Genomic DNA, 230,686 nt, shown 5'->3' with positions numbered 1-230,686 from the left:
AGTCGAACAGCTTCACGTAGTCCTGGGCGCGGTTCAGGAAGTACCGAGACTCCTCCTGGTAGCGCTTCTCGCCCGTCCTGCGGTAGAGCGCCTCACCCATCTTCGCGATGCCGTAGTCGTTGACGTAGCCCTCCATCGCCCATGACAGGCCCTCACCCGTGTCGGTGCCGGTGTAGCCGAGGAACGGCGAGGTGGTCATGCCCTTGCGGCCGACGCCCGGGGACGGCGGGACGACGGTCGCGTTCTTCACGGCCGCGTCGTAGGCCGCCTTCGCGTCGAACCGCACACCCTTGACATAGGCGTCGGCGAACGCCACGTCCGAGGAGGTGCCGGTCATCAGGTCGGCGTAACCGGGCGAGGACCAGCGGGAGGTCCAGCCGCCGTCCTTGTACTGCTGCACGAACCCGTCCACCATCTCGCCCGCCTGGGACGGGGTCAGGAACGAGTACGCCGGCCAGGTGGTCCGGTAGGTGTCCCAGAAGCCGTTGTTGACGTACACCTTGCCGTCCACGATCTTCGCGCCGGTGTGCGTCGGGGTGTCCGGGCCGGGCATCGGCGAGAAGGGCGAGGCGTACCGGTCCTTGCCGCCGACCTTCTCGAAGCCGGAGTTGGGGTACAGGTACAGCCGGTACAGGCCGGAGTACAGCGTGGTCAGCTGGTCCGCCGTCGCGCCCTCCACCTCGACCTTGCCGAGCAGCTTGTCCCAGGTCCGCTGGGCGCGTGCCCGGACCGTGTCGAAGGACGCCCCGTCCGGCACCTCCCGGCGCAGGTTCTCCTTCGCCTGGTCGACGCCGACGAGCGAGGTCGCCAGACGCAGGGTGACGGTGCGGTCGGCGCCCGCGTCGAAGCGCAGGAAGCCCTTCACCCCGCCGGACGTGCCGTCCGTCACCGGCTTGTCGAACTCGCCGTACACGAACAGCCGGGTGGCGCCGGCGGACAGGCCCGACTTCACGTCCGAGTAGCCGGTGACGATCCCGTGCTCCTTGTCGAGCGTCAGCCCCGCCTGCTCGGTGACGTTGTCGAACAGGACGCTCGCGTCGTCGCCGGGGTAGGTGAAGCGCAGCACCGCCGCGTGGTCGGTCGGTGTCATCTCCGCCTTGAGGCCGTTCTCGAACCGGACGCCGTAGTAGTACGGCCGCGCGGTCTCGTTCTCGTGCCGGAAGGCCAGCTCCCGCGCCTCACGCCCGGTGTCCGGGGTGCCGGACGCGGCCGACGGCATCAGCTGGAAGGTCTGCCGGTCACCCATCCAGGGGCTCGGCTCGTGGCTCGCGCTGAACGCCTGGATCGTCGGCAGGTTGTCGTCGTTGTTCGCACGCGCGTACTCGTACAGCCAGCTCAGCGAGGACGCGTTGGTCACCGGCGTCCAGAAGTTGAAGCCGTGCGGGAGCGCCGTCGCCGGGAAGTCGTTGCCGCGCGAGAAGCTGCCGCTGGAGTTGGTGCCCCGGGTGGTCAGCGCGTAGTCCGACACGTGTGCCTTCGGCCGCTCGGGCGCCACCGTCCGCAGCGCCACGTCGTCTATCCAGCCGCGGAACTTGGCCGGCCCGTCGGGGGAGTCGTACGCCACCAGGATCCGGTCGACCGTCCTGCCGGCCGCCACCGAGCCGATCCGGGAGGCCACGTCGTTCCACTGGTTGACGTACAGCGCCTTCGACGCTCCCTGGCCGCGCGGCGAGAGCGGGAAGCCGTGCTCGTCCAGGGCGCCCAGGCCGCTGAGATAGGTGCCGTCGGTGAAGGCCAGGTCGACGGAGACGTTCGTGGCGTCGTAGTCGCGGTCCCCGTCGGCCATCGACGGGAAGACGCGGTACGACAGCCGGGTGTCGCGGCCGACCTTCACGTTCACGTCGAAGACCTTGTTGTACGAGTACGCCCGGTCGTCCGCCGTGTGCCGGCCCGCGTAGCGCAGCGCGCGCAGACCGGTGAAACCGGCCCGCGCCTTCGCGGTCGGCGAGCCGCTCGGACCCTTGTCGACGAGCGTCAGCATGTCCTGCGGCACCGGGCCGCCCCCGCCGCCCGTGGAGAACTGCACGTCGGCGATCTGCAGGATGTCCGGGGCGCCGTTGTTCCCCGTCACCTCCAGCCGGAAGTGCCGGTACTCGGCCGGCTCGGCCAGGTCGTAGGACTTCGTCTGGAACCGCTCGGAGAAGTTCTCGCCCGTGCGGGTGTCGAGGGCCTTCCAGTCCTTGCCGTCGGCGGAGCCCAGCAGGGTCCAGTCCTTCGGGTCGCGCGCGTCGTAGTCGTTGGCCGAGGTCAGCGCGTACGTCGTCAGTTTGACGGGCTTGTCCAGGTCGAACTCCGCCCAGCCGGTGGGGGCGAAGGTCAGCCATTTGGTACCGGGCTCGCCGTCGGCGAGGTTCTCCTTCACCTCGCCGGCGACCGCGTTCTCCCCGCTCGCCCGTACGTCGGTGACATGGTCGGTCACATTGCCCGGAATGCCGGTGCTGTAGCCGCCGTCGACGCCCGAGGCGCGCTTGCCGCCGTCCGGCGTGGTGTCGACGGTGTTCAGCCAGTCCGGCGCCGGATCGTCCGTCTCGAACGAGGATGCGAACTCGTGTGGGGCGGACGGCGCCTCGGCGGGCAGGGCGACCGCCGCGCCCTGAGCGCCGGCGGCCATGACAAAGGCGGTCGTGAGGACGACCGCCGGACTCCATCTGTGCCGCGTTCTCCGCTGCATCTACGGATTCCCCTCCTGCGACCGGGTGGACAACGTTGTCAGAATCGGTGCGCAGGAACCAGTAGGGCGTCAAGTGGTCCGTGATGTCAAGGGTGTTGGGTGCGGCATTCAGGGGCTTGTGTCGCGAATTTCTCCGGTGGGGCCCACCCGGGCGCCTCATATTTCCGACAGGTCTCAACTCGGAAAAGACCCATGGTGAACCTTGCATTCGATCTTGCTCAGTCGGCGGGAAGTGGACTATACCTGTCGGCGTTTCCCGCATAACCCTGCACTACCCGACAGCGGTGCCGGGGAGGATCCGGTTCACCGCCTGAGTCCTGGAGAAGGCGAGGACTTGAGCATGGGATCCACAGCGCACCACGGTGGGGACGGCGTCGGCCGCCGCGATCTGATCAAGCGTTCGGCCGCGCTCGGCCTGGTGGCCGCACCCGGCATGGGCCTGCTGTCCGCCTGCGCGAGCAGCGGCGGCGACGGGCAGGACAAGGCCAAGGCCGGCAAGAAGACCGGCAAGAACCCGCTCGGCGTCAACGGCACCGCCGGCATGGAGTTCGTGCTCTTCGACGGCGGCTTCGGCAAGGAGTACGCCGAGGACGCGGTGAAGATCTACGAGAAGGACTTCCCGAAGTCCAAGGTGAAGTTCGCCGCCACCCAGAAGATCCAGTCGACGCTGCAGCCCCGCTTCAACCAGGGCAACCCGCCGGACCTCATCGACAACTCCGGCGCCGAGCAGATGGACATGGGCGTGCTGGTCGGCAAGAACCAGCTGGCCGACCTCACCCCGCTGCTGGACGCGCCGTCGTACGACGACCCGGCCAAGAAGGTCCGCGACACGCTGCGGCCCGGCATCGTGGAGATGGGCCAGTTCGACGGCAAGCCGGTCTGGATCCTGTACTACGCCTACACGGTCTACGGCGTCTGGTACTCGCAGAAGGCCCTGGACTCGCTGGACGCCACGTATCCCGAGACGTGGGACGACATGCTCGCGGTGTGCGCGAAGGCCAAGAAGAAGGGCATGGCCGGCTGGACGTACGCCGGCAAGTACCCGTACTACCTCCCCTTCTCGCTGTACCCGATGATCGGCAAGGTCGGCGGCCGCGAGGTGCTCGACGCCATCGACAACCTGGAGCCGAACGCCTGGAAGCACCCCGCCGTCAAGGCGTGTTTCGAGGCCTACTACGAGCTGTACAAGAAGGGCTACGTCCTCAAGGGCACCCCGGGCCTGGACCACATCCAGTCCCAGACCGCCTGGGCCAAGGGCAAGGCGCTGTTCATCCCGAACGGATCGTGGGTGGAGAACGAGTCGGCCAACGTCATCCCGTCCGACTTCAACCTCGCGGTCTCCGCGCCCACCGGCCTGGACGGCTCCGACAAGCTGCCCTTCGGCACCATCTGGGCCTCCGGCGGTGAGCCCTTCATCGTCCCGGCCAAGGCGGCCAACGCCGAGGGCGGTATGGAGCAGTTGCGCATCATGCTCTCCGAGGCGTCCTCGAAGAACTTCACCGCGAAGGTGAAGTCGCTGACCGCGTACAACGGCGGCACCTCCGGCATCTCCCTCACGCCGGGCCTGAAGTCGGGCGTGGCGGCGCTGGACAAGGCCGGCAGCAACGTGGTGAACCCGCGGCTGCAGGACTGGTATGTGCAGCTGCAGAAGGAGAAGATCGGGGTGGCCGGACTCGGCGAGATGATGGCGGGCCGCCTCACCCCGGCCGAGGCCGTCAAGAAGATCCAGGGCTTCGCGGACGAAGCGGCCAAGGACACCTCGATCAAGCACTACAAGCACCAGTAATCCAGCACCCTGACAGCACCGGAGTGGCGATGCAGCACGGCAAGTACCGGTTCATTGTGGGGTTTCTGGCATTGCCCCTGGGACTGTACGCGCTCTTCGTGGTATGGCCGTTCATCCAGTCCATCTACTACTCGTTCACGGACTGGACGGGCCTCAGCCCCGAATTCAAGATGGTCGGCTTCGACAACTACGAGAGGATGTTCCACGACGACATCTTCTGGAAGTCGTTGCAACACAGTCTGCTGTTCGCTCTGGTGCTGCCGGTGGTGACCATCGGGCTGGCACTGTTCTTCGCCTTCATGATCAATGTGGGCGGACGGCACAAGAGGGGCGGCCCCGCGATCTCGGGTGTCCGGGGCTCGTCCTTCTACAAGATCGTCTACTTCTTTCCGCAGGTGCTCTCCATCGCGATCGTCGCGCTGCTGTTCGCCTTCGCGTACAACCCGGAGAGCGGCGCGATCAACTCGGTCCTGCGCGGCATCGGCCTCGACAGCGTCCAGCCGCTGTGGCTGGGCGATCCGGGCCTCGCGCTGTGGTGCGTCATGGCGGTGCTCGTCTGGTCCACGGTCGGCTTCTTCGTGGTGCTGTTCTCGGCCGGCATGGCGTCGATCCCGGCCGAGCTGTACGAGGCGGCCCTGCTGGACGGTGCCGGCCGCGCCACCACCTTCTTCCGCGTCACCCTGCCGCTGCTGTGGGACACCGTGCAGTCCGGCTGGGTCTACATGGGCATCCTCGCGCTCGGCGCCGAGTCGTTCGCGGTCGTACAGATCATGACGACCGGACCGGGCGGGCCCGACTACTCGACCACCGTGATGGTCCTGTACGTGTACCAGAAGGCGTTCCGGGACGGTCAGGCCGCCTACGCCACCACCATCGGCGTCGCCCTGCTCGTCGTCACGCTCGCGTTCGCGGCGATCGTGATGCGGCTGGGCCGTCGCGAGCGGCTGGAGTACTGAACCGATGAAGACGACCGAGACCCCCGCCCCGCTGCCGGCCGAGTCCGGCGCGAGCGTCTCCAAGGTGGACCCGGCCCCGCCCGCGCGGCCCTCCCGGAAGAAGAGGGAGGGCGGCGTCCTCAACGTCTTCTCCCACGGCGTCCTGATCATCTGGGCGATCATGGTGGTCATGCCGCTGCTGTGGGCGGTGATGACGTCCTTCAAGGACGACGGCTCCATCTTCGGCTCGCCCTGGTCCCTGCCGGACAAGCTGCACTTCGACAACTGGGCCCGGGCGTGGACCGACGCCCACATGAGCGACTACTTCCTGAACACCGTCCTGGTGGTGGGCGGCTCGCTCATCGGCACCCTGGTGCTCGGCTCCATGGCCGCGTACGTGCTGGCCCGCTTCGACTTCCCGGGCAACCGCTTCATCTACTACCTGTTCGTCGGCGGCATGAGCTTCCCGATCATGCTCGCGCTGGTCCCGCTGTTCTACGTCGTGAACAACATGGGCCTGCTGAACACGATCCACGGCCTGATCCTGGTCTACATCGCCTACTCGCTGCCGTTCACGGTCTTCTTCCTCACGGCGTTCTTCCGGACCCTGCCCAGCTCGGTGGCGGAGGCGGCCTTCGTCGACGGCGCTTCGCACACGCGTACGTTCTTCCAGATCATGCTGCCCATGGCCAAGCCCGGTCTGATCAGCGTGGGCATCTTCAACTTCCTGGGCCAGTGGAACCAGTACATGCTGCCCACGGTCCTGAACACCGACCCGGACAAGCGCGTCCTGACCCAGGGACTGGTCCAGCTGGCGGTCAGCCAGGGCTACAAGGGTGACTGGTCCGGACTGTTCGCGGGCCTGGTCATGGCGATGCTGCCGGTGCTCGCGGCATACATCGTCTTCCAGCGGCAGGTGGTGCAGGGGCTGACCGCGGGGGCGCTGAAGTAGCGGGCCCGACCTCGTGGGGTGACCCTCCGCGACCGACTGGACGCACACCGTCCCGGCCACCGGGAGGGTGTGCGTTCCGTTGTCCGTGTACCCGGAAACGGTTCAACCTCTTGACGGGAGTCACCCCGAACGGCTCAGCTTAGAGTTCACTAGTTGGACATACACGGGGCCTCGCCGAAGCGGCCCCGCGCTCAGGAGGTCGTCGTGGAGACTCCAGGGTCGCAGTCATCACTGCACCGAGCCAACCTGGAGCGGGTCGTCCGGGCCGTTCGCCTGGCCGGTTCCCTCACGCAAGCGGAGATCGCGCGGACGACCGGCCTGTCCGCGGCGACCGTCTCCAACATCGTGCGGGAGTTGAAGGACGGCGGGACCGTCGAGGTCACGCCCACGTCGGCGGGCGGGCGGCGGGCCCGCAGCGTCAGTCTGAGCGGCGACGCCGGCATCGTGATCGGCGTCGACTTCGGGCACACCCATCTACGGGTCGCCATCGGGAACCTCGCCCACCAGGTGCTGGCCGAGGAGGCCGAGCCGCTGGACGTCGACGCCTCCTCCGCCCAGGGCTTCGACCGGGCCGAGGAGCTGGTCAGCCGCCTGATCGCGGCGACGGGGGTGGACCGGTCGAAGGTGGCCGGTGTGGGGCTCGGCGTGCCCGGGCCGATCGACGTGGAGTCCGGGACGCTGGGGTCCACCGCGATCCTGCCCGGCTGGGGCGGCACCAAGCCCGCCGAGGAGCTGCGCGACCGGCTCGGCGTGCCGGTGCACGTCGACAACGACGCCAATCTCGGCGCCCTCGGCGAGCTGGTCTGGGGCAGCGGCAAGGGCGTGCGTGACCTCGCCTACATCAAGGTCGCGAGCGGTGTCGGCGCCGGCCTGGTGATCGACGGGAAGATCTACCGCGGGCCCGGCGGCACGGCGGGGGAGATCGGGCACATCACCCTCGACGAATCCGGTCCCGTCTGCCGCTGCGGCAACCGCGGCTGCCTGGAGACGTTCACCGCGGCGCGCTACGTGCTGCCGCTGCTCCAGCCCGGCCACGGCCCCGATCTGACCATGGAGGGCGTCGTACGGCTGGCCAGGGACGGTGACCCCGGCTGCCGGCGGGTGATCGCCGACGTCGGCCGCCACATCGGCAGCGGAGTGGCCAATCTCTGCAACCTGCTGAATCCGAGCCGGGTGGTCCTCGGCGGTGATCTCGCCGAGGCCGGTGAGCTGGTTCTGGGGCCGATCAGGGAGTCCGTCGGCCGCTACGCCATCCCCAGCGCCGCCCGCCAGCTCTCCGTGCTCCCAGGGGCACTTGGCGGCCGCGCCGAGGTGCTCGGAGCACTTGCCCTCGCACTCAGCGAGATGGGCGATTCGACCCTTTTGGACGGGTCGCTGCGCTCGAGTGCCCCTGCCTTCACTTAGAGAACGGATGGCACCGTTGCCATCTCGTTAAGGATTTACTTCTTGACGTCGCACGTGTGGCCGAGTTGACTTCCAGCCACCTCGGCCGCAACGACGCGGCCTCGTCAGGGAGGTTTCTGAAGTGAACACGCGTATGCGTCGTGCCGCCGTCGCCGTTGCCGCTGGTGCGATGGCCGTCTCACTGGCCGCCTGTGGCAGTGCCAAGGAATCCAAGGGCGGGAGCGACTCCGGCTCCGGCTCCGGTTCGAAGAAGGGCGACGACATCACGGTCGGTCTGCTCCTTCCGGAGAACCAGACCGCTCGTTACGAGAAGTTCGACAAGCCCATCATCGAGAAGCAGGTCTCGGACCTGACGAACGGCAAGGGCAAGGTCGTCTACGCGAACGCCAAGCAGGACGCCACCACGCAGAACCAGCAGGTCGACACGATGGTGACCAACAAGGTCGACGTGCTGATCGTGGACGCGGTGGACTCCAAGGCCATCGCCAGCTCGGTCAAGAAGGCCAAGGACGCCGGCATCCCGGTCGTCGCCTACGACCGCCTGGCCGAGGGCCCGATCGACGCCTACACCTCCTTCGACAACGAAGCGGTCGGCCACACCCAGGGCAAGGCCCTCCTGAAGGCGCTGGGCGACAAGGCCAAGCCCTCCGCCAAGATCGTCATGATGAACGGCGCGATCACCGACCCGAACGCCGCCTTCTTCAAGAAGGGCGCGCTGGCGGAGCTCAAGGGCAAGGTCGACATCGCCAAGTCGTACGACACCAAGGAGTGGAAGCCGGAGAACGCCAACGCCAACATGGAGGGCGCCATCTCCGCCCTCGGCAAGAAGAACATCGTGGGCGTCTACTCCGCCAACGACGGCATGGCCGGCGGTATCATCACCGCACTCAAGGCCGCGGGCATCAACGTCCCGGTGACCGGTCAGGACGCCGAGCTGGCCGGTGTGCAGCGCATCGTGACGGGCGACCAGTACATGAGCGTGTACAAGTCCTACCCGCAGGAGGCCGCCGTGGCCGCCAAGATGGCCGTCGCGCTCGGCAAGGGCGAGAAGCTCGACTCCATCGCCACGAGCAAGGTCGACAGCCCCACCACCAAGCAGGTCGCGTCGGTCATCGTCCCGGTCGTCTCGCTGACCAAGGACAACATCAAGGAGACCGTCATCAAGGACGGCTTCTACACGGTCAGCGACATCTGCACCGACAAGTACAAGTCGGCCTGCGACAAGATCGGTCTCAAGTAAGCAGCCGCACCTCCCTCACCGTACGCGCGAGTTCGCCGGAGGACCCCTCCGGGACGTGCGCGGTACGAACTCCTCCGGCGCCCCGCATCCAACAGCCCCGCAAAGCTAGGGCGGGGCGCCGGACGGACCCCCCTTCCAAACTTCTGCACAACCTCCCGCCGGGTCAGGCGGCGAAGGAGATGGTTCACGTGTCCGCTACGCCCGTGCTGGCGTTGCGCGGGGTCTCCAAGCGGTTCGGTGCCGTCCAGGCGCTCACCGACGTAGAGCTTGAGGTCCACGCCGGTGAAGTGGTCGCCCTGGTGGGCGACAACGGCGCCGGAAAGTCCACGCTGGTCAAGACGATCGCCGGCGTGCACCCCATCGACGAAGGCGTCATCGAGTGGGACGGCAAGGCCGTCACGATCGGCAAGCCGCACGACGCCCAGAACCTGGGCATCGCGACCGTCTACCAGGACCTCGCGCTGTGCGACAACATCGACGTCGTCGGCAACCTCTACCTGGGCCGGGAACTGCGCAAGCGCGGCATCCTGGACGAGGTGGAGATGGAGCGCCGCTCCCGCGAGCTGCTCACCACGCTGTCGATCCGCATCCCCAGCGTGCGCATCCCGATCGCCTCGCTCTCCGGCGGTCAGCGCCAGACCGTGGCCATCGCCCGCTCCATGCTCGGCGAGCCCAAGTTGGTCATTCTCGACGAGCCCACCGCGGCACTCGGTGTCGAGCAGACCGCACAGGTCCTCGACCTGGTGGAGCGGCTGCGCGAGCGCGGCCACGCCGTCATCCTCATCAGCCACAACATGGCCGATGTGAAGGCCGTGGCGGACAAGGTCGCCGTGCTGCGCCTGGGGCGCAACAACGGCGTGTTCGAGGTCAAGTCCACCTCGCAGGAAGAGATCATCTCCGCCATCACCGGTGCCACGGACAACGCCGTGACCCGTCGTGCGGCGCGCAACGGGGAGGCTCAGAAGTGAGCATCGACAAGACCTCCGCCCCTGCCGGCCGGCAGACCGCGGAAAATCCTGAGGCCGCGGCCGGCTCCGACGTGGCCGTCGACCCCCGCCTGCTCGTGCGCGAGCAGGGCTTCGCCGGCTACCTCGGCGAGTTCAAGCGCAAGATCCGCGCCGGTGACCTTGGCTCGATCCCGGTCGTCGTCGGCCTGATCGTCATCTGGGCGATCTTCGCGAGCCTGAACTCCAACTTCCTCACCGCGGGCAACCTGTCCGACATCTCCGTGGCCATGGTGGGCACGGGCATGATCGCCGTCGGCATCGTCTTCGTCCTGCTGCTCGGCGAGATCGACCTGTCGGTCGGTTCGGTCAGCGGTGTCGCGGGCGCCACCTTCGCCGTGCTCAACATCACGCACGGCATGGCCGAGTGGCTGGCGCTCATCCTCGCCATCCTCACCGGCGCGGCCGCCGGCGCGATCCACGGCTTCTTCTTCGCCCGGGTCGGTGTCCCGGCCTTCGCCGTCACCCTGGCCGGTCTGCTGTTCTGGAACGGCTTCATGCTCCAGATCCTCGGCAGCAACGGCACGATCAACCTGGACGACAGCGGCCTGGTCGCCAAGCTGAGCGGTTACTACTTCAGCGACGTGGCGGCCGCCTACGGCCTCGCCGTCGTCGCCGTCGTCGTCTTCTTCCTCACCGCGTTCTTCGACAACCGCCGCCGTGAGGCCGCGGGTGTGCCGTCCCGTCCGCTGAGCGAGATCATCGTCCGCACGGTGCTCCTCGCCGTCGTGGCCTTCGCCGTCGCCGCCGTCTTCAACCAGTACAAGGGCCTGCCGCTGGCCGTGGTGCTGTTCCTGGCGGTCCTGGTGATCACGGACTTCGTGCTGCGCCGCACGGCGTACGGCCGCAAGATCTTCGCGCTCGGCGGCAGCATCGAGGCGTCCCGCCGGGCCGGCATCAACGTCGCGGCGGTCCGGATCTCGGTCTACGCGATCTCCGGCACCTTCGCCGCCATCGGCGGTCTGTTCATCGCCTCCAAGATCACCTCGGCCAACCAGGGCGCCGGCGGCGGCGACCTGCTGATGAACGCGATCGCGGCGGCCGTGATCGGCGGCACGTCCCTCTTCGGCGGACGCGGCCGGACCTGGAACGCGCTCCTGGGCGTGCTGGTGATCGTCTCGATCCAGTACGGCCTCGCCCTGCAGGGCATCGCCTCCCCGGTCCAGTACATGATCACCGGCGGCGTCCTGCTGGCCACCGTCGTCATCGACGCCGTGACCCGCAAGACCCAGAAGTCGGCCGGGCGGGCGTAACACCCGGTCAACCCCCGTGCCCGGCGCCCTCGCGGCGCCGGGCACTGCCGTGTCTTACACCCGGACACCGGCGGCGAAGCCGGAACATTAGACTCGTCAAGCCCGGCAACAGCTCGATCAGCTCTACTGCAAGGAGGCACGGGTGCCGCTGCTGACCCGCATCAGGGGACCGCGCGATCTGGACCGGCTCAGCCTGGAGGAGCTCGACCAGCTGGCGGGGGAGATCCGCACCTTCCTCGTCGACGCCGTCTCCAAGACCGGCGGCCACCTGGGCCCGAACCTGGGCGTGGTCGAGCTCACCATCGCCCTGCACCGCGTCTTCGAGTCCCCCAAGGACAAGATCCTCTGGGACACCGGCCACCAGTCCTACGTGCACAAGCTGCTCACCGGCCGACAGGACTTCTCCAGGCTCAAGATGAAGGGCGGCCTGTCCGGTTACCCCTCGCAGGCCGAGTCCGAGCACGACGTCATCGAGAACAGCCACGCCTCGACCGTCCTCGGCTGGGCCGACGGCATCGCCAAGGCCAACCAGCTCAAGAAGCGCGACAGTCACGTCGCCGCCGTGATCGGTGACGGCGCGCTGACCGGTGGCATGGCCTGGGAGGCGCTGAACAACATCGCCGAGGCCAAGGACCGCCCGCTCGTCATCGTCGTCAACGACAACGAGCGCTCCTACGCCCCGACCATCGGCGGCCTCGCCAACCACCTGGCCACCCTGCGCACCACCGACGGCTACGAGCGCTTCCTGGCCCGGACCAAGGACATCCTCGACCGCACCCCGGTCGTCGGCAAGCCGCTGTACGAGACCCTGCACGGGGCCAAGAAGGGGCTGAAGGACTTCATCGCCCCGCAGGGCATGTTCGAGGACCTCGGCCTCAAGTACGTCGGCCCGATCGACGGGCACGACATCGAGGCGCTGGAGTCGGCGCTGGCCCGCGCCAAGCGGTTCGGCGGACCGGTCATCGTGCACTGCCTGACCGAGAAGGGCCGCGGCTACCAGCCCGCCCTGCAGGACGAGGCCGACCGCTTCCACGCCGTCGGCAAGATCCACCCCGACACGGGCCTGCCGATCGCCTCCTCCGGCGCCGACTGGACGTCCGTGTTCGGCGAGGAGATGGTCCGGCTCGGCGAGGAGCGCGAGGACGTCGTCGCCATCACCGCGGCCATGCTCCAGCCGGTCGGCCTGGACAAGTTCGCCAAGCGCTTCCCCGACCGCGTGTACGACGTCGGGATCGCCGAGCAGCACGGTGCCGTCTCCGCGGCCGGTCTCGCGCACGCGGGCGTGCACCCCGTCTTCGCGGTGTACGCCACCTTCCTCAACCGCGCCTTCGACCAGGTCCTCATGGACGTGGCCCTGCACAAGTGCGGGGTGACGTTCGTGCTGGACCGGGCCGGTGTCACCGGTACCGACGGCGCCTCGCACAACGGCATGTGGGACATGTCCATCCTGCAGGTCGTGCCGGGACTGCGGCTCGCCGCCCCGCGCGACGCCGACCAGGTCCGGGCCCAGCTGCGGGAAGCCGTCGCCGTCGAGGACGCGCCCACGGTGGTGCGCTTCTCCAAGGGCGCCGTCGGCCCCGCCGTCCCCGCCGTGGGCCGCGTCGGCGGCATGGACGTGCTGCGCGAGCCGGGCACCGGGAAGCCGGACGTGCTGCTGGTCTCCGTGGGCGCCCTCGCCCCGATGTGCCTGGAGATCGCCGGCCTGCTCGACCAGCAGGGCATCTCCACCACCGTGGTCGACCCGCGCTGGGTCAAGCCCGTCGACGAGGCCATGGCCCCGCTGGCCGAGCGCCACCGGGTCGTCGTCACCGTCGAGGACAACAGCCGCGCCGGCGGTGTCGGCTCGGCGATCGCCCAGGCGCTGCGCGACGCGGGCGTGGACGTGCCGCTGCGCGACTTCGGCATCCCGCCGCGCTTCCTCGACCACGCCTCCCGCGCCGAGGTCATGGCCGAGATCGGGCTGACCGCGCCCGACATCGCCCGCCAGGTCACCGGGCTGGTCTCCAAGCTCGACGGCAGGTTCGACCGTACGGCCCAGGCCGTCGACTCCGTGGAGCCCGCGCGCGACTAGGAGAGCCGTTCGTCCGGGCCGGTTCCGCCACTTCCCCCGGTGGCGGAACCGGCCCTTCTGCGTGAACCTGCCTGTGCCGGGGCATACGCATCCCGACCCTCTCGATCATGTTGAGCCATATCGAGGCCTCACAAGCGTGGGAGGCAGGAACGTGAGCAGCGCGCTCTTCCGGACGAAGAACGTCGAGCAGTCCATCCAGGACACCGAGGAACCCGAGCATGCGCTCAGGAAGTCGCTGACGGCCCTGGATCTCACCGTCTTCGGCGTCGGCGTCATCATCGGCACCGGCATCTTCGTCCTCACCGGCACCGCGGCCAAGAGCAACGCCGGCCCCGCCGTGTCCCTGTCCTTCGTCGTGGCCGGTGTCGTATGCGCGCTCGCCGCCCTGTGCTACGCCGAGTTCGCCTCCACACTCCCGGTGGCCGGCTCCGCCTACACGTTCTCGTACGCCTCGCTCGGCGAGCTGCCCGCCTGGATCATCGGCTGGGACCTGGTCCTGGAGCTGGCGCTCGGCACGGCGGTGGTCGCGGTCGGCTGGTCCGGCTACATCCACTCGCTGCTCGACAACGCGGGCTGGGACCTGCCCGGATATCTCAGCGGCCGGGACGGTGCCACCGGCTTCGGCTTCGACATCCTCGCCGCCGCCCTCGTCCTGGCGCTCACCGCGATCCTCGTCGTCGGCATGAAACTGTCCGCGCGGGTCACCTCCGTCGTCGTCGCCATCAAGGTGGCCGTGGTCCTCGTCGTGATCATCGCGGGGGCCTTCTTCGTCCGGAGCGGCAACTACAAGCCGTTCGTCCCGAAGGCGCAGTCCGCGGAGGCGGCGGGGAACCTCAAGGCGCCCCTCATCCAGCTGATGGTCGGCTGGGCGCCCTCCAACTTCGGCGTCATGGGCATCTTCACCGCGGCGTCCGTGGTGTTCTTCGCCTTCATCGGCTTCGACGTCGTCGCCACCGCCGCCGAGGAGACCCGTAACCCGCAGCGCGACGTGCCGCGCGGCATCCTGGGCTCGCTGATCATCTGCACCACCCTGTACGTCGCGGTGTCGATCGTGGTGACCGGCATGCAGAAGTACAGCGCGCTGTCCATCAAGGCGCCGCTCGCCGACGCCTTCAAGGCCACCGGGCACCCGTGGTTCGCGGGCCTGATCAGCTTCGGCGCCGCCGTCGGACTGACCACGGTGTGCATGATCCTGCTGCTGGGCCAGTCCCGGGTGTTCTTCGCCATGAGCCGCGACGGGCTGCTGCCCCGGTTCTTCTCGCACACCCATCCGCGGTTCCGCACCCCGTACCGGCCGACCATCCTGCTCGGCGTCGTCATCGCGATCATCGCGGGCTTCACCAGCCTGAGCGAACTCGCCGAGCTGGTGAACATCGGCACGCTCTTCGCCTTCATCGTCGTCGCGATCAGCGTGATCATCCTGCGCCGCACCCGTCCCGACCTGGAGCGGTCCTTCCGTACCCCGCTCGTCCCGCTGGTGCCGATCCTGTCGGTGTGCGCCTCGCTGTGGCTGATGCTGAACCTGCCCGCCGAGACCTGGCTGCGGTTCGCGATCTGGATGGTGATCGGCTTCGTCGTCTACTTCCTGTACGGCCGCTCGCACAGCCGTCTGGGACGGCGCGAGGCGGCCGCGGCGGAGGGCGGGACCCCGCAACCACCGGCCGGCAAGGCCCTGTAACCGCCGCCGGGAAGGCCCGGCGACCACCGGCCGGATGGCCGCGGAACCGTCTGCCGGAAGGCCGCGGAGCCGTCTGCCGGGAAGGCGCGGAACCCTCGGCCGGGTGACTCCGGTGACGCCCCGTCAACGCCACCGGCCCCGTATGTCCCGATTCGGTGGGACCCGCGGGGCGGATAGCGTGCTCCCCATGCTCGCCGCCCCGCTCGTCCAACCACGTTCCGTGACCGCCCGAACGGCCTTCTGGGGACGGCTGCTGCCCGTGCTCGCCGCTCTGGCCTGCCTCACCCGGATCCCCTCCTTCGTCAGCCCGCTGTGGAACCCCGACGAGGGCTATCTCGCCGTGCAGGCCCGCCTCCTCGCCGAGGGCGGTCGGCTGTACGAGAACGTCGTGGACCGCAAACCACCGCTGCTGCCCTGGCTGTACGAGGCCGTCTTCGCGGTGTGCGGGCAGGGCTCCCTCGCACCGCTGAGGGTGCTGGCCGTCCTCGCCCAGCTGCTCACCGCGGTCCTGCTCGCCTCCCTGGCCCGGCGCCGCTGGGACGACCGTGCGGGGCGGACCGCCGGGGTGCTGTACCTGCTGGTCTCGGTCGGACTCAATCCCGAGGACGCCCAGGCGGCCACCTTCGAGGTGTTCATACTGCCGTGCACGGCGGCCGCCGTCTGGTGCGCCGACCGCGGACGCTGGGGCGCGGCCGGGGCCGCCGTCGCCGCCGCCTTCCTGACCAAGCAGACCGGCGGAGCGGTGCTGCTGCCGGTGGCCTGGCTGCTGCACCGCAAGGGCGCCCCCCTGGCCGGCGCGGGACGGCTCGCGGCCGGGTTCGCCGTACCGGTGCTGGGCGTGGCGCTGGCGACCGACCCGGCCGGGTTCCTGTTCTGGACGGTGACCGGCTCGACGGCCTACGCCTCCTTCAGCGGGTCCGAACTCCAGGCCCTGGTCCGCGCGACGGCCAACACCGCGATCCTGGCCGCGGCCTCTGCGGGCCTGCTCGTCCCCATCGCGCGGGCCCTGCGCACCACCCGGGGCGGGGCGGCGGATCTGTGGCTCTGGCTCGCCTCCTCGGCCGTCGCCGTGACCCTCGGATTCCACTTCTTCGGGCACTACTACCTGCAACTCACCGCGCCCCTCGCCCTGCTGGCCACGGAGGCGCTGCAGATCCTGCCGGCGCAGCGGTGCGTGGCCGCCGTACTCACCTCGGCCTGCTGCTGCACCCTCTTCCTCACCTGGGGCCTGCTCGCCCCGCGCCCCGAACTCGTCCACGTCCAGCGGCTTGCGGCCGCCCTGGAGCAGCGCACCGCGCCGACCGACCGGGTCCTCGTCTGGGGCATACACCCCGAGACGTACTGGCTGGCGGACCGCATGCCCGCCACCCGCTACCTCACCGCGGGACTGCTCACCAACTACAGCGGCGGCCGTGACGGCACGCAGGTCGGCGAGAAGTACGCCGTCGCCGGTGCCTGGCCGGTCTTCCGGCGGGAGATGGGCGCGCACCGCCCCGCGCTGGTCGTCGACGACTCCCAGGGCAAGCCGTACGCCCCCGGCCGAGTCCCCGGCCTGCGACGCCTGCTCGCGGCGGGCTACGAGGAGGTGGGCACGGTGGACGGTGCGGTGCTGTACGCCCGGGTACCGGCGGAGTAGCGGGAGCGGCTCGGCCCGGCCTGTGCCGCACGCCCGGGTACCGGGATCGGGGGCGTGGCCGGAGCGGCTCGGCCCGGACGGTGCCGTACGCCCGGGTACCGGGAGCGGGGGTGGGGCCGGAGCGGCTCAGCCCAGGACTGTGCGCGGGCCGGCCACCTCCGCGCCCAGCTCCGTCACCCTGCGACGCAGTTCGCGGTCGGCGGTGACCACCAGCCGGTTCCGGCCGGCGTGCTCGGCGGCCAGTTCCACGATCCGGTCGTCTCCGCTGCCCGGCGCCGATTCCACCCGTACCCCCGGCACGGACGCCACGCCCCGGGCCGCGCCCTCCACCACGAGCACGATCTCCACCGGGCCCGCACGGCCGGGCAGCCCCGTCCCGGCCAGCCGGTCCCGCAGCCGCCGCGCGGCCCCCTTGCGGTCCCGCCACCAGCCGTCGGGCCGCGATCCGACGACGTTCGCGCCGTCCACGATCACCAGCGGCGGATCGTCCGGGGGCACGGCATCGAGGGCGTCGTCCATGCCGTCAAGGGTCCCACGCGGCCGGCCGGGGGCGGTCCGCCCGGCCGGTGCGCACCGGACTAAAGTGAACCGGTGAACGGCGACTGGCTCCTCCGCGGCCGCGACGGCCGGCTCAGCGCCTACCGGCTGTCGGCCGATGCCGTCCTGTGCCGTGCAGAGAGCGGCCCGGACGGCCCCTGGACCGACCCGCACCGGGTGGGCGGCGACCAAAGGCTCCATCCCGTCCTCGCCGTAGGCCAGGGCGCCGACGGCTACGCCCACCTGGTCTCCTGGCGCCCCACGGCCGAGGGCGAGTCCGGACTGGTGCACAGCACGCACTTCCGGCCGCGTCTCGCGGCCCTGGACTGGAATCCGGTCGGCCACCCGGACAAGAGGGGCGACCGCACCGGCACGCCCGCCGTCGCGGTCGACGCCCAGGGCCGCGCCCATGTCTTCGTGCGCAACGGCGGCGGCGGCGTGAGCCTGCTCGCGCAGAAGGAGAAGGGCGGCTGGGAGCCCTGGCGGGACCTGAAGGGCGAGGGGGTCCAGGACGGTCTCGCGGCGGTGACGGGGGAGTCCGGCCGGGTCGAGCTGTACGCGGCCGTCCCCACGGGCCTGGTGCACTGGCGTCAGGAGGAGCCCGGCGCCCGGCCCGTGCTCCAGGAGACCCTGCGGGCCCCGGTCCGGCCGGGCACCCTGTACGCCCTCGCCACGTCCGCCGGCAGCACGACGGTCTTCTACACCGACACCACCGGCGACCTGTGCGCCTGGCGTCCCGGCGGCAAGCCGGCCCCCCTGCTGCCCGCGGCCGGCTCCGGCCCGGTCGCCGCGGTCCGCTGCGAGCTCGACGGGCACGACTGCACCTTGCTCGCCCAGCGTTCCGCGAGCGGCCGGGTCGGCTTCGCCGCGTACCCGACGGAGCTGGAGGCGGCGGGCGCCTGGTGGACCGAGTCCGGCCCGCGACTGCCGGTGGACGCGCTGGTGTCCCTCGCGACGGACGAGACCGGCCGGGTGGTGGCGGCCACGTCGTCCGCGTCGACCGGCCAACTCCTGCTGACCCGGCGCAAGGTCGAGCCGGGGCTGGCACTGGAGGCGTGGCGCCGGGTCTGAGTGCGCGATGATGGCTGCCGTGGACACCGAGACACTCATAGGCGCATGGCGGCGTCTCCTCAGCGGCTCCGGGAAATCGTGGGTGCTCTTCGAGCACGGCACCTGTGTGGTGCTGGAGGAGCCCGTGGGACCACTCGCCGACCGGGGCACCGAGATCCTGCGCGAGTTCGGCCCCGCGAGCGTGGGCGGCCCGGCGGGCGACTTCCGCGTGCTCGAACTGAAGAACGGTGAGGGCTGGCTGGTGACGGGCCACCACCCGGACGTCGTCACCTTCGTCGCCCTCGACGAGTGCGAGGACCCCTCGCACCTGGCCGTCGGCATCCACGGACGGTCCAAGCGCGACCGGGACGGCAGGGAACCGCACGTCGTCCACGTCGAGGACGCCCGTCCGCCCGCCCCCTAGGACGAGACGCCGAAGCCCGGCACACCACGAGGTGCGCCGGGCTCCGCGGAACCGTACGGAACGGGTCAGGCCGGAACGCTCGCCACGCCCGGAGCCAGGAACTTCTTGCCGTTCACGCGCTCGGAGACACCCTCGCGGTCCAGGTACGGCGTGATGCCGCCCAGGTGGAAGGGCCAGCCGGCGCCCGTGATCAGGCACAGGTCGATGTCCTGCGCCTCGGCGACGACGCCCTCGTCGAGCATGAGCCCGATCTCCTGCGCCACCGCGTCCAGCACCCGCGCCCGCACCTGCTCCTCGGTCAGGACGGCATCGCCCTGCTTCAGCAGCGCGGCGACCTCCGGGTCCAGCTCCGGCTTGCCGCTGTCGTAGACGTAGAAGCCGCGCTTGCCCGCCTCGACGACCGCCTTGAGGTTCGGGGAGACCGTGAAGCGGTCCGGGAAGGCCCGGTTGAGGGTCTCCGAGACGTGCAGGCCGATCGCCGGGCCGACCAGCTCCAGCAGCACCAGCGGGGACATCGGCAGACCGAGCGGCTCGATCGCCTTCTCGGCGACCTCGACCGGGGTGCCCTCGTCGATGACGTTCTGGATCTCGCCCATGAAGCGGGTCAGGATGCGGTTCACGACGAACGCCGGGGCGTCCTTGGTGAGGACCGCGGTCTTCTTCAGCTTCTTGGCGACGGCGAACGCGGTCGCGAGCGAGGCGTCGTCCGTCTTCTCGCCGCGGACGATCTCCAGCAGCGGGAGGACGGCGACCGGGTTGAAGAAGTGGAAGCCGACGACCCGCTCGGGGTGCTTGAGCTTCGACGCCATCTCCGACACCGACAGCGACGAGGTGTTGGTGGCGAAGATCGCGTGCGCCGGGGCGACCGCCTCGACCTCCGCGAACACCTGCTGCTTGACGCCGATCTCCTCGAACACGGCCTCGATGACGAAGTCCGCGTCCGCGAAGCCCTCGGCCTTGTCCAGGACACCGGACACCAGCGCCTTGAGGCGGTTGGCCTTGTCCTGGTTGATCCGGCCCTTGCCGAGCAGCTTGTCGATCTCGGCGTGGACGTAGCCCACACCCTTGTCGACGCGCGCCTGGTCGATGTCGGTCAGCACGACCGGCACCTCGAGGCGGCGCAGGAACAGCAGGGCGAGCTGCGAGGCCATCAGGCCGGCGCCGACGACACCGACCTTGGTGACCGGGCGGGCCAGGTTCTTGTCCGGGGCGCCGGCGGGACGCTTGCCGCGCTTCTGGACGAGGTTGAAGGCGTAGATGCCGGAGCGCAGTTCGCCGCCCATGATCAGGTCGGCGAGGGCCTGGTCCTCGGCGTCGTAGCCCTGCTGGAGGTCGCCGTTCTTGGCGGCCGCGATGATGTCCAGGGCGCGGTAGGCGGCCGGAGCGGCCCCGTGCACCTTGGAGTCGGCGATGGACCGGCCCTTGGCGACGGCCTGGTCCCAGCCCTCGCCGCGGTCGATCGCCGGACGCTCGACGGCGATCTCGCCCTTGAGCACCTGGGCGGTCCAGATCAGCGACTGCTCCAGGAAGTCGGCACCCTCGAAGATCGCGTCGGCGATGCCGAGTTCGAAGACCTGCCGGCCCTTGAGCTGCTTGTTCTGGTTCAGCGAGTTCTCGATGACGACCGAGACGGCCTTCTCGGCGCCGATCAGGTTCGGCAGCAGCGTGCAGCCGCCCCAGCCGGGGACGAGACCGAGGAAGACCTCGGGCAGCGAGAACGCCGGGATCGCCTTGGAGACGGTCCGGTAGGAGCAGTGCAGGCCGACCTCGACGCCGCCGCCCATCGCGGCACCGTTGTAGTAGGCGAACGTCGGGACCGCGAGGCCCGCGAGACGCTTGAAGACCTCGTGGCCGCCCTTGCCGATGGCGAGCGCGTCCTCGTGCTTCTTCAGCAGCTCGACGCCCTTGAGGTCGGCGCCGACGGCGAAGATGAACGGCTTGCCGGTGACACCGGCGCCGACGATCGTGCCCTCGGCCGCTTCCTTCTCGACCTGGTCGATCGCGGTGTCGAGGTTCGCGAGCGACTGCGGCCCGAAAGTGGTCGGCTTGGTGTGGTCCAGACCGTTGTCCAGGGTGATGAGCGCGAAGCGCCCGGCACCGGAGGGCAGGTCGAGGTGGCGTACGTGCGCCTGCGTGACGACCTCGTCCGGGAACAGCTCGGCCGCGCCCTTCAGGAGTTCAGCGGTGGTGCTCACTTGTCGCCTCCGTCGAAGTGCGGGTTCTCCCAGATGACCGTCGCGCCCATGCCGAAGCCGACGCACATGGTGGTCAGGCCGTAACGGACCTGCGGCTGCTCCTCGAACTGGCGGGCCAGCTGCGTCATCAGACGGACGCCGGAGGAGGCGAGCGGGTGGCCGTAGGCGATCGCGCCGCCGTACTGGTTGACGCGCTCGTCGTCGTCCGCGATGCCGTAGTGGTCGAGGAAGGCGAGCACCTGGATGGCGAAGGCCTCGTTGATCTCGAACAGGCCGATGTCGGAGATGGACAGACCCGCCTGTGCGAGGGCCTTCTCCGTCGCCGGGATCGGGCCGTAGCCCATGACCTCGGGCTCGACGCCCGCGAAGGCGTAGGAGACCAGGCGCATCTTGACCGGCAGGCCGTTCTCGCGGGCGAAGTCCTCGCTCGCGATGATCGACGCGGTGGCGCCGTCGTTCAGTCCGGCCGCGTTGCCCGCGGTGACCCGGCCGTGCACGCGGAACGGCGTCTTCAGACCGGAGAGGTTCTCCAGCGTGGTGCCCGGGCGCATCGGCTCGTCGGCGGTGACCAGGCCCCAGCCGGTCTCGCCGGCCTCGGCGTTGGTGCGGCGCACCGAGATCGGCACCAGGTCCTGCTGAATCTTGCCGTTGGCGTACGCCTTGGCGGCCTTCTCCTGCGAGCGCACCGCGTACTCGTCGGCGCGCAGCTTGGTGATCTGCGGGTAGCGGTCGTGCAGGTTCTCCGCGGTCATGCCCATGAACAGGGCGGACTCGTCGACCAGCTTCTCGCTGACGAAGCGCGGGTTCGGGTCCACGCCCTCGCCCATCGGGTGGCGGCCCATGTGCTCCACGCCACCGGCGATGACGGCGTCGTAGGCGCCGAAGGCGATCGAGCCGGCGGTGGTCGTCACGGCGGTCAGGGCGCCGGCGCACATGCGGTCGATCGAGTAGCCGGGCACCGACTGCGGCAGGCCCGCGAGGATGCCGGCCGTGCGGCCCAGGGTGAGGCCCTGGTCACCGATCTGCGTGGTCGCGGCGATGGCGACCTCGTCGATCTTCTTCGGGTCCAGCCCGGGGTTGCGGCGCAGCAGCTCCCGGATCGCCTTCACGACGAGGTCGTCGGCGCGGGTCTCGTGGTAGATACCCTTCGGGCCCGCTTTGCCGAAGGGGGTGCGGACGCCGTCGACGAAGACGACGTCCCTGACGGTACGAGGCACGATGGCTCTCCTCCAGGATGCGGGACGCTGAGCGCTTGCTTACGACCATGCTACTTGCGAGTAATGTAGCTGCCCAGTCCCACCCGGAGGAGCGGCGAACGTCACACCGGCGAGCGGGCTGCCGTCACGGCCGCCGGATCGGCGGGCGGCGCCCCGTCAGGGGCTCGGGCCGGACGCACCGCGCGCCGCGACGTGCCCGGCCGGGTCGAGGTCCAGCACCGGCGACGTGGCCGTGCCGGGTCGGGCGCCGCACACCCGCAACCCGCCCGGTCGGGCCCGGCACCCCGCACCGGCGACCCGCCGCGGGCTACGCCCCCTGCGCCGAGAGCGCGCTCAGCAGGACCGGGGTCACCTGTTCCACCTGCCACGGGCGCGCGCCGTGTCCGGCGAGCGCGGCCTCCACGGACGCGGCGTCGGGCACGGCGGGCGGTTCCCAGCACAGGCGCCGCACGGTGTCCGGGGAGATCAGGTTCTCCTGGGGCATGTTGAGCCGCTCGGCGAGAGCCGTCACCCCCGCCCGGGCCGCGGACAGCCGAGCCGCGGCGACGGGATCCTTGTCGGCCCAGGCCCGCGGCGGCGGCGGTCCGGTCACCGGCTGGCCGGGCTGCGGCAGCGCGCTCTCGGTCAGCGCCTTCGCGCGGTCCACCGCGGCCTGCCACTGCTCCAGCTGCCGCCGCCCCGTACGGTGCCCGAAGCCGTTCAGCGCGGAGAGCGCGTGCACGGTGCCCGGCAGCGCGAGCGCGGCCTCCACGATGGCCGCGTCGGACAGCACCTTGCCCGGCGACACGTCGCGCCGCTGGGCGATCCGGTCCCGGGTCTGCCACAGCTCCCGTACCACCGCCAGCTGCCTGCGCCGGCGCACCTTGTGCATCCCGGAGGTACGGCGCCAGGGGTCCTTGCGCGGCTCGGCGGGCGGCGCGGACGCGATCGCGTCGAACTCCTGCAGGGCCCACTCCAGCTTGCCCTGCCGGTCCAGCTCCTTCTCCAGGGCGTCGCGCAGGTCGACGAGGAGTTCCACGTCCAGGGCGGCGTAGCGCAGCCACGGCTCGGGCAGCGGCCGGGTGGACCAGTCGACGGCCGAGTGGCCCTTCTCCAGGACGTAGCCGAGGACGCTCTCGACCATGGCGCCGAGGCCGACGCGGGGGAACCCGGCGAGCCGGCCGGCCAGCTCGGTGTCGAAGAGCCGGGCCGGGACCATGCCTATCTCGCGCAGGCAGGGCAGGTCCTGGGTGGCCGCGTGCAGGACCCACTCGACGCCGGACAGCGCCTCGCCGAGACCGGACAGGTCGGGGCAGGCGACGGGGTCGATCAGTGCGCTGCCGGCGCCCTCGCGGCGCAGCTGCACCAGATAGGCGCGCTGGCCGTACCGGTAGCCGGAGGCACGCTCGGCGTCCACGGCGACGGGGCCGGAGCCCGCGGCGAACGCGGCGATCACCTCGGCGAGGGCGGCCTCGTCGGTGACCACCGGCGGAATGCCCTCGCGGGGTTCGAGCAGCGGGGTCGGCGCCTCCGTCACAGAAGATCCGGCGTCGTCCGGAGGGGTGCCTCCGGTGGTGCGCAGGGAACTGTCTGCTGCGGTGTCTTGGGCGTCGGTCACCTGTCAAGGGTATCGGTGCGCGGGCGGCGCCCGTCGCCGGAACGTTCCGTCGGCGGGCGCCGGAGGGTCGTAAACCAGTCAGCGCGGTGAATCTTGCGGTTCACGCGGGTGAACCGGCGGTTCCCCCGAAGGGGGCACGCGCAGGCTCAGTGGATGATCCCGGTGCGCAGGGCCACCGCCACCATGCCGGCGCGGTCGCCGGTGCCCAGCTTGCGGGCGATGCGGGCCAGGTGGCTCTTCACGGTCAGTGCGGACAGGCCCATGGAGACGCCGATGGCCTTGTTCGACTGGCCCTCCGCGACCAGCCGCAGCACCTCGACCTCGCGCCCGGACAGCTCCCGGTAGCCACCCGGGTGGCTCGGGGCACCCGGGGGACGGCGGTGCATCCGGGCGGCACCACCGAGCGGAGTGGCGCCGGGCCGGCTGGGCAGACCGATGTTGGTGCGGGTGCCGGTGACGACGTAGCCCTTGACCCCTCCGGCCAGGGCGTTGCGGACCGCGCCGATGTCGTCGGCGGCGGAAAGGGCCAGCCCGTTGGGCCAGCCCGCGGCGCGGGTCTCGGAGAGCAGGGTCAGGCCGGAGCCGTCGGGCAGGTGGACGTCGGCGACGCAGATGTCGCGCGGGTTGCTGATGCGGGGACGGGCCTCCGCGATGGACGAGGCTTCGATGACATCGCGCACGCCGAGCGCCCACAGGTGGCGGGTGACGGTGGAACGGACACGCGGGTCGGCCACGACCACCATGGCGGTCGGCTTGTTCGGGCGGTAGGCGACCAGGCTTGCGGGCTGCTCGAGGAGAACGGACACCAGGCCTCCTGGGTGGGGGGACGGGGCCGGCTTGTGGGGAGTTAGCCGGGACGAACCGTGCTTTCAAGGTCACAGTCGTCTTCGGCAGCAAACTCGTCCGCCTTTAGAGAATGATCACGATCTAGTGAGTAACAATCCGTGCAATTCGGACACGCGATCGATCATCCGAAGATCGAGTCGGTTCGTTCGAGTGCGAATCGAGTACGGAATGTGGCCGTATCGACAAAGAGATGGTCAACAGTGCGTCCGTGAGGATTACGGCGTCGAAAACCGGGAGTCAGCTCACCGCGACTGCGGGCCCCTGCGCTGCGGCAGGGTGACCACCGAGGTGTCGCCGGGGCCGGCCGGCGGCAGCCCCCCGACCTGCGCGAGCAGATCGCACCAGGCGGCCAGGTGACCGCCCGTGTCCGGCACCCCGCCCCGGCCCTCACGGGGCGTCCAGGAAGCCCTGATCTCGATCTGCGAGGCGGCCGGCCGCTCGGCGAGGCCGCCGAAGTAGTGCGAGGCGGCGCGCGTGATCGTGCCACTGGGCTCGCCGTAGCCGAGCCCGCGCGCCTGCAGCGCCCCGGTCAGCCACGACCAGCACACCTCCGGCAGCAGCGGATCGGCCGCCATCTCCGGCTCCAGCTCCGCGCGCACCAGGGTCACCAGCCGGAACGTCCCCTGCCAGGCCTCGTGCCCGGCCGGGTCGTGCAGCAGCACGAGACGCCCGTCCGCCAGCTCCTGCTCGCCGTCGACCACCACGGCCTCCAGCGCGTGCGCGTACGGGGCGAGCCGCTGCGGCGCGGGCGTCGGCTCCACCTCGACCTGCGAGCGCACCCGCGCGGTCCGCAGCGCGTCGACCGCGGCCCGGAACACAGGCGGCAGCCCACCGCCCGCCCGCCCCTGCGCGGTGTCCTTCGCGTCGTCCATTCCGTCAGCGCCGTCCGACAGTCGTCCCTGAGCCGCAGCCATGCGGGGAAGAGTAAGGGGAACGGGGCCCGCACGCAGGGAGGGACACCCCAGAAGGGCAGCCGCACTTCTCGGTCCGCGGCCGTGCGAGACTTGCCGTCGTGAGTGCCAACGGAAGCCCCTCGGGCCAGCAGCCGACCGCTACGTACGACAGCGCCTTCCTCAAGGCGTGCCGGCGTGAGGCCGTGCCGCACACCCCCGTGTGGTTCATGCGCCAGGCCGGCCGCTCCCTGCCCGAGTACCGCAAGGTACGCGAGGGCGTCCCGATGCTCGAGTCCTGCATGCGCCCCGAGCTGGTCACCGAGATCACCCTGCAGCCGGTGCGCCGGCACCACGTGGACGCGGCGATCTACTTCAGCGACATCGTCGTCCCGCTGAAGGCCATCGGCATCGACCTCGACATCAAGCCCGGCGTCGGCCCGGTCGTCGAGCAGCCCGTCCGCACCCGGGCCGACCTGGCCCGGCTGCGCGATCTGACGCCCGAGGACGTCTCCTACGTCACCGCGGCGATCGGCATGCTCACCCGTGAGCTGGGCGCCACCCCGCTGATCGGATTCGCCGGCGCGCCGTTCACCCTCGCGAGCTACCTCGTCGAGGGCGGCCCCTCGCGCACGTACGAGAACGCCAAGGCGATGATGTACGGCGACCCCGAGCTGTGGGCCGACCTGCTCGACCGCCTCGCCGACATCACGGCCGGCTTCCTGAAGGTGCAGATCGAGGCCGGCGCGAGCGCGGTCCAGCTGTTCGACTCGTGGGCGGGCGCCCTGGCGCCGGCCGACTACCGCAAGTCGGTCATGCCCGCCTCCGTGAAGGTCTTCGAGGCCGTGGCCGGCTACGGCGTCCCGCGCATCCACTTCGGGGTCGGCACCGGTGAGCTGCTCGGGCTCATGGGCGAGGCCGGCGCGGACGTCGTCGGCGCCGACTGGCGCGTCCCGCTGGACGAGGCCGCGCGCCGGGTCGGTCCCGGCAAGGCGATCCAGGGCAACCTCGACCCGACGGTCCTGTTCACCGACAAGGACACCGTCGAGGCCCAGGCCGGCGAGGTGCTGAAGGCGGCCGCCGGTCTGGAGGGCCACGTCTTCAACCTCGGCCACGGCGTCATGCCGAACACCGACCCGGACGCGCTGACCCGGCTCGTGGACTACGTCCACACCGCCACCGCGCGCTGACTCACCAGGAGTAGTGGGGCCGCGCCCGCCTGCCGAACAGCAGGCCGGGCGGCTCCGGCGGGGGAGGCGTGCCGGGCTTGAGCGGCCAGGCCAGCAGCATGCCCGCCACGAAGCCCACCACATGGGCCGCGTACGCCACCGTTCCGCCGGAGACGCCGTGCCCGGAGGAGTACACCGCCTGCAGAGCGAACCAGAAGCCCAGCACCAGCCACGCGGGCAGTCTGAGCGGCAGGAAGACCAGGAACGGGACGAGGACCCAGACCCGCGCCTTCGGGTACAGCACCAGATAGGCGCCGAGGACCCCGGCGATGGCGCCGGACGCGCCGATCAGCGGTTCGCCCGAGGAGTCGTTGAGCAGCGCGAAGCCGTAACCGGCCGCGTAGCCGCAGACGACGTAGAAGAGGAAATAGCGGACGTGGCCCATCCGGTCCTCGACGTTGTTGCCGAAGATCAGCAGGAAGAGCATGTTCCCCAGCAGGTGCAGCCAGCTGCCGTGCAGGAACATCGCCGTGAAGACCGACAGCGCCGGTGACTTGTCGTAGCCGGGCCGGCCCACGACACAGCCGGGACCGTGCGGGCCCACGCCCACCTCGCCGGTGGGGACCACCCGGGGCAGCTGATGGTGGATCAGCTCCCTCGGCACCGCCGCGTAGTGGTCCATGAAGGCCTGCAGGTGACACAGGCGCAACAGATCGCCGTCGCCGGTCACCGAACCGGCTATCCCGGGCATGGTGATGAAGACGAGGACGTTGACGCCGATGAGCACGTACGTCACCCACGGGGTGCGGCGCACGGGATTCACGTCATGGACGGGGATGACCACACAGAAGTAGTGCCCGCGCTGAGACCCGTGAATCGGTGAACGCCGCCCCGCGGCCGTGCGTATCTCTCCTCAACCGACGTGAGGATCAGGCGATGACGAATGCTGCGCAGATACCGGTGATGCACGCCCTGCCCGACGGCGAGGCCGAGGTGTCCTTGGTGGTACGGCTTCCCTGGGAGGACGTCGCGCGGCTCGGCCAGGAGGCCGGGCGGCTCGCTGCCCAGATGCAGCGGCCCGTGACGCTGGACGAGGCGGTGAGCTACCGCCTGCGCTCGACCCGCCCCTCCGCCTCCCACGCCAAGCCCGCCGGCGAGCAGCCCGCCGCCGTGACGTCCGGCGTGGCGTCCAGCACGGGCGTCACCTCGCTGCCGCGGATCAGCGGGACCGCCTAGCCGCCTTCGGGCCGGTCGCCCTGCCGTACCTTCGCCGCGGCCTTTCTCGCCGCCACCAGGACCGGGTCCCACACCGGTGAGAAGGGCGGGGCGTAGCCGAGGTCCAGGGCCGTCATCGCCTCCACCGTCATCCCCGCGGTCAGCGCCACGGCGGCGATGTCCACCCGCTTGCCCGCGCCCTCCCTGCCGACGATCTGGACGCCGAGCAGCCGGCCCGTGCGGCGTTCGGCGAGCATCTTGACCGTCATGCCGGAGGCGCCGGGGTAGTAGCCGGCGCGGCTGGTCGACTCGATGGTGACCGACTCGAACCGCAGACCCGCCCGGAGGGCGTCCTTCTCGCGCAGGCCGGTGCGGGCGATCTCCAGGTCGCAGACCTTGCTGACGGCCGTGCCCACGACGCCGGGGAAGGTGGCGTAGCCACCGCCCGCGTTGGTGCCGATGACCTGGCCGTGCTTGTTGGCGTGGGTGCCGAGCGGGACGTACTGCTCCTGGCCGGAGACGAGGTTCAGCACCTCCACGCAGTCGCCGCCCGCCCAGACGTTCTCCTGTCCGCGCACCCGCATCGCCAGGTCGGTGAGCAGGCCGCCGTGGGCACCGACGGGCAGGCCGGCCGTCCGGGCCAGGGCCGTCTCCGGACGGACACCGATGCCGAGGACCACGACGTCCGCGGGGTACTCGGCGTCCTGCGTGGCGACCGCGCGAACCCGGCCGTCCTCTCCGGTGAGCAGTTCGGTGACCTCGGCGTCGTTCACCATGGTGATGCCCAGGCCCTCCATGGCCCGGTGCACCAGGCGGCCCATGTCCGCGTCGAGCGTCGACATGGGCTCCCTGCCGCGGTTGACCACCGTCACCTCGTAGCCGCGCTTGATCAGTGCCTCGGCCATCTCCACGCCGATGTAGCCGGCGCCCACGACCACCGCCCTGCGGCCGTCGGTGCGGCCCAGCGAGTCGAGCAGGGCCTGGCCGTCGTCCAGGGTCTGCACGCCGTGCACCCCTGGGGCGTCCGCGCCCGGCAGGTCCGGGCGGACCGGGCGGGCCCCGGTGGCGATGACGAGCTTGTCGTACGCCGTCCAGTACTCGGCACCGGAATCGACGTCACGCGCGCGCACCCGCTGCCCGGCCACGTCGATCCCGGTGACCTCGGTGCGCAGCCGCAGGTCGATCCCGCGTTCCCGGTGCGCCTCGGGCGTACGGGCGATCAGCCGGTCCCGCTCGGGGACGTCGCCGCCCACCCAGTACGGGATGCCGCACGCCGAGAAGGAGGTGAAGTGGCCACGCTCGAAGGCCACGATCTCCAGCTCACCGGGGCCCCTGAGCCGGCGTGCCTGCGACGCCGCGGACATCCCCGCGGCGTCGCCGCCGATCACGACCAGTCGTTCCGTCCCGTCCCGCCCAGCACTCATGCTCATGGGAACACGCTACGGCGCGCGGGCACTTCAGTTCCGGTCCGCCCCGGTGGCGGGGTCGGACACCGGGCGGGCCGCCGGCAGCGGACCGGGCGTGGTCATCGCCGGCTCGGGCCCGGGCTCGGGCTCGGCACGGCGCGGCAGCCGGGGGTGCACCACCCGCCGCCACAGCAGCGCCAGCAGGGCCGCGAAGGCCGCGAACGGCAGGGCGGCACCCAGGGCGAGGGCGATCCAGCGGAGCATCGTGACGAACACCCGCCAGCCGCCCGAGAGCGCGTCCACGAGGCCCGGTGTGTCGTCACCGGCCGTCTTCCGCACGGGCGTCTCGGACAGCGAAAGGGTGATGGTCGCCAGGCCGGTGCGGTCCTTCAGCGAGGCCTGCCGGGCCAGCAGCGCCTCCAGGTCCGCCTGGCGGCCGCTCAACTCCCCCTCCAGCGCGACGACGTCGCTCAGTTTCGTCGCCCGGTCCATCAGGCCGCGGATGCGGTTCACGCTGGCCCGCTGCGACGCGACCCGGCTGCCGACGTCCACGACCTGGTCGGTGACGTCCTCCGCCTTGGCCGTACGGTCGATCAGCCGGCCCGTGCCCTGCAGGCCGCTGAGGACCTCGTCGTAACGGGCCGAGGGCACGCGCAGCACGACCCGGGTGGTCTCGTGGCCGTCGGCGTCCCGGCTCGTGCTCTCGTCGCCGACGTAACCGCCCGCGCCCTCGGCGGCCGTCCGGGCCTCGGCCAGGGCCTTGGCGGCGTCCTTGACCTCGACGGTGAGGGACGCGGTGCGGATGATCGCGCTCGGCGCGAGGTCGGGTGTCCCGGGGGCCCTCTTCCCGTTCTCCGCCGTGGCGCCGGGTGCGGCGGCCGCGTCGGCGCGCCGGGCGGACCGTGCGCCGGCGTCGGACTTCGCGGAGTCCCCGCCGGAGTCACCACCTGCGCCGCTGCACCCGGCCAGCGCCAGGGACGCGGCGAGCAGGACCCCGGCCAGGGCCCGGACGGACCGAGCGGGACGAGCGGGACGTGCGTGTCGTGCGGGACGTGCTTCTCGTGCGGGACGTGCTTCTCGTGCGGGACGTGCAAAACGCGGTGTGCGCATGGGCGGTACCCCCCGATGGCTGAGACCGATGACGTCCCTACGACGGCGAAGTCCGCCGGGACGTTTGCGGCGGCCGGTTCCGAAGCGGTCACGGTCCGGACTCGGTGCGGACACCGGCCCGGTGGAGCGGCGGCGCCGGCCCGGCGAGGCGGGGGGCCTCGGGCCCCGACGGGAGTGCCGGTGGGGTCTGAGAGAGTGGAGGGCATGAGCACAACGGGTAGGAGTACGGGGCACGTCGTCGTGGTCGGAGCCGGTATCGCCGGTCTGGCCGCCGCCCACCGGCTGCTGGACCGCGGCGCGCGCGTGACCGTCCTGGAGGCCTCCGAGCGGGTCGGCGGCAAGCTGCTGCCCGGTGACATCGCGGGTGTGCGGGTCGACCTGGGCGCCGAGTCGATGCTCGCCCGCCGCCCCGAGGCCGTGACCCTCGCGCGCGAGGTGGGTCTCGCCGGCCGGCTGCAGCCGCCGGCCACCGCGACCGCCTCGATCTGGACCCGTGGCGCGCTGCGGCCCATGCCCAAGGGCCATGTGATGGGCGTACCCGGCACCGCCGCCGCGCTCTCCGGCGTCCTGTCCGACGCGGGCCTGGCCCGCATCGAGCGCGACGCGTCGCTGCCCCGCACCGAGGTCGGCGACGACGTGGCCGTGGGGGAGTACGTGGCGGCCCGGCTCGGCCGCGAGGTCGTCGACCGGCTCGTCGAGCCCCTGCTCGGAGGGGTCTACGCGGGCGACGCGTACCGCATCTCGATGCGCTCGGCCGTCCCGCAGCTCTTCCGCGCGGCGCGCACGCACGACTCCCTGACGGCGGCGGTCCGCGAGATCCAGGCCGACGCGGCGGCGGCCCGGCAGACCGGCCCGGTCTTCCTGGGCATCGAGGGCGGTGTGGGCAGCCTCCCGCTCGCGGTCGCCGAGTCGGTGCGGGCGCGCGGCGGCGAGATCCTCACCGGGACGCCGGTGCGGGAGCTGCGCCGGTCCGGCACGCCGGGCCCGGACGGCGCGCACGGGACGCACGGCTCCGGGGTGCCGCGGGACCTGGCCGGGCAGCCGGCCGCCGGGAACGCGGGCGCGCCGCAGGGCACCGGTAGCGGGCAGCGGGCATCAGGGGCCGGGCAGCCGGCCGCCACGTGGCGCGTCGTGGCCGGAGACCGTGTCCTGCACGCCGACGCCGTCGTCCTCGCCGTCCCCGCCCGCGCCGCGGCCGGCCTGCTGCGCGCCGAGTCCCCGGCGGCAGCGGCAGGTCTGGCCGCCGTGGAGTACGCCTCCATGGCCCTGGTCACCCTCGCCTACCACCGAGCCGACCTGCGGCTGCCGGCAGGCAGCGGCTTCCTGGTGCCGCCCGTGGACGGCCGCAGCATCAAGGCGTCCACCTTCGCCTCGCAGAAGTGGGGCTGGATCGCCGGGCAGGACCCGGACGTGGCCGTGCTGCGCACCTCCGTGGGCCGCCACGGCGAGACCGCCCTGCTCCAGCGCGACGACGCCGACCTCGTCGAGATCTCCCGGCACGACCTGCGCGAGGCCACCGGCCTGGACGCGGTTCCGCTGCAGACCCGCGTCACCCGCTGGACCGACGGCCTGCCGCAGTACCCGGTGGGCCACCACGCGCGCGTGGCCAGCATCCGCGAGCACGTGGCCAGGCTGCCGGGGCTCGCGGTGTGCGGCGCGCAGTACGACGGCGTCGGCATCCCGGCGTGCGTCGCGAGCGCCTACGCGGCGGTGGACCAGCTGGCCGGCGACAGCACGGCGGCCGACGAGCCGGCCGACGAGCCGGCCGCCGACCCGGTGCAGAGCCTGCACGGCGGAGCGGGAGAATAGGGACCATGAGTGACGACGCCCCCATCACCGAGTCCGGCAGGATCCCGAACAAGGGCAAGCTGGCCAAGGACCTCAACGAGGTCATCCGCTACACCCTCTGGTCGGTCTTCAAGCTGAAGGACGTCCTGCCCGAGGACCGCACGGGATACGCCGACGAGGTCCAGGAGCTGTTCGACCAGCTCGCCGCCAAGGACGTGACGATCCGCGGCACCTACGACCTCTCCGGCCTGCGCGCCGACGCCGACCTCATGATCTGGTGGCACGCCGAGACCAGCGACCAGCTCCAGGAGGCGTACAACCTCTTCCGCCGCACCAGGCTGGGCCGCGCGCTGGAGCCCGTGTGGTCGAACATGGCGCTGCACCGCCCCGCCGAGTTCAACCGCTCGCACATTCCGGCGTTCCTGGCCGACGAGACGCCCCGCAACTACGTGAGCGTCTACCCGTTCGTGCGCTCCTACGACTGGTACCTGCTGCCGGACGAGGATCGCCGCCGCATGCTCGCCGACCACGGCAAGATGGCCCGCGGTTACCCGGACGTGCGTGCCAACACGGTCGCGTCGTTCTCCCTCGGCGACTACGAGTGGCTTCTCGCCTTCGAGGCCGACGAGCTGTACCGCATCGTCGACCTCATGCGTCATCTGCGCGCCTCCGAGGCCCGCATGCACGTCCGCGAAGAGGTCCCGTTCTTCACCGGCCGCCGCAAGTCCGTGGCGGACCTGGTGGCCGGCCTGGCCTGACAGCCCCCGTGCGGGGCGTGGGGACGCGGCGACGCGGGGTTCCCCCACGTGGCAGCGTCCCCGCCCGTCCCCGCCACGGGGATGCGTCCCCGCCACGGGGATGCGGCTCCGCCGCGTAGGCGCGGCCGGTCACGACGGGCCCGCGGCCGGGCGGTGATCTGCCGCGGCCACCCGGTGGTCGCCTACCGCCGGTCGGCCTTGCCCTTGAGGGCGTCCCGCCGGGCCGCCGTGTCGCTCCGGCCGCCGGAGGCGTCCGGCTTAGGCTCCGGGTGCGGCGCGCAGGACGCGTGCCGTGCCGGGAGGCGGCCCCGCAGCAGATAGGCGTCGAGGTGCGCGTTGATGCAGCTGTTGGGGCCGCCGCCCACCCCGTGGGTGCCCGCGTCCCGCTCGGTCAGCAGCACCGAGCCGGCCAGCCGCCGGTTCATCTCCACCGAGCCCTCGTACGGCGCGGCCGCGTCCCGCTCGGCCGCCAGGATCAGCACCGGCGGCAGCTCACCCGGCCCGGTCCGCACGTCCAGCGGCCGCTGCCGGGGCGCCGGCCAGTAGGCGCACGGCAAATTCATCCAGGCGTTGTCCCAGGTCTCGAAGGGCGCCACCCGGGCGAGCCGGGTGTTGTCGCGGTCCCACACCTTCCAGTCCGTCGGCCAGGACGCGTCGTTGCACTCGACGGCCGTGTACACCGCCCTGCCGTTCTCCGCCTCGGCGGCCGTCTCGGGGTGCGGGGCCGCCAGCCGGACCAGTGGTTTCGGGTCGCCGTGCAGATAGGCCGACAGGGCCTGGGCCCGGCTCGGCCAGAAGTCGTCGTAGTACCCGGCCGTCAGGAACGCGCTCTGCAGCTGGCCCGGACCGACCTTGCCGCCCGCCGCCTTCCCGGCCAGCCGGTCCCGCGCGATGTCGTAACTGCGCTGCACCTTCCGGGGCGTGGCGCCGAGCCGGTAGACGTCGTCGTGACGCGCGATCCAGTCACGGAAGTCCGCCCAGCGCTCCTCGAACGCGGCCGACTGGTCGAGGTTGCCGCGGTACCAGATCTTCTGCGGGTCCGGGTTCACCGCCGAGTCCAGCACCATGCGCCGCAGGTGCGAGGGGAACATCGCCGCGTACAGCGCGCCGTAGTAGGTGCCGTACGACGCTCCCATGAACGTCAGCCGGTTCTCGCCCAGCGCGGCCCGCAGGACGTCCAGGTCCCGGGCGTTGTTCAGCGACGTGTAGTGGCGCAGTCCGCTGCCCGAACGCTGGGCGCAGCCCTTCGCGTACGCCTTCGCCTGGGTGACGCGCTGCCGCTTGTACGCCTCGGACGGATGCGTCGGTGACGCGGTGGGCGCCTTGAAGAACCGCTTGGGGTCCTCGCAGGACAGCGGCGCCGAGCGCCCCACCCCGCGGGGGGCGTAGCCGACCAGGTCGTAGGCGGCGGCGATCCGCTGCCACCCCGGAACCCGGCCGATCAGCGGGAAGTACATGCCGGAGCCGCCGGGGCCCCCCGGGTTGTAGACGAGCGCGCCCTGCCGGGGGATCTTCCGTTTGCTGTTGGCCGGGTCCTTCTGCGTGGCCCGGACGCGGCTCACGGTCAGCTCGATGCGCCGGCCGTCGGGGCGGGCGTAGTCCAGCGGGACGGTCACCGTGCCGCACTGCAGACCGCTCGGCGCCTCGGGGACATCGGCGGCGGAGCACGCGCCGAAGTCGATACCGGCCGCCCGGGCACGGGCCACGGCCACCGCCGTGCCGCGCAGTTCGCCCGCGGCGGGCGCCGCGGGCGCACCGGGACCGGTGGGCGTGCCGCCTGCCGGGGCTGCGGCCAGCGTGGTCAGGAGCAAGGACCCGGCGGCCGAGTACAGCGCGGCAGCTCTCATCGCGTATCCCTTCGGTGCGCGGCGGCGATGGCACGGCTGCCACGGCCCGGCGACAACAGAAGGGATGTTTCGTACGACAGTCGGGGAAGGCAAGCACCACCCGGCCGGTGTCGGCGCCAATGCCCCCTATGCGCCCCCCGAAGGTGCCCTCACTCCCGTCCCGGCCGATCGCGGTGGGTGAGGGCCGCACGCAGCTCCGGCTCGCCGATCGCGCGGACACCGCGTACGGCGACGGCGGTGAGCGACGAGCACTCGTCGCCGGCCGGCCCTGGGGCGAGCGTGCCCAGCAGCCGCTGCCCGGCCGGGGAGGCCCAGCGCGAGTACGGGTGCACCTCGATCCGGGCGAGGGCGAGACAGCTCAGCGACAGCGTCAGCGGCAGCCCGAACCACAGGCCGATCAGCAGCCGTGGCGTCCCGCTCTGGACCGGCAGCAGCAGCGCGGTCGCGCCCAGCGCCACGACGGCCAGCGCGGCGCCACGCACCCGGCGTACGGCCGCTCCGACGCTCGTACCGGCGCCGTCGGGCACCGCGAGGCCCGCGCGCACCAGCCCGTCGGCCAGCCGGTGCACCGCCTCGGCCCCGGCCGCCCGCGCCCGCACCGGAGCGATCCGGCACTGGCCCTCCGGCCCTACGGCCCCTATGACGGACCGTTCCATCTCGTCCCGTCCGCGCGGGTCGACCACCGTGGCCCAGCCGGTGTGTGCGAGCAGCAGGCGCCGCTGACGGGCCATGGACACCAGCGTCACGTCGGCGACCCGGGCCGGGCCGCCGGACAGGAAGGCGGCCTCGTACAGCGTGAGGTCGCGCGTCCGGCCGGTCGCCGTGACGTCCGCGTCCACGGATGCCGCGCGGACGGCGGCGAGGCACAGCAGGGTGCACGCGGTGCCGGCGAAACCCCAGGCCAGTAACAGGAGGAGAACCCAGAACATGGCCTGTTTCTATGCCAGTGGCGAGTGAAAAAGCCATGCCCTGTTCACGATCCGGACGCAGCGTTGCCGGTACGTGACGTTCCGTTTTTTCGTGCAGGTCAGGGGCTGCCCGGCCCCGCGGCCGCGCCGGCCGTCACGGGCGGCGGTGGGGATGTCTCGCCGGGTGCGGGCACCACCGGGACAGCCGCGCTCGGGTCGGCCGCCGGCGGGGGCGGCACGGGAGTCGCCGAGGCGGCCAGGTCGCGGGAGAGCGCGGCGAAGTCGACGTAGCCCGTCGCCTCCAGGATCTTGATGTGGTCCAGGACGGTCGTGTTGGCGTCGTCGGCGAGGTCGCGGACCAGGGAGTTCTGGGTGCCGGCCCGGACCTGGGCCACCTGGGAGAACACCCGGCCGTGCGCCAGTCGCAGGATGCCGGCGAAGCGGCGGTCGAAGTCCTGCCCCCGCGCGGACTCCAGGGTGGCCAGCCACTGCTTCTGCTGCTGGTTGGGTTCGTTGGGCAGGGGGACGCCGAGCTGGGTGGCGACCGTCCGCACGTGCGCGTCGAGGGAGGCGTGCCCGTCGATGAGGTGCTGTCCCGCCGTCCGCAGGGCGGGCGTGGTCCCCTTGCGCTCCGCCAGCTGACCGGCTGGCAGCTCCCACAGCCCGGCCAGCCGCACCTTGGTGATGAAGTCCCGGTCCTGCGCGGACAGCGGGCCGTACGGCGTCGTGACGGTCTGCGCGCTCAGCACGTTCGCGGCGGCCGGGTTCTGCCGGCCGGCGTACGACCAGAGCGGGAAGAGCAGCGCCGCGGCCGTCGCCGCCAGGCCGGTGATGATGAGCCCGGTGCCGGTGAAGATACCTCGGCCCCTGATCGGCGGTCGCGGTCGCATGGCGCCTCCTGTACGGCACCGCACACCAAGGGTGCAAGAGAGTGGGGTGGGTGCGGCTTGGCATATTACTGCGCCCCCCGGTCACGCCGCTCCGGGCACGATGGCGACGTGCCCGAAGGGGGCGCGGGGTACGGCGCGCCGAGCCGCGACGCTCCCGGCACGGTGGCGACGTGCCCGGAGGGGGCGCGGGGAACGGCGCGGCCGGCCACGACGCACCGGCGGCTCAGCCCCTTCGCAACACCCTCCGCACCGCCCGCACCGCCCGTACCGCCGGCCCCTGGGACCTCGGCGTCGGACCGGCCCGGTCCAGCCACCACTCCCGCAGGGCGCGCCGCGCCTCCGCGTCCCCGGGCCGTCCCGCCCGCAGCAGATGGCCGGCGAAGTCCAGCGCGTCGAGGCGGTACCCCCCGCTCATCGGCCGCTGCCGCGCGTACTCCAGGAACGCCGGCCGGTACCGCGCCCCCAGAAGCACCGGCAACTCGGGCGCCACCTTCGCCACGACGTCCGCCCGCTTCGCCGCGAGCGCCCGCGCCTGCACCCCCAGCCGCACCCGGTCGAACCCCTCCGGCACCGGCGTCCCCGCCACCAGCGCGGACAGCACCGCGGCCTGGGCGACGCCGACCCGCTCCCGAGCGGTTTCCCGGACACCGACGTCGGGCACCGGCCGCGCAAGGACCGCGACACCCCCACCCGCCGCAGCACCGCCGGCAGCCGGACCGCGACCCGCCGCACCACCGTCCGCGGCCGAACTCCCGCCCCCCGCCTCGTCAAGCGCGGGTGCCGTACGCCCGGTCCCGGTCCCGGTGCCGATCGCGGCGACGGCCGTTCGTCCGGGCGCCCGTTCGCGGCCGGCCCGCACCGCGGCGCGGATCGCGCGGACCTCCCGCTCCAGTTCGCCCGGCTCGGGGAAGTTCTCGTCGCGTTCCAGCAGGACCCCGGGCGGGGCCGTCCGGGAGGCGAGGTCGGTCAGGAGGGCGAGGACCGCAGGCGGCACGGGGTGCGCGTGACTGTCGTGCCAGACGCCGTCCCGTTCGAAGCCGCCCGCGACATGGACGTAGGCGATCGCCTCCAGCGGGAGCGCGTCGAGGGCCTCGGCCGGGTCCTCGCCGCGGTTGACGTGGTTGGTGTGCAGGTTGGCGACGTCGATGAGGAGCCGCACGCCGGTCCGCTCGGCCAGTTCGGAGAGGAACTGCCCCTCGGTCAGCTCCTCGCCCGGCCACGAGAACAGCGCGGCGATGTTCTCCAGGGCCAGCGGCACCGGCAGCGCGTCCTGGGCGATGCGGACGTTCTCGCACAGCACGTCCAGCGCGTCCCGGGTGCGCGGCACGGGCAGCAGGTGCCCGGCCTCGAGCGGTGGGGAGGCGGTGAGCGCGCCGCCCGCCCGGACGAACGCGATGTGCTCGGTGACCAAGGGTGCGCCGAGCGCCTCCACCCGCTCGGCGAGCGCCGTCAGCCGGCCGGCCTCGGGACGCTCGGCCCCGCCGAGGCCGAGCGAGACGCCGTGCGGGATCACCGTCACACCGCGCTCGCGCAGCCGCAGCAGCGACTCGGGAACATGACCCGGGCAGACGTTCTCCGCCACGACCTCCACCCAGTCGATACCCGGCATGCCCTCCACGGCGTCGGCGATCTCCGGCCGCCACCCGATTCCCGTCCCCAGTCGCCGCATGGCGCTTCCCCCTCCTCGGCCCGGTGCTCGTGCGTCGAGTGAGGGGGGTATGGCCCCACCGGCCGCCGCCGAACCCCGGCGGCGTCGCGTTCAGAGCAACATTTGAGGTTCCGGCCCGCGTGCTTCCCGGTCGGCCGGTTCCCCTACCGCAGCGCGGGGTGGTCGGCGACGACCGTGCAGGAGCCCGGTGCGATCTCCGTGAAACCGGCGTCCCGGACCAGCGGCATGCCGCTGCCGGTCAGGCGGCCCCAGTCGGCAGGGTCGGCGGGGCGGACCGCGAGGGGGAAGCCGGCGTCGCGCCAGGCGGCGCGCTCGGTGTCGTCCAATGCCCACCAGGCCAGCTGGGCGCCGTGCCCGGCCTGGGCCATCGTCTTGCCGGCCGACATCTCCAGCTCCGGGTTCAGCCACAGCACGGGCCGGCCCGGGTCTGCCGCGGCGGGCGGCTCCGGGTCGTCCAGCTCGGTGCCCGACACCTGGAGCTTGGCCAGTTCCCGCGGCCAGCCGTCCACTGGGACCGGTGGGAAGACGCGGACCTCCGCGGACTTGCCGGTCACCGTGATGCCGGGCAGCGCCTCGGCACGCCGCCACTCGGCACCCCGAGCGCGGCGGACGACCTTCCGGATCCGTGCGTCCTCCCAGTTCCGCACGGCCTCGGCCCACTCGCCCTCGCCGCGCGCCCGTTCGTCGCCGAGGAAGAGCAGCACGGCCCGGGCCGCCGTCTCCAGCGCGTCGGTTCGGGCGGGCGGCGCGCTCCGCTCGATCCGTACGACGAGGGGCAGCACGAACTGCGGGGCCTCGTCGCGCGGATGGGGCTCGGTCTGGAAGGGGCTGTCACCGGAGGCGGATGCATGGCTCACGACAGGCCACCCTACGAAGCCGCGGACGCACCGGGCAACGCGCCTGGGGCCTCACCGCCGCCCCCGGACAGGAAGAGCGCGAACGACACCGGCGGATCCGCCCCACCGCGGCGCCCGCAGCGCCGGCCCGCCCCGCAGCGCGCCGCCCCGCCCCGCCGCAGCGCCGGTCCGCCCCGCCCGCCGGTCAGCCCGCCCCCGCCGCAGCGCCGGTCCGCCCCGCCCGCCGATCAGCCCGAACAGGCGGTGCGTTGTGCCTCCTGCCATGCGCACACCGGGCAGAGGGTGATGCCCTTGTACGACTCCGGGTGCTCCGTCGGCTCCCGGCACAGCACGCACTCCGCGTACGGCGGGCCGTCGGCCTCGGGCGGCCCGGTGGCGTCGACGTTCGTGCGGCGATCCTCGTCGCTCATGTGTCCAGCCTAGGCCGCTCCTGCGCGGGCCGGTCAGCGGTGCCGAGCGCGGGCCGGTCAGCGGTGCCCGCTGGTCCGGCCGATCAGGTCGGAGACCTTCACGAACCGGTACCCGAGCTTGCGCAGCTTCGGTACGACCGTGCGGACGACCCGCTCGGTCGTGGGGGCGGCACTGCGGGTGCAGTGCATGACCACCACCGACCCGGGCTTCACCCCGTCCAGTACCTGCCGGACCACCGCGTCGGCGTCCGTGGCGAACGCGTCGCCGCTGATCACGTCCCACTGCACCGCCGTCACCCCGAGCCCGTTGATCGCCCGCAGCGCCTGCTGGTCGTAACAGCCGCCGGGGAAACGGAAGTACGGCATGGGCTTGGGCACGCCCGCCCTGCGCAGGGAGGTGTACGCACGCTCGACGTCCGCGCGCATCCGGTCCGCCCCGACGGTCGGCAGGCCGTAGCAGTCGTCGGTGAACGCGTAGTGGCTGTAGGAGTGGTTGGCCACCTCGAACTGCGGGTCGTGGCCGAGGGCGCGGGCCTCGGCCGGGTACTGGTCGGCCCAGCGGCCGGTCATGAAGACGGTCGCCGGGACCTTCAGTGTGCGCAGGGCGGTGATGAGTTCCGGGTTGTCGAAGTGCTCGCCGGAGGCTGCGCGAGCCCCCTCGTCGGCGGTCATGTCGGCGTCGAAGGTCAGTGCGACGGTCTTGCCCGTGCGCGGGCCGTGCTCGAAGACCGGGGTGAGACCGCCCGGTCCCGGGGCGAGCACGGGCGGCCGCGTGGCGGACGGGGAGGCGGAGACGGGGGACTTGGCCGGGTGGGAGGCGCCCGTGGGGCCCGCGGTGCCGCAGGCGGCGAGTGCTGCGCCCAGGGCGCAGACGGCGGTGATACGGCGTGCTTGTGGGATCACCGTACGAGCGTAGGACCTTATGTCCATTTGTATGGTGATATGACAGCCGGTGTAGCTATAGGGTCACCCGCGCGGCGGGCGGTGGCCCGGCGCTCAGCCGAGATCGCGCTGTTCCAGCGGCCGTACCGCCGGCCCCTGGATCACCTCGCCGTCGACGCCGAAGCGGGAGCCGTGGCAGGGGCACTCCCAGGCGCGCTCGGCCCGGTTGAACGCGACCAGGCAGCCGAGGTGGGTGCAGCGGGCCGACACGGCGTGCAGGGCGCCCGTGTCGTCGCGGTGCACGGCGAGCCGGTCACCGCCGGCCCGGACCACCGCGCCGTCGCCGGGCGCCAGGTCGTCCACCGAGGCGGGCGGCTTCAGCCGGTCTCCGACGAAGTGCCGGGCGACCTCCGCCTGCGTCTTCAGCAGCGACGGCGCCTCACGGACCACCGACTTCAGCCGGCGCGGATCGTACAGCTCGCGCCAGGGGCGGTCGCCGCCGGTGATCAGACCGGTCAGCAGCAGGCCGGCCATGATGCCGCCGCTGAGTCCCCAGCCGCCGAAGCCCGTGGCCACGTACGTGTGCTTCGCGCCCGGGTGGAAGAGGCCCACCAGCGGGACGGTGTCGGTCGACTCGTTGTCCTGCGTGGCCCAGGCGTGCTTCAGGCGCACACCGGGGAAGTGCCGCTCGGCCCAGGCGGCGAGCCGGTCGAACCCGGCCTGCGGATCACCGGTGCCGGGAGTGAAGTGCTCCCCGGTGACGACGAGCAGCCGCTGCCCGTCCTCGCCGTACGGTGCGGTGCGTACCGAACGGGTGTTCTCCTCGGGCGTGATGTACATGCCCTCCGGGTCCGGGCCGTCGCCCAGCGGCCCCGCGACGACCAGCTCACGGCGCGGCGACAGCCGGGCGAAGAGCAGAGCCCGGTCGAAGACCGGGTAGTGGGTGGCGACCACGACGTCCCGGGCGGTCACGGTGTGACCCGACTCGGTCGTCAGCCGGCAGGGCTCGCCGCCCTCGTGCAGTCCGACGACCCTCGTCTCCTCGTACACCTGGCCGCCGCGCGCGATCAGGTCGTCGGTGAGCGCCCGCAGGTACTTGACCGGGTGGAACTGCGCCTGCCCGGTCACCCGGACGGCGCCCGCCACCGGGAACGGCAGCCCGGTCCCGGTCGTGAACGTGGCCGGCAGCCCCGCCTCCCGTGCGGCCTCCGCCTCCGCCCGTACCTCCTCGACCCGCGACTCCTCCCGCACGTAGGTGCAGGCGTCCCGCACCTCCCACTCGCAGTCGATCCCCAGCTCGGCCACCAGCGCCGCCGCGTGCTCGATCGCCTCCGACTGCGAGCGGGCGTACAGTCGCGCCGCCTCGGTGCCCCGGGTGCGCCGGAGCCGGTCGTAGACGAGGGTGTGCTGCGCGGTCAGCTTGGCGGTGGTGTGGCCGGTCACGCCCGCCGCCACCCGCCCGGCCTCCAGCACCGCCACCCGCAGGCCGGCCCGGGCCAGCTCATGGGCGGTACTGAGACCGGCGATACCCGCCCCCACGACCGCCACGTCGACATCGATGTCCCCGGTCAGAGCCGGATGGGACGGCCCAGGTGCGGTCCGCAGCCAGTACGAATCGGTGACCTTCCGCTCATCGCGCATGCCGGCCGGGTACCCCGTCCGGCACGGCTCACGTCCGGCACCGTCCACATGCGAAAGGGGTGCGAGAGCCGAGCGGGAAGTCGGGGGAGTCGGGCGGAAGGCCATGGAGGCCGAAGGGGGGTCGTGGAAACCGGAGGGGGAAGTCGCGGAAGCCGAGCTGGAGGCAAGGAGGCCGAGGGAGGTCACGGGAGCACGAGCGGGAGGGCAAGGAGGCCGAGCGGGAGGTCAAGGAGGCCGAGCGGGAGGTCAAGGAAGCCGAGCGGATTCCGCCCTGCTCAGGTCGGGGTCCCGCAGCAGCCGTTCGCGGTACGCCCGCACGTCGAAGTCGGTCTTCGGGTACTGCGGGTCCAGGGCCGTCAGATGTTCCAGCAGGAGCCGGCTGATCGCCCAGTTCCGGTACCACTTGCGGTCCGCCGGGACCAGGTACCACGGCGCGTGCGGGGTGGCGCAGCGTTCCAGCGCCAGTTCGTAGGCCTCCTGGTAGGCGGGCCACAGGGCGCGCTCCTCGATGTCGCCCGGATCGAACTTCCAGCGCTTGTCCGGGCGGTCGAGGCGGCGCAGCAGACGCCGCCTCTGCTCCTTGTAGGAGATGTGGAGAAAGCACTTGACGAGGGTCACCCCGTCCTCGGTCAGCTCCCGCTCGAAGTCGTTGATCAGGCCGTAGCGACTGCCGATCTCCGCGGGCCGGGCCAGCTGCCGGACCCGGGCGATGAGAACGTCCTCGTAGTGCGAGCGGTCGAAGATGCCGATCTCGCCGGCCTCGGGCAGCGCGCGCCGAACCCGCCAGAGGAAGTCGTGCGCGCGTTCCTCCTCGGTGGGGGCCTTGAAGGCCTTGATACGGCAGCCGGACGGGTTGAACTGGCCGATGACGTGCTTGACCGTGCCGCCCTTGCCGCTCGTGTCCATGCCCTGCAGGACGATCAGCACCCGTCGCCGGTCGCCCGCGGTGCCCGCCGCCCACAGACGTTCCTGCAGTCCGGCCAGGCGGGCGCCCATCCGGACGGTGTCCGCACGGCCGGCCTCCTTGGTGTCCGGGGCGCCGGGTGTGGCCCGGGCGTCGTACGCGGCCAGCTCGATCCGCTCGCCGGGCGGGAGCCGCAGCAGTTGCCTGAGGTCCTTGTCGCGTCGCTTCGCCACGGGCGCCCTTTCTCGTCCGGCCGTCCACCGAGGGTGCGCCCCGGCACGCTCAGCCGGAGGCCGCTCCCGCCTCGCCGTTCGGCGCTGCCGACTCCGCACGCGGATCCGTGACCGCGGCCATGCCCAGCACATCCGCGACCGCCGCCTGCTCCGGACCAGGATCCGTGACCGGGGCCTGGTCGGGACCAGGATCCGTGACCGCGGCCCGTTCCGCACGCGGATCCGTGACCGCCGCCGTTCCCAGCGCATCCGCGACCGTGGTGATCTCCCGCTGCCCCGCGTCACCGTTCGGCGTGGGCGCCACGGCGTCCGTCTCCACGGACGCGGCGGGTGCGGCGGGCGCGCGCTGGTCCCCGGCGACGTTCGGCGCAGCGGGCTGATTGCCCCTCTCCAGGAAGTGCAGCAGTTCCACCGGGATGGGCAGGACCAGCGTGGAGTTCTTCTCGGCCGCCACCGCCATCACCGTCTGCAGCAGCCGCAGTTGGAGGGCGGCCGGGGTGTCGGACATCTGCTCGGCCGCCTCCGCGAGCTTCTTGGACGCCTGCAGCTCGGCGTCGGCGTTGATGATCCGGGCCCGGCGCTCCCGGTCCGCCTCGGCCTGGCGGGCCATGGACCGCTTCATCGTGTCCGGGAGGGACACGTCCTTGATCTCCACCCGGTCGACCTGGACGCCCCAGCCGACGGCCGGGCTGTCGATCATCAGTTCCAGGCCCTGGTTGAGCTTCTCCCGGTTGGAGAGCAGGTCGTCCAGGTCGCTCTTGCCGATGATCGAGCGCAGCGAGGTCTGTGCCATCTGTGACACGGCGAACTTGTAGTCCTCGACCTTGACCAGGGCGCTCGACGGGTCGGCCACGCGGAAGTAGACGACCGCGTCCACGCGCACGGTCACGTTGTCCCGGGTGATGCCTTCCTGGGCGGGGATCGGCATCGTCACGATCTGCATGTTGATCTTGTGCAGCCGGTCCACGAACGGGATCACCAGCGTCAGGCCCGGGCCGCGCACGTCACCCGCGAGCCGCCCGAGCCGGAACAGCACACCGCGTTCGTACTGTTTGACCACCCGCGCCCCCAGCGCCACGTACACGACGCCCGCGGAGGCTGCCGCGGCGAGTGCTCCCAGCAGGTCCTGGAGCATGATGACCTCCTCGTGCAGAGGCCGGTTCTGTCCGGTGCTGCAACGATATGCCCGAGTACGGACGGAAGCCACGGGCGGGCCGGGGCGCCGAGCGGCGTCGGCACCCCGTCCCGGGCTCTCGGTGGGCCCTCACGCCGCCGGCGCCCGGGGCCGCTGCCGTGGTGCGGCCGGTGCGGTGACCTGCACCGGCTCGGTGCCCGCCGCGCTGTGCCTGAGGGCCCAGTGCTCCAGGGCCGTACGGCAGGCGTGGTCGAGGTGGTGCACGTCGGAGAGGTCGAGGCGGACCGGGCGGTCCTGAGGGAGGGACTCCAGGCTGTCCAGGATCCTGGGCAGCCGCAGGAAGGTCGCGTTGCCGCTGAGGTGCACCTCGACCGGGCCCGCCCCCTTGTCGACGACCTCCAGCCGGACGTGCGAGGCCTCCCAGGCCGTCTTGACGACGGCCAGCGCCAGCCCGACCAGCACGCCCTCGAACATGCTCACCGTCACGATGGAGACGGCGGTGACGGACAGGATCAGCGCCTCGCCCCGGTTGTCGCGCCACAGCACGGCCAGCGCCCGGACCGGCACCAGCTTGGCGCCCGCGTGGATCAGGATGCCGGCGAGGGCCGGGATCGGGATGTGGGCGAGCGCGCCCGGCAGCAGCGCGGCGAACAGCAGCAGCCATCCGCCGTGCATGACGCGGGAGGCCTTTGTCCGGGCGCCCGCCTGGACGTTGGCCGCGCTGCGCACGATCACCGCGGTCATCGGCAGCGCGCCCAGCAGCCCGCAGACCGTGTTGCCGGCGCCCTGGGCGACCAGTTCCCGGTCGTACTCGGTGCGTGGCCCCGAGTGCAGCCGGTCCACGGCCGCCGCGCTGAACAGCGACTCGGCGGACGCGATGAGGGTGAAGGCGACGACCGTCCCGAGGGCGCCGACGCCGGCCAGCTCGCCGAAGGCACTCAACGGCGGGGGCTGGACCGAGCCCGGCAGACCTCGGACCTCGACGGTGGCCACGGGCAGTCCCAGTGCGAACGCGGCCAGCGTGGCGAGACCGACCGCGGCGAGCGGACCGGGCAGCGCGCGCAGCTTCGCCGGGGTGTGCCGCCACAGCAGCAGCACCGCGATCGTGCCCGCGCACACCGCGAGCGAGGTCAGCGCCTTTCCGTCGCCGAGGATGTCCAGGAAGGCGCCGGGCAGCCCGGCGATCTTGCCCGGTCCGGAGTCGGGCGCCTTGGCCGTCAGCGCCGGGTACAGCTGGCCGGCGATGAGGACCAGACCGATTCCGGCCAGCATGCCCTCGACGACGGAGACCGAGATGGCGCGGAAGTAGCGGCCCAGCTTCAGGAGGCCCATGGCCACCTGGAGCAGGCCGGCGACGAGCACGATCACACCGAGCACCGGAAGGCCGAACTCCTCGACCGCCTCGAAGACGAGCACGGTCATGCCGGCGGCCGGCCCGGACACCTGCAGGCTGCTGCCGCGCATCAGCCCGGTGACGATGCCGCCCACGATGCCGGTGACCAGGCCCAGCTCGGCCGGCACCCCCGAGGCGACGGCCACCCCCACGCACAGTGGGAGGGCGACCAGGAACACCACGAGGGACGCGGCGAAGTCCTGCCTGACGTACGGGAATCGGGATATGAGGGTGTTCTTCGCGGTCATCGGCGCGCTCACAGGGACTCGAAGGTGTCGGTCCGCGGTCGGTGCGTCCGGACGGCGCCGGTGTGCACCTCGTAGTACCAGGCGTGCAGGCCGAGCCGGCCCTCCGCCAGCTTGCGCTCGACGCACGGGTAGGAGCGCAGCCGCAGCAGCTGGGTCAGGACATGGCACTGGACGGCCTCGGCGACCTCCGGGTCCTCGGCCGCGCCCGCCGGACGCGGGGTGGCCTGCGCCAGCCAGTCGCGCACGGCGGGCACCGCGGTCAGGTCGTCGCCGCGGACCAGCGCGCCGACTGCGCCGCAGTGCGAGTGCCCGCAGACGACGATGTCGCGGACGCCGAGCACCTCCACGGCGTACTCGATGGTGGCGGCCTCGCCGGTCGGGTGCTGCGAGGCGTACGGCGGGACGATGTTGCCCGCGGTGCGCAGCTCGAACAGCTCGCCGGGACGGGCGCCCGTGATCAGGGCCGGGACGACCCGGGAGTCGGAGCAGGTGATGAAGAGGACCTGGGGAGACTGGCCTTCGGCGAGCTTGGCGAACTCCTCAGGGCGTTGTCCGAAGGTACGGGCGTTGTCGATGAGGGGCTGCATGTGCGTGAGTTCCTCCTGGCGCGCCGCACCGGCGCGTCGGGCTTGACCGGCGGTTGTGGGGGGAGGGGAGCGGCCCGGCTCCCGGCCGGAAGCCGCACCCGCTGTCAGCAGCGGAAGACCTGGAGCGCTGCCGGGGTGTGGGCTCTGGCGGTTCCCGGCGCGTGGCGCGGCGGGGTGCCAGAGGCGTCCGAAGGGCCGGCGGCGGCCGCCCGGCCGGTTATGAGCGGGTGCTCCTGTGCCCAGCCGGAGGCCGAGCCGCGCTGCCGGTCGCGTACGTGCGGGATGCCCGCGGGCCCACCCGGGCGGCCCGGATCGCGGGCGGTGTCCGCTCCGTCACGCACCGGCTCGGCGGAAGGGGCGATTCCAGGCTCGGCTTTGGCCAGCACCTCACCGGGGGTGTGCGCAGGTGCGAAGGTTCCCGTGGGAGCGAAGAGCTGGAGTGCGAGCAGGGCGACGGCGAGGAGGCCGAGCAGAGTCCGGGCTGTCGCATCTCGGAACATGCGCCCCCCTTCGCCTCGTTCACATCTCTTGTGCTCACCAAGCATTGGTCAATGGATGGTCAAGAAACACGTTAACCCCGCAAAGCCCTTTGCGGGGTTAACTGCGCGTAACGCGCACAAGAGAGCGTGGAAAGTGCGGGTGGCGTGGCGTGAACTCGCCCTTGACTCGCGGGGGCCGGCGCCGGTGGAGGGCGGCGGCTAGGAGCCGACGAGCCCCTTCGCGTCGCGCGCCAGCGCCGTGAGCCGGGATATCGCGCGGAAGTACTTCTTGCGGTAGCCGCCGTTCAGCATGTCCTCGCTGAACAGCTTGTCGAACGGCAGCCCCGAGGCCAGCACCGGGACCTCACGGTCGTAGAGCCGGTCCGCGAGCACCACCAGCCGGAGCGCGGTCGACTGGTCCGGCACCGGCCGCACACCGGTGAGGCACACCGCCGTCAGCCCGTCGGTCAGCGCGCCGTACCGGCTCGGGTGCACCTTGGCGAGGTGGTCCAGCAGGTGCGGGAAGTCGTCCAGCGAGGCGCCCGCGGTGGCGTACGCCGCCTTGGCCACCTCCTCGTCGGTGAACGGCGCCGGCGCCTCCGGCAGACCGCGGTGACGGTAGTCCTCGCCGTCGATGCGCAGGGCGTGGAAGTGCGCCGACAGGCCCTGGATCTCGCGCAGGAAGTCGGCGGCGGCGAACCGGCCCTCGCCCAGCTTGCCGGGCAGGGTGTTGGAGGTGGCGGCGAGCGCCACGCCCGCCTCGACCAGCTTGCCGAGCAGCGTGGACACGAGGACCGTGTCGCCAGGGTCGTCCAGCTCGAACTCGTCGATGCACAGCAGACGGTGGCCGCTGAGCGTCCGCACCGTCTGCTGGAAGCCGAGCGCGCCGACGAGATTGGTCAGCTCCACGAAGGTGCCGAACGCCTTGAGCGCGGGCTCGGCCGGGGTGGCGTGCCACAGGGAGGCGAGCAGATGGGTCTTGCCGACGCCGTAGCCGCCGTCGAGGTAGACCCCGCGCGGGCCGGCCGGGGCCTTGGCGGCCTTGCCCCTGCCGAAGCCGAGGAAGCCGCGCCTGCCGGAGCCGGAGGCGTGCGCCCCGCCGAGCCCGGCCGCGAAGCCCTCCAGCACCCGTACGGCCTCGGTCTGGCTGGGCTGGTTCGGGTCCGGGAGGTAGGTGGCGAAGCGGACCGAGTCGAAGCGCGGCGGCGGCACCATCTCGGCGACCAGCCGGTCGGCGGGCACGTGCGGCTCGCGGGCGCACAGGGAGAGGGGGCCCGCGTCGGTCAGGGATCCGGGGGCGGAGGTGGAGGACGACACGGTCACCCATGCTAAGCGCCGTGTCACACTGCACGACATGCGACGCCTGTTCCCTGTGACCGACGAGACAGCAGCCAGGACCTTCGGCGGTGGCGAGGAGGGACGGGAGGCCGGCGGGGCGGCCGGCGCCCGGGGGACCCGCGCAAGCGATGCGCCCGCGGGGATCGACGGGGCCACGGGGGCCGACGTCCCCGCGCGGGCCGACGGGGCCGCTGCCCACGAGGACCGCGAGTGGAGCCTGGCCGAGCTGGCCGCCGCCTACGCCTACCCCGAGCCCGAGCCGGGTGCCCCCCGGCCGTGGCTGCGCGCCAACATGGTCTCCACCCTCGACGGCGCCGCCCAGCACGAAGGGCGTTCCCAGCCCATCTCCAGCGCCGCCGACATGCGGATCTTCGGCACACTGCGGGCGCTCGCGGACGTCGTCGTGGTGGGCGCGGAAACAGTACGGCAGGAGGGGTACCGCCCCGCGAAGGAGCGTGGTGAGTTCGCCGCCGCCCGCCGGGCCGCGGGGCAGGGTCCGGCCCCCGCGCTCGCCGTCGTCACCGCGAGCCTGGAGCTGGACTTCTCTCTCCCGCTGTTCACCTCGCCACTGGTCCCCACCCTGGTCCTCACCGGTGCCGCCGCCGCCCCCGACCGTGTCGCCGCCGCCGAGAAGGCCGGTGCCCGGGTGGTGGTGGCCGGCGAGGGGATGGGGATCGAGCCGGCGCGCGCCGTCCGTGCCCTCGCCGGCCTCGGGCACACCCGGCTGCTCACCGAGGGCGGCCCCCGGCTGCTCGGCCAGCTGATCGCCGCCGAGGTGCTGGACGAGCTGTGCCTGACGGTCTCGCCGATGCTCACCGCGGGGGACGCGCAGCGCATCGCCGGGGGGCCGTCGGTCGTCGTCCCGCGCCGGTTCGACCTCGTGTCCCTCCTGGCGGAGGACGGTTTCCTGTTCAGTCGTTACCGTCGGACCTGAGCCAAATGGAATCAGCCGTTCCGTTTGGCTCGCGGCGGGCAAACTTAGTCCGGCAGTACCCGTGCGATCACGGGGAAGGATGGTTTCCGCAGGGGCCCTGTCCGGGCCCACGGAGGAGAAGAGGCGTTTGGTGTTCACAAGCGTTCTGATGATCGAGAAGGCCATGACGTCCGCCGACGTGGAGTTCGTCACCACCTTGCACGGAGACGAGCCGGTCCGGTTCCACGTGCTGCTGCAGCCGCGCGGCGACCAGGCGGACCGCCTGCTGCGGGCCATCGACGACATCGCGCTTGGCGAACTCGACGAGGCCGTGCGGGAAGGGGAGACGCCGGAGGGCGAGGAGGCCCGGAGCGTGGGGCAGCGGGCCCTCGACGTCTCGGTGCAGGCGTTGCGCTCCGCGGGGAGCCGGGCGGAGGGGCGGCTGGTCGAGGACCACCCGCTGGACGCCCTCAAGGCGCTGGTGGCCGAGGTCGGGGCCGACGAGGTCATCGTGCTGACCGATCCGCACTACGTGGAGGAGTTCTTCCACCGGGACTGGGCCTCCCGGGCTCGGCACCGGGTGGGGGTGCCGGTGCTGAAGCTGTTCTCGCACAGCAAGGCGTAGGCGCTCCGCCGGAGCGTTCTTAAGGGTGGGCGTGGCGCTGTTCGCGGGTGCGGGTGAGTGGGCCTCGCGGGCGCGGGTGCGGGTGCCGGTGCGTTCGCGGGTACGGGTGCGTCGTGGCTGGTCGCGCGGTTCCCCGCGCCCCTGAGTGGGTTCGCGCCGCGTTCCCGGGTGGGCTCGGGCCGTGGGCTCGTGCCCCTTGCGGAGTGGGGCGGGGTGTGAGCGCTTAGGCTAGGCCTGCTCCAGCTCGTACCGTCTCCAGGGAGAAACGCATGGCACCCGGCCTTCCCGCCGCCATGGACCGACCGCACTTCATCGGCATCGGCGGCGCCGGGATGTCGGGCATCGCCAAGATCCTCGCGCAGCGTGGGGCCGAGGTCGCCGGCAGCGACGCCAAGGACTCGGCGACGGCCGAGGCGCTGCGGGCGCTCGGCGCGACCGTGCACATCGGGCATGCGGCCGAGCACCTCGCCGACGACGCGAGCTGTGTCGTCGTGTCGTCCGCGATCCGCGAGGACAACCCCGAGCTGGCCCGCGCCGCCGCGCTGGGCATCCCGGTGGTGCACCGCTCGGACGCGCTGGCCGCGCTGATGGAGGGGCTGCGCCCGATCGCCGTGGCCGGTACCCACGGCAAGACCACCACCACCTCGATGCTCGCGGTCTCCCTGACCGCGCTGGGCCTGGAGCCGTCGTACGCGATCGGCGGCGACCTGGACGCGCCCGGCTCCAACGCGCTGCACGGCGAGGGCGACATCTTCGTCGCCGAGGCCGACGAATCGGACCGCAGCTTCCACAAGTACGCGCCCGACGTGGCCATCGTCCTCAACGTCGAGCTGGACCACCACGCCAACTACGCCTCGATGGACGAGATCTACGAGTCCTTCGAGACGTTCGTCGACCGCATCACCGAGGGCGGCACACTCGTCGTCTCCGCGGACCAGGAGGGCGCCCGCGAGCTGACCCGCCGGGTGGCGGCCCGCGAGGTGCGGGTGGTGACGTACGGCGAGGCGCAGGACGCCGACGTGCGTGTGCTGTCCGTGCTGCCGCAGGGCCTGAAGAGCGAGGTGACGGTCCTGCTGGAGGGACGGGAAATCACCTTCGCGGTCTCCGTCCCCGGCCGCCACTACGCCCTGAACGCGGTCGCCGCGCTCGCCGCCGGTGCCGCCCTCGGTGTCCCGGCCGACTCACTGGCCCCGGCGCTGGCCGCCTACACCGGTGTGAAGCGCCGGCTGCAGCTGAAGGGCGAGGCGGCGGGCGTTCAGGTGATCGACTCCTATGCCCACCACCCGACCGAGATGACCGCCGACCTGGAGGCCATGCGCGCCGCCGCCGGCGACTCCCGCATCCTCGTGGTCTTCCAGCCGCACCTGTTCTCGCGCACCCAGGAACTGGGCAAGGAGATGGGGCGGGCGCTGGCGCTCACGGACGCCTCGGTCGTGCTCGACATCTACCCCGCCCGGGAGGACCCGATCCCCGGGGTGACCAGCGAGCTGATCATCGAGGCCGCGCGCGCCGCGGGCGCCGACGTCACCGCCGTGCACGACAAGGCGGAGATCCCCGCGGTGATCGCGGGAATGGCGAAGCCCGGTGATCTCGTTCTCACCATGGGCGCGGGTGACGTGACGGACCTGGGCCCGCAGATCCTGGACCGTCTGTCGCAGCAGTAGAGGGGCTGAGGCTCATGTCGTACGACGTCGAGAAGCCGGACGAGCAGTGGCGTGCGGAGCTGAACCCGGCGGAGTTCGCCGTGCTGCGCCAGGCCGGCACCGAGCCGGCCTTCACCGGTGAGTACACGGACACCAAGACCGAGGGCGTCTACTCCTGCCGCGCCTGCGGCGCCGAGCTGTTCACCTCCGGCACCAAGTTCGAGTCGCACTGCGGCTGGCCGTCCTTCTACGACCCGAAGGACACCGACGCGGTGGAGCTGATCCAGGACCGGTCCCACGGGATGGTCCGGACCGAGGTGCGGTGTGCCCGCTGCGGCTCGCATCTCGGGCACGTGTTCGAGGGTGAGGGGTATCCGACCCCGACCGACCAGCGGTACTGCATCAACTCGATCTCCCTGCGGCTGGCACCCACCGAGGGCTGACCGGCTGGTGCCGCCGGGACCGGTGGGACCGCCGGCACCCGGTGCGTTCGATGTGCCTGGTGCCCCGCTCGCTCCGGTTTGAGATTCTGTGAGGGTGTGGGGTGTGGCGCGCTGGATCCAGTCCCGTCGCAGGCCGCTTCCCTTCGGCGGTGAGCACCGCGACGGCGGTGGCACCGGAGGAGCGGAAGAGCCCGCAGCGCGGCTCGGCGTGCTGCGGCAGGCCCTGGCCGGCATCGGAACGACCCTCGACGAGCCCACCACCTGCGCCGAGCTGACCCGCGCCGCCGTCCTGCTGGTCGGCGGCGCCGCCGCCGTGATGCGCCGCGCCGGGCCCGTCGTCTCCGGGTACGAGTCGATCAGCGGCGACGCCGACGCGCTGCCCGACGCCCGCTGGGCCGCCGCCGTGGCCCGCGAGGCAGGTGTGCCGGCCGTCGGCGCGGTCCTGGACCCGTGGCTGGAACAGCCGGCCGAAGGCCGTGCCGGCGGCGCCGTGTGCCTGTCGCTGACCAGAGGGGAGGAGGTGTTCGGCCTCCTGGTCTGGGGGCGCCGCGAGGAGCCCTTGCGCCGGTCCGAGGCCGAGCTGCTCGCCGTGCTCGCCGAGCGCGGTGCCGCCCACATCCAGTACGCCCGCGCCTACGATCTGGTCAGCCGTACCGCCGGCGACCTGCAGCGGGCCCTGCTCGCCGCGCCGGGCCGGCCGCACCCCAACCTGGACGTCGCCATCCGCTATCTCCCCGTCGGCGGCAGCGCGCTGGTCGGCGGTGACTGGTGCGAGACCGTACGGCTGCACTTCGGCCGCACCCTGCTGGTGGTCGGCGACGTGATGGGGCACGGCCTGGAGGCCGCCGTCGACATGAGCGCCTACCGCTCCTCCCTGCGCTACATCGCCTCCTCCGACCTGCCCCCGCACCGCGTCCTGCGCCAGATGGACGACATCGCCTCCGGCGAGGACGAGCGCAGACCCGCCACCTGTCTGCTGGCCCGCGTCGACCCGGGGCGCGGCCAGATCACGCTGGCCAGTGCCGGCCATCTGCCGCCCGTGCTGATCACCGGGGAGGGCGAGGCCGCGCTGCTGCCCGTCCCCGTCGGACCGCCGCTGGGCACCGGGCTGGGCGGGTACGAGTCGGCCACCCACGCCCTGGCGCCCGGCCAGACGCTCGTGCTGTTCACCGACGGCCTCGTGGAACACCGCGGCGAGGACATCGACCGCTCCCTCGCCCGCCTGGCCGCCCTCCGCTTCACCGGCTGCGACGGTGTCGACGACGTCCTGGAGACGATCGTCACGCGGCTGGAAGCCCACCATGCGGAGGACGACGTGGCGGTCCTCGCGGCACGGCCGCATCCGCGCAAGGACGACTGAGCCCGCCGCCGAAGCGTGTGCGAGTCCTCCGCCAGGGAGGCGGCAGCGTCGGCACGGTCTTCCTTTCCGCGTGGTCACCGGCCAAAGCGCTGAAACACTCGCGGTCTAGACTCTCCCCGCACGGGCTGCGCATGGACGACCGTGGCCGACAGTGGGCGGAAAGCTGCCAAACCCGAAGGGTATCCGGCGTTTTGATACGGATAGATTCAGTCACGAAGCGGTATCCGGACGGCACGGTCGCGGTCGACCGGCTGTCGCTGGAGATACCGGACCGCGCGATCACCGTGCTCGTCGGACCCTCGGGGTGCGGCAAGACGACGACCCTGCGGATGATCAACCGGATGGTGGAGCCCAGCGAGGGCCGCATCTCCCTCGACGGCGCGGACATCCGGCAGCAACCGGTCAACACCCTGCGCCGCTCGATGGGATACGTGATCCAGAACGCAGGCCTCTTCCAGCACCGCACCATTCTGGACAACATCGCCACCGTGCCCCGGCTGCTCGGCTGGACCAAGCAGAAGGCGCGCGCCCGGGCCGCCGAGCTGATGGAGCGGGTCGGGCTCGACACCTCGCTGGCCAAGAGGTACCCCTACCAGCTCTCCGGCGGCCAGCAGCAGCGGGTGGGCGTGGCCCGCGCGCTCGCCGCGGACCCGCCGGTGCTGCTGATGGACGAGCCGTTCTCCGCCGTAGACCCCATCGTGCGCAAGGGACTCCAGGACGAACTGCTGCGCATCCAGGACGAGTTGGGCAAGACCATCGTCTTCGTCACGCACGACATCGACGAGGCGATCAAGCTCGGCACGATGGTCGCCGTCCTGCGCACCGGCGGCCGGCTCGCCCAGTTCGCCCCGCCCGCCGAACTGCTGAGCGCCCCCGCCGACGCCTTCGTGGAGGACTTCCTGGGCGCCGACCGCGGCATCCGGCGGCTGTCCTTCTTCCCGTCCGAGGGGCTGCGGCTGCAGACCGGGCCGGTCGTCGGCATCGACGCGGACGCCCGGCAACTCGCCTCCCGCACCGAAGACCCCTACCTCCTCGTCACCGACCCCGACGGCAGGCCCCTCGGCTGGGCAGAGCCGGGCCGCCTCACCGCCGGTGACATCGACCGGGACCAACTCCTGCCCTGCGGACGGCCGTTCGTCCCCGGCGCCGACTCGCTGCGCACCGCGCTCGACGGCGCCGTGCTCTCGCCGACCGGCTGGGCCGTCGCCGTGGACGCCGAGGGCCGCGCCGTCGGCGTCGTCTCCCAGCAGGTCATCGGAGAGGCGATCCGGGACGCCCACAGCCGCGTCGCGGAGCAGGCCGGCGCGAAGGCCGGGCGATGACCGGCTTCTTCGACCTCCCGAGCGACCTCCAGCACAGCTACCTCGGCCTCGTCGGCCTGCACCTGCGCGAGGCCCTGCTGCCGGTCCTGGCCGGGCTGCTCGTCTCCCTGCCCGTCGCCCAGCTCTGCGTGCGCTACCGGTGGATCTACCCACCCGTCCTCGGCATCACCACCGTGCTGTACGCCATCCCCTCGCTGGCCTTCTTCGTGGTGCTCATCGACTACTTCGGGCAGAGCGAGACCACGGTGATGATCCCGCTCGCGGTCTACAGCCTGGTGGTGCTGGTGCCGGCCATCGTGGACGGCGTCCGTTCGGTCCCGCCGGAGACCCTGGCCGCCGCACAGGCCATGGGCCTCGGACCGGTACGCCGCTACCTCCAGGTCCAACTGCCCATCGCCGTACCCGCGATCATCGGCGGCCTCAGGGTGGCGACCGTGTCCAGCATCTCCCTGGTCAGCGTCGGCATGCTCATCGGCAACCAGGGCGCCCTGGGCAACATGCTCTACGACGCCAACGTCTACCACCGGCCCGCCCTGGCCGTGAACTCGGTCCTGACCATCGCGGTCCTCGGCATCCTCGCCGACGCCGTACTGGTCCTGGTCCGCCTGCTCCTCACCCCGTGGATGCCGAGGAAGGGGGCCACCCGGTGAACGTATTCGACTTCGCGCACGCCTTCTTCAGCGACAGCGCCCACTGGCACGGCTACGACGGCATCCCCACCCGCCTCGTCGAGCACATGCAGTACTCGGTCGAAGCCCTGCTCCTGGCCGCCGCCATCGGACTGCCCGTCGGTCTGGTCACCGGCCACTACGGGCGCGGCGGCAACGCCCTGGCGATGATCGCCACCGCCGGCCGGGCGCTGCCGAGCTTCGGTCTGCTGGTGCTGATGTTCATCTGGATCGGGTTCGGCCTGGGCCCGGTGATGATCCCGCTGGTCGTGCTCGCCGTACCGCCGATCCTGGTCACCACCTACGAGGCGATCGGCGCCGTCGACCCGTCCCCGGTGGACGCGGGGCGCGGCATGGGGATGTCCGAGGCGCGGGTGCTGTTCCAGGTGGAGTTGCCCGTCGCGCTCCCGCTGGTCCTCGGCGGCCTGCGCACGGCGGCCATCCAGATCGTCTCCACGGCCACCATCGCCGCCTACGTCAGCCTCGGCGGTCTCGGCCGCTACATCATCGACGGCCTGTACCAGAAGAACTACGAGAAGGTCGTCGGCGGCGCCACCCTGGTCGCCGCCCTCGCGCTCGCGACCCTCGCCCTCTTCTGGGCGGTGTCCCGGCTCACGGTCTCCCCGGGAGTGCGCCGGAGCCACTGACGGCCACCGCTCGGTGCGGGACGGCGCCGGCTCCGGAACGGCGAGCAGCCTCAGGTCCGGGCCGTCACCGCCCCGAGGCCCGGCCGCTCTGAGGTCACAGGTGCTCACCGGCCCGATCGGTGTGCCTTCCGTCGGGCATCCGTGACCAGGAGAACGCTCTGCGTACGCCACCGACCGCAGATCGAGGCCAATCGGTGATCTGATGCCCTTGACTGACCGAGAACCGGCTGGATTGGATCAGTAGGTGACTTCCACAACCCACATCAGCAGGTCCATCCGGAGGAACCGAGGCGCGGCGGTGGTCGCCCTCGCGGCGGCTACGGCTCTGCTGACGGGCTGTTCCTCCGGCGACGGCAAGTCCGGCAATCCCCTGACGGACGGCAAGGCGAGCGGCGACAGCGTCGTCGTCGGCTCCAACAACTTCCCCGAGAGCACCCTGCTCGCCGACATCTACGGCGAGGCGCTCAAGGCCAAGGGGATCAAGGTCACCTACAAGCCGAACATCGGCAGCCGCGAGACGACGTACGGTCTGCTCAAGAACGGCTCCATCTCGGTACTGCCCGAGTACAACGGCGCGCTCCTCGCCTACCTCGACCCGAAGGCGGCGCCGAAGACGACCGAGGCGACCACCACGGCCATCGAGGCCAAGCTGGACTCCAAGCTGACGCTCCTCGACCCCTCGTCCGCACAGGACAAGGACTCGGTGACCGTCAACGCGACGACCGCGAAGAAGTACCACCTCACCGGGAAGTCCTCCGTCGCCGACCTGAAGGGCATCGCGAAGGACCTGGTCATCGGCGGCTCGCCGGAGTTCCAGACCCGGCAGCAGGGTCTGGCGGGCCTGAAGTCGGTCTACGGCCTGGAGTTCAAGTCGTTCAAGGCGCTGGACGCGGGCGGCCCGCTCACCCAGGCGGCGCTGAAGAAGAACGCGGTGCAGGTCGCGGACCTCTTCACCACGGACCCGACCATCTCCAAGGAGAAGTTCGTCGTCCTGCAGGATCCGAAGGGCCTCTTCGGCCTCGAGAACGTCCAGCCGCTCGCCTACAAGAGCGCGCTGAACCAGAAGGGTGTCGACGCCCTCAACGCCGTCTCGGCCAAGCTGGACACCGCGACCCTGCTGGACCTGGACACCCAGGTGCAGACGGAGAACAAGGACCCGCTGGACGTCGCCCAGGCCTGGCTGAAGTCGGCGGGACTCGCCTGACCCCGGCGGGACTCGCCTGACCCGGCGGCGCCGCCCGGGCGTGGCCGAAGCCGGTCGTTCCCGCCCGGCCCCGGCGCTGCCTCGGCCGTGAACACGACGACGTGGGTGCCCCCGATCACGGGGGCACCCACGTCGTTCCGTCTGCCGGAGTCCGCGCCGCGGTCCGAGCCGCGGGTCAGAGGTCGAACTCGTGCGGCGGGAGATCCAGCGTGAAGCACGCCTCGCGCACCACGGCCTGCTCGGTCTTGTCGAAGTCACCGTCCGCACCGCCGATCACGATGCCGATCTGGACGACGGCCCGCGCCTCGGCCGGCTTCTTCTTCGCCTTGGCGATCTCCTGCAGCACGCTCACCTTGCCGAAGGCGAAGTCCGTCGTCAGCTTGTTCAGGTTCTCCTCGAAGCGGCGCCGCAGGTCGTCCGCCGGAAAGTTCTGCAACACCTCGTTGGTGGCGATGAGCTGGGCCACCCGCTGCCGCTCCGACGGGTCGACGGTTCCGTCGGCGGCGGCCACGAGCGCGCACATCGCCATGCTCGCGTCGCGGAAGGCGCCGCTCTTCAGGTCGTTCTTCTTCGCCACCAGCTGGGTCTGCATCTGCGACGCCGACTCCTTGAAGCGGTCCCACAGGGCCATGTCCACTCCTCGTCTCCCCGGCCGGGTGCTGTGACCGCACGCCGACCGCAATTTCTACAGCATCGTAGAAACTTATGGGACGACCGGGAAGTTCCGCGGACCCGGAGGGAAAGCCCCGTGATCGTGGGGCCTCCTGGACCGTGCCCGTGCCCTTCGTCCGGGCTCAGGCCGCTCGTTCCACTCCCTCGGGCAGGGAGGCCCGCGCCGCCGCCCGGTCGGCCCGTGCCTGCTTACGGCGTTTGCGCCGGCTGACGCGGGGTTCCTGGTCCGGCAGCCAGCCGAAGGCGAGGCAGCTTCCGACGGCGCCGAGGAGGAGGCCGAGGAAGAAACCCCCCAGGTTGGAGGTGAGCCAGGTACCCAGCGACAGCAGGATGCCGGTGACGGAGTAGAAGAGCCGCTGCGAGGGGTTGAAGATGATCAGCAGGCCCAGCAGCAGCATCAGCGTCGGCAGCAGATAGCCGGCCAGGCCCTGCATGCCGATGTGCATCACGACCTTCAGCGAGGCCTTCTCGGTGAGCAGGATCTCGCCGCCGCCGAGGGCGAGCAGCAGCCCGCCCCAGAACGGCCGGCGGGCCCGCCAGCCGCGGAAGGCGGCCCTCGGTCCCCGACGTGGACGGTCCGGCACGCCGATCAGCAACCCGAGCTGCTGAAGCCGAGCTTGAGACCCGGCAGCTTGAACACCCCGGCCGTGGTCGCATAGTTGGTCTGCCGCAGGTTGGCGATGCGCACGGTGTCGGCCTGCTGACTGAAGACCCCGATCGGGCCCTTCACGCCCGCCTTCGTGAGCGTGCTCGCGTCGTTGCCGATCTCGATGTTGCCGAACGCAGCGTCACCCGACAGCTCGGTGGAGTCGGTGGTCAGGTCGGTCGCCGACACCTTGTCCTTACCGCCGCCCGCCCTGATCAGCAGGTTGGTGCCGCCGAGGTCGACGCTCTGGCACAGCTTGGTGAGCGTCGCGTTCTTGATCGCGGAGGTGACGACGAGCACCTGGCCGCCGGTGTCACCGGCGTTCGGGCTGCCCTCCGCCATGTTGTCGAGCGCGCCGAACTGCTCGAAACCGGTGCCGTTGAGTTCGGTCGCGGTGACGGTGAACGGCATTCCGGAGATCGCGAACTGCACACCCAGCGCACCTTGCGCGGTGAGGACCGCGAGGCCGGCGGCGACGAGCGTGGCGGGCACGGCCATGACGGCGGCCCGGCGTGCCCGGACCCGCCCTCGTCGCTCGCCGCCCGTGCCGGTCACGGCGGTGCTCGGTGCTTCGGACGGTGAACCGCTTCCCGGGTTCTCGGGGTTGTTGCCGTCGGACGGGACGTCCGGGGACAAGGCCATGTCTGCTCCCATGGGCATGGATATGCGGGTTGGGCTTCAGTGGCGCGGTGTCCTGGCGCGGACAGCGGCTGCCGCGTACGTCTCCTCGCACTCCCGGCGGATGCAAGGGCTTTCTCGTTACGCGGCAGTAGCCTGACCGAAAGTTACCGCCGGTTACATTGGGGGGTCAAGGGAGTTGTGGAAATAGGGTGTCGGATGTGCGAGACCGGCGTCCCTAGGGAACAACTCCCTTGCGACGCCTTGACGTTGAAGGTTGAGCGGGTCTACAAATTCCCCTGTTTCCCCGGATCCGTGGCGCCGGATCCGCCGAGCGGCGACGGCCGCGTTCCCGGCACTGCACGGCAGCCGCTCACTTCGGCTCGGCGCAATCGCTCACTTCGGCTCGCGGCCATCACGCCCGTCGGCTCACGACGGTCGGACCCGCCGGTTCACGAAACCGCTCACGCCGGCACACCGGGTTGCACGCGCCGGTTCACGGCAACCGCTCACCGCAGCACGGCTCCGGCACGTTCCCGTTCCATGGGGCCGTGGCCGGCCGCCGTCCCCTGTCCGGCCCGGCCGCAGGCCTTCCCCAAGGCCGTCGGCCGGTACCGGCCCGCCGCCGTCGCGGGTCCGTCGCGTACGGAGAAGGCGCGACGTTCCCGCGTCGGCGGCACCGCTCGCACCACCCGCCACCCCCCGACAGCACCTCGTCCGAACCCCACTCAGGAAAGAGGCACACCCGCATGCGTACGCGAACCCTCCTCGCCCTGGCCGGCACCGCCGCCGCGCTCGCCCTCACGGCGGCCGGACCCGCCTCCGCCGGTGCCGACGCCGGCGCCGTCCTCACCACCGGCAGCGTGGGCGGCACCGCCGCCGCGGTCGGCGACACCCTGACCGCCCCCCTGGCCTCCGGCACGTCCGCCACCTTCTACTCCAGCGCGACCGGCACCAGCGGCGTCAAGTGCACGACCTCCCAGTTCACCGCCAAGCTCACCGGCAACCCGGCCGCTCCCGGTACGGCCACCGAGTCCGTCACCGCGCACACCTTCGGCAGCAGCAGCTGCACCAGCAACGTCACCGGTGTGCTCGGCGTCAACGGCATCACCATCAACAACCTGCCCTACTCGGCGACGATCACCTCGGCCGGCACCCTCACCGTCTCGCCCCCGAGCGGCTCCGTCATCCAGGCCACCGTCCAGCTGCGCACCCTGCTGGGCAGCGTGACCTGCGTGTACCAGGCGCCCGGTCTGACCGGCAAGGCCGACAACGCCGACAGCAGCATCACCTTCACCAACCAGCAGTTCACCAAGAGCTCCGGTTCGTCGCTCTGCTTCGCCAACGGCTTCTTCACGGCCAAGTACGCCCCGGTCACCGACGCCGGTGCCCGGGTCTACGTCAACTGATCCGCCGAAGACGGTTTCAGCGTCGGCGTAGACGCAGCACGAAGGCGGCGCCCCCGGTGAGCACCAGCACCGTGGCGGCGCCGCCCGCGAGCAGCGGAGCCGAGGGTCCCGAGCCGCCGCGCGTCACCTCCGCCAGCGGAGTGCCGTCGCCGGCGGCTTCCCGCTGCCGCGCACTCCCACCGTCCCGGACGCCACCGTCCCGGACGCCACCGTCCGGAGTGCCACTCGCGCGCGCCCCGGTGGTGCCTCCCTCGGTAGCGCCTCCCGCGGACGGGCTCGCCGGCCGGCCGCCCGGCGGCGCAGCGCCCCGCGTCGCCGGCTTCGGGGCCTTCGCCGCCCCGGCCGCCGTCCCGCCGCCCGGGAAGACCACGTCGGAACACGAGTAGTAGGTGTCCGGCGTGCTGCTGTTCTGCCAGACGGTGTAGAGCATCTGACGCCCCGTCCGGTCTTTCGGCAGGGTGGCGCCGAGGTGGTACGCCCCGTTCCGCAGCGGCGGGTCCGTGACCTCGGCGAAGGGCCGCTCCGGCAGATCCGCCCACTTCATCGGCTTGGCCGGATCGTAGCCGGGCTTCGTCAGATACAGCTTGAACGTGCCCGTGTGCGCGATCGTCGAGGCGTACGTCATCGTCAGCCGGCCGCCGGGTGCCAGCTCGGTCGCCGGCCAGTCCCGCCGGGGCAGGTCGAGGCCCCGGTAGGCGGGCAGGCCGCCGCTGCACAGCCTGCCGTCCGGAACCACCTGCCGGTCCCGGCCCGCCACCCCGGCCACGCGCAGGTTGTCCCACGCGGTGAACGGAGCGCCGTTCGCGGCGATCGCCGCCCTGCAGGCCGCAGAGCCCGCGTCGCCGCCTTCGGGGGAGCACGCGTAGACCCGGCTGACCGGGCCTGTGGGGGCTCCGTGTGCCTGGGCCGGCGCAGCCGCCCACGACACGAGCAGGATCGGGGCCGCCGCGGCGGCCGCCATGACGCCCGGGCGGGCGGTCGTCCGAGTCATCGGGGTGTCTCCTCGGCGGGCGCGGGAACAGGTCTGCCGACGTCCAGTACGGCACCCGCGCGCGCCGCGTTCAACCGGTCAGGTACCGCCGGCGGGAAGCCCGCGAACACCGACCGGTCCGGCTGTTTCCGGAACCCGATGAGGCCCCGTTGAGGAAGCGGCCGTCCGCCTCGTATCGTGACGATCACGGGACGACGACCTCCGGCCCGCGGCCGCCGGGCGCGGCCGGGCGGCGAGGCGCGAGGCGAACCGGCCTCGTCCGTCGGCCGGCCCGGCCCGATCCCGGGGCGAGGCGTGCGGCTGACAGCTGCCGGGCGAAGGTCCCGTCCGCCGGACTCCCGCTGTCACTCGGTGAGTTATCGTGTGCAACGGGCCATAAAACAAACCGCATGTCCCGTTCGTTCAAGGCGCAAGGAAGGGTCACACGATGGCGAGGCAGTTACGCGCTGAACAGACCCGGGCAACGATCATCACGGCCGCCGCCGATCTGTTCGACCGGCACGGCTACGAATCCACCAGCCTGAGCGACATCGTCTCCCACGCGAAGGTCACCAAGGGCGCGCTGTACTTCCACTTCGCCGCCAAGGAGGACCTGGCCCACGCCATCCTCGAACTCCAGGCCAGGGCCGCCCAGAAGCTCGTCTCCGACGTCGAGAGCCGCGGGTACTCCTCCCTGGAGACCTTGATACGCGCCACCTTCGGGATCGCCCGGCTCGCCGTCGACGACCCGGTGCCACGCGCCGGGCTCCGCCTGGTCAGCGCGGACATCGCCGTACGGCCGCCGCTGAGGCATCCGTTCACCGAGTGGCTCGAGTTCGCCACCCGCAAGTTCGCCGGGGCGGTCAGGGAGGCCGATGTGCACGGGGACCTCGACGTGGGCGCCGTCGCCCATTCCCTCGTCTGCTTCTTCGTCGGCACCCGGGTCGCCGGCCGCTCGATCGAACCGGTCGGACGGCTTCCACGGCGGGTCGCCGAGATGTGGCACCTGATGATCCGGGGCCTGGTCCCGGTGCACCGCCGCCCCCGCTACGTCACCCTCGCCACGCATCTGGAGCGGGAACTCAGGACCGCCTGACGGGCGCGGTACGGTGACGGGCATGCCCGACACCGCCCGCGCGCCCGTGATCCTCGGCAACGAACCCGGCTCGTTCCCGCACGGGGTGCTGGCCGAGCGGCACCCCGCGATCATCCAGCGGGTGCGGGACGCCTTCCCGTACGGGCCCGGGCAGCACCGGGCGCTGGACGAGCTGCTGGCGAGCTGCGCCGACGGGGTGATCGAGCCGCTCCCCGCCGACGCACCGGACCGGGACCACTGGCACGCCTGGGGCCTGCCCGACCACGTCGGACGGTCCTGGTACGACGTGCCCTGGCTGTGGTCGGAGAGCTACTTCTACCGTCGGCTGCTCGACGCCGTCGGTTACTTCGGCCCCGGTGCCTGGCAGGGTATCGACCCCTTCCGTCCGTTCAAGCAGGCCGAACTCGACGCGCCGGAGACCGACGAGGAACTGGCCGCCCTGGACGCCCTGGGTGAGCTCTCCGAGCGGGAGCGGGGCGGCGCACTGCTGCACGGCTCGCTGTGGGGCAACCGCGCCGACCTCGGGTTCCGGCTCTCGGCCGCGGCCGCCGAGGCGCGCGAACCGGTTCCCGCACTGGTCGCCGACGACAGCGAGGCCCTGTGGTCGCTGCTGCCGCCCGGCGGGGCCGCCACGCTCGTGCTGGTCGCGGACAACGCCGGCCGCGAACTCGTCCCCGACCTGCTGCTGATCGCCCATCTCCTCACCGAGGGGCGGGCCGAGCGGGCGGTCCTGCACGTCAAGCCCCATCCCTACTACGTCTCCGACGCCACCACCGCCGACGTGGTCGACGCCCTGCAGCGACTGCGGGCGGCCCCCGGCGCGGCGGGCGAGTACGGGCGCGTCCTGCGGTCGGCCATGGCCGGCGGCCGGCTCGACGTGCGCGCGCATCCGTTCTCCTGCGCACCGCTGCCGTACGCGCAGATGCCGGACGACCTGCGTGCCGAGTTCGCCGCGGCCACGCTGACGATCTTCAAGGGCGACCTCAACTACCGCCGTCTGGTGGGCGACCGGCGATGGCCGCCGACCACGCCGTTCCAGCGGGCGACCGCCTGGTTCCCCGGTCCGGTCGCCGCCCTGCGCACGCTCAAGTCCGACGTGATCACCGGCCTGTCCGCGGCGACCGAGACCGCCCTGGTGGCAGCGGAGGGCCAGCGGTGGCGCACCAGCGGCACCCACGCGCTGATCCAGGTCGGCCCGTCAAAGTACGTGCAGCGGCAGTGACTTGACCCCGTTGATGAAGTTCGACACGAGTCGCTCGGCGGGCCCGGCGAGCCGGACCGCCGGCAGCGCGCGCAGCACCTCCTCGTACAGCAGGCGCAGTTGCAGGCGCGCGAAGTGCGCGCCCAGGCACACGTGCGGGCCGTCTCCGAAGGAGACGTGCGGGTTCGGGACGCGACCGGGATCGAGCCGGTCCGGGTGCGCGAAGACCCGCTCGTCCCGGTTGGCCGAGGCGTGGAACACCACGACCTTGTCGCCCGCCCGGATCCGCCGCCCCGCCAGCTCGACGTCCCGCACCGCCGTGCGGCGGAAGGTCAGCACCGGCGGATGCCAGCGCAGCAGCTCCTCGACGGCCGGGCGGACCTCCGCCCTCCCGGACCGCAAGCGCTCGTACGCTCCCGGATGCTCCGCGAGGGCCAGCAGCCCGCCGGGGGCGGCACTGCGCACCGTGTCGTTGCCCGCCACCGTGAGCAGGAAGAAGAACATCTCCAGCTCGGCGCCCTCCGGTTCGGCGTCGTGGGCGAGCGTCGTCAGGATGTCGTCGGCGGGATGCCGTCGTTTGTGGGCGGCCAGCTGCCCGGCGTAGGCGAACATGTCCCGCAGCATCGCCGGGGAGCGCGGATTCACCGGCCTGCCCGTCCCGTCCAGCACCGGCCGGCCCGCCTCGTCCGGGTCCTGGTAGCCGATGACCCGCTGCGTCCAGTGCAGCAGCAGCCGCCGGTCGCTCTCCGGAACGCCCAGCAGATCCGCCAGGTTGAGCAGCGCGTACTCGTCGGTGACGGCGGCCACCAGATCGGCCGTGCCGTCCGACGCCCTGGCCGCCTCCGACGCCGCGGCGAGCAGGGTGCGGGCCCGCTCCCGGGCCAGCGCGGCGAACCGGTCGACACGCCCCGGGGTGAACGCACGGCTCACCAGCCGCCGCAACCTGCCGTGTCCGGGGGGATCCTGATTGAGCATCATCCTGCGGATGAAGGGCAGGTCCTCCGGGTCGGGGTCCCGGATCTGCGTCGCGCCGAGGTGCGAGGAGAACCCCGCCGCGTCCTTGAGCACCCGTACGACGTCCGCGTGCCGGGTCACGGCCCAGAAACCTGGTCCGGCCGGCCAGCCCAGCACCTCGGACTCCTCCTGCCAGGCCACCGGATGACGGTCGCGCAGGAGGCGGTAGTCGTCGTAGGGCACCCCGGCGGCGTACCGGCGCGGGTCGAACACGTCGGGCACCGGCGGCGGCCCGCACCCGCTCACGCCGGGCCGGCCGGGCCCCGGGCGTCCGTGTGGACCGCAGCGTCCGTGGTGTCCGCGCGCAGGAAGTCCTCCACCGCCCTGACGAGTTCCAGCGGCGTCTCGTCCATCGGGTAGTGACCGGCGGACGGCAGCGCGACCAGCTCGGCGCGCGGATACCAGGCCAGCCAGGTCTCCCGCAGGACCGCCGGCGACAGGGCCGGGTCCAGCTCGCCGGCCACCGCCAGGGCGGGCACCTCACTGCCCTCGACGTCCGCGTGGAAGTCCTCGCCCGCCCAGGATTCGAGCCACGCCCGGAACGCCTTGGGGTCACTGCGCTCCAGCGAGCGGGCCACCATCCGGTCCAGCCAGGCGGCGGGGCGGCGGCCCCCGGTGGTGAAGTCGATGATCGCGCGCCGGTTCTCCGCCCGGTGCGCCGCCTCCTCGAACAGAGCGTCCTGCCCGGCCGGCAACGGCATGCCCGAGGCGGGCACCGGAGCGACGCCGACGATCCGGCGCAGCCGGTGCGGGGCGACGGCCAGCAACCGTTGCGCCACGGCACCGCCCATGGAGTGCCCGATCACCGAGAACCGCTCCCAGCCCAGCCGGTCGGCCAGCTCCACCAGGTCCCGGGCCGCCTCGGTCGTCGTCCAGGAGCCCACGGCGTCCCGGGCCCCGCCGTAGCCGCGCAGATCGACCAGCGCGTAGGTGAAGGCGGTGCGGTCGAGATCGGGCAGGACGGGCGCGTAGGCGGACCGGTCGGCGAACCAGCCGTGCACGGCGAACACCTTGTGGGCGCCGTCGCCGTGCACCTCATGAGGCAACACGAAGGAGGTCATGGTGCCTACCGTGGCGCCCGCGAGGGGCCACGGCAAGACCCCGCGCGGGGCATGCCGGCGGCCTCACGGACATACCGGCGGCCGCCGGCCCCGAGCGCGGCGGCCGGACGCCGCCCGGCACTGCGCAGGTGTGCCGCGGTATCCGGGACGGCCGGTCCGGTCGACCCGCCGGTACGGACGCGACGGGGGCGAACACCACGGAAACGCGCGGAAGTTCGGGGTTTCCCGGGCAGTTCACGCGATGGTGTGATCATGTCCGGGGCGGCGGATGGGGGTTGGGGCGCCCGGGTAGGGCCCCAGCCATGACGCAGCCGTTCGAACTCCCGCACTTCTACATGCCGTACCCCGCGCGGCTCAACCCGCACCTCGACGAGGCCCGCGCGCACTCGACGCAGTGGGCACGTGAGATGGGCATGCTGGAAGGCTCCGGGATCTGGGAGCAGGCCGACCTGGAGGCGCACGACTACGGACTCCTGTGCGCCTACACCCACCCCGACTGCGACGGGGCCGCCCTCTCGCTCGTCACCGACTGGTACGTGTGGGTGTTCTTCTTCGACGACCACTTCCTCGACATGTTCAAGCGCACGCCGGACCGTGCCGCCGGAAAGGCGCACCTGGACCGCCTGCCGCTGTTCATGCCGCTAGACCCCTCGGCCGCGGTACCCGAGCCGGAGAATCCGGTGGAGGCGGGCCTGAAGGACCTCTGGGCGCGCACGGTGCCGTCGATGTCCACGGACTGGCGCCGCCGCTTCTCCGTGGCCACCGAGCACCTGCTCAACGAGTCGATGTGGGAGCTGTCCAACATCAACGAGGGGCGGATCGCCAACCCCGTCGAATACATCGAGATGCGCCGCAAGGTCGGCGGCGCCCCCTGGTCGGCCGGTCTGGTGGAGTACGCGACCGCCGAGGTGCCCGCGCGCGTCGCGGGCACCCGGCCGCTGCGCGTGCTGATGGAGACGTTCTCCGACGCCGTCCACCTGCGCAACGACCTGTTCTCCTACCAGCGCGAGGTCGAGGACGAGGGCGAGAACAGCAACGGCGTGCTCGTCCTGGAGAAGTTCTTCGGCTGCACCACGCAGGAGGCCGCCGACACCGTCAACGACATCCTCACCTCACGCCTGCACCAGTTCGAGCACACCGCCCTCACCGAAGTCCCGGCCGCCGCCCTGGAACAGGGCCTCGCCCCGCACGAGACCGCCGCGGTCGCCGCCTACACCAAGGGACTCCAGGACTGGCAGTCCGGCGGCCACGAGTGGCACATGCGCTCCAGCCGCTACATGAACAAGGGCGCCCGCGCCGCTTCGCCGTGGCAGATCCCGAGCGGCCCCGGCGGCTCGGCCGCCGGCGTCTGCGCGCTCCTCGCCTCCGCGGCACGGGAACGGCTGCGCGCCTACTCCCACGTGCCCTACCAGAAGGTCGGCCCCTCGCTGCTGCCCGCGTTCCGCATGCCGTTCCGGCTGGAGCTGAGTCCCCACCTCGACAGCGCCCGCCGCAACCTCCTCGCCTGGACGCACGAGGTCGGCATTCTCGAGGAGGGCGTCTGGGACGAGGACAAGCTCGCCGCATACGACCTCGCGCTGTGCTCCGCCGGCCTGGACCCGGACGCCACCCCCGAGGCGCTCGACCTCAGCGCCCAGTGGCTCGCCTTCGGCACCTACGGCGACGACTACTACCCGCTCGTCTACGGCCACCGCCGGGACCTGGCCGCCGCGCGCCTGACCACCGCCCGGCTGTCGGCCTGCATGCCCATCGAGGGCGAGGCGGCCCTCGTGCCGGCCAATGCCATGGAACGGTCGCTGATCGATCTCTGGGTGCGCACCACGGCCGGGATGACGGCCGATCAGCGGCGCACCTTCAAAGAGGCCGTGGACAAGATGACCGAGAGCTGGGTGTGGGAGCTGTCCAACCAGCTGCAGAACCGCATCCCCGACCCCGTCGACTACCTGGAGATGCGGCGTTCCACCTTCGGCTCCGACCTCACGCTGAGCCTGTGCCGGATGGGCCGCGGCCCCGCGGTGCCGCCGGAGGTGTACCGCAGCGGCCCGGTGCGCTCCCTGGAGAACGCCGCCATCGACTACGCCTGTCTCCTCAACGACATCTTCTCGTACCAGAAGGAGATCGAGTACGAGGGCGAGATCCACAACGCCGTCCTGGTCGTGCAGAACTTCTTCGGCGCGGACTATCCGGCCGCGCTCGGTGTGGTCACCGACCTGATGAACCAGCGCATGCAGCAGTTCGAGCACGTGATCGCACACGAACTGCCGGTGCTGTACGAGGACTTCGCGCTGTCCGGGGAGGGGCGCGCGGCGATGGACGGCTATGTCCTCGACCTGCAGAACTGGCTGGCCGGCATTCTCAACTGGCACCGCGAGGTCGACCGCTACAAGGCCGAGTGGCTGGGCCGCCGGGCCCACCGCTTCCTGCCCGACCGCGCGCCGGCACCGCCCGTACAGCTCGTCGGCTGACCGGCGTCAGGCCGGCCTGCGCACCGGTGCCGCGTGGCCGACGGCCGCGCCCTCGGCGTGGCCGGCGGCTGTGCCCGCCGCATGGTCGACGGCCGCCCGCGCCAGCGCCCGGACCACCGGGTGCGGAACCGATCCGTCGCCGAACAGCTCCGGCTGGAACAGCGTGGCCAGGAAGAACGGGTGGCCGGGCAGTTCGGCGACCCGGACCTCGCCGTGCTCGTCGTGACCCGAGAACCGCAGGCCGTGCGCGCGCAGGGTGCCGAGGTGGCGCGAGGGGCCGTACGCGCAGAAGTACCGTTCGACCGTGCGCGCCGAGCCGATGACGGACTCGGCGAGCGAACCCGGCTCGATGGTCACCGCACCCTCGTGGCCCACCAGGGAGCAGGCGAGCGGTTCGATCAGCAGGTCCTCGGCGCCGGGGTCGTTCTCGGCGTGGGCGGCCCCGGCCAGTCCGCACACGTTCCGGGCGTACTCCAGCAGCGCGTGCTGGAAACCGCCGCACGTGCCGAGGAAGGGAACCCGCTCCTCGCGGGCGGTGCGTACGGCGGCGAGGACACCCGCCTCGCTGCGGTACGGGCTGCCCGGCAGCACCCACACGGCGTCGAACCCCCGCACGGCGCCGTCGGCTTCGGCGTCCCGGGAGGGGATCCAGTACGCGTCCAGGACCAGCCGGTCGCGTTCGGCCAGGGCGTCCAGGAGGAGTGGCACGCGGGTGTGCGAGACGACGTTGGGGGAGCGGTCGCCCACGAGGGCGATGGTGGCGGTGTTCTTCACGACCGCCATCCTCCGGCGGCCGCCTCGATCACGTCCAACGATGATTTCTGCACATCCGATAAGCATCCCCGATGGGGCTGCGATGCTGGGCCCATGGATCCGCATCTGCTGCGCACCTACGTCACCGTGGCGCGCCTCGCCTCGTTCTCGGCGGCCGCTCGCGAGCTGGGCTACACCCAGTCCGCCGTCTCCCAGCACATCGCCGGGCTGGAACAGGACCTGGGCGCACCCCTGCTGACCCGGCGGCCCGTCGTGCCCACGCCCGCGGGCGAGCGGCTCCTGGAGCACGCGGGCCCGCTGCTGCTGCGCCTGGACGCGGCCCGCGCCGACATCGTCCGGATGGCCGCCGCACCCACCCACGGCCTCACCCTCGCCACGACGCCGACCGCGCTCGGCCCGGCCGCCCTCGCCGCCCTCCCGCCGTTCGGTCTCACCCTGCGCGTCCTGCCCCGCGAGGAGATCCCGGCCGCCGTCGCCGCCGGAACCACCGACCTCGCTCTCGTCGACGGGCTCGCCGCGCCCAGCGATCCGCTGCGGCTGCCCGACGTGGCGCCGCTGACCACGCACGGCGTCGCGGAGGAACCCGTGAGCGTCCTGCTGCCCGCAGGGCACCCCCTCGCCGGGCGCACCGGCCTGCGCCTCGGCGACCTCGCGGACGCCCGCTGGCTCGACGCGCCCGACGCGGCCCTCCCGCTCGCGCAGTTGCGTGCCGCGGCGGGTGGCGGCGCCTTCCGTCCCGGCCTGCGTTACGAAGGCACCGACCTGCACGCCCTCACCATTCTCGCGGCCGCCGGTCACGGCCTCGTGCTGCTGCCCCGCTCGACCGCCACGGGGCTGCCCGGCACGGTCGCCGTCCCGCTCACCGCACCACGCGTCGTCCACCGCACGGAACTCCTCCACGGCGGGAACCCCCAGGGAGCGGCGGCACACACGATCGGCCGACTGCTGACCCCCCGGTGAGTCTCACGCCCAAGCCCGCCCGGCCCCGGCCCCCGCCCGGCCCCGGCCCCCCGCCCGGTTCCCCACCCCCGGCCGTCCCTCGACGGCTATGAGTACCCTCGGTGGCCCTTCGGTCAGTCTCACTCGTTCGTGTCTCGTCGCGGCCCCGCGCCCCGGGTAGAGCATCAGCCGGAGGCGAGCGAACCATGGAACAGACTGCGTTGCGTCCCAAGCCCATGCCCGGCCAGGACCGCCGGGACGGCGGCACCCCCGGAGCTGCCCACCGTCCACACGCCGCCCCCCGGCGCGCCCGGCGGCTGCGGACCCTGCTGCTGGGCCTGCTCGCCGGCACCGTGCTGATGCTCGCCGGCGTCGGAGTCGGCACCGTGGGTGCCACCGTGATCGGCATGAGCAGGCTCGCCGAGCTGCAACGTCACGCTCCGCCGCACGCCCCCTCGGCCAAGGCCGCGCGCACCGCCGGCCCGGGCCCGGCCCTCGACCGGTCCGTGGCGACGCTGGGCGTGGAGGCCACCGACGCCGACAAGGCGGGCGCGCTGGTGATCGGCGTGCACGTGCCCGGACCGGGCTACACCGCAGGCCTGGTCCGCGGGGACGTCCTGCTGCAGTTCGGCACGACACGCGTCGACGACGCCGCCGGCCTCGTCCGAGCGGTCGCCCGCGCCCGCCCCGGCAAGGGCGTGCTCCTCACCGTGCGTCACAGCAGCGGGGGCTACCAGCAGTTGGCGGTGATCCCGGGGGTGCTGATCTGAGGGCGGTCCGGCCGCCCTCGAATCCGCTGGTGACCGGGCGCCCCGCGCGCCATGATGACCCCATGGCGAGTCCCTTTCCCCACGGCCTCCGGAGCGCCGGCACTCCGGCCCTCCGGCCGGCGATCCCGGGCCGGCCGCCGCCGGCCGCCGGCCCCGGACCCGCGGCCCTGGGACCCCTCGCCCGCCGCGACCGTTTCGCGTCGTTCCGTCCGGGCGGGCAGGATGCCGCCGGGACGTCGCCCCCCTCTCCTCGTTTCCCCAGCCGCGCCCGGAGGCCCGGATGACCGGTAGTACGCCCGCGCCCTTCACCGCCGCCGACTACAGGGCCCGTATGGACCGTGCCGCGCGTTCGGCCGCCGGCGCCGGGCTCGCGGGGCTGCTCGTGGCGCCGGGACCTGACATGGTCTGGCTGACCGGCTACACGCCCACCGCCGTCACCGAACGGCTCACCGTCCTCGTTCTCACCCCCGGCCACGACCCCGTGCTCGTCGTGCCCACCCTGGAGGCACCGGACGCCGAGAAGGCGACCGGCGCCGGCGCGCTGACCCTGCGCGACTGGACCGACGGCAAGGACCCCTACGCCGTCACCGCCGCCCTCCTCGACGGCCGCGGCCGGTTCGGCATCAGCGACAACACCTGGGCGATGCATCTGCTCGGCCTCCAGCGGGCCCTGCCGGACACCGCGTACGCCGCCCTCACCGACGCCCTGCCCATGCTGCGCGCGGTGAAGGACACGGCCGAGCTGGAGCTGCTGGCAGCCGCGGGGGCGGCCGCGGACGCGACGTTCGAGGAGATCCGGAAGGTTCCCTTCGCCGGCCGCCGCGAATCCGACGTCGGCCGCGACCTCGCCGGCCTGCTGCGCAGGTTCGGCCACTCCCAGGTCGACTTCACCATCGTCGGCTCCGGGCCCAACGGCGCCAATCCGCACCACGAGGTCGGCGACCGGGTCATCCGGCAGGGCGACATGGTCGTCCTCGACTTCGGCGGTCTGAAGGACGGCTACGGCTCCGACACCACCCGCACCGTCCACGTCGGCGAGCCCACCGAGGAGGAGCGCCGGGTCCACGACATCGTGCGCGCCGCCCAGGAGGCCGGCTTCCGGGCCGTCCGGCCGGGCGTGGCCTGTCAGGAGGTCGACCGCGCCGCGCGCGCGGTGATCACCGACGCGGGTTACGGCGAGTACTTCATCCACCGCACCGGGCACGGCATCGGCGTCACCACGCACGAGCCGCCGTACATGATCGAGGGCGAGGAACAGCCGCTCGTGCCCGGGATGTGCTTCTCCGTGGAGCCCGGCATCTACCTGCCCGGCCGGTTCGGGGTGCGCATCGAGGACATCGTCACGGTCACCGGGGACGGCGGGCGCCGTCTCAACGACACCACCCGCGAAATGGTCATAGTGGACTGACAGGTCGGCCGACGGGCCTGCCGACGGAACCGACCGACGGGCCGACCGACAGGCCCGGGAGACCCATCCTCGACGACACCCGGAACGGCACACGCGCGACCATGACCCAGGCACCGACACCCACTGCGGACACCGTGCGCAGACTGGTCCGCTCGCTGCTCGAGACGGGCCCCGACGGCACCGGCGGGCCCGACGTGCGGCCCGTCCGGGAGGGCCACGGGCACACCTGGTGGGTCGGTACCCGCCATGTGCTGCGCCTCGCGCCCGACCGCGAGGCCTCCGTCCGCCGCCGCCGGGAACTGCGGCTGCGCGCCCTGGTCCGCCCGCACCTGCCCGTCGCCGTCCCCACCAGCGTCGCGCACGGCGACTGGGCCCCCGGCCTCGCCTACACCCTCGACGCCCTGGTGCCCGGGGGCACGGCCGAGCGGCACGACGTCTCCGCCGTCGGCGAGGCCGACCTCGCCGGACTGCTCACCGGACTGCGCGCCGTACCCGTACGCCAGGCGGAGTCGATCGGTGTGCCCGGGGGCGCCCCGCGTTCTCTGGAGGCACTGCGCCGGATGGCCGTGCACGCTGCCGAACGGCTCGCGGCAGCCGACGAGTTCGACGCCGCCCGGCTCCACCAGCTCACCCCGCCCGGTGCGGCCCAGCTCGCCGCGCAGCCCGGCGCCGCCGTCCTCACCCACCACGGGCTGACCGGCGAGCACGTGGTGGTCAGCGCGGACGGGCGGGTCCGCGGCATCCTGGACTGGACCGAGGCGGTCCTCGGCGACCCCGCCGAGGACATCGCCGGACTCGCCCTGTCCGTCGGCTCCCCGGCGGCCGTCCGCGCCGCCACCCTGGCCGGCTACGGAGCCCGGCCCTGCCTGCGCGGCCTGTGGCTCGCCCGCTGCGACACCGTCCTGCGCCTCGGCGAGCACCTCGCAGGCCGCGCGTCCGGCGACGCGGCCCTCCTGCGCGTCCGGCTGGGGCGGGCCTGGGAGCCGATCCTGCTGGAGCGGGTGACCGACTTCAAGGACGAAGAGCCGGAGCCGTGACAGCCTGCCCTGACTCGGGTCCTGGCCCTGACTCGGGTCCTGGCCCTGACTCGGGTCCTGGCCCTGACTCGGGCCCTGGCCCGGGCCCGGCTCCGGCCCCGCGGCCGCACGGAGCCTGCTGTGGCCCTGGCCCTGGCCCTGGCCCTGGCCCTCGCCCGGGCTCGGCCCCGGCCCGCGCGGGCGCACGCCCGGCGGAGGACCGATATGGCCCCGCCGGGCAGCGCGCGCACCAGGGTCCGGGACCCGCCACGGCCTGACTCGCGCGCACCAGGGGCCGGGCCCTCGTCAGGGTCCGACCAGTACCACGCACGACTCCCCGGGGACCTGCAGCAGCCCGTCCGGGCCCGGTGCCTCGACCGGCTCCCACGCGGCGACGACACGCGTCCGGCCGGTGCCCAGCGGGATCGCCGCCGGCTCCTTGCCCAGATTCACCGCCACCCGTACGTCCCCGCGCCGGAAGGCCAGCCAGCGGGCCTGCTCGTCGTACGCCACCTTCGTGTCGGCGAGATCGGGATCGGTCAGGTCGGGCTGCTCGTGGCGCAGCGCGATCAGCCGCCGGTACCAGTCCAGTACGCGCGCGTGCGGCTCGCGTTCCGGCTCAGCCCAGTCCAGGCAGGACCGCTCCCGGGTCGCCGGGTCCTGCGGATCCGGTACCTCCTCCTCCGCCCAGCCGTGTTCCGCGAACTCCCGCCGCCGGCCCCGCCGAACCGCCTCGGCCAGCTCGGGGTCGGTGTGGTCGGTGAAGAACTGCCACGGGGTGCCCGCGGCCCACTCCTCACCCATGAACAGCATCGGCGTGAACGGCGCCGTCAGCGTCAGCGTCGCCACGCAGGCCAGCAGACCGGGGGAGAGGTGGGCGGAGAGCCGGTCGCCCTGGGCGCGGTTGCCCACCTGGTCGTGGGTCTGGCTGTAGCCGAGCAGCCGGTGCCCGGCCACCCGGGCGCGGTCCAGCGGACGGCCGTGGTGCCGGCCGCGGAAGCTCGAGTACGTGCCGTCGTGGAAGTAGCCCCCGGTCAGCGTCTTGGCGAGCGCGGCGAACGGCGCACGCGCGAAGTCGGCGTAGTAGCCCTGGGACTCCCCGGTCAGCGCGGTGTGCAGGGCATGATGGAAGTCGTCGTTCCACTGGGCGTGTAACCCGATGCCGTTCTGCGCGCGCGGGGTGATGAACCGCGGGTTGTTCAGGTCGGACTCGGCGATCAGGAACAGTGGCCGCGCCACCTCATCGGCGAAGCCGTCCACGGCCGCCGAAAGCTTCTCCAGGAAGTGGCACGCGCGCGTGTCGTACAGGGCGTGCACCGCGTCCAGGCGCAGCCCGTCGATCCGGTAGTCCCGGAGCCACGCGAGCGCGTTGCCGGTGAGGAACGCGCGGACCTCGTCCGAGCCCGCCGCGTCCAGGTTCACGGCCGAGCCCCACGGCGTGTGGTGGGTGTCCGTGAAGTACGGCCCGAACATCGGCAGATAGTTACCGGAGGGGCCCAGGTGGTTGTGCACGACGTCCAGCACGACCCCCAGACCCAGTTCGTGCGCCCGGTCGACGAACCGCTTCAGTGCCTCGGGGCCGCCGTACGGCTCGTGCACCGCCCACAACGACACCCCCTCGTACCCCCAGCCGTGCCGCCCCGGGAACGGGCAGAGCGGCATCAACTCCACGTGTGTGACGCCCAGTTCCACCAGATGCTCAAGCCGCCCGGCCGCCGCGTCCAGGGTGCCCTCACGCGTGTACGTGCCCACGTGCAGCTCGTAGAGGACCGCACCCGGCAGCCCGCGCCCGGCCCACTCCGTCCGCCACCTGTACCGGTCGTGGTCCACGACCGCGCTCAGGCCGTCGGGGCCGTCCGGCTGGCGGCGCGAACGCGGGTCGGGCAGCACCGGACCGTCGTCCAGCGCGAACCCGTAACGGGCCCCGTCCGCCGCCTCCGCCGCCCCCGTCCACCAGCCGTCGCGCCCGGGATCGCGCGCCAGCGCGCGCGTGGTCCCCTCGCAATGGAGCGTCACTCGATCCGCCTGCGGTGCCCACACCTCGAACTGCACGGACGGTTCCCCTTCGTCTGTTCACCGTGATGTCCCGCGTCCCCATCGTGCCGCCCATGCGATCGATCCGCTTCCGAATGCGGTCTTTCCCCCCGGGTGTCGCGGAAGTACGCGCACACCGGCGCCGATTCCGCGTTTTCTGGACACTCGGGCCTGACTGCCCGACAATCACGTGCGTGACGTCGTCCTTCGAGTTCTCCACTTACCCCGCGCGGCTGTCCGACGCGGAGCGGGACAAGGCGCTGCAGGTACTGCGTGACGGCGTCGCCCTGGGCCGGCTCTCGCACGACACCTTCGTGCGCCGGATGGAGCTGGCACTCGCCGCGCGCCGCTCCGACGAGCTCGCCGCGCTCGTCGCCGACCTGCCCCGGGAGAACCGTCTCTCCCGTGCCGTCCTCGGCACCGTCGAGGCCGTCTCCGGTTTCACCGTACGGCTGCGCCGGGCCTGGCAGGCCGAGCGCTTGCCCAAACTGCTGCTGCCGCACCCCGAGCGCACGCAGCGGCTGCGCATCGGCCGCGACCCCGCCAGCGGGCTGCGGCTGAACCACGAGACGGTCTCCCGTGCACACGCCGAACTCAGCCGCCGCGGCGGCCTGTGGGTGCTCACGGACCTCGGCTCCACCAACGGCACCACCGTCAACGGCCGCCGGGTCATCGGCGCCGTCGCCGTCCGCGAGGGCGACCAGGTCACCTTCGGCAGGATGGCCTTCCGGCTGGCCACGAGCTGACCGGCCGGCGGGGCGTGCAGTTCCTCGGACAGCCCGGCGCAGGTCGGCACGGCCGGGTGTGAGCCGGCAGCCATGGGTGCGTCCTGCCGCCGTTCGCGCTCGAACTGGTGCCCCATCAAGCCCGCGTACCCTTCCGATCGGGTGAGCCGGGCTGCGGAACCGGGCCCGCCGTGCCGATGCAACCGCCATGACCTACATCACCAGAGCGACAGCGGCGGCCGGCGTCCTGCTGGCGGCCGCCGGCCTCCTCGCCGCGGGCCCGGCCCGGGCGGAAGCACGCGACACCTTCCCCGGCAACTGGCTCTACCTGACGGTCACCAAGGGCGACGCCCGGTCCGGTGACACACGCGGCACCCTGCTGCTGTGCAACCCCCCTCAGGGGCACACGCGGGCGGCCGAGGCGTGCACCGAACTGGCCGGCACCGACGGTGACGTCAGCCGCATCCAGGCCAAGGGCGTCTTCTGCCCGATGATCTGGGCGCCGGTCACCGCCCGCGCGCGCGGTCAGTGGAACGGGCGGCCGGTCCGTTTCCAGGAGACCTACGCCAGCCAGTGCGTCATGAACGCGCGGACCGGGTCGGTGTTCGCCCTCGACGGCTGAGCACCGCGGCACCGGCACCGGCATCAACGCTGGTGGCACTGCACTGCACTGCACTGGCACTGGCACTGGCGCCGGGGAAGTGCGCGGTGGACGCCGGGCGGTGGCGGTGGGGGTGGCGACTGGCGGTGGGTGGTGGGCGACTGGCGGTGGGTGGTGGGTGGTGCGCGGGCGGCGACGCCCGGCCTCACGGCATCCGCTCCCGGGCCTGGTGCGCCGCCACCAGCACCGTCCGGGACTGGTGCTCCACCTGGTGCTCGACGGGCACCCAGCGGGCCCTGAAACGCGCGGCGAAGGCATCGCACCAGGTGGCGACCAGCTGCTCCAGCCGCGGCGCGGCGCCGTCGTCCACCTCCCGCAGCACCCTGAGGAGCATCGCCGCCGCCCGCAGCGGCAGCCGTCGCCCGAAGGCGTCCACACTGCCGACGTACGCCATCGTCGTGCCGGCCGGAGGCATGCGGACCCAGTCCTCGGCGAGGCCCGGTATCAGTTCCAGTGCCCAGCGCGCGGCCCGCAGCAGCGGCCCGTCGGCGCCGTCCAGCCGGGGCAGCGCCTCGGCGAGGATCCCCTCCACCTCCAGCGAGTCCCGCAGCAGCCGCTGGGCCAGGCGCCGCATCGCCGCCTCCGGTGCCGGATGCGGCGCCGGATCGTCCACCAGGTCGCTCGCCCACATCGGCACCTCCACCACCGCCGTCAGGCCCCCGTACCGGTGCGCGTGGTACCAGGTGCTGTGCCGCGCGTCGTCCGGCATGCTCGGGTAGGCGACACCGGACTCCGGGCCCGGCATCACGTGCACTCCGGGACCGGAGGCCGGCCAGCCGGCGGCGTCCGAGGCGCCCGCCTCGACCGGAATGTGCAGCTGTGCGGCCGACTTGGCGAACGGCTCGGCCAGGCCCGGCACGTCCCGCGTCAACTGCACCCAGCTGCCGCCCAGATCAGTGCCGTGCAGCGTCACCTGCAGATAGGGGCGCAACTCGTCGATCACCCCGGTCAGGGCCCGGGTCTCGGGCGGCAGCCGGTCCGGCGGCAGCACCGACGGCGACCACTCCGGCTGCTCCGCGCCCGTCGGCCGGTAGAAATTCAGGTGGTAGTCGAACAGACTGCGCGGCGCCGGAGTCACGTGCAGGCTCGCCCCGTCCGGGTCGGCGCACAGCAGGAAGTGCCACGAGACGCCGGTCCGCAACTCACGTTCCGCGAGCACTCGTTCCGCCAGCACCCGCAGGGTGGAGCCGCCCGCCGGTTCGTTCGCGTGTGCGCCCGCGACCACCAGCACCGCCCGTGCGGCGTGCCCCACCGACAGCAGGTGCAGGGGTCTTCCCGCGCGGGAGCTGCCCACCTGCCGCAGCGTACACAGACCGGCCTCCTGAACCGCCAACGCGCTTGCGAAGGCGACCAGTTCGGAAACGCTGGGGTAGCGCAGCTCCGGCAGGAGACTCACCCCCGACTCGTTTCCGCCCGGCTTCGCTCTCCAAGTCCCGCACGGGAGGGGTCAACTGTCAAGCAGGCGGAGCACCGTTACCCGGGGCGCCTGGACGCAGTGGACCGACGGCCCGCCGGCCCCTGCGATCCACGGGTTCACCGCTGGTGCAGGCCGCGTCCCGCGAGCGTCAGGAACACCTCGCCCACCGCCTCCGAGAGCGTTGGGTGCGCGTGCACGTGCCGGGCCACGTCCGCCGGTTCGGCGTCCCAGCCGACGATCAACTGGCTCTCGGCGATCATCTCCGACACGTTCGGCCCCACCAGGTGCACGCCCAGCACCTGCCCGCCACCGGCCTCGGTGACGACCTTCACCAGTCCGCCCAGGCCGTGCACCATCCCCTTGGCGACCGCCGTCAGCGGCATCGCGTTGACGTCGACCTCGTGCCCACGCGCGCGTGCCTCCGCCTCGCTCAACCCCACGGCGGCGGTCTGCGGCGAGGAGTACGTGACCCGCGGCACCGCCCGGTGGTCGACCGGCGCCGACACCCGGCCGGCCAGCGTCTCCGCCACGAGCAGGCCCTCGGCGAACGACGCGTGCGCCAGGCCCGGCGAGGGCGGTGGCAGCAGGTCGCCGACGACATGGATCCCCGGCACGGCCGTCTCCAGCCGCGCCCAGTCCGCCGGTACGACGAATCCCCGCTCGTCCGCCGCCAGCCCGGCCGCCGCCAGGTCCAGGCCGTCGGTGACCGGGGTCCTGCCGACGGCCACCAGCAGCCGCTCCGCCTCCACCGTCCGGGTCTCATCCCGCGCGGTGCGCACGCGGGCTCGTACGCCGTTCTCCAGCACCGTCGCGTCCAGCAGCCGCGCGCCCGCCAGGACGTCGATCCCGCGCTTCCTCAGGCCTCGCGTCAGATAGCGGCTCACATCGGCGTCCTCCGACGGCACGATCCGGTCCGCGGCCTCTACCAGGGTGACCTCCGCGCCCATGGACCGGTGGAAGGAGGCGTACTCCACGCCGATCGCGCCGCCGCCCAGAACCAGGACGGACGCCGGCAGCCCCGGTGCGAACAGGGCGTCGTCACTCGTCACCACGCGCCGTCCGTCCGGCGCGAGCCCGGGGAGCGTGCGGGGGCGCGAACCGGTCGCGAGGACGATCCCACGGCGCGCGGTGAGATCATGCACGCCGGGCACGAAATCCGCACGCGTGCCCTCCACCCGTCCCATACCCTCCACGCGCCCCGTGGCCTCGATGCGGCCCGTGGCCTCCACGCGGACCGTGCGTGGCCCCGTCAGCCGTGCGCTGCCCCGCACGACCCGTACGCCCGCGTGCGCCAGATGCGCCTCCACGCCCTGGTGGTTGCGCGCCACGATGTCGTCACGTGTGGCCACCAGCGCCGACCAGTCGACGGAGTCCAGCGTGGCCTTCACACCCCAGCGTTCCCGGGCCTCGGTGATCCCGTCGACCAGTTCGGCGGCGTGCAGCAGCGCCTTGCTCGGGATGCAGCCGCGGTGCAGACAGGTCCCGCCGACCTTGTCGCGCTCGACGAGGACGACGTCCAGGCCGAGGGCGGCGGCGCGCAGGGCGGTGCTGTACCCACCCGTGCCACCCCCGATCACGACGACGTCCGGCGCGCCGGCGGAGGACGTGTCGACGGAGGACGCGTTGACGGGTGACGTGTTGACGGAGGAGGCATTGACTGTGGACGTGTTGACGGACGATGGGTTGACCGTCGATGTCCTGACGGCCGATGTGTCGATGGTCATGGCATCCACCCTCCGTCCACTCCTTGTCATGAGTCCAAGGCAATGTTGTTGTGGAAGTCATGCACGATCTTCATGGGAGGGGAAGCGGAGTTGAGCCTGCGGCAGATGGAGTACTTCGTGACGGTCGTCGACGAGTCGTCCTTCACGCGTGCGGCGGACGCCCTGCACGTCACCCAGCCCGCGCTCTCCCACCAGATCAAGGCGCTGGAGAAGTCGGTCGGCGGCGCCCTGCTGGAGCGCCTGCCGCGTGGTGTGCGCCTCACAGCCATGGGCCGTGCCTTCCTGCCGCACGCGGAACTCGCCGTCCGCAGCGCCGCGCAGGCCCGCCGCGCGGCCCGGGCCACGGCCGGCGCGGAGGGCGGTGAACTGCATGTCGCGGCCCTGCACTCGATCGCGGTCGGCGTCCTGCCCGACGTCTTCGCCCGCTGGCGCGCCGCCCACCCCCGCGTCCTGCTGCGCCTGCGCGAGTACGCCACCGCCGAGGCGCTGGAGGGAGCCGTGCAGCGCGGCACCGCAGACCTCGCCGTCGGCCCCGAGCCCGCCGGCCGGCCCGGCGCCGTCATGCCCGTGGGGGAGGAGGAGATCGTCCTCGTCGTGCCGTTCGACGACCGTCTCGCGGGGCGTACGACGGTGACGCTGTCCGAACTCGCCGACCGCGCCTGGATCCGCTGCGCCATGGAACCCGTCGTCCACGGCGAGCGCTTCCTCGACCACGCGTGCGGGCAGGCGGGTTTCACCCCGCGGACCGCCATGTGGACCGAACATACCTCGACGGCCGTGCGAATGGCGGCCGCCGGCGTCGGCGTGTGCGTCGCGTCGGCCCACGTCGTGCGGGGGGCCGTGGGCGAGGACTGCGTGATCCTCACCCCGGAGACCGCCTGGAAGCGCCCTCTGACCGTCTACGCGCGTGCCGCGCCCACCGGTGCCGCTCAGGCCTTCGTGGACCTCCTGCGCGCCACCTGGCCCTCTCCCGGCCCCTCCGGGGGGTACGAGGACCACGGGCCGACCAGGGCCCCGGCCCCTGCGCCGTGCGGCCCCCTGAGCCGTGCGGCCCCCTAGCCGTGGCGGTCCTGGGAGCCGGGCCGCCGCGGTTCCGGCCCCGCCACGGTTCCGCCGGACCGCTGCGGTCCGTCAGGCCTCCGTGATTCGCTCCAGCAACACCACCGGCAGCCGGTCGAAGAGGTCCGCCATCAGCGCGTGGCCGGTGAACTCCCGGCCCGGAGTGAGGACGTCCGCCCACCGCCCGGGGGGCAGCGGCAACCGTGTCTCCCGCCAGCCGCCTCCCTCCGCGAGCCGCAGCGAGAGCCGGGTGACCGCGGTGACCACCTCGCCCGAGCGCGCGAACGCCAGGCAGTGCTCCGCCGCCGGGCCCTCCGCGGACACCGGCGCGTACGTGGCGGCCGTGCCGAAGGCGTCGGGGCGCCGGGCGCGCAGCCGCAGCGCCGCCGCCGTCAGGGCGTCCTTCTCGCCGGGCACTTCGGGCGGGAACGACACCGGCCGCCGGTTGTCCGGGTCCACCAGCGCCCGGTACTCACCCTCCGTGCCCTGGTACACGTCCGGCACTCCCGGCATCGTCAGATGGACCAGGGCGGTGCCGAGGACGTTGGCCCGGATGTGCGGCTCCAGCGCCTTGCGGAACGCGGCCACGCGCTGGCCGGGCGGGCCGCAGGGCCCCGCGCCGACGAACGCCGTCACCGCCTCCTCGTACGGCGGCTCCTGCTCCGTCCAGCTGGTGTACATGCCCGCCTCGCGCACGTGCTTCAGGAGCGCCTCACGGACCCGCTCCTCCTCCGCCGGGCCGAGCCCGAACACCGTCTGCCAGGCCGCCCAGGCCAGCTGCCCGTCGGGCACCCCCTCCTCGGGCCGGCTCACCTCGGCGAGCAACTCCGCCCAGTGTCCGGCGCACTCGGTGAGGACGGCCAGCGCCGCGCGGACGTCGGCGCTGCGCTTGGTGTCGTGCGTGGTCACGACCGTGCCGGTGGCCGGCCAGTCGCGCTGCACGCGCGCGCAGTACGCGTGGAAGTCCTCGGGCGACACGCCGGGACCTCCCGGATCGCCGCCCACCTCGGTCGTGGACAGCAGCGGCACGTACCGGTAGAACGCCGTGTCCTCGACCGACTTGGCGCGCAACGCCGACGCGGTCTGCGCGAACCGGGCGCGGAACTCCACCCGGTCGGCGTGGTCCGGTGCCGACGGGTCGCCCGGCGGCTCGACCAGCAGCCGGCGCACGATGTCGACGGCTTCGGCCTCCGCGGCCACCACGAAGGCCAGCCGGGCCTCCTGGGCGGCCTCCTCGGTGACGACGGCGGAGGCGTCGCCGGAGGTGTAGGGCCGGTAGACCGGCATCCGGACCAGCAGTTCCTCCAGGGCCGTGCGCAGCGCCCACGGCGCCCGGTCGTGCAGCGAGAGGTCCGGCGAGGCGGCGCACAGCCGCACGGCCACCCGGGTGAGCCGCTCGGTCTCGGTGGCCAGCTCGTGCGTGAGCACCTTGTACGCCGCCCGGCGCGCCGTGGCCTCCCAGTTGCCGCCGCGGTCCGTCTGCGGTGCCGCGAACGCCCGGTAGCGGCCCAGCAGCTCGTAGGCCCCGGTGCGGTCCGTGAACAGGCCGTCGACGTGCCGCAGGGCGTCGTAGCCGGTGGTGCCGGCGACCGGCCAGGAGGCCGGCAGGTGCTCGCCGTCGGCGAGGATCTTCTCCACCACCGTCCAGCGGCCGCCGGTGGCCCGGTCCAGGCGCGCAAGGTAGCCGTCGGGGTCGGCGAGCCCGTCGGGATGGTCGATCCGCAGTCCGTCGACCACGCCCTCCGCGAGCAGCTGGAGAATCTTGGCGTGGGTGGCGTCGAAGACCTCCGGGTCCTCCACGCGCACCCCGATCAGCTCGGAGATGCTGAAGAAGCGGCGGTAGTTCAGCTCGGTGCGGGCCAGCCGCCACCACACGGGGCGGTACCACTGCGCGTCCAGCAGCTCGGGGAGCGGCAGGTGCTCGGTGCCGGCCCGCAGCGGGAAGGCGTGCTCGTGATGGCGCAGCACGTCGCCGTCGACCACGAGATGCTCCAGCTGCGACCCGACCGGGCCGCCGAGCACGGGCAGCAGCACCCGCCCGCCCTGCGCCTTCCAGTCGATGTCGAACCAGCGTGCGTACGGCGACTCGGGCCCCTCGCGCAGCACCTCCCACAGGGCGTGGTTGTGCCGGGGGGCCATGGCCATGTGGTTCGGCACGATGTCCACCACCAGGCCGAGGCCGTGCTCCCGCGCGGTCCGCGCCAGAGCGCGCAGTCCCTCCTCGCCGCCGAGTTCCTCGCGCACGCGCGCGTGGTCCACCACGTCGTAGCCGTGCGTGGAGCCCGGGACGGCCTCCAGGACGGGGGAGAGGTGTACGTGCGAGATGCCGAGCGACGCCAGATACGGCACGGCCGCCGCGGCGGCGGCGAACGGGAACGCGGGCTGGAGCTGTAGCCGATAGGTGGCCGTGGGCACCATCGGTCCGGATCGCGCAGGAGTCATGAAGACCTACGTACCCCGGCTGCCGTCATTCGTGTCACCCACACCCGCACGGACCCACGCATGCGCGCCGCGTCCCGGCGGAATCCCGGCCAGGGCCACGCATACGCGTCCCCTCCCGGCGCAATCACGCCCGGGCGACGCATGCGCCCCTCCCGGCGCAATCACGCCCGGGCCACGCATGCGCCCCCCTGCGCAATCACGGGCCGGGCACGGACACGACAAGCCCGCTCCGGGGGCGGGGCGGCGCCGCGGCCCCGCCCCGCTTCCCCCCTACGCCGGCCGCTGCAGCACCGTCAGGCTGCGGGCCGGCAGCGGCAGCCGGTCGCCCGCGTCGACCTTCGGCCCGGTGCCGGGCGGTACGCCGTCCGGGCGGGCGGTGTCGACCACGACCTGCCACTGCCGGCCGTGGTCGACGGGTACGGAGAAGTCCAGCGGCTCGGGGGAGGCGTTGAACATCAGCAGGAAGGAGTCGTCGGTGATCCGCTCCCCGCGCGGGCCCGGCTCGGAGATGGCGTTGCCGTTCAGGAACACCGTCAGCGCGGACGCCGGCGCGGAATCCCAGTCCTGCTGCGTCATCTCGGCGCCCTCCGGAGTGAACCAGGCGATGTCGGACAGCTCGTCGTGGGTGCCCTCCACCGGACGGCCGTGGAAGAAGCGGCGCCGCCGGAGGACCGGATGGTCCCTGCGCAGCCACACCATCGCGCGCGTGAACTCCAGCAGGTCCCCGTCCCCGTCCCCGTCCCCGTCCTCGTCGGGCCACCGCACCCAGGACAGCTCGTTGTCCTGGCAGTAGGCGTTGTTGTTGCCGTCCTGGGTGCGGGCGAACTCGTCGCCGTGGCTGACCATCGGCACGCCCTGGGAGAGCATCAGCGTGGCGATGAAGTTCCGCATCTGGCGGGCGCGCAGCCCCAGTACCTCCGGGTCGTCGGTCGCGCCCTCCACCCCGCAGTTCCAGGACCGGTTGTGGCCCTCGCCGTCCCGGTTGTCCTCGCCGTTGGCCTCGTTGTGCTTGTCGTTGTACGAGACGAGGTCGTGCAGGGTGAACCCGTCGTGGCAGGTGACGAAGTTGATCGAGGCCAGCGGGCGGCGCCCGTCGTCCTGGTAGAGGTCCGAGGAGCCGGTGAGCCGCCCCGCGAACTCCGCGAGCGCGCGCGGCTCGCCCCGCCACAGATCGCGGACCGTGTCGCGGTACTTGCCGTTCCACTCGGTCCACAACGGCGGGAAGTTGCCCACCTGGTAGCCGCCCTCGCCGACGTCCCACGGCTCGGCGATCAGCTTCACCTGGGAGACCACCGGATCCTGCTGCACCAGGTCGAAGAACGACGACAACCGGTCCACCTCGTGGAACTGCCGGGCGAGTGTCGCCGCGAGGTCGAAGCGGAAGCCGTCGACATGCATCTCGGTGACCCAGTACCGCAGCGAGTCCATGATCAGTTGGAGCACGTGCGGGGACCGCATGAGCAGCGAGTTCCCGGTGCCCGTGGTGTCCATGTAGTAGCGCGGGTCTTCCGTCAGCCGGTAGTACGACGGATTGTCGATGCCCTTGAAGGACAGCGTCGGGCCCAGATGGTTGCCCTCGGCCGTGTGGTTGTAGACGACGTCCAGGATGACCTCGATCCCGGCCTCGTGCAGCGCCCGGACCGCCGACTTGAACTCCAGCACCTGCTGGCCGCGGTCGCCCCAGGAGGCGTACGCGTTGTGCGGGGCGAAGAAGCCGATCGTGTTGTAGCCCCAGTAGTTGTTCAGGCCCATGTCGACGAGCCGGTGGTCGTTCACGAACTGGTGGACCGGCATCAGTTCGAGCGCCGTCACCCCGAGCCCGGTCAGGTGTTCGATGATCGCCGGGTGGGCGAGCGCCGCGTAGGTGCCGCGCAGCTCCTCCGGCAGTCCCGGGTGGCGCATGGTCAGGCCCTTGACGTGGGCCTCGTAGATCACCGTGTGGTGGTACTCGGTGCGCGGGGGCCGGTCGTCGCCCCAGTCGAAGTACGGATTGATCACCACGGAGGTCATGGTGTGCGGCGCCGAGTCCAGGTCGTTGCGCCGGTCCGGGGCGCCGAAGTGGTAGCCGTACACCTCCTCGCCCCACCGCACAGCCCCGCTGACCGCCTTCGCGTAGGGGTCGAGAAGCAGCTTCGCCGAATTGCAGCGCAGCCCGCGTCCGGGGTCGTACGGACCGTGCATCCGGAATCCGTACCGCTGTCCCGGCATCACGCCGGGCACGTACGCGTGCCGGACGAACGCGTCGCTCTCGCGCAGTTCCACCGCCGTTTCCGAGCCGTCGTCGTGCAGCAGACACAGCTCTACTCGGTCCGCGGCCTCGGTGTAGACCGCGAAGTTGGTCCCGGCGCCGTCATAGGTGGCGCCGAGCGGATACGCCTCTCCAGGCCAGACCTGCATGGATACGACTCTCCCAGGTGTGCCGCCCCCCTGGGGCCGCGTTGACTACCGAGTCTCCCGAAAGTGACGGAACCTTCCGTGACTTACGTGCCTCTTACCCATCGACCAGTGCACTCGGTGGGTCTTGTACCCGCCGGGAGCCGAACCAGTGGGGCACACATACTCCCGGGGACCAGGGGGAGTAGGGGGAAAGACGTGCGCGAGACAGTGCACCGCCATCTGGGAAAAGTGATGGCCGGAGCGGCCCTCGCGGCGGTGGGGACCGCCGCGATGGTCGCGATCACCCTGCCGGGGACGGCGGGTGCTGGTGAAACGGGAGGAACGGGAGGCGGCGGTACGGGAGCCGTACAGCAGGCCGGTGAGGGGCCGGACGGCGTACGCCCCGGTGTCGTCGAGCGGGCGCCCGCCGAGGGGAAGAAGGGAGCCGGCCGCGACCCGCTGACCGGCGACGAGATCCGGCGGGTGGAGAAGATCGCCCTGAGCCGGCGGCTGCTGGTCTCGGGCGAGGACGTCGACGGTGACCGCGGACCGCAGCGCCTGAGCGTCGACCTCGCCGAGCCCGAAGCCGACGAGGCCGACGATCCGGGCGCGCCCCGGCGGGCCGAGGTGACCTTCTACGACTACAGCAACGACACCCTCGTCATCAGCACCGTCAACCTGGACACAGGGAAGGTCGAGACGACGGGCTCCCGGCGGGGCGTCCAGCCACCGCCGAGCCATGCCGAGAACGCCGAGGCGGCCTCCCTTCTGATGGCCGACCCGCTGGGTGCGGGCCTGAAGGCCGACTACAAGGACGCCACCGGCAGGGAACTCTCCTCACCGGACCAGCTGCTGCTGAGCGGCGGCGTCTACCGGGCCGCTCCGGGCGCCCAGCCCGCAGCCCTCGACCAGTGCGGCGTGCACCGGTGCGTCCGGCTGTTCACCAAGGTCAAGAACGGGCCCTGGATCGACACCATGTCGCTGGTGGTCGACCTGAGCGCGCACCGCGTCGCCACGCTCGACCGCCGCTGACCGGAGTCCTCTCACACCTGCACCCCTGCAAGGGAGTCACCTCGTCATGCCCGAACACTCCATCAGCCGTGCCCGCCGGGGAGCGGCCGTCGGACTGGCCCTGGCCGCGCTGACCGCCGGCACCACGACCGCCGGCGCGGCGGCCACCGCGGCACCGGCCGGTCCGAAGAGCACCGCGGCGGCCGCGGCCGACTGCAGCGCCGCCTACCGGATCGAGCAGAAGCTCTCCACCGGCACCACCTGGCGCATGTGCTGGCGCTACGACGGCAGGGCCGGGCTGGTCCTGGAGAAGATCTCCTACCAGCCCAAGGGCGAGACCAAGCCGATCAAGGTCCTCAACAGCGCCCGGCTCGGCCAGATCCACGTCCCCTACGACGACGGCAAACACGAGTACGACGACCTGACGGGGCAGAACTTCGCGCAGGGGCTGATGAACCTGGCGCCCGGCGAGTGTCCCGGCGGCACCATCAAGACCGTCAAGGTCCCCGACGCCTTCGACCCCGCGCACCCCGACGTCAAGGGCCTGTGCACGACGACGCGCTCCCGCGGCCACGCCTACCGTATGCAGGACTACGGCTCGAACAGGCTCTACCAGGCCCAGGGCAAGGACTTCCTCGTCTACACGGTCAACCAGGTGGGCTGGTACGAGTACATCACCGAGTGGCGCTTCCAGGACGACGGCACCGTCGACATGAACGTCGGTGCGACCGGCAGCCTCTCCTGGGGCGACTACAACGCGGGCGACGGGCGGGGCTGGCCGATCGGCAAGGGGGCCAAGGACTACTCCACCAGTCACAGCCACAACGTCTTCTGGCGGCTCGACTTCGGCCTCGACGGCTCCTCCGGGTCCAAGGTCGAGCAGTACGACTCGGCGGTCAGCGCGCCCGCCCGCCGGCAGGAGGGCCCGACGACGAAGACCACGCGCACCAGGATCACCAAGGAACTCGCCGGCGACCTCAAGACCTACCGCTGGTGGCGGGTGGTCAGCGCGACGGGCAAGAACAAGGACGGGCACGCCCGTTCGTACGAGATCGTCCCCGGCCCCACCACCAAATACCTCGGCCGCGCCTTCACCAAGCACGACCTGTACGTCACCCAGTACGACAAGTGCGAGCTGTTCGCCAGCAACAACCCGTCGTGCGGGCGCGGCCGTCCCACTTCCGTCGACAAGTGGGTCGGCGGCCAGACCCTCACCCACCCCGTGGTCTGGATGAACGTCGGCTTCCACCACATCGCCCGGGACGAGGACCAGCAGCCCATGCCCGTGCACTGGCAGGGCTTCGCCATCGCACCGCGGGACGTCACGGCTATGAATCCGCTCACTCCGAGTGACCTGGCATGGCAGAACGGCCATTGGGAGCCGCGTAGTTGAGCAAAGCACGGGAGAAACCGACCTGTCCATCCGGCTGTATCGCCGCCCGCTCGCGGAGTACCCTTCCTTGATCGTTGAGACGGGGAAGGCCCGGGGGAGCGGAAGGCGGTGCACGGGTGGGCTCGGGAGGGCTGGAGCTGCCCCCTGGTGACGAGGGTCACGAGGGGGGCTCCGCAGACGTCCCGCCCGGCGCGGTGTCCCTGGCGCGTCCGATGGACGCGGGGTCCATCGGGCCGGATCTGGACTGGGACGCCGGCGACTGGCGTGAGGTGCGCACCCGCGCCCAGCGGGCGGGCCGGGCCTACATCTGGCTGAACCTCGTCGAGCAGCGGTTGCGCGCCGTCGTGGCCGCCGTGCTGCGGCCGATCTACGAGCCCGTCCACGGCGACGAATGGGTGGTGGCCGCTGCCGGGCCCGCCGGGCAGGAGTGGGTGCAGCGCGCGGTCGCCGTCCGTGAGGTCAGCCGCCGCAAGGGCTACTTGCTCGACCCGGCGGACGACAACGTGGTCAGCTTCCTCACCCTGCCCCAGCTGCGTGAGCTGGTGGTGCAGCACTGGCCGTGCTTCGAGCCCTACTTCGACGAGCGTCGCGACCTCGAACTCGCCCTGGACGAGCTGGAGGTGACCCGCAACGTCGTCTCCCGCAACCGCGCCCTGTCGGAGGCGGTGCTGAGCCAGGCCGAGCGCGCCTCGGCGCGGCTGCTGGAGATGCTCGGCGCGGGTGGTGACGTGCCCTCCGCGCGACGACTGCCCGTGGACGCGGTCGAGAACCTGGTCGGCGACCGGTACGCCGACGTCGTGGCCGTCCACCCCGACCGGGTGCGGCTGCTGCGCCAGTTCCCCGCCGAGGACATCTTCGACGGCGCCCGTCGCCTCGACGCCATCGGGATCGGGCTCAACCTGCTGGTGCAGAACTTCTCCGGGCGCCGGCTGGTCCGGCTCGCCGAGTCCGGCTGCCGGGTGCGGCTGCTCTTCCTGAACCCGGCCTCCAGCTCGGTCAAGCGCCGCGAGCGCGAACTGGGTATGAAGCGGGGCGAACTGAGCCGGTCCGTGGAGATGAGCATCCTGCACATGCGCCGGGTGCGGTCCCGGCTGCGCGACCCGGGCGCCTTCGAGATCCAGGTGTACGACGAGACGCCGCGCTTCACCGCCTACCTGGTGGACGGTGACGGTGCCGACGGCATCGCGGTGGTGCAGTCCTATCTGCGCGGGGCGCGGGGGATGGAGTCGCCGGTGCTGGTGCTGCGCAACGGAAGCCGGCTGGTCAAGTCGCACGATGTGGTCGGCAATGGGCTGTTTCCGACATATCGCGAGGAGTTCGAGCTGGCCTGGGCGGATTCGCGTCCGGTGTCCTGAGCCGTCCGCACCGGCAAGCGGAAGGTGCTCCCCGGATTGTCAGTGCCGCGTGCGATGGTGGAGCCACTGGGGGAAAGCACCACAAGAAGGGGGGCCGCCCATGGGCTGGCACCGGGAGCTGCTGATCGGCTTCGACCTGGAGACGACCGGGACCGATCCGCGAGAGTCGCGCATCGTGACGGGTGCGGTGATCGAGGTCAGGGCCGGTGAGCCGTTGGGACGCCGGGAGTGGCTGGCCGATCCGGGCGTGGAGATCCCCGCCGACGCGGTCGCGGTGCACGGCATCAGCAACGAACGCGCGACGGCCGAGGGCCGCCCCGCCGACCAGGTGGCCGACGCCATCGCCGGCGTGCTCGTCTCCTACTGGCAGGCGGGCGTCCCCGTCGTCGCCTACAACGCGGCCTTCGACCTCACCCTGCTCTCCGCGGAACTGCGCAGATACGGCCTGCCGTCCCTCTCCGACCGGCTCGGCGGCCGCGACCCCGCCCCGGTGATCGACCCCTACACCGTCGACCGCTGGGTCGACCGCTACCGCCGCGGCAAGCGGAATCTGGAGGCGGTCTGCACGGAGTACGGAATAGCCCTCGACGCGGCCCACGACGCCACGGCGGACGCCCTCGCCGCGGCCCGACTGGCCGCCGCGATAGCCGGCCGCCACCCGAAGATCGCGTCCCTGGGCGCCGCCGAACTCCACCGCTGCCAGATCGAGTGGTACGCCGCCTGGGCGGCGGACTTCCAGGCCTTCCTGCGCCGCAAGGGGGAGACGGACGCGGTGGTGGACGGGGCGTGGCCGCTGCGGGAGCCGGCGGGCGAGCGGGTCTGACCGGGCCGGCACCGGCTCAGCACCTCGGCACCTCACGGCCTCGGCACCTCACGGCCTCGGCACCTCACGACCTCGGCACCTCACGACCTCGGCACTTCAGCACTTCAGAACGGATACCAGCGCACCGTCGCGTCCTCGTCGCGCAGGGACGCCACCCGCCGGCGGAACTCGGCAAGTGCCTTGGGGTTGGCCGGCGCGTGCTGAGCCACCCACGCACAGCTGGCCGTCTCCCGGGCGCCCCGCAGCACCGCACAGCCCTCCCACTCCCGCACGTCCCACCCGTACGCCTCGGTGAACGCGTCGTACGCCTCGGCCGGCAGCCCGTACCGGTCCCGGGACAGGGCCATGACCACCAGGTCGTGCTCGCGCAGGTCGGCGGAGAAGGTCTCCAGATCGACCAGGACCGGGCCGTCCGGGCCGATGTGCACGTTGCGGGGCAGCGCGTCGCCGTGGATCGGCCCGGGCGTCAGACGCGGGGCCAGTGCCGCCGCGGCCGCCGCGAATCCGTCCCGGCGCGCGCGCAGATATGCCGCGTCCGCCGGGTCGATCGCGTCGCCCGCGAGCCGCAGCCAGCGCTCCACGCCGCTCAGCAGCTCGCGAGGCGGCAACGCGAAGCCGGGGGAGGGGAGTTCGTGCACGATCCGCAGCAGCAGCGCCAGATCCCGTGGCTCGGCCGGCCGTACCGGATCGGGCAGCCGGTGCCACACGGTCACCGGGTGTCCCAGGACCAGCCGTGGCCTCGGCTCCGCCGCCCGCACCGCGGGCACGTCCGCCGCGGCCAGCCAGCCGGCGATGTCCAGCTCGCGCCCGGCCCGCTCCAGCAGTTCGGCGCCGCGGCCCACCTTCACCACCAGGTCACCGGCGGCGAACACCGCGTTCTCACCGAGGGCGAGGAGCCGCGCGGCCCCGGCCGGGCCCGGCAGCACTCCCGCGGCGGCCAGTACGTCCCGCGCCCGTGCCTCGTCCATCCTCGTGCCTCCGTGCCGTCTTCGCGTGCCGACCGAGGGCCCACCGGCGTGAGCCGGATGCGGGCCGTTCCCGGTCAGTCTCGCATTCGCACAGGTCGCTCGGTGTGCGCGGTCCCTTGACGAGGTAGCGGGCCTTTACGACCATGAACACGCCAACCGAGGGGGCTGATTCCGTGACAGCAGTGGCCGACGCGCGGCGACCCGTCCGCCGGCGAAGGGCCGACCGCGGAACCTGGTTCCTGGTCCTGCCCGCCCTCCTCCCGATCCTGGTGCTCAGTGTCGGCCCGCTGCTCTACGGCGTCCTGCTCGCGTTCACCGACGCCCAGTCCGGCCGGACGGCACCCACCCGGTGGATCGGGGCCCTCAACTTCCGCGACCTGCTGCACGACACCCTCTTCTGGGAGTCGTTCCGAATCGGACTCGTCTGGGCGGTCGGCGTCACCGTGCCCCAGTTCCTGCTGGCGCTCGGCCTCGCCCTGCTGCTCGCCCAGGATCTGCGCCTGCGGGGACTCGCCCGCGCCCTCGCGATCGTCCCCTGGGCGATGCCCGAGGTCGTCGTCGGCATCATGTGGCGGCTCGTCTACAACCCGGACGCGGGCGTGCTCGACGAGACCCTGCGCGACCTCGGCCTGGGAGACGGCAGGGACTGGCTGAGCGGGCTGGCCACGGCGCTGCCCGCAGTGATCGTCGTAGGCGTCTGGGCGGGGCTGCCGCAGACCACGGTCGCCCTGCTCGCCGGTCTGCAGAACGTCCCGCGCGAACTCCAGGAGGCGGCCGCGGTGGACGGCGCGGGCGCCTGGCGCCGCTTCCGCGCGGTCACCTGGCCCGCGCTCAGACCGGTGGCCCTCGCCATCACCGCGCTCAATCTGATCTGGAACCTCAACGCCTTCGCCCTGGTCTACGTCCTCACCAACGGCGGACCCGGCGGCAGAACCCGGCTGCCCATGCTCTTCGCCTACGAGGAGGCCTTCCGATACGGCCAGTTCGGCTACGCGGCGGCCATGGGCTGCGTGCTGGTCGCGGTGGTCTCCGTCCTGCTCGCGGTCTTCCTGGCCGGCCGGCTGCGCGGCGGCGGGCAGGCATGAGGATCAGCCGCCGGACCCGCGCCGGCCAGTACGCCGCACTCCTCGCCTACCTCCTCTTCCTCGCCTTCCCGTTCCTCTGGCTGCTGTCCACCGCACTGAAATCCCCGCGCGAGCTGGGCGCTCTGCACCCGTCCTGGATCCCGCGCCACCCCACCCTGGACAACGTCCGGCAGGCCTTCGCCGAGCAGCCGCTGGCGCACGCCGCCCTCAACTCCCTGCTCGTGGCGCTCGCCACCGCCCTCGTCGCCGTACTCGTCGCGACGCCGATGGCGTACGTCATGGCCCGGCGGCGCACCCGGCTGGCCCGCGCCGCCACGGGATGGGTGGTGGTCAGCCAGGCGTTCCCGTTCGTGCTGGTGATCATCCCGCTCTTCCTGGTGCTGAAGCACCTGCGGCTGGTCGACTCCCTGACCGGACTGGTGCTCGTGTACGTGGTGTGGGCGCTGCCCTTCGCGCTGTGGATGCTCGTCGGCCACGTCCGGGCGGTGCCCGCCGAACTGGAGGAGGCGGCGGCCGTCGACGGCGCGGGCCGGCTCAGGACCCTCGTGTCGGTGACCGCGCCGCTGCTCGCGCCGGGCATCGCGGCGACGGCGCTGTTCGCGTTCGTCACCGCGTGGAACGAGTTCTTCTTCGCGCTGGTGCTGCTCAAGAGTCCCGGGAAGCAGACCGTCCCGGTCGTCCTCACGCACTTCATCGGCGCGGAGGGAGTGGCCGACCTCGGCCCGCTGGCCGCGGCCGCGTTCCTGGCCACGCTGCCCTCCGTGGCCCTGTTCGCTCTCCTGCAACGGCGGATCACGAGCGGCCTGCTCGCCGGGGCGGTGAAGAGCTGATGCGGATGCCGGGCAAGGCGCTCGTGGTGCTCCTGCTGCTCCTCGCTGGCTGCTCCTCCCCGGGCCACCGCGACGGCCCGATCACCCTGCGCTTCCAGTCCCTGGCCTGGCAGCAGGAGTCCGTCGCCGCCAACAAGGATCTGGTCGAGGAGTGGAACGCGACCCACCCGCGCGTCAAGGTCGAGTACGTCCAGGGTGGTTGGGACAGCGTGCACGACCAGCTGCTCACCTCCTTCGAGGGCGGCGAGGCACCGGACGTCATCCACGACGCCTCCGACGACCTCGCCGACTTCGCCCACGGCGGCTACCTCGCCGACCTGACCGGCCTGCTGTCCGCCCGGCTCAGGGCCGACATCCCGCGCGGCAGCTGGGACTCCGTCACCTTCGGGCGCGGCGTCTACGGCGTGCCGTTCCTCCAGGAGCCCCGGGTGCTGATCGCCGACTCCACCCGGCTGCGGGCCGCGGGGGTGCGCATACCGACGCCGGAACACCCGTGGAGCTGGGCGGAGTTCCGGCAGGCCACCAAGAGGCTCAGCGGGCCCGGCAGGTACGGCGTGGCCTGGCCGCTCAAGGAACCGGTCTCCGTCACGCTCAACCTCTCGCTGTCGGCGGGCGGCCGGCTCTTCCACCGGGGCGCGGACGGCAAGGTCCGGGTGCGCTTCTCGGCCGGTGACGCGGTCGTGCCGCGCACCGTCCACGACCAGGTGGCCGTCGATCACAGCGCCCCCGCCTCGACGCTCGGCAGCGGCGGCTCCGACACCCTGCCCGGCTTCTTCGCCGGCCGGTACGCGATGGTCCCGCTGGGCTTCTCCTACCGCCAGCAGATCGTGCAGCAGGCCCCCGAGGGGTTCCGCTGGCAGGTGCTGCCCGCCCCGGCGGGTGCCGGCGGACTCGCCCAGGGTGTCAGCCCGCAGACCCTGTCCGTGGCCGCCGACTGCCCGCACAAGAAGGAGGCGGCCGCGTTCATCGACTTCCTGCTGCGGCCGCCGAACATGGTCCGCCTCGCGCTCGGCGACTGGATGCTGCCCACCGGCACGGAGGCGCTGCGGGATCCCGCCCTGCACACCACGGAGAACGGCTGGGCGACCGGCACCGCCCTCGCGGCCCGGCTCCGCCCGGCGCCCGCCCAGTCCGTCCGCGGCTACGCGGAATGGAAGGACAAGGTGGCCACCCCGGCCTACCAGGAGTACTACAGCGGCGCGATCGGCCTCGGCGAGCTGCGCAGCCGTCTGGAGAAGGACGGCAACCTCGTGCTGGCCCGGTACCAGCGCTGACGCGGACCGTGGCGAGGGTGCGCGCCCGGACGGGAAAATGATTAGACGAGACGGTTCGTCTTGTCTAACGTCGTGGTCATGACCGCCATCACGACCGCACCTGCCCACATCGCCATGTTCTCCGTCGCCGCCCACGGCCATGTGAACCCGAGCCTGGAGGTGATCCGGGAGCTCGTCGCCCGCGGGCACCGGGTCACCTACGCCATCCCGCCCGCGTTGGCCGACAAGGTGGCCGCCACCGGGGCCCGGCCGGTGCGTTACACCTCCACGCTGCCCGGTCCCGACGCCGACCCCGAGGCCTGGGGCAGCACCCTGCTCGACAACGTGGAGCCGTTCCTGGCCGACGCGATCCAGGCGCTCCCGCAGCTGATCGAGGCCTACGCCGGCGACGAACCCGACCTCGTCCTGCACGACATCACCTCCTACCCGGCCCGTGTCCTCGCCCACCGCTGGGGCGTCCCGGCCATCTCCCTGTCACCCAACCTCGTCGCCTGGGAGGGCTACGAGAAGGAGGTCGCCGAGCCGATGTGGGCCGAGCCCAGGAAGACCGAACGCGGACGGGCCTACTACGCCCGGTTCGAGGCGTGGCTGGCGGAGAACGGGATCACCGAGCACCCGGACTCCTTCGTCGGCCGACCGTCCCGCTCGCTGGTACTCATCCCCAGGGCCCTCCAGCCGCAGGCCGACCGGGTCGACGAACGCGTCCACTCCTTCGTCGGCGCCTGTCAGGGCGACCGGGCCGAGCAGGGCGACTGGCAGCGCCCCGCCGGCGCCGCGAAGGTCGTCCTGGTGTCCCTCGGCTCCACCTTCACCAAACAGCCCGGCTTCTACCGTGAGTGCCTGCGCGCCTTCGGGGACCTGCCCGGCTGGCACCTGGTCCTCCAGATCGGCGGCCAGGTCGACCCCGCCGAGCTGGGGGAGCTGCCGGCGAACGCCGAAGTGCACCACTGGGTACCGCAGCTGGCGATCCTCCGGCAGGCCGACCTGTTCGTCACCCACGCCGGCGCCGGCGGCAGCCAGGAGGGACTGGCCACGGCCACGCCGATGATCGCCGTACCGCAGGCCGTCGACCAGTTCGGCAACGCCGACATGCTCCAGGCACTCGGCGTCGCCCGGCAGCTGGCCACCGAGGAGGCCACCGCCGACCGTCTCCGAGAGGCCGCGCTCGCCCTGGTGGACGACCCGGAGACCGCCCGCCGGCTGAAGGAGATCCAGGCGGAGATGGCCCAGGAGGGCGGCACCCGGCGGGCGGCGGACCTCATCGAGGCCGAACTGCCCGCACACCGCGGGAAGTAGGGGGCACCGGGTGGTTCGCCACCGGTGCCGGGCCACCGGCGGGCCCCGCGCGAGCACCTCGTACGGGGCCCGCACCGCGCCACTCGCGGACCGCTGCGCGAGCACCGTCGTGCCGGGTCCGCGCGGACGGGGGACGGAGCGGGCCCGCCGGTTCCCGGAGGAACGGGCGGGCCCGGTGGCGGCGGGCGGGCTCAGACCGTCAGCCGCTCGCCCTCCTCGCGCACCGGCCGTGCGATCGCCTCGGGCACCTCGTCATGGGTGAGGTCCGGCAGCCGGTGCAGCCACCGGGGGAGGTACCAGTTGCGCTCGCCGAGCAGCGCCATCACCGCCGGCAACAGCACCCCGCGGATGACCGTCGCGTCGATGAGGACGGCGGCCGCCAGGCCCACGCCCATCTGCTTCATGGACTGCATGGACAGCGTGCCGAAGATCGCGAAGACGGCGACCATGATGACCGCCGCGCTGGTGACGACACCGGCCGTGGTGACCACGCCGTGCCGGATCGCGTCCTTCGTGTCGCGGCCGCGCAGCCGGGCCTCGCGGATCCGGGAGACCACGAACACGTGGTAGTCCATGGACAGTCCGAACAGGATGACGAAGAGGAACAGCGGCAGCCAGGTCACGATCGCGCCGACCCCCTCCGCGCCCACCAGCGAGGCACCCCAGCCGTGCTGGAAGACCGCGACCAGAATGCCGTAGGCGGCGGCCACCGAGAGCAGGTTGAGCACGATCGACGTGATCGCGATGGTCAGCGAGCGGAACGACAGCAGCATCAGCAGGAAGGCGAAGACGACCACGAAGGCGAAGACCGGCACGACCGAGCCCATCAGCTGGTCGTTGAAGTCGTGGTTGCCCGCGACCTGCCCGGTCACGGGCGCCTGCACCCCGTCGACCTTGCCGAGCGTGGCGGGCCGCACCTCGTCGCGCAGCTTCTCCAGGTTCCGCGTCGCCCGGTCCATGTCGGAGCCGCCGACCAGCGGCACGGAGACCAGGGCCACGTTCTGCGCGTCGTGCAGCTTGATGTCGACGGGGCCGCGCGAGGCGCCCGACGCGATCGCCTGCTTCTTGAAGTCGGCGAGTGCGCGGCGCACTTCGGGCGCGTTGATGTCCTTGGCCTTGACCACGACCTGCGCCGGCTCGCTGCCGCCCGGGAAGGCGTCGTTGATGCGGTTGTAGGTCTGCACGATCGGCAGCGAGTCGCCGAACTCCTGGTCGAGGGTGAGCTGCTGGGTCTTCATGCCGAGCGCCGGCGCGGCGATCGCGAGCAGCGTGCCGCCCGCGACGGCGACCGAGACCAGCGGCTTGGCGAGCACCCCCCGCAGCACGGCGGTCCAGAACCGGCTCCCGTCGTCCGTGCGGTGCTGCCGGCGCCGGCGCCCGAGGAACGGCAGGCGTCCCTTCTCGACCCGCTCGCCGAGCAGCGACAGGAGCGCGGGCAGGACCGTCACGGACCCGACCATGGCGACCGCGACCACCATCAGCGAGGCCAGACCCATCGCCTCGAACTCGGCGAGCCCGGTGAACAGCATGCCCGCCATCGCCACGCACACGGTGACGCCGGAGACTACGATCGCCCGGCCACTGGTGGCGGCGGCGATCCTGAGCGCGGTTGCCGCGTCCCGCCCGGCCTCCCGCTCCTCACGCTCACGGCGCAGGTAGAACAGGCAGTAGTCGACACCGACGGCCATACCGACCAGCAGCATCACGGAGTTGGCGGTGTCGCTCATCGGCTGCAGATGACTGACCAGGCCCATCAGGCCCATCGTCGCCATGATCGCGGTGATCGCGAGGGCCACCGGAAGCAGCGCGGCCACCAGCGCCCCGAAGGCGATCAGCAGGATGCCCAGGGCCACCGGCACGGCCGAGTACTCGGCCTGCTGGAAGTCGTTCCCGAAGGCGTCCTTGTACTGCTTCTGCATGCTGGCGCCGCCGATCTCCTCGATCCGCAGGCCGCCGTGCTGCTTCTGCACCCCCGCGACGGCCTTCAGTACCGGCTCGATCCGGTCGGCGGCCGTCTCCGCGTCACCGCGCAGATCGAACCGCACCAACGCGCTGCGGCCGTCCCGGGAGACGGTGTGGCTGTCGTACGGCGAGGTCACGCCGGTGACCTCGCCGGTACCGTCGACAGCCGCGACGACGTCCGCGACGGCGGCGCGGAACTCGGCGCTCGTGGCCTTGACGGCGCCGCCGTTCCCCGCCTGGATCAGGACGGTCTCCGCGGCCGGCTCCTCGATCCCCGCGTCGTCGATGATCCGTGCCGCGGTGCGGGTCTCGCCCTTGAGCTGGTCGCTCTCGTCCACGTCGACCCGGCCCGCCGCCGAGCCGAGGCCCATCGCCAGGACCACGAACAGCACCCATATGCCGACGGCCGCCCAGCGGTGCCGGGCGCTCCAGCCGCCGGCGCGGGCGGCCAGCCCCCGCACCTGTGTCTTCCCCATGACGGGCGCTCCCCCTCGTGTGCGGTGACGGCCCCCTGCCGCCACGTCTGTGCTTGCTCCCTCGACGCTATGGGCCGGACCGGCACGCCTCGTCGTGCTGCCCGGTGAGGTGCGGCGGGCGCCGCTCCCCACTGCGGAGGACGGTGGGCCCTTACATCTATCGGCGGTTCTCCGGGACGGGACTCAGGGACGCGCGCCGCATCCGATGCGCCGCGACCGACCGTCGACGCCGGCACTCCGGTATCCGATGGGCCGTGTCGGCGCCGCCGCTTCCGCGCCGGCCGTGTCCGATCCGCCGACAGAGATCACCTTTGTGATTACAGAGCCTTGTTGAACAAGTCACAGCTGCGTGTAGGAGTTGATCCACGGGCCGGTCATCGGCCAGAGTTTCGCGCAGCCGGCGCTGCCGGCCCCGGCCGTCGTGCCCGCCCCCACGGGGCACGACGGCCGTTCTATCGTGGCCGGATGACGACCTATGCGGCGCTGCTGCGCGGAATCAACGTCGGCGGGGGCAAGAGGCTCCCCATGGCCGAACTGCGCACGCTCATGACCGGCCTCGGCCACACCGGTGTCCGCACCCATCTGCAGAGCGGCCAGGCCGTGTTCACCACCGACGACGGCGATGCGGAATCACTGGCGGCGGAGCTGGCGCGGGCGATCGAGGAGCGCTTCGGCTTCCCGGTCGAGGTGCTGGTGCGCGACCACGCCTACCTGAAGTCGGTCGTCGACGCATGCCCCTTCCCGGCCGCCGGCCTGGAGGGCAGGCAGCTGCACGTCACCTACTTCTCCGCCGCCGTCACCCCGGACCGGTTCGCGGAACTCGACCAGGCCGCCCACCTCCCCGAGGAGTTCCGGCTCGGCGACCGCTGCCTGTACCTGTACGCCCCCGACGGCGTGGGCCGCTCCAGGCTCGCCGACGCGCTGGCCCGGCCGCGGATCACCAAGGGCCTGACCGCCACGAGCCGGAACTGGAACACCGTGGTCAAGCTGGCCGAGCTGACGTCCACGGCGGAGTGACCCCCGGGGGGCGGACCGCCCGAGGCGGATCAGCCGGACGGTTCGACCTCCTGCCCGCGTCAACTCCCGGCGAAGGGACACGCGTCGGGAAACCGGAGGCCGGATTGGCCGATAACCGCCCCTCCGGCACGAGAGTGCCAACACAGGTGTGACACGCGGGCGGTGACCGGCGCAGAACGAAGAGCCACCGCGGTCCGACGCCACAGGGGAGCGCCGGACCGCGGTGTCCGTTATCACGTGCCCGCCCCCGCATGGCCCGGCTCACCGAACTCCGCGAGGAATCCAGCACGCTGTTCCTAGGCTGGGAGCGCGCGCAACGGCCGAAGCGGAACGGACGGACGAAGGAGACGGGCACGCCATGGCCCACGCACGGGCGCATCGATCACCCCCCCGGCGGCGGCCGGCGCCCGGTCAACGCACACCGATCACCCGGAAGAGTGGCTGTTTTCGGCCCAGTCGGCGCCGACGCCACCGGCGCAGGCGGGCGGCCACGCAGGAGAGCCGACCGCACCCCGACCCGCCGTCACCCGTACGGCCAAGCCGTTCCGATCCTCCGTACACGCACCGCCGGCATCGGTAACGTCAGCGGTCCCGGACCGCCCGCATCGAACCCGCGGAGTCCCGGCCCCCCGACGGCCGCCCGGAACGGCCGGTCGCCGAGGACCGGAAGCCCCGCGAGGACCACTAGCCCCCTGAGGGCCAGAAGCGAGGACAGCACATGAGCACGTACAACTTCGGACCCGCCCACGGACCGGTCGGCTACGGCGACAACAACGCACTGGACCTGGAGACCCTCATGGAGGTCGCCGACCGGCTCACCGCGACCCTGCACGCCGAGTACCCGGCGCTGGTCGGCCAGGGCGAGGTGATCCAGCGCGAGTTGGCGCTCTCCGCCGAGGACGGTCTGCCGCCGAACCGGGGCCGGATCCGTTCCGCGCTGGAGAACGTCGCGATCACGGCGGCGGCCGGAACCGGCAGCCTCACCTTCACCCAGTACCTCACGAACGCCCTCGGCCTGTGACCCGCCCGGGCCGGCCGGGCAGTGGTCAGGCGCCGAGTGCGGCGAGGGCCGGCCGGCGGGCCCGGTCGTAGCGTTCCAGCAGCACCCGCGCCACCTCCGGCGCCGGGCCCAGCACGTCCGCCAGCACGTCCGCCGCGGCGGCGCCGCGCGCGATGCGGTCCGGGAGGAAGCCGGGGGCCAGGACGTACGGCGCGACGGCGACCCGCTCACAGCCGAGGGCGCGCAGCTCACGCACGGCGTCCTCGGTGCGCGGAAGGGACGCGGAGGCGAACGCGGGCCGCACGGCGCACCAACCGGTGTGCCACCACTCCCGCGCGATGTCGGCGATCACCGCGCTCGCCTCCGGGTCGGTGGACCCCGCCGAGGCCAGCACGACCCCGGTCGAGGACTTGTCGCGGGGCGCCAGCCCCGCCTCGTACAGGCGCCGTTCGAGCGCCGAGAGCAGCAGCGGGGACGGGCCGAGCACGTCCGCCTGCCGGATCCGCAGCCGCGCCGGGGCCTGCCGCAGCACGGCCGGGATGTCGGCCTTGGCGTGGAACGCCCGGGTCAGCAGCAGCGGCAGGGCGACGACATCGCGCACGCCCTCCGCGGCCAGCGACTCCAGCACCCCCTGCGCCGAGGGGACGTTGAAGTCCAGGAAACCCGTCTCCACGCGCAGCCCCGGCCGCAGCGACCGTACCCGCTCCACCAGGGCGTGCACGGTCGCGGCGTGCCGCGGGTCACGGCTGCCGTGTGCGATGACGAGGAGGACGGGTCCGGTACGCATGGCGGATCAGCTCTTCACCAGCAGGCCGCGGGTGCGCAGCACCCACCGCTCCAGCGGACTGAAGATCAGCAGGTCGATGGCGATGCCGACGAACAGGATGAGCAGGATGGCCTCGAACACCATGGCCATGTCGCTGGCGGTGCGGGCGTTCTCCAGCAACTGGCCGAGGCCCACGCCCAGGTCGGGGAAGCTCGCGATGATCTCCGCGGCCATCAGCGACCGCCAGGAGAACGCCCAGCCCTGCTTCAGTCCCGCCACATAGCCGGGCAGGGCCGCGGGCAGGGTGACGTGCCAGATGCCCCGCAACCCCGTCGCGCCCATCGTCCGGCCCGCCCGCAGGAACAGCGGCGGCACCTGGTCGACCCCGGAGACCAGGCCGTTGGCGATGGACGGCACGGCGCCGAGCAGGATCACCGCGTACATCATCTTGTTGTTCAGGCCCAGCCAGATCAGCGCCGGCGGCACCCACGCCACCGACGGCAGCGACTGCAGACCGGACAGGATCGGGCCGATGGCCGCCCGCACGAACTTCACCCGCGCCACCACGAGGCCCAGCGGGGTTCCGATCAGCAGCGCGAAGAAGAAGCCCAGCAGACCGCGCGAGACGCTGGTCCAGATGTAGTCGAGCAGCTTGCCCTGGAGCCAGTCGTTCCGGATCGCCTGCCACACCGCCGACGGCGACGGCAGCTTGGTCGGATCGTCGGCGATCTTCAGAGTGATCAGGCCCTGCCAGACCGCCAGGACCACGGCGATCGCGAGGATCGGCGGCAGGATCTTGTCGAGGAAGGTCCGGCGCAGGGAGGGGCGGCTCGTGGCCGAGGTCTCCAGCGCGTCGAGGCCCGCCTCGACGCTCCCGGCGTCCTTGACCGGTGTCGTCTCAGTGCTGGCCATGACGGCGGATCTCCCCACGCAGAACTTCGGTGATCTCGACGGACAGTTCCGCCACGGGCGCGTCCTCGATACGGCGCGGCTGCGGAATGTCGACCTCCCACGTCCGGGCCACCCGGCCCGGACGGGAGGAGAGCAGGACGACCCGCTGGGCGAGCCGCACCGCCTCGCGCACGTTGTGCGTCACGAACAGCACGGACACGCCGGTCTCCGCCCAGATGCGGGTCAGCTCGTCGTGCAGCACGTCCCGGGTGATGGCGTCGAGCGCGGCGAACGGCTCGTCCATCAGCAGCAGGCTGCTCTCCTGCGCCAGCGCGCGGGCCAGTGCCACCCGCTGGCGCATACCACCGGACAGCTCGTGCACCCGCTTGCCGTACGCGCCCTTCAGCCGGACGAGTTCGAGCAGTTCCTCGGCCTTGGAGCGCCGCTCGGGCTTGGGAACCCCTCGCAGCTTCAGCGCGAGTTCTATGTTCTTGCCCGCGGTCAGCCACGGGAACAGGGCGTGTTCCTGGAACATCAGGGCCGGGCGGCCGTCCGTGTGGATGGCACCGGCGGTGGGCCGGTCAAGACCCGCCACCAGGTTCAGCAGTGTGGACTTGCCGCAGCCCGAGGCCCCCAGGAGGGTGACGAACTCGCCGGGCGCGACATCGAGGCTGATGTCGTCCAGTACGAGCTGCTGCCCGCGCGGTGTCGCGAAGGACTTCGAGACGTGCTCGAGGCGTGCGGCGTACTCGACCGACTGGTCGGCCTTGACGAGGGCCGTGGCCATGGTCGTCACCTCCTGGGTACTCGTCGGGAACAGGGTCAGCTCGTGCCGAGACCGGCGGCGTCGACCGGGCTCTCACCCGCGGCCTTGAGAACCTTGTTGAGGATCGTCAGGTCGTAGATCCCCTTCAGGTTCGGCCTGTCCAGCAGGCCGGCCTTGACCGCGTGCGCCGCCTCGGTGCCGAGAGTGGAGGCCAGCGGGTCGTCGGTGATCTGGATCGACTTCCACGCCGGGTCCAGGACGTCCGCCGGGAGCGCCTTGCCCGAGTCCGTCGCCAGCTGCTCGTTGGCCGCAGCCTTCGCCTCGGCGGGGTTGGCGTTGATCCACTTGTTGGTCGTGACCGAGGCCCTGAGCACCGCCTCGACGGCCTTCGGGTGGGCCTTCAGGAACTTCTGGGACACGATGATGTTCGTGATCACGAACTTCTTGCCGGGCCACAGCGCCGACTCGTCCAGCAGCACCTTGCCGCCCTGGGCGACCAGCTTGGACGCCGTCGGCTCCGGCACCCAGGCGCCGTCGACGGACCCGGACCTGTAGGCGTCCGGAGTCACCTTGTTGTCGCTGCGGACGACCGTGAGATCACCCTTGCCGCTCTGCGCGTCGACCTTCCAGCCCTGCTCGGCGGCCCAGTTGAGGAACGCCACGTCCTGCGTGTTGCCCAGCTGGGGCGTCGCGATCCGCTTGCCCTTGACGTCCTTCAGGGACTTGATCTTCTTCGGGTTCACGACCAGCTTCACACCACCGGACGCCGAACCTCCGACGATCTTCAGGCTCTTGCCGTTCGACTTGGTGTAGCCGTTGATGGCCGGGGACGGGCCGATCCAGCCGATGTCGATGGAACCGGAGTTGAGCGCCTCGATCTCGGAGGGGCCGGCGTTGAAGATCGCGGGCTTGACCTCGGTGGCGCCCAGTTCCTTCTGGAAGAAGCCCTTGCGGACGCCGACGAGCGCGGTCGCATGGGTCAGGTTCCCGAAGTAGCCGATCCTGACGTTGTCGAGCCCATCGGTCTTCTCGGCGCCCGCGGCGACCTTGGCGGTGTCGTCGTCCTTGGACTCGGACCCGTAGCCGCAGGCGGCGAGGGTCAGGAGAGGGAGCGCGGCCATCACCGCGAAGGTGCGGCGGAAAGCGTTCGTAGCAGGCACGGGAGGTGTTCCTCTCGGAGGCCCGGCGGTCACGGTCTCTCAGGTCGTGGCCGGGAGTTCGGCAAAGGGTCTTCGTCGCTTCCGGGACGTCGGGTGGGGGGACGGGGCGCGCAAGCGGTGCGCGTACGTCAGCGCACACATCGCGCCACTCCGCCCTGCCCGCTGCCGAGGGCGCCGCTGCCGACGCGGCCGCCCTCCTTCGCGAACGTCGAGTAGATATCGGTCGTCTGCATGCTCAGAAGTCCCAGCCGTCCTCGTCGGCCGCGGCCTTGACCGGCTCGGGGGCCGCGAACGACTCGCCGACCATGCCGGCGGTGAGTGTGGTGCCGTCGGACGGGTCGATCAGGATGAAGGAGCCGGTGCGGCGCGAGTCGGCGTAGGAGTCGACCGGCAGCGGCTCGGCGGTACGGATCTTCACGCGGCCGATGTCGTTGGCGACGAGCTGTCCGGGGTGCGGGTGCAGGGACAGGTCGGCGAGCGTGAGCCGGGACGGGATGTCCTTGACGATCGCCTTGACCGTGCGGGTGCCGTGCTTGAGCAGCACCCGGTGGCCGACGGTCAGCGGGGCGTCGGCGACGTGGCAGACGGTCGCCTCGACGTCCTGTGTGACGGCCGGCGCGTCCTCGGTCGGCACGATCAGGTCGCCGCGCGAGACGTCGATGTCGTCCTCCAGCAGCACCGTGACCGACTGCGTCGTCCACGCGGCGTCGACCGGCTCGCCGAGCACGTCGATGCCGGAGATCCGCGAGGTCCGCCCGGACGGCAGGACGGTGACCGGCTCGCCGATCCGGAAGGTGCCGGCCGCGATCTGGCCCGCGTAGCCCCGGTAGTCCGGGTGGTCGGCGGTCTGCGGCCGGATCACGTACTGCACGGGCAGCCGGGCGTGGCAGTGCGCGAGGTCGTGGCTGACCGGGACCGTCTCCAGGTGCTCCAGGACGGTCGGACCGCCGTACCAGTCCATGTTCGCGGACGGCTCCACCACGTTGTCACCGGTGAGCGCCGAGATCGGGATCGCGGTCACCTCCGGGACACCCAGCTCGATCGCGTACGCCGTGAACTCCTCGGCGATCGCGGCGAACACCTTCTCCTCGTACCCGACCAGGTCCATCTTGTTGACGGCGAGGACGGCGTGCGGGACGCGGAGCAGGGCGGCGATGGCCGCGTGCCGGCGGGTCTGCTCGACCACGCCGTTGCGGGCGTCGACCAGGATCACCGTCAGCTCGGCCGTCGAGGCGCCGGTGACCATGTTGCGGGTGTACTGCACGTGTCCGGGCGTGTCGGCCAGGATGAACCGGCGCCGCGGCGTGGCGAAGTAGCGGTACGCCACGTCGATCGTGATGCCCTGCTCCCGCTCGGCGCGCAGGCCGTCGGTGAGCAGCGCGAGGTCGGGGCCCTCCTGCCCGCGGCTCGCCGAGACACGCTCCACGGCCTCCAGCTGGTCGGTGAGGACCGACTTGGAGTCGTGCAGCAGCCGCCCGACGAGGGTGGACTTGCCGTCGTCGACGGAGCCGGCGGTGGCGAACCGCAGCAGCGTGGTGGCCGAGAGCGCCTCGGTCGTGGTCGTGGTCATGCTTAGAAGTACCCCTCGCGCTTGCGGTCTTCCATCGCGGCCTCGGAGAGCTTGTCGTCGGCGCGGGTGGCGCCGCGCTCGGTGAGCCGGGAGGCGGCGATCTCGGCGATCACTGCGTCCAGCGTGGTCGCGTCGGAGTCGACGGCGCCCGTGCAGGACATGTCGCCGACGGTGCGGTAGCGGACCAGACGCCTGACGACGGTCTCGCCGTCCTTCGCGCCACCCCACTCACCGGCCGTCAGCCACATGCCGGCCCGCTGGAACACCTCGCGCTCGTGCGCGAAGTAGATCTGCGGCAGCTCGATGCCCTCGCGGGCGATGTACTGCCAGACGTCCAGCTCGGTCCAGTTGGACAGCGGGAAGACACGGACGTGCTCACCCGGCGCGTGGCGTCCGTTGTAGAGGTTCCACAGCTCGGGGCGCTGGCGGCGCGGATCCCACTGGGAGAACTCGTCGCGCAGGGAGAAGACCCGCTCCTTGGCGCGGGCCTTCTCCTCGTCCCGGCGTCCGCCGCCGAAGACGGCGTCGAACCTCTCGCTCTGGATCTTCTCCGTCAGGGGGAGCGTCTGGAGCGGGTTGCGGGTGCCGTCGGGACGCTCCTTGAGCACACCGCGATCGATGTAGTCCTGGACGGAGGCCACATGGAGGCGCAGCCCATGTGCGGCGACCACACGGTCCCGGTACTCCAGGACCTCCGGGAAGTTGTGTCCCGTGTCCACATGGAGCAGGGAGAAAGGGATCGTCGCCGGGGCGAAGGCCTTCAGCGCGAGGTGCAGCATGACGATGGAGTCCTTGCCACCGGAGAACAGGATCACCGGGTTCTCGAACTCTCCCGCCACCTCACGGAAGATGTGCACCGCCTCGGACTCCAGCGCGTCCAGGTGCGAGAGCGTGTACGGGCTGTCCGTGCCGTTATCGACCTTGGCGATCGTGGTCATGCCAGTCCCCTCTCGGTCAGCAGCGCGTGCAGGGACGCGGCGGACTCCTGAACCGTCTGGTGCTGCGACTCGATCCGCAGATCGGGCGCCTCCGGCTCCTGGTACGGGTCGTCGACCCCGGTGAGCCCGGACAGTTCGCCCGCGGCCTGCTTGGCGTACAGCCCCTTCACATCACGTTCGCTGCACACCGCGACCGGGGTCGCCACATGGATCTCCAGGTACGGCGTGCCGTTCTCCTCGTGCCGTTTGCGCACCGCGTCCCGGCTGTCCGTGTAGGGCGCGATCACCGGCACCAGTGCTTTGACACCGTTGCGCGCGAGCAGTTCGGCGACGAAGCCGATGCGCTGCACGTTGGTGTGCCGGTCCTCGCGGGAGAAGCCGAGGCCCGCGGAGATGAACTCCCGGATCTCGTCGCCGTCGAGGACCTCGACCCGGTGGCCCTCGGCCCGCAGCAGGCCCGCCAGCTCGTACGCGATGGTGGTCTTGCCGGCGCTCGGCAGACCTGTGAGCCAGACGGTGGCTCCGGTCGTCACGTGGTTCTCCTGAATCGATTCGTTCGTCATCCGTGCAGCCCGCACTCGGTCTTGCCGCGGCCCGCCCAGCGGCCGGCGCGCGCGTCCTCGCCCTCCAGGACCCTTCGGGTGCACGGGGCGCAGCCGATGGAGGGGTAGCCGTCCATCAGCAGGGGATTGGTGAGCACGCCGTGTTCGGCGATGTACGCGTCCACGTCGTCCTGCGTCCAGCGGGCGATGGGGGAGACCTTGACCTTCCGCCGCTTCTCGTCCCAGCCGACGACCGGGGTGTTCGCCCGGGTGGGGGACTCGTCGCGGCGCAGGCCGGTCGCCCACGCCAGGTAGCCCTTGAGGCCCTCTTCCAGGGGCCGCACCTTGCGCAGTGCGCAGCACAGGTCGGGGTCGCGGTCGTGCAGCCTCGGCCCGTACTCGGCGTCCTGCTCGGCGACCGTCTGCTTCGGCGTGAGGGTGATGAGGTTGACGTCCATCACGGCCTCTACCGCGTCCCGGGTGCCGATGGTCTCCGGGAAGTGGTAGCCGGTGTCGAGGAAGACCACGTCGACGCCCTCGACCACGCGCGAGGCGAGATGGGCGACGACAGCGTCCTCCATGGAGGAGGTGACGCAGAACCCCTCGCCGAAGGTGTCCACCGCCCACCTGAGGATCTCCAGGGCGGAGGCGTCCTCCAGGTCGCGGCCCGCCTGCTCGGCGAGCGCCTTCCACTCCTCGGTCGTACGCTGCTGTTCCTGAGCCGTGGTCATATCCGGTCGTCCCCTCCGTCGTCGGCCCGCTGCAGCCCCCGGGCCAGCAGCCCGAGGAACTTCAGCTGGAATGCGCGGTTGCACGCCCCGCATTCCCAGGCGCCATGACCCTGTTCGTTCGGACGCAGATCCTCGTCACCGCAGTAGGGGCAGTAGAAAGGTGCGGCTCGCTCGCTCACGACAGCGCCTCCTCGGAAGCCCGGGCGGCCCAGGTGGCGAACCGCTCGCCGTCCTCGCGCTCGTCCTGGAACCGCTTCAGGACCCGCTCGACGTACTCGGGCAGTTCCTGCGAGGTGACCTTCAGACCGCGCACCTTCCGGCCGAAGCCGGGCTCCAGGCCGAGAGCGCCGCCCAGATGCACCTGGAAGCCCTCGACCTGGTTGCCGTCCTCGTCCAGGACCAGCTGGCCCTTGAGGCCGATGTCCGCGACCTGGATCCGGGCGCAGGCGTTCGGGCAGCCGTTGATGTTGATGGTGATCGGCTCGTCGAAGTCCGGCATACGGCGCTCCAGTTCGTCGATCAGCGCGATGCCGCGCGCCTTGGTCTCGACGATGGCGAGCTTGCAGAACTCGATGCCGGTGCAGGCCATCGTGCCCCGCCGGAACGGGGACGGGCTGACCGTGAGGTCCAGCGACTCCAGACCCGCGACGAGCGAGTCGACCTGCGACTCCTCGACGTCGAGCACGATCATCTTCTGCTCGACGGTGGTCCGGACGCGGCCCGATCCGTGTGCCTCGGCGACCTCGGCGATCTTGGCCAGCAGCGTGCCGTCGACCCGGCCGACGCGCGGCGCGAAACCGACGTAGAACCGGCCGTCCTGCTGCCGGTGCACACCGACGTGGTCGCGCCAGCGCTCCACCGGCTGCGCGGGTGCCGGCCCGTCGACCAGCTTCCGCTTCAGGTACTCGTCCTCCAGTACCTGCCGGAACCTCTCCGCACCCCAGTCGGCGACCAGGAACTTCAGCCGGGCGCGGGTGCGCAGCCGCCGGTAGCCGTAGTCGCGGAAGATCGAGATGACGCCCTCGAGGACGTCCGCGACCTCCTCCAGCGGGACCCAGGCGCCGAGCCGCACACCGATCTTGGGGTTCGTGGACAGACCGCCGCCGACCCACAGGTCGAAGCCGGGGCCGTGTTCGGGGTGCAGGACGCCGACGAAGGCGACGTCGTTGATCTCGTGGGCCACGTCCAGCAGGGGCGAGCCGGAGAGCGCGGTCTTGAACTTGCGGGGCAGGTTCGAGAACGCCGGGTTGCCGATGATCCGGCGGTGGGCCTCCTCGATGGCCGGGGTGCCGTCGATGATCTCGTCGGCGGCGATGCCGGCGACCGGCGAGCCGAGGATCACGCGGGGGGTGTCACCGCAGGCCTCGGTGGTGGACAGGCCGACGGCCTCCAGGCGCTCCCAGATCTCGGGCACGTCCTCGATCCGGATCCAGTGCAGCTGGATGTTCTGCCGGTCGGTGATGTCGGCGGTGCCGCGCGCGAACTCCTGCGAGATCTCGCCGATGACCCGCAACTGCCGGGTGGTCAGCCGCCCGCCGTCGATGCGGACGCGCAGCATGAAGTACTCGTCGTCCAGCTCCTCCGGCTCCAGGATCGCCGTCTTGCCGCCGTCGATCCCGGGCTTGCGCTGGGTGTACAGCCCCCACCAGCGCATCCGGCCGCGCAGGTCGTTCGGGTCGATCGAGTCGAAACCGCGCTTGGAGTAGATCGTCTCAATGCGTGTCCGCACATTGAGACCGTCGTCGTCCTTCTTGAACTGCTCGTTGCCGTTGAGCGGGGTGAAGTGACCCGCGGCCCACTGACCCTCGCCGCGGTGACGGCTCACCCTGCGGCGGGGCGCGGAGTCGGCGGGGTTCGGCGGGTTGGCGGCCATGGTTCTACGTCCTTCGGGACAGGCGAAAAGCGGCTCTGACCTGCGCACACATGCGCATACGGGCGCGGTCGCGCGTCATCGCGCAGGCGGGAAATCAGGTACGGGGGATCTCGGCTGTGCTGAAGCGTCAGCTCGCCGGACAGATGGCGCTGGACATGCGGCCGAGGTCGACGTGCCGCCGACTCACCAAGGCAATTCCAGTTCCAGACATGACGGAAGCGTGTCACGGCGATCTGGACACAGTCCAGCTTTATCCAACATGCGGACACCCTTGTCCCGGAATTCGAGACAAGGGTGTCGTCGCTCACATGCGCTGCGGGGAGGCTTGTCCCGGCAGGTCAGGCGGGGTATGCGCCGGGCCACGGCCCCGGTGTCGCCGTCTCGGGCTCCAGCTCCACCTTGGTGTCGAACAACTGGAACCCGCGCCGCCGGTAGTTGTCCATCGCGTGCTCGCCGTCCTTGCTGCACGTGTGCAGCCAGACCCGCTTGGTGGGCGTCCGCTCGGGCCACCGCTCGGCCAGGTCCCAGGCGCGGGCCGCTCCGTACGCCAGCAGGTGACCGCCGATGCGCCGGCCGCGGAAGGCGGGGATCAGGCCGAAGTAGACGATCTCGACGGCACCGTCGCCCTGCGGCTCCAGCTCGACGTAGCCCGCGGGAGTGCCCCGGTCGTAGGCGACCCAGGTCTCCACGCCGGGACGGTCGAGGTACTCCTGCCACCGGGCGTAGGTCCAGCCCAGCCGGTCGGTCCAGCGGATGTCGCCGCCGACCGAGGCGTACAGGAACCGGCTGAACTCGGGGGAGGGGACCTCGGCCCGCACGATCCGGACGTCACCCTCGGGGGCGGCGGCGGGCAGAAGGTCGGCCGCTGACGTCTGCTCCAGGGACCAGGTGGTGACGGGAACGCTGCTCATGCGGGCCAGGGAATCATCTCGTCGGCTGATCTGTCGATCGGCCGGGTCACGCCGGACGGAACAGGGCCGTACCGCCCGACTGCCCGCTGCGGCGCACCTCGCCGGCCGGCTCGGGCACCGCCGTCCGGCGCACCCTCCGCGGCGGCCGGCGCCGCCCCGTCACTTCAGCGAGCGGTCGAGCGCGGCGAGGGGCAGGGAGAAGAGCATCCGGTCCGAGAGCGACCACACCTCTCCCGTCTCCTGCCCATAGGAGAGAGAGCCCGTTTTCCGCGCCCAGCAGTGGTGCGAGGCGTCCGCGCCGCAGCGGGCGCCCTGCGCCCCCTCGCCGTCCAGCCGCCACAGGCCCCCGTGTCCGTCCCGGGAATCGGGCAGTCGTCCCACATACCAGGACGACGCGTCCGCTCCGGGGTGCCGGTACGACAGCACTCCCCGGATCCCGGCCGCCCGGATCCGGTAGGCCTCCACCGCGTCCACCCGCCCCGCGGCGTCCGTGGCGAGCGGGCCGCCGCGTGCGGGTTCCACGCTGCCCGTACCGTCCGCGCCGGCCGGGGTGACACTGCCCGAGCCGGCCGTCTTGTCCGCGTTGCTCGCGTTGTCCGTGTTGAACGCGTACCGCCACAGCCTGGCCTTCCGGTCGCTGCCGGGTGCGGTCCACTCCGCGGCGACCAGGCTGTCCGGTGCTGTGCCCCGGTCGACGGCGAGGGCGCCGGGGCAGGGCGGCCCGGAGGCGGTGCAACGGCCGGAGGTGAAGCGGTACGAGCCGACCGCGGGCAGTACATAGCGGTAGCCGTCCGCGGACCAGCCGCCCGGCACCCGGCCGACCGCGGGCCCGTCGACCGTGGTGCGCTGGATGCGGTCGAGGTCGTAGACGTAGAGCGCGTCGGCGCCGCCGGCCGACGTGCTGACCAGCAGCTTGTTCCGGTACCAGGCCATGCCGGAGATGCCGGAGGTCAGGGCCCGGTAGTCCCGGCCGTCCTGGACCGGGACGACCGGCAGCACCCAGCGGTAGGCGAGGTGGTCGGGGTCGTCGGCGTCGGCGAAGGCGATGCGGGCGAGGCCGCGTTCGGTCGGGCGCCCGGTGGTGGTGCTGTGGGTCCAGCCGGTCAGGACTGCTCGGTGCCTGCCCCAGACGCCGTCGTCGGCGGCGTCGCCGGAGGTGGTCACGGCGGTCGGGCGCCAGGCCGTGGACGCGGCGTCGGCCGGGTCCCAGCAGTAGGCGTGGGCGGCGGCCGGTGTGAGGGGCAGGGACGCGCGGTCGTCGCCGGAGCAGGCGGAGCCCTGCCGCATGGAGCGGTCGGTGTTCTCCAGTACGGCGTCGACGCCGACCGGACCGCCCATCGCGGCGGAGAGCCGGTTCAGCGCGTGGGCCGGCACCCGTTGCTCCCGGAGCCGGAGCGGGCCGGTGTCCGCGCGGGAGGTCAGTGGTCTGAGCGCGCCGGGACTCTCGGTCACGTCTGCCTGGGAGACGCTGATCAGGGTGGCCGCCGCGGTGAGTGCCAGCGCGGTGCCGGTCAGGACCGCGCGCAGTGCGGCGCCCCGTCTGCGTCGGCGGTGTCTGCCGCGATGCTTCATGTCTCCTCCCGAGTGGGCCAACTGCGCCTGGTGATCCGTACGTTGACCGAGGAGCAGGTGGGGAGGCCCGTAGGGGATGCTACGGCAGCAATGGGCCGCGCGGGGCGAAGACCCCGCAAATATGCGGAAGGCACGCTCGGTGAACCTCCGGACCGGCCCCGCACGGGCGCGTCGGCGTCCGGTTCCGCACGGAGGCATCGACCGCAACCGGGGGTTCGCCGGCCGCCGCCGGGGGCGCACAGGACCTCCCCTCGCATACGCGTCGGCCGCCCCGCACGCGTGCACCGGCCCCACCCGCATACGCATCGGCCGCCCCCCACACGTGCATCGCCCCCTCGCACGCGGATCGGCCGTTCCTCACGGACGCAGCGGCGGGCCGCCCCCGGCCGCTGCCCGTCTTCGTGTCACCGCCGGTCCCGTGGATCGGGGGAGCAGGTCTCGGGGGTCGTCGGGCAGGAGCACCTCGACCTCCGCGTCCTCGTGGAAGCGGTAGGGCCGGTGGTGCAGCAGCTCCCCGAGATAGCGCCTGATCCGCGACATCTCCGCGCGGACGGTCACCGTCCTGGACGCATCGCCGAACAGGTCGTCCGCGAGCCCCGCCGCGCCTCGCCCGGACCGGTGTTCGGTGAGCAGGAACAGCAACTCGGCGTGCCGCGGACTGAGTTCCCGGGACCAGGAGCCCGCCGGGGCCTCGACCGTGAGCGCACAGCGGTCCGGCCGGAGGAGATCGAGCACGATCCGGGGGGTCCCGGTGGCGAGCGGCTCGTCCTCGACCCGCAGCAACCAGCCCCCCGCCAGCGGCTCCACCGTGCACGAGCCGAGCGCCGGCAGCCACCGGCTGCCGGGTGACAGCGAGGCGGGCAGTCCGATCCGCCGCACGTACGGCATCCCGGTCACCGCCGCGGCCCAGCCGTCCCGGTCCACCGCCAACGCCCGCCCGCCCAACCGGGCCAGTGCGGGAGCCGCCACCGCGCGCAGCCGTTCCAGCGAGGCCAGATGCGCCTCTCTCAGGTGCGCCTCGGCCAGCTTCGCCACCGAGTCCACCCAGGCCAGGGTCGCCGGATGCATGGTCTCCAGCGGACCGCTGACGTCCACGACACCGATCAGCCTGCCGTCCCTGGGGTCGATGATCGGCGCGCCGGTGCAGGTCCAGGACGTGTGCGAGCGCACGAAGTGCTCGCCGGCGAAGACCTGCACGGGCCGTCGTACGACCACCGGGGTGCCCACTCCGTTGGTCCCGACGACGTCTTCCCGCCAGTCCGCACCGGGCTGAAGACCGAGACCGTCGGCCTTGCGCAGCACCCGTCTCGATCCCTCCCGCCACAGCACACGCCCCTCGGCGTCCGCGATGACCATGATGTGCTGGGCGGCGTCCGCGACCGAAAGCAGACCCACGCGCAGCACCGGCAGCACCTGCCGCAGCGGTGACTCCTCGCGCCTGCGCCGGACTTCGTCGCCGGACAGCAGACCCGATCTGAAGTCGTGGTCGGGGTCGACCCCGCCGCGCAGCATCCGTCCCCAGGACTGCTCGATCACCGGCCGGGGGGCGATCCGCGCACGTTGTCCGGCGAGTGTGGCCTCGCGTACCTCGTTCAGCATCCGCGCCGCCAGCGTCGCGTCCATGGCCGCCAAGCGCGCCATGTTCATCGGCGGGTTCACCACTGAGGCCTCCCGGAAAGGGCGTAGAACAGACTTGTCAAGTCGTCCGGGCGGCGGTTTCCGGTCCGACGGTGCCTTCCATACTGCCGCTCCGGGCGGGCCGGAGGCGCACACTCCGCACACGTGGGCCGACAAGTTGCAACCCCTTGCAACCCTGGTGGACCGCCGGAGAGTGGCCGAGACTTGACCGTGACGCCGCCCGCGGGCGGCGTCACGGCCTTCAACGGGCCCAGGAGGCGAGGGTGGTGCCGTGTCGGCGCAGCACCACCCCCGCCGGGCTTCGGCCACCGGTCACGAGGCGGCTTCCGGCGCGGGTTGGCCCCGCCGGCCGTTTCGCGCCGGTCCAATGCCCGTCCGTACCGGCCCGCCGGGAACGGCGGTTCGCGCCTCGCGGCCGATTCGTGGGCCGGCGCACGCCCGCGGCCCCTCGTCCCTGCCCGGCAGCCGGCCCGTGATCAGGGGACCGGTCGCGCCCGTTCCACCACCGAGGCCAGGTCCAGACCGGTCGGCAAGGTGCCGAAGGACGCGCCGTGGTCGCCGCCCAGCCGTGCGGCGCAGAACGCGTCGGCGACCTCCGGCGGCGCGTGCCGCACCAGCAGCGAGCCCTGCAGCACCAGCGCCAGCCGCTCGGCCACCCGCCGCGCCCGCCCCTCGATGCCCTCCAGGTCCGCGAGTTCGGTGAACAGGTCCTTCACCGCCCGGTCCAGACGGTGGTCGGCGCCGTGCGCCCGACCGATCTCGGTGAGGCAGGCGTCCAGCGCCGCCGGCTCCCGCTGCAACGCCCTGAGCACGTCCAGCGCCTGGACGTTCCCGGCGCCCTCCCAGACGGAGTTCAGCGGCGACTCGCGCACCAGCCGGGGCAGCCCCGACTCCTCGACGTACCCGTTGCCGCCCAGGCACTCCGCGGCCTCCACGGCCACCGGCGCGCACCGCTTGGTGATCCAGAACTTCGCGGCCGGTACCGCGAGCCGCAGGAAGGCGCGCTCCCGTTCGCCGCCGTCGTCGTAGGCGGCGGCGAGCCGCAGTGCGAGCGCCGTCGCGGCCTCGGACTCCAGCGCGAGATCGGCCAGGACGTTGCGCATCAGCGGCTTGTCGATCAGCTTGCCGCCGAACGCCTCCCGGTGAGCGCTGTGGTGGATCGCCTGGGCCACCGCCTGCCGCATCAGGCCCGCCGAGCCGAGGGCGCAGTCCAGCCGGGTCGCGGCGACCATCCCGATGATGGTCCGCACCCCGCGCCCCTCCTCGCCGACCCGGCGCGCCCAGGTGCCGTCGAACTCGACCTCGGCGGAGGCGTTGGACCGGTTGCCCAGTTTGTCCTTCAGCCGCTGGATGCGGAAGACGTTGCGGGTGCCGTCGGCGAGGACGCGCGGGACCATGAAGCAGGTCAGCCCGCCGGGTGCCCGGGCCAGCACCAGGAAGGCGTCCGACATGGGTGCCGAGCAGAACCACTTGTGCCCGGTCAGCACGTACGTGCCCGCCTCGGTCAGGGGGTGCGCCGCCGTGGTGTTCGCGCGTACGTCGCTGCCGCCCTGTTTCTCGGTCATGCCCATACCGAAGACCGCCCCGGGCTTCCGTCCGGCGGGGCGCAGCTCGCGGTCGTAGACCGTGGAGGCCAGCCGCGGCTCCCACTCGGCGGCCAGCTCCGGGTCGCCGCGCAGGGCGGGCACGGCCGCGTGGGTCATCGACAGTGGGCAGCAGTTGCCCGCCTCGACCTGGGTCCAGACCAGGAAGCCGGCCGCCCGGCGCACATGCCCGGCCGGCCGGCTCCAGGCCCCCGTCAGGCCCGCCGAGACGCCCTTGCCGAGCAGCCGGTGCCAGGCCGGGTGGAAGTCGACCTCGTCGATCCGGTGGCCGTAGCGGTCGTGGGTGCGCAGCCGGGGCGGGTGCTCGTTCGCCTGGACCGCCCACTCCTGCAGCTGGGCGGAGCCGGCGGCCCGGCCGAGCGCGGACAGCTCGTCGCGCACCTCGTCCAGCAGGTCCGGGCCGGTGTACCGCTCGACCGCCTCGACGAGGGCCCGGTCGGCCGTGAAGACGTCGTATCCGACCAGCGGGGGCGGCTGGTTCGCCACGGTGTGGGTGGAGGTGCCTGCCATACTCGCGAACCTACCCGGGACGGCGCCGATGATGGCCTCCAGAGTGGCACAGGGGCCCCGGCAGCCGCCCCTGAGGCGTTCCGCCGCCCCGCGGACTCCGGCGGCCGGCACCCGGAACGGCGGCCTCGACGCCCGCGAGGATCCGGTCCCCCGGCCCGCAAGGTGAGTGCGGTCCGTCGCTGCGGATACCTTTGGGTCGTGCAGCCAGCAAGTGAACCCCCCGAGCGGCCCGCCGGTCGCCTCCACCGGGCCAGAGCCCTCTATCGGAACGTCTCCAAGCGCAGGACCGCCTGGCTGCTGCTCAAGGACACCGTCAACTCCTGCATGGAGTACCGCATCCTGGGCCTGGCGGCCGAGGCGGCGTTCTTCACGCTGCTTTCCGTGCCGCCCCTGCTGCTCAGCCTCATCGGACTGCTCGGCTACGTCGACGACTGGACCGGCGCCGACACCATCCACAGCCTGGAGAGCAACCTCCTCGAGGCGTCCCGCACGGTGCTGTCCGACAAGGGCGTGAAGGAGATCGCCCAGCCGATCCTGCACGACGTGATGCAGGGCGGCCGGCCCGACGTCATCTCCATCGGCTTCCTTTTCGCGCTGTGGTCGGGCTCGCGCGCGGTGAACGTCTTCATCGACACCATCACGGTCATGTACGGCCTCGACGGCGTACGGGGCATCGTCAAGACCCGGATCATGGCCTTCCTGCTGTTCATCGTGGCGCTGCTGATCGGCTCGGTCGCGCTGCCGCTGATGGTGGCCGGCCCGGACGCGGTGGTCGGGGTGGTGCCCTGGTCGGAGACGGTCGTCCAGGTCCTGTACTGGCCGGTCGTGATCGTCCTGTCCATCGCCTTCCTGACGACGCTGTACCACGTCTCGGTGCCGGTCCGCTCCCCGTGGATCGAGGACGTCCCCGGCGCCCTGGTGGCCCTCGCCATGTGGGTCCTGGGCAGCTTCCTGCTGCGCATCTACCTCACCCACACCATCGAGGGCGCCACCATCTACGGCTCACTGGCCGCCGCCGTGGCCGTCCTGCTGTGGATCGGGGTGTCCGCCTTCGCCGTGCTCGTCGGCGCGGCGGTGAACGCGGCCATCGACCGCGTCTGGCCCGCCGCGGCCACGGCGGCCGCCCGTGAGGCGAACGAGCGGATGCGCCAGGCGCAGGTAGCCGAGTACGTCGCCCGGGCCGCGGCCGTCCGTGAGGCCGACCCCGACCCCGACGATCCCGACATGCCCTCCGAGTTCCCCGAGCGCTGGTCCCGCTTCCTGCCCCCCGAGGACGTCACGGCCCGCCTGCGCACCCACGCGAAGAACCCGCACCACCCCCACCGGGCCGGCCGCACGGACGGCGACGACACACCGCACCGGGAGCCGTGACCTCGAGCGTCGGTGCGGTGGCCCGGGGCCGGTGGCCCGGGACGTCCATGGGGGCCCGGGTGTCCGGCGCACCGTCCACCGGAGCGGCCACGGCAGCGCGATCACCCTCGCCCCATCCTGCGAACAGGTGTACGACGAGAGTCCGCGGGAGCACCGGGCGGAAGCGGCTGCCCCGGCGGCGTGCCGGTGCCCGTCGCGACGTACGCTGGCACTCGTGTACGCGGAGCGGAAGTCGCGGCTGGCCGGCGCGGTGGTGTGGACGAACACCCCGGCCGGAGCCGGGACCGCGCCGGTGCTGCCCGACGGGTGCATGGATCTGATGTGGAGCGACGGCCGGCTGCTGGTCGCCGGCCCGGACACCGGGCCGCATGTCATCGAGGGCCCGGCCCGCCCCTGGGCGGGTGTCCGTTTCTTCCCCGGCACCGCCCCCGCCCTGCTCGGCCTACCGGCGTGCGAACTGCTCGACCACCGGGCGGACCTGGCGGACCTGTGGCCCGGCGCCCTGGTCCGGCGACTGCGCGACCGGGTGGCGGCTGCGCCCGACGCGGCCACGGCCCTGGAGGAGATCGCGCTGGACCGGGCGGCGTGGTCGGCGGCCCCCGACCCACGGTTGCGCCGGCTGGTGGAACGACTGGCGCAGGGGTGCCCGGTGTCCGTGGCGGCCGCCGAACTGGGGATCGGCGCGCGCCAGTTGCACCGCCGTTGTCAGGCCTCCTTCGGCTACGGGCCCAAGACGCTGGCCCGCATCCTGCGTCTGCGACGGGCGCTGGCGCTGGCTCGCTCCGGGGTGCCGTACGCGGAGACGGCGACGCGTGCCGGGTACGCGGACCAGCCGCACCTCGCGCGCGAGGTGCGGCGGCTGGCCGGCAGGCCGCTCGGAGAGCTACTCCGCGGCGGCGGGTAGCGGGGCGAACAGATCGACGCCGTTGCCGTCGGGATCGTGCACGGTGGCGTACCGCTGGCCCCAGAAGGCGTCCCACGGTTTCAGCTCGCCGTGGTGTCCCGCGCCGACCAGCTCCTCGTACAGGGCGTCGACGTGGGCCGGTGAGTCGCAGCGGAAGGCGAGCCCGACCCGGCCCGTGCCGGCGGGGGGCCGCCAGCCGGGGTGGAAGGAGCGGACGGTCTCCTCGGTGTCGAGCGCGAGGATCAGCCCGCCGGGCAGCTCGGCCTCGACGTGGGGCTGTTCCTCGGCCCCGGCGGGGAACGCCAGGCCTAGGCGGCGGTAGAAGGCGAGTGAGGCGGCGAGATCCGAGGCCACCACGCCGATCACGGCGAATCGTGCGGTCATGCGGCCACCGTAGGCGGGTGCCGGTCAGCCGGTCTTGAAGGAATCGGACACCCGTGGCGCGCGCCGGTCCGGTTCCGGGCGGGCGGTGCCCCGGTCCGGTTCGGCCGACGAGAGGTGTTCGACGAGCACGAACGTCACGCTGATCAGCAGGGACCAGGCGCCGAACTTGGCCGGCGGGACCGGCTGCCAGCCGGCGAGCTGCTGCGGGTAGCTCCAGGCGCCGGCGTAGGTGGCGGCGTTCTCGGCGACCCACAGGAAGAACCCGATCAGCACGAAGGCGATGGCCAGCGGCATCCGGTAGCGGTGGGTGCCGACGCTGAAACCGACCCAGGTGCCGGCGGTCGCGGCGGCCAGCGCGAGCGGCCAGCGCAGGTCGGGCATCCAGTGGTGGGTGAAGAAGTTGATGTACACGGCGGCGGCCACCGCGGTCGTGGCCGCGGCGCGGTAGCGGGTGAAGCGCAGCCGCATCAGCCGCCGGGCCCGGCACACGTAACTGGCGACCGCCGCGTACATGAAGCCGCCGTACAGCGGTACGCCGGCGATCTTGGTGACCGCCTCCTCCGGGTAACTCCACGACCCCATGCGCACCTTGACCAGTTCGAACAGCAGCCCCAGCACGTGACAGACCGCGATCACGGCGGTGTCGCGCCGGGACTCCCAGCCCACTCTCCGGGCGACGAGGGTGAGCAGCACCCCGTAGGCCAGTACCAGGTCGTACCGGGCCACCGGCAGATGGGGCGGCAGCCGGGAGGCGGCCATGCCCGCCAGCAGCGCCACGGCGAAGGCGCAGCACCGGGCCTGTGTCACCCCGAACCGCACCAGCTGCTCCGTGCCATGGCGGAGCCCTCTCATCGTGTGACGCATGCCCCTCCTTCGCGCACCGGCGAGGGACCCGATCCTAGAGGTGCAATTGAACGTGTTCAAATGCGTCGCCGGAATGTTCCGCCGGCGAGGTGCGCCGAGGGAGAGGTGCCGACGGCGGGCGGCCCGGTGTGGGCGGCAAGGGGCATCGCGTGACGTTTCTGCGGTGAACCGGTTCGACCGTTGGGGTGAGTAAAGGTCGCGTACATGGAAGGTCACATGAATATCTAGAGATGCTCTTGACTTGGCAAAGGGCGTAGAGACGCGGAGATCACCCCGCTCCGCGTCACCCACCCACAGGAGGAGCCGGACCTTGACTTACGGTAAGAAGCTGCGCGAGCGCATCGCCGGGCCCGGGACGACACCGCTGATCGGCGTGTACGACATGTACTCGGCGTCGATCGCGGCCAAGCACTACGACGGAATGTTCGTCTCGGGCTTCGGCTTCGCGGCCTCGTACTACGGGCTGCCGGACATCGGATTCATCGCCTGGCCGGACATGGTGGCCTTCGTTCAGCGACTGCGGGGCGCGTTCCCGCACCACCACCTGCTCGTCGACATCGACGACGGCTACGTCGATCCCGAGGTCGCCTGTCACGTCGTCGAGGGCCTGGAGCGGATCGGTGCCTCCGGGGTGATCCTGGAGGACCAGAAGCGGCCCCGCCGCTGCGGGCACGCCGAGGGCAAGCAGGTACTGCCGCTGGAGGAGTACCTGGAGAAGCTGCACAAGGTCCTCGAGACCCGTAGGGACCTGGTGGTCGTGGCCCGCACCGACGCCACCGACGAGCACGAAATCCTGCACCGGGCCGAGCGGCTGGCCGCGACCGAGGCGGACGTCGTCCTGGTCGACGGCGTGCGCAGCGTCGAGTGGATCAAGCGCATCCGCGACGTCGTCGGGGACAAGCCGCTGCTGTTCAACCAGATCGCGGGCGGCAAGTCGCCGCGGCTGTCGCTCGGTGAACTGTCCGACCTCGGCGTCGACGTGGCGATCTACAGCACCCCCTGCCTGTTCGCCGCGCACCAGGCGATGGACTCCGCGCTCTCCGGACTGAAGGCTGCCGACGGACGGCTGCCGGAGGTGGATCCCGCCGACGGGATCGGCGTGAAGGCGTCCACCACCCTGCTGGAGCGCAACATCGCCCGCGAGCGGCTCACCCCCGAGGGCGTGGGCGTGTGACCCGTGCCGTGCCCCGCCTCCGGGCGGCCGCGGTGCTCACGACGGCGTTCCTCGCCGTCGGTGCCGTACCCGCCGCCGCGTCCGGGAGCGTGATCACCGTCATCGACAACTCGCGGACCGGCACCGACAATTCGGAGAAGGACTCGATCCTCGAGGTCGACCGGGCGGGCAACGTCCAGTCCGGCAGCGGCACCGCCGGCAGCGACCACGACGGCAGCGCCGTGGACGTGGTCGAGGCCCTCGTCCGGGCGGGCGGTCAGGACGAGGAGGACTGACGGCGCGGGCCGCGCCGAACAGCGCGCGCCGGCCACCGTCCGATGACGACCGCTCACGACGACGGCCGGGCACCCCGTGCGGGAGGTGCCCGGCCGCTCGCACGTCCGTTCAGTCCTCGCCGAGGTCGGGTCGGCCGTTCTCGTCGACCTCGTGCCCCTGCGCGCGGCCCCCGTCCACGCCGCGGCCCACGCCGCGGGCGGGGTGGGGCGGTCCCGGGCCGCCCGGAGCGGCCGGGGTAGTCCGAACGGCCCAATGCGGGGGCTGTGCACCGGAATACCCGTACGCACTGTGATGCTCTGTTGTGAACGGTGCACCGGAGCGGCCGTGCGGGGTGCGCACGAGGGCGGTGGTGGATGATGGCGGCAGACCGGACAGGCCCCGTGATCAGGACTCCCCACGGGGCCGTACGCGGCCGGTACGAGCGGGGCGTCGCGGTGTTCCGCGGCATCCCCTACGCCGCCCCGCCCTTCGGCCCCCGCCGGTTCCGCCCGCCCGAGCCGCCCGCGCCCTGGGACGGAGTGCGCGACACGACCGCCTTCGGGCCCACCGCACCGAAAACGCCGTACTCGGAGGCGTTCGCCCAGTACCTGTCCGACCCGGAGATAGCCGGCGACGACTGCCTCAACCTCAACGTCTGGACCCCCGAGCCGGCCCGCGGCGCCCGGCTCCCCGTCCTGGTGTGGCTGCACGGCGGCGCGCTGACCAGGGGATCCTCGGCCGTGCCCGTGTACGACGGCAGCCCCTTCGCGCGGGACGGCGTCGTCTTCGTCTCGGTCAACTACCGACTCGGAGTGGAGGGCTACGGACTGTTCCCGGACGCGCCGCCCAACCCCGGACTGCACGACCAGCTCACCGCCCTGCGCTGGGTCCACGAGACGATCGCCGGTTTCGGCGGCGACCCCGACCGGATCACCCTGTGCGGACAGTCGGCCGGCGCGATCAGCACCGGCGCCCTGCTCGCAGCGCCGCAGACCCGGGGCCTGATCCGGCGGGCCGTCCTGCAGAGCGGCCCACCCGAGTCCTCGGACCGCGACAGGGTACGGCGCATGGTCCGCCGCATGGCCACGCGGCTGAAGATCCCCGCCACCGCGGAGGCCTTCGCCACCGTCGACCGCGGGCTGCTGCTGCGCACCCAGGCCGAGGCCGGCCGGCTCAGCAGCCCGGTGCTGGGCGGACCCGCGTTCGGCATCGTCGTCGACGGCGACCTCGTACCCCGCGACCCCCTCAAGGCGCTCGTCGAGGACGGTGCCGCCCCCGGCGTCGACCTGCTGATGGGCTGGACCCGCGACGAGTACCGGCTGTGGCTGGTGCCCGGGGCCTTGATCGAACGCGTCGACCGGCTCGGCCCCGTCGCCCTGGCCGGAGCCATGGCCCGCTGCCACGCCGGCCACGACGTCCCCCGCGGCTACCGCGCCCTCCACCCGGACGCCGGCGCCGCCGAGATCGTCGGCCAGATGGTCACCGACCACCTGTTGCGCCTGCCCCTGCACCGTCTCGCCGACGCCCGCCCCGGCACCTCCTACCTGTACGAGTTCGCCTGGCCCTCCGCCCTCCCCGACCTCGGTGCCTGCCACGCCCTGGAGCTGGGATTCGTCTTCGACACCGGGCACGTGCCCGAGTCCAGGAAACTGGCCGGTGAGGGCGCCCCGCAGGAACTGGGCGACGCGATGCACGCGGCCTGGGTGCGCTTCGCGGCGACCGGCGACCCCGGCTGGCAGGCCTGGGACTCCTCCCACCCCGTGCGGATCCTCGGCGAGGGCAGGCCGTACACCGCACACGGTCCACGCGACGCGGAGCTGGCCCTGTGGTCCGCCGTGCCGGAGCCGGCGGGGGCCGCCGAGTTCCGCGCCCCCGGAGCCGAGCTGGCGGCCGCGGTACGGCGCCTGCGCCGATCGGTCGGGGCCCGCCGCCACTGACGGCTCGCCCACCGCTCGCCACCGGGTTCCGGAGGCCCGGGGGCGGCGGGCGTGGCGGAGGTCAGCCCAGGTCGGTGGCGATCGCGGCGATCGTCTCGGGACCCACCCGGCAGCACCCCCCGATCAGCCGCGCCCCTGCCTCCCGCCACGCCTCGACGCGCTCGGTGCCGAACGTCGCAGGCCCCGTCCAGGCCCGTGCCCCGGCGTCCCACGCCTCCCCGCTGTTGGGATAGGCCACGACCGGCTTGCCGGTCACCCGGGCCGCGATCTCCACCGCCGGCTCCACGTCCGCGGGCGCGCAGCAGTTGACGCCCACCGCGATCACCTCGTCGACATCGGCGGCCGCCGCGAACGCCTCCTCCAGGGGCTGTCCGGCACGCGTGCGCCGGCCCTCTACGGTGTACGACAGCCAGGCCGGCACCCTCAGCCCGCGCACCGCCCTGAGCAGCGCGGCGCCCTCGTCGGCGTCGGGCACGGTCTCCAGCGCGAGGACGTCGGGCGCGGCGGCGGCCAGCACCTCGAGCCGCGGCCGGTGGAACCGTTCCAGTTCCGCGACGCCGAGCCCGTACCGGCCCCGGTATTCGGAGCCGTCGGCCAGCATCGCGCCGTACGGCCCGACGGAGGCCGCCACCCACAGGGGCCGTTCCACCCCCGCGTCGCCGGCCTGCCGGGCCGCCTCCCGCGCGAGGTCCACGCTCAGCGCGAGCAGCCGCGCGGCCTCCGCGTGGCCGATGCCGCGTTTCGCGAAACCCTCGAACGTGGCCTGATAGCCGGCGGTGATGGCCACGCTCGCGCCCGCGAGGAAGTAGGCGAGGTGCGCCTCGGTGACCGCTTCGGGCCGTTCGGCGAGCAGCCGCGCCGACCACAGCTCGCCCGCCAGGTCGTACCCGGCCGACTTCAGCTGGTTGGACATGCCGCCGTCGAGCACGACCGTGCCGGTGGCGAGGGCGTCGGCGAGACGGGGGGAGGCGTTGCCGGTCATGTCACGACGCTAGTCGAACCGGGACGGCTTCGAGCCATGGCGTCCAGCAGATGGGCACCTCCCGCACTCCGCGGCCATGAGCACCGCCTCGCGGGAGCCCGGCGGCCCCGGTCCAGCCCGCCCCCCCGGTACCGCCCCCGGGGCCGAGACCGCACCCGTTCCGGAGGACTCCACATCCGCCGTCCGGTGAACCTAGCGCCCCGCATCTGGTGCCCCCGGGCACGGTGCGGGTGGGATGAGCACGGGGCGCCGCGACCGGAACCGGCGCGCCCGGGTCCCGTCAGGAAGGAACGCCGCCACCGTGATCGAACTGCCCGCCGAGGAACGCGAGTCGAGCGCGTACACCGGCTACACCCGCGCCCACTGGGAGGCCGCGGCCGACGCGCTGCTCGCCGCCGTGGCGCCGTACGCCACCCCCGACCACGCTCTCTACCATCTCCCCGGCGACCACGTCAGCCACTCCGGCCACCTCTCCGACGGCCTGGAGGGATACGCCCGCACACTGCTGCTGGCCGCCTTCCGCGGGGACGAGACGGTGCTCGGCCGGTACGCCGAGGGTCTCGCGGCCGGTCCCCTCGGGGTCTGGCCGGCCGTCGTGGACCGCAGCCAGCCGCTCGTCGAGGCCGCCTCGATCGCCCTCGCCCTGCGGCTGACCCGGCCGCTGCTGTGGGACCGCCTCGACGACTCCGTGCGCCACCGCGCGGCCGACTGGCTCGCGGACGCGCTCACCGCCGAACCCTGGCCGAACAACTGGGAGTTGTTCCCGGTCACCGTCGGCGGCTTCCTCCAGGAGATCGGCCACCGGCCGGAGGCTGCCCGCAAGGCGATCGACCGCGGCCTGGAACGCATCGAGAACTGGTACGTCGGGGACGGCTGGTACACCGACGGCGACGGCCGCAGGTTCGACCACTACAACGGCTGGGCCATGCACCTGTACACCGTCCTGCACGCATGGCTCGCCGACGACGCCGAACTCCTCTCCCGCTACGGCGCACGGCTGTCGCGGTACCTCGAGGACTACGCCCGCCTGTTCGGCGGTGACGGAGCCCCCCTGTACCAGGGGCGCTCCCTGACCTACCGCTTCGCGACCACGGCCCCGCTCTGGCTCGGCACGCTGACCGGGCACACGCCCCTGTCCCCGGGCGCGACCCGGCGGCTGGGCTCCGGCGCGCTGCGGTACTTCCTGGACGGCGGCGCGGTCGACCGGCGGGGTCTGCTCACGCTCGGCTGGCTGGGCCCCGACACCTCGCTCGTGCAGACGTACTCGGGGCCGGCCTCGCCGTACTGGGCGAGCAAGGGCTTCCTCGGCCTGCTGCTCCCGCCCGAGCACGAACTGTGGACGGCACCCGAGCAGCCCTCGCCGGTGGAGCGCGCCGACCAGGTGCGATCGCTGACCGCCCCCAACTGGCTGCTGCAGTCGACCCGTTCGGACGGCCTGGTCCGGCTGCACAACCATGGCAGCGAGGACACCCGCTACGACCCCCACTACACCCGGCTCGCCTACTCGACCGCCACCGTGCCGGCACCGTCGTACGACAACAGCGTGATCGTCGGCGGGGACGCGAGCCGCACGGAGATCGAGCCGCTCGGCACGGGCGCGGGGTGGATCGCCTCCCGGCACACCGTGCGCGACGGGATCACGGTGACCAGCGTGGTGCTCGCCGAGGGCGCGGCGGAGGTACGGGCCCATCTGGTCGCCGGCGCTCCGCCCGGGACGCCGGTGCGGATCACGGGATGGGCGCCGCGGGACGGTGTCCGAACCGAACTCCGGCCTGCCGAAGGCCTGTCCGACACCCCGACGGGTGCTGTGGGGGAGCCGGCCACCCTGACAGGGGCTGTGGGGGAGGGGGACACCCTGTTCGTCGCGGTGGCCCGGCTGACCGCCGAGCCGCATCCGGTGCCGCTGGCCGGGCTGGTGTCCGTGCGGGCGCACGGCGCAGGGGAGTTGGAGGTCCGCTGGACCGGGGGAGCCGGGGCGCGGGTACGGCTGGAAGCATCGGGCGTGGACGTCACCGTACGGGGATGAGACCAGGTCCGGGCACGTCGGCTGCCGTCCATCGGCCGGCAGGCGTTGCCTTTTCGCGTGGCGGCGCACGACAATCCCCCGCATGACTTCCAAGATCCGCCACATGACCGTCGACTGTGCCGACGCGTACGCCCTGGGCACCTTCTGGTCGAAGGTGCTGGACCAGCCCCTGCACCAGGACGACCAGCCCGGGGACGACGAGGCCCTGATCGAGAACGCGGGCCTGCTCTTCGTCACGGTGCCGGACGCCAAGACCGTCAAGAACCGGGTCCACCTGGACCTCCAGCCCCAGGACCGCACCCGCGACGAGGAGGTCGAGCGGCTGCTCGCCCTCGGCGCCACCCTGATGGACGACCGGCGCAACGCGGACGGCACCGGCTGGGCGGTCCTCGCCGACCCCGAGGGCAACGAGTTCTGCGTGGAGCGCAGCGCGGCCGAGCGCGGTAGGTAGGCAGGGCCGGAGCGCGGCGTGGCCGGGCGGGGGCGGTAGGAGGGGCCCCGTGGTCGACGAACGGCAGGACCAGGGGGCGCGCACGGTTCGGCGGGGGCCGAAACGACCGGCGCGCACCATGGACGTATGACCGCAGAGCCTGCCCCGACGCCGTTCGCCTCACTCCACCACCGCCCGGGTGAGCCGCTGCTCCTGCCGAACGCCTGGGACCACGCCTCGGCCGCCGCCCTCGCGGCGCGCGGATTTCCGGCGATCGCCACGTCGAGTCTCGCCGTGGCGGCGGGCGCCGGACTGCCCGACGGCCGGGGCGCGACCCGGGAACACACCCTGCGCCTCGCCCGCACTCTCGGCTCGGAGCCCTATCTCCTCTCCATCGACGCCGAGGACGGCTTCGCCGACGACCCCGGCGAAGTCGCCGCACTGGCCCACCGGTTGTGGGACGCGGGGGTCGTCGGCATCAATCTGGAGGACGGACTCGGACCGGCCGCACGGCACGCCGCGAAGATCGCCGCGGTGAAGACGGCCGTACCCGGCCTGTTCGTCAACGCCCGTACGGACACGCACTGGCTGGGCGACGGCGACGAGCGGGACACCCTGCGCCGGCTCGACGCCTACCGGCAGGCGGGCGCCGACGGGGTGTTCGTGCCCGGCCTGGTCGATCCCGGCCGGATCGAGACCCTCGTCCGGCACCTCGACGTCCCGCTCAACGTCCTGTATTCACCCGCCGGTCCCACCGTGCCCCGGCTCGCCGCCCTCGGCGTCCGGAGGGTCAGCCTCGGCTCGCTGCTCTACCGGCGGGCGCTGGGCGCGGCCCTGGACGCGATGGCCGACATCCGCGCCGGGCGCGCCCCGGCGGGCACGACACCGTCGTACGACGAAGTGTGCGCGCCGGGGAAGGACACCCCGGCGAGCGGGCCGGCGGACTCCGCACGCTGACCCTGGGCCCTGAACCGGCCGCCCGGGGTGAGCGGACTCCGCGCGCTGACCGTGGTCGCCGAGGCGGCCGTCCGGCGCGGGTGGCGTGCGGCGCCCCCCCCGGCAGCCGGGTCGTGGGGGAGCGGCTCAGTCGCCGTTCGTCGTCTCCCGGGGCCAGTGGGTGAGGGCGAGGTGCAAGGCCTCGATCGCCCTGTCCCAGGACACCTGGACGTCCCGTTCCGCGCCGAAGCCGCCGGCGGACTCCAGTGCGCAGTAGCCGTGGAAGGTGCTGCGCAGCAGGCGTACGGCGTCCGTCAGGTCGGGTTCGGCCAGGCCGTAGCCGCGCAGCATGCCGTAGGTGATACGGGCGGTGCGGAGCATCGCCGGGGAGCCGGCGATCAGGGACTGGTCGATGCGGATCTGGGTGGCCGCGTAGCGACCCGGATGCTCCAGGGCGTAGCCGCGGTAGGCGCCGGCGAAGGCCGCCAGGGCGTCCTTGCCCGCGCGGCCGGCCACGGCGGCGGCGATCCGGTCGATCAGCTCGCCGCCCGCGTACAGCGCGAGCCGGGTGCGCAGGTCCTCCAGATTCCGGACGTGCGAGTAGAGACTCGCGTCCTTCACACCGAAGCGGCGGGCCAGCGCGGACAGGGTGACCTGCTCGAAGCCCGCCTCGTCGGCGAGTTCGGCGGCCGCCGCGACGACACGCTCCGCGCTCAGGCCTGCTCGGGCCATGAGGGCCTCCTTTCCCGGGATGCCTGATCGGCCTGGGCCGGCGCCCAGCTATACCAGGAAGATCGCCGGGGAGAAAAAGAGCGGCCGGCGGGGCGAACGCCGGCCGGCCGCGGGTGCCGGAACCGTGCGGCTGCCGGACCGCGTGGGCTTCGGGACCGCGCGGCCGTCGGACCGTACCGGGTCAGACCGGGCTGGCCGTCGGGACCGCGTGGGCTTCGGGACCGCGCGGCCGTCGGACCGTACCGGGGCGGACCGCGCGGGTGTCGGGCCGTACGCGTGCCGGGACCGCGCGGGTGTGGGGCGTGCGCCGGTCAAGCGGTCGTCGTGGACCGGGTCGTGGTGAGGACGAAGGAGAACTCGGCCGGCTCGGCGCGCAGGTGGTAACGCGGTAGCGGGCCCGGGCCGCAGGACTGGGAGCCGATGCCGTGCTGGCCGTGGTCGAGGTTGACCCAGACCGTTGCGCCCGGCACCAGATCGGTGCGGTGGGCGGCGGCGTCCAGCTGCTCGGTGCTCCAGCGGCGTGCGGTGAGGAAGAACGCCGGTTCCCCCTCGATGCGCAGACCACCCAGCTCCGCCCAGCGCACGTCGATGCGGGCGCCGTTCTCCTGGGGGCGGACATAGGGCGTCTGCATCCGGTCCACGGTCGACTGCCAGCGGCCGGTCGAGGCCGCCGCCCTGGTGTCCGGATAAGCCTCGCCGGGGCCGCCGCCGTACCACCGCACACGGTCGGCCGCGGACAGTCCGAATCGGATGCCCAGCCGGGGCAACGGCACCTGCCAGTCGCCCTCCGGGACGACGGACACGGTCAGCCGCAGACGATCCCCGTCCGACGTCCAGCGGTACACCGTCGACAGGCCCAGCGTCCGGGCGGCGGGCGCCACCCGGGTCCGGACCGTCAGCGCGTCCCCGTCCGTCTCCACCGCGTCCAGGCGGTGCCGCATGCGGTGCAGGCCGAGCTTGCGCCACCTCGGGCCGTAGCGCAGGTCGCTCTGCCAGGCGGCGCCGTCGTCGTTGTCGGTGGTGGCCCGCCAGACGTCCAGACGCAGACCGGTCACGGGCACCTCGCCGACCGCCCGCAGTGCGCCGGTGCGGGCGTCGAAGACGCCGGGTCCGAGCGTGAGGACCCCGGCACCGGGTACGGGCCGGGCGCCGGCAGCGACGGCCGGCACCCGGTGTGCCGACACCGGGATCTGGCCCCAGGCGACCACGTGTCCGGCGCACGCCCACGGGGCGTCGGCCGCGAGCACCGCCCGGATCGTCCAGAGGGCCTCGCCGTCCGGTGCCCCAGGCGGGGGCCCGGGCAGCTCGACGTCGGCCGACTCGCCGGGCCCCAGACGGGGCACCGGCAGGGTGCCGGAGACCACCGTCTCCCCGTCGACCTGGTACGCCCAGGTCAGGGCGAGTGCCGACAGATCGGCGAAGTCGTACCCGTTGGTGACGCGTACGGTGCCGGCCGCGCCGTCACCGGTGATCGTGACCGGCTCGAGCACCTTCTTGTACTCGACGAGGCCGGGCGAGGGCCGGCGGTCGGGGAAGAGCAGGCCGTCGCAGACGAAGTTGCCGTCGTGCAGCTCCTCGCCGAAGTCGCCGCCGTAGGCGTAGCCGTACCGTGGGTCCTCGATGCCGTGGTCGATCCACTCCCAGACGAAGCCCCCCTGGAGCCTGCGGTACTTCTCGAAGATCCGCTGATAGTCCGCGAGGCCGCCCGGGCCGTTACCCATGGCGTGGGCGTACTCGCAGAGGATGAAGGGGAGTTCGCGGCGCCGCCGGGGGCCGCCGTCCAGACCGCGGCCGATCCGCTCGACCTCTGCGTGGTCGGCGTACATCCGCGAGTAGACGTCGGTGTCGCGGCAGTTGCGGTCGCCCTCGTAGTGCACGAGCCGTCCGGAATCCCTGCCGTGGATCCACTCGGCCATCGCGGTCAGGCCCCGGCCGGTGCCCGCCTCGTTGCCGAGGGACCAGATGACGACGGAGGGGTGGTTCTTGTCCCGCTCCACCATGCGGGCCGCGCGGTCGAGCAGCGCCGGCGTCCAGCGGTCGTCGTCCACGGGGTTGTCCCGCCAGCCCTGTTCGGTGAAGCCGTGCGTCTCCAGGTCGCACTCGTCGACGACCCACAGGCCGTACTCGTCGCACAGGTCGAGGAAGGCCGGATGCGGCGGATAGTGGGAGGTGCGCACGGCGTTGATGTTGTGCCGCTTCATCAGCAGCACGTCTTCGCGCATGGTCCCCAGGTCCAGGGCGCGGCCCCGCTCCGGGTGCCACTCGTGCCGGTTGACGCCCTTGAAGAGCACGGCCCTGCCGTTGACCTCGATCAGGCCGCCCGACAGCCGCACGGTACGGAAACCGATGCGCAGCGGCACCCGCTCCCCGTCGGTGGCCAGCACGCCGTCGTACAGCTTCGGCGTCTCCGCCGACCACGGCTGGACCGGTACCGTCACCGGTGCGCCGGTCGCCACGTCGATGCCGAGGTCCGGGACGGTGACCCGGCCGGCCACGTCGGAGTCGACGCGCAGGGTGCCGCTGCCGTCGTGGTGGTCGTAGGAGGCGTGCACGAAGAAGTCCAGGACGCTGCCGGCCGGCCGGTGCAGCAGGGTGACGTCACGGAAGATGCCCGGCAGCCACCACTGGTCCTGGTCCTCCAGGTAGGAGCCGGCGGACCACTGGTGCACCCGGACCGCCAGCACGTTGCCCGTGGGCTCCAGCAGCCGGCCGACCTCGAACTCGTGGGCCAGCCGCGAGCCCTTGAAATCACCGAGGACCGTGCCGTTCAGCCACACCCGGGCGCAGGACTCCACGCCGTCGAAGTGCAGGACGGCACCGCCGGCCGAGGGTGCGGGCCAGTCCTCGGGCAGGTCGAAGACGCGCAGGTGGTCGCCGGTCGGGTTCTCGGTCGGGACCCGGGGCGGGTCGACCGGGAACGGATAGAGGTGGTTGGTGTAGACGGGGGAGCCGTGCCCCTGGAGGACCCAGTGGCCGGGGACCGCCACCTCGGCCCAGTCACCGGCGTCGTACCCCCGCGCCGCGAACGAGTCGTCCTCGGCGTCGGCGGTGTCCGACAGCCTGAACCGCCAGTTGCCGTCGAGGGAGAAGGACTTGGCGTCCGAGGACGCGTACCGCGCGCGGGGCGGCAGCGCTCCGCGGCCCGGCGAGACGTCCTCGACGTAGTCGGTGGTGGTGCGGAAGGACATGGGTCTCCTAGCTCGGCCCCCGGTGCCGGTCCGTGCGATCCCCGTACCGGCCGGCGCCGGAGGAGGACCACGAACGGTGGAGGCGGGACGGAAGCGGCGACGGGGTCCCGCGCCGTCCCACCGGCCGCAGGGCCCCCTCCAGCGCGAACGTGGCCGCGCCGAGGGACACCGGGTCGGTGGGGATCGGGGACAGGACGATCTCGGTGGCGGCCAGCGGCCGCCGCAGGGCGTGCCGGGCGACGGCCCGGCGCACCTCCTCCAGCAGCGGCTCGCCCAGCCGGGCGGCGACCCAGCTGCTGAGCACGACCACCTCGGGATTGAGCAGGTTGACCAGGCCGGATATGGCGGCGCCGAGATAACGGGCGGTGTCCCCAAGCACCTTGAGCGCGATCGGATCGCCGGCGGCGGCTCCGTGGGCCAGCGCGTCGATGGTGGCCGTCTGGTCCCCGGGATGCAACAGCGGTGACTCCGGGCTGAGTTCACGCAGGGTCTGCATGATCCCGGGGGCGCCGACATAGGTCTCCACGCAGCCGTGGTCGCCGCAGTGGCACAGGCGGCCGTCGAGCACCAGCGTGGTGTGTCCCCACTCGCCGGCGCTGTTGGTCACGCCCCGGTGCAGTCCGCCGCCGAGGGCCAGCCCGGCACCGACCCCGGTGCCGAGGTTGACGACCACGGCGTCCCCGCGGCCCCGCGCGGCCCCGAACCACAGCTCGGCCACCGTGCAGGCCCGCAGCGGATTGTCCAGGTACAGCGGGTACGCGAGATGTTCGGCGAGCAGGTCGAGCAGCGGGACGTCGTGCCAGTTCCAGTTGGCCGCGTACGCGGCGACGCCGGTGTCCCGGTCCACCTGGCCCGGCACGCTCACACCGACGCCCAGCACCCGGGCCGCCTCACCACCGGCCTGAGCCACCACCGAGCCGACGGCCGCGGCCACCCGGCCGGCCACCTCCTCCGGGCGGCTCGCGCCGGGCCGCACGTCCTCGTCGGCGTGGGCCAGTACGTTCAGCGCCAGATCGAACAACTCGGCATGGACGTACGTCTCCGCGATGTCGACCCCGATCAACGCGCCCCCGGACGGGTCGACCGCGACCAGCCCACGGGGCCTGCCTCCGGCGGAGTCCTCGAAGCCGACCTCGGTGATCACGCCCAGCTCCAGCAGCTCGCCGACCAGCGTGGCGACCGTGGCCAGGCTCAGCCCGGTGGCGGCCGCCAGCTCCTGCCGGGAGGCGGGGGATCCGGCGATGATCCGGCTCAGTACCTCGTAGCGGTTCGCGGTGCGGATGTCACGTGACGTGCGCTTCACGCGGCTGTCCCTCCCGTCCGGGCCGGGACGGCGTCGGCACCGGCGCGGGCGAAAGGCTATGGGCCGGGAGGGGTTTCGACAAGGGGTTGGGAAAGGGGCTGGAGAAAGCCCGCGGGCAGGCGGCCGTTCGGCCCTCGCTCAGAAGGCGCGCGTCCCGCCCGGAGCGAGTGTTCTCGTTGACCCTCCCGTTCGCCGCGGCCTACCGTGGAGAGCGGTTGCCGCCCGTGCGTCACCCAGCCGGAAGGTCACGTCGTTGCCCGAACGCCCGCAGGCCGTCCTCGCCATGACGGACCGGAACGTGCCACAGGTCTTCCCGCCGCGGCTCCTGGCCCGCCTGCGCGCGTGCGTGGACCTCGACCCCACCCTGGTGGCGCACGACTTCGCCGAGCCCCGGGTGCGTCAGGCCCTGGCCCGCACCGAGGTGCTCATCACCGGCTGGGGCTGCCCGCGGCTGGACGCGGCCGCCTTGGACGCGGCACCCCGGCTGCGCGCCGTGCTCCACGCCGCCGGCTCGGTCAAGGGGTTCACCACCCCCGAGGTGTGGCGGCGCGGCATCCTGGTCTCGTCGGCCGCCGCCGCCAACGCCCTGCCCGTGGCCGAGTACACCCTCGCCGTGATCCTGCTCACCGGCAAGGACGTCCTCGCCTTCGGCCGGCCGCAGCGCACCCGAAGCGACTTCCCCCGCGTCTTCCCCCGCGGCGACATCGTCCCCGGCATCGGCAACCACGGCCGTCGCGTCGGCGTCGTCGGCGCCTCCCGCGTGGGCCGCAGGCTGCTCGAACTGCTCCGCCCCCACGACCTCGCCGTCACACTCGCCGACCCGTACGTCGACGCGGCGGAGGCCGCCCGGCTCGGCGTGCCGCTGCTGCCGCTGGACGAACTGCTGCGCACCTCCGACGTCGTCACGCTGCACGCGCCGCAGACCCCCGAGACCCGGCACCTCATCGGCGCCCGCGAACTCGCGTCGATGCCCGACGGATCGGTGCTCGTCAACACCGCGCGCGGTGCCCTCGTCGACCACGACGCGCTGATCGGGGAGCTGCGCACAGGGCGCCTCCGGGCCGTCCTGGACGTCACCGACCCCGAACCGCTGCCCGCCGGCTCCCCGCTCCTCGGTCTCCCCAACGCGTTCGTCACCCCCCATCTGGCCGGCTCCCAGGGCAACGAGGTGGCCCGGCTGGGCCGCACGGTGGTCGAGGAGGCCGAACGGCTGACGTCCGGACGAGACCTGCTGCACGGCGTCGACCAGGACGAGCTTGAGCGGTCGGCGTGAGGTGACGCGCCCCGGCGCCGGGTCCCTCGCGTCCCCCGCTCCGCCTGTCCACGGCACCCCATCCGGTCGCACCGCGCGTCGTGCGGGGACCCGGCACGGCCGGGCCGGAGGCGGGGGCATACGGTGAGAGGCGAACGCCTGAGCCGGGAGGAGACATACGGATGGGCAGTCGCACCGCGCTGGTCGAGGATCTGATGGAGCGGTTCCCGCATGTGCCACGGGAAGCCGTCTTCAAGGAGGACCTGCTCCGTGGCGGCGTCGCCTTCGACCCGTCCGCCCTCAGCGACAACGAGAGCGGCGAGGTCAAGCCGAAGTCGTACTTCATCTTCTCCTTCGACCACGGCACCCTGCCCGAGCTGGGCGAGGCCGCGCTGCGCCGGCCCCCGGAGGAGATCATCCTCACGGGTGGCCCGTACGACCTGCGCCGTACGGTCGTCTCCGTACGGGTGAACCCCGCCTCGCCCTACCGGGTCGCCGCCGGCGCGGACGGGCTGCTCGGGCTGTACCTCGACGGGAAGCGCATCGCCGACGTCGGGGTGCCGCCCATGCCCGAGTACTACCGGCACACCCTGTCCAACGGGAAGTCGGTGATGGAGGTCGCCCCCACCATCCAGTGGGGTTATCTGATCTATCTGACCGTCTTCCGGGTCTGCCAGTACTTCGGCGCCAAGGAGGAGTGCCAGTACTGCGACATCAACCACAACTGGCGCCAGCACAAGGCGGCCGGCCGGCCCTACACCGGGGTGAAGGACGTCGAGGAGGTCCTCGAAGCCCTGGAGATCATCGACCGGTACGACACCCAGAAGGCCTCCACCGCCTACACGCTCACCGGCGGCGCGATCACCAAGACCGTCGCCGGCCGGGACGAGGCCGACTTCTACGGCCACTACGCCAAGGCCATCGAGGAGCGCTTCCCGGGCCGCTGGATCGGCAAGGTGGTCGCGCAGGCGCTGCCGAAGGCGGACGTGCAGCGGTTCAAGGACTACGGCGTGCAGATCTACCACCCCAACTTCGAGGTGTGGGACCGGCGGCTGTTCGAGCTGTACTGCCCGGGCAAGGAGCGGTACGTCGGCCGGGACGAGTGGCACAAGCGCATCCTCGACTCCACCGAGGTGTTCGGCGCCCGCAACGTGATCCCGAACTTCGTCGCGGGTGTCGAGATGGCGGAGCCGTTCGGCTTCACCACCGTCGACGAGGCCATCGCCTCCACCACCGAGGGCCTGCGGTTCTTCATGTCGCACGGCATCACGCCCCGCTTCACCACCTGGTGCCCGGAGCCCACCACACCGCTCGGCAAGGCCAACCCGCAGGGCGCGCCGCTGGAGTACCACATCCGGCTGCTGGAGGCCTACCGGGCCACCATGGACGACTTCGGGCTCTCCTCGCCCCCCGGCTACGGTCCGCCCGGGCCCGGTCGCGCGGTCTTCTCCGTCAGCTCCTTCATGGACAGCCTGCCCGCGAACGAACCGGAGGCCGGAGCGGTCGACGCGCCGGTGGACGGACCGGTGGGCGAATCGGCGGGGGCACGCACCGAGGCCTGATCCCGCTCGCCGGGCCGGCGGGGCGGTGAACGGGGCGGCTCCGGCGCGCGTACCACGAGCCGGAGCCGCTGCCCCTCGTGAGGGGCGTGGGGCCCGCCTCCGGACACGCTCCGTGAGCGGAAGCGAACAGCCCGCTTGTCAGGTGCGTCACGGACGTGAAAGGCTCTGTGCCCTGCCGCGAGGTTTCGCACAACTGCCTTTGCCCTGCGGTGAGTTGACCTCGCACGTGGATGCAGGAGTTCCATGTCCGACCTGCCGACCCCCCAGGACGCCACCGAGGCCGCGCTGTTCTCGGAGGGCTGGGACGCGGTGCTCTCGTACGCCGACCTGTGCACCTCGGGATCCTTGACGGCCCACCAGCTGGCGACCGAGGCGTTCACCCACGGCATGCGTGAACTCCGCGCCGCCGCGAGCACCCATGTGCGCGGCGCCGGCCGCCGCACGGCACGGCTGCCGACGACACCGGCGCTGCTCACGGCCGTGCGCGACACCGCGGCCGCCTGGGAGGCGGACGGCCGGGGGCACCGGCTCGACCCCGACCTGAGGCTGTGGCTGCACTCGGACCGGGCCGGCCGCTTCTCGGGGCCGCCGCTGCGGCGGCCGGTAGCGCTGCGCGGACTGCGGGACATGCAGGAGGCCGACGCCTCGCTGCTGTGGCTGGCCGAGGTGGAGGCCCTGCCCCTGCCCACCGTCGCCCACCGGCTCGGCCTGGACCCGGCCGGCGTCGCAGCCGAGCTCGAACAGGTCCGCACCCTGTTCCGGGACCGCTGCCACCGCGCCCACCTGGACACCCCGATGGACGCCGAGTGCCGCAGCTACGCCCGGCTGCTGGACGCGGTCACCCGGTCGCCCGCCGCCGAGACCCCCGGCGACCTCTCCCGGCACCTGGCGACCTGCGTGGGATGCGCCGAGGCCGCGGCCTGTCTGCGCCTGCACGGCGGCGGCCTGCCCGCCGCGCTGGCCGGCGGAGTCATCGGCTGGGGCGGCCTCGCCTACCTGGAGCGCCGCCGCCGCGCCGCCGAGATCCGTCTCGGCGCGCTCCCCGGCGCCACCGATCCCGGCGGCGGCGACCCGAAGGAGGACGCGGGCCGCGGCCGGACCGTGCGGCGTGGCCTGCTCGCCGCGGCCGTCCTGCTGTCCGCGCTGGCGCTCGGCGTGTCGCTGATGCCGTTCGACGGGGCCGGCGACGGCGCGGCCGCCGCCGCCCGCGTCGACCGCCGGCCCGCAGCCGAGGCTCCCAGGGCCTCTCGTACGCCGCGCGGCCCGTCCCCGACCGGCGCGCCCGCCGCCACCCCCACCACCGCGTCCACGCAGGCGAAGCCCGCGCGCGGGAAACCCGGCCCCGAACCCCGGGGCACCACCGCCATCAGCCGCGAACCGTCCCGCACCGGCGCTCCCGCCACCACCCGGGCGGCCCGCTGCCGCGTCGACTACGAACTAATCAGCCAGTGGCCCGACGGCTTCCAGGCCACCGTCACCGTCACCACCGACCTGGCCCTCACCGGCTGGCAGGTCGCCTGGAACTTCCCCGACGGGCAGCGGATCGGCCAGATGTGGGACGCGGGCGCCGACCAGAACGGCGCCCGCGTCACCGCCACCGCCACCGACTACGACCGCTCCGTCGCCGCGCACGGCACCCTGTCCTTCGGTTTCATCGGCGCCTGGCAGGACCGGAACCGGGCGCCCTACGGCTTCACGCTCAACGGGGCTCCGTGCGGTACCGGCTGATCCGGCCGCGCTCACCGAGCCCGCCCGGGACCACCCTCGTGAAGGGTGTCCCCCGGCTGCCGCCTCCGCAGGGGCTCAGAGCTTCCCGCCGATCTCGCAGGCCCGGCACGGCGGCCGTCCGCAGGTGCACTGCATGAGGGCGTCGAGGACCTCGCGGTCGTGGTAGAGACACTCGTCCTTGCAGGTGTGACGCGGGATGAAGCCGGCCGGGATCTCGCCGGGCCACGGCTCGTGGCCGTCCCGGCAGCGGACGAACCGCTCGGGGTCGGTGGAGTGGAGTTCGTGCATGTCCGACCGCGCCTGGTCCTCCAGCTCGCGCACTCGCTCCACCAGAGCCTTGAGCTCGGCGGCGATGCCGGAGTACCGGTCGGCGCCGGTCCTCACGTGCGCGGCCCGCAGTGCCATCGCTGCGTTGCCCAGAAACCTGCCGGCATCCTGGAGGTCGGTCACGTGGTGCATCTGAATGCCGGTCACGCCCCGGACCCACACTGCGTCCATGCTCACTGATCCACCCTCTTCCGGCCTTCGCCTGAATGATTAGGAGAGATACGCGCGGCGCCGGTATCTCCGCATATTGCAGAACAATCTATTTATGGACGCTAAAGCCCTGACCTGTGCCCGTCCAGCAATTTGATCGTGAATCGGCTCACAGCGTGTGAATCGGCTCACGGTATCCTCGGTGGTCCGATACGGTCCGATACTCCCTGCGCCGAGAGAGTGCGCGGTGAGGGCGGGGGCGCCGGTCGGCCGTCTCGGCACCGATGATCTCGAATTTCGAGCCGAGTGGGCGTCGCTCCGCAATCCCCGGGGATGAAAAGGTGGTGTTCCGCCGAACGGGATGCGGCTATTTCGATGAGGCGTGACGGCGTTCGCCTCGACGTGTCCGGCTCGTCGGCGCCGGCCCTCCTGCTCGTCCACGTGCTGGAGATATCCGGCCGTCGACCCGGTACGCCGCTTCACGGCGATCTCCACATTCCGTTACGAGCCGTTCCACCTGTGTGAGAAGGGGCAGGTCGAGGATCCCTGCTGTACGCCGTCCCGAGTCTCCCCGCGGTTCTTGCGGCGGCAGCGGCGGCGCTCGCCGTCGGCCCGTTCCGGGAAGGCCCGGGCCCGGCCGTCCGGCACTTGACACGTGGATTTGTGGGACGTCTCCTTGAAGTAGGAAATGCGCTGCCGCGTGCGCCACTTGGGGGCGCACGGCACGCACGCGGGTTGGCCAGCGTCCACCGGCATACGGAGGCTGCGGATGGCGACCTATGAATACCTATGCAGCCGCTGCGGCCCGTTCGAGGTGAAACTGGCGATCGGAACGGCGCCCGCGGTCCACGGCTGCCCTGTCTGTACAGGCGCTGCGAAACGCGTCTACTCCTCGCCCGGCTTCCCGCGTACCTCGCCTGCGGTCGCCGCCCTCCATGCCCGGGAGGATCGGTCCCGCGAGGTACCGGAGGTCGTCTCCGAAGTACCGCCACGCAGGAGAGTACGACAGCAGGCGCACCCTCCGGACTCACGACTGCCGCGTCCCTGAGGGCGGCGGCCGGCACGAGCCGAGCCGCCGTCGGCGGCCCGGGTGCGACGCGATATCGCTTTCTACGCGGACTTAGGAGGTGCGTCCCGTGGGAAACGTGGGGCTGCTCTTCGTCGGTGCCGTGCTCTTCGTGAACGGGCTGATGCTGCTGCAGAGGGTCGATGCCAAGTCCGCAGCAGTGTTCAACCTCTTCGTGGGTGGACTGCAGGTACTGACGCCCACCTACCTCATCTTCACGGCCGGCAACGATCCCCTGAAGGTTCTGGCGGCGTCGGGGATCTACCTGTTCGGATTCACCTACCTCTATGTGGGAATCGTGCTGCTCGCCGGGATAGACAACATCGGCGTCGGCTACTACTCCCTGTTCGTGGCGATCGTGGCCCTGGGGTATTCGTTCGCCAACTTCCACCTCCTCAAGGACTACCCGTTCGGAGTCATCTGGCTCTACTGGTCCTTCCTGTGGTTCCTGTTCTTCCTGCTGCTCGGTCTCAAGAAGGCGGAGTTGTCCGACTATGTGGGCTGGGTGACGGCCATCGAGGGCTGGGTCACGGGTGTCATTCCCGCGGCGTTGCTGCTCTCCGGCTACTGGAAGCACCCCACGGAGATCGCCATCGCCCTCGGTGCCTTCGGTGTCGTCGTGTTCGCGGCACTGTGGCCGCTCACCGGGAAATCACGGCATCCGGCCCCGGCCGGATCGGCCGGAAGCACGGGCACAACGTCCTGACCGGATCAAAAGTGAGAGGCTGTCATGCCCGAAGTCGTATTCACAGTGGACCAGCACAAGTCGATGCGAGAGCAGGACGTCCCCGGACACAACAGGTGGCACCCGGACGTCCCCAACGCCGCCATGGTGAAGCCGGGATCGGAGTTCCGGATGGAATGCCGTGACTGGACCGACTGCCAGGTCGGAAACAACGACTCCGCCGACGACGTACGTGACATCGACCTGACCATCCCCCACATGCTCAGCGGACCGATAGGCGTGGAGGGCGCCGAACCGGGTGACCTGCTCGTCGTCGACATCCTCGACCTGGGCCCCGTGCCGCAGCAGACCGGTGGCGCGGCGGGCCAGGGCTGGGGCTACACCGGCATCTTCGCCAAGGCCAACGGCGGCGGCTTCCTGACGGACTACTTCCCGGACGCCTACAAGGCGATATGGGACTTCCACGGACAGCAGGCCGTCTCCCGCCACCTCCCCGGGATCCGCTTCACCGGCATCACCCACCCCGGACTGTTCGGAACCGCCCCGTCCGCCGAGATGCTCGCCCGCTGGAACGCCCGCGAGCAGGCGCTGATCGACACCGACCCGAACAGGGTCCCCCCGCTCGCCGTACCGCCCGACGCCGCCAACGCGCTCGCCGGCACGGCAACCGGGGACGCCGCGCAGCGCATCGCCGCGGAGGGCGCGCGCACGGTGCCGGCCCGCGAGAACGGAGGCAACCACGACATCAAGAACTTCACACGCGGTTCGCGGGTCTTCTACCCCGTACACGTCAAGGATGCCAAGCTCTCCGGAGGCGACCTGCACTTCAGCCAGGGCGACGGAGAGATCACCTTCTGCGGCGCCATCGAGATGGGCGGCTTCATCGACTTCCACGTCGACCTGATCAAGGGCGGCATGGAGACGTACGGCATCTCCACGAACCCGGTGTTCCTGCCGGGCAACGTCGAGCCGAGGTACACGGAGTTCCTCACCTTCATCGGGATCTCCGTCGATCACGACACGGACACGAACTACTACCTGGACGCGACGCTGGCCTACCGCCGGGCCTGCCTCAACGCCGTCGAGTACTTCAAGAAGTTCGGTTACAGCGGAGAGCAGGCCTACCTGCTGCTCGGCTCGTCACCCATCGAGGGACGTATCAGCGGCATCGTCGACATCCCCAACGCGTGCTGCTCGCTGTACGTACCCACCGCCATGTTCGATTTCGAGGTGCGGCCGAGCGCGGCCGGCCCCATGAAGGCCGACCGCGGTCAGTGCGCGCTGTCGACCGCCTGACCGGACCCCGGCACGGCCGGCATCCGCCCGTACGACGATGCGCAGCGTGAGGCTCCGCTGCGCATCGGGGCGCTTCGGTAAATGCGTTGGTCTTCCGCCGAGACGTGCGGCTACGCTTGCCTTGTCCCGAGGCGGCCGGTGGCCGCCGCTGCCGGCTGAGTGCGATCACAGGAGGTGTTGACCGATGGCTGTCGTTGAGATGGGCGCTGCCCGCATCCGGAAGTTCATTCAGTCCACCTCCGTGGCCTCCGGCTGACCTCACTCCTCTCCCGCGCCAGTGAGCGCGGTGCCGGGGCCACCCCTTGTGAAGGGTCCCCCCTTGTCTTTCTCTTCCCTCGTGGGTTCGTCCTCGTCCTCCTCGCATCCGCTCGCCCCGTACGGCTGGGATGCGGCCTGGGAGGCCGAGTTCGCCCCGCACGCCGAGCAGGGTCTCCTGCCCGGCCGTGTCGTACGCGTCGACCGCGGTCAGTGCGACGTCGTCACTCCGGCAGGCGTCGTCCGTGCGGACACCGAGTTCGTCGTTCCCCGTGACCCGATGAGGGTCGTCTGCACGGGGGACTGGGCCGTCGTCGACCCCGAAGGCGGCGACCCGCGATACGTGCGGGCGCTGCTGCCCCGCCGTACCGCCTTCGTGCGCTCCACCTCCTCCAAGCGGTCCGAGGGGCAGGTCCTCGCCGCCAACGTCGACCACGTCGTCGTCGCCGTGTCCCTCGCCGTGGACCTCGACCTCGGCCGCGTCGAACGCTTCCTCGCCCTTGCCTGGGAGTCCGGTGCCCAGCCCGTCGTCGTCCTCACCAAGGCCGACCTCGTGCCGGACCCGGCGACCCTCGCCCACCTCGTGCAGGACGTGGAGACGAGCGCGCCCGGCGTGTCCGTGCTCACCGTCAGCGCCCTGTACGGCGACGGGCTCGACACCCTCGTCGCGCTCGTCGGCTCCGGCACCACCGTGCTGCTCGGCCAGTCCGGTGCGGGCAAGTCCACCCTGGCCAACGCTCTCGTCGGCGAGGACGTCATGGACGTACAGGCCGCGCGGGACGTCGACGGCAAGGGCCGGCACACCACGACCACCCGCAATCTGCTCGCCCTGCCCTCCGGCGGTGTGCTCATCGACACCCCCGGGCTGCGCGGCGTCGGCCTCTTCGACGCCGGCACCGGCGTCGGGGCGGTCTTCGCCGAGATCGAGGAACTGGCCGAGCGGTGCCGCTTCCAGGACTGCGCCCACGAGAGCGAGCCGGGCTGCGCGGTGCGCTCCGCCGTCGAGAACGGGGAGCTTCCGGTACGGCGACTGGAGAGCTACCGCAAGCTGATGCGGGAGAACCAGTGGATCGTGGCCAAGACGGACGCGCGGCTGCGCAGCGAGATCAAGAAGGACTGGAAGCGTAAGGGGGCTGAGGGAAGGGCGGCGATGCGGGCGAAGCGGGGCCACTGGCAGTAGCCCCCGCCCGCGGTCCCCGACACGGCCCCGGGCCGGCGGCCACCCCGGGGCCGCACCCGCCGGCCTCGCCCCGCCCCCGGCCCATCCGCCCCCGGGGCCGCACCCGCCGGCCTCGCCCCGCCCCCGGCCCATCCGCCCCCGGGGCCGCACCCGCCGGCCTCGCCCCCGCCCCGGCCCATCAGCCCCCGGGCCGCGCCCGCCGGCCTCGCTCCCGCCCCCGCGTCCCCCTGCCCCGCCCCGGTCATCCCCGGGTGTCGATCGGTTCGGGGGACGGGGCACGGGGGACGGGGGCCGGGGGCCGGGTCCCGGGTCCGGGCAAGCTCCACGTCCGATTTCCGCTAGCCCCGCCCCGTGTCCGCGGACCACACTGGAAAGCGTGATGGACGAAGACAGCAGGTACGAGGCGGTCCGCAGCCGGGACGGGCGGTTCGACGGGGCGTTCTTCTTCGCCGTGCAGACCACCGGGATCTACTGCCGGCCCAGCTGCCCGGCGGTGACGCCCAAACGGCACAACGTGCGGTTCTTCCCCACCGCCGCCGCCGCGCAGGGCTCCGGCTTCCGCGCCTGCCGCAGATGCCGGCCGGACGCCGTGCCGGGCTCGGCGGACTGGAACGTCCGCGCGGACGTCGTCGGCCGCGCCATGCGCCTGATCGCCGACGGAATCGTGGACCGTGACGGCGTCGCCGGACTCGCCGCACGGCTCGGCTACAGCGCCCGGCAGGTACAGCGCCAGCTCACCGCGGAACTCGGCGCCGGTCCCGTGGCACTCGCCCGGGCCCAGCGCGCGCACACCGCGCGGGTGCTGCTGCAGACCACCGGCATGCCGGTCACCGAGATCGCGTTCGCGTCCGGGTTCGCCAGCGTGCGGCAGTTCAACGACACCGTCCGGGAGGTGTACGACACGACACCGACCGACCTGCGTGCCGCCGCGCCCCGGGGCCGCGAGGCGCGCCGTGCCACCCCGGGCGCCGGCATCCCGCTGCGGCTCGCGTACCGGGGCCCGTACCAGGCGAGGGCCGTCTTCGACCAGCTGGCGCGGGAGGCGGTGCCCGGTGTCGAGGAGGTGACCGGCGCCCCGGGCGGCCGTACCCACCGGCGCACCCTGCGGCTGCCGTACGGCACCGGGCTCGTCGCCGTCGCGGAGCGCACCCGGGAGCCGCGTGCGGGCGGCGGCACCCGGCCGGGCGGCTGGCTGGACGCGCGGCTGCACCTCACTGACCCGAGGGACCTCACCACCGCCGTGCAGCGGCTGCGGCGCCTGTTCGACCTGGACGCCGACCCGTACGCCGTCGACGAGCGGCTCGGCACCGACCCGCGGCTCGCTCCGCTGGTCGCCGCACGGCCGGGGCTGCGCTCGCCCGGCGCCGTCGACCCGCTGGAGCCCGCCGTACGCGCCCTGGTCGGCACCGCGGGCGCCGAGGAGCTGGTGCGCCGGTACGGCAAGGTGCTCGACGCGCCCTGCGGCGGCCTCACCCATCTCTTCCCGGAGCCGGCCGTCCTCGCCGAGGCCGAGCCCGACGGCCCACTGGGCGCGCTCGCCGCCGCCCTCGCCGACGGCACCGTACGGCTGGACCCGGGCGCCGACCGGGACGAAACCGAGCGGGCGCTGCTCGCCCTGCCCGGCATGGACCCCACCACCGTCGCGACCCTCCGGGTCCGCGCCCTGGGCGATCCGGACGTGGCCCCGCCCGGGACGGAGGTGCCCGACGCGTGGCGGCCGTGGCGGTCCTACGCCGTCCGGCATCTGTGCGCGGCGGCGGAGGTGGCGCGATGACGACCGCGACGACCGTGTACGTCACCCGGCTGGCCGCCCCCGTCGGACCGCTGCTGCTCACCGCCGACGCGGACGGGGCGCTCACCTCCGTGTCCGTGCCCGGGCAGAAGGGCGGGCGGGTCGTCCAGGACGGCTGGCGGCACGACCCGGGGCCGTTCCGCGCGGCCGGCGAGCAGCTCGCCGCCTACTTCGCCGGTGAACTCGAGGAATTCCAGTTGCCGTTGCGCGCCGACGGCACCGAGTTCCGGCAGCGGGTGTGGGCCGCGCTGGACGAGCTGCCGTACGGCGCCACGGCGACCTATGGCGAGATCGCCGCCCGTATCGGCGCGTCCCGCCCGGCCGTTCGCGCGGTCGGCGGTGCCATCGGCGCCAACCCGCTGCTGATCGTGCGCCCTTGCCATCGGGTCATCGGCGCGAACGGGACGCTGACCGGGTACGCGGGCGGACTGGAGCGCAAGGTGTGGCTGCTCACCCTGGAGGGCGCGCTCACCGGCCGCCAGGAACACGGCCGGGGCCTGCCTGACGGTTCCGGGCCGCCCTTCGGGCGACGAAGCGAACCGTCGGACCGGCCCTAGGACTCCGCCAGCCCCCAGCTGTACACCCGGCGCGGACGGACCCGGATCACCTCCTCGCTCATGTGCGCCCCCAAGTCGTGCGGCCCGACCAGGAGTTCGGCCTCGCCCCGGATGTCGACACCGCGCACCCGCCAGGGCCGTACGCTCACGATGTCGTCCACGACCAGAGCGACCTTCGGATTCCGCCGGAGGTTGCGCCACTTCTTCGTGGTGCCCATCGAGTAGCCGCCGATCAGGATCGTGCCGTCGTCCTGGAGGAAGAAGCCGACGGGGTTCGCCTGCGGCTGCCCGTGTCCGTCCACGGTGGCCATGCGCCCGAGTCGCTGCGAGTTCAGGTACGCGCGCTCGGCCTCGCTGAATTCGGTCATGACGGCAGCCAAGCACGCCCGCCCGCCCTGCGCATCGGCCCTTCGGCCCAGGTCCGCGGTCCCGTCCCGAATTGCGCCGAGCGGGTGGACCGGCGCCGGTGGTCCGACGTCGCGGCCCGCGCGTGTGACACGGTCGCCTCCGACGGACCACGGGGAAGGCGGACGCAGACATGGCCAAGGTCGGACGGGTCCTCGTGGTCCTGCTGCTGACGGTGCCGGCGAGCACGGCGGCGACGGCCGTCGCCGGACCGGCGCGCCAGCCCTGGGCGGGCAGTTGGGAGACCGCTCCGTCGGGGACCGCGCCCGCACTGCCCGGCGCCGCCGTCCGCAACGTCGTCCACCTCAGCGTCGGCGGCACCGCGGTACGCCTCCGGCTCGGCAACCGGCTGGGCAGCGCGCCCCTGTACCTCGGCGCGGTCACCGTCGCCCTGCGCAGCGGGTCCGGCCCGGCCGCCGTGCCCGGCACCCTGCGCGTCGCCACCTTCCACGGCGCCCCCACCGTCACCGTACCCCCGGGCGAGGACGCGGTCTCCGACCCGGTACGGCTGTCCGTCCCGGCCGCCGCCGACCTCCTCGTCACGGTGTACACACCCCGGGACAGCGGGCCCGCCACCTACCACCGCACCGCCCTGCAGACCAGCTACCTGGCCCTGACCGGCGCCGGCCGGGCCGCGGACGAGGACGGAACGGCGTACACGAGGAAGACCAGCCGCTGGTACTACCTGACCGGCGTCGATGTCCGGGGGCCCGCCCGCGGCAGCGTCGTCGCGTTCGGCGACTCCCTCACCGACGGCACGGGTTCCACCCCCGACGCCAACCACCGCTGGCCCGACCGGCTGGCCGAGCGTCTGCGCGTCCAGGGGATCGGGGTCCTCAACGCCGGGATCGCCGGCAACCGCCTGCTGCACGAGGGCACCGGGCCCAGCGCCCTCACCCGGGCGGACGCCGACGCCCTGGACCGGGCAGGGGTGCGCGCCCTCGTCGTGTTCGAGGGCATCAACGACATCAAGGCCACCCCGGAGGGCGGGGACGCCGCCGCATACGCCGACGCGTACCGCACGCTCGTCGCGCGCGCCCACGCCCGCGGCATCCGCGTCGTCGGCGTCACCCTCACCCCCTACCGCGGCTATCCCGCATACACGGCCACCAACGAGGCGGTACGCAAGCGGGTGAACGCCTTCATCCGCACCGGCGGCGCGTTCGACGCGGTCGCGGACGCCGACAGCGCCGTACGCGACCCGGCGGACCCGACCCGCATCCTGCCGGGCTACGACCCCGGCGACCACCTGCACTTCAACGACGCGGGCATGCGGGTCGTCGCCGACACCGTGCGCCTGGCCCTGGCACAGCGACCGTGGTCCTCCTTCGACCGCCCCGCCGGCTGACCACCCCAGGCACCCGAGGCACCCCAGCCACACCGGGCGACACCAGGACGGCACGGGGCCGGCGCCACGAGAACACGACTGCACGGCTCAACGGCGCAACGGCTCAGACTGCACGGCTCAATGGCGCAACGGCTCAGACTGCACGGCTCAACGGCCCAACGGCCCATCGACTGCACGGCTCAACGGCTCAACGGCTCAACGGCTCAACGGCTCAACGGCACAACGACTGCACGGCTCAACGACTCCACACCTCACGACGGCACTGTGACAGGGGGGCTCGGCGGCGCTGCTCGGCAGGCCTCTGACCGCGGCGCGTCGGCACCCGGCGCATCCGCCGCTCAGCGGGACTCCTCCCGGGCCACCCAGCCCCGCTCGTAGGCGTGCCAGCCCAGCTGCAGCCGGGTCGTCACCCCGGCCAGCTCCATCAGCCGCTTCACCCGGCGCTGCACGGTCCGCAGGCCCAGGTCGAGCTGTTTGGCCACGCTGGCGTCGGTCAGCCCCGCGAGCAGCAGCGACAGCACCTCCAGATCGGTGACGTCCGGGCCGTCCTGCTGCTCCTCGGCCACCCCGGAGGCACCCAGCCGCAGCGGCAGCGCGTCCCGCCACACCGACTCGAACAGCCCCGCCAGCAGCTCCAGCAGCCCGCTGGCGTGCACCACCAGCGCGGCCGGCTCGGCCGTTCGAGAGGTCAGCGGCACCATCGCGAGCGAGCGGTCGGCCACCACCAGCTTCGTCGGCACCCGGTCCACCACCCGTACCCGCTCGTCCCGGCCGAGCGCCGCCGTCAGTTCGGTCAGCCCGTGCGGCAGGTCCAGCACCGTCCGCTCGACCACCACCCGGTAGCGCACCCCGCGCCCGGCGGCCTGCTCCTCCGCCTCGTTGTCCGTGCCGGAGACGACCACCGGGTTGCCGGTCACCAGCGCGCACACCTCCTCGGTGGCCCCCAGCTGAAGTTGCAGGAAGCGCTGGGCGACCGCCGGGGCGCCGGTCACCACCTCCACCAGGTCGTGCACCGCCGGCTCGGCCGCCGCCGCCCGGTACTCCTCCGCGAGCAGCGCCGTCGCCAGCTCCGCCTTCTCCAGCTCGTGCCGCTGCTGAGTGAGCAGCGCGCCCAGCGCCACCCCGGGCGGGGCGGCCACCCAGCGGCCCGGCCGTGCCGAGGACTGGGCCGCGAGGCCCTGCCGTTCCAGCCGGCGCAGCGCCCGCTCGGTGTCCTGTTCGGCCAGTGCCAGGCGCCGGGCCAGATCGGCCACCTCGGCCGCGCCCACGGACACCAGCGCCCGGTACGCCGCCTCGTGCGTCTCGTCCAGCCCTATCGCTGCCAGCATCGACCTGCGTCCCTCCCTGAGCATCGGTCCACGAAAGCGGTGCGGCGTGGCGGAAACCGGCCACGGCGCGAACCCGCCGCAGCACATCATCGCCGTACCGGCGACGCCTCTGCCAAGGTGGCAGCACCGAGGACGCGCGGCCGTGCTCACGGCTCGCAGCGGCGTCCGGGAATCCAGGGCACGGTCCGGCCGTTCGACCGGCACCGCCGTGTCCCGGTCACCCCGGAGCGTGGTCCTGGCCCGGACGTGTGCGCGCACACGAAGGGGATCCGGGCCGGGCCACTTCACACGCCGCCGGGCGGTCCTCCCGTGGGGGGTGGGGCCGCCCGGCGGCCGTCGGCCGCCGGTCGTACGGCTGTTCACCTCCTCACTCGACACGCCGTTCGAGGTGGCCGAGTGCGCGGGATTTTCCTGATGCCCCGTTTTCCCACGGCCCGTGCGGTGGACAATCAGGAACATGGACCAGCAGGGGGGAAGGGCCGCCCGTCATGAGGACGACTGGTGGCGGCAGCTGTACGACGACTCCACCGCGGACACGGGTCCCACGGCCGCGCCGGATTCCCTGGACGACCGCTTCGCCTCGGCGAAGAAAGCGGTGACGGGGCGGCCGGGCGCGGCACCGGGACGCGGTACGCGACCGGACGGGCAGGGCGGCGGCGACGTCGACGGCCGCAACGGCGCCGACGAGAGACCGGCGCCCCGCGAGCCGTCGGTCCCCCCGCAACGCACCGCGGACTCACGCCCGCCCACCGGGCTGACGCCCGACCCTTCGCCCACCGGGCTGACGCCCGACCCTTCGCCCACCGGGCCGACGCCCGACCCTTCGCCCACCCTGCCGACGTCCTCGCCCCCGCCACCGCGGACCACCGCCCCCGCCGAGCCGCCGCGGACCGCCGCCCCCGCCGAGCCTCCGGCGCCGGCCCCGCGACCGGCCTCCGCCCCGCCGGAGACGCCCGCCGCGCCACCGGCCCCGCCGCCGTCTCCCTCGCCCGCCGCCCCTCCGCCGGCACCCGCCGCAGGGTCCGCGCCCGGCACAGAGGCCGGGGGGCCCGTGGACGCCGCGCCGGCCGCGGCGGCCCTGGCGCCCACGGCGTTCGGACCGGCCGGTGGACGTTCGCCGGGGGCAGCCCCCGTCTCCGTCGACTACGTGGGTTCCGGGCCTCCCACCTACGACCCCGAACCCACCGCGCTGCCGGGCGCGGATCCGGACGGGCTCGGCGAGCTGGTCGCGGACACCGTGCTGGACGGCGCCCGGTACGGGTCCTGCACGCTGCGGGCGGTGTCGATGCGCGGGGACTCCGCGCGGTACCGGGGGGAGCCGCGCCGGGACGCGCTGCTCACCGTCCGCTTCGGCAGCGGGGAGCAGGCGCTCCTGCTGGTGGCGATGGCGACCGGCGCGCGGGGGGCACCCGGCGCGCACCTGGCGGCCGCCGAGGCGTGCCGGTGGATCGGCCGGGCCGTGGGCCGGAGCCATCAGCGGCTGGTGGAGGACCTCCGGTCGGCACGGCGCGGCGAACTGAAGTCCGGCCTGCACCGGCTGACCGACCGCAGCCTCGGCAGGCTCCGGGCCAGCGCCGCCGGGCAGGGCATCGCCCCGGAGGAGTACGCGGCGAGCCTGCGCTGTCTGCTGCTGCCCGCCGACCCGGACTGCCGTACCCGCGTGTTCTTCGGCGTCGGCGGTGGCGGGCTCTTCCGGCTGCGGGACGGCGCATGGCAGGACATCGAGCCGCACGTGTCACCCGCCGGGACCACCGGCGCACCGGTCGTCGGATTCGGCTCACCGCCGGCCCGGGCCCCGGAGGGCGACCGGCTCACCCTCGACTTCGGCATCCCGACTCCGCCGAGCCCGTACGAGCCGTCCCCCGAGGTGTCCGCCGCGCTCGACCGGACGCCGGCCGGGCCGCCCCGCGAACCGTTCCTCTTCCGCGCCTCGGTAGCCCGGCCGGGTGACGCGCTCGTGATGTGCAGCGCGGGCCTGGCCGACCCGCTGCGCGGCGAGCCCGCCCTCTGCGCCTACCTCGCCCGCCGCTGGTCCGGCCGGGCGGCGCCCGGCCTCGCCGCGTTCCTCGCCGACGTCCAGGTACGGGTGAAGGGCTACGCCGACGACCGTACGGCGGCGGCCGTGTGGGAGGCGTAACCGCCGGCCCTGTGGATTCATGGAACGGGAGGACCGTATCCGGGGACAGCGAAGGGGCAGCCGACAGCCATGGCCAGACAGAACGTTGCCGAGCAGTTCGTCGACATCCTGGTCCGCGCCGGGGTGCGCCGCATGTACGGCGTCGTCGGCGACAGCCTCAACCCGGTGGTGGACGCCGTCCGCCGCAACTCCGCCATCGACTGGGTCCACGTACGGCACGAGGAGACGGCCGCCTTCGCAGCAGGCGCCGAGGCCCAGATCACCGGCAAGCTGGCGGCCTGTGCCGGCTCCTGCGGCCCGGGCAACCTGCACCTGATCAACGGTCTGTACGACGCCCACCGCTCCATGGCTCCGGTGCTCGCCCTCGCCTCGCAGATCCCGTCCGGCGAGATCGGCCTCGGCTTCTTCCAGGAGACGCATCCGGACCGGCTCTTCCAGGAGTGCAGCCATTACAGCGAGTTGATCTCCAGCCCCAGGCAGATGCCCCGGCTGCTGCAGACCGCGATCCAGCACGCCGTGGGGCAGAGCGGGGTGAGCGTGGTCTCCCTGCCGGGGGACATCGCCGCCGAACCCGCGCCGGAGAAGGCCGCGCAGAGCGCACTGGTCACCTCCCGGCCCACCGTCCGCCCCGGCAACGCCGAGATCGACCGGCTCGTGGAGATGATCGACGGGGCCGGCAAGGTCACCCTGTTCTGCGGCAGCGGCACGGCCGGCGCGCACGCCGAGGTCATGCGGTTCGCGGAACTGATCAAGTCCCCCGTGGGGCACGCCCTGCGCGGCAAGGAATGGATCCAGTACGACAATCCCTACGACGTCGGCATGAGCGGCCTGCTCGGCTACGGCGCCGCCTACGAGGCCACCCACGAGTGCGATCTGCTGATCCTGCTCGGCACCGACTTCCCGTACAACGCCTTCCTCCCGGACGACGTGGAGATCGCCCAGGTCGACGTACGGCCCGAGGTGCTGGGCCGGCGCTCCCGGCTCGACCTCGCCGTGTGGGGGGATGTCCGGGAGACCCTGCGCTGTCTGATCCCGCGGGTGAAGGAGAAGACGGACCGCCGGTTCCTCGACAAGATGCTGAAGAAGCACGCCGACGCGCTGGAGGGCGTGGTCAAGGCGTACACGCGTAAGGTCGACAAGCACGTCCCGATCCACCCCGAGTACGTGGCGGCGGTCCTCGACGAGGCCGCCGACGACGACGCGGTGTTCACCGTGGACACCGGCATGTGCAACGTGTGGGCCGCCCGGTACATCTCGCCCAACGGCCGCCGCCGGGTCATCGGTTCGTTCTCCCACGGCTCGATGGCGAACGCGCTGCCCATGGCGATCGGCGCGCAGTTCACCGACCGACGCCGGCAGGTGGTCTCCATGTCCGGCGACGGCGGATTCACCATGCTGATGGGCGACTTCCTGACGCTCGTGCAGTACGACCTGCCGGTCAAGGTCGTGCTGTTCAACAACTCCTCGCTCGGCATGGTCGAGTTGGAGATGCTGGTCGCGGGCCTGCCGTCGTACGGCACGGCGAACACCAACCCCGACTTCGCCGCCGTCGCCCGGGCCTGCGGTGCCTACGGGGTGCGGGTGGAGAAGCCCAAGCAGCTCGCCGGCGCCCTCAAGGACGCCTTCAGGCACAAGGGGCCGGCCCTGGTGGACATCGTCACCGACCCCAATGCCCTGTCCATCCCGCCGAAGATCAGCGCCGAGATGGTCACCGGGTTCGCGCTGTCCGCCTCCAAAATCGTGCTGGACGGCGGGGTCGGCCGCATGCTCCAGATGGCCCGCTCCAACCTCCGTAACGTGCCGCGGCCCTAGGATGCCCTGGACGGGGGCCCTGCGGCCGACGACGCGCACCCGCAGCGCCTCCAGCACGACGGCGGTACCCGGCCGGGCCTGCACCGAGATCCGCACCTGGGTGTCGTGCATCACGCTGACCTGGGGCGGCGGCGAGAAGACGAAGCTCGTCGTCGACATGACCCGCGGAAGCCAGAAGATCTTCCACATCGGGACGAAGGGAATCGACGGCAAGCAGTCCCTCGTGGGCGCCGTCAGGGGGCGGATTTCGGCCAGTTTCACGAACCGTGACGGCGTGCCGACCGCCCGTGCCGGACGCAGCCGCGCCGCCTCCACGGGGCGTCAGTGGCCCCCCGTAGTGGTCGGGAGCCCGCGGAACGGGGGTCCGCGGGCCCCCGGACCCGGCGCGGCGGCCGGCCACAGTGGCCGAACCGCCGGTCCTGGGGCATACGCCATGACTGCCTGTGAGCCCGCTGGGCAAGCATCCTCCGTGAACGTGTTCGACCAGGAGGGGCAGGGACCGGCGGCGTGCGGGCGGGGGTCATGAAGAGGCAGGCGCGAGGGGGCGGTCCCGTGGTCGTCGGGGCCTCCTCGGCGAAGGCGGGGGAAGAGACCGACACCATCACGGAAGACGCGTACCGGCTCCGGCGCAAGCTGGGCCGGGCGGATCTCAGGGCGGTTCCCGAGGCCCGCCGGGAGCTGCGCGAACTGCTGCGGCACTGGGGGAAGCCGGGCCGCTCGGAGATAGCCGAACTGCTCACCAGCGAGCTGGTCACCAACGCGCTCGTCCACACCGACGACGACGCCGTCCTGACGGCCGTCGTGGATCCCGGCGGACTCCGGGTGGAGGTACGGGACTTCGTGGCCCGCAGGCCCGAGCTGGACGGCCCGGAGACGGATGACGACACCCACGGCCGCGGCATGGTGCTGGTGCAGTCCCTCGCGGACGCCTGGGGGGTACGGCCGCACGGGGTGGGCAAGTCGGTGTGGTTCGAACTCGGCGCCGAGGCGGCCTGAGCAACGGAGCGACGAGAACGCGCGGGTCGAGCGGGACCGACCCGAAGGTGCGGGACGAGGGGGCAGCGGGGCGCGGGGTTGCCGACGGGGACGGGACGGGGGCGTGACCCGTGGTCACGCCCCCGTCCCGAGGTGTCCGCCGGCCGACCCGTGTGCCGGCGGACACCGGACGGTCAGCCGAACTGCTGCTCCAGGTCCTTCAGCTTGCGCTCCAGGGAGTCCAGGCGTGGCAGGGCCATGGTGTCGTCCTCCGCGGTGAGGTCGACGGCCACCGGTTCGGACCCGGTGCGAACCGGCTGCAGGGAGGGCCGGGAGCGTACGGGCAGTTGTTCCGCGGTCGATATGGCAGGCTCCGCGGTCGCGGGAGCGGGCCCGCGCTCGACCGCCTGCACCTCGACCTCTCGGGAGGCCCGGCCGACGAAGCCGCGGTGGCCCCGGCTGAGGGCTTTCAACTGGGCCCGCTCCACGCGCTGCTGGTCGCGCCGCCGCTGGCGCTTCTCCTCCTTCTGCCGCCTGTCGTCGCGAACCTCCTCGACCGCCTCGTCGAGGCTGCGCACACCCTCCAGGAGCATCAGCGACCAGGCCCCGTAGGTCTCGCGCGGTGCGCGCAGCCAGCGCACGATGCGGATCTGCGGCAGCGGACGCGGGACCAGGCCCTGCTCGCGCAGCGCGGCCCGGCGGGTCTGCTTCAGCGCCCGGTCGAACAGCACGGCCGCCGACAGGGACATGCCGGAGAAGAACTGCGGTGCGCCGTCGTGCCCCGCGCCCCGGGGGGCGTGCACCCAGTTGAACCAGGCCGCCGCCGCGGCGAACATCCACACGAGTATCCGGGAACCGAGGGCCGCGTCGCCGTGGCTGGCCTCACGCACCGCGAGCACGGAGCAGAACATCGCCGCACCGTCCAGGCCGAACGGCACCAGGTACTGCCAGCCGTCGGTCAGCCCGAGGTTCTGCTCGCCGAAGCCGACCAGGCCGTGGAAGGACAGGGCTGCCGCCACCGCCGCACAGCAGAACAGGAGCACGTAGGAGGCCGTGCCGTAGACGGCCTCCTTGCGCCTGCGGCGCTCCTCGCTGCGCTCCCACGAGTCGTCCGCGCTCGCGTGCTCCCCGGAGGGGCGCTTGCCGCGCGCGAGTACCGCCACCGCCGCCAGCACGCCCAGGAGCAGCACGGCGCCCGGAAGCAGCCAGTTCAGCGATATGTCGGTCAGTCTCATCACGGGTCCCTTGCATTGGGATAGGGCGTAACGCCCGCCATAGTGGCCCACTCCCGACGGCCCTCAGGGGGTTTCGGGGCAAGAGGCCGCCAATGAGGTGCAAGGGGGATGCCCAGGGCGGCGTTCTGCTCGAACTGCCGCGTGAGGGGCGGGAGTTGAGTTCGAATAAGACTACCCGTACGGGTGGTTCCTCGGAAAGTTCCTGCGACGCGTGAGGAAGGTGTGAATCCGTTGCCCGAGGTCCGTCCGTGGGCGGGCGGTCCGATTGCGATGATCTTAGTGGACGCGGAGCCCTGCTCCGACCCTGACGCTCCCTCAGGCGGCCGCGGCCGTCCGGAGTTTGCCGATCCGGTCGCCGTCACAGGTGCGGGGACAGGTGGCGCAGGTGCCCTCGGGGTCCACGGTGTAGAACATGCAGCAGCTGGCCCGGTCCCGGGTGGGCAGCGGCCGGCCGTCCGGACCGGTCGGCTCCCGGAACGCGGCGGAGCCCACGTACGGCTCGGTCGCGCCCGGCAGCAGCAGCTCCAGTTCCCGCACCGCCCGCGCCTCCTCGGCGCGGCCCAGCACGCCGGCGACGTACCAGAGCCCCTCCACGACCTCGTCGGTCGCCATGCCCCACAGGGCCCGGCCGCGCCGCCGCATGCGCGGTCCGAAGGCGGCGAGCACGGGCTCCAGATGTTCGGCGACGGCCGCGCGCACCTCGCCGCGCAGGGCCTCCTCGCCGGGTACGACGACGGCGCCGGGCAGTGCGGCCGCCGGATCGTCCGGCAGACAGGCGAAGGAACGGGGGCGCACCGCCATGCGGCCGGCGACCCGGTCGTACGAGACATCGGTCACGGGCAGCCGGGGGACCCGGCGGTGCAGGAACCACGGCACGGTGATCATCAGGCAGGCAGGCCAGGCGTAGCGGTGCAGGCCGAAGCTCGCGACGACGTCCGGGCGGGCGGGCCTACCGTGGTCCCGCAGTACCTGTGCGGCGTCCCACGCCAGGAAGGCGTCGAGGTCGGTGCCGCCCTCCGCGAGCCCGGCGGCGCCGGCCCAGCCGCCGCCGCCCGGCAGCGGCTGCGCCGGGTCCAGGAGGGACACGGCGAGGAACCCGGAGCAGGCCTCGGTGAGGCGGGCGTACGCGGCGGTGAGCGGCGAGGCCGCAGCGGGCATGGCGGAACCACCGTTCCTTCGGGTCGCGGGCCGGGACTGAACAGGTAAGCCTTACCTTACTCATCCTTCCGGGAATTTGAACTACCGCCCGGTACGCCTAAGGTGCTTGACGGACAAGTGACAACACGTCGTTAATGACCCCAAGTGCCGACAAGCCGCCAGGAGGACCCGTGAAGCAGGGCGTGCAGGACTCCGTCGGCGCGGGCGTGCCGCCGGCCGGCGCGGCGGGCGTGGCCCGGGTGCCGGCCCAGCAGCGGGCCGCGGACGCCCTGGACGGGGTGCGCGAGCGCGACACCGCGACGCACGGCGTGCGGGGCGAGCACACGCACGCCGAGCGGCCCCTTCCCGGACCGCGGCCCGCGGTGCAGCGCAACTCGGTGCGCGGGCAGATCCTCGACGCGCTGCGCACGGCGCTGGTGGCCGGCGAGCTGAAGCCGGGCGAGGTGTATTCGGCACCGGTTCTCGGCGATCGCTTCGGTGTCTCCGCCACGCCGGTACGGGAGGCCATGCAGCAGCTCGCGCTGGAGGGCGCCGTCGAGGTCGTGCCCAACCGCGGCTTCCGGGTGATCGAGCGGGGGGCGCGGGAGCTGGCCGAGCTGGCGGAGGTGCGGGCGCTGATCGAGGTGCCGGTGATGCTGCGGCTCGCGCGGAGCGTGCCCGCCGAGCGGTGGGCGGAACTGCGTCCGCTGGCGGAGGAGACGGTGCGCGCGGCCGCCTCCGGCTGCGCGGCCTCCTACGCGGAGTCCGACCGCGCCTTCCACGCGGCGCTGCTCGCCCTGTCGGGCAACGTGCAGCTGGTCCGGATCACCGAGGATCTCCACCGGCGTTCGCAGTGGCCGCTGGTCGGGGGGCCGGTGCGGCACGGGCGGGCCGACCTCGTCGCGGACGCGGCGGAGCACATGGCTCTACTGGAGGCGTTGATCGCGGGGGAGCTGGACGTGGTGCGGGGCCTGGTGGGGGAGCACTTCGCAGGCGCGAGCTGACCGCCCCGCCGGCCCATCGCCGTCGCCCTTCACGCCGTTCCCCGTCCGCGGGCCCGTCGTGCCAGCTCGCGCAGTTCCCCGCGCCCCTGTCGTGTGCCGTCCGCCGCGGACCCATCGCCGTCGCCTTCACGCCGTCTCCCGTCCGCGGGCCCGTCGTGCCCGCTCGCGCAGTTCCCCGCGCCCCTCTGGTGGGTGCCGCTCGCTGTGAAGGTGCCGGTTGGGCGAGTCCCGTGTGGCGTGGGGCGCTGTGAGGGTGGCGCTTGCCGTGACTCCCCAGGGGCGCGGGGAACTGCGCGATCAGCCCCCGCGGGCCCGCAGCCGGCGAACAACCGTACGCACCCGCACGCTGGGCCGCAGCCGCACGCTGGGCCGCAGCCGCAGCCGCAGCCGCAGCCGCAGCCGCAGCCGCAGCCGCAGCCGCAGCCGCAGCCGCAGCCGCAGCCGCAGCCGCAGCCGTCGCTGCCGCCGCCGCCGTCGCTATGCCGTGGCCGCGTCCGGTGCCGGTGCAGGTGGGGTCAGTTGGCGGGCCAGCCAGGTGGGTACGCCGCCGAGCAGGCGGAACAGCCGGCCGGCCTCCTCGCGCAGCCGGGACGCCTCCGGTTCGGACTCCGCGTCGGCCAGCGAGGCCAGCGCGGGTGCCGTACCCACCAGGTAGCCCAACTCCTCCCGGATCCGCAGCGATTCGGCGAAGCCGTGCCGCGCCTCGGCCAACTCCCCGTCACGCAGGGCGAGTCCGGCGAGATGGCGCCACGTGAAGGACAGCAGCAGCTGGTCGGCGCGGGAGGCGGCGCCCGCGTGCGCCCGGCGGTAGGCCGCGCGAGCCGCCTGCGGGGAGCGGGTGAGGTTCTCGGCCAGCAGCCCCCGGCGGAAGTCCAGCAGAGCCCGCCCGGCCGCCCCCGGAGGGATCAGCGCCGCCGCCCGGCCCAGCGCGGCCCGCGCCTCGTCGGCCCGGTCACGCACCCCGTGCAGCGTGGACGCGTAGGCGAGTTGGCCGCGCTCGCAGGCCGCGGCCCCCCGCTCCTCGTCGCCGTGCGCGAGCGCCTCCGCCGTCCGCAGGGCGTCCTCCGCCTCCGCCCAGCCCCGCTCGGTGTACAGGCACCGCTCGACCAGCAGGGTGGCTCGCTGCAACGCCGTCGCCGGGGTGTCGGGCGGCAGCAGCGCCGCCGCGTCGGCCCAGCAGGCCCGCGAGCGCAGCCGCCATACCGCGGTCTGGAGAGGATCGTCACCGGCGGTCGTTCCGTTACCAGACATGGCGGTATGCGCCACGTTGCCCTCCCCGAGCACGCCATCGAGCTGTTGAGTGGTGGCGGCATTCCAGCACCTATCGCGGGGCCGGGCCAAGAGGGTGGGTGAAAGATTTCACAAAGTGGCGGGCGCGGGTGCGACCGGGTTTGGCCGCCCCGCGCCCCCGCTGACCTCAGCTCATGCGCAGAGCCAGGAAGAAGTCGAGCTTGTCCTCCAGGCGGGAAAGATCCCGTCCCGTCAACTGCTCGATCCGCCCGACCCGGTAACGCAGCGTGTTGACGTGCAGATGGAGGCGGGTGGCGCAGCGGGTCCAGGAGCCGTCGCAGTCGAGGAACGCCTCCAGGGTCGGGATCAGCTCCGCCCGGTGGCGGCGGTCGTAGTCCTTCAGGGGGTCCAGCAGGCGCGCCGTGAACGCGCGGCGCACGTCGTCGGGGACGAACGGGAGCAGCAGGACGTGCGAGGCCAGCTCCTGGTGGCCGGCCGCGCAGACCCGGCCGGGGCGGGCGGCGGCGACCCGGCGGGCGTGCCGGGCCTCCTCCAGCGCCCCGCGCAGTCCCTCCGCCGAGTGGACGGCGGCGCTGACGCCGAGGGTGAGCCGCCCGTCGTCGTTCAGGCCCGCCGACAGCGGCCGGCGCACCGACTGGAGCAGGGAGTCGGCCAGCAGCCCGGTCTCCGAGCCGTCGTGCTCGGCGGAGACGGCGGGCAGCGGGACCAGGGCGATCGCCTCGTCGCCGGTGTGCGCGACCGCGATGCGGTCGGACGGCTCGGGGCCGGTCGCCAGCGGGTCGACCAGCATTTCCTCCAAGAGGGACTGGGCGACCGGACCGCCCTCGATCTGCTCGCCCTCCCACTCCACGCGGGCGACGACCACCTGCCAGTGCGGGGCCGCCCCCAGACCCGGCAGAAGCACCGGCGCGGCGACCCGCAGCCGGGCCGCGATCTCGGCGGGCGCGGCGCCCGTCTGGACCAGCTCCAGCACCTCCTGGGCGAGCCGGCGCCGCACCGTGCGGGCCGCGTCCCGGCGGTCGCGCTCGACCGCGATCAGCTGTGTGACGCCCTGGAGGAGGTCCATGCGCTCCTCGGGCCAGTCACCGGCGTCCGCCTCGACGGCCAGCAGCCAGTCCGAGAGGACCGTCTCGCGCACATCGCGGGCGCCCTGCGGGGAGCGGCCGGAGGAGCGGATCGGGAAGAGCGAGTACGTCGCACCGTCCAGCAGGAACCGGTGCGGGCCGCGCCGGCCGGTGCGGACGGCGGCCAGGTGCTCGGCGGCGAGCTTCGCGCAGGTCTCGGCGGGCAGCGCCGGTCCGGCCTCCTTCGAGCCCGCGATCAGCCGGCCGGTCGGCGAGAGCACCCAGGCCTGCAGGTCCAGGTCGGAGCCGAGCAGGTCCAGGACCACGTCGGGGCCGCCGCCCGCCGGACCCGAGGTCATCATCCGGCGGTGCCGGTCCACCACGGCCGCCAGGTCACCGGCCCGCTCGCTGGAGACCTGGCGTACGACGTGCTCGGTGATCGTCGCGAACGCCACCGACTCGTGCACCGCGAACAGCGGCAGCCGGTGCCGCGTGCAGGCCAGCACCAGGTCGTCCGGCACATCGCCCAGCTCGGCCTCGCCCGCCGCGAGAGCCGCCACGCCCGCCTGCACGAGGGTGCGGACGAAAGGCTCGGAGTCGCGGGCGTCCCGGCGCCAGGCCAGGCCCGTGAGCACCAGCTCACCGCCGGAGAGGTAGCGGGTCGGGTCGCGCAGGTCGGTGGTCATGACGCCGCGTACCGAGCGGTCCAGCTCGTCCTCGCCGCCGAGCAGCCGCAGGCCCAGCGCGTCGGTGTCCAGCAGTGCGCGCAGCCGCATCTCGTCGCCGCCGTTCTTTGTCTCGAAACCTACGATGGATCTTGGAGGATGACGGGGGAGCCACCCGGAACCGGTCGCGCGGGTGCGCACTCCGGGGTGCGAGTGCCGTTTCCCCCGTTTCCCCGGGGAAACGGGGAGGTTGCCGATGACCTCCGTTCATACGAATCTACAAGATGCTCACCTTGGCCAGCGAACTCCTTCATGGTTTCGGTGACTGACCCCGCCGGAGTACCGGGCGGTGTACTGAGTCCACTCCGCGTTAACAGGACATGAACGAGCCGGGCCCGCCGCACACGGATTGGCTCAATCTGCACGACTCACGAGACGAAGAAGAAGAGAGCCGGTCATGGACTTCCTTCGCCCAGCCAGCTGGCAGGAGGCGCTCGCCGCGAAGGCCGAGCACCCCACCGCTGTGCCGATTGCGGGTGGCACCGATGTGATGGTCGAGATCAACTTCGACCACCGCCGGCCCGAGTACCTGCTCGACCTCAACCGCATCGGCGAGCTGAGCGAGTGGGAGGTCGGCGAGGACACCGTCCGGCTGGGTGCCTCCGTCCCGTACACCAAGATCATGGAAAGTCTCCGTGCCGAGCTGCCGGGCCTCGCGCTCGCCTCGCACACGGTCGCCTCCCCGCAGATCCGCAACCGCGGCGGCGTCGGCGGCAACCTCGGCACGGCCTCGCCCGCCGGTGACGCCCACCCCGCCCTCCTCGCGGCCGGCGCCCAGGTCGAGGTGGAGTCGGCCGCCCGGGGCACCCGGCTGATCCCGATCGACGAGTTCTACACCGGCGTCAAGCGCAACGCGCTGCAGCCCGACGAGCTGATCCGCGCCGCCCACGTGCAGAAGGCGGACGGCCCGCAGCAGTACTCGAAGGTCGGCACCCGCAACGCGATGGTCATCGCCGTGTGCGCCTTCGGTCTCGCCCTGCACCCCGAGACCCGCACCGTCCGGACCGGCATCGGCTCCGCCGCCCCGACCCCGGTGCGCGCCAAGGCCGCCGAGGAGTTCCTGAACGCGGCACTGGAGGAGGGCGGCTTCTGGGACAACGGGAAGATCATCACCCCGTCGGTCGCCAAGCAGTTCGCGGACCTGTGCTCCGGCGCCTGCAACCCGATCGACGACGTCCGCGGCACCGCCAGCTACCGCCGCCACGCGGTCGGCGTCATGGCCCGCCGGACGCTCACCTGGACCTGGGAGTCGTACCGCGGTACCCGCCGCGCATCTGAGGGAGCTGCGTAATGCGCGTCAATTTCACCGTGAACGGACGTCCGCAGGAGGCCGACGACGTCTGGGAGGGCGAGTCCCTGCTGTACGTCCTGCGCGAGCGCCTCGGCCTGCCGGGCTCGAAGAACGCCTGTGAGCAGGGTGAGTGCGGCTCCTGCACGGTCCGCCTGGACGGCGTGCCCGTGTGTTCCTGCCTGGTCGCGGCCGGTCAGGTCGAGGGCCGCGAGGTCGTGACCGTCGAGGGCCTGGCGGACTACGCCAAGCAGCGCGCCGAGGGCGCCTGCGCGACCGGCGCCTGCGGTACGACACTGCAGGACGCCCAGCAGTGGCAGGCCAAGGGCGGCACCGACTCGCAGACCGGCGAGGGCAGCGAACTCTCCACCGTCCAGCAGGCGTTCATCGACGCCGGCGCAGTCCAGTGCGGCTTCTGCACCCCGGGTCTGCTGGTCGCCGCCGACGAGATGCTGGAGCACAACCCCAACCCGACCGACGCGGACATCCGCGAGGCGCTGTCGGGCAACCTGTGCCGCTGCACGGGTTACGAGAAGATCATGGACGCGGTCCGTCTTGCGGCCGCACGTCAGTCCGAGGGGGTCTGACATGCCCACGAACGGCGCTCCTACGAAGATCACGCAGGGTTCGAAGACCAAGGGCGGCATCGGTGAGTCCACGCTCCGCCCCGACGGGACCCTGAAGGTCACCGGCGAGTTCGCGTACTCGTCCGACATGTGGCACGAGGACATGCTGTGGGGCCAGATCCTGCGCTCCACCGTCGCCCACGCCGAGATCGTGTCGATCGACACCGGCGAGGCCCTGGCCATGCCCGGTGTCTACGCGGTCCTCACCTACGACGACCTGCCCACCGAGGTGAAGAACTACGGCCTGGAGATCCAGGACACCCCGGTCCTCGCGCACGGCAAGGTACGCCACCACGGCGAGCCGGTCGCGCTCGTCGCCGCCGACCACCCGGAGACGGCCCGCCGCGCCGCCGCCAAGATCAAGGTCGAGTACAGGGAACTGCCCGTCATCACCGACGAGGCCTCCGCGACCGCGCCGGACGCGATCCTCATCCACGAGGGCCGCGACGACCACCACGCCGGCCACGTCCCGCACCCGAACATCGTCCACCGCCAGCCGATCATCCGCGGCGACGCGGCCGAGGCCGCCAAGCGGGCGGACGTGATCGTCAAGGGCGAGTACACCTTCGGCATGCAGGACCAGGCCTTCCTCGGCCCCGAGTCCGGCCTCGCCGTGCCCGAGGAGGACGGCGGCGTCCAGCTCTACATCGCCACCCAGTGGCTGCACTCGGACCTCAAGCAGATCGCACCCGTCCTCGGCCTGCCCGAGGACAAGGTCCGCATGACGCTCTCCGGCGTCGGCGGCGCGTTCGGCGGTCGCGAGGACCTGTCGATGCAGATCCACGCCTGCCTGCTGGCGCTGCGCACCGGCAAGCCGGTCAAGATCGTCTACAACCGGTTCGAGTCCTTCTTCGGGCACGTCCACCGTCACCCGGCCAAGCTCTACTACGAGCACGGGGCGACCAAGGACGGCAAGCTCACGCACATGAAGTGCCGCATCGTCCTGGACGGCGGCGCCTACGCCTCCGCCTCCCCGGCCGTCGTCGGCAACGCCTCCTCGCTGAGCGCCGGCCCGTACGTGATCGACGACGTCGACATCGAGGCCATCGCCCTCTACACCAACAACCCGCCCTGCGGCGCGATGCGCGGCTTCGGCGCGGTCCAGGCGTGCTTCGCCTACGAGGCGCAGATGGACAAGCTGGCGAAGAAGCTCGGCATGGACCCGGTGGAGTTCCGGCAGCTGAACGCGATGGAGCAGGGCACCCTGATGCCGACGGGCCAGCCCGTCGACTCGCCCGCCCCGGTCGCCGAACTGCTGCGCCGCGTCAAGGCGATGCCGATGCCGCCCGAGCGCCAGTGGGAGTCCAGCGAGGGCGCCGACGTACGGCAGCTGCCCGGCGGCCTGTCCAACACCACGCACGGCGAGGGCGTCGTCCGCGGTGTCGGTATCGCGGTGGGCATCAAGAACGTCGGCTTCTCCGAGGGCTTCGACGACTACTCCACCGCCAAGGTGCGTATGGAGGTCGTGGGCGGCGAGCCGGTCGCGACCGTGCACACCGCGATGGCGGAGGTCGGCCAGGGCGGTGTCACCGTCCACGCGCAGATCGCCCGCACCGAACTCGGCGTCACCCAGGTCACCATCCACCCGGCAGACACCCAGGTGGGCTCGGCCGGCTCGACCTCGGCCTCCCGGCAGACGTACGTCACCGGCGGCGCCGTCAAGAACGCCTGCGAGATCGTCCGCGAGAAGGTCCTGGAGATCGGGCGCCGCAAGTTCGGCTCCTACCACCCGGCCTGGGCGACCGCCGAACTCCTGCTGGAGGGCGGCAAGGTCGTCACCGACGGCGGCGAGGTCCTCGGCGACCTGGTCGAGGTCCTCGAGGGCGAGAGCGTCGAGATCGAGGCGGAGTGGCGGCACCGGCCGACCGAGGCCTTCGACCTGCGCACCGGACAGGGCAACGGACACGTCCAGTACTCCTTCGCCGCGCACCGGGCCGTCGTCGAGGTCGACACCGAACTCGGTCTGGTCAAGGTCATCGAACTGGCCTGCGCCCAGGACGTCGGCAAGGCGCTCAACCCGCTCTCCGTCATCGGCCAGATCCAGGGCGGCACGACCCAGGGCCTGGGCGTGGCCGTGATGGAGGAGATCATCGTCGACCCCAAGACGGCGAAGGTCAGGAACCCCTCCTTCACGGACTACCTGATCCCGACGATCCTCGACACGCCGACCATCCCGGTCGACGTCCTCGAACTCGCCGACGACCACGCCCCCTACGGGCTGCGCGGCATCGGCGAGGCCCCCACCCTGTCGTCCACCCCGGCCGTCCTCGCGGCGATCCGGAACGCGACCGGGCTGGAGCTCAACCGCACACCGGTACGGCCCGAGCACCTCACGGGGACCGCGTAACACCTCACAGCTCTCCGGGCGGCGCAGGGAACGTCACACACTCGCCGCGCCGCCCGGAGGAACCCTCTTTGAGTTCCGCACCGCTCGCGGTCCTTGAAGTACCCGGAAAACTCGTACGTCTCGGGCCGTCCCCCGGGTCGTCCATTCCCAAATCCCGTGGCCGCAGGAGCGGCTGGACGGGTGCCCCTGTGAACCTTGGGAGATGGCCCATGACCCAGCAGTCAGTGGAGCCCAGGACCGCGGCAGACGACGCGGGAGACGGCAGTCGCGTCCCCGCCGGGCGATCCTGGCTCGACCGGTACTTCCACATATCCAGAAGAGGATCCACGGTCGCGCGTGAGGTGCGCGGCGGCATCACCACCTTCATGGCGATGGCCTACATCCTCCTGCTCAACCCCCTCATCCTGTCCGGCAAGGACGCGGCGGGGGACACGCTCGGCCAGAAGGCGCTGATCACCGCGACCGCGTTCGCGGCGGCCTTCACCACGCTGCTGATGGGCTTCGTCGGCAAGGTCCCCCTGGCCCTCGCCGCCGGCCTCTCCGTCTCCGGTGTGCTGTCCTCCCAGGTCGCCCCCGAGATGACCTGGCCGCAGGCCATGGGCATGTGTGTGATGTACGGCGCGGTCATCATGCTGCTGGTCGTCACCGGCCTGCGCGAGATGATCATGAACGCGATCCCGCTCGCGCTCAAGCACGGCATCACGATGGGCATCGGCCTGTTCATCGCGCTCATCGGCTTCTACAAGTCCGGCTTCGTGCACCAGGGCAAGGCGACCCCGCTCGCCCTCGGCCCCACCGGTGAACTCGCCGGCTGGCCGGTACTGCTCTTCGCCGGCACCCTGCTGCTGATCTTCATGCTGCAGGCCAGGAACATCCCCGGCGCCATCCTCATCGGCATCGTCTCCGGCACCGTCGTGGCCGCCGTCCTGAACGGGCTCGGCGTCATCGACCCCGAGCAGTGGGCCAACGGAGCCCCCCAACTGCACGGCACCGCGGTCTCGATGCCCGACTTCTCGCTCTTCGGGCACGTGGAGTTCGGCGGCTGGGGCAAGGTCGGCGCGATGACGGTCGGCATGATCGTCTTCACGCTCGTCCTCGCCGGCTTCTTCGACGCGATGGCCACCATCATCGGCGTCGGCACCGAGGCCAACCTGGCCGACGCCAAGGGCCGTATGCCGGGCCTGTCCAAGGCGCTGTTCATCGACGGCGCCGGCGGCGCGATCGGCGGTGTGGCGGGCGGTTCCGGGCAGACGGTGTTCATCGAGTCGGCCACCGGCGTCGGCGAGGGTGCCCGCACCGGTCTCGCCTCCGTGGTGACCGGCCTGTTCTTCGCCGCCTGCCTGTTCTTCACCCCGGTCACCGCGATCGTCCCGCAGGAGGTCGCCTCCGCCGCCCTGGTCGTCATCGGCGCCATGATGCTGATGAACGCCCGGCACGTGGACTGGGCCGACCGCGCGACCGCCGTCCCGGTCTTCCTCACCGTCGTCCTGATGCCGTTCACGTACACCATCACCAGCGGTGTCGCCGCGGGCGTCATCTCCTACGTGGCCATCAAGACCGGTCAGGGCAAGGCTCGTGAGATCGGCGCCTTCATGTGGGGTCTCGCGGTCGTCTTCCTGGTCTACTTCGCCCTTCATCCCATCGAGGGCTGGCTGGGCGTGCACTAGCAGCCCCGCCGAGCGCCCTTCCACGCAACCCCTTAGGAGACCGACAGATGCTGGACATCGCCGAGGAGCTGAACCGGTGGGTCGAGCAGGGCCGTGACTTCGCCGTCGCCACCGTGGTGGCCGTCGGCGGCAGCGCCCCGCGCCAGCCCGGCGCCGCTCTCGCGGTGGACGCCGAGGGCACGGCCGTCGGATCGGTCTCCGGCGGGTGTGTGGAGGGCGCCGTGTACGAGCTGTGCCGGCAGGCGCTCGAGGACGGGGAAACCGTCCTCGAACGCTTCGGCTACAGCGACGAGGATGCCTTCGCCGTCGGCCTGACCTGCGGCGGCGTCATCGACATCCTCGTCACACCGGTCCGGGCGGACGGTCCCGCCCGGCCAGTGTTCGCGGCCGCGCTGGCCGCCGCCGCGCGTGGGGAGGCGGCGGCGGTCGCGCGGATCGTCGAGGGCCCGGCCGAACTGCGCGGCCGGGGCCTCCTGGTCCGCTCCGACGGCTCCTGGGACGGTGGCTTCGGCGCCCACCCCGAACTGGACCGTACGGTCGCCGCCGAGACGGGCGCCTTCTTGGACGCCGGCCGTACCGGCACCCTGGAGATCGGTGAGCAGGGCTCGCGCTGCGGCGCCCCGCTCACCGTCCTGGTCGAGTCCTCCGTCCCCGCGCCCCGGATGATCGTCTTCGGCGCGATCGACTTCGCCTCGGCCCTGGTCCGGGTCGGCAAGTTCCTCGGCTACCACGTCACCGTCTGCGACGCCCGCCCGGTGTTCGCCACCCGCACCCGCTTCCCGGAGGCCGACGAGATCGTCGTCGAGTGGCCCCACAAGTACCTGGAGCGCACCGAGGTCGACGGGCGGACCGTCCTGTGCGTCCTCACCCACGACGCCAAGTTCGACGTACCGCTGCTGAAACTGGCCCTGCGGCTGCCGGTCGCCTACGTCGGCGCGATGGGCTCACGCCGCACCCACCTCGCCCGCAACGAGCGGCTGCGCGAGGTGGGCGTCACCGAGCTGGAACTGGCCCGTCTGCGCTCCCCGATCGGCCTGGACCTCGGCGCCCGTACGCCCGAGGAGACGGCCCTGTCCATCGGCGCGGAGATCGTCGCGGGCCGGCGGGGCGGCAGCGGGGCCTCCCTGACCGGGGCGCACACGCCCATCCACCACGACGCGGCCTCCCGCCCGCCGGTCCGCATCGGCTCCGTGGCCTGACCGGCGGCGTGACGCCGGTCGGGGCAGTCTCACCAGCGGCGGGCCGCCCCTGCCGGTCACGGCCGTCTGAGCAACCGGTTCGCCGTGCGGCCGAACATGGTGCGGGCCGTCCGTTCCAGGGCGCCGTCGAAGGCGCGCGGCAGGAAGCGGACGCGCAGGTCCTCCCGCCAGACCACCCGGCTGCGGCCCCCCGGCCCCGGCCGTACCTCGATCTCCGCCCAGCCGAGGACCACCCTGCCGCGCTTCTCCAGACGGCACAGGCCCGGCTCGCCGCCGGCGGGCGGCCGCCAGACGGTCACCTCCATCACGTCGTCGAAGGACAGCGGGCCGATGCCCGAACGGGCCACGAAGCGGCTGCCTTCCCGGGTCGGCGCGGGTGTGAGCACTCTGATCCGGGTCAGCGGGACCGCGTCGGCGTGACGCGGCCAGTCCGTGAGCCGGCGCCACGCCTCGTCGAGGTCGAGCGGGGCCGTACGTTCCAAGCAGAAGGTGGGCACGGCACGACTGTAGGCAATGACCGCCGGTAGCCTGCGCGTTCACCCCGTGTCCCACGCCCGCTCCGCTCGAAAGAGGACCTCGGCAGGGTGGAGATCAGGGGCGGTACACCTTGCCGGGTTCGGCCTTGCCGGGCGCCAGCAGCTGAGGAACCGTCACGAAGACGTAGCCGCGCTTCTTCAGGGCGTCGATGATGCCGGGGACGGCCGGTACGGTGCCGTCGTAGAGGTCGTGCAGCAGGATGATCCCGTCCCGGGAAGCCTGTTCGAGGACCCGCTCGGTGATGAGCGCGGAGTCGGTGGTCGCGTAGTCCTTGGCGGTCACGCTCCACAGCACCTCCGCCAGGCCCTGCTCCTTGGCGATCTCGTGCACGTTGGTGTCCGTACGGCCCTGCGGCGGGCGCATCAGGGTGGGCCTGCGCCCGGTGAGCCGCTCGATCTCGTCGTCGGGGCGCTTCAGTTCCTCACGTATCTGCCGGTCCGGTATCTCGGTGAGGATCTTGTGGTCCCAGGTGTGGCTCGCGACCTCGTGGCCCTCGGCCGCCATCCGCTTGACCAGCTCCGGGTACTTCTCGATGTGCCGCTTGCCGAGCAGGAAGAAGGTGGCCGGGACCTTCTTCTCCTTCAGGACGTCGAGAAGCCGTGCCGAGTGCTCGCTGGGGCCCGCGTCGAAGGTGAGCGCGATGCACTTGGCCTTACGGCAGTCGACGGTCCCGAACCCCGCCGGCGCGCCGTGCGCCACCCCGGCACGCGCGCTGCTCGGCGAGGTCGTGTCGACCTGGGCACAGCCGGACAGCGCCAGCGCCAGACCGATCGCGGCCGAGGCGAACGCGACGGGACGCAACCTTCGGCGCCGTTCGCGCATCTTCCCGGTCGCGTGGGTCCGGATGGTGTCGATCGTAAGAGGCATGCCCGGACTATACACTCAGTGTATAGCTCATGCGTTCGAGCCCCCGGTGCGCGTCTCACCGGCTCGGATGCCTCGCCGTTCGCGTCCCCTCCCGGTGCCCACCGCTGTAGCACCATGGAAGGAGACGCTCCGCGGAGGAGGACGACCATGCGCTTCCGGGACCGCGCAGAAGCCGGGCGGGAACTCGCCGGACTGCTGAGCACCGCGCACGCCCGCGGCGACCTCCCCGATCCCGTCGTCCTGGCCCTGCCCCGCGGCGGCGTCGCCGTCGCCGAGCCGATCGCCCGCGCCCTCGGCGCACCGCTCGACGTGCTCGTCGTCCGCAAGATCGGCGCCCCGCACCACCAGGAGTTCGCCGTCGGCGCGCTGGCCGGCGACGACCCGCCCCTCTTCGACCCGGCCACCCTCGACGGGCTGGGTCTCACCGAGGAGTCCCTGGCCCCGGCGGTGGAGCGCGAGCGGCGTGAACTGCGCCGCCGCGAGGAGCGCTACCGCGGCGACCGGCCGCCCCCGGACCTGACCGGCCGCACGGTGATCGTGGTCGACGACGGCCTGGCCACCGGCGCCACAGCCCGCGCGGCCCTGCGCCACGCCCGGCGCCGGCGGCCCGCACGCCTCCTCCTGGCGGTACCCGTCGGTGCCCCCCGGTCCCTGGACCTGCTCGCCGCCGAGGCGGACACCGTCCTGTGCCCGCACCGCCCGGCCGGATTCTCCGCCGTCGGGCAGTGGTACGAGGACTTCGAGCAACTCACCGACGCGCAGGTCCTCGCGGCACTGCGGGGGCACTGAGGCGCGCGGCGGACGGAGAAGCCCCGGCCCGCCGGGACTTCGCCCCGGCGGCCGCTCAGAGCCAGCCCCGCCGCTTGAAGACGACGTACAGGCCGGTGCACACGACCGCCATCAGCGCGATGGCGAACGGGTACCCGGCCGGCCAGTGCAGCTCCGGCATGTGGTCGAAGTTCATCCCGTAGATCGTTCCCACCAGCGTCGGGGCGAACAGGATCGCCGCCCACGACGAGATCTTCTTGACCTCCTCGTTCTGCTCGAAGCCCGCCTGGGCCAGCGCCCGCATCTCCGCGTTCTGCTGCTGGGTGACGAGGGTGGCGTTGACCGTGAGGATCTCGGTGAGGGCCTGGCGGAAACCGTCCACGCGTTCGCTGATGTGCGTGACGTGGTCGGCCACGTCACGCAGGTAGCGCTGCAGCTCCTCGTCGGTCTCGTACTTGGCGAAGCCGGCCATCAGGCCGTGCAGCATGCCGACGAGCGGGCGTGTCGCACGCTGGAACTCGACCATCTCCCGGGAGAGTTCGTAGATGCGGCGGGAGACCTCGGGGTCGCCGCGGAACACCTCGGTCTCGATCTCGTCGACGTCGGTCTGGACACCCAGGACCACCGGGGTGTAGCCGTCCACCACCGCGTCGAGGATCGCGTACAGGACCGCCTCCGGGCCGAGCCTCAGCAGCTCGGGGGAGTCCTCCATGCGGCGTCGGACCGCCGACAGGTCGGGCGCCGCGCCGTGCCGGACCGTGAGGACGAAGTCGGGGCCGACGAAGACGTGCAGCTCCGCGAAGTCCACCTCCTCCGGCGCGTCCAGGTAGCGGGCGGCACGCAGGACGACGAACAGCGTGTCGCCGTACCGTTCCAGCTTCGGCCGCTGGTGCGCCTCCATCGCGTCCTCGACGGCGAGCGGATGCAGGTCGAACTCGGTCGCCAGCGACTGCAGTTCCGCCACGGTGGGGCGGGCGAGGCCGATCCAGGCCATGCCGGCGGGCTGCTCGCGCAGCTCGCGGTAGGTCTCGGCGAGCGTGCCGGGGGAGGAGACGCGGACGCCGTCGCGGTACAGCGCCGCCCGGACGACGCCCGCCGGCTCGACGGCCTCCGCCCGCCCCGGGTCGGGCACGGGCGCCTCGCCTGCCGGCGGCTGGGGCGGAGGGGTGGCGCGGCGCCAGACCGGCCTGCGGCCGCCGTTCCTGCCGTCAGATCGCTCGGCCATCGTCCGCCTCTCCGTCGCGCCCGCGTACGGGCGTGCACACGCGGCGGGCGTACGGGCAGGATATCGGCGGCACCCGGCCACGCGCCGGAACCGGATGCCGTACCCGCGGCGGCGGAGGACGGAGAGGGTGTCGGTGAGGACCGTACCGGGCGGCGGTCGAGGACGGTGCGAGGACCGTACCGGGCGGCGGTCGAGGACGGTGCGAGGACCGTACCGGGCGGCGGTCGAGGACGGAGCGGGGACCGTACCGGGCGGCCGTCGAGGACGGAGGGTGTCCGCGAGACCGTTAGCGTGCGGGCATGACGACCGCGAGACCGTTAGCGTGCGGGCATGACGAACGGCAGCGCGACCCGGAGCGGCGCGGCGAGCGCGCCCATGCTGAACACCCGCGCCCTGAACCGTGCCACCCTGGAGCGGCAGCTGCTGCTGCGCCGCTCGTCCCGGTCGGCCCCGGACGCCGTACGTCACCTGCTCGGCCTCCAGGCACAGAACGTCGAACCGCCGTACTACGCCCTCGCCGCCCGCCTGGCGGACTTCGCGCCGCGGTCGCTGTCCGTGCCCATGGCCGGCCGGCAGGCCGCCCGGCTCGTCACCCTGCGCTCGACCATCCACCTGCACACCGCCGACGACTGCCGCACCCTGCGGCCGTTCGTGCAGCCCGCCCGCGAACGCGAGCTGAGCGGCTTCCGCAAGGGCCTCGCCGGTGTCGACCTCGGCCGGCTGGCCGCATTCGCGCGCGAGCTGGTCGAGACCGAGCCGCGGACCATGGCCCAGCTGCGGCAGGCACTCGGCGCCGAATGGCCGGACGCCGATCCGGGAGCCCTGGCGATCGCCGCCCGCTGCACCCTGCCACTGGTCCAGGTCACCCCGCGCGGGATCTGGGGTGAGAGCGGCCAGGTCGCCCTGACCACCGCCGAGCACTGGCTGGGCGGCCCGGCGGGGCAGGCCCCGGCGCCCGAGTCCGTCGTCCGGCGCTACCTCGCCGCCTTCGGGCCGGCCTCCGTCATGGACATGCAGGCCTGGTCCGGGCTCACCCGGCTGCGCGGTGCCTTCGAAAGGCTGCGCCCGGAACTGCTCACCTTCCGGGACGGCGGCGGCACCGAACTCTTCGACCTGCCCGACGCCCCGCGTCCCGACCCGGACACCCCGGCCCCGCCCCGCTTCCTGCCCGAGTACGACAACCTCCTGCTCTCCCACGCCGACCGCACCCGGGTCGTACCACCCGCCCACCGGGGCCGCAACCGGCAGGGCAACCAGGCCCACCGCACGCTCCTCGTCGACGGCTTCCTGGCCGGTGTGTGGAGGCTCGACGGCGGCACCCTCGTCATCGAGACCTTCGGCCGGCTGACCGGGGCCCGGCGGGACGAGGTGGCCGAGGAGGGGCGGCGGACGCTGCGCGTCATGCGCCCGGACGCCGTCCACGACATCCGGTTCGGCGACGTCCTGCGGCGGTGAGCCCCGGCCGCCCCAACCCCCGGCAGGCCCCCTCGACCCCGGCCCATACGCCCCCGGACGGCCTCGGCGGGACCCGGCGGCCGCCGTCTACAGTCGGCCCATGGAACTGCGCCAGCTGAGCTATTTCGTCGCCGTCGCCGAGGAGTTGCACTTCGGCCGGGCGGCCGACCGGCTGCACATCGTGCAGTCGGCGGTCAGCCAGCAGATTCAGCGGCTGGAGCGGGAGCTGGGTGCCGAGCTGTTCGACCGGTCACCGCGGCGGGTGCGGCTGACCGGGGCGGGGGAACGCCTGCTGCCCGAGGCGCGGGCGGTGCTGGCGGCCGCGGAGCGGGCCAGGGCGGCCGTGGCCGCGCCGGCCGGGTTGCGCCTGGGGACCAGCACGGGCCTCGGCAGCCATCTGGACCGGGTGCTCGCCGCGTTCGCCGAGCGGGCACCCGGCGTACCGGTCGAGCTGTTCTCGCTCCCGGTCGCCGAACGGCTGGACCGCGTCGCGGCGGGCAGGCTGGACGCCGCGTTCGTCAGATCGGCCGAACCCCCGCCCGGTGTACGGGTGCTGCCCCTGTGGCCCGACCCGCTGATGGCCGCCGTCCCGGCCGGGCACCCTCTCGCGGCCCGGGACGAGATCGACCTGGCCGAGCTGGCCGGGCTGCCGCTCGCCCTGACCCCGCGCCGCACCAACCCCGCCCTGGTCGACCTGGTCGTCGGCGCCTGCCGCACGGCGGGGTTCGAACCGCTGCCGGGACCGGTCGGCGGCTCCCTGCACGACACCCTCGCCACCATCGGCACCCGGCCCCTGTGGACGGTCGTCTACGCCGCCCACGCGAGCGTCCTGCACACCCCGCGGGTGGCGTACGTCCCCTTCCGCGCGCCGGGCCTCGCTCTGCGCACGGGCCTCGCCGTGCCCACCGCCGGCCCCACCGTGCATTGCGGGAATCTGCTGCTGGCCTGCGGCGATCACGAAAGCTGATCGCTGCGGTCGCGAACTGCCCCTTGGTCGCCGGGGCGGTGGGCGATGGACTGGACCCACCGAAACAGCAGGCGGCAACCGCCGCTCCGCACAGGGGAGTCAGACATGCCGATCGTCACCGTCCAGCAGGGCCCGCGCGACGCCGAACTCAAGCGGGACCTCGTCAGGCGGGTCACCGACGCCTTCGTCGACGCGTACCGCATCCCGGCCGAGAGCGTCCAGGTCTGGATCCACGAGGTGCCCGCCGACAGCTGGGGCGCGGCCGGGAAGCTCACCGCCGACAAGTAGCCGCCGGGCTCACCGCCGGCAAGTAGCCGCCGGGCTCACCGCCGGCAAGTGGCCGCCGGGCTCACCGCCGGCAAGTGGCCGCCGGGCTCACCGCGGACGAGTGCCCGGCGGGCCCGGTGCCGACACGAAGCCGCCACGTCCCACGGGGGTGCACGTGGATAGGGAGGCGTTGCGGCACGTGGATAGGGAGGCGTTGCGGGCCGCTCGTGGTGGCTCGCAACGCCCCCCTGGCATCTGCCCGAGCGAGGCTCGGGAGGTCTTCCGGGTTAGGAGTTGACCTGCGCGGTCACCAGGTTCGAGAAGGTGGTCAGCCGGGTGTACACACCCGGGTAGCCCGCCTCCGCGCACCCCTCGCCCCAAGAAGTGATCCCTGCCAGGACGCCCCCGATGAGCAGGGGACCGCCGCTGTCGCCCTGGCAGGTGTCTACGCCGCCGGAGGTGTATCCGGCGCATACCATGTCGGACTGGACGAAGTCCGAACCGTAGGAGGAACGGCAGCTGGAGTCGGACACGGTCGGTACGGTCGCGGTCCGCAGCTGGTTGGAGGAGCTGCCGTTCTCCGAGGTGGTGCCCCAGCCGAGGATGCGAGCCGTGGTGCCGGCCGCGTACACGCCCGTCTGGGAGGAGGAGACGTACGACACCGGGGTGTACGGCATCGACGTCGACAAGGTCAGCACGGCGACGTCGTCGCCGTTGGTGGCGTCCGTGTAGTTCGGGTTGATCCAGATCTTGCTGACCCGGCTCACCGTGCCGTTGGTGCCGTTCAGGTAGGTCCGGCCACCGACCACGCGGACGCTGCCCGTGGTCTCGCCGACCATGCAGTGCGCGGCCGTGACGACCTTCTTGGGGGCCACCAGGGTGCCACCGCAGAACTGGTTCTGGGACGCGTCCGTGATCTGCATCACGAACGGGTACGCGGTCGTCGTGGTGGTCGTCCCGCCGACGATGGGCTGGGGGGCGGCGCTCGCCGTGGGGGAGGCGAGGAGCGCGGTCGCCGCGGCGGCGGTGGCCACCAGGGTCGCGGCGGTCTTTCTGGCACGTCTGGTCCCGAACATGAGTCTCCTCAGTGGGGGTTGCACCGGTGGGGGGTCGCGCGGGTGTGGGGGTAGAGCATGGGGGTCGCGGGACCGACCCCCATGTGCCCGGGCGAGCGGCACGCCCATTACGCTAGGACCCGGAACCCTTGGCTCCCAATGAGGGAACCCCCTAGGGGGTTGGGTGAGGGAAAACCCTCGGTCCGGTTCAGTTAACAAGGGCGGTGCTCAGTTCGCGCGCCGACCTGCCGCCAATCGGACGATGTCGACGCGTGATCGGATCCCCAGCTTGCGGTAGACCCGGGTCAGGGTCGCCTCCACCGTCTTCACGCTGATGAACAACCGGGCCGCGATCTCCCGGTTGGTGGCGCCCTCCATCACGAGCGCGGCGACCTGACGCTCCATCGAGGCCAGGACGTCCAGCGCGTCCAGGGCGTCCGGAAGGGCGAGGGCCGGCTCCGGCTCGAGGGTGGCACGGGCTTCGTCCACCTGGCGCAGCCACGGCAGCGCCCGGCAGCGCCGGAACATCCGGCCGGCCTCGTCGGCTGCGGCCGTCAGCCGCCGGGTCGACTCCGTGCCACCCGGGCCCGGGGCCCGCCCCGGGTGCAGGCCCGGCAGCCGGGACAGCGCGAACGCGGCCCGCGCCTCCTCCAGACCGTAGCCGAGCTTGCCGAGCCGGTCCTGAGCGGACGTCAGCTGGGCGATCGCGGCCTCCACGTCGCCCCGGGCGGCACGCACCAGGGCCTCGGCGCGGTCGAGGACGGCGAGGACGCTCTCCCGGCCGAGCCGCAGCGCGTGCTCGCGGCTCACGTCGATGACGTCCTGCGCCTCGGCCGGTTCACCGATCCGGACCAGCGCCTCGGCGAGATCCCCCTGCCAGCGGCCACGCGCCGGGTCGGTGATGCCGAGGTCCAGCTCCAGGCCGCGCACCCGGCGCAGCGAGCGGACGGTGCCCGCCGGGTCCCCGGCCACCAACTGGGCGTAGCCGAGCGCGCCCAGGGCCCGGGAGAGGTACATCTGGTCGCCGTCCTGCTCGGCGTGCTCCACGGCCTCCCGGGCCAGGGCCAGCGCCCGGTCCACGTCGCCGCCGGACGCCTCCGCGAGCGAGGTGAGCATCGCCGAGGCGGTCTCGCCGATCCCCGAGTCCCGGGCGAGCCGCAGGCTCTCGCGGGCCAGTTCCAGGGCCCGGCCGCAGTGCCCGGCGCGCAGTTCGGTCTCGGCGAGCCCGCGCAGGAAGTGCACCTCGCTCTCCACCGAGCCGCGCCGGCGCACCTCGCGCAGCAGGGCGGTGACCGTGGCCCGCGCCTCGGCCAGCTGGTCACCCATGACCAGCCAGCGGAACCGGGCGCTGCCCGCCCCGTTGTGGTGCCAGGCCACCCTCGGGTCCTGGGGCTCCCGGAGCGCGCGCTTGATCGTGCGGGGCGCCTCCGGATGGCCCATCAGGGTCTCCGTCTGCGCCTGGAAGGCGAGGGAGAGCAGTTCGGTGCGCCGGTCCCCGCCGCGGGCGGCCAGCTCGGCCGCGTGCGCGGCGGCCTGACGGGCCTCGGTGAAGTCGCCCGCCACGATCAGCGCCCGCCAGGCCAGCTGGTAGTGGACGAGGGCCAGCAGCCGCGGGTCGTCGCCGGCGTCGGCGAGGGCCTGCGGGAAGACGGCGTCGACCTCCGCCATGGTGTGGCCCGCGGTGTCGATGACGATGATCCAGGCCCGCACCCGGTCCGCGGGCACGCTCGCCCGGGTGAGCACCTCCCGGGCGATGTCGCGGGCCAGGTCGACCTCGCCGGCCGTGATCGCGTCCTCGGCGGCCTGCAGCCGGCGCTCCTCCTGGCCCGGCACGCCGCAGCCGGGGGTGTGCCGGGCGGCGAGCAGCCCCAGATGGGCGGCGACCGAGGGCGCCCCGCGGTCGCGGGCCAGGGACGCGGCCTCGGCGAGCCGGGCGGCGACCTCCGGATCGGCGCCGGTGGTGGCCAGCGCCAGATGCCGGGCCCGTTCGATCGGGTCGGAGGCGGCGGTGGACAGCGCCGCGTGCGCGGCCCGCCGCTCGTGGGCGGGGGCCTCCGCGTAGAGCGCGGCGGAGATCAGCGGGTGCGCGAACCGCACGGCCGGCGCGTCGGGCTCGGTGGCCAGCAGCCCGAGTTCGGCCGCCTGGGCGCATTCGGCCTCGGCGTGCTCCCGGCCGGCCGCGTGCAGCAGCGCCGGGGTGGGGCGGGCGCCGGCGCTGGCCACCAGGAGGGTGCGCCGGGCCTCGACGGACAGCATGTCCAGCCGGCTGAGGACCAGGGCGCGCAGCGAGGTGGGCACGGGCAGCGGCTCGCCCGGCCGGGGCGGGGTGGGGTTCTCGGCGAGGGCGCGGCCGAGTTCCAGCGCGAAGAGCGGGTTGCCGCCGCTGGTGCGGTGGATCTCGCGGACCGTGGAGCGGGGCAGGTTGCCGTGGCCGCGGTGGTCGAGGAGCTGGGCGACCTGGGTGCGGGTCAGCGGGCCGAGCCGGACGGCGTGCGTGTCCGGCGGGCAGGCGCGCAGATGACGGTCGTACTCCTGGCTCTCCTGGCCCTCCGTGCGCACCGCGCACAGCAGTTGCACGGGGGTGCCCTCCAGGCGCCGGGCGGCGAAGCCGAGCAGTTCGGCGCTGGCCGGATCCAGCCACTGCAGATCGTCGGCGACGAGCAGGACGGGTCCCCGGGCGGCGAGGGCGCGCAGCGCGGAGAGCACCGCGAGGCGCAGGGCGAGACCGTCGCGCTGGAGGCTGGACTCGCCGCGGCCGGTGAGCGCCGACTCCAGGGCGGTGCGCTGGGCGGCGGGCAGCCGGGGGGAGACGTCGTCGAGGACGAGACCGAGCAGGTCGGCGAGAGCGAGGAACGGAAGGTGGGATTCGGACTCCGTCGCCGAGCAGCGCAGGACGGTGCGCGCGGTGGCCGCGTATTCCTCGGCCAATGCCCGCAGGACAGTGGATTTCCCTATTCCGGCGGGGCCGTGCAACAGCACGCTGCCCCCCGAGGCGAGTTGGTCGCGGGCGCCCGTGAACAACTCCTCGCGGCCGATGACCAGGTCGGGGCGGCACCTGGCAGGCTCCTGGAAGTCCCGTCGCACGGTCACCGCTCCCCTCGTGTGTCGTGTCCGGGCCAAATTCTAGGCAACGATCCTTGAAATTCGGACGGAAGCCGTGGTGAGGGAAATAACAAACGGTCAAGCATAGGGAAATTCAAAGCGTCGGCGCATGAATGGGCAGGTTTCCTCACCGGAGCCTGCCCGGCCGTCCTACGGCAGCAGCCCCGCTCTGCGGGCCGCAGTCACCGCCTCCCCTCGGGTGTGCGCGCCCAGTTTCCGCATCGCCGAGCGCAGATAACCCTTGACCGTCTCCGGGCGCAGCCCCAGCCGCTCGGCCACGGCCGCGTTGGTGGCACCCTCCGCCACCCAGGAGAGCACGTCCAGTTCGCGCGGCGCCAGGCTCGCGCCGCCGCCCGGCCCGGGCGCGGTCAGCAGCCCGCATGCGGCCAGCAGTTCCGCCCGCAGCCCGGGGTCGGCGATCCGCGGCGCCAGTGCCCGCAGCGCCGCGTGCGCCTCGCGCACCTGCTCCCAGGCCGAACCGGCCTGCGCGTCCACCGGCTCGGACCGGGCCGCCGTCAGCAACTCCCGCGCCTCGTCCCGCACCACCAGAGCCTGCTCCACATCGCGTGCCGCCGCCATCGCCGAGCCCAGCGCGCGGTCGCCGAGCGGCTGGGCCGAGCGCAGCGCGCCGTACAGCACCCCGCGCACCCGCCGCCGTACGACGACCGGCACCGCGAGCACCGAGCGGATGCCCTCGGCGGCCACCGGGACGTCGTACTCGTGGCTGATCTGCCGGGAACTGGAGTAGTCCGTCACCGCGCACGGCCGGGCCAGCGCCACCGCCTTGCCGCCGAGTCCGTTGCCGGAGGTCACCGCGAGCGAGCGCAGGGCGGCAGTGGTCGTGCCGCTCAGCTCGCTGATCCGGATCCGCGGCCGGCCGGACTCGACCAGCCCGCCGAAGGCCACCGGAAGTCCCGTGGCGCGCCGCAGCCGGGCCAGCCCACCGCGAATCTCCGCCGCCGCGACGGCCTCTGCTGCCACCTCATCGCTCCTTCGGCACGGCTCACCTGTGCACTGCACCCCCGTTCGGGGGTAGTGAGACCTGCATCACGGATTAGACGATGCCAGAGAGCCGCCCGGCAATGGTCCGGAAACACGGGAGTGAACCGGAGGGAGCACTCGACACCGGCGGAGAGTGCCCGGAGGTGAACGACCACGAAAGCATGGAGGACGCAGATGACGACGGCGACCGAGGTCTTCCGGAGCGCCCGGGACTTCCTGCTGGAGCACCGGCAGGACTACCCCACCGCCTACGCGGGCTTCCGCTGGCCGCGGCCGGAGCAGTTCAACTGGGCCCTGGACTGGTTCGACGTGATCGCCGCCGGCAACGACCGCACCGCCCTGCACATCGTCGAGGAGGACGGCACCGAGACCCGGCTGTCCTTCGCCGAGCTGGCCGAACGCTCCAACCGGATCGCCCACTGGCTGCGCGAGCGGGGCATCGCCGCCGAGGACCGCATCCTCGTCATGCTCGGCAACCAGGCGGAGCTGTGGGAGATCGCGCTGGCCGCGATGAAACTGCGCGCGGTCGTCATCCCGGCCACTCCGCTGCTGGGCCCGGCCGACCTGTGCGACCGCGTCGAGCGGGGCCGGGTGAAGCACGTCGTCGTGCGGGCCGACGACACCGCCAAGTTCGCCGACGTGCCCGGTACCTACACCAGGATCTCCGTCGGCGGCCTGCCCGAGGAGGGCTGGGAGCCGTACGAGGACGCTTACGCGGCCCCCGCCGAGTTCCTCCCCGACGGCCCCACGCTGGCCGACGACCCGCTGATGCTCTACTTCACCTCGGGCACGACCGCCCACCCCAAGCTGGTCGAGCACACCCACACCTCGTACCCCGTCGGGCACCTGGCCACCATGTACTGGATCGGTCTCCGGCCCGGCGACGTGCACCTGAACATCTCCTCGCCCGGCTGGGCCAAGCACGCCTGGTCCAACCTGTTCGCGCCGTGGAACGCCGAGGCGACCGTCTTCGTCTTCAACTACACCCGCTTCGACCCGGAGCGGCTGATGGCGGAGATGGACCGGGCCGCGGTCACCACCTTCTGCGCCCCGCCCACCGTGTGGCGCATGCTCATCCAGGCCGACCTCGGACGGCTCGCCACCCCGCCCCGCGAGGTGGTGGCCGCGGGCGAGCCGCTCAACCCCGAGGTCATCGAACAGGTACGGCGGGCCTGGGGCGTGACCGTCCGGGACGGCTTCGGGCAGACCGAGACGGCGGTCCAGGTCTCCAACAGCCCCGGCCAGGTGCTGAAGACCGGCTCCATGGGCCGCCCCAGCCCCGGCTACCGCGTCGAACTCCTCGATCCGGTCTCCGGCGCGCCCGGCGCCGCGGAGGGGGAGGTCTCCCTCGACCTCTCCGAACACCCCGTCGGCCTGATGACCGGCTACCACGGCGACCCCGACCGCACGGCCGAGGCCATGGCCGGCGGCTACTACCGCACCGGTGACATCGCCTCCCGCGACGAGGACGGCTACCTGACCTACATCGGCCGTGCCGACGACGTCTTCAAGGCCTCCGACTACAAGATCAGCCCGTTCGAGCTGGAGAGCGCGCTGCTGGAGCATCCGGCGGTCGCCGAGGCCGCCGTCGTGCCCGCCCCGGACGAGCTGCGGCTCGCCGTGCCCAAGGCGTACGTCGTCCTCGCCGAGGGATTCGAGCCAGGACCGGACACCGCGAAGGCCGTCTTCGAGCACTCCCGCGAGGTGCTCGCCCCCTACAAGCGCATCCGCCGCCTGGAGTTCGGCGCGCTGCCCAAGACCGTTTCCGGCAAGATCCGCCGGATCGAGCTGCGCGAGGCCACGGCCGAGGGCTCCGACGCCGAGTACCGCGAGGAGGACTTCCGGTGACCACGCAGCCGTCGTACACGCACGGGACGGGCACCACCGCGCTGCTCGGCGACACCATCGGCGCCAGCCTCGACCGGGCCGTGGCCACCTGGCCGGACCGCGAGGCCCTGGTCGACGTGCCCTCCGGGCGGCGCTGGACCTACGCCGAATTCGCCGCCGACGTCGACCGGTTGGCGTACGCGCTGCTCGCGAGCGGTGTCGCCAAGGGCGACCGGGTGGGCATCTGGGCGGTCAACTGCGCCGAGTGGGTGCTCGTGCAGTACGCCACCGCACGGATCGGTGCCGTCATGGTCAACATCAATCCGGCCTACCGCACCCACGAGGTCGAGTACGTCCTGAACCAGGCCGGAATCTCCCTGCTGTTCGCCTCTCTGAGCCACCGGAACAGTGACTACCGGGCGATGGTCGAGGAAGTGCGGGACAGCTGCCCGCAGTTGCGGCAGGTGGTGTACATCGGGGACCCGGGCTGGCAGGAGCTGCTGCGGCGCGGCACGCCCGACCTGGCCGAGGAGTTCGCGACCCGCGCGAGCGAGCTGTCCTGCGACGACCCCATCAACATCCAGTACACCTCCGGCACCACCGGCTTTCCCAAGGGCGCCACCCTCTCCCACCACAACATCCTGAACAACGGCTACTTCGTGGGGGAGTCGGTCGCCTACACCGAGCAGGACCGGATCTGCATCCCGGTGCCCTTCTACCACTGCTTCGGCATGGTGATGGGCAATCTCGCCGCCACCTCGCACGGCGCCTGCATGGTCGTCCCGGCACCCGCCTTCGACCCGAAGGCCACCCTGGAGGCCGTGCAGCGGGAGCGCTGCACGTCCCTGTACGGCGTCCCGACGATGTTCATCGCCGAGCTGAACCTCCCCGACTTCGCCTCCTACGACCTCTCCACCCTGCGCACCGGCATCATGGCGGGCTCGCCCTGCCCGGTGGAGGTGATGAAGCGGGTCGTCGCCGAGATGCACATGGCGGAGGTGTCCATCTGCTACGGCATGACGGAGACGTCACCGGTGTCCCTGCAGACCCGTATCGACGACGACCTGGAGCACCGCACCGCCACCGTCGGCCGCGTCCTGCCGCACCTGGAGGTCAAGGTCGTCGACCCGGTGGACGGTGTGACGCAACCCCGTGGCACGACGGGTGAGTTGTGCACCCGCGGCTACAGCGTGATGCTCGGCTACTGGAACGAGCCGGAGAAGACCGCCGAGGCCGTCGACGCGGGCCGCTGGATGCACACCGGGGACCTCGCCGTGATGCGCGAGGACGGGTACGTCGAGATCGTCGGCCGCATCAAGGACATGATCATCCGCGGCGGCGAGAACATCTACCCGCGCGAGATCGAGGAGTTCCTCTACGCCCACCCCAAGATCCGCGACGTCCAGGTCGTCGGGGTGCCGCACGAGAAGTACGGCGAGGAGGTCCTCGCCTGCGTCATCCCGAACGAGGCGGCCGACCCGCTCACCCTGGAGGACCTCCGCGCCTTCTGCGAGGGCCGGCTCGCGCACTTCAAGATCCCCAGCAGGCTCCGGATCCTCGACTCCTTCCCGATGACGGTGTCCGGAAAGGTGCGCAAGGTGGAGCTTCGCGAGAATCACCAGACGTGAGACGGCCGGAATCGAGCATCCACTCCCTGCTGGACGGCGGGTCCCGGGCTGCCGGGTGCGCCGTCGGCGGCGCACCCGGCCCAGGGCCCGTCGGTGAAGCCGCCGTGCCGGACGCTCAGATCCGCCCGTCCCGGGTCCGGCTCCGCGGTGGCGGTGCCCCTTCGGCGTCCAGTGTGCCGGCCGGATCGTTCACCGGCTGCGGGACGCCCGTGAGGTCGAGGACGAACAGCGGCACCCCCAGCGCGGCCGCGCTGCCACGCGCCTCGTCCGTGTAGCCGGCGAGCGAGAAGTACACGCAGTCCGCCGACTCCGTCATCGCCGTCAGCCACAGGCACTCCACGTCGCGCGGCGCGGCCGGCCGGACGGCCGGGTCCACGTGGGCGAGCAGCCCCCCGGCCGCGAGCCCGATGCCGCTCGGCGGCCGCTGGTCGGCCCGGCGGACGTCCTGATAGCCGAGCCGGCGCAGATAGAGCGCGGCGGCGGTCACCGCGTCGCGGGCGGTACGGATGGTGTGCGGCGCAAAGGGGGCGGCCCGCCGGTCGGGGGCGCCCCGCACGGCCGCGTCGGCCTCGGCATCGGCATCGGCCTCCGCCTCGGCATCGGCCTCGGCCTCGGCCGGTGCCGGCGCGGTCCGGCTCGTCGCCGGGATCACCCGGATGCGCAGCACCGTGCCGCACGGGCAGCCCAGTTCCGGGTGCGGCCACTGGCCGTGGCGGCCGCAGGCGGCGCACGGCACGGTGAGCCACTCGTCGTCCCAGGCGCGGTGTGCCGCCACGACCGGCTCCGCGGCCGGATCCGGCCGAGGGGCGACGGGTGCCCCGCACGCGCACGGATAGACCGGAGCGGTGTAGACGTGCTCGCGCCGGCAGGCCGGACAGCGCACCGGCACGCTCTCGGGCATGGCTCACTCCAAGGCGTCGCGTCGGGACACGCCCTCTCGGGGCGGTCGTCTCGGGACAGCGTCCCCATCGTCCTCCCGCCGTCCCCCGCTTGTCCGGCGCTTGGCGTGGCTCGCCTCTCTTGACGACGTTCACCCACCCCCCTACATTGTTTCCAGATAGTAGAAGTTGAGTTCCGCAATGCGGAATTTGGATAGCCTGGAGACTGTGCTCACCGCGGGGCGCGACGGGAGTACGCATCCGACAGCCGAAGCAGGAGTACTCGATGGCCCGTATGACCGCTGCCCGCGCGGCAGTTGAGATCCTCAAGCTCGAGGGCGTCACCGACGCCTTCGGTGTGCCGGGCGCGGCGATCAACCCGTTCTACAAAGCCCTCAAGGAGGGCGGCGGCATCAGCCACACCCTCGCCCGCCACGTCGAGGGCGCCTCGCACATGGCCGAGGGCTACACCCGCACCAAGCCGGGCAACATCGGCGTGTGCATCGGCACCTCGGGCCCGGCCGGCACCGACATGATCACCGGCCTGTACTCGGCCATCGGCGACTCCATCCCGATCCTGTGCATCACGGGCCAGGCGCCCACGAACGTGATCCACAAGGAGGACTTCCAGGCCGTCGACATCGCCTCGATCGCCAAGCCGGTCACCAAGATGGCGGTCACCGTCCTGGAGGCCGCGCAGGTCCCCGGTGTCTTCCAGCAGGCCTTCCACCTGATGCGCTCCGGCCGTCCCGGCCCGGTCCTGATCGACCTGCCGATCGACGTCCAGCTCACCGAGATCGAGTTCGACCCGGAGACGTACCAGCCGCTGCCGGTCTACAGGCCGGCCGCGACCCGCGCCCAGATCGAGAAGGCGATCTCCTTCCTGCTCGCCGCCGAGCGCCCCGTCATCGTCGCGGGCGGCGGTGTCATCGGCGCCGACGCCTCCGACCTGCTGACCGAGTTCGCCGAGCTGACCCAGACCCCGGTCATCCCGACCCTGATGGGCTGGGGAGCGCTGCCCGACGACCACGAGCTGAACGCGGGCATGGTGGGTGTGCAGACCTCGCACCGCTACGGCAACGCCAACTTCCTGGAGTCGGACTGCGTCCTCGGCATCGGCAACCGCTGGGCCAACCGCCACACCGGCTACAAGCTCGACGTGTACCGCGGGGACCGCAAGTTCGTCCACGTCGACATCGAGCCCATGCAGATCGGCAAGATCTTCCCGCCGGACTACGGTGTCGTCTCCGACGCCAAGATCGCGCTGGAGCTGTTCGTCGAGGTCGCCAAGGAGCTGAAGGCCGAGGGCAGACTGCCCGACCGCACCGGCTGGGTCGCCGACACTCAGGAGCGCAGGGCCGGCCTGCTGCGCCGCACGCACTTCGACAACGTGCCGATGAAGCCGCAGCGCGTGTACGAGGAGATGAACAAGGCCTTCGGCCCCGACACCCGCTACGTCACCACCATCGGCCTCTCCCAGATCGCCGGCGCGCAGATGCTGCACGTCTACAAGCCGCGTCACTGGATCAACTGCGGCCAGGCCGGTCCGCTCGGCTGGACCATCCCGGCCGCGATCGGCGTCGCCAAGGCCGACCCGGACTCCCCGGTCGTCGCGCTCTCCGGCGACTACGACTTCCAGTTCCTGATCGAGGAGCTGGCGGTCGCCGCCCAGCACCGTATCCCCTACGTCCACGTCCTGGTGAACAACGCCTACCTGGGCCTGATCCGCCAGGCGCAGATCGGCCTGGACATCAACTTCCAGGTCAACCTGGAGTTCGAGAACGTCAACGCTCCGGAGCTGGGCGTCTACGGCGTGGACCACGTCAAGGTCGCCGAGGGACTGGGCTGCAAGGCGATCCGGGTCACCGAGCCGGACCAGCTGGGGGCGGCCTTCGAGCAGGCCAAGAAGCTGGCCGCCGAGTACCGGGTGCCGGTCGTCGTCGAGGCGATCCTGGAGCGGATCACCAACATCTCGATGAGCCGCACCATGGACATCAGCGACATCTCCGAGTTCGAGGACCTGGCCACCGAGCCCGGCCACGCGCCGACGTCGATCAAGCCGCTGAAGGTCTGACACCTTCCCCGCGACCCTGGGGCGGCCCGTTCCTCCGGACGGGCCGCCCCTTCGTGCTGCCCGCTCACGCCACCCGCTCACGCCACCCGCTCACACTGCCCCGCGCCACCCGTTCACGCCGTCCCGCGCTGCGTGCTCACACTGCCCCGCGCCACCCGTTCACGCCGTCCCGCGCTGCGTGCTCACACTGCCCCGCGCCGCCCGTTCACGCCGTCCCGCGCTGCGTGCTCACACTGCCCCGCGCCACCCGTTCACGCCGCCCCGCAGCTGAAGCCGCCCCCGCCTCCGCCGCCCCAGGACCCGGGCAGGTCGCGGTCCGCGGTGCCGCCTGGGCCGGTGAGGCCCGCCTCGCGGGTGAAGCGGGGGGCCAGGGCGGTCAGTGCCCGGTCGCCGTGCAGGGCCACGAGGAGCAGCTTGTCGTCCACGGACAGGCCCGAGCGGTGGCCGGGCAGCGGATGGCCGCCGCGCAGGTCTCGCAGGGCCCGGCGGGCCCGCCGTGTCGGCCCCGGCAGGACCGTCCGCAGCAGTCCCGCCGTGGCCAGCTCGGCGCGCAGCTCGCCGAGCGCCTCGCGCACCCGCCGCCGCTCCGGCAACTGCCGTACCCCGGCGGGCCGGTAGAGCGTGGCGTGCACGGCCGCGGCCAGGGGAGACACGGGTGCCCGGGCCGGGCCGCAGGTCCTCACGGTCCCGGGCCGGCCCGCCTCTACCGCGCCCCGCAGATGCAGTCCCAGCACCGCCACTGTCACCGCGGCCCTGGCGCCGCCGCGCAGCAGCGCGATCGCGTACGGGTCGGCCGGGATCGTCGTCGTACCCCGCATCGGTCACCCCCCGTACGGGGCCCGCCGCCCCCGTGCCGGCGGGCCCCGTGTGCCGGTAATCTGCCCCGGCGCGGGGGTGGTTGAAGCCTGTACCGCGATGTTCAGAGGTTGATCTGAGGTTTTCGTGGACCGGCTACGGCCGCCGGCGTACGCGTCGTCGCTACAGCTCGTGCTCCGAAAGCCCCGGCCAGTCGTCCGGGCCGCCGCCCTGCCACTCGATCAGGTCGCTCACCTCCACCTCGATCCGGTCCAGATCGGCCAGCCGGAGGATCTCCACGACGTCGTCCAGATGCGAGGCGATGCCGAGGGTCACGTCTCCCTCGGTGACCCGCCGGGAGCCGTCCAGGGCGGGCGAGTGGACCACGATGTGCGGGTACTGCGACGGATTGCCCATGGCTTCAGCGTGCTGCGGAAGCGGCGCAGGCGCACCCCGGGCCCGCAACGCGCGTAGCGCCCCCTGGGGCAGGGGGCGCTACGCGCACTGTGTGTGATGACCGTCCGACGGCGCGAGGCTGGGCGCGACAGGTCGTTCGCGCCGCCGGACGGGGCGGGTGGCCCCCGTGCGGGGGACTGGGTGGGACCGCGGCGGCTGCGACGGAGCCGGGCATCCTTCCCTCAGGTCGAGAAGGGCACGCCGTTCCTTCACCACCGCACTGGCTCGCAGGCCGCCGCGGTCCTCGCCCTGCCCGCACAGCCGCCCTACGACCACCCCTCATCCGGGTCGTCCGGCGTGCCGTGCGGGCCGCGTGCGGATGTCATGACCTCCCGTCAGACTCCGTACGCTGCTTGTGGGTCGTCCGGTCTCAGTCCTCGCGCAGGGCGCGGACCGCCTCCTCCACGCGCTTGCCGTAGTCCGGATCGGCGGCGTGGAAGTGGGCCAGGTTCCTCTCGATGACGTCGTCGCGGGAGACCTGGGAGAGGCCGCCGGCGATGTTCGCGACCAGCCGGGACTTCTCCTCCTCCGTCATCAGCCGGTACAGCTCGCCCGCCTGGAAGAAGTGGTCGTCCTTGGTGTGCAGGGGAGCCTCGTGGTTGCCGGTGTGGCCGGCCACCGCCAGGGGAGCCGCCAGCGGGCGGCCGGTCTCCGCCGGGCCGTCGTAGGAGTTCGGCTCGTAGTTCTTGGCGTGGCGGCCCTGGGCGTTGGACGCCATGAGGCCGTCGCGGCCGTAGTTCTGGGCGCCGCCCGGGACCGCCTTCGGGGCGTTCACGGCGAGCAGCGTGTGGTTGACGCCGAGCCGGTAGCGGTGGGCGTCCGCGTAGGCGAACAGCCGGCCCTGGAGCATCTTGTCCGGGGACGGGCCGATGCCGGGCACGAAGTTGTTCGGGGAGAACGCGGCCTGCTCGACCTCGGCGAAGACGTTGTCCGGGTTGCGGTCCAGCACCAGGCGGCCCACGCGCTGCAGCGGGTAGTCCCCGTGCGGCCACACCTTGGTCAGGTCGAACGGGTTGAAGCGGTAGTCGGCCGCCTCGGCCGCCGGCATGATCTGGACGTACAGGGTCCAGGAGGGGTGTACGCCCCGCTCGATGGCCTGGAGCAGGTCCGTCTGGTGGGAGTTGGCGTCCTTGCCCGCGATCTCCGCGGCCTGCTCACTGCTCAGGGAGCGGACGCCCTGGTTCGTCTTGAAGTGGTACTTGACGAAGAAGGCCTCGCCGGCGGCGTTCGTCCACTGGTAGGTGTGCGAGCCGTAGCCGTTCATGTGCCGGTACGACGCCGGGATGCCGCGGTCGCCCATCAGCCAGGTCACCTGGTGGGTCGCCTCGGGGGCGTGCGCCCAGAAGTCCCAGACGTTGTCCGGCTCCTGCCTGCCGGTGAACGGGTCCCGCTTCTGCGAGTGGATGAAGTCGGGGAACTTGATCGGGTCCTTGATGAAGAACACCGGGGTGTTGTTCCCGACGAGGTCGTAGTTGCCCTCTTCGGTGTAGAACTTCAGCGCGAACCCGCGCGGGTCGCGGACGGCGTCCGCCCCGCCGAGGGAGTCGGCGACCGTCGAGAAGCGCAGGAACACCTCGGTGCGCTTGCCGATCTCGCCGAGGAAGTCGGCGTGGGTGTAGCCGGTGACGTCGTCCGTCACCTCGAAGTGGCCGTACGCGCCGGAGCCGCGGGCATGCACGACACGCTCCGGGATCCGCTCGCGGTTGAAGCGCGCGAGCTTCTCCAGGAGGTGCTGGTCCTGGATCAGGAGCGGGCCGCCGACGCCGGCGGAGGCGGAGTTCTGGTTGTCGGCGACCGGTGCGCCGGACTCTGTCGTGAGCACGCGCTTCGACATCGTGGACCTTCCGTGCGAGAGGGCAGCGGGAATCTGCGGAATCTTCGTGACCTTCGGAAACAGACTTCCGCTTTGTGGAGCTTCCGCTGGCGTGAGCCTAGGTAGGGGTGGACGAGGCGTCAACAGTTTGTTGAAGTTGATTCCGGGCCGCGGCGCCGCCTGGGCGCGACAGGACAGTTGTCAGCGGCGCCGCGGCCCGGAAGTCTGCGAGGGGCCCGTCAGACCCGGGCGCCGGACAGCCGCTCCACGGCCCGCAGCAGGGCCGAGTGGTCCAGGCCGCCGTCGCCCTGCGCGCGCAGGGAGGCGACCAGCTGGGCGACCACGGCGCCCACCGGCAGCGAGGCGCCGACGGTGCGGGCGGCGTCGGTGACGATGCCCATGTCCTTGTGGTGCAGGTCGATGCGGAAGCCCGGCTTGAAGTCGCGGTTCAGGAAGTTGTCCTTCTTGCGCGTCAGCACGGTCGAGCCCGCCAGCCCGCCGTTGAGGACGTCGAGCGCGGCCCTCAGGTTCACGCCGGACTTCTCCAGGAAGACCACGGCCTCGGCGCACGCCTGGATGTTCACCGCGACGATCAGCTGGTTGGCGGCCTTCACGGTCTGGCCGGAGCCGTGCGGGCCGCACAGCACGATGGTCTTGCCGAGTGCGTCGAAGATCGGCTTGGCCTGGTCGAAGTCGGTCTGCTCGCCGCCGACCATGATCGACAGTACGGCCTCGACGGCGCCGGCCTCGCCGCCGGACACCGGGGCGTCCAGCACCCGGATGCCCTTGTCCTTGGCGGCGGCGGCCAGGTCGATGGACGTCTGCGGGGTGATCGAGGACATGTCGATCAGCAGGGCGCCCTGTTTGGCGTTCTCCAGGATGCCGTCCGGGCCGTAGGCGATGGCCTCGACGTGCGGGGAGGCGGGCACCATGGTGATCACCACGTCGGCGTCGCGGACCGCTTCGGCGATCGAGCCGGCCGCGGTGCCGCCGGCGGCGGCCAGGCGGTCCAGCTTGTCCTGCTCCAGCGTGAAGCCGGTGACGTCGTGTCCCGCCTTGATCAGGTTCTCGGACATGGGGGAGCCCATGATGCCGAGGCCGATCCAGGCGATCTTGGGAAGGGCGTTGCTCATGATGGGGGTGCCTCTCTCACTGCTCTGCAAAGTCGGGAATTCAGCGCGCGTCGCGCGGGAGCCACTCGAAGGCCTCGGCGCTCGGGCGGTCGCCCGGCTTGTACTCCAGGCCGATCCAGCCGTCGTAGCCGGCCTTCTTCAGCTGGTCGAGCAGCTCCTCCAGCGGGAGCGAGCCCGTCCCGGGGGCGCCGCGGCCGGGGTTGTCGGCGATCTGCACGTGCCCGGTCTTCGCCGCGTACCGCTCGACGACCGCGGGCAGGTCCTCGCCGTTCATGGACAGGTGGTACAGGTCCATCAGGAACTTCGCGTTCCCGAGGCCCGTCGCCGCGTTGACCGCGTCCACGATCTCCACGGCCTTGGGCGCGCTCACGATCGGGCACTTCGGCGACTCGGGCCGGTTGAGGGCCTCGATCAGCAGGATCGCGCCGGCCCGGTGGGCCGCGCGGGCCGCGAGGGTCAGGTTCTCCAGGGCGAGTGCGTCCTGCTCGGCCGGGTCCACGCCGTCGACGCGGTTGCCGTACAGGGCGTTGAGCGCCCCGCAGCCGAGGGAGGCGGCGAAGTCGGCGGCCACGTCGACGTTGGCCCGGAACTTCTCGGACTCCTCGCCCGGGATCGACAGGGCGCCGCGGTCCGGGCCCGGCAGCTGGCCGGCGTAGAAGTTCAGCCCGGTGAGCCGGACGCCCGCGTCCTCGATCGCCTTCTTCAGGGCGTCCAGTTCGGACTGCTCGGGGGTGGGGGAGTCGACCCAGGGCCACCACAGCTCGACCGCCGAGAAGCCCGCCGCGGCGGCGGCCGCGGGGCGCTCCAGGAGCGGGAGTTCCGTGAAGAGGATCGACAGGTTGACGTTGAAGCGCTGGTCTGCGAATCCCATTCGGGCCGCGCTCCCTTCCGTGGGTCTAGATTCCGTATCGCGGAAGTTCGTTTCTGCTTAATGGAAGATTGCCGTCGTGTGTCGGCGCTTGTCAAGAGGGACCGGCGGCCATTCCCCACCGGGCCGTCCGAAAACCCGTGCCTCGCGTTAGGTTGTGCGCGTGCGATTGAGAGTGGAGTTCACGACCGAGCCCTTCGACCTGGACGAGGCGCCCGCGCACGCCCTGGTGGCCCGGGAGGTCGTCGAGACGGCGGAGCTGGACGCCGTGGACGTCGGCCCGTTCGGCAATACCGCCGAGGGGAGCGCGGACGACGTGCTCACCGCCGTCGGCGCGCTGCTGCGCAGGTCCCTGGGGGCCGGCGCCAACCGGATCTCGCTCCAGGTCAGCGTGATCGAGGACGGGATCGGGGAGGGTGATAGGTGACCGTGGACGAGCCCTTCATCGCGGCCGTGAAGCCGCTGGTCGACGCCATGGGCGGGGAGATGCTGCCGCCCGACGAGGCCGGCGCCGAGGACGTCGTCCTCGCCTGGGAGGGCGTGGACGTCGTCGCCGTACGCCTGCCCCAGCTCGCCGACTCGCTCGATCACATCCTGGCCGCCATGGAGCGCAGGCGGGGCCTGCCGCTGGCCGAGCTGGACCGCAAGGCCAAGCAGGAGGTCGTGCGCATACTGGAGGCGCGGGGCGCCTTCGCCGTGCGGCACGGCGTGGAGACCGTGGCGGGCGCGCTGGGCGTCAGCCGCTTCACGGTCTACAACTACCTCAACCGGGAGAAGGGCGTCTGAGCGGCGCCGGGTGACTCCGCGGCTTGTTACGCGGATTTTTCAACAAAGTGTTGACGTGATGTTTCCGAGGGCGTTAGCTATCGGCAGCCCGTTCAGCACGACGGCCGTTTCCGGCCACGGAGGCTCCCGTGACTTCGACTTCCACGCCCCCGGGCCTGGCCCGGTTCAACGACCTGGAGGAGCACGCGGCCCTCGCGGCCCTCCACGAGGCGTGCGCCTCCACCGAGTGGGCCCGGCGACTGCTCGCCGCCCGGCCCTACGCCGGCGTGGAGCACCTCTTCGCCGCCAGCGACGCCGCCATGGCCGAGCTGACCACCGCGGACCTCGAAGAGGCGATGGCCGGGCACCCACCGATCGGGCGCCCCAAGCCCGGCGACCCGACCTCCGCCCGCGAACAGCGCGGCATGGCCGGCGCCTCCGACGAACTCAAGGCCGAGCTGCTCGACCTGAACCTGGCCTACCAGGAGAGGTTCGGCCACGTGTTCCTCATCTGCGCCACCGGAAGGACCGCCGAGCAGATGCGCGACGCGGTCAAGGAGCGGATCGGCAACGCGCCCGAGCAGGAGCGGGAGATCGTCCGCGCCGAGCTGGGCAAGATCAACCGCATCCGACTGGCCCGACTCGTCGAAGAGGACGCCTGACACCATGAGCACCAGCACCACCGCCTCCGTGTCCACGCACATCCTGGACACCTCCGTCGGCCGCCCCGCCGAGGGCGTCGCCGTCCAGCTCTCCGCCCGCGCCGGGCGGGACGCGGGCTGGCAGGCACTCGGCGGCTCCGCGACCGACGCCGACGGCCGGTGCAAGGACCTGCCGGCACTGCCGGCGGGGACCACCCACGTACGGCTGGACTTCGCCGTCGAGCCGTACTTCGAAATTTCTGCGAAGAAGCAAGCCGATGCGCAGCAGGACGCCCCCGCGAGTCGGGACAGCGGACCGGCGGTGTTCTTCCCGGAGGTGGCGATCACGTTCGCCGTCGTACCGGGCGAGCACTACCACGTACCGCTGCTGCTCAACCCGTTCGGCTACTCCGTTTACCGAGGGAGCTAGCTAAATGCCCACCATCCTGGGACAGAACCAGTACGGCAAGGCCGAGAACCGGGTCGTCAAGATCACGCGGGACGGCGCCACCCATCACATCAAGGACCTCAACGTGTCCGTGGCGCTGAGCGGCGACATGGAAGAGGTCCACTACTCCGGCTCCAACGCCAACGTCCTGCCGACCGACACCACCAAGAACACGGTGTACGCGTTCGCCAAGGAGTACGGCATAGAGTCCGCCGAGCAGTTCGGCATCCACCTCGCCCGCCACTTCGTCACCTCGCAGGAGCCGATCCACCAGGCCCGGATCCGCATCGAGGAGTACGCCTGGGAGCGGATCGCGACCTCCGACGCCAACTCCAAGTTCATCGGCGCCGACGACGTCAAGCACTCCTTCGTCCGCAAGGGCCAGGAGACCCGGGTCACCCAGATCACCTACGACGGTGCGAAGTGGGAGGTCGTCTCCGGCCTGAAGGACCTGGTCGTGATGAACTCGACCAACTCCGAGTTCTGGGGTTACGTCAAGGACAAGTACACCACCCTGCAGGAGGCGTACGACCGCATCCTGGCCACCCAGGTCTCCGGCCGCTGGCGGTTCAACTGGACCGACGACGAGCAGAAGATGCCCAACTGGGAGAAGTCCTACGAGCAGGTCAGGAAGCACATGCTCCAGGCCTTCGCCGAGACCTACTCCCTCTCGCTGCAGCAGACGCTGTACCAGATGGGTTCGCGCATCATCAACAACCGCGGGGAGATCGACGAGGTCCGCTTCTCGCTGCCGAACAAGCACCACTTCCTGGTGGACCTGGAGCCGTTCGGGCTGAAGAACGACAACGAGGTCTACTACGCCGCCGACCGCCCCTACGGCCTCATCGAGGCCACCATCCTGCGGGACGGCTGTGAGGCCCTTATCCCGGTCGACATGACCAACCTCTGACGCGGGACGCGCGCCCCCGGCCCCGCCAGCCGGACCGGGGGCCCGCCACACCGGAGGGAACGAAATGGCACAGCCTGCGAAGGGGCCCGCCACAGCCCCGTGTTCCACCCCGCCGGTGCACACCGAGGACGCCGTCACGTCCGTGCACCCGGTGGACGAGAAGCTCCACTTCTCGCGGCTCGTCCCCGCCGCGCTCCAGCACATCGCCGCGATGTACGCGGGCGTGGTCACTCCTCCGCTCATCATCGGTCAGGCCTGCGGACTCGACATCGCGGCCCGCACCCGGCTGATCGCCGCGAGCCTGCTCATCGCGGGTGTCGCGACCATCCTGCAGACCATCGGCGTCAAGGGGCTCGTCGGCAACCGGCTGCCCTTCGTCAACGCCGCCTCCTCCGCCGGCATCGCGCCGATCCTCGCGATCGCCGAGACCAACGGCGAAGGGCACCGACTTCCCGCGATCTACGGCGCGGTGATGGTCGCCGGCGCCTTCTGCCTGGCACTCGGCCCGTTCTTCGGCCGGCTCCTGCGCTTCTTCCCGCCCCTGGTCACCGGCGTCGTCATCACCCTGATCGGGGTCACGCTGATGCCCGTCCCGGTGAGCTGGGCACAGGGCGGCGACAAGACCGCCGCCGACTTCGGTGCCATGCGGCACCTCGCGCTCGCCGCGTTCACCCTCGCCGTCATCCTGCTCATCCAGCGCTTCGGCCGCGGCTTCGTCCGCCAAGTCGCCCTGCTCTTCGGGTTGTTGATCGGCACCCTGGCCGCGATGCCGTTCGGCATGGCCGACTTCGACGGCCTGCGGTCGGCGCCCGTCGCCGCGCTGCCCACGCCGTTCGCCTTCGGCGCCCCCGAGTTCCAGCCGGCGGCCGTCCTGTCGCTGTGCATCGTGATGCTGGTGCTGATGACCGAGTCCTCCGCCGGCATGCTCGCCCTCGGCGAGATCTGCGACCGCCGCGCTAACGCCGGGACCATCACCCGCGGCCTGCGCACCGACGGCATCGCCACCCTGATCGGGCCGGTCTTCGGTGGTTTCCCCACCTCAGCCTTCGCCCAGAACGTCGGCGTCGTCTCGCTGACCCGGGTACGCAGCCGCTACGTCGTCGCGGTCGCCGGCGGCGCCCTGCTGGTCCTCGGCGCCTTCCCGGTCCTCGGCGCGGTGGTCTCCCTGGTCCCGATGCCGGTCCTCGGCGGCGCGGGCATCGTCCTGTTCGGCTCCATCGCCGTCAGCGGCATCCGTACGCTGTCGGAGGCGGGGCTGGACGACAGCTCCAACATCGTCCTGGTCGCCGTGGCGCTCGGCGCCGGCATCATCCCGCTGGCCGCGCCGACCTTCTACGCCGGCTTCCCGGCCTGGGCGCAGACCGTGCTCGGCTCCGGCATCAGCGCAGGCGCGCTCGTCGCGGTCTCGCTCAACCTGTTCTTCCACCATCTCGGCACCCGGGGCGCGCCCGCTCAGCCCGCTCCGGCACTCAAATCCTCCTAGGGTCCTGCCGTGCCCTCCCCGTGGACAGCCCGTCCCGGGGCCGCCACTGAAGACAAGGAAGCACCATGGCAGCATCGGCAGCCCAGCGCGTCGTCATCGAGAACTGTGCGATCGCGACCGTGGACGCGGGCGACACGGAGTACGCCTCCGGGTACCTGGTCCTGGCCGGCAACCGGATCGAGTCGGTCGGCGCGGGCAACGCCCCCGAGGGCCTGGAGAACGTGGTCCGCCGGATCGACGCGAGCGGCCATCTCGCCACGCCCGGTCTGGTCAACACCCACCACCACTTCTACCAGTGGATCACCCGGGGCCTGGCCACCGACCACAACCTGTTCAACTGGCTCGTCGCCCTGTACCCCACCTGGGCGCGCATCGACGAGCAGATGACGTACACGGCGGCCCAGGGCTCGCTCGCCACGATGGCCCGCGGCGGTGTCACCACCGCCATGGACCACCACTACGTCTTCCCGCACGGATCCGGTGACCTGTCCGGCTCGATCATCAGGGCCGCGGCCGAGATGGGCGTGCGCTTCACGCTGGCCCGCGGCTCCATGGACCGCAGCGAGAAGGACGGCGGCCTGCCGCCGGACTTCGCCGTCGAGACGCTGCAGGGCGCGCTCGCCGCGACCGAGGAGACCGTGAAGAAGCACCACGACGCCTCCTTCGACGCGATGACGCAGGTGGCGGTCGCCCCCTGCTCGCCGTTCTCCGTCTCCACCGAACTCATGCGCGAGGGCGCCGAGCTGGCCCGCCGGCTGGGCGTACGGCTGCACACCCACGGCTCGGAGACCGTGGAGGAGGAGAAGTTCTGCCACGAGCTGTTCGGCATGGGCCCGACCGACTACTTCGAGTCCACGGGCTGGCTCGGTGAGGACGTGTGGATGGCGCACTGCGTGCACATGAACGACTCCGACATCGCCGCCTTCGCCCGCACCAGGACCGGCGTCGCCCACTGCCCTTCCTCCAACGCCCGCCTCGCGGCCGGCATCGCCCGCGTCCCCGACATGCTCGCCTCGGGCGTCCCGGTCGGCCTCGGCGTCGACGGCACCGCCTCCAACGAGTCCGGCGAACTCCACACCGAACTGCGCAACGCCCTGCTCATCAACCGCCTCGGCGCCCACCGCGAGGCCGCCCTGAGCGCCCGCCAGGCGCTGCGGCTCGGCACCCACGGCGGCGCCCAGGTCCTCGGTCGCGCGGAGCAGATCGGCTCGCTGGAGCCGGGCAAGCTCGCCGACGTCGTGCTGTGGAAGATGGACACCCTCGCCCACGCCTCCATCGCCGACCCGGTGACCGCGCTCGTCTTCGGCGCCGCGGCACCGGTCACCGCGTCCTTCGTCGACGGCCGGCAGATCGTCGAGAACGGCCGCCTGCTCACCGCCGACGAGGACACCATCGCCCGCTCCACCCGCGAGGAGGCCCAGCGCCTCGCCCGGATCGCCGCCCAGGGCTGATCCACACCCCGCACTCCGGCGCCGCCACACAGGTCCGGGCGCCGGGCAGACTCCGGCCGAGAGGGACGGCTCACGGCCGGAGCCGTGGTTCCGAGCGGGATCCACGGCAAGCCGTCTCCGGGGCGTGCGCACGCGCACGCCCCGGAACGGTCCCTCCCGCACCACCGCTCAGCACACCCCCGTCACGGTCCCGCACGATCACACGCACCACCTCCCTGACACCCACGTCGACGACGACGTGTTAACCGCCCGGAGGAGCCGCCGTGGCCGCCCATCCTGTCGACGAGAAACTTCCCCCACTCAAAATGGCGACCAGCGGCCTGCAGCACGTGGCCGCCATGTACGCCGGAGTCGTCGCCCCACCCCTGATCGTCGGTGCGGCCGTGGGCCTCTCCGCGACCGACCTGACCTTCCTCACCGGCGCCTGCCTGTTCACCGCGGGCCTCGCAACCTTCCTGCAGACGCTGGGCATCTGGAAGATCGGTGCCCGGCTGCCCTTCGTCAACGGCGTCACCTTCGCCGGTGTCGCCCCCATGACCGCGGTGGTCGCCTCCACCGACGACAAGTCCGACGCCCTGCCGATCATCTTCGGCGCGGTCATCGTCGCCGGCCTCCTCGGCTTCGTCGCGGCGCCCTTCTTCAGCAAGGCGATACGTTTCTTCCCACCGGTGGTCACCGGCAGCGTCATCACCCTGATCGGCGTCTCCCTGCTGCCGGTCGCCTTCGGCTGGGCCCAGGGGCCCGATCCGAAGGCGCACGACTACGGATCGACGACCTATCTGTCCCTCGCCGGCATCACCCTGCTCATCGTGCTGCTGCTCCGCCGCTTCACCCGGGGCTTCGTCAAGCAGATAGCCGTCCTGCTCGGCCTGATCATCGGCACGCTCGTCGCGATACCCTTCGGGGTCACGGACTTCGGCCCCGTCGCCGACGCGAACGTGGTCGGCTTCCCGACCCCGTTCCACTTCGGCGCACCGCAGTTCCAGCTCGCCGCCATCCTCTCCCTGTGCGTGGTGATGGTGGTCTCGATGACCGAGTCGACCGCCGACATGCTGGCACTGGGCGAGATCGTCGAACGCCCCGCCGACGAGAAGACCATCGCCGCCGGTCTGCGCGCCGACACCCTCGGCTCGGCGCTCAGCCCGCTGTTCAACGGCTTCATGTGCAGCGCCTTCGCCCAGAACATAGGCCTGGTGGCGATGACCAGGATCCGCAGCCGCTACGTCGTCGCGACCGGTGGCGGCTTCCTGGTCCTGATGGGGCTGTGCCCGATGGCCGCCTCACTGATCGCGGTCGTGCCCCGACCGGTCCTCGGCGGCGCCGGGGTCGTCCTGTTCGGCTCGGTCGCCGCCAGCGGCATCCAGACCCTCGTACGGGCCGGCCTGGACAGGGACAACAACGTGCTGATCGTGGCCGTCTCCCTCGCCGTCGGGATCATCCCGATCACCGCGCCGGAGTTCTACCACGCGTTCCCCGAGACCGCGAAGATCGTCCTGGACTCGGGCATCTCCACGGGCTGCCTGACGGCCGTGGTCCTCAACCTGCTCTTCAACCATCTCGGCAAGGGGCGGGAGGCCCAGGACGTCACCCATCCGATGGAGGCGGGCACGGAGATCGCCGCGGTGCACTGAACATCGCGGGCCGGGTACGTGATCGCGCACCCTGCCCGCACAGTGGGCGACGCGGGCCGGGGTTCGTGATCGCGCCCCCGCCGCACGCCGGATGTCGCGGGCCGGGGTTCGTGATCGCGCCCCCCGGCCCGGCGCCGTTCGAACCGGCCGGTGCGCACGGGCCCCTTCCCGTACGGAGCCGGTGCACGGAAGCGGCGGACCGGCACCCACCGAAGCCCACCCCGCGCAAGCCGCCTACAGGCCGAACAGGCCGAGGTCCGTTGCCAGTTCCTTGAACACCTCGCGTGGATCGGCGATCAGCCTGCGCTCTTCGAGGTCCAGCAGACCGGCCACGGCGGTGACCTCGGCCGCCAGGGTGCCGTCGGTCCTTCGCACCTCCTGCCGGATCCGGAAGCTCTTTCCGCCGCTCCACTCGAACTCGCAGGTCACATCGACCTCGTCACCGGCGAGCAGTTCACGCCGGTAGCGAATGGTCGTCTCGAGCGCCACCGGGCCGACCCGGCGGCCCAGGAGCCGGGCCTGGCTGATCCCGGCCGCCTCCAGCAGCGACCAGCGGGCGTGCTCCGCGTAGTTGAGATACACGGCCTGGTTGAGATGCCCCTGTGTGTCCGTCTCGTAGCCGCGGACGGTCACACGGACGGAAAACGGTTCGGCCACTGCCTGTCCCCCTCGCGTTCGAATCCTTGGTCGACCGATCCTGGCACGCGCGTCACACCCGGCGCGGCGAGGCCAGCAGATAGCGCACCCTCGTCCGCGGCTCGGTGTACTCGCCCGCCTGCCACCCCGCGCGCTCCAGCGTGGCCGCGCAGGCTGCGAGCGTCTCCGGATCCGGCGCGTGCACCGCGACCGCCTCCGGCTGCGGAGTGGCCCGCACCCGGTAACCGTCGTCGCCGCCGCCCGCGGGGCGGTGCCCGGCCGCCTCCAGCGCCAGCGCCGCGGCCCGCACCAGATGCGTACGCTCCCAGCCGCACGGCCGGTCCACGGAACCGTCGGGATTGGTCATCCGGCGCAGTTCCAGCAGCCCTTCCCAGGCACCGCGCACCTCGCGCAGCCGCGCCGGTCCCGCGGGCGGGGGCTCCTCCTCATCGCCGGCCCGGGCCGCGAACACCCCGGTGGACGACGGCGCGGGGGGCTTCGCGGCCGCCGGCACCGCCTCACCCGCCCGGTGCCCGGCGGGGGTCAGGAAGTGATCGTGCGGCGGCCGCGGATGCCGGAAGGCGAGCCCCTGCTTCACCAGCGCCGCGAGCTGCGCCGCCGTACCGCCGCGCAACCGGCCGGTGACCGGATCGGCGGCCTCGATCAGGCGCCGCTGCGCGGCGGTCGGCTCTCGTGTCACGGCGCATTCCCTCCGATCGGACTCTCACCGGGAGCGTCCGCGCCGACGGCTCCGGCACCGCCCGTACGACGGGCCGGATCGTGGTGCGAGCCGCCGTCCCGTCGCCGCGCGGAGCCACCGGCAAACGTCCCACGCGCAGCGTACGGGCCGGGTCCGACAATGCCCGGGGCCGCGAAGCGGCTTCCGTGACACATGTGGGAACGAGGCCGGCCGGCCCCCCTACTCCGGGGGCCGGATGTTCCAGCCCGCCACCACCGGCCGGCCGTGTTCCGTGCCGAGGCGGCACAGGGTGCCCGTGGCCAGCTGGAAGAGGGCCCCGTGCTGCGGCGGGAGCCCCAGACGACGGGCGGTGAGGACGCGCAGGAAGTGACCGTGGGCGACCAGGACGACGACACCCTCGGTGTCGGCGAGAGCGGCGTCGACCTTGCCCAGCATCCGGTCGGCCCGCTCGCCGACCTGCTCCGGGGTCTCGCCCGGGTGGTCCGGCGGTCCGGGCGTGACCCCGTCCGTGAACAGGAACCAGCCGGGCCGGGTCCGCTGGATCTCCACGGTGGTCACGCCCTCGTACCCGCCGTAGTCCCACTCGCGCAGGTCGGCGTCGACCCGGGCGTCGTGGACCCCGATGAGCCGGGCGGTCTCGCGGGCCCGCTGCAGGGGGCTGACGAAAGCGGCGCCGATCCGGTGCGAGCGGATCAGCGGTACCAGCCGCCGGGCCTCCTCCCGGCCCCGCTCGGTGAGAGGCACGTCGGTCTCGCCGGTGTGCCGTCCGGACCGGGACCACTCGGTCTCACCGTGCCGGACGAGAAAGAGGTCACCCACGTCAGCGCCCTTCCCGCTCGCCTGCCAGCACGGTGCCACAGGCCGGCCGGGGCCCGCAGTCGGAACTGCGCCAGACGGCCCTTGCCGGCTGCCGGCGAGCGGGTGCCCCGAGCCGGCCGCGGTCGGCCGCAACCGCGCCCGCCGGAGACCGGGGGCCTCGGCGCATGCGGCGGCGGGCCCCCGGCCCGGCCGGCTTCCGGCGCCGGGTTGTACGACCCGGCCGGCGTCCGGCGCCGGGCCGTTGCGGCCGGGCGGGCGTCCCGCGCGGGACCTCAGGAACCGGCCGGTGTCCGTCGGGGTGGTTGCAGGGTCAGCTTCTCCCCGCAGGCGTCGATCGCCTTGGTCCTGCCGTGTGTGTCCACGATGGGCACGACCGCGCGGTGCGCGTCGTGCGGGGCCTGGACCACCGCCTCGCTCTGCCGTACGCAGTACGGGGCCGCGCCCTTCGCGCCGCGGGGGGTGTAGTGGAGGTCCACGCTCACGCCCGCCCCTTCGGGCACGGCGACGGACTCGGGGTGGCCCTTGCCGGCACCGTCGATGGTCTCCGCCTTGCCGTTGTGGACCTCCACGCCCGGATAGCCGTCGAACACACAGATCTCCGGGCCCTTGTTGACGCCGGTCAGCCGCGCACCGGCCCGCTCGCCGCCCTTGTCCGTGCCGTCGAGCAGGGTCAGCGTCCACTTCAGCGACGTGGTCCGGCACGGCGGTATCGAGCCGTCGGAGTGGGTGGCCGTCGTGGTGATGGCGCCGCAGGCCGTGAGGGCCAGGCCGGCCATGAGGGCGGAGAGGCCGCCCGCCAGTCGAGTCGTCGCTCGCATCGTTCCCCCTGAAAGATGTGCGGTCGTGTGTCAGGTGCCGGGGTGGACCAGCGTGTGCTCGGTGCCGAGGGCCTTGGTCCGCGTGTCGGCGTACAAGGTGGTCTCCCCGTCGGACCAGCGGACGATCAGGCCGTCGGCGAAGTGGTCGGCGGTGAGGTCACCGGCCGCCATGACCTGCGGGTGCTTCCAGAGGCCGTTCGGCCCGCGCACCCGTGACTTCGCGCCGAGCCCGGTCGCCGAGGTTGATCATGAGGGGTGATCTTCGCACGAACGAGCGAAACGAGGCCACTTACTGCCGGTAGCCGCCGAGGAACCGTCCGATCCGGCCGATCGCCGCCTCCAGGTCCTCCGCGTGCGGCAGGGTGAGGATGCGGAAGTGGTCGGGGGAGGGCCAGTTGAAGCCCGTGCCCTGGACCACCTGGATCTTCTCGCGCAGCAGCAGGTCGAGGACGAACTTCTCGTCGTCGTGGATCGCGTGGACCTTGGGGTCGATGCGCGGGAAGGCGTACAGCGCGCCCTTGGGCTTCACGCAGGACACCCCGGGGATCTCGTTGAGCTTCTCCCAGGCCGTGTTCCGCTGCTCGTACAACCGGCCGCCGGGCAGCGTGAGTTCGCGGATGGACTGGCGGCCGCCGAGCGCGGCCTGGATGGCGTACTGGGCGGGCGCGTTGGCGCACAGGCGCATGGAGGCCAGCATGTTCAGGCCCTCCAGGTAGTCCTTCGCGTGCTGCTTGGGTCCCGTCACGACCAGCCAGCCGGAGCGGAAGCCCGCCACCCGGTACGTCTTCGACAGGCCGCAGAAGGTGAGCACCACCAGGTCCGGCGCGAGCGCGGCGGCCGAGTGGTGGACCGCGTCGTCGTAGAGGATCTGGTCGTAGATCTCGTCGGCGAACACCATCAGGCCGTGCCGGCGGGCGAGGTCCAGGATGCCCTCGACGACCTCCTTCGGATACACCGCGCCCGTGGGGTTGTTGGGATTGATGATGACCACGGCCTTCGTCCGGTCCGTGATCTTCGACGCCATGTCGGCCAGGTCCGGGTTCCAGTCGGCCTGTTCGTCGCACAGGTAGTGCACCGCCTTGCCGCCCGCCAGCGTCGTCACGGCGGTCCAGAGCGGGAAGTCCGGTGCGGGGACGAGGATTTCGTCGCCGTCCTCGATCAGGGCCTGGACCGCCATGGAGACCAGTTCCGAGACGCCGTTGCCCAGGTAGACGTCGTCGACCTCGACGTCGAGGCCCAGCGTCTGATAGCGCTGGGCGACCGCGCGACGGGCGGACAGGACGCCGCGGGAGTCCGTGTAGCCGTGAGCCTGCGGCAACATCCGGATCATGTCCTGGAGGATCTCGGCCGGCGCCTCGAAACCGAAGGCCGCGGGATTGCCCGTGTTCAGGCGCAGCACGCTGTGCCCCGCCTCCTCCAGCGCGTCGGCGTGCTCGATCACCGGGCCGCGGATCTCGTAGCAGACCTCGCTGAGCTTGTTCGACTGCCGGAACTCCATGCGCGGCTTCCCCTCCGGTATCTGGTGTTACTTGGTTTTACCAAGTGTGAGCTTGGAAAGTCCAACAACATGTCTAGACTGCGTCGCATGCCACCTCGCCGAAGCTACGACCAGTACTGCTCCGCCGCCCGCGCCCTCGACCTCGTCGGCGACCGCTGGACCCTGCTGATCGTCCGCGAGCTGCTCGCCGGCCCCCGCCGCTACACCGACCTGCACGCGGACCTGCCCGGCGTGAGCACGGACGTACTCGCCTCACGGCTGAAGGACATGGAGCGCGACGGACTCACCACCCGCCGCCGGCTCCCCCCGCCGGGCGCCGCCTACGTCTACGAAGTCACCCCCCGCGGCCGCGGGTTGCTGCCCGTACTGCAGGCCCTCGGCACCTGGGGCGCGGGCTACCTGGGGGAGCGGCGGCCCACCGACGCGGTACGCGCGCACTGGTTCGCGTTGCCGCTGCTGCGGGCTCTGGAAGGAGAGGGACTGGTCGAAGTGGGGTTGGACGAGGGCGAGTTCCATATTCGTGTCGGTGCCGAGGAGGGGCCGGTCTACGGCGACGGGCCGGCGCCCGGCGCGGCCGACGCGCGCCTCGACCTGGACGCCGTGACCTGTGCGGCGGTCTCCCGCGGTGAGTTGACCCTGGCCGACGCGGTACGGGCCGGACGGGTCACCGTGACCGGCGAGGGAACGCTCGCGAAGTCCCTGCGGGACGACTGACGACGGACGACGGACGGCGGATGGCTGATGAGGGATGTCCGGCGCCTGACGACGGCTGACTGGCGGCTGGCGGCTGGCGAGGGCTGACTGGCGGCTGGCGCCTGACGACGGCTGACTGGCGGCTGGCGGTTGGCGACGGATGGCTGATGACTGACGGCACGTCTGCCCGAATGACTCTCAGCAGCCCAGCCGGCAGCGCTGCCTCCAGCCCTGCCGGCAGCCCCGCCGGCAGGCGAGAGGCCCGCCGGCGCGGGGCCGGCCGAGCCCCTCGACGAGCGGGCCTTCGACCGGTTCCCGTCCGCGGGCGGGCCTTTGTTCGAGCCTGTGTCTGCCTGTGTCTCCCGGCTGCCCGGCTGCCCGGCTGTGTGTCTGCCTGCCTGTCCGCTCAGACGGTCGGCGGGACTCGGTTGGGCCGTCCCGGTCCGCGCGTCAGCACGTACCCGCCGATGCCGGCGAGCGCGGCCAGGATGCCGCCGATGGCCGTCCACACCCAGCGGTCGGACCACCAGCCGGAGGACCAGCCGTCGTCCGAGCCGAAGCTGGACAGCACCGCTGCCTTGGAACCGCTCTTCTGCTCCCCGGAGTCGACCGCGATGCCCGGAACGAGCGGCTTGCCGAGCGAGCCGTCCACCGCCGCCGCACCGCCGATGTCCTTGGAGTCCACGCGCACTTCGGTGCCGACGGGCAGACCCAGGTCGGCGTCACCGAGATCCACCACGGTGAGCCGAACGTAGTACGTGCCCGGCAGCGGGTCGTCGGCCCACGGCTCCGACCAGCCACGCACCGTGCGCATCACACAGGCCAGTTCGAGCGAGGAGCCGCTCTGACCGGCGGTGCGGGTCTGGGCGCCGTACTGGCATGCCTCGCGGCGCCGCAGGCCGTCGTACACGTCCAGCTGCCAGGTCTGCGAGCCGTGCGTGTCCGGAAGTTTCACCGTCGCCTTGACCGTGGGGCGCTGTCCGGTGTCCGCCGGGAACGACCAGTACAGGTAGTCGCCGGTGGAGCCGGACGCGGTGGCCTGCTGCCCCTGCTCGATCTCCGTGGCCGTGCGGAAGGAGGTGCCCGCCTGGGTGGGCGCCTTGCCGTCGCCGGAACCGCTCGGGGAGGGGGAGGAGTCGGCGGCGGCCGGCCCCGCGGCCAGCCCCAGCGCCAGCAGCGCGGCGCTCAGCACTCGTGTGATCCGCATCAGTTCGTCCTCCAGACCGCGACCCGCCAGCGTGACAGCCAGCCCCACAGCAGACCCGCCAGGAAGCCGACCAGCACCAGCGCGCCGAGCAGCCACCAGCCACGTCCGAGACCGAACGCGGCCACGTCGTGGTGGCCCGAGGGGCCGTCCACGACGTCAACGGTCAGCTCCAGCGGCAGACCGGGCGTGGTCTTCACCCCGGAAGCCGCCGAGAACGAGTGCGTGACCTGCAGGCAGACCGTCTCGGGGGCCGCGTCGTCGTCGTCGCTCTCCGGTCGCGGATAGCGCAGACCGGTGGAGATCGCATCCGTACGGCCGTCGCCCGCGGCCTCGCCGCGCACGATCTCCCGCCCGTGTACGGTCACCGCCCGCAGCAGCAGGCCGTAGTCGGGACCGACGGCCCGGTCGGCCGCCACGCTCACCGAGGCGCGCAGCTCCTGACCCGGCTCGACCTCCACCTTGTACCAGCGCTGCCGCCCGAACTCCGCGCGGTCGGTGTACAGCCCGGACTTCAGCGACGGCGCCTTCTCGCACCGGTCCGCTCCCTGGGCCGCCACCGGCGTGACCACCGGATCGGCCGCACGGTCCACCAACTGGCCGACCCGGTCGCTCAGTTCCTCCTTGTGCTGCACGGAGGTGTACGTGCCGCCGGTCGCGTCCGCGATGCAGCTGAGCTGGTCGCGGGTCTTGGCGTCCGGCACCAGGCCGAGGGTGTCGATGGTCAGCCCGATGCCCTTGGCGGCTATCTCCCGCGCCACCTCGCACGGGTCCAGCGGCTGGCAGGTGTCCTCGCCGTCACTGATCAGCACGATCCGGCGGGTGCCGGCACCGCCGTTCAGGTCGTCCGCCGCCTTCAGCAGGGCGGGCCCGATCGGCGTCCAGCCGGTCGGTGCCAGGGTGGCCACGGCCGTCTTCGCGTCGGTCCGGTTCAGCGGGCCGACCGGGTAGAGCCGCTCGGTGTCCTTGCAGCCCTCCTTGCGGTCGTTGCCGCGGTAGTTGGCGCCGAGTGTGCGGATGCCGAGTCGGACCTCCTGCGGGGTCGCGTCGAGCACCTCGTTGAACGCCTGCTTCGCCGCGGCCATCCGGGTGCCGCCGTCGATGTCCCGGGTCCGCATGGAACCACTGACGTCCAGCACCAGTTCGACCTTGGGAGCGGCCTGCTCGGTCTCGTCGGCGACCGCCCCGGCGGGGAACGCGATCCCGGCCGTCAGAGCGGCGAGCAGGCCACATAGCCCCGCCACCAGCCGTTGTCTTCTGATCATCGCCGGATCCTATTGATCAGATGGGCTCCGCTTCAAAACGGCAGGTCCTGGGAGGTGATGGCAGACCACGCCCGCCGGGTTCCGTTCGCTGATCCGCGGGCGCCGGGACGTCCGGGTACAGCGCTCGGCTCGTCCCGGTACCAGGTGAGGGACGCGGCACCAGGCGGCCCGCCCACCGCTTCGAGTACTGAGCTCTCCGCGCGGCTGAGGGATTCCTCACACGCCGTCACGGCTGCGCAGGCCCCGCTCCCGCCGGCCCGCACCGCCGGGCGGTGACGGAGCGCCCGACGCGATCCCCCAATACGTGATGTGACGCCACATCAGCCTCACACCGGAGGCGGGACCGAGTGGGGATGCGGCAGGTCCGTCCAGAGATCCCCGGTGTGCGCGGGGGAGAGGCGCATCAGCGTCAGGGCCTTCGCCGGCAGCGGGCTCTCGCGCAGCGGCGCCAGGTCCGCGGTGTGCGGCAGATCCGGCAGGACCGCCCGCAGTGCTTCGGCCAGCGCCGGACCCGAGCCGGCCGTGCCCGCGAGCGCTCCCGCCACCAGGGAGCCGAACAGCTTGCGGCGCAGGTCCGTTTCGTCGTCGGTGATCAGACGGCCCGTGAGAGCGGGCGGAGTGATGCCGTGCCGGGCCAGCCGGGCGGGACTGATCCGGATGTCGGCCAGATCCCGGTAGACCAGCCGCCGGGGCGTCCCGTCGGCGGCCAGGACGGCCAGCAGGTTCTGGCCGTGCGCCTCCAGCGCCACGCCGAGGTCGAGCAGGCGCAGGCCCACCGTGAGGGCCAGCCGGGCGAACGCGGCCAGCCAGCCGGGGGAGCCGGGCAGGGCCGTCGTGGCCAGCGCCGCCACCGGCAGCACATGTTCGTCCGGTGCCGCGTACACCTCGGGCGACTCCCGCAACAGCGCCGCCAGCTGGGGGGAGTGGGCCGTCGCCGCACCCAGCGTGCGGGTGATGTGCAGCAGCCCGTCGGTGCGCGCCGCCAGCTCCTCGGCAAGCGCGGACAGAGGCGCGGCGGCCCGCACCGAGTAGACGGAGATGTCCCGCACCGACGAGGTGAGCCGGGCGCTCAGCGCCGTCTTCACATGCACCGCGCCGGGCAGCGCCAGGGTCCGCAGGGACATCAGCGGATGCGCGGGACGCCACGGGATGGCCGGACGTCCCAGGACGTGCGCCGCCTGCCAGGGATGGACCGGCAGCAACACCCGCCCACCGTCGCGGAGTTCTTCCGGCCACTCCCCGGTCACCAGGCACTCGCCGGCCGGCACCGGCACCGTCCCCAGCCCCACCACCGGCCGGTGCTCCGGTCCGTACGCCAGCTGATCCGCCACCGAGAATCCGGGCCGCGCCCGGCAGTTCGGGTGGAACGGATGCCCGTCCACCACCCGCTGCTCCCACTCCCAGTCCCGCTCCGGCCACTCCTTCGGGTGATCCGCACCGGCGCGCGACAGGGCCAACGATGCCACGCTGTCGGCCAGTTCGGCCGCGAACTCCGGCCCGTGAGCCACCCCGAGCGCGGTCATCAGGCGCGCCGGATCGTCGTACCGCTCCCGGTCCAGGCGGACACCGGTGACGTAGGCGCTCGTGGCGTACGGATCCGCGTGCGGCCCGTGCAGCGTCCGGCCGTCGGCGAGCCGCAGGGTCAGCCCGTGCAGCCCGGGAACCCGCTCCCCGATCCACGGCAGCGGCTCGTGGACGAGCGCCCGCCACAACCGGGTCAGAACGGAGGCGCGAGCGCCCGGCAGCTCGGCCGTGTACCGAGGCAGCAGGGCCGGCCGCACGACGGCCAGCTCCTCGGCGTCCTCGGCCTCGACGGTGGGAGGTCGGCGCACGATCGACTCCTCGGGTACACAGGGCACGGGGCACGATTGTCACGGACGATGGACATACTGATCGCCACCGGCACTCGCACGATGTGCGAAAGGGACGACGTGCGACCCGGGCGGCGTGGAAAGGGGCCGCGTGCGAGCCCGACCTCGGCCGCGTGGGTACGGGACGCCGCGCCCGGCCCTGCACGAGGTGTCCGGCCCTCCGGACACAGCACCCGGCCCCCTGACGAATCGCCCGGCCCCCGGACGAAGCGTCCGGCCCCTGGACGAAGAACGAATGGATCGCGTGGACCTCACACCCCCCACCCGCGCCGTCGGCTCCCGCGCCGACGCGTACGCGACCGCGCCCCTGCTGAACTGCCTGCTGCGCGAGGTGGCCGAACCCCTCCCGGCCGCCGGGGAACGGCGTGTGCACCGGCTGCCCAGTGGGCGGCTGCTGCGCGTGCGCGCCGGACGGCGCCCCGCCGAACCCGAGGTGCACCGGGCCGGGGCCTGGTACCCGCTCGGCCACACCGAACTGGTCAAACTGGTCGCCGACGAACTGCGCCGGCACACCGGACTGCCCGGCGGCGACCTGCCCGCCGAGATGATCGACAGCCGCGAGGCTGTCGCCGCCCTCCTCGCCGCGCGCGAACGGACCGCGGCGCCACAGGATCCGTACCTGCGCTCCGAGCAGTGCCTGCTCACCGGCCACCCCTACCACCCGGCCCCCAAGGCGCGTGGCGGCGGACCGGTCGCGACCTGGCTGCCGTACGCCCCCGAGGCCCATGCCCGCTTCCCGCTGGTGCTGCTCGGGGTGCGCGAGGACCAGGTCGCCGAGGAGGGGGACACCCGTGCCCTGGACGCTGTCGGCACCGCCCCGCCCGGCTACCGGCTGCTGCCGGCCCACCCCTGGCAGCTCGCCCTCGTCGCCCGCGATCTCGCCCCGGCCCTCGCCGACGGTCGCCTGGTCCGGCTCGGCACGACCGCCTTCGACGCCTGGCCCACGGCTGCGGTCCGCACGGTGTACGAGCCCCGGCGCGATCTGTTCCTGAAGTTCAGCCTGGACGTGCGCATCACCAACGACATCCGGCGCCTGTGGCGGCACGACCTGGACGGACTGCGCCGCACCGACCAGGCCGCCTCGCACGCCTTCGCCGCGATGGACCGGCCCGCCGCCTGGCTGAGCGACCGCGGGTACCGCACGGCGGTCTTCGCCTTCGAGGAGCTGGCCGTCCTCGTCCGGGACGGGCTGCGCGGCCATCTGCTGCCGGGCGCCACCCCGCTGCTCGCCGCGGGCCTCGCCGAGGACTTCGACGGCAGTCCGCTGGCCGAGGCGGCCGATCCGGACGCCTGGTGGCAGGCCTACCTGCGGCAGGTCGTCCCGCCCGCCCTGACCGCCTTCGACGAGCACGGGGTCGTCCTCGAGGCCCACCTGCAGAACACCCTCGTCGCCGTGGACGCGGCCGGTACGCCGGTACAGGCACTGTTCCGGGACGCCGAGGGCGCCAAGCTGCTGCCGGACGTCTCCCGCGCCGCCGGCTGGGAGCGGCTGGTGTACTGCCTGATCGTCAACCACCTCGGCGAGATCGCCGCCACCCTGGCCGAACACCACCCCGGTCTCGATCCGTGGCCCGCCGTCCGCCGTGAACTCGCCCGGCACGACCTGCCCGAGATCCCCGCGCTGCTCACCTCCCCGACGCTGCCCGGCAAGACCAATCTGCTGCTGCGCTGGACCGGCGCGGACGGCGCCGACGCCCGCTACCTGCCACTGCCGAACCCACTGACCGTCCCCGTACCGCCGTGACCGCCCCCGTGCGGGTCGCGGAGCCACCGGGGACGACGGTGTCCCGCCGACTCGCCCGCCCCGGGAGCCGGAGCGGAGCCCGATCGCCGGCGTGGCCCGCGGGCACCGTGGAGCCGAACCGCAACCCCGGAGGGGTTGTCAGCTTCCGACGTGGATGCCGGGTCGCTTCGCGGGGTCGGGCTCGTTGCTGCGGATGATTTCGCGTGTGACGGGTGCGGTGTCACCGCGGCCGAGCAGGAAGTAGCGGAACATGTGCTTCAGCGGACTGCCTTCGGCCCAGGCGAAGTAGCAGTGCGGTCGTACTCCGGTGGCATCGCGCAGGGCGAGCAGGATGGCGGCTATGGCGTTCGGGGCAGCCGGTGCCTGGGCGCGCAGGATGCGGTGGCCGTCGACTTCCACGCCGGTCACGGTGAGCGTTTCGCTGAAGTCGGAGGGATCGACCACGTCGATCTCCAGGAACAGGACGTCCGCCGGACCCGGCACGGGGTTGGTGCCGCGCTGTTCGTGCTCCTTGGCGCTGTATTCGGCGCTGTCGCCGGCCTCACGCCGGTTGGCGATGATGTTGATGGAGTCGTCGTGGTCGAGGGTGTCGGCGATGAACCGCCGGGCGGCCTCGTCGAAGACGATGCGGTCCGCGCGTAGTTCGGTGGTCCGCGAGACACGGGATACCAGCGATACGAGGATGATGCCGGCGATGAAACAGGCGGAGATGCCGATGCCGTCGGGCTTGTCGACGATGTTGTACACCAGGGCGTAGAGCAGGATCAGGGTCAGCAGGCCGAACCCGGCTGCGGCCGGCCGCCGGCCGCGGCGTGCGGCGGCGATGGTGACGGCGAAGGCCCCGGAGACCATCATGGCCAGGACGCCGGTGGCGTAGGCGCCGGCCTGGGCGTCGACGTCGGCGTCGAAGGCGATGGTGATGAGGACGCACAAAGCGGTGTAGACCAGGACGACGGGCCGTACCGCGCGTCCCCATTCGGGGGCCATGCCGTAGTCGGGCAGGTATCGGGGCACGATGTTGATCAGCCCCGCCATCGCGGACGCGCCGGCGAACCACAGGATCAGGATGGTGCCGACGTCGTAGACCGTTCCGAATGCCTCCCCGATGCGTTCGTGGGCCAGCCAGGCCAGGGCCCGGCCGTTGGCGCCGCCACCGGCTTCGTACTCCTTGTGCGGAATCAGCACGGTGGTCACGAAGCTCGAGGAGAGCAGGTAGACGCTCATGACGAGTGCGGCGGTGGTCAGCAGCCTGCGGGTGTTACGGATCCGTGAGCGCAGCCGCTGCTCGTCGTCGGCGCCCTCGGCGGAGATGAGCGGCATCATGCTCACCCCGGTCTCGAAGCCCGACAGTCCCAGGACCAGCAGCGGGAACGCCAGCAGCGCGGGACTCATCAGGTCGCCGAAGCCGCCTCCGCCCTCGGCGAGCGCGTCCGTCCACGCCGAGAACGCCCCCGGTGTGGTGAACACATCCACCAGGCCGACGGCGATGACCACCGCGTTCAGGACCAGGAAGAGCGCGACGAGCGGGATGGCCACGCTGACCGCCTCGCTGAACCCGAGCAGGAACACCCCGCCCAGCACCAGCAACAGCACCACCGTGAGAGCCACCTCGTGACCGTGCAGTGCGGCGGGGAAAAAGGGATTCTCCATCACGTGGACGGAGGCGTCCGCGGTGGACAGGGTGATGGTGACGAGCCACGACGTGGCCACGAAGCCGAGCAGGACCAGCACGAAGAGCTTGCCCCGCCAGAACGGCAGCAGGTCCTCCAGCATCGCCACGGACCCGGCGCCGCGCGGGCTCGCCTCGGCCACCCGCCGGTACATCGGCAGCATTCCCAGCAGGGTCAGCGCCACGATCAACAGCGTCGCGAGCGGCGAGACCGCCCCGGCCGCGAGCGCGGCGATCGCCGGCACGTACGCCAGGCTGGAGAAGTAGTCGACACCGGTCAGGCACATCACCTTCCACCAGGCGTGCTGCTCGCCGTGACTCTCGCTCGCCGCCCGGCCGATCGGCTGCACGCGATGGCGAAGCAACCACCGGGCCGCCTTGCCGCTCGGCTGCGGCAGGAGGGCGGGACTGGCCACCACTTCCGGCACCGCTGATCTCTCATCGGCGTTCTGCATGTCCCCCAGCAACCTTCCTGCCCGCCCTATGATCCGGCCGCCACTGCGCGACGGCACGGACGACGATCACCGAGTATGGGCCTTCCGGGTGCCGCCACTGCCCACCGGGCCCGGACACCCGCGGCCGGCCCGCGCCTCCACCCTGCTCCCCGCCGCTCCGGGGCGGCGCCGTGGACACCCCGGGAACGCGGCAACCTCCGCGCTCCCCGCCACTCCGGGGCGGCGCCGTGGACACCCCGGGAACGCGGCAACCTCCGCATCCGGGACCGCCGTTCGGCAGGCGTCGCCGACCCGGGACGAACACCCCCGTGAGGCTTCAGTCCTCTCCTGCGGGACCGGTCCGATCCAGCAGGTGACGGAGCAGCCGCTCGTCGGCCGGGCCAAGACCGGAGACGAAACTGGCCAGCACGGCTTCGCGGTCGCTCTCCGCGTCCAGCAGCTTGCGCATCTTGCGGGCGGCCAGCCCCGCCTCGTCCGACGCCGGAGTCCACGCGAAGGAGCGGCCGGTCCGTTCCCGGGTGACCGCACTCTTGGCCAGCAGCCGGGTGAGGATCGTGACCACCGTCGTGTAGGCCAGGTCCCCGCCGAGCCGTTCCTGGACCCAGCCCGCGGTCGCCGGGCCGCCCGCCTCCCGCAGCGCCGACAGGACCTGCACCTCCAGCTCACCCTGCCCCCGTCGACGGGAATGCCGCTGATCGGTCACACCCTGTCTCCCTTTCCGCTGCCGTGGACGTCATGAGCCGTACATCGTAGGCACCGCAGCCCACTCCCCATTCCTTCTGCAGTCCTTTAGATTCACGATGGCGCGTCGTCGTCTCACCGAGGAGGAGAGCAGTGGGAGTTTCCCTGCCCAAGGGGGGCGACGTCTCGCTCGGCGAGGAGGCGCCGGGACTGACCGCCGTCCCGGTCGGACCGGGCTGAGATGTGCGGACCGCCACCGGCGCCGACTTCGACCCGGCGAGAAGATGCCCGCTGATGAGCGCCCTCACCGCTCCGATAGCATGTTCGAACCACCGACGAGCACCCTCCGCCCTCCACCCGAAACCATGCCATCCAGCGTGAGAAGTGGCCTGGTTGACCAAATAACAAATCGGCCGGACAGTTGACATTCAGACCATCGCGGGAGTTTTCGCGAATAGAGGACAGAGCGACGCTCGCCGCGTGGCGTCGACCACGGGCGATACTGTGGGCCGCCGCCGGTGTGGCGGCACTTGGCCTCCTCATCACGCTGGAGGTCGCCGCACGTCGCTGCGGCGGCATGCCGGGGCCGATGACCGATCAGGTCGAACAGGCCGTGTTCGCCCCCAAACCGGGGCCGCTGTACGGCGGTCTGGCGTTGATGATGGTGGTGCTCACCTGGCGGCAACGGTTCATAGCGGCTGGTGCCGCGATCGGCGTCGACGCCGTGTTCGTCCTGGTGCGCTGGGCGGTCGACGCCAAGGTGGACGGCGGCCATTTCCTCGGCAACGGCGCGTTGCTGGTCATGTCGGGTTACGCCGTCATCGCGGTCACGCGTCGCAGCGGCCGGGAACGTGTCCTGCTGCTGAAGGGCGTCGGGCTGGGCCTGCTGCTGGTGGCCGGCCGTAAGGCGGGTGACACCTGGCTGCTCATCACGTCGAAGACCCGGCCGACGGTGCTCGACCAGTACCTGGCGACCGCCGACCACGCACTGGGCGACCCGTCGTGGCTGGCAGGCCGGATGCTGGCGGCCACCGGCCCGATCGGCACCCATCTCGTCGGCTGGGTCTACGCGCAGCTCGCGGTGGCCGCGATCGTCGTCGCGCTCTACCAGCTGCGCAACGTGGCGGTCGAGCGCCGTTTCCCGCGCCATCATCTGGTGCGCACCTTTCTGGTGATCGGCCTCCTCGGACCGGGGATCTACATGCTCTTCCCGGTGGTCGGACCGGTCTTCGCCTACGGCCCGGGCGCCTCCGGCACCGGCGGCGTGCACTGGGCGGTGGCCAACCTGTGGCCGGACACGCCGCCACCGATGAGTACCCCGCACCCGATGTCCTACGACGACATCACCCCGCGCAACTGCATGCCCAGCCTGCACACGGCGTGGGCCACCGCGATCTTCATTCATTCCCGCAAGGGCCCGAGGCTCATGCGATACGCAGGCGCGTTCTGGTTGATCGCCACCCTCAGCGCGACACTGGGCTTCGGCTACCACTACGGCACCGATCTCGTCGCCGGCGTGGTGTTCGCGCTCACGATCGAGGTGGCTCTGCGCTCGTTCGACCGCGGCTGGGACCGGTCGGGAATCCAGCTCGTCATGTACGGGGCGACGGTCTTCGCCGCGCTTCTGGTGTCCTATCGCTATCTGCCGGTGGAGATGGCCGGGCATCCATGGGTGTGCGGACCACTCCTGATCCTGGCGATGGGTTCCGTGATCCACGGCTACGCACGCACCACCGCGGTCTGGGAACCGAGGGCCGTACCAGCGCGGCAACCGGAACCACAACCCGAGCCGGTTTGAGCATGCCGCATCCGGTGTCACCGGGTCCGCTGTCACCCTGGTGCCCCACCGTCTCCCCGCAGGGCCGGCGGAATCCGCGGCCGGCTCTCGTCGCTCGCCCGGGACCGTTCCACGGGCTGCGGCACACGTACGCCTCGAGCATGCTGGAGGCGGGGGAGTCCGGTCGTGGCCCCGGCGTACCGGCTCGGCCACTCCTCGCCGGCGATCACCCGCGGTTACTATGCTCACTTCACGCCCGACGGCTGCCGCGCCCCTCCGGCATGGTTCTCGTGTTGCAAGGCTGAAGAGACGGATGGCCTTCGAAATGCTGAAAGAGGTCACCGCGACCCGTTACGTCGAGCCCCTGCGCGAAGGGGGCTCGCTGCCGGGACTTGTCGAGGCCGACGACCTCGGCACGTACGTCGTGAAGTTCACCGGTTCGGCGCAGGGGCACAAGGCGCTGGTCGCCGAGGTGATCGTCGGCGAACTGGCCCGCGCGCTCGGCCTGCGCTTCCCCAAACTGGTCCTCGTCCACTTCGATCCGGCCGTCGCCGCCGAGGAGCCGCACCAGGAGGTGCGGGACCTGCACGCCGCGAGCGCGGGGCTGAACCTCGGCATGGACCATCTGCCGGGCGCACGGGACTTCACCCCGGACATCGCGAAGGTCTTCCCGGTGGACCCGCTGGAGGCGGGACGGATCGTCTGGCTGGACGCGCTGACCGTCAACGTGGACCGTACGGTGCACAGCTCCAACCTGATGGTCTGGCCCACGCTCGGCACCGTGCCGCCGCGGCTGTGGCTCATCGACCACGGCGCGGCGCTCGTCTTCCACCACCGCTGGGACACCACGACCCCCGGCAAGAGGTACGACTTCCGGCATCACGCCCTCGGCCACTACGGCCCCGATGTCCGGGCGGCCGACGCCGAACTGGCCCCCCGGGTGACGGAGGGGCTGCTGCGGGGGATCCTGGCGGAGGTGCCGGACGCCTGGCTGGCCGAGGACGCCGCCTTCGCCACCCCCGACGACGTCAGGGACGCGTACGTGGCGCACCTGCTGGCCCGCCTCCGGCTCTCACCCGAGTGGCTGCCCACCGACTTCCCGAGCCGCGAGGAGCTGGCGGCCGAGGAGGCCGCCCGCGCGGCGAAGACACGAGCGGGCCGCCCGGACTGGCTGAAAGCGGTCCCCGACCTGCACGGCAAGCCGGCGGCGGAACAGGATTGGTCGGTGCACCTGGGATGACGGAAGCAGCGGAAGTGCGACGGGTCCAGATCGAATACTGCACCCAGTGCCGCTGGCTGCCCCGCGCGGCCTGGCTGGCGCAGGAGCTGCTGACCACCTTCGAGGCCGAGCTGACCGAGCTGGCGCTCAAGCCCGGTACCGGCGGCGTCTTCGTCGTCCGGGTGAACGACGAGGTGGTCTGGGACCGCCGCGAGCAGGGATTTCCGGAGCCGACGGCGGTCAAGCGCCTCGTACGCGACCGAGTGGCCCCGGGGAAGCCCCTGGGCCACTCGGAACGGTCCGAGCGCCCGGACGGATCGCCCGAGCGCTCCTGAGGGTCAGCGGCCGAGCTGCTCGTACGCCGGCAGGGTGAGGAAGTCGGCGTAGTCCTCGTCGAGGGACACCCGCAGCAGCAGGTCGTGCGCCTCCTGCCAGTGGCCGGCGGCGAAGGCCTGCTCGCCGATCTCCTTGCGGATCGTGTCCAGTTCCTCGGCGGCGACCTTGCGGGCCAGCTCCGGCGTGGCCTTGTCACCGTTCTCGAACTCGACGCCCGCGTTGATCCACTGCCAGATCTGGGAGCGGGAGATCTCCGCGGTGGCCGCGTCCTCCATCAGGTTGAAGATGGCGACCGCGCCGAGCCCGCGCAGCCAGGCCTCGATGTAACGGATGCCGACCTGGACGGCGTTGACCAGACCGTTGTACGTCGGCCGGGCGTCCAGCGAGTCGATCGCGATCAGGTCGGCGGCCTCGACGTGCACGTCCTCGCGCAGCCGGTCCTTCTGGTTGGGCCTGTCACCGAGGACCCGGTCGAAGGACTCCATGGCGATCGGCACCAGGTCGGGGTGGGCGACCCAGGAGCCGTCGAAACCGTCGTTCGCCTCACGGTCCTTGTCGGCGCGGACCTTCTCGAAGGCCACCTTGTTGACCTCGGCGTCCTTGCGCGACGGGATGAAGGCCGCCATGCCGCCGATCGCGTGGGCGCCGCGCTTGTGGCAGGTGCGGACGAGGAGTTCGGTGTACGCCCGCATGAACGGGGCGGTCATGGTCACCGCGTTGCGGTCCGGGAGGACGAACTTCGCCCCGCCGTCGCGGAAGTTCTTCACGATGGAGAACAGGTAGTCCCAGCGGCCGGCGTTCAGGCCCGCGGCGTGGTCGCGCAGTTCGTAGAGGATCTCCTCCATCTCGTACGCGGCCGTGATCGTCTCGATCAGCACGGTGGCGCGGACCGTGCCCTGCGGGATGCCGACGTAGTCCTGCGCGAAGACGAACACCTCGTTCCACAGGCGGGCCTCGAGGTGCGACTCGGTCTTCGGCAGGTAGAAGTACGGACCCTTGCCGAGGTCGAGCAGCCGCTGGGCGTTGTGGAAGAAGTACAGGCCGAAGTCGACGAGGGCGCCCGGCACCGGGCGGCCGTCGGCGTCGACGAGGTGGCGTTCGTTCAGGTGCCAACCCCGCGGCCGCATGACGACGGTCGCCAGCTCCTCGGCCGGGCGCAGGGCGTAGGACTTGCCCGTGCGCTCGTCGGTGAAGTCGATGTTCCGGGTGTAGGCGTCGGTCAGGTTGGCCTGGCCGAGGATCACGTTCTCCCAGGTGGGCGCGGAGGCGTCCTCGAAGTCGGCGAGCCAGACCTTCGCGCCCGAGTTGAGCGCGTTGATGGTCATCTTGCGGTCGGTGGGGCCGGTGATCTCGACGCGCCGGTCGTTCAGCGCGGCCGGGGCCGGGGCGACCTTCCAGGAGTCGTCCGCGCGGACGGCGGCCGTCTCGGGAAGGAAGTCGAGCGTGGAGGTGCGAGCGATCTCGGCGCGGCGCTCGGCCCGGCGGGCGAGGAGTTCGTCACGGCGCGGGGTGAACCGCCGGTGCAGCTCCGCCACGAAGGCGAGCGCGGCGTCCGTGAGGACCTCTTCCTGCCGGGGCAGGGGCTCGGCGTCGACGATGGCCAGCGGGGACGGCGCTGGTGCGGACATGAGCTGTCACTTCCTTCAGCGGTGGCACCGGGTGCCAAGTGGCACGAACAGGGGCGAACAGCGCCGGCTGTGCGGTCAGGCGCTTCTGAACAGTGGATAGTAGTTTCCTCATTGTGGAATCTCAATGGTTTGTTGATGTCGAGATTCTCTGGGTCGAGGCAAGGTGGCGCCGAGTGCCACCCCGTTCACTCAAGGTGGCTCAGGTCGGCCTCGGTGTCGATGTCGTACGGCTCGGCCACGTCCGCGCACTCCACGAGCCGGATCGCCGCCGCGTGCTCCTTCAGGTAGGCGCGTGCCCCCCGGTCCCCGGTGGCAGTCGCCGCGATGCCCGGCCAGTGGGCCGCGCCGAAGAGCACCGGATGTCCGCGTATGCCGTCGTAAGCGGCGGACACCAGCGAGTTCTCGCCCATGTACGCGCCGAGTACCCGGGTCACCGCGGCGGCCCCGATGCCGGGCTGGTCGACCAGGCTCACCAGGGCCGCGCGCACGCCCGTGCCGGCGAGCGAGGCGAGCCCGGCGCGCAGGGACGAACCCATGCCCTCGGCCCACCGCGGGTTGTCCACGAGTACGCAGCCGCCCAGTTCGGCGCGCTCGCGCACCTCCTCCGACCTGGCGCCCAGGACGACGTGGATCCGGCCGCATCCGGCCGCGCGCAGCACGCCGACGGCGTGTTCGACCAGCGGCCGCCCCCGGTGTTCGAGCAGCGCCTTGGGCCGTCCGCCGAGCCGTCTGCCACCGCCGGCGGCGAGCAGCAGCCCGGCGACATCCGCCTGATGATCCTGGTTGTCGGTCATGGGTCCTGCATACCCGACGACGGCACAAGCGTCCGGATTTCCGGTGCCGATTCCCTTGGGCTGAATTTCGGTCCGCGCTGTGGCGGTCCCGCTCGGGGTGGCGTTTACTGACCCGCGCACGACGGCGAGGCTAGGGGGAGGGCTGTGTTGCGGAGTCTGGGGCAGAGGCCGGTGACCGGCAGCGACGAGGATCCGAGGGTGGCGGAACTGCGGACCGCGGTGGCCCGGCTGCGTCGTGGGCTCGCGGCGCTTCCGGCGGAGTTCCCCGACCGGGCCATAGCCGAGGACGAGCTGGCGGCCCTGGCCGCGATGGCCGCCGGCGGGGCCCCGGAGATCCCGCGCCTGCGCAGGTCCCTGTTACTGATCGCGGGCGCGATCGGCTCGGTCAGCGCCCTGGCGAGAGGCCTGCGCGACGTCCGTGACGCGGTGGACCTCTTCGGTCAGCCCCCTGAGCAGCCCTGACGCCCGGGTAGCCGGGCGATCCCGGGCTCTCGCTGCCCGTACCCGTCCGGCAGGCAAAGGCCCGCACCGCCCCCCGGCTCAGGGGCGCTCACGCCCCGGCAGGGACCCTCACGCGCCCGAACTCGCCAGTGCCTGCGACAGCTCACGGGCGACCTGCTGCAGCATCGGCACGATCTTCTCGGTCGCCGCCTCCGTCACCCGGCCCGCAGGCCCCGAGATCGAGATCGCCGCCGCCGTGGGGGACTCCGGCACGGACACCGCCAGGCACCGCACGCCGATCTCCTGCTCGTTGTCGTCGATCGCGTAACCGGCACGCCGTACGTCCGCCAGCGCCGCCAGGAAGCCCTCGGGCGTCGTGATGGTCTTGTCCGTGGCCGCCGGCATCCCCGTACGGGACAGCAGCGCACGCACCTCCTCGTCGGGCACGCTCGCCAGCAGCGCCTTGCCCACCCCGGTGGAGTGCGGCAGCACCCGGCGCCCCACCTCCGTGAACATGCGCATCGAGTGCTTGGACGGCACCTGCGCCACGTAGACGATCTCGTCGCCGTCCAGCAGCGCCATGTTCGCCGTCTCGCCGGTCTCCTCCACCAGACGTGCGAGGTACGGCCGCGCCCACGTGCCGAGCAGCCGGGACGCGGATTCCCCGAGCCGGATCAGCCGCGGTCCGAGCGCGTACCGCCGGTTCGGCTGCTGGCGCACGTACCCGCAGGCCACCAGGGTGCGCATCAGCCGGTGAATGGTGGGCAGCGGCAGGCCGCTGGTCGCGGACAGCTCGCTGAGGCCGACCTCGCCGCCCGCGTCCGCCATCCGCTCGAGCAGATCGAAGGCGCGCTCGAGGGACTGGACCCCGCCCCCGTTGGAGGACTTGGCGGAGTCGGTGGTGCTGGCGCTGGACGTCGGCACGGCACGTTCCTTTCGGGGCTGGCAGGAAGAGCAGCAGCCTACCCGGCAGTCGGTTGACTCCCCGCTGGTACGTAGCTACGTTCTGCTTGCTGGAATTCTAATTCCGCTTTGTGGAAACGTCCAGAGTGCGGGGCTCGGAGGGCCGCTGGGGGGTGTGCCTCTTGACGGCGGTGGAGCGGGAGTGAACACTCCTTCAACAGAACGTTGAATTCCGCTCCGTGATGAGAATCCCGTTTCCGGGGCGTAAAACGGCGGTACAGAGAGGGGTTCGGGTGTCCGACGCTGAACTGGTGCTGCGCTCGACGCGCGTCATCACTCCCGAAGGTACGCGGGCCGCCGCGGTCGCCGTGGCCGCCGGGAGGATCACGGCCGTGCTGCCGTACGACACCGAGGTCCCGGCCGCCGCGCGGCTGGAGGACGTCGGCGACCACGTCGTGCTGCCCGGGCTGGTCGACACCCACGTACACGTCAACGACCCGGGCCGCACCGAGTGGGAGGGCTTCTGGACCGCCACCCGCTCCGCGGCGGCCGGCGGCATCACCACGCTCGTCGACATGCCGCTCAACTCCCTGCCGCCGACGACCACGGTGGAGAACCTGCGGATCAAGCAGGACGTGGCCCGCGACAAGGCGCACATCGACGTCGGCTTCTGGGGCGGCGCCCTGCCCGACAACGTCAAGGACCTGCGCCCGCTGCACGACGCCGGGGTCTTCGGCTTCAAGGCCTTCCTGTCCCCGTCCGGCGTGGACGAGTTCCCGCACCTCGACCAGGACCGGCTCGCCCGGTCCCTGGCGGAGACGGCCGGGTTCGACGGGCTGCTGATCGTGCACGCCGAGGACCCGCACCACCTCGCGGCCGCCCCGCAGCACGGCGGCCCCAGGTACGCCGACTTCCTCGCCTCCCGCCCGCGGGACGCCGAGGACACGGCGATCGCCGGCCTCATCGCGCAGGCCCGCCGGCTGAACGCGCGCGTGCACGTGCTCCACCTGTCCTCCAGCGACGCGCTGCCGCTGATCCGCGCCGCCCGCGCCGAGGGCGTCCGCGTCACCGTGGAGACCTGTCCGCACTACCTCACCCTCACGGCCGAGGAGGTCCCGGACGGCGCCAGCGAGTTCAAGTGCTGCCCGCCCATCCGCGAGGCCGCCAACCAGGACCTGCTCTGGGAGGCCCTCGCCGACGGCACCATCGACTGCGTCGTCACCGACCACTCGCCCTCCACCGCCGATCTGAAGACCGCCGACTTCGCCACCGCGTGGGGCGGCATATCAGGCCTCCAGCTGAGCCTGCCCGCCGTGTGGACGGAGGCCCGCAAGCGCGGGTACGGGCTCGAGGACGTCGTCCGGTGGATGTCCGAGCGGACCGCCGCCCTGGTGGGCCTCGGGCAGAAGGGGGCCATCGAGGCCGGCCGGGACGCCGACTTCGCCGTCCTCGCCCCCGACGAGACCTTCACCGTCGACCCGGCCGGTCTCCAGCACCGCAACAGGGTCACCGCGTACGCCGGGAAGACCCTGTACGGCGTGGTGAAGTCCACCTGGCTGCGCGGCGAGCGGATCGTAGCCGACGGCCGGTTCACCGAGCCGAAGGGCACGCTGCTCAGCCGCCCCGAGTGAGCCACCCCCCGCACCCGCATCCCGCCGAGTCCCGAAAGGAACCCCTGATCACCGTGACGGCGATACCCAGCTTCACCGGCGACGCGAACCCCTACGGAGGCGGCGACCCGTACGCGGACTACCGCACCGCCGACTTCCCGTTCACCCAGTACGCCGACCTCGCCGACCGGCAGCTCGGCGCCGGTGTCATCGCCGCCAACGACGAGTTCTTCGCCCAGCGGGAGAACCTGCTGGTCGCCGGGCCGGCCGAGTTCGACCCCGAGCACTTCGGGCACAAGGGCAAGGTCATGGACGGCTGGGAGACCCGCCGCAGGCGCGGCGCCTCGGCCGGCCACCCCTGGCCGACCGCGGACGACCACGACTGGGCGCTGGTCCGGCTCGGCGCGCCCGGCGTGATCCGCGGGATCGTCGTCGACACGGCCCACTTCCGCGGCAACTACCCGCAGGCGGTCTCGGTCGAGGCCACCTCCGTAGCCGGTTCGGCCTCCCCGGAGGAACTGCTCTCGGACGACGTGAAGTGGACGACCCTCGTCCCGCGCACTCCGGTCGGCGGCCATGCGGCCAACGGCTTCGAGGTCACCGTCGAGCAGCGCTTCACCCACCTGCGCGTCAACCAGCACCCCGACGGCGGCATCGCCCGCCTGCGCGTCCACGGCGAGGTCGTGCCCGACCCGAAGTGGCTGGGCGTGCTCGGCACCTTCGACGTGGTCGCCCTGGAGAACGGCGGACAGGTCGAGGACGCCTCGAACCGCTTCTACTCCCCGGCCACCAACACCATCCAGCCGGGCCGCTCCCGCAAGATGGACGACGGCTGGGAGACCCGCCGCCGCCGTGACCAGGGCAACGACTGGATCCGCTACCAGCTGGTGTCCCAGTCCCAGATCCGCGCCGTCGAGATCGACACCGCCTATCTGAAGGGCAACAGCGCCGGCTGGGCCTCGGTCTCCGTCAAGGACGGGGAGAACGGCGACTGGACCGAGATCCTGCCGCGCACCCGCCTCCAGCCCGACACCAACCACCGGTTCGTGCTGCCCCAGCCGGCCGTCGGCACGCACGCGCGGGTCGACATCTTCCCCGACGGCGGCATCTCCCGCCTGCGCCTGTTCGGCTCCCTGACCGAGGAGGGCGCGACCCGGCTCGCCGCCCGGCACCAGGAGCTCGGCGGCTGATCCACCGCCCCCACGCCCGCGTGGAGCGCCCCCGGCCTGGACAGCACCGGGGCGCTCCGCGCGTCACTCCTCCGGTCCCGTTCCGCGTTCCTGGAACTCTTCCCTCCGTCTCCGGCGTTCCTACCCACGTGACCCTTCAGCAAGAGATCGTCGGCAACGCCATGCAGATGGCGGTCGTCAACCTGCACCCCGGCCAGACCGTGTACTGCGAGGCCGGAAAGTTCCTGTTCAAGACCACGAACGTGACCATGGAGACCCGGCTGTCCGGTCCGTCGAACGGCGGCGGTCAGCAGCAGGGCGGCTCGGCCGGTGGCATGGGCGGCCTGCTGCGCCAGGCCATGGGCACCGCCATGCAGGCCGGCCAGCGCATGCTCGCCGGCGAGTCCCTGGCATTCCAGTACTTCACCGCCCAGAGCGGCGAGGGCACGGTCGGTTTCGCGGGCGTGCTCCCCGGCGAGATGCGCGCACTGGAGCTCGACGGCACGCGCGCGTGGTTCGCGGAGAAGGACGCCTTCGTGGCCGCCGAGTCCACCGTCGACTTCGGCATCGCCTTCACCGGCGGCCGCACCGGCATGAGCGGCGGCGAGGGCTTCGTCCTGGAGAAGTTCACCGGGCACGGCACCGTGATCATCGCCGGCGCGGGCAACTTCATCGACCTGAACCCGGCGGACTTCGGCGGCCGCATCGAGGTCGACACGGGCTGTGTCGTCGCCTTCGAGGAGGGCGTCCGCTACGGCGTCCAGCGCGTCGGCGGCCTCAACCGCCAGGGGATCATGAACGCCGTGTTCGGCGGTGAGGGCCTGTCCCTGGCCACCCTGGAGGGCAACGGCCGGGTGATCCTGCAGTCCCTCACCATCGAGAGCCTCGCCAACGCCCTGAAGAAGGCCCAGGGCGGCGACAAGCAGGGCCCGACCGGCGGGCTGTTCTCCACCCACGCCGGCTGAACCGACGGAGCCCGAAGAGGCCTGATCCCATGCTCCGGGACGCGTCCGGCCGAAGACCGTCGCCGCCGGTACGGTGATCGCCCCCTGCGAGCCGCCGACGTCTCCGCACCCCTTCGGAGACCGGGAGACCCGCACCCCTGTGTCCTCGATCGCCGCACCCGGCGCGCCGGCCCACCGTCGCGCCTGGCACACGGACCCGCCCGTCCTGTTCGTGGGCACCGTGTGAGGGCGCCGTGCAGAAGGTTGACGGCGTGAAAATTCCGTGCGCTTGATGGAAAACTCTTCAACCTTGTCGTTGACATGCCAACGTCTACGCGCGTCATCATGAGGCCATGAGATTCCCCCCACGGATCACCCGAATCGGCGCCGCCGGCGCCGTGCTCTCCGCCCTCCTCGTGGGCGGCACCGTCTCCGCCGCCACTGCGGACGCCACGACCGCATCGGTCGGCAGCATCTGCTACGGCGCCCTGCCCGCACAGGCCCACGACACCCTGGACCTCATCGACCGGGGCGGCCCCTACCCGTACCCGCAGGACGGAGTGGTCTTCCAGAACCGGGAAGGCGTCCTGCCCCAGCAGTCCAACGGCTACTACCACGAGTACACGGTGAAGACCCCCGGCTCCTCCGACCGCGGCGCGCGGCGCGTCGTCACCGGTGAGGAGACCCAGGAGGACTACTACACCTCCGACCACTACGCCTCGTTCGACCTGATCGACTTCGGCTGCTGAGAAGTTCCCGTACGCGTTCCACCGCTCGACTCTCGCCCCGCGGCCTCCCCCCACATCGGCCGCGGGGCGGGTTCCGTGCCGCCGAAGGCCGTCCCGTCGCGGCGCCGGACCGCCGAATGTCCGGGCCGGACTCGCCCTGGTGACGGGCGGCGCCGAGGACATCGAGATCGTCGAGAAAAGACGGCGACGAGGGGCACTAGCCGGACGCCGTAGGCGTTGTCCGGGTACCGGCCGCTGCCGGGGACCTCGGGGGAGTCTGTACGGGGAGGGAAGACATGGAACGAGTGATCGACCTGACGGAGTCCGGCGAGGCGCTCCGCAAGGACCCGCACCCGGTGTACGCGCGGCTGCGTGAGCAGGGTCCCGTCCACCGGGTCCGGTTCGCCACGCCGGGCGGCGTCTGGGAGACCTGGCTCGTCGTGGGATACGAGGAGGCGCGGGCCGCCCTCGCCGACCACCGGCTGGCCAAGGACAGCGCCAAGGTCGGTGTCGTGCCCCTGGACGAGCAGCTGATCGGCAAGTATCTGCTGGTCGCAGACCAGCCGCAGCACACGCGCCTGCGCAGCCTCGTGGCGCGCGCTTTCACCATGCGGCGGGTCGAGCGACTGCGGCCGCGGATCCAGCGGATCACCGACGAACTGCTCGACGAGATGCTGCCGCACGGCCGCGCCGACCTCATCGACTCCCTCGCCTATCCGTTGCCCCTCACGGTCATCTGCGAGCTGCTCGGCGTCCCAGAGATGGACCGCACCGAGTTCCGCAAGATCTCCACGGAGGTGGTCGCGCCGACCGACCCCGACTCCGAGCAGGCGGCGGTCGTCCGCCTCGCCGAGTACCTCACCGGGCTGATCGAGGACAAGCGGTCCGCTGGGCCGACCGACGACCTGCTCAGCGACCTGATCCGGACCACCGCCGAGGACGGCGACCGGCTCTCCGCGCAGGAACTGCGCGGGATGGCCTACCTGCTGCTCATCGCCGGCCACGAGACCACCGTCAACCTCATCGGCAACGGCGTCCTCGCCCTCCTCGCCCATCCCGGCCAACTGGCCGCGCTGCGCGCCGACATGAGCCTCATGGACGGCGCCATCGAGGAGATGCTGCGCTACGAGGGCCCGGTGGAGAACGCCACGTACCGGTACGCCGCCGAGGACCTCGAGATCGCCGGTACGGCGATCGGGCGGGGCGAGGACGTGCTGGTCGGTCTCAGCGCCGCCCAGCGTGACGGCGCCCGCTACGCCGCTCCGGACCGCTTCGACATCCGCCGCGACGGCCGCGGGCACCTCGCCTTCGGCCATGGCATCCACTACTGCCTGGGAGCACCCCTGGCCCGCCTCGAAGGCCGTGTCGCGATCGGCACGCTGCTGGAGCGCGCCCCCGGCCTCGCCCTGGACGGCGAGCCGGGGGAGTGGCTGCCGGGCCTGCTCATGCGCGGAGTGAGAAACCTCCCGGTGCGCTGGTGACCACCCGAGCCGGCCGAACAGCCACAAACCGCGTACGGCGCCTCGCATCATGGCGACGGCGGGCCTGACGGCGACGGCGGGCCAGCGGGCGAAGGCGGGCCAGCGGGCGAAGGCGGGCCAGCGGGCGACGGCGGGTCTGAGGGCGACGACGGGCCAGCGGGTGAAGGCGGGTCTGACGGCGACGGCGGGCTTGAGGGCGACGGCGGGTCTGCCTGCGGCGGATCCGACCGCCGCGCCTGGGCCCTACGACGCCCGCATCCAGCCCGCCACGTCCGCGCCCGGGTCCTGCGACATCCGCGCCGGGTCCCGCGAGATCCGTATCCGACCTTGCGACCTCCGCGCCCGGCCCTACGACGGCGCGGGGCCCTACCCGTGCCGGCCGGGGCCCTACCCGTGCCGGCCGTTACCCCACCCATGGCGGCCGGGGACCCGCTCGTCGCGGCCGTGCCCCTGTCCTACGACGGCTGGGTGCGGTCCGCGATCTCCGTCAGGGTCACCGGGCGCCGCTCCCGGCGGGAGACCTCGCAGGCCTCGGCGATCCGCAGCGCCTGCAACGCCTCGTGACCGTCGCACGGGTTGGGCCGCTCGCCGCGCACCACCTCCACGAAGGCGGCCAGTTCGGCCTCGTACGCGGGCCCGAACCGCTCCACGAACCCCGGCCACGGCTTGTCCGCGGGCGGCGGACCGCTCGGCTCGGTGGAGGCGACCGGCGTACGGTCGTCCAGCCCCACCACGACCGTGTCCCGCTCGCCGGCCAGTTCCATGCGGACGTCGTAGCCGGCGCCGTTCAGCCGGGTCGCCGTCGCCGCGGCCAGCACGCCGTCGTCCAGCGTGAGCAGCGCCGCGCCCGTGTCGACGTCACCGGCCTCGCGGAACATCGCGGGACCGCGGTCGGAGCCGGCGGCGTACACGTCGAGCACCTCGCGGCCGGTCACCCAGCGCAGCACGTCGAAGTCGTGGATCAGCGTGTCCCGGAACAGCCCGCCGGACAGCGGCAGCCAGTCCGCCGGGGGAGGGGACTGGTCGCAGGTCATGGCCCGCACGGTGTGCAGGCGGCCGAGCCGTCCGGCGCGCACCGCCTCCCGGGCGCCGGCGTAGCCCGCGTCGAACCGCCGCTGGAACCCCATCTGCAGCACCGTCCCGGCGTTCTCGACCTCGGCGAGCGCCTGCAGCGTGCCCGGGAGGTCCAGGGCGATCGGCTTCTCGCAGAAGACCGGCAGGCCCGAGCGGGCCGCCCGGCCGATCAGCTCGGCGTGGGCCGCCGTCGCCGCCGTGATCACCACCGCGTCCACGCCCCACCTGAAGACCTCGTCCACCCCGGGCGCCGCCGTCTCGCCCAGCCGGTGCGCTAGGCCCTGGGCTCGCACCGGATCCACGTCCGTCAGGATCAGGGAGCCGACCTCGCGGTGACGGCTGAGCGTGCTCGCGTGGAGGGTGCCGATACGGCCCGTACCGATGACGCCGATGCGCATGGAAACAAAGTGAGGGCGCACCCGGGGCGCTGTCAATGCGTATGTCCGGACAATCGGACTACACGACTTCCCGTCAACCGATCACGGGGCTACGCTCGGGCCCGTGCCGAAACCTGATGTGGACCCGACCGTGTCGCTCGATCTCCATGTGGACCGTAGCTCCCCGGTGCCGTTGTACTTCCAGCTGTCCCAGCAGCTGGAGGCCGCCATCGAGCACGGCGGTCTCACCCCCGGCAGCCTGCTGGGCAACGAGATCGAGCTGGCCGCGCGGCTCGGCCTCTCCCGGCCGACCGTCCGCCAGGCCATCCAGTCGCTGGTCGACAAGGGGCTCCTGGTCCGCCGCCGGGGCGTCGGCACCCAGGTCGTGCACAGCCAGGTCAAGCGCCCGCTGGAGCTGAGCAGTCTCTACGACGACCTGGAGGCGGCCGGCCAGCGTCCCGCGACGAAGGTCCTGGTCAACTCCGTCGTCCCGGCCTCGGCCGAGGTGGCCGCCGCGCTCGCCGTGGCCGAGGGCAGTGACGTGCACCGGGTGGAGCGGCTCCGCCTCGCGCACGGCGAGCCCATGGCCTATCTGATCAACCACCTGCCGCCCGGTCTGCTCGACCTGGACACCGGCCAGCTGGAGGCCACCGGCCTGTACCGGCTGATGCGCTCCGCCGGGATCACCCTGCACAGCGCCCGCCAGTCCATCGGCGCCCGCGGTGCCACGACCGCCGAGGCCGAGCGCCTCGCCGAGGCGGAGGGTGCCCCGCTGCTCACCATGCAGCGCACCACCTTCGACGACACCGGACGCGCGGTCGAGTTCGGCGACCACACCTACCGTCCCACCCGCTACTCCTTCGAGTTCCAGCTGCTCGTACGGCCTTGAAGCCCTGCTCGCACAGCCGTGACACCCGTCCTGGTCTTCGACGAATGCGGTCGATGTAGCAGAACAGGACGGCGGGCGCGCCGAAACAGTCCCGGTTCGCGGAAGCGGCCCTCTGGCGCGCCTCCCAGTCCTCGCGCGCAATGCCGAGGGCACTGTAGCGCTCATGGCCGAAGGCGGACCGGCGCTCGTGGTACGGGGACTTCAGTGCGGCCGGGTACATCTCGTACTCCCGCTCGTCCCAGGGGTCGCCCGCGGCCACGCGCTCGCCGGCGCGCCTCTTGAGTTCGGCCGGCGGCCGGCCGGTCAGCACGTAGATGCGCCACGGCTGGAGGTTCGATCCGGACGGCGCCCAGGCCGCGGCGGAGAGCACGCGCTCCAGCACAGCCCTCGGGACATCCCGGTCGGTGAATCCACGAACCGCTCGTCGGCTCGTGACCGCCTCATAGACCTCCAGGACCAGCCACCTCCTCCGTCATCTGCTCCGTGACCACTCGTGGTCGGGCATGGGCGCACCGGCTCTTCGCGGTCCCCACACCTCGCAGGGTGCGAGCGGGTCAGGAGGAGAGCCAGTCGGTGTAGCGGGTGGGGGCGAGGTGGGCGTTCTTGTCGGTGAGGACGTCGCCCTTGACGGCCGCGAACATGCCGGCGGTGGGGTCGGTGACGACGGTGCGGTGGTCGCCCTTGTGGGACAGGGTGATCCGGCCCAGCTCGTCCAGGGGGAAGACCTCGGGGCCGGCGATGTTGTGGATGCCGTTCACCGGGGTGCCGGCGGCGACCTCCGCCACCGCCCGGGCCACGTCCTTGGAGGCGATCGGCTGGATCGGCGTGGCGGGCAGCCGGACGGTGTCACCGTCGGCGGTCCAGGACAGGACGGCGTCCATGAAGTCCATGAACTGAGTCGCCCGGACGATCGAGTAGGGGACCGGCCCGGCCGCGAGGATCTGCTCCTGGAGCACCTTGGCCCGGTAGTAGTCCAGCTCCGGTACCCGGTCCACGCCGACGATGGAGAGGATGACGAAGTGACCGACGCCGCCCCTGTGGGCCGAGGCCAGCAGGTTGTCCATCGACGTCTGGAAGAAGCCGAGCGAGGCGTCGTCGAAGGTCGGGGAATTCGTGAGGTTGACGACGACGTCGGCGCCCGCCACGGCGTCGTCCAGACCCTGTCCGCTGATGACGTCGATCCCGGTGGACTTCGAGTGGGGTACCGCCTCGTGCCCGGCGGCGTTCAGGTCTGTGACGACCTGCGATCCGATCAGCCCGGTACCGCCGATGACTGCGATCTTCATCAGGTGCCTCTTCTCGTGATCATTTGGGCAAATATGACATATGGTGCATTTTGTGGGTGCGGCAACATGCGCCTCGATCGGCCGAGGAGGGCTGCGGGCTCCGGTCAGAGGCCGTCGACGAAGGTGACCGTCTCGTCGAGCGGGGCCCGGCCGGTACGGGCGGCATGTGCCGTGGTGTCTGCGAACCCGATCGACATGCCGCAGAAGAGGACGAGTTCGTCCGGGGGTGCCAGGACCTCCGCAACGGTCTTGTGGAACTTCGCCCAGGCCATCTGTGGACAGCTGTGCAGTCCTTCGGCGCGGAGCAGCAGCATGACGGTCTGCAGATACATGCCGACGTCGGACCATTGGGGCCGGCCCATGTCGCGGTCGATGTAGCAGAACAGGGCGGCGGGAGCGCCGAAACAGTCCCAGTTCGCAGAGGCGGCCCGCTGGCGCGCCTCCCAGTCCTCACGAGCGATGCCCAGTGAGCCGTAGCGCTGCTCGCCGAAGGCGGATCGGCGCTCGAGGTAGGGGGACTTCAGTGCCGTTGGGTACTGCTCGTACTCAGGTTCGTCCCACAGGTCGCCTGAGGCGAGACGCTCGCCGGCGCGCTTCTTGATCTCGGCCAGCGGCGCGCCGGTCACCATGTAGGTGTGCCACGGCTGGAGGTTCGACGCGGACGGCGCCCATGCTGCGGTGGACGTCACGCGCTCCAGTGTTTCTCTCGGAATATCCCGGCCGGTGAAGTCGCGCACCGCTCGTCGGCTCGTGACCGCATCGTAGACATCCATGATCATCCGGCTCCTCGTTCGCCCGGTACCGCCACCGTCGTTACTAGCGAGATAGTATCATTCAATACAATCTCGTGTTCAACTATTGGGGTGGGATCCCCCACCGTCTGGCTCCCCCGCCCCGGGCACTGCACTGGGGAGAACGTCCGTGGCGACGCTGGTGCCCATCGACTCGTCCGTGTTGCACGTCGGTGGTGCTCTCTCCGGCGGAGACGGGGCACTCGACCGCTGGAGGCCGGTGACCGCCTGTTCGCTGCGAAAGCCGCATGAGGCGAAGCCCCGCCCACGCGGCAGGCAGCCGGTGTGCAGGGCGCTTACGCCTCACCGTCGATCTCGCAGGTCAGCCTGCGGAGGGGCGTGGGGCGCGCAGGTGCGCCCGTTCCCGCAGCTCCTCCTCGTCCACCACCGTGAGCATCGGCCGGCCCGGCGCGCACAGCATGGTCACCACGAACTTGGTCGGTGCGTCAGGGAGTGCGTTGCCGTCCTGGTAGTGGATCACGTCACCGCCCGGCTCCCAGAAGGTCTCACCGGCCTCGACGACACGCTCCGGCTCGCCCTCGAGTTCGAACCGGAGCGCGCCCTCCATGACGTAGCCGAACGACGGGCCCGAGTGGCGATGCGGAGGGAGCCCGGGGTGACCAGGGGGCCACTCGACGAGAATGGTCATTCCCGAACCGCCTTCGGGAAAGAAGGGAGGGGTGACCTCCTGCAGCAGCTTGACTTCGGGCGGCAGAGAGACCTCGGTTGTCCCGTGCTCCGGGTTCTTCTCCGACATGCACCGCACCTCCGTAGGCCAGCCCCGAACGGATGATCCTGCGTCGGCCGTCGCATTCCGGACCGGTATACCGACGCACTCGCTCAGCGGTGATCCATTCCGCCTGTTCCCGACTCACACGACCCGCTCCGTGACAAGGGCAGGCCGCAGCCCGCACATGTGACGGGTCGTGCGTGTTCCGCCTCGCCCGACCGGTCTCGAGACCACACTGCCTCCCGTCGGTGGCCGCCACAATTCGGGAGCCTGCGGTAGCGACACCGCATGGTGTGCCATGGCATCAGCGGTACGTGCTGCACGCCGAGATCCAGTGGAGGCACCTGCCGAGGGGGCTGCTTCGGCGACCGGGAATGCAACCCGGCAGAGCTGGAACCCCCGGAAGCCGACCGTGCGTCAGAGACCATCGGTTGCCGACAGGCTGGGCGTCCGGCCCCTTGGACAGGGTTCGGATGTCTGCGCGCTCGTACCGCCTCGGGACCCGCACGTGTTCGTCGCAATGTCCGGACAATGTGACCGGCGTCCCGGCCCCCGGCTGCGTCAGGTGCGTTGCCCGTGTTCGATACTGAAGCGTTTGGGGTTGGTGAGGTCGCCGCCGGGACGTGCCGACGTTGAGATCGCCCGCCCCTTACGCACGTCGGAGCAGGCAGAAGCACAGCAAGAAGGGCACGGCCTCGTGGCACGGTTTCGGACCTGGGTAGGCATAGCGCTGGCGGGGGCACTCTCCGTGTCCCTGGCGGGCTGCAGCAGCACCGGCGGCAAGCGGGCCGAGGATGCCCGCAAGGCCGCCGCGGCCCAGGGCAGGGCGGCGGTGAACACGCCCCGCTGGACCTTCGCGATGATCACCCACTCGGGAGACGGCGACACCTTCTGGGACATCGTGCAGAGCGGTGCCAGGCAGGCCGCCCTCAAGGACAACATCAAGTTCCTCTACTCGCACGACGACGAGGCCCAGCAGCAGGCGCAGCTGGTGGACGCCGCGGTGGACAAGAAGGTCGACGGCATCATCGTCACCCTCGCCAAGCCGGACGCCATGAAGGCCGCCCTGGCCCGCGCCGAGAGGGCCGGCATCCCGGTGATCACCGTCAACTCCGGTTCGGCCCGGTCCAAGGCCTTCGGCGCCCTCACCCACATCGGCCAGGACGAGACCATCGCCGGTGAGGCAGTGGGCGAGGAGCTGAACAAGCGCGGGAAGAAGAAGGCCCTGTGCGTCCTGCACGAACAGGGCAACGTCGGCCACGAGCAGCGCTGTGACGGCGTCGCCAAGACCTTCCACGGCACCCTGCGCAAGCTCTACGTCAACGGCACCAACATGCCCGACGTGCAGTCGGCGATCGAGGCCAAGCTCCAGGCCGACACGTCCCTCGACGCCGTGGTCACGCTGGGCGCCCCGTACGCCGACACCGCCGTGAAGGCGAGGTCGGACGCGGGCGGCAAGGCCGAGATCGACACCTTCGACCTCAACGCCAAGGTGGCCGCCGAGCTGAAGGACGGCACCCTCGGCTTCGCCGTGGACCAGCAGCCGTATCTGCAGGGGTACCAGGCGATCGACCTGCTGTGGCTGTACAAGTACAACAGCGACGTCCTCGGCGGCGGCAAGCCGGTGCTGACCGGCCCGCAGATCATCACCAAGGACCAGGCGTCCGCGCTGGCGGAGTACACCGAGCGGGGCACCCGATGAGCGCGGCGGTTGATGAAAGGATTCTGCAGACCTCGCCGCTGCGGAAGCTGCTCTCGCGCCCGGAACTGGGCTCGGTCGTCGGCGCGCTCGCGGTCTTCGTCTTCTTCGCCGTCGCCGCCGAGGGGTTCCTGCGCGCCTCCAGCCTCAGCACCGTCCTGTACGCCTCCTCGACCATCGGCATCATGGCCGTACCCGTGGCCCTGCTGATGATCGGCGGCGAGTTCGACCTGTCGGCGGGCGTCCTGGTGACCTCCTCTGCGCTGGTCTCCTCGATGTTCAGCTACCAGACGACGGCCAACACCTGGGTCGGCGTGGGAGTGTCCCTGCTGGTCACCCTGGCGATCGGCGCCTTCAACGGCTTCATGCTCACCCGCACCAAGCTGCCGAGCTTCATCGTCACCCTCGGTACCTTCCTGATGCTGACCGGCATGAACCTCGGTTTCACCAAGCTGATCGACGGCACGGTCTCCACCAAGACGATCGCCGACATGGAGGGCTTCAGCAGCGCCCGCGACGTGTTCGCCTCGACCCTCACCGTCGGCGGCGTCGACTTCAAGGTCACCATCCTGTGGTGGCTGGGCCTGGTCGCCCTCGCCTCCTGGATCCTGCTGCGCACCCGCGTCGGCAACTGGATCTTCGCCGTCGGCGGCAACCAGGAGGCGGCCCGCGCAGTCGGCGTCCCGGTCGCCAGGACCAAGATCGGCCTCTACATGGGCGTCGCCCTCGGCGCCTGGATCTCCGGCCAGCACCTGCTCTTCTCCTTCGACGCCGTCCAGTCAGGCGAGGGCGTCGGCAACGAGCTGATCTACATCATCGCGGCCGTGATCGGCGGCTGCCTGATCACCGGCGGCTACGGCAGCGCGATCGGCTCGGCGGTCGGTGCGCTCCTGTTCGGCATGACCAGCAAGGGCATCGTCTTCGCCGAGTGGAACCCCGACTGGTTCAAGTTCTTCCTCGGAGCGATGCTGCTCCTCGCGACCCTGCTGAACGCCTGGGTCCGCAAGCGTGCGGAGGCGACGAAATGACGGAGACGCCCGAGACGGCAGGGACGGCAGAGACGGCAGGGACGGCAGAGACGGCAGGGACGCCGAAGACGGCAGAAACGGCGGAGACGGTGGGGACGTTGGGAACGCCGGAGACGCCGGAGACGCCGGAGACGCCGGAGACGCCGGAGACGCCGGAGACGCCGGAGACGCCGGAGACGCCGGGGGCGCCGGAGCGTACGGCGCTGGTCGAGCTGACCGACGTCAGCAAGTACTACGGCAACGTCCGCGCCCTGGAAGGTGT

The 230,686-nt window shown here is 72.3% G+C and carries 199 protein-coding genes and 2 pseudogenes (2 of these 201 cut by a window edge); 104 read left to right on the top strand and 97 right to left on the bottom strand.

Annotated features, from left to right (window positions below; all coding sequences use genetic code 11):
* Nucleotides 1–2,671: the 5' portion of a GH92 family glycosyl hydrolase gene (locus tag ACGFT2_RS22045; protein WP_393280848.1), read on the bottom strand. It extends 1,133 nt beyond the left edge of the window; the window shows 2,671 of its 3,804 coding nt (coding positions 1–2,671); it begins with the start codon at nt 2,669–2,671; its stop codon lies off the left edge, out of view.
* Between the two features lie 340 nt (nt 2,672–3,011).
* Between ACGFT2_RS22045 and ngcE the strand changes: the two genes are divergently transcribed.
* The 10 genes from ngcE (at nt 3,012) to ACGFT2_RS21995 (ending at nt 16,630) form a co-directional block, all read left to right on the top strand.
* Nucleotides 3,012–4,457, top strand: coding sequence for an N-acetylglucosamine/diacetylchitobiose ABC transporter substrate-binding protein (gene ngcE, locus ACGFT2_RS22040; protein WP_393280845.1), 1,446 nt, complete (start codon nt 3,012–3,014; stop codon nt 4,455–4,457).
* Between the two features lie 29 nt (nt 4,458–4,486).
* On the top strand, nt 4,487–5,413 hold the full coding sequence (locus tag ACGFT2_RS22035) for a carbohydrate ABC transporter permease (RefSeq protein ID WP_393280842.1): 927 nt from the start codon (nt 4,487–4,489) through the stop codon (nt 5,411–5,413).
* Between the two features lie 4 nt (nt 5,414–5,417).
* Nucleotides 5,418–6,344, top strand: coding sequence for a carbohydrate ABC transporter permease (locus tag ACGFT2_RS22030; RefSeq protein WP_393280840.1), 927 nt, complete (start codon nt 5,418–5,420; stop codon nt 6,342–6,344).
* A gap of 204 nt (nt 6,345–6,548) precedes the next feature.
* The gene (locus ACGFT2_RS22025) at nt 6,549–7,748 is read left to right on the top strand and encodes an ROK family transcriptional regulator (protein ID WP_393280837.1); all 1,200 of its coding nucleotides are present in this window, start codon (nt 6,549–6,551) and stop codon (nt 7,746–7,748) included.
* A gap of 121 nt (nt 7,749–7,869) precedes the next feature.
* A complete protein-coding gene (locus ACGFT2_RS22020) occupies nt 7,870–8,988 on the top strand; it encodes a substrate-binding domain-containing protein (RefSeq protein WP_393280835.1) in 1,119 nt (372 codons plus the stop codon).
* 179 nt (nt 8,989–9,167) lie between these two features.
* A complete protein-coding gene (locus ACGFT2_RS22015) occupies nt 9,168–9,956 on the top strand; it encodes an ATP-binding cassette domain-containing protein (RefSeq protein WP_393280832.1) in 789 nt (262 codons plus the stop codon).
* Entirely contained in the window at nt 9,953–11,245 is a 1,293-nt protein-coding gene (locus tag ACGFT2_RS22010) for a sugar ABC transporter permease (RefSeq protein WP_393280829.1), read from the top strand. Before ACGFT2_RS22015 ends, ACGFT2_RS22010 begins: the two co-directional genes overlap by 4 nt.
* Nucleotides 11,246–11,387: 142 nt before the next feature.
* Nucleotides 11,388–13,316 carry a 1-deoxy-D-xylulose-5-phosphate synthase gene (gene dxs / locus ACGFT2_RS22005; RefSeq protein ID WP_393280827.1) on the top strand — a complete coding sequence of 643 codons (1,929 nt, stop codon included), beginning with the start codon at nt 11,388–11,390 and terminating at the stop codon, nt 13,314–13,316.
* A 151-nt stretch (nt 13,317–13,467) separates the two neighbouring features.
* Nucleotides 13,468–14,994: an amino acid permease gene (locus ACGFT2_RS22000; protein ID WP_393280825.1), complete on the top strand. Its 1,527-nt coding sequence runs from the start codon at nt 13,468–13,470 to the stop codon at nt 14,992–14,994.
* Between the two features lie 220 nt (nt 14,995–15,214).
* Nucleotides 15,215–16,630, top strand: a complete 1,416-nt coding sequence (locus tag ACGFT2_RS21995) for an ArnT family glycosyltransferase (RefSeq protein ID WP_393280822.1) — start codon at nt 15,215–15,217, stop codon at nt 16,628–16,630.
* Nucleotides 16,631–16,756: 126 nt separating this feature from the next.
* Here ACGFT2_RS21995 and ACGFT2_RS21990 read toward each other — a convergent pair whose 3' ends face one another.
* Nucleotides 16,757–17,149, bottom strand: coding sequence for an NTP pyrophosphohydrolase (locus ACGFT2_RS21990; RefSeq protein ID WP_393280820.1), 393 nt, complete (start codon nt 17,147–17,149; stop codon nt 16,757–16,759).
* 72 nt (nt 17,150–17,221) lie between these two features.
* Here ACGFT2_RS21990 and ACGFT2_RS21985 point away from each other — a divergent pair, with 72 nt between their 5' ends.
* On the top strand, nt 17,222–18,238 hold the full coding sequence (locus ACGFT2_RS21985) for a hypothetical protein (protein ID WP_393280817.1): 1,017 nt from the start codon (nt 17,222–17,224) through the stop codon (nt 18,236–18,238).
* Nucleotides 18,239–18,248: 10 nt separating this feature from the next.
* The gene (locus tag ACGFT2_RS21980) at nt 18,249–18,641 is read left to right on the top strand and encodes a hypothetical protein (protein ID WP_393280987.1); all 393 of its coding nucleotides are present in this window, start codon (nt 18,249–18,251) and stop codon (nt 18,639–18,641) included.
* Nucleotides 18,642–18,706: 65 nt separating this feature from the next.
* Here ACGFT2_RS21980 and ACGFT2_RS21975 read toward each other — a convergent pair whose 3' ends face one another.
* The 5 genes from ACGFT2_RS21975 to ACGFT2_RS21955 all read right to left on the bottom strand — a co-directional run bounded on the left by ACGFT2_RS21975 (nt 18,707) and on the right by ACGFT2_RS21955 (nt 25,410).
* The gene (locus tag ACGFT2_RS21975; protein ID WP_393280814.1) at nt 18,707–20,836 is read right to left on the bottom strand and encodes a 3-hydroxyacyl-CoA dehydrogenase NAD-binding domain-containing protein; all 2,130 of its coding nucleotides are present in this window, start codon (nt 20,834–20,836) and stop codon (nt 18,707–18,709) included.
* Nucleotides 20,833–22,053, bottom strand: coding sequence for a thiolase family protein (locus ACGFT2_RS21970; RefSeq protein WP_393280812.1), 1,221 nt, complete (start codon nt 22,051–22,053; stop codon nt 20,833–20,835). The genes ACGFT2_RS21975 and ACGFT2_RS21970 overlap by 4 nt, the downstream gene beginning before the upstream one ends.
* Nucleotides 22,054–22,360: 307 nt before the next feature.
* The gene (locus tag ACGFT2_RS21965) at nt 22,361–23,650 is read right to left on the bottom strand and encodes a ribonuclease D (RefSeq protein WP_393280809.1); all 1,290 of its coding nucleotides are present in this window, start codon (nt 23,648–23,650) and stop codon (nt 22,361–22,363) included.
* Between the two features lie 146 nt (nt 23,651–23,796).
* On the bottom strand, nt 23,797–24,456 hold the full coding sequence (locus tag ACGFT2_RS21960; protein ID WP_258778726.1) for a response regulator transcription factor: 660 nt from the start codon (nt 24,454–24,456) through the stop codon (nt 23,797–23,799).
* 282 nt (nt 24,457–24,738) lie between these two features.
* Nucleotides 24,739–25,410: a DUF3000 domain-containing protein gene (locus ACGFT2_RS21955; protein ID WP_393280807.1), complete on the bottom strand. Its 672-nt coding sequence runs from the start codon at nt 25,408–25,410 to the stop codon at nt 24,739–24,741.
* Between the two features lie 98 nt (nt 25,411–25,508).
* Here ACGFT2_RS21955 and hemE point away from each other — a divergent pair, with 98 nt between their 5' ends.
* Nucleotides 25,509–26,576 carry a uroporphyrinogen decarboxylase gene (hemE, locus tag ACGFT2_RS21950; protein ID WP_393280805.1) on the top strand — a complete coding sequence of 356 codons (1,068 nt, stop codon included), beginning with the start codon at nt 25,509–25,511 and terminating at the stop codon, nt 26,574–26,576.
* Between the two features lies 1 nt (nt 26,577).
* Here the strand turns inward: hemE and ACGFT2_RS21945 are convergent, their stop codons facing one another.
* Nucleotides 26,578–27,399, bottom strand: coding sequence for a rhomboid family intramembrane serine protease (locus ACGFT2_RS21945; protein WP_393280802.1), 822 nt, complete (start codon nt 27,397–27,399; stop codon nt 26,578–26,580).
* A gap of 92 nt (nt 27,400–27,491) precedes the next feature.
* Here ACGFT2_RS21945 and ACGFT2_RS21940 point away from each other — a divergent pair, with 92 nt between their 5' ends.
* Nucleotides 27,492–27,791: a hypothetical protein gene (locus ACGFT2_RS21940; protein WP_393280799.1), complete on the top strand. Its 300-nt coding sequence runs from the start codon at nt 27,492–27,494 to the stop codon at nt 27,789–27,791.
* On the opposite strand, the gene ACGFT2_RS21935 is transcribed toward ACGFT2_RS21940, so the two are convergent.
* Together ACGFT2_RS21935 and ACGFT2_RS21930 are read right to left on the bottom strand one after the other, a co-directional pair.
* On the bottom strand, nt 27,788–29,200 hold the full coding sequence (locus ACGFT2_RS21935; protein ID WP_393280796.1) for an FAD-dependent oxidoreductase: 1,413 nt from the start codon (nt 29,198–29,200) through the stop codon (nt 27,788–27,790). The genes ACGFT2_RS21940 and ACGFT2_RS21935 overlap by 4 nt on opposite strands.
* 27 nt (nt 29,201–29,227) lie before the next feature.
* Nucleotides 29,228–30,286, bottom strand: a complete 1,059-nt coding sequence (locus tag ACGFT2_RS21930; protein WP_393280793.1) for a DUF4349 domain-containing protein — start codon at nt 30,284–30,286, stop codon at nt 29,228–29,230.
* A 204-nt stretch (nt 30,287–30,490) separates the two neighbouring features.
* On the opposite strand from ACGFT2_RS21930, the gene hemG reads away from it, so the two are divergent.
* Entirely contained in the window at nt 30,491–32,095 is a 1,605-nt protein-coding gene (gene hemG, locus ACGFT2_RS21925; RefSeq protein WP_393280790.1) for a protoporphyrinogen oxidase, read from the top strand.
* A 5-nt stretch (nt 32,096–32,100) separates the two neighbouring features.
* Nucleotides 32,101–32,832, top strand: coding sequence for a hydrogen peroxide-dependent heme synthase (gene hemQ / locus ACGFT2_RS21920; RefSeq protein WP_393280787.1), 732 nt, complete (start codon nt 32,101–32,103; stop codon nt 32,830–32,832).
* A 182-nt stretch (nt 32,833–33,014) separates the two neighbouring features.
* Here hemQ and ACGFT2_RS21915 read toward each other — a convergent pair whose 3' ends face one another.
* The 14 genes from ACGFT2_RS21915 to zapE all read right to left on the bottom strand — a co-directional run bounded on the left by ACGFT2_RS21915 (nt 33,015) and on the right by zapE (nt 48,232).
* Complete coding sequence (locus ACGFT2_RS21915) at nt 33,015–34,679, bottom strand: alpha/beta hydrolase (protein WP_393280784.1); 1,665 nt, start codon at nt 34,677–34,679, stop codon at nt 33,015–33,017.
* A gap of 149 nt (nt 34,680–34,828) precedes the next feature.
* Nucleotides 34,829–35,608 carry a TIGR04222 domain-containing membrane protein gene (locus ACGFT2_RS21910; RefSeq protein WP_393280782.1) on the bottom strand — a complete coding sequence of 260 codons (780 nt, stop codon included), beginning with the start codon at nt 35,606–35,608 and terminating at the stop codon, nt 34,829–34,831.
* A gap of 98 nt (nt 35,609–35,706) precedes the next feature.
* Nucleotides 35,707–36,477, bottom strand: coding sequence for a DUF4142 domain-containing protein (locus ACGFT2_RS21905; protein ID WP_393280779.1), 771 nt, complete (start codon nt 36,475–36,477; stop codon nt 35,707–35,709).
* A gap of 223 nt (nt 36,478–36,700) precedes the next feature.
* The gene (locus ACGFT2_RS21900; RefSeq protein ID WP_393280776.1) at nt 36,701–38,146 is read right to left on the bottom strand and encodes a DUF692 domain-containing protein; all 1,446 of its coding nucleotides are present in this window, start codon (nt 38,144–38,146) and stop codon (nt 36,701–36,703) included.
* A gap of 143 nt (nt 38,147–38,289) precedes the next feature.
* Nucleotides 38,290–39,003 carry an aminoacyl-tRNA hydrolase gene (locus ACGFT2_RS21895; protein WP_393280773.1) on the bottom strand — a complete coding sequence of 238 codons (714 nt, stop codon included), beginning with the start codon at nt 39,001–39,003 and terminating at the stop codon, nt 38,290–38,292.
* Nucleotides 39,004–39,230: 227 nt separating this feature from the next.
* Nucleotides 39,231–39,413, bottom strand: coding sequence for a hypothetical protein (locus ACGFT2_RS21890; RefSeq protein ID WP_393280770.1), 183 nt, complete (start codon nt 39,411–39,413; stop codon nt 39,231–39,233).
* Nucleotides 39,414–39,470: 57 nt separating this feature from the next.
* The gene (locus ACGFT2_RS21885) at nt 39,471–40,316 is read right to left on the bottom strand and encodes a polysaccharide deacetylase family protein (protein ID WP_393280767.1); all 846 of its coding nucleotides are present in this window, start codon (nt 40,314–40,316) and stop codon (nt 39,471–39,473) included.
* 93 nt (nt 40,317–40,409) lie between these two features.
* Nucleotides 40,410–41,936, bottom strand: coding sequence for an FAD-dependent oxidoreductase (locus ACGFT2_RS21880; RefSeq protein ID WP_393280764.1), 1,527 nt, complete (start codon nt 41,934–41,936; stop codon nt 40,410–40,412).
* A 246-nt stretch (nt 41,937–42,182) separates the two neighbouring features.
* The gene (locus ACGFT2_RS21875) at nt 42,183–43,073 is read right to left on the bottom strand and encodes a PPK2 family polyphosphate kinase (protein ID WP_393280761.1); all 891 of its coding nucleotides are present in this window, start codon (nt 43,071–43,073) and stop codon (nt 42,183–42,185) included.
* A 49-nt stretch (nt 43,074–43,122) separates the two neighbouring features.
* The gene (locus ACGFT2_RS21870) at nt 43,123–44,208 is read right to left on the bottom strand and encodes an SPFH domain-containing protein (protein WP_393280758.1); all 1,086 of its coding nucleotides are present in this window, start codon (nt 44,206–44,208) and stop codon (nt 43,123–43,125) included.
* 129 nt (nt 44,209–44,337) lie between these two features.
* Nucleotides 44,338–45,849, bottom strand: a complete 1,512-nt coding sequence (locus ACGFT2_RS21865; RefSeq protein WP_393280755.1) for a SulP family inorganic anion transporter — start codon at nt 45,847–45,849, stop codon at nt 44,338–44,340.
* A gap of 8 nt (nt 45,850–45,857) precedes the next feature.
* Nucleotides 45,858–46,436, bottom strand: coding sequence for a carbonic anhydrase (locus tag ACGFT2_RS21860; protein ID WP_393280752.1), 579 nt, complete (start codon nt 46,434–46,436; stop codon nt 45,858–45,860).
* 104 nt (nt 46,437–46,540) lie between these two features.
* The gene (locus tag ACGFT2_RS21855) at nt 46,541–46,936 is read right to left on the bottom strand and encodes a hypothetical protein (protein WP_393280749.1); all 396 of its coding nucleotides are present in this window, start codon (nt 46,934–46,936) and stop codon (nt 46,541–46,543) included.
* 198 nt (nt 46,937–47,134) lie between these two features.
* The gene (gene zapE, locus ACGFT2_RS21850; RefSeq protein ID WP_393280746.1) at nt 47,135–48,232 is read right to left on the bottom strand and encodes a cell division protein ZapE; all 1,098 of its coding nucleotides are present in this window, start codon (nt 48,230–48,232) and stop codon (nt 47,135–47,137) included.
* 37 nt (nt 48,233–48,269) lie between these two features.
* Here zapE and ACGFT2_RS21845 point away from each other — a divergent pair, with 37 nt between their 5' ends.
* The 9 genes from ACGFT2_RS21845 to ACGFT2_RS21805 all read left to right on the top strand — a co-directional run bounded on the left by ACGFT2_RS21845 (nt 48,270) and on the right by ACGFT2_RS21805 (nt 57,078).
* Nucleotides 48,270–49,187: a pyrimidine reductase family protein gene (locus ACGFT2_RS21845; protein WP_393280743.1), complete on the top strand. Its 918-nt coding sequence runs from the start codon at nt 48,270–48,272 to the stop codon at nt 49,185–49,187.
* 130 nt (nt 49,188–49,317) lie between these two features.
* Nucleotides 49,318–49,791: an indole-3-glycerol phosphate synthase gene (locus ACGFT2_RS21840; protein ID WP_393280740.1), complete on the top strand. Its 474-nt coding sequence runs from the start codon at nt 49,318–49,320 to the stop codon at nt 49,789–49,791.
* Nucleotides 49,792–50,060: 269 nt separating this feature from the next.
* Nucleotides 50,061–51,455 carry a UDP-N-acetylmuramate--L-alanine ligase gene (gene murC / locus ACGFT2_RS21835; protein WP_393280737.1) on the top strand — a complete coding sequence of 465 codons (1,395 nt, stop codon included), beginning with the start codon at nt 50,061–50,063 and terminating at the stop codon, nt 51,453–51,455.
* A gap of 14 nt (nt 51,456–51,469) precedes the next feature.
* Nucleotides 51,470–51,877: a peptide-methionine (R)-S-oxide reductase MsrB gene (msrB, locus tag ACGFT2_RS21830; RefSeq protein WP_393280734.1), complete on the top strand. Its 408-nt coding sequence runs from the start codon at nt 51,470–51,472 to the stop codon at nt 51,875–51,877.
* A gap of 103 nt (nt 51,878–51,980) precedes the next feature.
* Entirely contained in the window at nt 51,981–53,237 is a 1,257-nt protein-coding gene (locus ACGFT2_RS21825; protein ID WP_393280731.1) for a PP2C family protein-serine/threonine phosphatase, read from the top strand.
* Nucleotides 53,238–53,428: 191 nt separating this feature from the next.
* On the top strand, nt 53,429–54,559 hold the full coding sequence (locus ACGFT2_RS21820) for an ABC transporter ATP-binding protein (RefSeq protein WP_393280729.1): 1,131 nt from the start codon (nt 53,429–53,431) through the stop codon (nt 54,557–54,559).
* Nucleotides 54,556–55,209, top strand: a complete 654-nt coding sequence (locus ACGFT2_RS21815) for an ABC transporter permease (protein WP_393280727.1) — start codon at nt 54,556–54,558, stop codon at nt 55,207–55,209. Before ACGFT2_RS21820 ends, ACGFT2_RS21815 begins: the two co-directional genes overlap by 4 nt.
* Nucleotides 55,206–55,874 (top strand): ABC transporter permease, encoded by a 669-nt coding sequence (locus ACGFT2_RS21810; protein WP_393280724.1) that lies wholly within the window; start codon nt 55,206–55,208, stop codon nt 55,872–55,874. The genes ACGFT2_RS21815 and ACGFT2_RS21810 overlap by 4 nt, the downstream gene beginning before the upstream one ends.
* Nucleotides 55,875–56,118: 244 nt before the next feature.
* Entirely contained in the window at nt 56,119–57,078 is a 960-nt protein-coding gene (locus ACGFT2_RS21805) for an ABC transporter substrate-binding protein (protein ID WP_393280721.1), read from the top strand.
* A 175-nt stretch (nt 57,079–57,253) separates the two neighbouring features.
* Here the strand turns inward: ACGFT2_RS21805 and ACGFT2_RS21800 are convergent, their stop codons facing one another.
* The 3 genes from ACGFT2_RS21800 to ACGFT2_RS21790 form a co-directional block, all read right to left on the bottom strand.
* Nucleotides 57,254–57,709: a tellurite resistance TerB family protein gene (locus ACGFT2_RS21800; RefSeq protein ID WP_393280719.1), complete on the bottom strand. Its 456-nt coding sequence runs from the start codon at nt 57,707–57,709 to the stop codon at nt 57,254–57,256.
* 163 nt (nt 57,710–57,872) lie between these two features.
* The gene (locus ACGFT2_RS21795; protein WP_393280716.1) at nt 57,873–58,334 is read right to left on the bottom strand and encodes a DUF6114 domain-containing protein; all 462 of its coding nucleotides are present in this window, start codon (nt 58,332–58,334) and stop codon (nt 57,873–57,875) included.
* A gap of 5 nt (nt 58,335–58,339) precedes the next feature.
* Nucleotides 58,340–59,038, bottom strand: coding sequence for a DUF6230 family protein (locus ACGFT2_RS21790; RefSeq protein WP_393280714.1), 699 nt, complete (start codon nt 59,036–59,038; stop codon nt 58,340–58,342).
* A 725-nt stretch (nt 59,039–59,763) separates the two neighbouring features.
* Between ACGFT2_RS21790 and ACGFT2_RS21785 the strand changes: the two genes are divergently transcribed.
* A complete protein-coding gene (locus ACGFT2_RS21785) occupies nt 59,764–60,423 on the top strand; it encodes a Tat pathway signal sequence domain protein (protein ID WP_393280711.1) in 660 nt (219 codons plus the stop codon).
* 16 nt (nt 60,424–60,439) lie between these two features.
* On the opposite strand, the gene ACGFT2_RS21780 is transcribed toward ACGFT2_RS21785, so the two are convergent.
* Nucleotides 60,440–61,414 carry a lytic polysaccharide monooxygenase gene (locus ACGFT2_RS21780; protein ID WP_393280708.1) on the bottom strand — a complete coding sequence of 325 codons (975 nt, stop codon included), beginning with the start codon at nt 61,412–61,414 and terminating at the stop codon, nt 60,440–60,442.
* 427 nt (nt 61,415–61,841) lie between these two features.
* Here ACGFT2_RS21780 and ACGFT2_RS21775 point away from each other — a divergent pair, with 427 nt between their 5' ends.
* Together ACGFT2_RS21775 and ACGFT2_RS21770 are read left to right on the top strand one after the other, a co-directional pair.
* Nucleotides 61,842–62,489: a ScbR family autoregulator-binding transcription factor gene (locus ACGFT2_RS21775; protein WP_393280706.1), complete on the top strand. Its 648-nt coding sequence runs from the start codon at nt 61,842–61,844 to the stop codon at nt 62,487–62,489.
* A 22-nt stretch (nt 62,490–62,511) separates the two neighbouring features.
* Nucleotides 62,512–63,711, top strand: coding sequence for a damage-control phosphatase ARMT1 family protein (locus ACGFT2_RS21770; RefSeq protein WP_393280704.1), 1,200 nt, complete (start codon nt 62,512–62,514; stop codon nt 63,709–63,711).
* On the opposite strand, the gene ACGFT2_RS21765 is transcribed toward ACGFT2_RS21770, so the two are convergent.
* Nucleotides 63,688–64,950, bottom strand: coding sequence for a cytochrome P450 (locus ACGFT2_RS21765; protein WP_393280701.1), 1,263 nt, complete (start codon nt 64,948–64,950; stop codon nt 63,688–63,690). The two genes, ACGFT2_RS21770 and ACGFT2_RS21765, sit on opposite strands and share 24 nt — an antisense overlap.
* On the bottom strand, nt 64,947–65,765 hold the full coding sequence (locus ACGFT2_RS21760; protein ID WP_393280698.1) for an alpha/beta fold hydrolase: 819 nt from the start codon (nt 65,763–65,765) through the stop codon (nt 64,947–64,949). The genes ACGFT2_RS21765 and ACGFT2_RS21760 overlap by 4 nt, the downstream gene beginning before the upstream one ends.
* Before the next feature lie 302 nt (nt 65,766–66,067).
* Here ACGFT2_RS21760 and cyc2 point away from each other — a divergent pair, with 302 nt between their 5' ends.
* Nucleotides 66,068–68,230 carry a germacradienol/geosmin synthase Cyc2 gene (gene cyc2, locus ACGFT2_RS21755; RefSeq protein ID WP_393280695.1) on the top strand — a complete coding sequence of 721 codons (2,163 nt, stop codon included), beginning with the start codon at nt 66,068–66,070 and terminating at the stop codon, nt 68,228–68,230.
* A gap of 6 nt (nt 68,231–68,236) precedes the next feature.
* Here cyc2 and ACGFT2_RS21750 read toward each other — a convergent pair whose 3' ends face one another.
* Complete coding sequence (locus ACGFT2_RS21750; RefSeq protein ID WP_393280692.1) at nt 68,237–69,004, bottom strand: hypothetical protein; 768 nt, start codon at nt 69,002–69,004, stop codon at nt 68,237–68,239.
* A 93-nt stretch (nt 69,005–69,097) separates the two neighbouring features.
* Here ACGFT2_RS21750 and ACGFT2_RS21745 point away from each other — a divergent pair, with 93 nt between their 5' ends.
* The 4 genes from ACGFT2_RS21745 (at nt 69,098) to ACGFT2_RS21730 (ending at nt 73,158) form a co-directional block, all read left to right on the top strand.
* On the top strand, nt 69,098–69,964 hold the full coding sequence (locus ACGFT2_RS21745) for a LysR family transcriptional regulator (protein ID WP_393280689.1): 867 nt from the start codon (nt 69,098–69,100) through the stop codon (nt 69,962–69,964).
* Nucleotides 69,965–70,149: 185 nt separating this feature from the next.
* Complete coding sequence (locus ACGFT2_RS21740; protein WP_393280687.1) at nt 70,150–70,713, top strand: PDZ domain-containing protein; 564 nt, start codon at nt 70,150–70,152, stop codon at nt 70,711–70,713.
* A 280-nt stretch (nt 70,714–70,993) separates the two neighbouring features.
* A complete protein-coding gene (locus tag ACGFT2_RS21735; RefSeq protein WP_393280684.1) occupies nt 70,994–72,121 on the top strand; it encodes a M24 family metallopeptidase in 1,128 nt (375 codons plus the stop codon).
* Nucleotides 72,122–72,222: 101 nt separating this feature from the next.
* Nucleotides 72,223–73,158 carry a phosphotransferase family protein gene (locus ACGFT2_RS21730; RefSeq protein ID WP_393280682.1) on the top strand — a complete coding sequence of 312 codons (936 nt, stop codon included), beginning with the start codon at nt 72,223–72,225 and terminating at the stop codon, nt 73,156–73,158.
* A 285-nt stretch (nt 73,159–73,443) separates the two neighbouring features.
* Here ACGFT2_RS21730 and treZ read toward each other — a convergent pair whose 3' ends face one another.
* Complete coding sequence (treZ, locus tag ACGFT2_RS21725; protein ID WP_393280680.1) at nt 73,444–75,189, bottom strand: malto-oligosyltrehalose trehalohydrolase; 1,746 nt, start codon at nt 75,187–75,189, stop codon at nt 73,444–73,446.
* A gap of 176 nt (nt 75,190–75,365) precedes the next feature.
* Between treZ and ACGFT2_RS21720 the strand changes: the two genes are divergently transcribed.
* Nucleotides 75,366–75,917, top strand: a complete 552-nt coding sequence (locus ACGFT2_RS21720; protein ID WP_393280677.1) for an FHA domain-containing protein — start codon at nt 75,366–75,368, stop codon at nt 75,915–75,917.
* Between the two features lie 187 nt (nt 75,918–76,104).
* The gene (locus tag ACGFT2_RS21715; RefSeq protein ID WP_393280675.1) at nt 76,105–76,518 is read left to right on the top strand and encodes an SSI family serine proteinase inhibitor; all 414 of its coding nucleotides are present in this window, start codon (nt 76,105–76,107) and stop codon (nt 76,516–76,518) included.
* A 184-nt stretch (nt 76,519–76,702) separates the two neighbouring features.
* Here ACGFT2_RS21715 and ACGFT2_RS21710 read toward each other — a convergent pair whose 3' ends face one another.
* On the bottom strand, nt 76,703–77,953 hold the full coding sequence (locus tag ACGFT2_RS21710) for a M14 family zinc carboxypeptidase (RefSeq protein WP_393280672.1): 1,251 nt from the start codon (nt 77,951–77,953) through the stop codon (nt 76,703–76,705).
* 137 nt (nt 77,954–78,090) lie between these two features.
* The gene (gene lpdA / locus ACGFT2_RS21705; RefSeq protein WP_393280669.1) at nt 78,091–79,698 is read right to left on the bottom strand and encodes a dihydrolipoyl dehydrogenase; all 1,608 of its coding nucleotides are present in this window, start codon (nt 79,696–79,698) and stop codon (nt 78,091–78,093) included.
* Between the two features lie 90 nt (nt 79,699–79,788).
* Between lpdA and ACGFT2_RS21700 the strand changes: the two genes are divergently transcribed.
* Nucleotides 79,789–80,757: a LysR family transcriptional regulator gene (locus tag ACGFT2_RS21700; protein ID WP_393280985.1), complete on the top strand. Its 969-nt coding sequence runs from the start codon at nt 79,789–79,791 to the stop codon at nt 80,755–80,757.
* Nucleotides 80,758–80,829: 72 nt separating this feature from the next.
* Here the strand turns inward: ACGFT2_RS21700 and treY are convergent, their stop codons facing one another.
* Nucleotides 80,830–83,199 (bottom strand): malto-oligosyltrehalose synthase, encoded by a 2,370-nt coding sequence (treY, locus tag ACGFT2_RS21695; RefSeq protein WP_393280667.1) that lies wholly within the window; start codon nt 83,197–83,199, stop codon nt 80,830–80,832.
* Between the two features lie 270 nt (nt 83,200–83,469).
* Entirely contained in the window at nt 83,470–85,596 is a 2,127-nt protein-coding gene (gene glgX / locus ACGFT2_RS21690; RefSeq protein WP_393280665.1) for a glycogen debranching protein GlgX, read from the bottom strand.
* A 195-nt stretch (nt 85,597–85,791) separates the two neighbouring features.
* On the opposite strand from glgX, the gene ACGFT2_RS21685 reads away from it, so the two are divergent.
* The 4 genes from ACGFT2_RS21685 to ACGFT2_RS21670 all read left to right on the top strand — a co-directional run bounded on the left by ACGFT2_RS21685 (nt 85,792) and on the right by ACGFT2_RS21670 (nt 90,157).
* On the top strand, nt 85,792–86,607 hold the full coding sequence (locus tag ACGFT2_RS21685; protein ID WP_393280662.1) for a Tat pathway signal sequence domain protein: 816 nt from the start codon (nt 85,792–85,794) through the stop codon (nt 86,605–86,607).
* Between the two features lie 46 nt (nt 86,608–86,653).
* Complete coding sequence (locus ACGFT2_RS21680; protein ID WP_393280660.1) at nt 86,654–87,979, top strand: copper amine oxidase; 1,326 nt, start codon at nt 86,654–86,656, stop codon at nt 87,977–87,979.
* A 116-nt stretch (nt 87,980–88,095) separates the two neighbouring features.
* Nucleotides 88,096–89,334, top strand: coding sequence for an SAV2148 family HEPN domain-containing protein (locus ACGFT2_RS21675; protein ID WP_393280657.1), 1,239 nt, complete (start codon nt 88,096–88,098; stop codon nt 89,332–89,334).
* 100 nt (nt 89,335–89,434) lie between these two features.
* Complete coding sequence (locus ACGFT2_RS21670) at nt 89,435–90,157, top strand: 3'-5' exonuclease (RefSeq protein ID WP_393280654.1); 723 nt, start codon at nt 89,435–89,437, stop codon at nt 90,155–90,157.
* Nucleotides 90,158–90,261: 104 nt separating this feature from the next.
* Here the strand turns inward: ACGFT2_RS21670 and ACGFT2_RS21665 are convergent, their stop codons facing one another.
* Nucleotides 90,262–91,125 (bottom strand): phosphotransferase, encoded by an 864-nt coding sequence (locus ACGFT2_RS21665; RefSeq protein WP_393280651.1) that lies wholly within the window; start codon nt 91,123–91,125, stop codon nt 90,262–90,264.
* Nucleotides 91,126–91,298: 173 nt separating this feature from the next.
* On the opposite strand from ACGFT2_RS21665, the gene ACGFT2_RS21660 reads away from it, so the two are divergent.
* From ACGFT2_RS21660 to mgt, 4 genes are all read left to right on the top strand, one after another.
* Nucleotides 91,299–92,210, top strand: coding sequence for a carbohydrate ABC transporter permease (locus ACGFT2_RS21660; protein WP_393280648.1), 912 nt, complete (start codon nt 91,299–91,301; stop codon nt 92,208–92,210).
* A complete protein-coding gene (locus ACGFT2_RS21655; RefSeq protein ID WP_393280646.1) occupies nt 92,207–93,040 on the top strand; it encodes a carbohydrate ABC transporter permease in 834 nt (277 codons plus the stop codon). Before ACGFT2_RS21660 ends, ACGFT2_RS21655 begins: the two co-directional genes overlap by 4 nt.
* A gap of 5 nt (nt 93,041–93,045) precedes the next feature.
* A complete protein-coding gene (locus ACGFT2_RS21650) occupies nt 93,046–94,314 on the top strand; it encodes an ABC transporter substrate-binding protein (RefSeq protein ID WP_393280643.1) in 1,269 nt (422 codons plus the stop codon).
* A 78-nt stretch (nt 94,315–94,392) separates the two neighbouring features.
* A complete protein-coding gene (gene mgt / locus ACGFT2_RS21645; protein ID WP_393280639.1) occupies nt 94,393–95,610 on the top strand; it encodes a macrolide-inactivating glycosyltransferase in 1,218 nt (405 codons plus the stop codon).
* A gap of 191 nt (nt 95,611–95,801) precedes the next feature.
* On the opposite strand, the gene ACGFT2_RS21640 is transcribed toward mgt, so the two are convergent.
* On the bottom strand, nt 95,802–98,048 hold the full coding sequence (locus ACGFT2_RS21640) for an MMPL family transporter (RefSeq protein WP_393280636.1): 2,247 nt from the start codon (nt 98,046–98,048) through the stop codon (nt 95,802–95,804).
* Nucleotides 98,049–98,513: 465 nt separating this feature from the next.
* Here ACGFT2_RS21640 and ACGFT2_RS21635 point away from each other — a divergent pair, with 465 nt between their 5' ends.
* Both ACGFT2_RS21635 and ACGFT2_RS21630 read left to right on the top strand, forming a co-directional pair.
* Entirely contained in the window at nt 98,514–99,065 is a 552-nt protein-coding gene (locus tag ACGFT2_RS21635; RefSeq protein ID WP_393280633.1) for a DUF1697 domain-containing protein, read from the top strand.
* A gap of 718 nt (nt 99,066–99,783) precedes the next feature.
* Complete coding sequence (locus ACGFT2_RS21630; RefSeq protein WP_393280630.1) at nt 99,784–100,086, top strand: hypothetical protein; 303 nt, start codon at nt 99,784–99,786, stop codon at nt 100,084–100,086.
* 25 nt (nt 100,087–100,111) lie between these two features.
* On the opposite strand, the gene ACGFT2_RS21625 is transcribed toward ACGFT2_RS21630, so the two are convergent.
* From ACGFT2_RS21625 to ACGFT2_RS21555, 15 genes are all read right to left on the bottom strand, one after another.
* Complete coding sequence (locus tag ACGFT2_RS21625) at nt 100,112–100,852, bottom strand: sirohydrochlorin chelatase (protein WP_393280628.1); 741 nt, start codon at nt 100,850–100,852, stop codon at nt 100,112–100,114.
* A gap of 6 nt (nt 100,853–100,858) precedes the next feature.
* Entirely contained in the window at nt 100,859–101,743 is an 885-nt protein-coding gene (locus tag ACGFT2_RS21620) for an ABC transporter permease (RefSeq protein WP_393280625.1), read from the bottom strand.
* The gene (locus tag ACGFT2_RS21615; protein ID WP_393280623.1) at nt 101,730–102,509 is read right to left on the bottom strand and encodes an ABC transporter ATP-binding protein; all 780 of its coding nucleotides are present in this window, start codon (nt 102,507–102,509) and stop codon (nt 101,730–101,732) included. Before ACGFT2_RS21615 ends, ACGFT2_RS21620 begins: the two co-directional genes overlap by 14 nt.
* Nucleotides 102,510–102,544: 35 nt before the next feature.
* On the bottom strand, nt 102,545–103,648 hold the full coding sequence (locus ACGFT2_RS21610) for an ABC transporter substrate-binding protein (protein WP_393280620.1): 1,104 nt from the start codon (nt 103,646–103,648) through the stop codon (nt 102,545–102,547).
* A 235-nt stretch (nt 103,649–103,883) separates the two neighbouring features.
* Nucleotides 103,884–105,218 carry a sulfate adenylyltransferase subunit 1 gene (locus ACGFT2_RS21605; RefSeq protein WP_393280618.1) on the bottom strand — a complete coding sequence of 445 codons (1,335 nt, stop codon included), beginning with the start codon at nt 105,216–105,218 and terminating at the stop codon, nt 103,884–103,886.
* 2 nt (nt 105,219–105,220) lie between these two features.
* On the bottom strand, nt 105,221–106,156 hold the full coding sequence (cysD, locus tag ACGFT2_RS21600; RefSeq protein WP_393280616.1) for a sulfate adenylyltransferase subunit CysD: 936 nt from the start codon (nt 106,154–106,156) through the stop codon (nt 105,221–105,223).
* Nucleotides 106,153–106,719, bottom strand: a complete 567-nt coding sequence (gene cysC / locus ACGFT2_RS21595) for an adenylyl-sulfate kinase (protein WP_393280613.1) — start codon at nt 106,717–106,719, stop codon at nt 106,153–106,155. The genes cysD and cysC overlap by 4 nt, the downstream gene beginning before the upstream one ends.
* Nucleotides 106,716–107,429, bottom strand: coding sequence for a phosphoadenylyl-sulfate reductase (locus ACGFT2_RS21590; RefSeq protein ID WP_393280611.1), 714 nt, complete (start codon nt 107,427–107,429; stop codon nt 106,716–106,718). The genes cysC and ACGFT2_RS21590 overlap by 4 nt, the downstream gene beginning before the upstream one ends.
* Complete coding sequence (locus tag ACGFT2_RS21585) at nt 107,426–107,608, bottom strand: hypothetical protein (RefSeq protein WP_353599495.1); 183 nt, start codon at nt 107,606–107,608, stop codon at nt 107,426–107,428. The genes ACGFT2_RS21590 and ACGFT2_RS21585 overlap by 4 nt, the downstream gene beginning before the upstream one ends.
* On the bottom strand, nt 107,605–109,302 hold the full coding sequence (locus ACGFT2_RS21580) for a nitrite/sulfite reductase (RefSeq protein ID WP_393280607.1): 1,698 nt from the start codon (nt 109,300–109,302) through the stop codon (nt 107,605–107,607). The genes ACGFT2_RS21585 and ACGFT2_RS21580 overlap by 4 nt, the downstream gene beginning before the upstream one ends.
* Before the next feature lie 127 nt (nt 109,303–109,429).
* Nucleotides 109,430–109,513 carry a putative leader peptide gene (locus ACGFT2_RS21575; protein ID WP_309486338.1) on the bottom strand — a complete coding sequence of 28 codons (84 nt, stop codon included), beginning with the start codon at nt 109,511–109,513 and terminating at the stop codon, nt 109,430–109,432.
* A 127-nt stretch (nt 109,514–109,640) separates the two neighbouring features.
* The gene (locus tag ACGFT2_RS21570; protein WP_393280604.1) at nt 109,641–110,213 is read right to left on the bottom strand and encodes a GNAT family N-acetyltransferase; all 573 of its coding nucleotides are present in this window, start codon (nt 110,211–110,213) and stop codon (nt 109,641–109,643) included.
* 159 nt (nt 110,214–110,372) lie between these two features.
* Entirely contained in the window at nt 110,373–111,785 is a 1,413-nt protein-coding gene (locus ACGFT2_RS21565; RefSeq protein ID WP_393280602.1) for a hypothetical protein, read from the bottom strand.
* Between the two features lie 357 nt (nt 111,786–112,142).
* Complete coding sequence (locus tag ACGFT2_RS21560) at nt 112,143–113,432, bottom strand: GAF domain-containing protein (RefSeq protein WP_393280600.1); 1,290 nt, start codon at nt 113,430–113,432, stop codon at nt 112,143–112,145.
* A gap of 467 nt (nt 113,433–113,899) precedes the next feature.
* On the bottom strand, nt 113,900–115,537 hold the full coding sequence (locus tag ACGFT2_RS21555) for an acyl-CoA dehydrogenase family protein (RefSeq protein WP_393280598.1): 1,638 nt from the start codon (nt 115,535–115,537) through the stop codon (nt 113,900–113,902).
* Between the two features lie 198 nt (nt 115,538–115,735).
* Between ACGFT2_RS21555 and ACGFT2_RS21550 the strand changes: the two genes are divergently transcribed.
* The gene (locus tag ACGFT2_RS21550; RefSeq protein ID WP_393280595.1) at nt 115,736–116,908 is read left to right on the top strand and encodes a YihY/virulence factor BrkB family protein; all 1,173 of its coding nucleotides are present in this window, start codon (nt 115,736–115,738) and stop codon (nt 116,906–116,908) included.
* A 214-nt stretch (nt 116,909–117,122) separates the two neighbouring features.
* Entirely contained in the window at nt 117,123–117,812 is a 690-nt protein-coding gene (locus ACGFT2_RS21545) for a helix-turn-helix domain-containing protein (RefSeq protein ID WP_393280593.1), read from the top strand.
* On the opposite strand, the gene ACGFT2_RS21540 is transcribed toward ACGFT2_RS21545, so the two are convergent.
* The gene (locus ACGFT2_RS21540; protein ID WP_393280591.1) at nt 117,792–118,196 is read right to left on the bottom strand and encodes a VOC family protein; all 405 of its coding nucleotides are present in this window, start codon (nt 118,194–118,196) and stop codon (nt 117,792–117,794) included. The two genes, ACGFT2_RS21545 and ACGFT2_RS21540, sit on opposite strands and share 21 nt — an antisense overlap.
* Before the next feature lie 24 nt (nt 118,197–118,220).
* On the bottom strand, nt 118,221–119,060 hold the full coding sequence (locus ACGFT2_RS21535; RefSeq protein ID WP_393280588.1) for a DUF817 domain-containing protein: 840 nt from the start codon (nt 119,058–119,060) through the stop codon (nt 118,221–118,223).
* Between the two features lie 310 nt (nt 119,061–119,370).
* Between ACGFT2_RS21535 and ACGFT2_RS21530 the strand changes: the two genes are divergently transcribed.
* The 3 genes from ACGFT2_RS21530 (at nt 119,371) to ACGFT2_RS21520 (ending at nt 122,426) form a co-directional block, all read left to right on the top strand.
* Nucleotides 119,371–120,234, top strand: a complete 864-nt coding sequence (locus ACGFT2_RS21530) for an oxaloacetate decarboxylase (RefSeq protein ID WP_393280585.1) — start codon at nt 119,371–119,373, stop codon at nt 120,232–120,234.
* Entirely contained in the window at nt 120,231–120,509 is a 279-nt protein-coding gene (locus ACGFT2_RS21525) for a hypothetical protein (protein WP_393280582.1), read from the top strand. The genes ACGFT2_RS21530 and ACGFT2_RS21525 overlap by 4 nt, the downstream gene beginning before the upstream one ends.
* A gap of 357 nt (nt 120,510–120,866) precedes the next feature.
* On the top strand, nt 120,867–122,426 hold the full coding sequence (locus ACGFT2_RS21520) for a carboxylesterase/lipase family protein (protein WP_393280982.1): 1,560 nt from the start codon (nt 120,867–120,869) through the stop codon (nt 122,424–122,426).
* 61 nt (nt 122,427–122,487) lie between these two features.
* On the opposite strand, the gene mmuM is transcribed toward ACGFT2_RS21520, so the two are convergent.
* Complete coding sequence (gene mmuM, locus ACGFT2_RS21515) at nt 122,488–123,408, bottom strand: homocysteine S-methyltransferase (RefSeq protein ID WP_393280580.1); 921 nt, start codon at nt 123,406–123,408, stop codon at nt 122,488–122,490.
* Between the two features lie 304 nt (nt 123,409–123,712).
* Between mmuM and ACGFT2_RS21510 the strand changes: the two genes are divergently transcribed.
* The 3 genes from ACGFT2_RS21510 (at nt 123,713) to ACGFT2_RS21500 (ending at nt 126,821) form a co-directional block, all read left to right on the top strand.
* Entirely contained in the window at nt 123,713–125,434 is a 1,722-nt protein-coding gene (locus tag ACGFT2_RS21510) for a DUF2264 domain-containing protein (protein ID WP_393280980.1), read from the top strand.
* Nucleotides 125,435–125,516: 82 nt separating this feature from the next.
* On the top strand, nt 125,517–125,885 hold the full coding sequence (locus ACGFT2_RS21505) for a VOC family protein (RefSeq protein WP_393280577.1): 369 nt from the start codon (nt 125,517–125,519) through the stop codon (nt 125,883–125,885).
* Between the two features lie 126 nt (nt 125,886–126,011).
* Nucleotides 126,012–126,821 (top strand): isocitrate lyase/phosphoenolpyruvate mutase family protein, encoded by an 810-nt coding sequence (locus ACGFT2_RS21500; RefSeq protein ID WP_393280574.1) that lies wholly within the window; start codon nt 126,012–126,014, stop codon nt 126,819–126,821.
* A 126-nt stretch (nt 126,822–126,947) separates the two neighbouring features.
* Here the strand turns inward: ACGFT2_RS21500 and ACGFT2_RS21495 are convergent, their stop codons facing one another.
* The 3 genes from ACGFT2_RS21495 to ACGFT2_RS21485 all read right to left on the bottom strand — a co-directional run bounded on the left by ACGFT2_RS21495 (nt 126,948) and on the right by ACGFT2_RS21485 (nt 132,023).
* Nucleotides 126,948–127,532: a TetR-like C-terminal domain-containing protein gene (locus ACGFT2_RS21495; RefSeq protein WP_393280572.1), complete on the bottom strand. Its 585-nt coding sequence runs from the start codon at nt 127,530–127,532 to the stop codon at nt 126,948–126,950.
* A gap of 311 nt (nt 127,533–127,843) precedes the next feature.
* Complete coding sequence (locus tag ACGFT2_RS21490) at nt 127,844–130,720, bottom strand: glycoside hydrolase family 2 TIM barrel-domain containing protein (RefSeq protein ID WP_393280569.1); 2,877 nt, start codon at nt 130,718–130,720, stop codon at nt 127,844–127,846.
* A 7-nt stretch (nt 130,721–130,727) separates the two neighbouring features.
* The gene (locus ACGFT2_RS21485) at nt 130,728–132,023 is read right to left on the bottom strand and encodes an ROK family transcriptional regulator (protein WP_393280566.1); all 1,296 of its coding nucleotides are present in this window, start codon (nt 132,021–132,023) and stop codon (nt 130,728–130,730) included.
* A 253-nt stretch (nt 132,024–132,276) separates the two neighbouring features.
* Between ACGFT2_RS21485 and ACGFT2_RS21480 the strand changes: the two genes are divergently transcribed.
* From ACGFT2_RS21480 to ACGFT2_RS21470, 3 genes are all read left to right on the top strand, one after another.
* A complete protein-coding gene (locus ACGFT2_RS21480; protein ID WP_393280563.1) occupies nt 132,277–133,296 on the top strand; it encodes a hydroxyacid dehydrogenase in 1,020 nt (339 codons plus the stop codon).
* Nucleotides 133,297–133,457: 161 nt separating this feature from the next.
* Nucleotides 133,458–134,837, top strand: a complete 1,380-nt coding sequence (locus tag ACGFT2_RS21475; protein WP_393280560.1) for a radical SAM protein — start codon at nt 133,458–133,460, stop codon at nt 134,835–134,837.
* 243 nt (nt 134,838–135,080) lie between these two features.
* Nucleotides 135,081–136,565 (top strand): cellulose binding domain-containing protein, encoded by a 1,485-nt coding sequence (locus ACGFT2_RS21470; protein WP_393280558.1) that lies wholly within the window; start codon nt 135,081–135,083, stop codon nt 136,563–136,565.
* A gap of 75 nt (nt 136,566–136,640) precedes the next feature.
* Here the strand turns inward: ACGFT2_RS21470 and ACGFT2_RS21465 are convergent, their stop codons facing one another.
* The gene (locus ACGFT2_RS21465) at nt 136,641–137,063 is read right to left on the bottom strand and encodes a hypothetical protein (RefSeq protein WP_393280978.1); all 423 of its coding nucleotides are present in this window, start codon (nt 137,061–137,063) and stop codon (nt 136,641–136,643) included.
* Between the two features lie 667 nt (nt 137,064–137,730).
* Here ACGFT2_RS21465 and ACGFT2_RS21460 point away from each other — a divergent pair.
* The 6 genes from ACGFT2_RS21460 (at nt 137,731) to ACGFT2_RS21435 (ending at nt 143,873) form a co-directional block, all read left to right on the top strand.
* A complete protein-coding gene (locus ACGFT2_RS21460) occupies nt 137,731–138,090 on the top strand; it encodes an FmdB family zinc ribbon protein (RefSeq protein ID WP_393280555.1) in 360 nt (119 codons plus the stop codon).
* An 88-nt stretch (nt 138,091–138,178) separates the two neighbouring features.
* The gene (locus ACGFT2_RS21455; RefSeq protein ID WP_393280553.1) at nt 138,179–138,814 is read left to right on the top strand and encodes an AmiS/UreI family transporter; all 636 of its coding nucleotides are present in this window, start codon (nt 138,179–138,181) and stop codon (nt 138,812–138,814) included.
* Between the two features lie 24 nt (nt 138,815–138,838).
* On the top strand, nt 138,839–140,089 hold the full coding sequence (gene fmdA / locus ACGFT2_RS21450) for a formamidase (RefSeq protein WP_393280551.1): 1,251 nt from the start codon (nt 138,839–138,841) through the stop codon (nt 140,087–140,089).
* A 319-nt stretch (nt 140,090–140,408) separates the two neighbouring features.
* On the top strand, nt 140,409–141,524 hold the full coding sequence (rsgA, locus tag ACGFT2_RS21445) for a ribosome small subunit-dependent GTPase A (RefSeq protein ID WP_393280548.1): 1,116 nt from the start codon (nt 140,409–140,411) through the stop codon (nt 141,522–141,524).
* 379 nt (nt 141,525–141,903) lie between these two features.
* Nucleotides 141,904–143,298 (top strand): DNA-3-methyladenine glycosylase 2 family protein, encoded by a 1,395-nt coding sequence (locus ACGFT2_RS21440; protein WP_393280976.1) that lies wholly within the window; start codon nt 141,904–141,906, stop codon nt 143,296–143,298.
* Entirely contained in the window at nt 143,295–143,873 is a 579-nt protein-coding gene (locus ACGFT2_RS21435; protein ID WP_393280545.1) for a methylated-DNA--[protein]-cysteine S-methyltransferase, read from the top strand. Before ACGFT2_RS21440 ends, ACGFT2_RS21435 begins: the two co-directional genes overlap by 4 nt.
* On the opposite strand, the gene ACGFT2_RS21430 is transcribed toward ACGFT2_RS21435, so the two are convergent.
* Entirely contained in the window at nt 143,870–144,241 is a 372-nt protein-coding gene (locus tag ACGFT2_RS21430; RefSeq protein WP_393280543.1) for a PPOX class F420-dependent oxidoreductase, read from the bottom strand. The genes ACGFT2_RS21435 and ACGFT2_RS21430 overlap by 4 nt on opposite strands.
* 170 nt (nt 144,242–144,411) lie before the next feature.
* Between ACGFT2_RS21430 and ACGFT2_RS21425 the strand changes: the two genes are divergently transcribed.
* Entirely contained in the window at nt 144,412–145,626 is a 1,215-nt protein-coding gene (locus tag ACGFT2_RS21425; protein WP_393280540.1) for an SGNH/GDSL hydrolase family protein, read from the top strand.
* A gap of 338 nt (nt 145,627–145,964) precedes the next feature.
* Here the strand turns inward: ACGFT2_RS21425 and ACGFT2_RS21420 are convergent, their stop codons facing one another.
* Entirely contained in the window at nt 145,965–146,954 is a 990-nt protein-coding gene (locus ACGFT2_RS21420; RefSeq protein WP_393280537.1) for a helix-turn-helix domain-containing protein, read from the bottom strand.
* Nucleotides 146,955–147,411: 457 nt separating this feature from the next.
* Here ACGFT2_RS21420 and ACGFT2_RS21415 point away from each other — a divergent pair, with 457 nt between their 5' ends.
* The 3 genes from ACGFT2_RS21415 to ACGFT2_RS21405 all read left to right on the top strand — a co-directional run bounded on the left by ACGFT2_RS21415 (nt 147,412) and on the right by ACGFT2_RS21405 (nt 151,899).
* Nucleotides 147,412–149,091 (top strand): protein phosphatase 2C domain-containing protein, encoded by a 1,680-nt coding sequence (locus ACGFT2_RS21415; protein WP_393280535.1) that lies wholly within the window; start codon nt 147,412–147,414, stop codon nt 149,089–149,091.
* A gap of 69 nt (nt 149,092–149,160) precedes the next feature.
* A complete protein-coding gene (locus ACGFT2_RS21410) occupies nt 149,161–150,903 on the top strand; it encodes a pyruvate dehydrogenase (protein WP_393280532.1) in 1,743 nt (580 codons plus the stop codon).
* Nucleotides 150,904–151,425: 522 nt separating this feature from the next.
* Nucleotides 151,426–151,899: an ATP-binding protein gene (locus tag ACGFT2_RS21405; RefSeq protein WP_393280529.1), complete on the top strand. Its 474-nt coding sequence runs from the start codon at nt 151,426–151,428 to the stop codon at nt 151,897–151,899.
* A gap of 173 nt (nt 151,900–152,072) precedes the next feature.
* Here the strand turns inward: ACGFT2_RS21405 and ACGFT2_RS21400 are convergent, their stop codons facing one another.
* The gene (locus ACGFT2_RS21400) at nt 152,073–153,113 is read right to left on the bottom strand and encodes a DUF2637 domain-containing protein (RefSeq protein WP_393280526.1); all 1,041 of its coding nucleotides are present in this window, start codon (nt 153,111–153,113) and stop codon (nt 152,073–152,075) included.
* 315 nt (nt 153,114–153,428) lie between these two features.
* The gene (locus ACGFT2_RS21395) at nt 153,429–154,271 is read right to left on the bottom strand and encodes a (2Fe-2S)-binding protein (RefSeq protein ID WP_393280523.1); all 843 of its coding nucleotides are present in this window, start codon (nt 154,269–154,271) and stop codon (nt 153,429–153,431) included.
* 170 nt (nt 154,272–154,441) lie between these two features.
* Between ACGFT2_RS21395 and ACGFT2_RS21390 the strand changes: the two genes are divergently transcribed.
* Nucleotides 154,442–155,254 carry a GntR family transcriptional regulator gene (locus ACGFT2_RS21390; RefSeq protein ID WP_393280520.1) on the top strand — a complete coding sequence of 271 codons (813 nt, stop codon included), beginning with the start codon at nt 154,442–154,444 and terminating at the stop codon, nt 155,252–155,254.
* A gap of 477 nt (nt 155,255–155,731) precedes the next feature.
* Here ACGFT2_RS21390 and ACGFT2_RS21385 read toward each other — a convergent pair whose 3' ends face one another.
* Both ACGFT2_RS21385 and ACGFT2_RS21380 read right to left on the bottom strand, forming a co-directional pair.
* Nucleotides 155,732–156,520, bottom strand: coding sequence for a hypothetical protein (locus ACGFT2_RS21385; RefSeq protein ID WP_393280518.1), 789 nt, complete (start codon nt 156,518–156,520; stop codon nt 155,732–155,734).
* Between the two features lie 151 nt (nt 156,521–156,671).
* The gene (locus ACGFT2_RS21380; RefSeq protein WP_393280516.1) at nt 156,672–158,345 is read right to left on the bottom strand and encodes a PucR family transcriptional regulator; all 1,674 of its coding nucleotides are present in this window, start codon (nt 158,343–158,345) and stop codon (nt 156,672–156,674) included.
* 346 nt (nt 158,346–158,691) lie between these two features.
* Between ACGFT2_RS21380 and ACGFT2_RS21375 the strand changes: the two genes are divergently transcribed.
* From ACGFT2_RS21375 to ACGFT2_RS21355, 5 genes are all read left to right on the top strand, one after another.
* Nucleotides 158,692–159,585 (top strand): FAD binding domain-containing protein, encoded by an 894-nt coding sequence (locus ACGFT2_RS21375; RefSeq protein WP_393280513.1) that lies wholly within the window; start codon nt 158,692–158,694, stop codon nt 159,583–159,585.
* A complete protein-coding gene (locus tag ACGFT2_RS21370; protein WP_393280511.1) occupies nt 159,585–160,169 on the top strand; it encodes a (2Fe-2S)-binding protein in 585 nt (194 codons plus the stop codon). The genes ACGFT2_RS21375 and ACGFT2_RS21370 overlap by 1 nt, the downstream gene beginning before the upstream one ends.
* Before the next feature lies 1 nt (nt 160,170).
* Entirely contained in the window at nt 160,171–162,555 is a 2,385-nt protein-coding gene (locus tag ACGFT2_RS21365) for a xanthine dehydrogenase family protein molybdopterin-binding subunit (RefSeq protein WP_393280508.1), read from the top strand.
* Between the two features lie 209 nt (nt 162,556–162,764).
* The gene (locus tag ACGFT2_RS21360; protein WP_393280506.1) at nt 162,765–164,222 is read left to right on the top strand and encodes an NCS2 family permease; all 1,458 of its coding nucleotides are present in this window, start codon (nt 162,765–162,767) and stop codon (nt 164,220–164,222) included.
* Nucleotides 164,223–164,269: 47 nt separating this feature from the next.
* On the top strand, nt 164,270–165,421 hold the full coding sequence (locus ACGFT2_RS21355) for an XdhC family protein (RefSeq protein WP_393280503.1): 1,152 nt from the start codon (nt 164,270–164,272) through the stop codon (nt 165,419–165,421).
* A 56-nt stretch (nt 165,422–165,477) separates the two neighbouring features.
* Here ACGFT2_RS21355 and ACGFT2_RS21350 read toward each other — a convergent pair whose 3' ends face one another.
* Entirely contained in the window at nt 165,478–165,918 is a 441-nt protein-coding gene (locus ACGFT2_RS21350; RefSeq protein ID WP_393280500.1) for an SRPBCC family protein, read from the bottom strand.
* 94 nt (nt 165,919–166,012) lie between these two features.
* The gene (locus ACGFT2_RS21345; RefSeq protein WP_393280973.1) at nt 166,013–166,780 is read right to left on the bottom strand and encodes a polysaccharide deacetylase family protein; all 768 of its coding nucleotides are present in this window, start codon (nt 166,778–166,780) and stop codon (nt 166,013–166,015) included.
* Between the two features lie 192 nt (nt 166,781–166,972).
* Between ACGFT2_RS21345 and ACGFT2_RS21340 the strand changes: the two genes are divergently transcribed.
* A complete protein-coding gene (locus tag ACGFT2_RS21340) occupies nt 166,973–167,614 on the top strand; it encodes a phosphoribosyltransferase (RefSeq protein ID WP_393280498.1) in 642 nt (213 codons plus the stop codon).
* A gap of 55 nt (nt 167,615–167,669) precedes the next feature.
* Here ACGFT2_RS21340 and ACGFT2_RS21335 read toward each other — a convergent pair whose 3' ends face one another.
* Entirely contained in the window at nt 167,670–168,818 is a 1,149-nt protein-coding gene (locus tag ACGFT2_RS21335; protein WP_393280495.1) for a magnesium and cobalt transport protein CorA, read from the bottom strand.
* Nucleotides 168,819–169,148: 330 nt separating this feature from the next.
* Here ACGFT2_RS21335 and ACGFT2_RS21330 point away from each other — a divergent pair, with 330 nt between their 5' ends.
* From ACGFT2_RS21330 to dmpI, 3 genes are all read left to right on the top strand, one after another.
* The gene (locus ACGFT2_RS21330; protein WP_393280492.1) at nt 169,149–170,273 is read left to right on the top strand and encodes a winged helix DNA-binding domain-containing protein; all 1,125 of its coding nucleotides are present in this window, start codon (nt 169,149–169,151) and stop codon (nt 170,271–170,273) included.
* A 100-nt stretch (nt 170,274–170,373) separates the two neighbouring features.
* Nucleotides 170,374–171,240, top strand: a complete 867-nt coding sequence (locus tag ACGFT2_RS21325; protein ID WP_393280489.1) for a LysR family transcriptional regulator — start codon at nt 170,374–170,376, stop codon at nt 171,238–171,240.
* A 105-nt stretch (nt 171,241–171,345) separates the two neighbouring features.
* On the top strand, nt 171,346–171,528 hold the full coding sequence (gene dmpI / locus ACGFT2_RS21320; RefSeq protein ID WP_393280486.1) for a 4-oxalocrotonate tautomerase DmpI: 183 nt from the start codon (nt 171,346–171,348) through the stop codon (nt 171,526–171,528).
* 266 nt (nt 171,529–171,794) lie between these two features.
* Here dmpI and ACGFT2_RS21315 read toward each other — a convergent pair whose 3' ends face one another.
* The 3 genes from ACGFT2_RS21315 to ACGFT2_RS21305 all read right to left on the bottom strand — a co-directional run bounded on the left by ACGFT2_RS21315 (nt 171,795) and on the right by ACGFT2_RS21305 (nt 176,645).
* Entirely contained in the window at nt 171,795–172,583 is a 789-nt protein-coding gene (locus tag ACGFT2_RS21315) for a S1 family peptidase (protein WP_393280483.1), read from the bottom strand.
* Nucleotides 172,584–172,790: 207 nt separating this feature from the next.
* Nucleotides 172,791–175,652: an ATP-binding protein gene (locus tag ACGFT2_RS21310; RefSeq protein WP_393280481.1), complete on the bottom strand. Its 2,862-nt coding sequence runs from the start codon at nt 175,650–175,652 to the stop codon at nt 172,791–172,793.
* A 162-nt stretch (nt 175,653–175,814) separates the two neighbouring features.
* Nucleotides 175,815–176,645, bottom strand: coding sequence for a response regulator transcription factor (locus ACGFT2_RS21305; protein ID WP_393280478.1), 831 nt, complete (start codon nt 176,643–176,645; stop codon nt 175,815–175,817).
* A gap of 195 nt (nt 176,646–176,840) precedes the next feature.
* Between ACGFT2_RS21305 and ACGFT2_RS21300 the strand changes: the two genes are divergently transcribed.
* Complete coding sequence (locus ACGFT2_RS21300) at nt 176,841–178,514, top strand: AMP-binding protein (RefSeq protein ID WP_393280476.1); 1,674 nt, start codon at nt 176,841–176,843, stop codon at nt 178,512–178,514.
* Nucleotides 178,511–180,121 carry an AMP-binding protein gene (locus ACGFT2_RS21295; protein WP_393280473.1) on the top strand — a complete coding sequence of 537 codons (1,611 nt, stop codon included), beginning with the start codon at nt 178,511–178,513 and terminating at the stop codon, nt 180,119–180,121. Before ACGFT2_RS21300 ends, ACGFT2_RS21295 begins: the two co-directional genes overlap by 4 nt.
* A gap of 115 nt (nt 180,122–180,236) precedes the next feature.
* Here ACGFT2_RS21295 and ACGFT2_RS21290 read toward each other — a convergent pair whose 3' ends face one another.
* Entirely contained in the window at nt 180,237–181,022 is a 786-nt protein-coding gene (locus ACGFT2_RS21290) for a hypothetical protein (protein ID WP_393280471.1), read from the bottom strand.
* A gap of 263 nt (nt 181,023–181,285) precedes the next feature.
* On the opposite strand from ACGFT2_RS21290, the gene gcl reads away from it, so the two are divergent.
* Complete coding sequence (gene gcl, locus ACGFT2_RS21285) at nt 181,286–183,073, top strand: glyoxylate carboligase (protein WP_393280468.1); 1,788 nt, start codon at nt 181,286–181,288, stop codon at nt 183,071–183,073.
* 251 nt (nt 183,074–183,324) lie between these two features.
* Here gcl and ACGFT2_RS21280 read toward each other — a convergent pair whose 3' ends face one another.
* The 5 genes from ACGFT2_RS21280 to ACGFT2_RS21260 form a co-directional block, all read right to left on the bottom strand.
* Nucleotides 183,325–183,891 carry a TIGR04222 domain-containing membrane protein gene (locus tag ACGFT2_RS21280; RefSeq protein WP_393280465.1) on the bottom strand — a complete coding sequence of 189 codons (567 nt, stop codon included), beginning with the start codon at nt 183,889–183,891 and terminating at the stop codon, nt 183,325–183,327.
* A gap of 160 nt (nt 183,892–184,051) precedes the next feature.
* A complete protein-coding gene (locus tag ACGFT2_RS21275) occupies nt 184,052–184,285 on the bottom strand; it encodes a hypothetical protein (RefSeq protein WP_393280463.1) in 234 nt (77 codons plus the stop codon).
* Nucleotides 184,286–184,694: 409 nt separating this feature from the next.
* Nucleotides 184,695–186,158 (bottom strand): catalase, encoded by a 1,464-nt coding sequence (locus ACGFT2_RS21270; protein WP_393280460.1) that lies wholly within the window; start codon nt 186,156–186,158, stop codon nt 184,695–184,697.
* Between the two features lie 218 nt (nt 186,159–186,376).
* Nucleotides 186,377–187,270, bottom strand: a complete 894-nt coding sequence (locus tag ACGFT2_RS21265; RefSeq protein ID WP_393280457.1) for a 2-hydroxy-3-oxopropionate reductase — start codon at nt 187,268–187,270, stop codon at nt 186,377–186,379.
* 40 nt (nt 187,271–187,310) lie between these two features.
* A complete protein-coding gene (locus ACGFT2_RS21260; RefSeq protein WP_393280454.1) occupies nt 187,311–188,141 on the bottom strand; it encodes a TIM barrel protein in 831 nt (276 codons plus the stop codon).
* A gap of 160 nt (nt 188,142–188,301) precedes the next feature.
* Between ACGFT2_RS21260 and ACGFT2_RS21255 the strand changes: the two genes are divergently transcribed.
* The 8 genes from ACGFT2_RS21255 (at nt 188,302) to ACGFT2_RS21220 (ending at nt 195,467) form a co-directional block, all read left to right on the top strand.
* Entirely contained in the window at nt 188,302–188,565 is a 264-nt protein-coding gene (locus ACGFT2_RS21255; RefSeq protein ID WP_393280451.1) for a hypothetical protein, read from the top strand.
* A gap of 47 nt (nt 188,566–188,612) precedes the next feature.
* Nucleotides 188,613–188,924 carry a helix-turn-helix domain-containing protein gene (locus ACGFT2_RS21250; protein WP_393280970.1) on the top strand — a complete coding sequence of 104 codons (312 nt, stop codon included), beginning with the start codon at nt 188,613–188,615 and terminating at the stop codon, nt 188,922–188,924.
* A 128-nt stretch (nt 188,925–189,052) separates the two neighbouring features.
* A complete protein-coding gene (gene uraD, locus ACGFT2_RS21245; protein WP_393280448.1) occupies nt 189,053–189,565 on the top strand; it encodes a 2-oxo-4-hydroxy-4-carboxy-5-ureidoimidazoline decarboxylase in 513 nt (170 codons plus the stop codon).
* A 4-nt stretch (nt 189,566–189,569) separates the two neighbouring features.
* A complete protein-coding gene (gene uraH / locus ACGFT2_RS21240) occupies nt 189,570–189,974 on the top strand; it encodes a hydroxyisourate hydrolase (protein ID WP_393280446.1) in 405 nt (134 codons plus the stop codon).
* 4 nt (nt 189,975–189,978) lie between these two features.
* Complete coding sequence (pucL, locus tag ACGFT2_RS21235; protein WP_393280443.1) at nt 189,979–190,902, top strand: factor-independent urate hydroxylase; 924 nt, start codon at nt 189,979–189,981, stop codon at nt 190,900–190,902.
* Nucleotides 190,903–190,966: 64 nt separating this feature from the next.
* Entirely contained in the window at nt 190,967–192,385 is a 1,419-nt protein-coding gene (locus ACGFT2_RS21230) for a nucleobase:cation symporter-2 family protein (RefSeq protein WP_393280440.1), read from the top strand.
* A gap of 65 nt (nt 192,386–192,450) precedes the next feature.
* Nucleotides 192,451–193,836 carry an 8-oxoguanine deaminase gene (locus ACGFT2_RS21225; protein ID WP_393280438.1) on the top strand — a complete coding sequence of 462 codons (1,386 nt, stop codon included), beginning with the start codon at nt 192,451–192,453 and terminating at the stop codon, nt 193,834–193,836.
* A gap of 263 nt (nt 193,837–194,099) precedes the next feature.
* Complete coding sequence (locus ACGFT2_RS21220; RefSeq protein WP_393280435.1) at nt 194,100–195,467, top strand: nucleobase:cation symporter-2 family protein; 1,368 nt, start codon at nt 194,100–194,102, stop codon at nt 195,465–195,467.
* Nucleotides 195,468–195,701: 234 nt separating this feature from the next.
* Here the strand turns inward: ACGFT2_RS21220 and ACGFT2_RS21215 are convergent, their stop codons facing one another.
* The 6 genes from ACGFT2_RS21215 to ACGFT2_RS21190 all read right to left on the bottom strand — a co-directional run bounded on the left by ACGFT2_RS21215 (nt 195,702) and on the right by ACGFT2_RS21190 (nt 199,938).
* Nucleotides 195,702–196,124, bottom strand: a complete 423-nt coding sequence (locus ACGFT2_RS21215) for an acyl-CoA thioesterase (protein WP_393280432.1) — start codon at nt 196,122–196,124, stop codon at nt 195,702–195,704.
* A 52-nt stretch (nt 196,125–196,176) separates the two neighbouring features.
* The gene (locus ACGFT2_RS21210; protein WP_393280429.1) at nt 196,177–196,803 is read right to left on the bottom strand and encodes a hypothetical protein; all 627 of its coding nucleotides are present in this window, start codon (nt 196,801–196,803) and stop codon (nt 196,177–196,179) included.
* Between the two features lie 219 nt (nt 196,804–197,022).
* Complete coding sequence (locus ACGFT2_RS21205; RefSeq protein ID WP_393280427.1) at nt 197,023–197,622, bottom strand: histidine phosphatase family protein; 600 nt, start codon at nt 197,620–197,622, stop codon at nt 197,023–197,025.
* Nucleotides 197,623–197,894: 272 nt separating this feature from the next.
* Nucleotides 197,895–198,440, bottom strand: coding sequence for a DUF4232 domain-containing protein (locus ACGFT2_RS21200; protein ID WP_393280425.1), 546 nt, complete (start codon nt 198,438–198,440; stop codon nt 197,895–197,897).
* Between the two features lie 30 nt (nt 198,441–198,470).
* Nucleotides 198,471–198,650, bottom strand: coding sequence for a hypothetical protein (locus tag ACGFT2_RS21195; RefSeq protein ID WP_393280422.1), 180 nt, complete (start codon nt 198,648–198,650; stop codon nt 198,471–198,473).
* A gap of 79 nt (nt 198,651–198,729) precedes the next feature.
* Complete coding sequence (locus tag ACGFT2_RS21190; protein WP_393280420.1) at nt 198,730–199,938, bottom strand: pyridoxal phosphate-dependent aminotransferase; 1,209 nt, start codon at nt 199,936–199,938, stop codon at nt 198,730–198,732.
* An 87-nt stretch (nt 199,939–200,025) separates the two neighbouring features.
* Between ACGFT2_RS21190 and ACGFT2_RS21185 the strand changes: the two genes are divergently transcribed.
* Nucleotides 200,026–200,652 carry a winged helix-turn-helix transcriptional regulator gene (locus ACGFT2_RS21185; RefSeq protein ID WP_393280418.1) on the top strand — a complete coding sequence of 209 codons (627 nt, stop codon included), beginning with the start codon at nt 200,026–200,028 and terminating at the stop codon, nt 200,650–200,652.
* A 385-nt stretch (nt 200,653–201,037) separates the two neighbouring features.
* On the opposite strand, the gene ACGFT2_RS21180 is transcribed toward ACGFT2_RS21185, so the two are convergent.
* From ACGFT2_RS21180 to ACGFT2_RS21170, 3 genes are all read right to left on the bottom strand, one after another.
* Nucleotides 201,038–201,838, bottom strand: a complete 801-nt coding sequence (locus tag ACGFT2_RS21180) for a hypothetical protein (protein ID WP_393280416.1) — start codon at nt 201,836–201,838, stop codon at nt 201,038–201,040.
* The gene (locus ACGFT2_RS21175; RefSeq protein WP_393280413.1) at nt 201,838–203,100 is read right to left on the bottom strand and encodes a VWA domain-containing protein; all 1,263 of its coding nucleotides are present in this window, start codon (nt 203,098–203,100) and stop codon (nt 201,838–201,840) included. The genes ACGFT2_RS21180 and ACGFT2_RS21175 overlap by 1 nt, the downstream gene beginning before the upstream one ends.
* A 326-nt stretch (nt 203,101–203,426) precedes the next feature.
* Nucleotides 203,427–204,932, bottom strand: coding sequence for an IucA/IucC family protein (locus ACGFT2_RS21170; RefSeq protein WP_393280410.1), 1,506 nt, complete (start codon nt 204,930–204,932; stop codon nt 203,427–203,429).
* Nucleotides 204,933–205,206: 274 nt separating this feature from the next.
* On the opposite strand from ACGFT2_RS21170, the gene ACGFT2_RS21165 reads away from it, so the two are divergent.
* On the top strand, nt 205,207–206,715 hold the full coding sequence (locus ACGFT2_RS21165; RefSeq protein WP_393280408.1) for an IucA/IucC family protein: 1,509 nt from the start codon (nt 205,207–205,209) through the stop codon (nt 206,713–206,715).
* A 138-nt stretch (nt 206,716–206,853) separates the two neighbouring features.
* On the opposite strand, the gene ACGFT2_RS21160 is transcribed toward ACGFT2_RS21165, so the two are convergent.
* Both ACGFT2_RS21160 and ACGFT2_RS21155 read right to left on the bottom strand, forming a co-directional pair.
* Nucleotides 206,854–208,839: an amino acid transporter gene (locus tag ACGFT2_RS21160; RefSeq protein ID WP_393280405.1), complete on the bottom strand. Its 1,986-nt coding sequence runs from the start codon at nt 208,837–208,839 to the stop codon at nt 206,854–206,856.
* A 316-nt stretch (nt 208,840–209,155) separates the two neighbouring features.
* Nucleotides 209,156–209,542 (bottom strand): BlaI/MecI/CopY family transcriptional regulator, encoded by a 387-nt coding sequence (locus tag ACGFT2_RS21155; RefSeq protein WP_393280403.1) that lies wholly within the window; start codon nt 209,540–209,542, stop codon nt 209,156–209,158.
* Nucleotides 209,543–209,673: 131 nt separating this feature from the next.
* On the opposite strand from ACGFT2_RS21155, the pseudogene ACGFT2_RS21150 reads away from it, so the two are divergent.
* From ACGFT2_RS21150 to ACGFT2_RS21135, 4 genes and pseudogenes are all read left to right on the top strand, one after another.
* Nucleotides 209,674–209,757, top strand: a pseudogene (locus tag ACGFT2_RS21150) (chemical-damaging agent resistance protein C); the annotation flags it as partial.
* Between the two features lie 217 nt (nt 209,758–209,974).
* Nucleotides 209,975–211,318, top strand: coding sequence for a phosphatase PAP2 family protein (locus tag ACGFT2_RS21145; protein WP_393280968.1), 1,344 nt, complete (start codon nt 209,975–209,977; stop codon nt 211,316–211,318).
* Nucleotides 211,319–211,622: 304 nt separating this feature from the next.
* On the top strand, nt 211,623–212,537 hold the full coding sequence (locus tag ACGFT2_RS21140) for a HipA family kinase (RefSeq protein ID WP_393280965.1): 915 nt from the start codon (nt 211,623–211,625) through the stop codon (nt 212,535–212,537).
* Nucleotides 212,534–212,851, top strand: a complete 318-nt coding sequence (locus tag ACGFT2_RS21135; protein WP_393280401.1) for a SelT/SelW/SelH family protein — start codon at nt 212,534–212,536, stop codon at nt 212,849–212,851. The genes ACGFT2_RS21140 and ACGFT2_RS21135 overlap by 4 nt, the downstream gene beginning before the upstream one ends.
* A 3-nt stretch (nt 212,852–212,854) precedes the next feature.
* On the opposite strand, the gene aceB is transcribed toward ACGFT2_RS21135, so the two are convergent.
* Entirely contained in the window at nt 212,855–214,480 is a 1,626-nt protein-coding gene (gene aceB / locus ACGFT2_RS21130) for a malate synthase A (RefSeq protein WP_393280398.1), read from the bottom strand.
* Between the two features lie 185 nt (nt 214,481–214,665).
* The gene (locus ACGFT2_RS21125; RefSeq protein WP_393280396.1) at nt 214,666–215,274 is read right to left on the bottom strand and encodes an NTP transferase domain-containing protein; all 609 of its coding nucleotides are present in this window, start codon (nt 215,272–215,274) and stop codon (nt 214,666–214,668) included.
* A 144-nt stretch (nt 215,275–215,418) separates the two neighbouring features.
* Between ACGFT2_RS21125 and ACGFT2_RS21120 the strand changes: the two genes are divergently transcribed.
* Nucleotides 215,419–215,736, top strand: a complete 318-nt coding sequence (locus ACGFT2_RS21120) for a DUF5955 family protein (protein WP_393280393.1) — start codon at nt 215,419–215,421, stop codon at nt 215,734–215,736.
* Nucleotides 215,737–215,844: 108 nt separating this feature from the next.
* Here ACGFT2_RS21120 and ACGFT2_RS21115 read toward each other — a convergent pair whose 3' ends face one another.
* The gene (locus tag ACGFT2_RS21115; protein ID WP_393280391.1) at nt 215,845–216,639 is read right to left on the bottom strand and encodes an IclR family transcriptional regulator; all 795 of its coding nucleotides are present in this window, start codon (nt 216,637–216,639) and stop codon (nt 215,845–215,847) included.
* 272 nt (nt 216,640–216,911) lie between these two features.
* On the opposite strand from ACGFT2_RS21115, the gene allB reads away from it, so the two are divergent.
* From allB to ACGFT2_RS21090, 5 genes are all read left to right on the top strand, one after another.
* Complete coding sequence (gene allB / locus ACGFT2_RS21110; RefSeq protein ID WP_393280388.1) at nt 216,912–218,249, top strand: allantoinase AllB; 1,338 nt, start codon at nt 216,912–216,914, stop codon at nt 218,247–218,249.
* A 53-nt stretch (nt 218,250–218,302) separates the two neighbouring features.
* Entirely contained in the window at nt 218,303–219,418 is a 1,116-nt protein-coding gene (alc, locus tag ACGFT2_RS21105) for an allantoicase (RefSeq protein WP_393280386.1), read from the top strand.
* 128 nt (nt 219,419–219,546) lie between these two features.
* Entirely contained in the window at nt 219,547–220,362 is an 816-nt protein-coding gene (locus ACGFT2_RS21100) for an AIM24 family protein (RefSeq protein WP_393280383.1), read from the top strand.
* A gap of 332 nt (nt 220,363–220,694) precedes the next feature.
* A complete protein-coding gene (locus ACGFT2_RS21095; protein ID WP_393280380.1) occupies nt 220,695–221,090 on the top strand; it encodes a ribonuclease domain-containing protein in 396 nt (131 codons plus the stop codon).
* Between the two features lie 275 nt (nt 221,091–221,365).
* Complete coding sequence (locus ACGFT2_RS21090; RefSeq protein ID WP_393280377.1) at nt 221,366–222,550, top strand: cytochrome P450; 1,185 nt, start codon at nt 221,366–221,368, stop codon at nt 222,548–222,550.
* A gap of 455 nt (nt 222,551–223,005) precedes the next feature.
* On the opposite strand, the gene ACGFT2_RS21085 is transcribed toward ACGFT2_RS21090, so the two are convergent.
* Nucleotides 223,006–224,022 (bottom strand): Gfo/Idh/MocA family oxidoreductase, encoded by a 1,017-nt coding sequence (locus ACGFT2_RS21085; protein WP_393280375.1) that lies wholly within the window; start codon nt 224,020–224,022, stop codon nt 223,006–223,008.
* A 130-nt stretch (nt 224,023–224,152) separates the two neighbouring features.
* On the opposite strand from ACGFT2_RS21085, the gene ACGFT2_RS21080 reads away from it, so the two are divergent.
* Entirely contained in the window at nt 224,153–224,890 is a 738-nt protein-coding gene (locus ACGFT2_RS21080; protein WP_393280961.1) for a GntR family transcriptional regulator, read from the top strand.
* 46 nt (nt 224,891–224,936) lie between these two features.
* Here ACGFT2_RS21080 and ACGFT2_RS21075 read toward each other — a convergent pair.
* The 4 genes and pseudogenes from ACGFT2_RS21075 to ACGFT2_RS21060 form a co-directional block, all read right to left on the bottom strand.
* A pseudogene (locus ACGFT2_RS21075) lies at nt 224,937–225,344 on the bottom strand (nitroreductase family protein); the annotation flags it as partial.
* Between the two features lie 100 nt (nt 225,345–225,444).
* Nucleotides 225,445–226,176, bottom strand: coding sequence for an SDR family oxidoreductase (locus ACGFT2_RS21070; protein WP_393280373.1), 732 nt, complete (start codon nt 226,174–226,176; stop codon nt 225,445–225,447).
* A 104-nt stretch (nt 226,177–226,280) separates the two neighbouring features.
* Complete coding sequence (locus ACGFT2_RS21065) at nt 226,281–226,949, bottom strand: nitroreductase (RefSeq protein WP_393280370.1); 669 nt, start codon at nt 226,947–226,949, stop codon at nt 226,281–226,283.
* Nucleotides 226,950–227,289: 340 nt separating this feature from the next.
* Complete coding sequence (locus tag ACGFT2_RS21060) at nt 227,290–227,724, bottom strand: cupin domain-containing protein (protein ID WP_393280368.1); 435 nt, start codon at nt 227,722–227,724, stop codon at nt 227,290–227,292.
* Nucleotides 227,725–228,394: 670 nt separating this feature from the next.
* Between ACGFT2_RS21060 and ACGFT2_RS21055 the strand changes: the two genes are divergently transcribed.
* The 3 genes from ACGFT2_RS21055 to ACGFT2_RS21045 all read left to right on the top strand — a co-directional run.
* Complete coding sequence (locus ACGFT2_RS21055; protein ID WP_393280365.1) at nt 228,395–229,399, top strand: sugar ABC transporter substrate-binding protein; 1,005 nt, start codon at nt 228,395–228,397, stop codon at nt 229,397–229,399.
* Nucleotides 229,396–230,424: an ABC transporter permease gene (locus ACGFT2_RS21050; protein WP_393280363.1), complete on the top strand. Its 1,029-nt coding sequence runs from the start codon at nt 229,396–229,398 to the stop codon at nt 230,422–230,424. The genes ACGFT2_RS21055 and ACGFT2_RS21050 overlap by 4 nt, the downstream gene beginning before the upstream one ends.
* A gap of 203 nt (nt 230,425–230,627) precedes the next feature.
* Nucleotides 230,628–230,686, top strand: partial view of an ATP-binding cassette domain-containing protein gene (locus ACGFT2_RS21045; RefSeq protein ID WP_393280958.1) — the 5' portion only. Its footprint extends 706 nt past the window's final position; only the first 59 of its 765 coding nucleotides appear in the window; it begins with the start codon at nt 230,628–230,630; its stop codon lies off the right edge, out of view.

Origin of the sequence: Streptomyces sp. NPDC048514 (assembly GCF_043199955.1) — a bacterium.
Classification (GTDB): domain Bacteria; phylum Actinomycetota; class Actinomycetes; order Streptomycetales; family Streptomycetaceae; genus Streptomyces.
The sequence above is the reverse complement of the archived record's forward strand: the minus strand, read 5'-3'. Positions and strand labels throughout refer to the sequence as shown.

Coding starts and splice junctions, on each gene's coding strand:
- pucL (WP_393280443.1), top strand. CDS start 189,979: ATGCCCACCATCCTGGGACAGAACCAGTACGGCAAGGCCGAGAACCGG.
- ACGFT2_RS21780 (WP_393280708.1), bottom strand. CDS start 61,414: ATGACTCGGACGACCGCCCGCCCGGGCGTCATGGCGGCCGCCGCGGCG.
- ACGFT2_RS21440 (WP_393280976.1), top strand. CDS start 141,904: ATGGACGAAGACAGCAGGTACGAGGCGGTCCGCAGCCGGGACGGGCGG.
- ACGFT2_RS21165 (WP_393280408.1), top strand. CDS start 205,207: ATGGATCGCGTGGACCTCACACCCCCCACCCGCGCCGTCGGCTCCCGC.
- ACGFT2_RS21910 (WP_393280782.1), bottom strand. CDS start 35,608: ATGTTCTGGGTTCTCCTCCTGTTACTGGCCTGGGGTTTCGCCGGCACC.
- aceB (WP_393280398.1), bottom strand. CDS start 214,480: ATGTCCGCACCAGCGCCGTCCCCGCTGGCCATCGTCGACGCCGAGCCC.
- ACGFT2_RS21300 (WP_393280476.1), top strand. CDS start 176,841: ATGACGACGGCGACCGAGGTCTTCCGGAGCGCCCGGGACTTCCTGCTG.
- ACGFT2_RS21490 (WP_393280569.1), bottom strand. CDS start 130,720: ATGTCCTTCCGCACCACCACCGACTACGTCGAGGACGTCTCGCCGGGC.
- ACGFT2_RS21940 (WP_393280799.1), top strand. CDS start 27,492: ATGACGAATGCTGCGCAGATACCGGTGATGCACGCCCTGCCCGACGGC.
- ACGFT2_RS21200 (WP_393280425.1), bottom strand. CDS start 198,440: ATGCGAGCGACGACTCGACTGGCGGGCGGCCTCTCCGCCCTCATGGCC.
- msrB (WP_393280734.1), top strand. CDS start 51,470: ATGTCGTACGACGTCGAGAAGCCGGACGAGCAGTGGCGTGCGGAGCTG.
- ACGFT2_RS21800 (WP_393280719.1), bottom strand. CDS start 57,709: ATGGCCCTGTGGGACCGCTTCAAGGAGTCGGCGTCGCAGATGCAGACC.
- ACGFT2_RS21640 (WP_393280636.1), bottom strand. CDS start 98,048: ATGGGGAAGACACAGGTGCGGGGGCTGGCCGCCCGCGCCGGCGGCTGG.
- ACGFT2_RS21740 (WP_393280687.1), top strand. CDS start 70,150: ATGGAACAGACTGCGTTGCGTCCCAAGCCCATGCCCGGCCAGGACCGC.
- ACGFT2_RS21590 (WP_393280611.1), bottom strand. CDS start 107,429: ATGACCACGGCTCAGGAACAGCAGCGTACGACCGAGGAGTGGAAGGCG.
- ACGFT2_RS21655 (WP_393280646.1), top strand. CDS start 92,207: ATGAGGATCAGCCGCCGGACCCGCGCCGGCCAGTACGCCGCACTCCTC.
- ACGFT2_RS21735 (WP_393280684.1), top strand. CDS start 70,994: ATGACCGGTAGTACGCCCGCGCCCTTCACCGCCGCCGACTACAGGGCC.
- ACGFT2_RS21420 (WP_393280537.1), bottom strand. CDS start 146,954: ATGCTGGCAGCGATAGGGCTGGACGAGACGCACGAGGCGGCGTACCGG.
- ACGFT2_RS21860 (WP_393280752.1), bottom strand. CDS start 46,436: ATGCAGCCCCTCATCGACAACGCCCGTACCTTCGGACAACGCCCTGAG.
- ACGFT2_RS21775 (WP_393280706.1), top strand. CDS start 61,842: ATGGCGAGGCAGTTACGCGCTGAACAGACCCGGGCAACGATCATCACG.
- ACGFT2_RS21770 (WP_393280704.1), top strand. CDS start 62,512: ATGCCCGACACCGCCCGCGCGCCCGTGATCCTCGGCAACGAACCCGGC.
- ACGFT2_RS21605 (WP_393280618.1), bottom strand. CDS start 105,218: ATGACCACGACCACGACCGAGGCGCTCTCGGCCACCACGCTGCTGCGG.
- ACGFT2_RS21505 (WP_393280577.1), top strand. CDS start 125,517: ATGACTTCCAAGATCCGCCACATGACCGTCGACTGTGCCGACGCGTAC.
- ACGFT2_RS21500 (WP_393280574.1), top strand. CDS start 126,012: ATGACCGCAGAGCCTGCCCCGACGCCGTTCGCCTCACTCCACCACCGC.
- ACGFT2_RS21225 (WP_393280438.1), top strand. CDS start 192,451: ATGGCAGCATCGGCAGCCCAGCGCGTCGTCATCGAGAACTGTGCGATC.
- ACGFT2_RS21555 (WP_393280598.1), bottom strand. CDS start 115,537: ATGGCAGGCACCTCCACCCACACCGTGGCGAACCAGCCGCCCCCGCTG.
- ACGFT2_RS21715 (WP_393280675.1), top strand. CDS start 76,105: ATGACCTACATCACCAGAGCGACAGCGGCGGCCGGCGTCCTGCTGGCG.
- ACGFT2_RS21335 (WP_393280495.1), bottom strand. CDS start 168,818: ATGGCCGAGCGATCTGACGGCAGGAACGGCGGCCGCAGGCCGGTCTGG.
- ACGFT2_RS21070 (WP_393280373.1), bottom strand. CDS start 226,176: ATGAAGATCGCAGTCATCGGCGGTACCGGGCTGATCGGATCGCAGGTC.
- ACGFT2_RS21575 (WP_309486338.1), bottom strand. CDS start 109,513: ATGTCTGGAACTGGAATTGCCTTGGTGAGTCGGCGGCACGTCGACCTC.
- ACGFT2_RS21405 (WP_393280529.1), top strand. CDS start 151,426: ATGAAGAGGCAGGCGCGAGGGGGCGGTCCCGTGGTCGTCGGGGCCTCC.
- lpdA (WP_393280669.1), bottom strand. CDS start 79,698: ATGACCATCGACACATCGGCCGTCAGGACATCGACGGTCAACCCATCG.
- ACGFT2_RS22035 (WP_393280842.1), top strand. CDS start 4,487: ATGCAGCACGGCAAGTACCGGTTCATTGTGGGGTTTCTGGCATTGCCC.
- dmpI (WP_393280486.1), top strand. CDS start 171,346: ATGCCGATCGTCACCGTCCAGCAGGGCCCGCGCGACGCCGAACTCAAG.
- ACGFT2_RS21880 (WP_393280764.1), bottom strand. CDS start 41,936: ATGCGCGATGAGCGGAAGGTCACCGATTCGTACTGGCTGCGGACCGCA.
- ACGFT2_RS21345 (WP_393280973.1), bottom strand. CDS start 166,780: ATGCGCGAACGGCGCCGAAGGTTGCGTCCCGTCGCGTTCGCCTCGGCC.
- ACGFT2_RS21680 (WP_393280660.1), top strand. CDS start 86,654: ATGCCCGAACACTCCATCAGCCGTGCCCGCCGGGGAGCGGCCGTCGGA.
- ACGFT2_RS21280 (WP_393280465.1), bottom strand. CDS start 183,891: ATGCGGGGTACGACGACGATCCCGGCCGACCCGTACGCGATCGCGCTG.
- ACGFT2_RS21395 (WP_393280523.1), bottom strand. CDS start 154,271: ATGCCCGCTGCGGCCTCGCCGCTCACCGCCGCGTACGCCCGCCTCACC.
- ACGFT2_RS21330 (WP_393280492.1), top strand. CDS start 169,149: ATGACGAACGGCAGCGCGACCCGGAGCGGCGCGGCGAGCGCGCCCATG.
- mmuM (WP_393280580.1), bottom strand. CDS start 123,408: ATGACCGGCAACGCCTCCCCCCGTCTCGCCGACGCCCTCGCCACCGGC.
- fmdA (WP_393280551.1), top strand. CDS start 138,839: ATGCCCGAAGTCGTATTCACAGTGGACCAGCACAAGTCGATGCGAGAG.
- ACGFT2_RS21360 (WP_393280506.1), top strand. CDS start 162,765: ATGACCCAGCAGTCAGTGGAGCCCAGGACCGCGGCAGACGACGCGGGA.
- ACGFT2_RS22015 (WP_393280832.1), top strand. CDS start 9,168: ATGGTTCACGTGTCCGCTACGCCCGTGCTGGCGTTGCGCGGGGTCTCC.
- hemQ (WP_393280787.1), top strand. CDS start 32,101: ATGAGTGACGACGCCCCCATCACCGAGTCCGGCAGGATCCCGAACAAG.
- ACGFT2_RS21060 (WP_393280368.1), bottom strand. CDS start 227,724: ATGTCGGAGAAGAACCCGGAGCACGGGACAACCGAGGTCTCTCTGCCG.
- ACGFT2_RS21190 (WP_393280420.1), bottom strand. CDS start 199,938: ATGGAGTTCCGGCAGTCGAACAAGCTCAGCGAGGTCTGCTACGAGATC.
- ACGFT2_RS21915 (WP_393280784.1), bottom strand. CDS start 34,679: ATGAGAGCTGCCGCGCTGTACTCGGCCGCCGGGTCCTTGCTCCTGACC.
- ACGFT2_RS21135 (WP_393280401.1), top strand. CDS start 212,534: ATGACGGAAGCAGCGGAAGTGCGACGGGTCCAGATCGAATACTGCACC.
- ACGFT2_RS21090 (WP_393280377.1), top strand. CDS start 221,366: ATGGAACGAGTGATCGACCTGACGGAGTCCGGCGAGGCGCTCCGCAAG.
- ACGFT2_RS21050 (WP_393280363.1), top strand. CDS start 229,396: ATGAGCGCGGCGGTTGATGAAAGGATTCTGCAGACCTCGCCGCTGCGG.
- ACGFT2_RS21290 (WP_393280471.1), bottom strand. CDS start 181,022: ATGCCCGAGAGCGTGCCGGTGCGCTGTCCGGCCTGCCGGCGCGAGCAC.
- ACGFT2_RS21140 (WP_393280965.1), top strand. CDS start 211,623: ATGCTGAAAGAGGTCACCGCGACCCGTTACGTCGAGCCCCTGCGCGAA.
- ACGFT2_RS21730 (WP_393280682.1), top strand. CDS start 72,223: ATGACCCAGGCACCGACACCCACTGCGGACACCGTGCGCAGACTGGTC.
- ACGFT2_RS21620 (WP_393280625.1), bottom strand. CDS start 101,743: ATGGCCAGCACTGAGACGACACCGGTCAAGGACGCCGGGAGCGTCGAG.
- ACGFT2_RS21565 (WP_393280602.1), bottom strand. CDS start 111,785: ATGAAGCATCGCGGCAGACACCGCCGACGCAGACGGGGCGCCGCACTG.
- ACGFT2_RS21430 (WP_393280543.1), bottom strand. CDS start 144,241: ATGACCGAATTCAGCGAGGCCGAGCGCGCGTACCTGAACTCGCAGCGA.
- ACGFT2_RS21470 (WP_393280558.1), top strand. CDS start 135,081: ATGTCCGACCTGCCGACCCCCCAGGACGCCACCGAGGCCGCGCTGTTC.
- ACGFT2_RS21175 (WP_393280413.1), bottom strand. CDS start 203,100: ATGATCAGAAGACAACGGCTGGTGGCGGGGCTATGTGGCCTGCTCGCC.
- ACGFT2_RS21890 (WP_393280770.1), bottom strand. CDS start 39,413: ATGAGCGACGAGGATCGCCGCACGAACGTCGACGCCACCGGGCCGCCC.
- ACGFT2_RS21410 (WP_393280532.1), top strand. CDS start 149,161: ATGGCCAGACAGAACGTTGCCGAGCAGTTCGTCGACATCCTGGTCCGC.
- treY (WP_393280667.1), bottom strand. CDS start 83,199: ATGACTCCTGCGCGATCCGGACCGATGGTGCCCACGGCCACCTATCGG.
- ACGFT2_RS21520 (WP_393280982.1), top strand. CDS start 120,867: ATGGCGGCAGACCGGACAGGCCCCGTGATCAGGACTCCCCACGGGGCC.
- hemG (WP_393280790.1), top strand. CDS start 30,491: ATGAGCACAACGGGTAGGAGTACGGGGCACGTCGTCGTGGTCGGAGCC.
- ACGFT2_RS21955 (WP_393280807.1), bottom strand. CDS start 25,410: ATGGCTGCGGCTCAGGGACGACTGTCGGACGGCGCTGACGGAATGGAC.
- ACGFT2_RS21400 (WP_393280526.1), bottom strand. CDS start 153,113: ATGAGACTGACCGACATATCGCTGAACTGGCTGCTTCCGGGCGCCGTG.
- gcl (WP_393280468.1), top strand. CDS start 181,286: ATGGCCCGTATGACCGCTGCCCGCGCGGCAGTTGAGATCCTCAAGCTC.
- ACGFT2_RS21415 (WP_393280535.1), top strand. CDS start 147,412: ATGGACCAGCAGGGGGGAAGGGCCGCCCGTCATGAGGACGACTGGTGG.
- ACGFT2_RS21870 (WP_393280758.1), bottom strand. CDS start 44,208: ATGCTCCAGGACCTGCTGGGAGCACTCGCCGCGGCAGCCTCCGCGGGC.
- ACGFT2_RS21275 (WP_393280463.1), bottom strand. CDS start 184,285: ATGGGCAATCCGTCGCAGTACCCGCACATCGTGGTCCACTCGCCCGCC.
- ACGFT2_RS21535 (WP_393280588.1), bottom strand. CDS start 119,060: ATGCGTCACACGATGAGAGGGCTCCGCCATGGCACGGAGCAGCTGGTG.
- ACGFT2_RS21435 (WP_393280545.1), top strand. CDS start 143,295: ATGACGACCGCGACGACCGTGTACGTCACCCGGCTGGCCGCCCCCGTC.
- ACGFT2_RS21665 (WP_393280651.1), bottom strand. CDS start 91,125: ATGGACGAGGCACGGGCGCGGGACGTACTGGCCGCCGCGGGAGTGCTG.
- ACGFT2_RS21855 (WP_393280749.1), bottom strand. CDS start 46,936: ATGTTCCGAGATGCGACAGCCCGGACTCTGCTCGGCCTCCTCGCCGTC.
- ACGFT2_RS21650 (WP_393280643.1), top strand. CDS start 93,046: ATGCCGGGCAAGGCGCTCGTGGTGCTCCTGCTGCTCCTCGCTGGCTGC.
- ACGFT2_RS21785 (WP_393280711.1), top strand. CDS start 59,764: ATGCGTACGCGAACCCTCCTCGCCCTGGCCGGCACCGCCGCCGCGCTC.
- ACGFT2_RS21425 (WP_393280540.1), top strand. CDS start 144,412: ATGGCCAAGGTCGGACGGGTCCTCGTGGTCCTGCTGCTGACGGTGCCG.
- ACGFT2_RS21465 (WP_393280978.1), bottom strand. CDS start 137,063: ATGGACGCAGTGTGGGTCCGGGGCGTGACCGGCATTCAGATGCACCAC.
- ACGFT2_RS21475 (WP_393280560.1), top strand. CDS start 133,458: ATGGGCAGTCGCACCGCGCTGGTCGAGGATCTGATGGAGCGGTTCCCG.
- ACGFT2_RS21580 (WP_393280607.1), bottom strand. CDS start 109,302: ATGGCCGCCAACCCGCCGAACCCCGCCGACTCCGCGCCCCGCCGCAGG.
- ACGFT2_RS21160 (WP_393280405.1), bottom strand. CDS start 208,839: ATGCAGAACGCCGATGAGAGATCAGCGGTGCCGGAAGTGGTGGCCAGT.
- ACGFT2_RS21325 (WP_393280489.1), top strand. CDS start 170,374: ATGGAACTGCGCCAGCTGAGCTATTTCGTCGCCGTCGCCGAGGAGTTG.
- uraH (WP_393280446.1), top strand. CDS start 189,570: ATGAGCACCAGCACCACCGCCTCCGTGTCCACGCACATCCTGGACACC.
- ACGFT2_RS21990 (WP_393280820.1), bottom strand. CDS start 17,149: ATGGACGACGCCCTCGATGCCGTGCCCCCGGACGATCCGCCGCTGGTG.
- ACGFT2_RS21570 (WP_393280604.1), bottom strand. CDS start 110,213: ATGAGCAGCGTTCCCGTCACCACCTGGTCCCTGGAGCAGACGTCAGCG.
- ACGFT2_RS21095 (WP_393280380.1), top strand. CDS start 220,695: ATGAGATTCCCCCCACGGATCACCCGAATCGGCGCCGCCGGCGCCGTG.
- mgt (WP_393280639.1), top strand. CDS start 94,393: ATGACCGCCATCACGACCGCACCTGCCCACATCGCCATGTTCTCCGTC.
- ACGFT2_RS21065 (WP_393280370.1), bottom strand. CDS start 226,949: ATGGATGTCTACGATGCGGTCACGAGCCGACGAGCGGTGCGCGACTTC.
- ACGFT2_RS21980 (WP_393280987.1), top strand. CDS start 18,249: ATGGCTGCCGTGGACACCGAGACACTCATAGGCGCATGGCGGCGTCTC.
- ACGFT2_RS21250 (WP_393280970.1), top strand. CDS start 188,613: ATGGGCGGGGAGATGCTGCCGCCCGACGAGGCCGGCGCCGAGGACGTC.
- ACGFT2_RS21265 (WP_393280457.1), bottom strand. CDS start 187,270: ATGAGCAACGCCCTTCCCAAGATCGCCTGGATCGGCCTCGGCATCATG.
- ACGFT2_RS21865 (WP_393280755.1), bottom strand. CDS start 45,849: ATGACCGCGAAGAACACCCTCATATCCCGATTCCCGTACGTCAGGCAG.
- ACGFT2_RS21260 (WP_393280454.1), bottom strand. CDS start 188,141: ATGGGATTCGCAGACCAGCGCTTCAACGTCAACCTGTCGATCCTCTTC.
- ACGFT2_RS21085 (WP_393280375.1), bottom strand. CDS start 224,022: ATGCGCATCGGCGTCATCGGTACGGGCCGTATCGGCACCCTCCACGCG.
- ACGFT2_RS21370 (WP_393280511.1), top strand. CDS start 159,585: ATGCGCGTCAATTTCACCGTGAACGGACGTCCGCAGGAGGCCGACGAC.
- ACGFT2_RS21760 (WP_393280698.1), bottom strand. CDS start 65,765: ATGACCTCCTTCGTGTTGCCTCATGAGGTGCACGGCGACGGCGCCCAC.
- ACGFT2_RS21845 (WP_393280743.1), top strand. CDS start 48,270: ATGCGACGCCTGTTCCCTGTGACCGACGAGACAGCAGCCAGGACCTTC.
- ACGFT2_RS21340 (WP_393280498.1), top strand. CDS start 166,973: ATGCGCTTCCGGGACCGCGCAGAAGCCGGGCGGGAACTCGCCGGACTG.
- ACGFT2_RS21270 (WP_393280460.1), bottom strand. CDS start 186,158: ATGTCGAAGCGCGTGCTCACGACAGAGTCCGGCGCACCGGTCGCCGAC.
- ACGFT2_RS21635 (WP_393280633.1), top strand. CDS start 98,514: ATGACGACCTATGCGGCGCTGCTGCGCGGAATCAACGTCGGCGGGGGC.
- ACGFT2_RS21630 (WP_393280630.1), top strand. CDS start 99,784: ATGAGCACGTACAACTTCGGACCCGCCCACGGACCGGTCGGCTACGGC.
- ACGFT2_RS21815 (WP_393280727.1), top strand. CDS start 54,556: ATGACCGGCTTCTTCGACCTCCCGAGCGACCTCCAGCACAGCTACCTC.
- ACGFT2_RS21125 (WP_393280396.1), bottom strand. CDS start 215,274: ATGACCGACAACCAGGATCATCAGGCGGATGTCGCCGGGCTGCTGCTC.
- ACGFT2_RS21625 (WP_393280628.1), bottom strand. CDS start 100,852: ATGCGTACCGGACCCGTCCTCCTCGTCATCGCACACGGCAGCCGTGAC.
- ACGFT2_RS21930 (WP_393280793.1), bottom strand. CDS start 30,286: ATGCGCACACCGCGTTTTGCACGTCCCGCACGAGAAGCACGTCCCGCA.
- ACGFT2_RS21180 (WP_393280416.1), bottom strand. CDS start 201,838: ATGCGGATCACACGAGTGCTGAGCGCCGCGCTGCTGGCGCTGGGGCTG.
- ACGFT2_RS21495 (WP_393280572.1), bottom strand. CDS start 127,532: ATGGCCCGAGCAGGCCTGAGCGCGGAGCGTGTCGTCGCGGCGGCCGCC.
- cysD (WP_393280616.1), bottom strand. CDS start 106,156: ATGACCACGATCGCCAAGGTCGATAACGGCACGGACAGCCCGTACACG.
- ACGFT2_RS21230 (WP_393280440.1), top strand. CDS start 190,967: ATGGCACAGCCTGCGAAGGGGCCCGCCACAGCCCCGTGTTCCACCCCG.
- ACGFT2_RS21460 (WP_393280555.1), top strand. CDS start 137,731: ATGCGCTGCCGCGTGCGCCACTTGGGGGCGCACGGCACGCACGCGGGT.
- murC (WP_393280737.1), top strand. CDS start 50,061: ATGGCACCCGGCCTTCCCGCCGCCATGGACCGACCGCACTTCATCGGC.
- ACGFT2_RS21935 (WP_393280796.1), bottom strand. CDS start 29,200: ATGAGCATGAGTGCTGGGCGGGACGGGACGGAACGACTGGTCGTGATC.
- ACGFT2_RS21365 (WP_393280508.1), top strand. CDS start 160,171: ATGCCCACGAACGGCGCTCCTACGAAGATCACGCAGGGTTCGAAGACC.
- ACGFT2_RS21790 (WP_393280714.1), bottom strand. CDS start 59,038: ATGGCCTTGTCCCCGGACGTCCCGTCCGACGGCAACAACCCCGAGAAC.
- ACGFT2_RS21375 (WP_393280513.1), top strand. CDS start 158,692: ATGGACTTCCTTCGCCCAGCCAGCTGGCAGGAGGCGCTCGCCGCGAAG.
- ngcE (WP_393280845.1), top strand. CDS start 3,012: ATGGGATCCACAGCGCACCACGGTGGGGACGGCGTCGGCCGCCGCGAT.
- ACGFT2_RS21355 (WP_393280503.1), top strand. CDS start 164,270: ATGCTGGACATCGCCGAGGAGCTGAACCGGTGGGTCGAGCAGGGCCGT.
- cysC (WP_393280613.1), bottom strand. CDS start 106,719: ATGACGAACGAATCGATTCAGGAGAACCACGTGACGACCGGAGCCACC.
- ACGFT2_RS21185 (WP_393280418.1), top strand. CDS start 200,026: ATGCCACCTCGCCGAAGCTACGACCAGTACTGCTCCGCCGCCCGCGCC.
- ACGFT2_RS21540 (WP_393280591.1), bottom strand. CDS start 118,196: ATGACCGCACGATTCGCCGTGATCGGCGTGGTGGCCTCGGATCTCGCC.
- ACGFT2_RS21905 (WP_393280779.1), bottom strand. CDS start 36,477: ATGCGACCGCGACCGCCGATCAGGGGCCGAGGTATCTTCACCGGCACC.
- ACGFT2_RS21560 (WP_393280600.1), bottom strand. CDS start 113,432: ATGAACATGGCGCGCTTGGCGGCCATGGACGCGACGCTGGCGGCGCGG.
- ACGFT2_RS22030 (WP_393280840.1), top strand. CDS start 5,418: ATGAAGACGACCGAGACCCCCGCCCCGCTGCCGGCCGAGTCCGGCGCG.
- ACGFT2_RS21380 (WP_393280516.1), bottom strand. CDS start 158,345: ATGCGGCTGCGCGCACTGCTGGACACCGACGCGCTGGGCCTGCGGCTG.
- ACGFT2_RS21745 (WP_393280689.1), top strand. CDS start 69,098: ATGGATCCGCATCTGCTGCGCACCTACGTCACCGTGGCGCGCCTCGCC.
- cyc2 (WP_393280695.1), top strand. CDS start 66,068: ATGACGCAGCCGTTCGAACTCCCGCACTTCTACATGCCGTACCCCGCG.
- ACGFT2_RS21615 (WP_393280623.1), bottom strand. CDS start 102,509: ATGGCCACGGCCCTCGTCAAGGCCGACCAGTCGGTCGAGTACGCCGCA.
- ACGFT2_RS21900 (WP_393280776.1), bottom strand. CDS start 38,146: ATGCGGCGACTGGGGACGGGAATCGGGTGGCGGCCGGAGATCGCCGAC.
- glgX (WP_393280665.1), bottom strand. CDS start 85,596: ATGCAGGTCTGGCCTGGAGAGGCGTATCCGCTCGGCGCCACCTATGAC.
- ACGFT2_RS21315 (WP_393280483.1), bottom strand. CDS start 172,583: ATGTTCGGGACCAGACGTGCCAGAAAGACCGCCGCGACCCTGGTGGCC.
- ACGFT2_RS21670 (WP_393280654.1), top strand. CDS start 89,435: ATGGGCTGGCACCGGGAGCTGCTGATCGGCTTCGACCTGGAGACGACC.